Origin of the sequence: Pseudonocardia hydrocarbonoxydans, assembly GCF_006539565.1 — a bacterium.
In the GTDB taxonomy this organism is placed as follows: Bacteria; Actinomycetota; Actinomycetes; order Mycobacteriales; family Pseudonocardiaceae; genus Pseudonocardia; species Pseudonocardia hydrocarbonoxydans.
The window spans coordinates 1-225,766 of sequence record NZ_BJNG01000017.1 but is presented as its reverse complement, the minus strand read 5'-3'; the positions used below and the strand labels follow the sequence as shown (position 1 = coordinate 225,766).

General features: G+C 75.8%; 209 protein-coding genes and 6 pseudogenes. 100 read left to right on the top strand and 115 right to left on the bottom strand.

Annotated features, from left to right (window positions below; genetic code table 11):
* Nucleotides 1-108: 108 nt before the first annotated feature.
* The 9 genes from PHY01_RS27100 to PHY01_RS12220 all read left to right on the top strand — a co-directional run bounded on the left by PHY01_RS27100 (nt 109) and on the right by PHY01_RS12220 (nt 8,521).
* Nucleotides 109-1,710, top strand: coding sequence for an HNH endonuclease signature motif containing protein (locus tag PHY01_RS27100; RefSeq protein ID WP_141278717.1), 1,602 nt, complete (start codon nt 109-111; stop codon nt 1,708-1,710).
* A gap of 186 nt (nt 1,711-1,896) precedes the next feature.
* A complete protein-coding gene (locus PHY01_RS12255; RefSeq protein ID WP_141278716.1) occupies nt 1,897-3,003 on the top strand; it encodes a glycosyltransferase in 1,107 nt (368 codons plus the stop codon).
* Complete coding sequence (locus tag PHY01_RS12250; RefSeq protein WP_141278715.1) at nt 3,000-3,233, top strand: GNAT family N-acetyltransferase; 234 nt, start codon at nt 3,000-3,002, stop codon at nt 3,231-3,233. The genes PHY01_RS12255 and PHY01_RS12250 overlap by 4 nt, the downstream gene beginning before the upstream one ends.
* Nucleotides 3,230-4,183, top strand: a complete 954-nt coding sequence (locus PHY01_RS12245) for a GNAT family N-acetyltransferase (protein WP_141278714.1) — start codon at nt 3,230-3,232, stop codon at nt 4,181-4,183. Before PHY01_RS12250 ends, PHY01_RS12245 begins: the two co-directional genes overlap by 4 nt.
* A 38-nt stretch (nt 4,184-4,221) precedes the next feature.
* The gene (locus PHY01_RS12240; protein ID WP_218030123.1) at nt 4,222-5,082 is read left to right on the top strand and encodes a tryptophan 2,3-dioxygenase; all 861 of its coding nucleotides are present in this window, start codon (nt 4,222-4,224) and stop codon (nt 5,080-5,082) included.
* Nucleotides 5,079-6,305, top strand: a complete 1,227-nt coding sequence (locus PHY01_RS12235) for a kynureninase (protein ID WP_141278713.1) — start codon at nt 5,079-5,081, stop codon at nt 6,303-6,305. Before PHY01_RS12240 ends, PHY01_RS12235 begins: the two co-directional genes overlap by 4 nt.
* A gap of 5 nt (nt 6,306-6,310) precedes the next feature.
* Nucleotides 6,311-7,099, top strand: a complete 789-nt coding sequence (locus tag PHY01_RS12230; RefSeq protein WP_141278712.1) for an SDR family oxidoreductase — start codon at nt 6,311-6,313, stop codon at nt 7,097-7,099.
* 13 nt (nt 7,100-7,112) lie between these two features.
* Nucleotides 7,113-7,886 (top strand): 5-formyltetrahydrofolate cyclo-ligase, encoded by a 774-nt coding sequence (locus tag PHY01_RS12225; protein ID WP_141278711.1) that lies wholly within the window; start codon nt 7,113-7,115, stop codon nt 7,884-7,886.
* Between the two features lie 5 nt (nt 7,887-7,891).
* Nucleotides 7,892-8,521 (top strand): TVP38/TMEM64 family protein, encoded by a 630-nt coding sequence (locus PHY01_RS12220; RefSeq protein ID WP_141278710.1) that lies wholly within the window; start codon nt 7,892-7,894, stop codon nt 8,519-8,521.
* A gap of 6 nt (nt 8,522-8,527) precedes the next feature.
* On the opposite strand, the gene PHY01_RS12215 is transcribed toward PHY01_RS12220, so the two are convergent.
* Nucleotides 8,528-8,734: a hypothetical protein gene (locus tag PHY01_RS12215; RefSeq protein WP_141278709.1), complete on the bottom strand. Its 207-nt coding sequence runs from the start codon at nt 8,732-8,734 to the stop codon at nt 8,528-8,530.
* Between the two features lie 18 nt (nt 8,735-8,752).
* Between PHY01_RS12215 and PHY01_RS12210 the strand changes: the two genes are divergently transcribed.
* From PHY01_RS12210 to PHY01_RS12200, 3 genes are all read left to right on the top strand, one after another.
* Nucleotides 8,753-8,992 carry a hypothetical protein gene (locus PHY01_RS12210; protein ID WP_141278708.1) on the top strand — a complete coding sequence of 80 codons (240 nt, stop codon included), beginning with the start codon at nt 8,753-8,755 and terminating at the stop codon, nt 8,990-8,992.
* 289 nt (nt 8,993-9,281) lie between these two features.
* The gene (locus PHY01_RS12205) at nt 9,282-9,662 is read left to right on the top strand and encodes a hypothetical protein (protein ID WP_141278707.1); all 381 of its coding nucleotides are present in this window, start codon (nt 9,282-9,284) and stop codon (nt 9,660-9,662) included.
* 838 nt (nt 9,663-10,500) lie between these two features.
* Nucleotides 10,501-10,740 (top strand): hypothetical protein, encoded by a 240-nt coding sequence (locus tag PHY01_RS12200; protein WP_141278706.1) that lies wholly within the window; start codon nt 10,501-10,503, stop codon nt 10,738-10,740.
* Between the two features lie 19 nt (nt 10,741-10,759).
* Here PHY01_RS12200 and PHY01_RS12195 read toward each other — a convergent pair whose 3' ends face one another.
* Both PHY01_RS12195 and PHY01_RS12190 read right to left on the bottom strand, forming a co-directional pair.
* A complete protein-coding gene (locus tag PHY01_RS12195; RefSeq protein WP_218030122.1) occupies nt 10,760-11,086 on the bottom strand; it encodes a hypothetical protein in 327 nt (108 codons plus the stop codon).
* A 46-nt stretch (nt 11,087-11,132) separates the two neighbouring features.
* The gene (locus PHY01_RS12190; protein ID WP_141278705.1) at nt 11,133-12,797 is read right to left on the bottom strand and encodes a glycoside hydrolase family 13 protein; all 1,665 of its coding nucleotides are present in this window, start codon (nt 12,795-12,797) and stop codon (nt 11,133-11,135) included.
* A gap of 113 nt (nt 12,798-12,910) precedes the next feature.
* Between PHY01_RS12190 and PHY01_RS12185 the strand changes: the two genes are divergently transcribed.
* Nucleotides 12,911-14,050, top strand: a complete 1,140-nt coding sequence (locus tag PHY01_RS12185) for an ROK family transcriptional regulator (protein ID WP_170183777.1) — start codon at nt 12,911-12,913, stop codon at nt 14,048-14,050.
* A 31-nt stretch (nt 14,051-14,081) separates the two neighbouring features.
* Here the strand turns inward: PHY01_RS12185 and PHY01_RS12180 are convergent, their stop codons facing one another.
* Nucleotides 14,082-15,437 (bottom strand): tetratricopeptide repeat protein, encoded by a 1,356-nt coding sequence (locus PHY01_RS12180; RefSeq protein ID WP_141278703.1) that lies wholly within the window; start codon nt 15,435-15,437, stop codon nt 14,082-14,084.
* 155 nt (nt 15,438-15,592) lie between these two features.
* Between PHY01_RS12180 and PHY01_RS12175 the strand changes: the two genes are divergently transcribed.
* The 3 genes from PHY01_RS12175 to PHY01_RS12165 all read left to right on the top strand — a co-directional run bounded on the left by PHY01_RS12175 (nt 15,593) and on the right by PHY01_RS12165 (nt 19,263).
* Nucleotides 15,593-15,802, top strand: a complete 210-nt coding sequence (locus PHY01_RS12175) for a DUF397 domain-containing protein (protein ID WP_246085857.1) — start codon at nt 15,593-15,595, stop codon at nt 15,800-15,802.
* Between the two features lie 112 nt (nt 15,803-15,914).
* Nucleotides 15,915-16,835 carry a pseudouridine synthase gene (locus tag PHY01_RS12170; RefSeq protein WP_141278701.1) on the top strand — a complete coding sequence of 307 codons (921 nt, stop codon included), beginning with the start codon at nt 15,915-15,917 and terminating at the stop codon, nt 16,833-16,835.
* A 94-nt stretch (nt 16,836-16,929) separates the two neighbouring features.
* Entirely contained in the window at nt 16,930-19,263 is a 2,334-nt protein-coding gene (locus tag PHY01_RS12165; protein WP_141278700.1) for a putative bifunctional diguanylate cyclase/phosphodiesterase, read from the top strand.
* A gap of 22 nt (nt 19,264-19,285) precedes the next feature.
* On the opposite strand, the gene PHY01_RS12160 is transcribed toward PHY01_RS12165, so the two are convergent.
* The 8 genes and pseudogenes from PHY01_RS12160 to PHY01_RS12125 form a co-directional block, all read right to left on the bottom strand.
* On the bottom strand, nt 19,286-19,906 hold the full coding sequence (locus PHY01_RS12160; RefSeq protein WP_141278699.1) for an L-threonylcarbamoyladenylate synthase: 621 nt from the start codon (nt 19,904-19,906) through the stop codon (nt 19,286-19,288).
* A 10-nt stretch (nt 19,907-19,916) separates the two neighbouring features.
* Nucleotides 19,917-20,504 carry an alpha/beta hydrolase gene (locus tag PHY01_RS12155; protein ID WP_141278698.1) on the bottom strand — a complete coding sequence of 196 codons (588 nt, stop codon included), beginning with the start codon at nt 20,502-20,504 and terminating at the stop codon, nt 19,917-19,919.
* Nucleotides 20,504-21,445 carry a ring-cleaving dioxygenase gene (locus PHY01_RS12150; RefSeq protein WP_141278697.1) on the bottom strand — a complete coding sequence of 314 codons (942 nt, stop codon included), beginning with the start codon at nt 21,443-21,445 and terminating at the stop codon, nt 20,504-20,506. The genes PHY01_RS12155 and PHY01_RS12150 overlap by 1 nt, the downstream gene beginning before the upstream one ends.
* Nucleotides 21,446-21,475: 30 nt before the next feature.
* Nucleotides 21,476-22,477: a sugar phosphate isomerase/epimerase family protein gene (locus PHY01_RS12145; protein ID WP_141278696.1), complete on the bottom strand. Its 1,002-nt coding sequence runs from the start codon at nt 22,475-22,477 to the stop codon at nt 21,476-21,478.
* Entirely contained in the window at nt 22,474-23,652 is a 1,179-nt protein-coding gene (locus tag PHY01_RS12140; protein WP_141278695.1) for a Gfo/Idh/MocA family protein, read from the bottom strand. Before PHY01_RS12140 ends, PHY01_RS12145 begins: the two co-directional genes overlap by 4 nt.
* Entirely contained in the window at nt 23,649-24,695 is a 1,047-nt protein-coding gene (locus PHY01_RS12135; protein WP_141278694.1) for a substrate-binding domain-containing protein, read from the bottom strand. The genes PHY01_RS12140 and PHY01_RS12135 overlap by 4 nt, the downstream gene beginning before the upstream one ends.
* Nucleotides 24,696-24,720: 25 nt before the next feature.
* Nucleotides 24,721-25,725 carry an ABC transporter permease gene (locus PHY01_RS12130; RefSeq protein WP_141278693.1) on the bottom strand — a complete coding sequence of 335 codons (1,005 nt, stop codon included), beginning with the start codon at nt 25,723-25,725 and terminating at the stop codon, nt 24,721-24,723.
* Nucleotides 25,718-27,195, bottom strand: a pseudogene (locus tag PHY01_RS12125) (sugar ABC transporter ATP-binding protein). Before PHY01_RS12125 ends, PHY01_RS12130 begins: the two are co-directional and overlap by 8 nt.
* 98 nt (nt 27,196-27,293) lie before the next feature.
* Between PHY01_RS12125 and PHY01_RS12120 the strand changes: the two are divergent.
* Nucleotides 27,294-28,502 carry an ROK family protein gene (locus tag PHY01_RS12120; RefSeq protein ID WP_141278692.1) on the top strand — a complete coding sequence of 403 codons (1,209 nt, stop codon included), beginning with the start codon at nt 27,294-27,296 and terminating at the stop codon, nt 28,500-28,502.
* 3 nt (nt 28,503-28,505) lie between these two features.
* Here the strand turns inward: PHY01_RS12120 and PHY01_RS12115 are convergent, their stop codons facing one another.
* From PHY01_RS12115 to PHY01_RS12095, 5 genes are all read right to left on the bottom strand, one after another.
* Nucleotides 28,506-29,513 carry a Pecanex-like protein 1 gene (locus PHY01_RS12115; protein WP_141278691.1) on the bottom strand — a complete coding sequence of 336 codons (1,008 nt, stop codon included), beginning with the start codon at nt 29,511-29,513 and terminating at the stop codon, nt 28,506-28,508.
* Nucleotides 29,514-29,603: 90 nt separating this feature from the next.
* Nucleotides 29,604-30,521, bottom strand: a complete 918-nt coding sequence (locus PHY01_RS26885) for a DUF4142 domain-containing protein (RefSeq protein WP_176600841.1) — start codon at nt 30,519-30,521, stop codon at nt 29,604-29,606.
* Nucleotides 30,522-30,545: 24 nt separating this feature from the next.
* A complete protein-coding gene (locus tag PHY01_RS12105) occupies nt 30,546-31,862 on the bottom strand; it encodes a ferredoxin reductase family protein (RefSeq protein WP_141278690.1) in 1,317 nt (438 codons plus the stop codon).
* 287 nt (nt 31,863-32,149) lie between these two features.
* Nucleotides 32,150-33,439, bottom strand: coding sequence for an MFS transporter (locus PHY01_RS12100; RefSeq protein ID WP_141278689.1), 1,290 nt, complete (start codon nt 33,437-33,439; stop codon nt 32,150-32,152).
* A gap of 72 nt (nt 33,440-33,511) precedes the next feature.
* A complete protein-coding gene (locus PHY01_RS12095) occupies nt 33,512-34,132 on the bottom strand; it encodes a dienelactone hydrolase family protein (protein ID WP_141278688.1) in 621 nt (206 codons plus the stop codon).
* Between the two features lie 76 nt (nt 34,133-34,208).
* On the opposite strand from PHY01_RS12095, the gene PHY01_RS12090 reads away from it, so the two are divergent.
* The gene (locus PHY01_RS12090; protein WP_246085856.1) at nt 34,209-35,048 is read left to right on the top strand and encodes an MOSC domain-containing protein; all 840 of its coding nucleotides are present in this window, start codon (nt 34,209-34,211) and stop codon (nt 35,046-35,048) included.
* On the opposite strand, the gene PHY01_RS12085 is transcribed toward PHY01_RS12090, so the two are convergent.
* From PHY01_RS12085 to PHY01_RS12065, 5 genes are all read right to left on the bottom strand, one after another.
* Nucleotides 35,024-36,328, bottom strand: coding sequence for an MFS transporter (locus tag PHY01_RS12085; protein WP_141278686.1), 1,305 nt, complete (start codon nt 36,326-36,328; stop codon nt 35,024-35,026). The two genes, PHY01_RS12090 and PHY01_RS12085, sit on opposite strands and share 25 nt — an antisense overlap.
* Before the next feature lie 55 nt (nt 36,329-36,383).
* On the bottom strand, nt 36,384-36,791 hold the full coding sequence (locus PHY01_RS12080; RefSeq protein WP_141278685.1) for a VOC family protein: 408 nt from the start codon (nt 36,789-36,791) through the stop codon (nt 36,384-36,386).
* Between the two features lie 82 nt (nt 36,792-36,873).
* Entirely contained in the window at nt 36,874-38,805 is a 1,932-nt protein-coding gene (locus tag PHY01_RS12075) for an ABC transporter ATP-binding protein (protein WP_141278771.1), read from the bottom strand.
* 47 nt (nt 38,806-38,852) lie between these two features.
* The gene (locus PHY01_RS12070) at nt 38,853-40,586 is read right to left on the bottom strand and encodes an ABC transporter ATP-binding protein (protein ID WP_141278684.1); all 1,734 of its coding nucleotides are present in this window, start codon (nt 40,584-40,586) and stop codon (nt 38,853-38,855) included.
* Nucleotides 40,580-41,191 carry a TetR/AcrR family transcriptional regulator gene (locus PHY01_RS12065; RefSeq protein WP_141278683.1) on the bottom strand — a complete coding sequence of 204 codons (612 nt, stop codon included), beginning with the start codon at nt 41,189-41,191 and terminating at the stop codon, nt 40,580-40,582. Before PHY01_RS12065 ends, PHY01_RS12070 begins: the two co-directional genes overlap by 7 nt.
* A 248-nt stretch (nt 41,192-41,439) precedes the next feature.
* On the opposite strand from PHY01_RS12065, the gene PHY01_RS12060 reads away from it, so the two are divergent.
* From PHY01_RS12060 to dinB, 3 genes are read left to right on the top strand one after another with little or no spacing between them, the layout of a single operon-like run.
* Entirely contained in the window at nt 41,440-42,690 is a 1,251-nt protein-coding gene (locus PHY01_RS12060; protein WP_141278682.1) for a hypothetical protein, read from the top strand.
* A gap of 34 nt (nt 42,691-42,724) precedes the next feature.
* Nucleotides 42,725-43,090, top strand: a complete 366-nt coding sequence (locus tag PHY01_RS12055) for a hypothetical protein (RefSeq protein ID WP_141278681.1) — start codon at nt 42,725-42,727, stop codon at nt 43,088-43,090.
* 26 nt (nt 43,091-43,116) lie between these two features.
* Complete coding sequence (gene dinB, locus PHY01_RS12050) at nt 43,117-44,328, top strand: DNA polymerase IV (protein WP_141278680.1); 1,212 nt, start codon at nt 43,117-43,119, stop codon at nt 44,326-44,328.
* 16 nt (nt 44,329-44,344) lie between these two features.
* Here the strand turns inward: dinB and PHY01_RS12045 are convergent, their stop codons facing one another.
* Complete coding sequence (locus PHY01_RS12045) at nt 44,345-44,755, bottom strand: PaaI family thioesterase (RefSeq protein WP_170183776.1); 411 nt, start codon at nt 44,753-44,755, stop codon at nt 44,345-44,347.
* A gap of 181 nt (nt 44,756-44,936) precedes the next feature.
* On the opposite strand from PHY01_RS12045, the gene treS reads away from it, so the two are divergent.
* Genes treS through PHY01_RS12025 form a run of 4 tightly spaced genes read left to right on the top strand, consistent with a single transcriptional unit; the run spans nt 44,937 to nt 56,417 of the window.
* Nucleotides 44,937-47,159, top strand: coding sequence for a maltose alpha-D-glucosyltransferase (gene treS / locus PHY01_RS12040; protein WP_141278678.1), 2,223 nt, complete (start codon nt 44,937-44,939; stop codon nt 47,157-47,159).
* 27 nt (nt 47,160-47,186) lie between these two features.
* A complete protein-coding gene (locus tag PHY01_RS12035; RefSeq protein WP_218030120.1) occupies nt 47,187-48,383 on the top strand; it encodes an MFS transporter in 1,197 nt (398 codons plus the stop codon).
* A 53-nt stretch (nt 48,384-48,436) separates the two neighbouring features.
* Nucleotides 48,437-53,341, top strand: coding sequence for a SpoIIE family protein phosphatase (locus tag PHY01_RS12030; protein WP_141278676.1), 4,905 nt, complete (start codon nt 48,437-48,439; stop codon nt 53,339-53,341).
* A gap of 40 nt (nt 53,342-53,381) precedes the next feature.
* The gene (locus PHY01_RS12025) at nt 53,382-56,417 is read left to right on the top strand and encodes a SpoIIE family protein phosphatase (RefSeq protein WP_141278675.1); all 3,036 of its coding nucleotides are present in this window, start codon (nt 53,382-53,384) and stop codon (nt 56,415-56,417) included.
* Here the strand turns inward: PHY01_RS12025 and PHY01_RS12020 are convergent.
* The 4 genes from PHY01_RS12020 to PHY01_RS12005 form a co-directional block, all read right to left on the bottom strand.
* Nucleotides 56,414-57,187 (bottom strand): crotonase/enoyl-CoA hydratase family protein, encoded by a 774-nt coding sequence (locus PHY01_RS12020; protein WP_141278674.1) that lies wholly within the window; start codon nt 57,185-57,187, stop codon nt 56,414-56,416. The two genes, PHY01_RS12025 and PHY01_RS12020, sit on opposite strands and share 4 nt — an antisense overlap.
* Nucleotides 57,184-57,945: a 3-hydroxyacyl-CoA dehydrogenase gene (locus PHY01_RS12015; protein ID WP_141278673.1), complete on the bottom strand. Its 762-nt coding sequence runs from the start codon at nt 57,943-57,945 to the stop codon at nt 57,184-57,186. Before PHY01_RS12015 ends, PHY01_RS12020 begins: the two co-directional genes overlap by 4 nt.
* Before the next feature lie 61 nt (nt 57,946-58,006).
* The gene (locus PHY01_RS12010; RefSeq protein ID WP_141278672.1) at nt 58,007-59,980 is read right to left on the bottom strand and encodes an ATP-binding protein; all 1,974 of its coding nucleotides are present in this window, start codon (nt 59,978-59,980) and stop codon (nt 58,007-58,009) included.
* A 22-nt stretch (nt 59,981-60,002) separates the two neighbouring features.
* On the bottom strand, nt 60,003-61,601 hold the full coding sequence (locus tag PHY01_RS12005; RefSeq protein ID WP_141278671.1) for an acyl-CoA carboxylase subunit beta: 1,599 nt from the start codon (nt 61,599-61,601) through the stop codon (nt 60,003-60,005).
* An 89-nt stretch (nt 61,602-61,690) separates the two neighbouring features.
* Here PHY01_RS12005 and PHY01_RS12000 point away from each other — a divergent pair, with 89 nt between their 5' ends.
* From PHY01_RS12000 to PHY01_RS11990, 3 genes are read left to right on the top strand one after another with little or no spacing between them, the layout of a single operon-like run.
* A complete protein-coding gene (locus tag PHY01_RS12000; protein WP_141278670.1) occupies nt 61,691-63,907 on the top strand; it encodes a glycoside hydrolase family 3 C-terminal domain-containing protein in 2,217 nt (738 codons plus the stop codon).
* A gap of 5 nt (nt 63,908-63,912) precedes the next feature.
* Entirely contained in the window at nt 63,913-65,580 is a 1,668-nt protein-coding gene (locus PHY01_RS11995) for an FAD-binding dehydrogenase (RefSeq protein WP_141278669.1), read from the top strand.
* Nucleotides 65,577-66,155 carry an MSMEG_1061 family FMN-dependent PPOX-type flavoprotein gene (locus PHY01_RS11990; protein WP_170183775.1) on the top strand — a complete coding sequence of 193 codons (579 nt, stop codon included), beginning with the start codon at nt 65,577-65,579 and terminating at the stop codon, nt 66,153-66,155. Before PHY01_RS11995 ends, PHY01_RS11990 begins: the two co-directional genes overlap by 4 nt.
* Here PHY01_RS11990 and PHY01_RS11985 read toward each other — a convergent pair.
* Nucleotides 66,136-67,332: an AI-2E family transporter gene (locus tag PHY01_RS11985; RefSeq protein WP_141278667.1), complete on the bottom strand. Its 1,197-nt coding sequence runs from the start codon at nt 67,330-67,332 to the stop codon at nt 66,136-66,138. The two genes, PHY01_RS11990 and PHY01_RS11985, sit on opposite strands and share 20 nt — an antisense overlap.
* 133 nt (nt 67,333-67,465) lie before the next feature.
* Between PHY01_RS11985 and PHY01_RS11980 the strand changes: the two genes are divergently transcribed.
* Nucleotides 67,466-68,332, top strand: a complete 867-nt coding sequence (locus PHY01_RS11980; protein ID WP_141278666.1) for an alpha/beta fold hydrolase — start codon at nt 67,466-67,468, stop codon at nt 68,330-68,332.
* On the opposite strand, the gene arsC is transcribed toward PHY01_RS11980, so the two are convergent.
* Genes arsC through PHY01_RS11945 form a run of 7 tightly spaced genes read right to left on the bottom strand, consistent with a single transcriptional unit; the run spans nt 68,333 to nt 74,752 of the window.
* Entirely contained in the window at nt 68,333-68,677 is a 345-nt protein-coding gene (gene arsC / locus PHY01_RS11975; RefSeq protein ID WP_141278665.1) for an arsenate reductase (glutaredoxin), read from the bottom strand.
* A gap of 9 nt (nt 68,678-68,686) precedes the next feature.
* A complete protein-coding gene (locus PHY01_RS11970; protein ID WP_141278664.1) occupies nt 68,687-69,934 on the bottom strand; it encodes an alpha/beta hydrolase in 1,248 nt (415 codons plus the stop codon).
* Nucleotides 69,931-70,206 (bottom strand): hypothetical protein, encoded by a 276-nt coding sequence (locus tag PHY01_RS11965; RefSeq protein ID WP_141278663.1) that lies wholly within the window; start codon nt 70,204-70,206, stop codon nt 69,931-69,933. Before PHY01_RS11965 ends, PHY01_RS11970 begins: the two co-directional genes overlap by 4 nt.
* Entirely contained in the window at nt 70,203-70,817 is a 615-nt protein-coding gene (locus tag PHY01_RS11960; RefSeq protein WP_141278662.1) for a VOC family protein, read from the bottom strand. Before PHY01_RS11960 ends, PHY01_RS11965 begins: the two co-directional genes overlap by 4 nt.
* A gap of 58 nt (nt 70,818-70,875) precedes the next feature.
* Complete coding sequence (locus PHY01_RS11955) at nt 70,876-71,586, bottom strand: TetR/AcrR family transcriptional regulator (protein WP_141278661.1); 711 nt, start codon at nt 71,584-71,586, stop codon at nt 70,876-70,878.
* Nucleotides 71,583-73,223: a (2,3-dihydroxybenzoyl)adenylate synthase gene (locus PHY01_RS11950; RefSeq protein ID WP_218030119.1), complete on the bottom strand. Its 1,641-nt coding sequence runs from the start codon at nt 73,221-73,223 to the stop codon at nt 71,583-71,585. Before PHY01_RS11950 ends, PHY01_RS11955 begins: the two co-directional genes overlap by 4 nt.
* Complete coding sequence (locus tag PHY01_RS11945) at nt 73,220-74,752, bottom strand: FAD-dependent monooxygenase (RefSeq protein ID WP_141278659.1); 1,533 nt, start codon at nt 74,750-74,752, stop codon at nt 73,220-73,222. The genes PHY01_RS11950 and PHY01_RS11945 overlap by 4 nt, the downstream gene beginning before the upstream one ends.
* Before the next feature lie 93 nt (nt 74,753-74,845).
* Here PHY01_RS11945 and PHY01_RS11940 point away from each other — a divergent pair, with 93 nt between their 5' ends.
* The gene (locus tag PHY01_RS11940) at nt 74,846-76,951 is read left to right on the top strand and encodes a hydantoinase/oxoprolinase family protein (RefSeq protein WP_141278658.1); all 2,106 of its coding nucleotides are present in this window, start codon (nt 74,846-74,848) and stop codon (nt 76,949-76,951) included.
* The gene (locus PHY01_RS11935) at nt 76,948-79,239 is read left to right on the top strand and encodes a hydantoinase B/oxoprolinase family protein (RefSeq protein ID WP_141278657.1); all 2,292 of its coding nucleotides are present in this window, start codon (nt 76,948-76,950) and stop codon (nt 79,237-79,239) included. The genes PHY01_RS11940 and PHY01_RS11935 overlap by 4 nt, the downstream gene beginning before the upstream one ends.
* 6 nt (nt 79,240-79,245) lie before the next feature.
* Here PHY01_RS11935 and PHY01_RS11930 read toward each other — a convergent pair whose 3' ends face one another.
* The 4 genes from PHY01_RS11930 to PHY01_RS11915 are packed head-to-tail and all read right to left on the bottom strand — an operon-like array spanning nt 79,246 to nt 83,341.
* Nucleotides 79,246-79,632 (bottom strand): DUF3618 domain-containing protein, encoded by a 387-nt coding sequence (locus PHY01_RS11930; protein WP_141278656.1) that lies wholly within the window; start codon nt 79,630-79,632, stop codon nt 79,246-79,248.
* A complete protein-coding gene (locus PHY01_RS11925; protein WP_141278655.1) occupies nt 79,629-80,069 on the bottom strand; it encodes a phage holin family protein in 441 nt (146 codons plus the stop codon). Before PHY01_RS11925 ends, PHY01_RS11930 begins: the two co-directional genes overlap by 4 nt.
* Nucleotides 80,070-80,109: 40 nt before the next feature.
* Nucleotides 80,110-82,116: a hypothetical protein gene (locus PHY01_RS11920; protein WP_141278654.1), complete on the bottom strand. Its 2,007-nt coding sequence runs from the start codon at nt 82,114-82,116 to the stop codon at nt 80,110-80,112.
* Nucleotides 82,100-83,341, bottom strand: a complete 1,242-nt coding sequence (locus PHY01_RS11915) for an ATP-grasp domain-containing protein (protein ID WP_141278653.1) — start codon at nt 83,339-83,341, stop codon at nt 82,100-82,102. Before PHY01_RS11915 ends, PHY01_RS11920 begins: the two co-directional genes overlap by 17 nt.
* 156 nt (nt 83,342-83,497) lie before the next feature.
* Here PHY01_RS11915 and PHY01_RS11910 point away from each other — a divergent pair, with 156 nt between their 5' ends.
* Nucleotides 83,498-84,511: an ABC transporter substrate-binding protein gene (locus tag PHY01_RS11910; protein WP_141278652.1), complete on the top strand. Its 1,014-nt coding sequence runs from the start codon at nt 83,498-83,500 to the stop codon at nt 84,509-84,511.
* On the opposite strand, the gene PHY01_RS11905 is transcribed toward PHY01_RS11910, so the two are convergent.
* A complete protein-coding gene (locus PHY01_RS11905; RefSeq protein ID WP_170183774.1) occupies nt 84,501-84,902 on the bottom strand; it encodes an STAS domain-containing protein in 402 nt (133 codons plus the stop codon). The two genes, PHY01_RS11910 and PHY01_RS11905, sit on opposite strands and share 11 nt — an antisense overlap.
* Before the next feature lie 133 nt (nt 84,903-85,035).
* Between PHY01_RS11905 and PHY01_RS11900 the strand changes: the two genes are divergently transcribed.
* On the top strand, nt 85,036-85,977 hold the full coding sequence (locus tag PHY01_RS11900) for a 1-phosphofructokinase family hexose kinase (RefSeq protein ID WP_141278650.1): 942 nt from the start codon (nt 85,036-85,038) through the stop codon (nt 85,975-85,977).
* A gap of 11 nt (nt 85,978-85,988) precedes the next feature.
* On the opposite strand, the gene PHY01_RS11895 is transcribed toward PHY01_RS11900, so the two are convergent.
* Both PHY01_RS11895 and PHY01_RS11890 read right to left on the bottom strand, forming a co-directional pair.
* A complete protein-coding gene (locus PHY01_RS11895) occupies nt 85,989-86,549 on the bottom strand; it encodes a globin domain-containing protein (RefSeq protein WP_170183773.1) in 561 nt (186 codons plus the stop codon).
* A 121-nt stretch (nt 86,550-86,670) separates the two neighbouring features.
* Complete coding sequence (locus PHY01_RS11890) at nt 86,671-87,249, bottom strand: DsbA family protein (RefSeq protein WP_141278648.1); 579 nt, start codon at nt 87,247-87,249, stop codon at nt 86,671-86,673.
* Here PHY01_RS11890 and nhaA point away from each other — a divergent pair.
* Nucleotides 87,234-88,574: a Na+/H+ antiporter NhaA gene (gene nhaA / locus PHY01_RS11885; protein ID WP_174824107.1), complete on the top strand. Its 1,341-nt coding sequence runs from the start codon at nt 87,234-87,236 to the stop codon at nt 88,572-88,574. The genes PHY01_RS11890 and nhaA overlap by 16 nt on opposite strands.
* Before the next feature lie 6 nt (nt 88,575-88,580).
* Here nhaA and PHY01_RS11880 read toward each other — a convergent pair whose 3' ends face one another.
* From PHY01_RS11880 to hppD, 8 genes are all read right to left on the bottom strand, one after another.
* On the bottom strand, nt 88,581-89,081 hold the full coding sequence (locus tag PHY01_RS11880; RefSeq protein WP_141278646.1) for an OsmC family protein: 501 nt from the start codon (nt 89,079-89,081) through the stop codon (nt 88,581-88,583).
* A 64-nt stretch (nt 89,082-89,145) separates the two neighbouring features.
* A complete protein-coding gene (locus tag PHY01_RS11875) occupies nt 89,146-91,500 on the bottom strand; it encodes an ATP-binding cassette domain-containing protein (RefSeq protein ID WP_246085854.1) in 2,355 nt (784 codons plus the stop codon).
* A 20-nt stretch (nt 91,501-91,520) separates the two neighbouring features.
* Nucleotides 91,521-91,931 carry a VOC family protein gene (locus PHY01_RS11870; RefSeq protein WP_218030118.1) on the bottom strand — a complete coding sequence of 137 codons (411 nt, stop codon included), beginning with the start codon at nt 91,929-91,931 and terminating at the stop codon, nt 91,521-91,523.
* Between the two features lie 5 nt (nt 91,932-91,936).
* Nucleotides 91,937-92,386 (bottom strand): helix-turn-helix transcriptional regulator, encoded by a 450-nt coding sequence (locus PHY01_RS11865; RefSeq protein WP_141278643.1) that lies wholly within the window; start codon nt 92,384-92,386, stop codon nt 91,937-91,939.
* 28 nt (nt 92,387-92,414) lie between these two features.
* Entirely contained in the window at nt 92,415-93,602 is a 1,188-nt protein-coding gene (locus tag PHY01_RS11860; protein WP_141278642.1) for a homogentisate 1,2-dioxygenase, read from the bottom strand.
* The gene (locus PHY01_RS11855; protein WP_141278641.1) at nt 93,577-95,229 is read right to left on the bottom strand and encodes an FAD-dependent monooxygenase; all 1,653 of its coding nucleotides are present in this window, start codon (nt 95,227-95,229) and stop codon (nt 93,577-93,579) included. The genes PHY01_RS11860 and PHY01_RS11855 overlap by 26 nt, the downstream gene beginning before the upstream one ends.
* Before the next feature lie 5 nt (nt 95,230-95,234).
* On the bottom strand, nt 95,235-96,203 hold the full coding sequence (locus PHY01_RS11850) for an MBL fold metallo-hydrolase (protein WP_141278640.1): 969 nt from the start codon (nt 96,201-96,203) through the stop codon (nt 95,235-95,237).
* A gap of 37 nt (nt 96,204-96,240) precedes the next feature.
* Nucleotides 96,241-97,428 carry a 4-hydroxyphenylpyruvate dioxygenase gene (gene hppD, locus PHY01_RS11845; protein WP_141278639.1) on the bottom strand — a complete coding sequence of 396 codons (1,188 nt, stop codon included), beginning with the start codon at nt 97,426-97,428 and terminating at the stop codon, nt 96,241-96,243.
* Nucleotides 97,429-97,560: 132 nt separating this feature from the next.
* On the opposite strand from hppD, the gene PHY01_RS11840 reads away from it, so the two are divergent.
* Nucleotides 97,561-98,070 (top strand): Lrp/AsnC family transcriptional regulator, encoded by a 510-nt coding sequence (locus PHY01_RS11840; RefSeq protein WP_141278638.1) that lies wholly within the window; start codon nt 97,561-97,563, stop codon nt 98,068-98,070.
* A 27-nt stretch (nt 98,071-98,097) separates the two neighbouring features.
* Nucleotides 98,098-98,751, top strand: coding sequence for an MOSC domain-containing protein (locus tag PHY01_RS11835; RefSeq protein ID WP_141278637.1), 654 nt, complete (start codon nt 98,098-98,100; stop codon nt 98,749-98,751).
* A gap of 7 nt (nt 98,752-98,758) precedes the next feature.
* Here PHY01_RS11835 and PHY01_RS11830 read toward each other — a convergent pair whose 3' ends face one another.
* A complete protein-coding gene (locus tag PHY01_RS11830) occupies nt 98,759-99,562 on the bottom strand; it encodes a GntR family transcriptional regulator (RefSeq protein ID WP_246085853.1) in 804 nt (267 codons plus the stop codon).
* Between the two features lie 186 nt (nt 99,563-99,748).
* Between PHY01_RS11830 and PHY01_RS11825 the strand changes: the two genes are divergently transcribed.
* Together PHY01_RS11825 and PHY01_RS11820 are read left to right on the top strand one after the other, a co-directional pair.
* Entirely contained in the window at nt 99,749-100,120 is a 372-nt protein-coding gene (locus tag PHY01_RS11825; RefSeq protein ID WP_141278636.1) for a DUF202 domain-containing protein, read from the top strand.
* On the top strand, nt 100,117-100,446 hold the full coding sequence (locus tag PHY01_RS11820; protein WP_141278635.1) for a DUF202 domain-containing protein: 330 nt from the start codon (nt 100,117-100,119) through the stop codon (nt 100,444-100,446). The genes PHY01_RS11825 and PHY01_RS11820 overlap by 4 nt, the downstream gene beginning before the upstream one ends.
* A 46-nt stretch (nt 100,447-100,492) precedes the next feature.
* Here the strand turns inward: PHY01_RS11820 and PHY01_RS11815 are convergent, their stop codons facing one another.
* Nucleotides 100,493-101,836: an MBL fold metallo-hydrolase gene (locus tag PHY01_RS11815; protein WP_141278634.1), complete on the bottom strand. Its 1,344-nt coding sequence runs from the start codon at nt 101,834-101,836 to the stop codon at nt 100,493-100,495.
* 162 nt (nt 101,837-101,998) lie between these two features.
* Between PHY01_RS11815 and PHY01_RS11810 the strand changes: the two genes are divergently transcribed.
* Together PHY01_RS11810 and PHY01_RS11805 are read left to right on the top strand one after the other, a co-directional pair.
* Complete coding sequence (locus tag PHY01_RS11810; RefSeq protein ID WP_218030117.1) at nt 101,999-102,784, top strand: sulfite exporter TauE/SafE family protein; 786 nt, start codon at nt 101,999-102,001, stop codon at nt 102,782-102,784.
* An 86-nt stretch (nt 102,785-102,870) separates the two neighbouring features.
* Entirely contained in the window at nt 102,871-104,274 is a 1,404-nt protein-coding gene (locus PHY01_RS11805) for an MBL fold metallo-hydrolase (RefSeq protein WP_141278633.1), read from the top strand.
* Between the two features lie 97 nt (nt 104,275-104,371).
* Here PHY01_RS11805 and PHY01_RS11800 read toward each other — a convergent pair whose 3' ends face one another.
* Nucleotides 104,372-106,087: a GAF domain-containing sensor histidine kinase gene (locus PHY01_RS11800; RefSeq protein ID WP_246085852.1), complete on the bottom strand. Its 1,716-nt coding sequence runs from the start codon at nt 106,085-106,087 to the stop codon at nt 104,372-104,374.
* Between the two features lie 110 nt (nt 106,088-106,197).
* Between PHY01_RS11800 and PHY01_RS11795 the strand changes: the two genes are divergently transcribed.
* Both PHY01_RS11795 and PHY01_RS26435 read left to right on the top strand, forming a co-directional pair.
* Nucleotides 106,198-107,211, top strand: a complete 1,014-nt coding sequence (locus PHY01_RS11795; RefSeq protein WP_141278632.1) for an Acg family FMN-binding oxidoreductase — start codon at nt 106,198-106,200, stop codon at nt 107,209-107,211.
* A 44-nt stretch (nt 107,212-107,255) separates the two neighbouring features.
* The gene (locus PHY01_RS26435) at nt 107,256-107,417 is read left to right on the top strand and encodes a hypothetical protein (RefSeq protein WP_170183772.1); all 162 of its coding nucleotides are present in this window, start codon (nt 107,256-107,258) and stop codon (nt 107,415-107,417) included.
* An 18-nt stretch (nt 107,418-107,435) separates the two neighbouring features.
* Here PHY01_RS26435 and PHY01_RS11790 read toward each other — a convergent pair whose 3' ends face one another.
* Genes PHY01_RS11790 through PHY01_RS11775 form a run of 4 tightly spaced genes read right to left on the bottom strand, consistent with a single transcriptional unit; the run spans nt 107,436 to nt 114,170 of the window.
* Nucleotides 107,436-108,542 carry an acetate/propionate family kinase gene (locus PHY01_RS11790; protein ID WP_141278631.1) on the bottom strand — a complete coding sequence of 369 codons (1,107 nt, stop codon included), beginning with the start codon at nt 108,540-108,542 and terminating at the stop codon, nt 107,436-107,438.
* Nucleotides 108,539-110,929, bottom strand: coding sequence for a phosphoketolase family protein (locus tag PHY01_RS11785; RefSeq protein WP_141278630.1), 2,391 nt, complete (start codon nt 110,927-110,929; stop codon nt 108,539-108,541). Before PHY01_RS11785 ends, PHY01_RS11790 begins: the two co-directional genes overlap by 4 nt.
* A complete protein-coding gene (locus PHY01_RS11780) occupies nt 110,926-111,441 on the bottom strand; it encodes a PspC domain-containing protein (RefSeq protein WP_141278629.1) in 516 nt (171 codons plus the stop codon). Before PHY01_RS11780 ends, PHY01_RS11785 begins: the two co-directional genes overlap by 4 nt.
* A 59-nt stretch (nt 111,442-111,500) precedes the next feature.
* Nucleotides 111,501-114,170 (bottom strand): bifunctional acetate--CoA ligase family protein/GNAT family N-acetyltransferase, encoded by a 2,670-nt coding sequence (locus PHY01_RS11775; protein ID WP_141278628.1) that lies wholly within the window; start codon nt 114,168-114,170, stop codon nt 111,501-111,503.
* A gap of 169 nt (nt 114,171-114,339) precedes the next feature.
* Here PHY01_RS11775 and PHY01_RS11770 point away from each other — a divergent pair, with 169 nt between their 5' ends.
* The 3 genes from PHY01_RS11770 to PHY01_RS11760 all read left to right on the top strand — a co-directional run bounded on the left by PHY01_RS11770 (nt 114,340) and on the right by PHY01_RS11760 (nt 116,967).
* A complete protein-coding gene (locus PHY01_RS11770) occupies nt 114,340-114,705 on the top strand; it encodes a spore germination protein GerW family protein (protein WP_141278627.1) in 366 nt (121 codons plus the stop codon).
* 119 nt (nt 114,706-114,824) lie between these two features.
* Nucleotides 114,825-115,994: an acyltransferase family protein gene (locus tag PHY01_RS11765; RefSeq protein ID WP_170183771.1), complete on the top strand. Its 1,170-nt coding sequence runs from the start codon at nt 114,825-114,827 to the stop codon at nt 115,992-115,994.
* Nucleotides 115,987-116,967, top strand: a complete 981-nt coding sequence (locus tag PHY01_RS11760) for an alpha/beta fold hydrolase (protein ID WP_141278625.1) — start codon at nt 115,987-115,989, stop codon at nt 116,965-116,967. Before PHY01_RS11765 ends, PHY01_RS11760 begins: the two co-directional genes overlap by 8 nt.
* On the opposite strand, the gene PHY01_RS11755 is transcribed toward PHY01_RS11760, so the two are convergent.
* Nucleotides 116,859-117,176, bottom strand: coding sequence for a hypothetical protein (locus PHY01_RS11755; protein ID WP_246085851.1), 318 nt, complete (start codon nt 117,174-117,176; stop codon nt 116,859-116,861). The two genes, PHY01_RS11760 and PHY01_RS11755, sit on opposite strands and share 109 nt — an antisense overlap.
* A 279-nt stretch (nt 117,177-117,455) precedes the next feature.
* Between PHY01_RS11755 and PHY01_RS11750 the strand changes: the two genes are divergently transcribed.
* The 5 genes from PHY01_RS11750 to PHY01_RS11730 all read left to right on the top strand — a co-directional run bounded on the left by PHY01_RS11750 (nt 117,456) and on the right by PHY01_RS11730 (nt 121,018).
* Nucleotides 117,456-117,965 (top strand): universal stress protein, encoded by a 510-nt coding sequence (locus tag PHY01_RS11750; RefSeq protein ID WP_141278624.1) that lies wholly within the window; start codon nt 117,456-117,458, stop codon nt 117,963-117,965.
* Nucleotides 117,966-117,984: 19 nt separating this feature from the next.
* Entirely contained in the window at nt 117,985-118,410 is a 426-nt protein-coding gene (locus tag PHY01_RS11745; protein ID WP_246085850.1) for a PspC domain-containing protein, read from the top strand.
* 5 nt (nt 118,411-118,415) lie between these two features.
* Nucleotides 118,416-119,108 carry a hypothetical protein gene (locus PHY01_RS11740; RefSeq protein WP_141278623.1) on the top strand — a complete coding sequence of 231 codons (693 nt, stop codon included), beginning with the start codon at nt 118,416-118,418 and terminating at the stop codon, nt 119,106-119,108.
* Complete coding sequence (locus tag PHY01_RS11735; RefSeq protein ID WP_141278622.1) at nt 119,095-119,295, top strand: hypothetical protein; 201 nt, start codon at nt 119,095-119,097, stop codon at nt 119,293-119,295. The genes PHY01_RS11740 and PHY01_RS11735 overlap by 14 nt, the downstream gene beginning before the upstream one ends.
* Before the next feature lie 97 nt (nt 119,296-119,392).
* A complete protein-coding gene (locus PHY01_RS11730) occupies nt 119,393-121,018 on the top strand; it encodes a wax ester/triacylglycerol synthase domain-containing protein (RefSeq protein WP_170183770.1) in 1,626 nt (541 codons plus the stop codon).
* A gap of 26 nt (nt 121,019-121,044) precedes the next feature.
* On the opposite strand, the gene PHY01_RS11725 is transcribed toward PHY01_RS11730, so the two are convergent.
* The 7 genes from PHY01_RS11725 to PHY01_RS11695 form a co-directional block, all read right to left on the bottom strand.
* Nucleotides 121,045-121,458, bottom strand: coding sequence for a CBS domain-containing protein (locus PHY01_RS11725; protein WP_141278620.1), 414 nt, complete (start codon nt 121,456-121,458; stop codon nt 121,045-121,047).
* A 305-nt stretch (nt 121,459-121,763) separates the two neighbouring features.
* Nucleotides 121,764-122,114 (bottom strand): VOC family protein, encoded by a 351-nt coding sequence (locus PHY01_RS11720; RefSeq protein ID WP_141278619.1) that lies wholly within the window; start codon nt 122,112-122,114, stop codon nt 121,764-121,766.
* Nucleotides 122,115-122,287: 173 nt separating this feature from the next.
* Nucleotides 122,288-123,406 carry a Gmad2 immunoglobulin-like domain-containing protein gene (locus tag PHY01_RS11715; RefSeq protein WP_141278618.1) on the bottom strand — a complete coding sequence of 373 codons (1,119 nt, stop codon included), beginning with the start codon at nt 123,404-123,406 and terminating at the stop codon, nt 122,288-122,290.
* Between the two features lie 158 nt (nt 123,407-123,564).
* The gene (locus PHY01_RS11710; protein WP_141278617.1) at nt 123,565-123,774 is read right to left on the bottom strand and encodes a CBS domain-containing protein; all 210 of its coding nucleotides are present in this window, start codon (nt 123,772-123,774) and stop codon (nt 123,565-123,567) included.
* The gene (locus tag PHY01_RS11705) at nt 123,756-124,403 is read right to left on the bottom strand and encodes a hypothetical protein (protein ID WP_246085849.1); all 648 of its coding nucleotides are present in this window, start codon (nt 124,401-124,403) and stop codon (nt 123,756-123,758) included. Before PHY01_RS11705 ends, PHY01_RS11710 begins: the two co-directional genes overlap by 19 nt.
* Before the next feature lie 20 nt (nt 124,404-124,423).
* Complete coding sequence (locus PHY01_RS11700) at nt 124,424-125,812, bottom strand: polysaccharide deacetylase family protein (RefSeq protein WP_141278616.1); 1,389 nt, start codon at nt 125,810-125,812, stop codon at nt 124,424-124,426.
* A gap of 103 nt (nt 125,813-125,915) precedes the next feature.
* Complete coding sequence (locus tag PHY01_RS11695; protein ID WP_218030116.1) at nt 125,916-128,387, bottom strand: glycoside hydrolase family 65 protein; 2,472 nt, start codon at nt 128,385-128,387, stop codon at nt 125,916-125,918.
* A 150-nt stretch (nt 128,388-128,537) separates the two neighbouring features.
* On the opposite strand from PHY01_RS11695, the gene PHY01_RS11690 reads away from it, so the two are divergent.
* A complete protein-coding gene (locus PHY01_RS11690) occupies nt 128,538-129,512 on the top strand; it encodes an Acg family FMN-binding oxidoreductase (protein WP_141278614.1) in 975 nt (324 codons plus the stop codon).
* 16 nt (nt 129,513-129,528) lie between these two features.
* On the opposite strand, the gene PHY01_RS11685 is transcribed toward PHY01_RS11690, so the two are convergent.
* The 5 genes from PHY01_RS11685 to PHY01_RS11670 all read right to left on the bottom strand — a co-directional run bounded on the left by PHY01_RS11685 (nt 129,529) and on the right by PHY01_RS11670 (nt 134,719).
* Nucleotides 129,529-130,572, bottom strand: a complete 1,044-nt coding sequence (locus tag PHY01_RS11685) for a lysylphosphatidylglycerol synthase transmembrane domain-containing protein (protein WP_141278613.1) — start codon at nt 130,570-130,572, stop codon at nt 129,529-129,531.
* Between the two features lie 211 nt (nt 130,573-130,783).
* Nucleotides 130,784-132,214, bottom strand: coding sequence for a DUF4389 domain-containing protein (locus PHY01_RS11680; RefSeq protein WP_218030115.1), 1,431 nt, complete (start codon nt 132,212-132,214; stop codon nt 130,784-130,786).
* A complete protein-coding gene (locus tag PHY01_RS27095; protein WP_218030114.1) occupies nt 132,211-132,870 on the bottom strand; it encodes an SRPBCC family protein in 660 nt (219 codons plus the stop codon). The genes PHY01_RS11680 and PHY01_RS27095 overlap by 4 nt, the downstream gene beginning before the upstream one ends.
* Nucleotides 132,871-133,029: 159 nt before the next feature.
* Nucleotides 133,030-134,028, bottom strand: a complete 999-nt coding sequence (locus PHY01_RS11675; protein WP_141278612.1) for a zinc-dependent alcohol dehydrogenase family protein — start codon at nt 134,026-134,028, stop codon at nt 133,030-133,032.
* 115 nt (nt 134,029-134,143) lie between these two features.
* Nucleotides 134,144-134,719 carry an Rv1733c family protein gene (locus PHY01_RS11670; protein ID WP_141278611.1) on the bottom strand — a complete coding sequence of 192 codons (576 nt, stop codon included), beginning with the start codon at nt 134,717-134,719 and terminating at the stop codon, nt 134,144-134,146.
* A 243-nt stretch (nt 134,720-134,962) separates the two neighbouring features.
* Here PHY01_RS11670 and PHY01_RS11665 point away from each other — a divergent pair, with 243 nt between their 5' ends.
* The 7 genes from PHY01_RS11665 (at nt 134,963) to PHY01_RS11635 (ending at nt 141,992) form a co-directional block, all read left to right on the top strand.
* Nucleotides 134,963-135,529, top strand: a complete 567-nt coding sequence (locus PHY01_RS11665) for a universal stress protein (RefSeq protein WP_141278610.1) — start codon at nt 134,963-134,965, stop codon at nt 135,527-135,529.
* Between the two features lie 72 nt (nt 135,530-135,601).
* On the top strand, nt 135,602-136,612 hold the full coding sequence (locus tag PHY01_RS11660; RefSeq protein ID WP_246085848.1) for an Acg family FMN-binding oxidoreductase: 1,011 nt from the start codon (nt 135,602-135,604) through the stop codon (nt 136,610-136,612).
* A 99-nt stretch (nt 136,613-136,711) separates the two neighbouring features.
* Nucleotides 136,712-138,484: an acetate--CoA ligase gene (acsA, locus tag PHY01_RS11655; protein WP_141278609.1), complete on the top strand. Its 1,773-nt coding sequence runs from the start codon at nt 136,712-136,714 to the stop codon at nt 138,482-138,484.
* Nucleotides 138,481-139,434 (top strand): pyruvate dehydrogenase (acetyl-transferring) E1 component subunit alpha, encoded by a 954-nt coding sequence (gene pdhA, locus PHY01_RS11650; protein ID WP_246085847.1) that lies wholly within the window; start codon nt 138,481-138,483, stop codon nt 139,432-139,434. Before acsA ends, pdhA begins: the two co-directional genes overlap by 4 nt.
* Complete coding sequence (locus PHY01_RS11645; RefSeq protein ID WP_141278608.1) at nt 139,434-140,408, top strand: alpha-ketoacid dehydrogenase subunit beta; 975 nt, start codon at nt 139,434-139,436, stop codon at nt 140,406-140,408. The genes pdhA and PHY01_RS11645 overlap by 1 nt, the downstream gene beginning before the upstream one ends.
* A 1-nt stretch (nt 140,409) precedes the next feature.
* A complete protein-coding gene (locus PHY01_RS11640; RefSeq protein WP_141278607.1) occupies nt 140,410-141,744 on the top strand; it encodes a dihydrolipoamide acetyltransferase family protein in 1,335 nt (444 codons plus the stop codon).
* A complete protein-coding gene (locus PHY01_RS11635) occupies nt 141,741-141,992 on the top strand; it encodes an acyl carrier protein (RefSeq protein ID WP_141278606.1) in 252 nt (83 codons plus the stop codon). The genes PHY01_RS11640 and PHY01_RS11635 overlap by 4 nt, the downstream gene beginning before the upstream one ends.
* A gap of 9 nt (nt 141,993-142,001) precedes the next feature.
* Here the strand turns inward: PHY01_RS11635 and PHY01_RS11630 are convergent, their stop codons facing one another.
* The 3 genes from PHY01_RS11630 to PHY01_RS11620 form a co-directional block, all read right to left on the bottom strand.
* Nucleotides 142,002-142,442: a CBS domain-containing protein gene (locus tag PHY01_RS11630; RefSeq protein WP_170183769.1), complete on the bottom strand. Its 441-nt coding sequence runs from the start codon at nt 142,440-142,442 to the stop codon at nt 142,002-142,004.
* A gap of 94 nt (nt 142,443-142,536) precedes the next feature.
* A complete protein-coding gene (locus PHY01_RS11625; RefSeq protein ID WP_141278604.1) occupies nt 142,537-144,306 on the bottom strand; it encodes a GAF domain-containing sensor histidine kinase in 1,770 nt (589 codons plus the stop codon).
* Between the two features lie 238 nt (nt 144,307-144,544).
* On the bottom strand, nt 144,545-145,045 hold the full coding sequence (locus tag PHY01_RS11620) for a universal stress protein (protein WP_141278603.1): 501 nt from the start codon (nt 145,043-145,045) through the stop codon (nt 144,545-144,547).
* 274 nt (nt 145,046-145,319) lie between these two features.
* On the opposite strand from PHY01_RS11620, the gene PHY01_RS11615 reads away from it, so the two are divergent.
* The 3 genes from PHY01_RS11615 to PHY01_RS11605 all read left to right on the top strand — a co-directional run bounded on the left by PHY01_RS11615 (nt 145,320) and on the right by PHY01_RS11605 (nt 147,126).
* Nucleotides 145,320-145,709, top strand: coding sequence for a hypothetical protein (locus PHY01_RS11615; protein ID WP_141278602.1), 390 nt, complete (start codon nt 145,320-145,322; stop codon nt 145,707-145,709).
* Nucleotides 145,710-145,790: 81 nt separating this feature from the next.
* A complete protein-coding gene (locus PHY01_RS11610; RefSeq protein WP_218030113.1) occupies nt 145,791-146,207 on the top strand; it encodes an Hsp20/alpha crystallin family protein in 417 nt (138 codons plus the stop codon).
* A gap of 133 nt (nt 146,208-146,340) precedes the next feature.
* Complete coding sequence (locus tag PHY01_RS11605) at nt 146,341-147,126, top strand: hypothetical protein (RefSeq protein WP_141278601.1); 786 nt, start codon at nt 146,341-146,343, stop codon at nt 147,124-147,126.
* A gap of 8 nt (nt 147,127-147,134) precedes the next feature.
* On the opposite strand, the gene PHY01_RS11600 is transcribed toward PHY01_RS11605, so the two are convergent.
* The 7 genes from PHY01_RS11600 to PHY01_RS11570 form a co-directional block, all read right to left on the bottom strand.
* Nucleotides 147,135-148,067: a universal stress protein gene (locus tag PHY01_RS11600; protein WP_141278600.1), complete on the bottom strand. Its 933-nt coding sequence runs from the start codon at nt 148,065-148,067 to the stop codon at nt 147,135-147,137.
* A gap of 101 nt (nt 148,068-148,168) precedes the next feature.
* Nucleotides 148,169-150,775 (bottom strand): cation-translocating P-type ATPase, encoded by a 2,607-nt coding sequence (locus PHY01_RS11595; RefSeq protein ID WP_246085846.1) that lies wholly within the window; start codon nt 150,773-150,775, stop codon nt 148,169-148,171.
* Nucleotides 150,776-150,866: 91 nt separating this feature from the next.
* Nucleotides 150,867-151,076 carry a DUF1918 domain-containing protein gene (locus tag PHY01_RS11590; protein WP_141278599.1) on the bottom strand — a complete coding sequence of 70 codons (210 nt, stop codon included), beginning with the start codon at nt 151,074-151,076 and terminating at the stop codon, nt 150,867-150,869.
* On the bottom strand, nt 151,076-153,367 hold the full coding sequence (gene ppsA, locus PHY01_RS11585) for a phosphoenolpyruvate synthase (protein ID WP_218030112.1): 2,292 nt from the start codon (nt 153,365-153,367) through the stop codon (nt 151,076-151,078). Before ppsA ends, PHY01_RS11590 begins: the two co-directional genes overlap by 1 nt.
* A gap of 5 nt (nt 153,368-153,372) precedes the next feature.
* Nucleotides 153,373-154,257 (bottom strand): universal stress protein, encoded by an 885-nt coding sequence (locus PHY01_RS11580; protein WP_141278598.1) that lies wholly within the window; start codon nt 154,255-154,257, stop codon nt 153,373-153,375.
* Between the two features lie 127 nt (nt 154,258-154,384).
* Nucleotides 154,385-154,975: a universal stress protein gene (locus tag PHY01_RS11575; protein ID WP_170183768.1), complete on the bottom strand. Its 591-nt coding sequence runs from the start codon at nt 154,973-154,975 to the stop codon at nt 154,385-154,387.
* A gap of 16 nt (nt 154,976-154,991) precedes the next feature.
* Nucleotides 154,992-155,192: a hypothetical protein gene (locus PHY01_RS11570; RefSeq protein WP_141278596.1), complete on the bottom strand. Its 201-nt coding sequence runs from the start codon at nt 155,190-155,192 to the stop codon at nt 154,992-154,994.
* A 246-nt stretch (nt 155,193-155,438) separates the two neighbouring features.
* On the opposite strand from PHY01_RS11570, the gene PHY01_RS11565 reads away from it, so the two are divergent.
* Nucleotides 155,439-157,133, top strand: coding sequence for a SulP family inorganic anion transporter (locus PHY01_RS11565; RefSeq protein ID WP_246085845.1), 1,695 nt, complete (start codon nt 155,439-155,441; stop codon nt 157,131-157,133).
* Nucleotides 157,134-157,148: 15 nt separating this feature from the next.
* Here the strand turns inward: PHY01_RS11565 and PHY01_RS11560 are convergent, their stop codons facing one another.
* A complete protein-coding gene (locus tag PHY01_RS11560; protein ID WP_170183767.1) occupies nt 157,149-158,057 on the bottom strand; it encodes a universal stress protein in 909 nt (302 codons plus the stop codon).
* Nucleotides 158,058-158,235: 178 nt separating this feature from the next.
* Here PHY01_RS11560 and PHY01_RS11555 point away from each other — a divergent pair, with 178 nt between their 5' ends.
* Together PHY01_RS11555 and PHY01_RS11550 are read left to right on the top strand one after the other, a co-directional pair.
* Entirely contained in the window at nt 158,236-159,207 is a 972-nt protein-coding gene (locus tag PHY01_RS11555) for an Acg family FMN-binding oxidoreductase (protein WP_170183766.1), read from the top strand.
* A gap of 150 nt (nt 159,208-159,357) precedes the next feature.
* The gene (locus PHY01_RS11550; RefSeq protein ID WP_141278593.1) at nt 159,358-160,005 is read left to right on the top strand and encodes a response regulator; all 648 of its coding nucleotides are present in this window, start codon (nt 159,358-159,360) and stop codon (nt 160,003-160,005) included.
* 17 nt (nt 160,006-160,022) lie between these two features.
* On the opposite strand, the gene PHY01_RS11545 is transcribed toward PHY01_RS11550, so the two are convergent.
* Nucleotides 160,023-160,289: an EAL domain-containing protein gene (locus tag PHY01_RS11545; protein ID WP_246085844.1), complete on the bottom strand. Its 267-nt coding sequence runs from the start codon at nt 160,287-160,289 to the stop codon at nt 160,023-160,025.
* Between the two features lie 29 nt (nt 160,290-160,318).
* Nucleotides 160,319-160,516, bottom strand: coding sequence for an EAL domain-containing protein (locus tag PHY01_RS11540; RefSeq protein WP_141278591.1), 198 nt, complete (start codon nt 160,514-160,516; stop codon nt 160,319-160,321).
* On the opposite strand from PHY01_RS11540, the pseudogene PHY01_RS11535 reads away from it, so the two are divergent.
* The 3 genes and pseudogenes from PHY01_RS11535 to PHY01_RS27580 all read left to right on the top strand — a co-directional run.
* Nucleotides 160,517-160,786: pseudogene (locus PHY01_RS11535) on the top strand (cytochrome d ubiquinol oxidase subunit II); the annotation flags it as partial. It lies immediately after the preceding gene.
* A complete protein-coding gene (cydD, locus tag PHY01_RS11530) occupies nt 160,783-163,629 on the top strand; it encodes a thiol reductant ABC exporter subunit CydD (protein WP_246085843.1) in 2,847 nt (948 codons plus the stop codon). The pseudogene PHY01_RS11535 and the gene cydD, both read left to right, overlap by 4 nt.
* Nucleotides 163,551-163,970 (top strand): annotated as a pseudogene (locus PHY01_RS27580) (ATP-binding cassette domain-containing protein); the annotation flags it as partial. The gene cydD and the pseudogene PHY01_RS27580, both read left to right, overlap by 79 nt.
* Nucleotides 163,971-164,161: 191 nt before the next feature.
* Here the strand turns inward: PHY01_RS27580 and PHY01_RS11525 are convergent.
* Nucleotides 164,162-164,764, bottom strand: a complete 603-nt coding sequence (locus PHY01_RS11525; protein WP_141278590.1) for a CBS domain-containing protein — start codon at nt 164,762-164,764, stop codon at nt 164,162-164,164.
* A gap of 351 nt (nt 164,765-165,115) precedes the next feature.
* Here PHY01_RS11525 and PHY01_RS11520 point away from each other — a divergent pair, with 351 nt between their 5' ends.
* The 3 genes from PHY01_RS11520 to PHY01_RS11510 all read left to right on the top strand — a co-directional run bounded on the left by PHY01_RS11520 (nt 165,116) and on the right by PHY01_RS11510 (nt 167,471).
* Nucleotides 165,116-165,949: an SPFH domain-containing protein gene (locus tag PHY01_RS11520; protein ID WP_141278589.1), complete on the top strand. Its 834-nt coding sequence runs from the start codon at nt 165,116-165,118 to the stop codon at nt 165,947-165,949.
* A 116-nt stretch (nt 165,950-166,065) separates the two neighbouring features.
* Nucleotides 166,066-166,509 (top strand): CBS domain-containing protein, encoded by a 444-nt coding sequence (locus PHY01_RS11515; protein WP_170183764.1) that lies wholly within the window; start codon nt 166,066-166,068, stop codon nt 166,507-166,509.
* 2 nt (nt 166,510-166,511) lie between these two features.
* Nucleotides 166,512-167,471, top strand: a complete 960-nt coding sequence (locus PHY01_RS11510) for an Acg family FMN-binding oxidoreductase (protein WP_141278587.1) — start codon at nt 166,512-166,514, stop codon at nt 167,469-167,471.
* Nucleotides 167,472-167,486: 15 nt separating this feature from the next.
* On the opposite strand, the gene PHY01_RS11505 is transcribed toward PHY01_RS11510, so the two are convergent.
* Both PHY01_RS11505 and PHY01_RS11500 read right to left on the bottom strand, forming a co-directional pair.
* The gene (locus tag PHY01_RS11505; protein WP_141278586.1) at nt 167,487-168,668 is read right to left on the bottom strand and encodes a CBS domain-containing protein; all 1,182 of its coding nucleotides are present in this window, start codon (nt 168,666-168,668) and stop codon (nt 167,487-167,489) included.
* Nucleotides 168,655-168,984, bottom strand: coding sequence for a DUF1918 domain-containing protein (locus PHY01_RS11500; protein WP_141278585.1), 330 nt, complete (start codon nt 168,982-168,984; stop codon nt 168,655-168,657). The genes PHY01_RS11505 and PHY01_RS11500 overlap by 14 nt, the downstream gene beginning before the upstream one ends.
* Nucleotides 168,985-169,187: 203 nt before the next feature.
* Here PHY01_RS11500 and PHY01_RS11495 point away from each other — a divergent pair, with 203 nt between their 5' ends.
* The gene (locus PHY01_RS11495) at nt 169,188-170,081 is read left to right on the top strand and encodes a universal stress protein (protein ID WP_141278584.1); all 894 of its coding nucleotides are present in this window, start codon (nt 169,188-169,190) and stop codon (nt 170,079-170,081) included.
* Nucleotides 170,078-171,577, top strand: coding sequence for a bifunctional aminoglycoside phosphotransferase/ATP-binding protein (locus PHY01_RS11490; protein WP_246085842.1), 1,500 nt, complete (start codon nt 170,078-170,080; stop codon nt 171,575-171,577). Before PHY01_RS11495 ends, PHY01_RS11490 begins: the two co-directional genes overlap by 4 nt.
* A gap of 58 nt (nt 171,578-171,635) precedes the next feature.
* Here PHY01_RS11490 and PHY01_RS11485 read toward each other — a convergent pair whose 3' ends face one another.
* Nucleotides 171,636-172,640, bottom strand: coding sequence for an Acg family FMN-binding oxidoreductase (locus tag PHY01_RS11485; protein ID WP_141278583.1), 1,005 nt, complete (start codon nt 172,638-172,640; stop codon nt 171,636-171,638).
* Nucleotides 172,641-172,834: 194 nt separating this feature from the next.
* Here PHY01_RS11485 and PHY01_RS11480 point away from each other — a divergent pair, with 194 nt between their 5' ends.
* On the top strand, nt 172,835-173,293 hold the full coding sequence (locus PHY01_RS11480) for a universal stress protein (protein WP_141278582.1): 459 nt from the start codon (nt 172,835-172,837) through the stop codon (nt 173,291-173,293).
* An 18-nt stretch (nt 173,294-173,311) separates the two neighbouring features.
* Here the strand turns inward: PHY01_RS11480 and PHY01_RS11475 are convergent, their stop codons facing one another.
* Genes PHY01_RS11475 through PHY01_RS11465 form a run of 3 tightly spaced genes read right to left on the bottom strand, consistent with a single transcriptional unit; the run spans nt 173,312 to nt 176,362 of the window.
* On the bottom strand, nt 173,312-174,904 hold the full coding sequence (locus PHY01_RS11475) for an ABC transporter permease (protein ID WP_141278581.1): 1,593 nt from the start codon (nt 174,902-174,904) through the stop codon (nt 173,312-173,314).
* A complete protein-coding gene (locus PHY01_RS11470) occupies nt 174,901-175,809 on the bottom strand; it encodes an ABC transporter ATP-binding protein (protein WP_141278580.1) in 909 nt (302 codons plus the stop codon). The genes PHY01_RS11475 and PHY01_RS11470 overlap by 4 nt, the downstream gene beginning before the upstream one ends.
* Nucleotides 175,810-175,855: 46 nt before the next feature.
* Nucleotides 175,856-176,362 carry a flavodoxin family protein gene (locus tag PHY01_RS11465; RefSeq protein WP_141278579.1) on the bottom strand — a complete coding sequence of 169 codons (507 nt, stop codon included), beginning with the start codon at nt 176,360-176,362 and terminating at the stop codon, nt 175,856-175,858.
* A 202-nt stretch (nt 176,363-176,564) separates the two neighbouring features.
* Here PHY01_RS11465 and gap point away from each other — a divergent pair, with 202 nt between their 5' ends.
* Entirely contained in the window at nt 176,565-177,581 is a 1,017-nt protein-coding gene (gene gap / locus PHY01_RS11460) for a type I glyceraldehyde-3-phosphate dehydrogenase (protein ID WP_141278578.1), read from the top strand.
* A gap of 18 nt (nt 177,582-177,599) precedes the next feature.
* A complete protein-coding gene (locus PHY01_RS11455) occupies nt 177,600-178,508 on the top strand; it encodes a universal stress protein (RefSeq protein WP_141278577.1) in 909 nt (302 codons plus the stop codon).
* 22 nt (nt 178,509-178,530) lie between these two features.
* On the opposite strand, the gene PHY01_RS11450 is transcribed toward PHY01_RS11455, so the two are convergent.
* On the bottom strand, nt 178,531-180,612 hold the full coding sequence (locus PHY01_RS11450; protein ID WP_170183763.1) for a cation-translocating P-type ATPase: 2,082 nt from the start codon (nt 180,610-180,612) through the stop codon (nt 178,531-178,533).
* Between the two features lies 1 nt (nt 180,613).
* On the opposite strand from PHY01_RS11450, the gene PHY01_RS11445 reads away from it, so the two are divergent.
* The 4 genes from PHY01_RS11445 to PHY01_RS11430 all read left to right on the top strand — a co-directional run bounded on the left by PHY01_RS11445 (nt 180,614) and on the right by PHY01_RS11430 (nt 186,621).
* Nucleotides 180,614-182,188 carry a VWA domain-containing protein gene (locus PHY01_RS11445; RefSeq protein WP_170183762.1) on the top strand — a complete coding sequence of 525 codons (1,575 nt, stop codon included), beginning with the start codon at nt 180,614-180,616 and terminating at the stop codon, nt 182,186-182,188.
* Nucleotides 182,189-182,526: 338 nt separating this feature from the next.
* Complete coding sequence (locus PHY01_RS11440) at nt 182,527-184,479, top strand: S9 family peptidase (RefSeq protein WP_141278574.1); 1,953 nt, start codon at nt 182,527-182,529, stop codon at nt 184,477-184,479.
* 94 nt (nt 184,480-184,573) lie between these two features.
* Nucleotides 184,574-185,314, top strand: coding sequence for a helix-turn-helix domain-containing protein (locus tag PHY01_RS11435; protein WP_141278573.1), 741 nt, complete (start codon nt 184,574-184,576; stop codon nt 185,312-185,314).
* Nucleotides 185,315-185,373: 59 nt separating this feature from the next.
* Nucleotides 185,374-186,621: a PP2C family protein-serine/threonine phosphatase gene (locus tag PHY01_RS11430; protein WP_246085841.1), complete on the top strand. Its 1,248-nt coding sequence runs from the start codon at nt 185,374-185,376 to the stop codon at nt 186,619-186,621.
* Nucleotides 186,622-186,625: 4 nt separating this feature from the next.
* Here the strand turns inward: PHY01_RS11430 and PHY01_RS11425 are convergent, their stop codons facing one another.
* Complete coding sequence (locus tag PHY01_RS11425) at nt 186,626-187,480, bottom strand: SDR family oxidoreductase (protein WP_141278571.1); 855 nt, start codon at nt 187,478-187,480, stop codon at nt 186,626-186,628.
* Between the two features lie 131 nt (nt 187,481-187,611).
* Here PHY01_RS11425 and PHY01_RS11420 point away from each other — a divergent pair, with 131 nt between their 5' ends.
* The 3 genes from PHY01_RS11420 to PHY01_RS11410 all read left to right on the top strand — a co-directional run bounded on the left by PHY01_RS11420 (nt 187,612) and on the right by PHY01_RS11410 (nt 189,603).
* Nucleotides 187,612-188,478, top strand: a complete 867-nt coding sequence (locus PHY01_RS11420; protein WP_141278570.1) for a Rieske (2Fe-2S) protein — start codon at nt 187,612-187,614, stop codon at nt 188,476-188,478.
* 169 nt (nt 188,479-188,647) lie between these two features.
* Nucleotides 188,648-189,043, top strand: a complete 396-nt coding sequence (locus PHY01_RS11415) for a nuclear transport factor 2 family protein (protein ID WP_141278569.1) — start codon at nt 188,648-188,650, stop codon at nt 189,041-189,043.
* 83 nt (nt 189,044-189,126) lie between these two features.
* Nucleotides 189,127-189,603: an STAS domain-containing protein gene (locus PHY01_RS11410; RefSeq protein WP_141278568.1), complete on the top strand. Its 477-nt coding sequence runs from the start codon at nt 189,127-189,129 to the stop codon at nt 189,601-189,603.
* Between the two features lie 314 nt (nt 189,604-189,917).
* On the opposite strand, the gene PHY01_RS11405 is transcribed toward PHY01_RS11410, so the two are convergent.
* Together PHY01_RS11405 and PHY01_RS11400 are read right to left on the bottom strand one after the other, a co-directional pair.
* Nucleotides 189,918-190,148 carry a hypothetical protein gene (locus PHY01_RS11405; protein WP_141278567.1) on the bottom strand — a complete coding sequence of 77 codons (231 nt, stop codon included), beginning with the start codon at nt 190,146-190,148 and terminating at the stop codon, nt 189,918-189,920.
* A 42-nt stretch (nt 190,149-190,190) separates the two neighbouring features.
* On the bottom strand, nt 190,191-191,135 hold the full coding sequence (locus PHY01_RS11400; protein WP_141278566.1) for a manganese catalase family protein: 945 nt from the start codon (nt 191,133-191,135) through the stop codon (nt 190,191-190,193).
* Nucleotides 191,136-191,277: 142 nt separating this feature from the next.
* Here PHY01_RS11400 and PHY01_RS11395 point away from each other — a divergent pair.
* The 6 genes and pseudogenes from PHY01_RS11395 to PHY01_RS11370 form a co-directional block, all read left to right on the top strand.
* Nucleotides 191,278-191,502, top strand: a pseudogene (locus PHY01_RS11395) (LLM class flavin-dependent oxidoreductase); the annotation flags it as partial.
* A 218-nt stretch (nt 191,503-191,720) separates the two neighbouring features.
* Nucleotides 191,721-192,638: a class A beta-lactamase gene (gene bla, locus PHY01_RS11390; protein ID WP_141278565.1), complete on the top strand. Its 918-nt coding sequence runs from the start codon at nt 191,721-191,723 to the stop codon at nt 192,636-192,638.
* A gap of 139 nt (nt 192,639-192,777) precedes the next feature.
* Nucleotides 192,778-193,752 (top strand): winged helix-turn-helix domain-containing protein, encoded by a 975-nt coding sequence (locus PHY01_RS11385; RefSeq protein ID WP_141278564.1) that lies wholly within the window; start codon nt 192,778-192,780, stop codon nt 193,750-193,752.
* A gap of 67 nt (nt 193,753-193,819) precedes the next feature.
* Complete coding sequence (locus tag PHY01_RS11380) at nt 193,820-194,956, top strand: epoxide hydrolase family protein (protein WP_141278563.1); 1,137 nt, start codon at nt 193,820-193,822, stop codon at nt 194,954-194,956.
* A gap of 146 nt (nt 194,957-195,102) precedes the next feature.
* Entirely contained in the window at nt 195,103-195,699 is a 597-nt protein-coding gene (locus PHY01_RS11375; RefSeq protein WP_218030111.1) for a TetR/AcrR family transcriptional regulator, read from the top strand.
* The gene (locus tag PHY01_RS11370) at nt 195,696-196,877 is read left to right on the top strand and encodes an oxygenase MpaB family protein (protein WP_141278561.1); all 1,182 of its coding nucleotides are present in this window, start codon (nt 195,696-195,698) and stop codon (nt 196,875-196,877) included. The genes PHY01_RS11375 and PHY01_RS11370 overlap by 4 nt, the downstream gene beginning before the upstream one ends.
* Before the next feature lie 142 nt (nt 196,878-197,019).
* Here the strand turns inward: PHY01_RS11370 and PHY01_RS11365 are convergent, their stop codons facing one another.
* The 9 genes from PHY01_RS11365 to PHY01_RS11325 all read right to left on the bottom strand — a co-directional run bounded on the left by PHY01_RS11365 (nt 197,020) and on the right by PHY01_RS11325 (nt 206,726).
* Nucleotides 197,020-197,706, bottom strand: coding sequence for a cyclase family protein (locus tag PHY01_RS11365; protein WP_141278560.1), 687 nt, complete (start codon nt 197,704-197,706; stop codon nt 197,020-197,022).
* Nucleotides 197,707-197,714: 8 nt separating this feature from the next.
* Nucleotides 197,715-198,485 carry an SDR family NAD(P)-dependent oxidoreductase gene (locus PHY01_RS11360; protein ID WP_141278559.1) on the bottom strand — a complete coding sequence of 257 codons (771 nt, stop codon included), beginning with the start codon at nt 198,483-198,485 and terminating at the stop codon, nt 197,715-197,717.
* Nucleotides 198,482-200,935 (bottom strand): xanthine dehydrogenase family protein molybdopterin-binding subunit, encoded by a 2,454-nt coding sequence (locus PHY01_RS11355; protein ID WP_141278558.1) that lies wholly within the window; start codon nt 200,933-200,935, stop codon nt 198,482-198,484. The genes PHY01_RS11360 and PHY01_RS11355 overlap by 4 nt, the downstream gene beginning before the upstream one ends.
* On the bottom strand, nt 200,932-201,444 hold the full coding sequence (locus tag PHY01_RS11350; protein WP_141278557.1) for a (2Fe-2S)-binding protein: 513 nt from the start codon (nt 201,442-201,444) through the stop codon (nt 200,932-200,934). The genes PHY01_RS11355 and PHY01_RS11350 overlap by 4 nt, the downstream gene beginning before the upstream one ends.
* Nucleotides 201,441-202,310: an FAD binding domain-containing protein gene (locus PHY01_RS11345; protein ID WP_141278556.1), complete on the bottom strand. Its 870-nt coding sequence runs from the start codon at nt 202,308-202,310 to the stop codon at nt 201,441-201,443. Before PHY01_RS11345 ends, PHY01_RS11350 begins: the two co-directional genes overlap by 4 nt.
* Nucleotides 202,311-202,451: 141 nt before the next feature.
* Nucleotides 202,452-204,290, bottom strand: a complete 1,839-nt coding sequence (locus tag PHY01_RS11340; RefSeq protein ID WP_141278555.1) for a helix-turn-helix domain-containing protein — start codon at nt 204,288-204,290, stop codon at nt 202,452-202,454.
* Between the two features lie 80 nt (nt 204,291-204,370).
* On the bottom strand, nt 204,371-205,117 hold the full coding sequence (locus PHY01_RS11335) for a GntR family transcriptional regulator (RefSeq protein ID WP_141278554.1): 747 nt from the start codon (nt 205,115-205,117) through the stop codon (nt 204,371-204,373).
* Nucleotides 205,114-206,334: an FAD binding domain-containing protein gene (locus tag PHY01_RS11330; RefSeq protein WP_141278553.1), complete on the bottom strand. Its 1,221-nt coding sequence runs from the start codon at nt 206,332-206,334 to the stop codon at nt 205,114-205,116. The genes PHY01_RS11335 and PHY01_RS11330 overlap by 4 nt, the downstream gene beginning before the upstream one ends.
* Nucleotides 206,335-206,351: 17 nt before the next feature.
* Complete coding sequence (locus tag PHY01_RS11325) at nt 206,352-206,726, bottom strand: pyridoxamine 5'-phosphate oxidase family protein (RefSeq protein ID WP_246085840.1); 375 nt, start codon at nt 206,724-206,726, stop codon at nt 206,352-206,354.
* Nucleotides 206,727-207,020: 294 nt separating this feature from the next.
* Here PHY01_RS11325 and PHY01_RS11320 point away from each other — a divergent pair, with 294 nt between their 5' ends.
* Nucleotides 207,021-208,610: a thiamine pyrophosphate-binding protein gene (locus tag PHY01_RS11320; RefSeq protein ID WP_170183761.1), complete on the top strand. Its 1,590-nt coding sequence runs from the start codon at nt 207,021-207,023 to the stop codon at nt 208,608-208,610.
* Nucleotides 208,611-208,620: 10 nt separating this feature from the next.
* Here PHY01_RS11320 and PHY01_RS11315 read toward each other — a convergent pair whose 3' ends face one another.
* The 4 genes from PHY01_RS11315 to PHY01_RS28210 form a co-directional block, all read right to left on the bottom strand.
* Nucleotides 208,621-209,151, bottom strand: coding sequence for a DsbA family protein (locus tag PHY01_RS11315; protein WP_141278550.1), 531 nt, complete (start codon nt 209,149-209,151; stop codon nt 208,621-208,623).
* Nucleotides 209,148-209,942, bottom strand: coding sequence for an aldo/keto reductase (locus tag PHY01_RS11310; protein ID WP_141278549.1), 795 nt, complete (start codon nt 209,940-209,942; stop codon nt 209,148-209,150). Before PHY01_RS11310 ends, PHY01_RS11315 begins: the two co-directional genes overlap by 4 nt.
* 381 nt (nt 209,943-210,323) lie before the next feature.
* A complete protein-coding gene (locus PHY01_RS11305) occupies nt 210,324-210,737 on the bottom strand; it encodes a GlcG/HbpS family heme-binding protein (RefSeq protein WP_141278548.1) in 414 nt (137 codons plus the stop codon).
* A gap of 239 nt (nt 210,738-210,976) precedes the next feature.
* On the bottom strand, nt 210,977-211,921 hold the full coding sequence (locus tag PHY01_RS28210) for a cold-shock protein (protein ID WP_141278547.1): 945 nt from the start codon (nt 211,919-211,921) through the stop codon (nt 210,977-210,979).
* Nucleotides 211,922-212,073: 152 nt separating this feature from the next.
* Between PHY01_RS28210 and PHY01_RS11295 the strand changes: the two genes are divergently transcribed.
* Both PHY01_RS11295 and PHY01_RS11290 read left to right on the top strand, forming a co-directional pair.
* Nucleotides 212,074-212,412: a tetratricopeptide repeat protein gene (locus PHY01_RS11295; protein WP_141278546.1), complete on the top strand. Its 339-nt coding sequence runs from the start codon at nt 212,074-212,076 to the stop codon at nt 212,410-212,412.
* Nucleotides 212,409-213,461: an LLM class flavin-dependent oxidoreductase gene (locus PHY01_RS11290; RefSeq protein WP_246085839.1), complete on the top strand. Its 1,053-nt coding sequence runs from the start codon at nt 212,409-212,411 to the stop codon at nt 213,459-213,461. Before PHY01_RS11295 ends, PHY01_RS11290 begins: the two co-directional genes overlap by 4 nt.
* A 105-nt stretch (nt 213,462-213,566) precedes the next feature.
* Here PHY01_RS11290 and PHY01_RS11285 read toward each other — a convergent pair whose 3' ends face one another.
* The 6 genes and pseudogenes from PHY01_RS11285 to PHY01_RS26430 form a co-directional block, all read right to left on the bottom strand.
* Nucleotides 213,567-214,115, bottom strand: coding sequence for an alpha/beta fold hydrolase (locus PHY01_RS11285; RefSeq protein ID WP_246085838.1), 549 nt, complete (start codon nt 214,113-214,115; stop codon nt 213,567-213,569).
* Between the two features lie 62 nt (nt 214,116-214,177).
* Nucleotides 214,178-214,294 (bottom strand): annotated as a pseudogene (locus PHY01_RS28415) (alpha/beta fold hydrolase); the annotation flags it as partial.
* 140 nt (nt 214,295-214,434) lie between these two features.
* The gene (locus PHY01_RS11280) at nt 214,435-215,229 is read right to left on the bottom strand and encodes an SDR family NAD(P)-dependent oxidoreductase (protein ID WP_141278545.1); all 795 of its coding nucleotides are present in this window, start codon (nt 215,227-215,229) and stop codon (nt 214,435-214,437) included.
* Between the two features lie 121 nt (nt 215,230-215,350).
* Nucleotides 215,351-215,623, bottom strand: coding sequence for a helix-turn-helix domain-containing protein (locus PHY01_RS11275; RefSeq protein WP_170183760.1), 273 nt, complete (start codon nt 215,621-215,623; stop codon nt 215,351-215,353).
* 405 nt (nt 215,624-216,028) lie between these two features.
* Nucleotides 216,029-216,532: a hypothetical protein gene (locus tag PHY01_RS11270; protein WP_141278543.1), complete on the bottom strand. Its 504-nt coding sequence runs from the start codon at nt 216,530-216,532 to the stop codon at nt 216,029-216,031.
* An 83-nt stretch (nt 216,533-216,615) separates the two neighbouring features.
* Nucleotides 216,616-216,768: a hypothetical protein gene (locus tag PHY01_RS26430; RefSeq protein WP_170183759.1), complete on the bottom strand. Its 153-nt coding sequence runs from the start codon at nt 216,766-216,768 to the stop codon at nt 216,616-216,618.
* Nucleotides 216,769-217,239: 471 nt separating this feature from the next.
* Between PHY01_RS26430 and PHY01_RS27550 the strand changes: the two are divergent.
* Nucleotides 217,240-217,326: pseudogene (locus PHY01_RS27550) on the top strand (hypothetical protein); the annotation flags it as partial.
* 143 nt (nt 217,327-217,469) lie between these two features.
* Here the strand turns inward: PHY01_RS27550 and PHY01_RS27545 are convergent.
* Nucleotides 217,470-218,042 carry a TetR/AcrR family transcriptional regulator gene (locus tag PHY01_RS27545; protein ID WP_170183758.1) on the bottom strand — a complete coding sequence of 191 codons (573 nt, stop codon included), beginning with the start codon at nt 218,040-218,042 and terminating at the stop codon, nt 217,470-217,472.
* Between the two features lie 71 nt (nt 218,043-218,113).
* Here PHY01_RS27545 and PHY01_RS11255 point away from each other — a divergent pair, with 71 nt between their 5' ends.
* On the top strand, nt 218,114-219,049 hold the full coding sequence (locus PHY01_RS11255; protein ID WP_141278541.1) for an alpha/beta hydrolase: 936 nt from the start codon (nt 218,114-218,116) through the stop codon (nt 219,047-219,049).
* Nucleotides 219,050-219,340: 291 nt separating this feature from the next.
* A complete protein-coding gene (locus PHY01_RS11250) occupies nt 219,341-219,586 on the top strand; it encodes a hypothetical protein (protein WP_141278540.1) in 246 nt (81 codons plus the stop codon).
* 237 nt (nt 219,587-219,823) lie between these two features.
* On the opposite strand, the gene PHY01_RS11245 is transcribed toward PHY01_RS11250, so the two are convergent.
* The gene (locus PHY01_RS11245) at nt 219,824-220,252 is read right to left on the bottom strand and encodes a hypothetical protein (protein WP_141278539.1); all 429 of its coding nucleotides are present in this window, start codon (nt 220,250-220,252) and stop codon (nt 219,824-219,826) included.
* A 178-nt stretch (nt 220,253-220,430) separates the two neighbouring features.
* On the opposite strand from PHY01_RS11245, the gene PHY01_RS11240 reads away from it, so the two are divergent.
* The 6 genes from PHY01_RS11240 to PHY01_RS11215 form a co-directional block, all read left to right on the top strand.
* Nucleotides 220,431-221,054: a hypothetical protein gene (locus tag PHY01_RS11240; protein WP_141278538.1), complete on the top strand. Its 624-nt coding sequence runs from the start codon at nt 220,431-220,433 to the stop codon at nt 221,052-221,054.
* A 118-nt stretch (nt 221,055-221,172) separates the two neighbouring features.
* Entirely contained in the window at nt 221,173-221,409 is a 237-nt protein-coding gene (locus PHY01_RS11235) for a hypothetical protein (RefSeq protein ID WP_141278537.1), read from the top strand.
* Between the two features lie 281 nt (nt 221,410-221,690).
* Nucleotides 221,691-222,968 (top strand): IS21 family transposase, encoded by a 1,278-nt coding sequence (gene istA / locus PHY01_RS11230; RefSeq protein WP_141278536.1) that lies wholly within the window; start codon nt 221,691-221,693, stop codon nt 222,966-222,968.
* A complete protein-coding gene (istB, locus tag PHY01_RS11225; RefSeq protein ID WP_141278535.1) occupies nt 222,969-223,754 on the top strand; it encodes an IS21-like element helper ATPase IstB in 786 nt (261 codons plus the stop codon).
* Nucleotides 223,755-224,452: 698 nt separating this feature from the next.
* Nucleotides 224,453-224,722 (top strand): helix-turn-helix domain-containing protein, encoded by a 270-nt coding sequence (locus PHY01_RS27540; RefSeq protein WP_246085837.1) that lies wholly within the window; start codon nt 224,453-224,455, stop codon nt 224,720-224,722.
* Nucleotides 224,722-225,766 (top strand): tyrosine-type recombinase/integrase (locus tag PHY01_RS11215; RefSeq protein WP_141278534.1); only part of this gene is annotated, 1,045 nt, incomplete at its 3' end. The genes PHY01_RS27540 and PHY01_RS11215, both read left to right, overlap by 1 nt.

Genomic DNA, 225,766 nt, shown 5'->3' with positions numbered 1-225,766 from the left:
CCACCGGTGATCACGCGGAGCGTTCCGCGGAACGCTCCGTGCCGGAAACGTCCGACCTCCGTGCGAGTGTGACGAACATCTGTTCTAACGCACGGCCCGGAGGTCCTCGTGCCGCACCCCACCCTCTCCTCCCCCGCCGTCCCCTCCACCGCGGGCTCGCCGACGAGGACGCTGCCCCGGCTCGAGGCGGAGCTGCTCGGCCTCGCGGGGCACCTGGCCGCCGCCCAGTGCCGCTTCCTGCGCCTGCTCGCCGAGTTCGACGACCGCGCCGGCTGGGCCGGGCCGGGGATGAGATCGTGCGCCCACTGGCTGACCTGGCGGATCGGGATGAGCCTGCGCACCGCGCACGAGCACGTCCGGGTGGCCCACGCGCTGCGGCGGCTGCCGCTGATCGACGAGGCGTTCGCCGAGGGGCGCATCTCCTACTCCAAGGTGCGGGCGATCACCCGGGTCGCGGTGCCCCCACCCGACGACCCCACGCCCACCGGGACCGCCGGCTCCGACACGGCCGGGGACGGGGCCTCCGAGGACGCCTCCGCGGACGCGGCCGCGGCACCGAACGTCGACCAGCCGGCCGGTGGACCCGTCGGCACACCCGGCGGCCCCGAGCCGGCCGCGAACACCGAACGGACCCTGCTCCAGCTGGCCCTCGCGGGAACCGCGAGCCACGTCGAGACCGTCGTCCGGGGCGCCCGGCGGATGCAGGCCGACCCGGCCCGGCCGGTCCTGCGCAGGTCGCTCACCTGGCGTCGGGCCGACGACGGCTCCCTGGTCCTCACCGCCCGGCTCGCCCCGGCCGACGGGGCCGCCCTGATCGCCGCGGTCGACGCGGCGGCGGGCCCGGCTCCGGCGCCCGTCCGCCATCCGGTCCCGTCCTCTCCTCCCGCCTGGCGTGAACGCGCCGACGCGGAGTACCCGGGTGTCGCGACCGACCGTCTCGCGGCGCGCCGGGCCGACGCCCTGCTGGCGCTGGTCACCGCGGCGGCCGACCCGGCGCCCGAAAGCCCGCCGGGCCCGCCGCGGCGTGCGGTGCTGCGCGGCCGGGCGGACGTCGTGGTGCACATCGAGGCCGGGGAGGGCGGCGCCGCGATCGTCGGCGGACCGGAGATCGCCCCGGCCACCGCCGAGCGCCTGGCCTGCGACGCCCGGGCCCGGGTGCTGCTGAGCGACCGGCGGGGCAACCGGCTGCACCTCGGTCGGCGCCGGCGGCTGGCGTCCCCCGCCCAGATCGCCGCGCTCACCGTCCGCGACGGCGGCCGGTGCCGGTTCGCCGGATGCGCACAGGACCGGCACCTGCACGCCCACCACGTGGTGCACTGGCTGCGTGGGGGTCCCACCGACGTCGACAACCTGGTCCTGCTCTGCGGCTTCCACCACACGCTCGTCCACGAGCGCGGGTACGGCATCCGGCGCTCGGGCGACGGGTGGGCGTCGCTGCGACCCGACGGCACACAGGTCCCCCCGGTCGGCGAGCCGCTGGTGGGTGACGTCGAGGGCCTGATCGAGACGCACGCCCGTGCACAGCTCCGGATCGACCCCGCCGGCCTCACCCCGGAGTGGGCGGGCGAGCGCCTCGACCGGCACGCGATCCTCGCCCACCTGCTCCGCCCCACCGGTGACCCCGGCGACGACCCGGACGCGGACGAGACCGAACCGGACGGAACGGGGCCGGACCGGACGGGGCCGGACCGGAGGGGCAGCGCGGCCTGACCGCGGCACGCCGTGCCCGGCAGCGGGCCCGGCCGCCGCGTTCCGCGGAACACCGCGCCGCCTGCCCGGACCCGGGTGACGGCGGGGGCCGGGCCGGGAAACGGGTCGCACGATCGGGTGATCAGGGCGGTAGGGTCGGCGCCCGTCATCGCCCCGCCGGGCGTCGTCGGAGAAGTCGGAGAGCCCGTGAAGGTCGCGCACCTGGTCCCCACCCTGCACCCCGGAGGCCCGGAGACCGGCCTCGTCGACCTGGCCGAGGTGGCGCCCCGGGCCGGGCTGGAGCTGATGGTCGTCGCGCTGTCGACGACCTCGGACACCACGCAGGTGAGTGCACTGAGGCGGCGCGGCGTACCGGTCGCGGAGCTCGGTCTGGCCCCCTACGACCCGCGGGCGGCGGGACGCGTGGCGCGGGCCCTGCGTGAGCGCGGCGCGGAGCTGGTCCACACCCACCTGCCGCACGCCGACGTGGTGGGGGCCGCGGCGGCGCTGCGGATGCGGGTGCCCGCGGTGTCGACCCTGCACCACATCGAGAACGAGCCGGCCGACCGCCTCGACCGGCTCCGGCGCACCGCGCGGATCCTGGCGCGGCAGCGGTTCATGGCGCGCACGGTGGCGATCTCCCGGACCCAGCGCGAGTGGTACCGCGGCCTCGGCGGCCCGGCGGGCGACATCGTCGTGCTGCCCGACGGCGTGGTCGACCCGCCGCCGGTCGACCCGGCCGAGCGGGACCGGGTGCGGGCCGTCCTGGAGGTCGCCGACGGCGAGGCGCTGGCCCTGTCCACGGCCCCGATGCGCCGCGACGCGGGCCACGAGCTGCTGCTCGACGCCGTCGAGCTGCTCCCCGCGACCTCGCCGCTGACGGTCGCGCTCGCCGCCGACGGCCCGCTGCGCCCGTGGCTGGAGTCGCGGGTGGCGGCCTCCGACGCCCTGCGCGACCGCGTGCGGTTCGTGCACCGGGGCCAGGACCCGGCGGTCCTGCTGGGCTCGGCGGATCTGGTGCTGCACACCAGCGCGTCGGGGGCGCTGCCGACCGCGCTGCTGCGGGCCATGGCGGCCGGGGTGCCCGCGGTCGCGACCCGCGTCGGCGGTGTGCCGGAGGTCGTCACGTCCGCGACGGGGGTGCTGGTGCCGCTGCGTCCCGGCCCGATCGCCGACGCCCTCGCCGCCCTCGCCACCGACCCGGACCGGCGCGCCCGCCTGGGCACGGCCGCCCGGGAGCGCTACCTCGCCGAGTTCGAGGCCGTCGGCTGGGCGCAGCGGCTGCGCGGCCTCTACGACGAGGTGCTGGCGTGACGGTCACCCTGCACCCCGCCACCGCCGACGACCTCCCGGCCCTGGCGACCGCCGACGGGCGCGCGTTCGGCCTCGACTACGAGCCGCAGGACCTCGAGGACCTGCGGCTGATCATCGACCCGGAGCGGTTCGTGCTCGCCCGGTCCGAGGGGGCGATCGTGGGCGCCGCAGGGTCCTACGCGCTGCACGTCACCCCGCCCGGCGGGGCCCGGTCCCGGCCGAGGGCGTGACCTGGGTGTCGGTGGCGGCCACCCACCGCCGCCGCGGCATCCTGCGCGCCATGATGGGCGAGCTGCACGGGCGCTACGCGGGAGCGGGCACCCCGCTCGCGCTGCTCACCGCGAGCGCAGGCGGGATCTACGACCGCTTCGGCTACGGGGTCGCCACGCTCGACCGGTGGGTCGAGATCGACCGGCCGCGCGCCGTCCTGCGCCCGGGCACGCCCGACCCGCGCGGGGTGCGCTTCGCCGACACCGAGGAGGTGGCGCAGCGGGTCCCGGACATCCACCGGCGCTGGTGCGCGGGGCGCCCGGGCGCGGTCTCGCGCAGCGACCGGTGGTGGGAGCTGGTGCTGCTCGACCGGCCCCACCAGCGCCGCGGCGGCACGGCCCGGTTCCACCTGCTGCACGAGGACGGGTACGTCGGCTACCGGATGGACTCCGGGGTCTGCCGGATCGCCGACTTCTTCGCCGTCACCGACGAGGCGCACGCCGCCCTGTGGCGCGTCCTGCTGGCCATGGACCCGGTGTCGACGATCGCCACCCGGGCCGTCACCGACGACGACCCGCTGCGCTGGATGCTCACCGACGCCCGCGCGATCCGCACCACGTCGGTCGCCGACGACGTGTGGGCCCGCGTCCTGGACACCCCGGCCGTGCTCGCCGCCCGCCGCTACGCCGTCGAGATCGACGTGGTGCTGCAGGTGCACGATCCCGACGGGTACGCGGGCGGCCGGTTCCGGCTGCGCGGCGGGCCGGACGGCGCCGTGTGCGAGCCCACCGACGCCGCGGCCGACGTGCACACCGACGTGCCCGCGCTCGGGGCGCTCGCCCTCGGCGGGGTGCGGGCGCACACGACGGCCCGGGCGGGCCGGATCACCGCGGACGACCCGGCCCTGCTGCGCCGGTTCGACGCCGCCTGCCGGGCCGATCGCGAGCCGTACGCCGGGACGAGCTTCTGACCCCGGCCGGCCCGCTGGGCAGTGGCAGAGTGGCCCGGGTGGACGAGACCGACGGGACCGGGACGCGGCCGATCGAGGACGGGCTGGTGCGCGACTTCACGCGGAACCTGTCCTACGGCGCCTACCTGCACCTGCCCGAGCTGCTATCGGCCCAGCACCCGGTCAGCCGCCCGGAGCACCACGACGAGCTGCTGTTCATCGTCCAGCACCAGACCTCGGAGCTGTGGCTCAAGCTCGTCCTGCACGAGCTGCGCGCGGTCTGCGACCACCTCGCCGCCGACGCGCTGCGCCCCGCGCTCAAGGGGCTCGCGCGCGTCAAGCACATCCAGCGCCAGCTCACCGAGCAGTGGTCGGTGCTGGCCACCCTCACGCCCTCGGAGTACGCGGAGTTCCGCAGCTTCCTCGGCACCTCGTCGGGCTTCCAGTCCGTCCAGTACCGGGCCGTGGAGTTCGCGCTGGGCCACAAGGACGCCGCGATGCTGCGCTTCGTCGACGACGACCCCGCCGCCCGCGCCCTGCTCGCCGACCAGCTGGCCCGCCCCGGCCTCTACGACGAGTTCCTGCGCCTGCTCGCCCGCCGCGGCCACGACGTGCCCGCGGCGCTGCTGGAGCGCGACGTCACCCGCGCCCACGAGTTCTGCCCGGAGCTGGTGCCGGTGTTCCGGCGGATCTACGAGGACGCGAGCGGGTTCTGGGAGGCCTACGAGGCCTGCGAGGAGCTCGTCGACCTGGAGGAGAACGTGCAGCTGTGGCGGTTCCGGCACCTCAAGACCGTCGAGCGGGTGATCGGGACGAAACAGGGCACGGGCGGGTCGAGCGGGGTCGGGTTCCTGCGCCGGGCCCTGGACATCACGTTCTTCCCGGAGCTGTACGCGGTGCGCACGGAGATCGGGTCGTGAGGGCCCGCGCGCAGGAGCTGGACGCCGCCGACCCGCTGGCCGCGTTCCGCGACCGGTTCCTGCCCGCCCCCGGCGTCGTCGCCTACCTCGACGGCAACTCGCTGGGCCGCCCGGTCGCCGGCGTCGCCGACCGGCTCGACGACTTCGTGCGCCGGGAGTGGGCGGGGCGGCTGATCCGGGGCTGGACGGAGGGCTGGATGCAGTGGCCCGAGCAGGTCGGCGACCGGATCGCCGCCGCCGCGCTGGGCGCGGCGCCCGGCCAGACCGTGCTGGCCGACTCCACGACGGTGCTGCTCTACAAGCTGGCCCGCGCCGCGGTGGACCACGACCCGGCCCGCCGCGAGATCGTGATCGGCACCGACGACTTCCCCACCGACCGCTACGTCGCCGAGGGCATCGCCGCCGAGCGCGGCGCGCGGCTGCGCTGGATCGAGACCGACCCTGCCACCGGGATCACCGCCGAGCAGGTCGCCGCGGCCGTCGGTCCGGACACCGCGCTGGTGCTCGCCAGCCACGTGGCCTACCGCTCGGGCTGGATCGCCGACGCCGCCGCGATCACCGCGCTCGTCCACGACGCGGGCGCGCTGGTGCTGTGGGACCTGAGCCACTCGGTCGGGTCGGTCGAGCTGGAGCTGGACGCGTGGGGCGTCGACCTGGCGGTGGGCTGCACCTACAAGTACCTGTGCGGGGGCCCCGGCTCCCCCGCGTTCGGCTACGTCCGCCGTGGCCTGCACGACCGGCTGCGCCAGCCCGTGCAGGGCTGGATGGGCCGCCACGACCCGTTCACGATGGGGCCCGGGTACACCCCGGCCGCGGGCGTGCGCGGGATCGTCAGCGGCACCCCGCCGATCCTGGCCGCCGTGCCGCTGCTGGCCGGCCTGGAGCTGCTGGAGGAGGCCGGGATCGCGGCGGTGCGGGCCAAGTCGCGGGCGCTGACGGCGTATGCGCTCGAGCTCGTCGACGCCTGGCTGCCCGGCGTCGAGCTGGTGTCCCCGCGCGACCCGGAGCGCCGCGGCGGGCACCTGACGATCCGCCGCCCCGGCTTCCGCGAGGTCGTCGACACGCTGTGGGAGCGCGGGGTGATCCCCGACCACCGCGAGCCCGACGGCATCCGGATCGGCCTCGCCCCGCTGTCCACGGGCTTCACCGAGGTGCACGACGGGCTGGCGGTCCTGCGCGAGGTCGTGGCGGCACGTGAGCGCGCCGGGGACATGACAGGGTGACCGCCATGCAGACGGTGGCGGTGGTGACGGGCGCGGCCCGGGGTTTCGGACGGGAGATCGCGCGGCGGCTGGTGGCGCGCGGGCACCGGGTGGTGATCACCGACCTCGACGCGTCCGCGGTCGACACCGCGGCCGCCGAGCTGGGTGCCACCGGGATCGTGGCCGACGCGCGGCTGGCCGCCGACCACGACCGCGTCGCCGCCGAGGCGGCCGGGCTGGGCACCGTCGGGGTGTGGGTGAACAACGCCGGCGTGCTGCGCGCGGGCAAGGTGTGGGAGCAGGACGCCGCCGACATCGCGCTGATGGTCGACGCCAACCTCAACGGCGTGATCCACGGCTCGCGCGCGGCGATCGGGGTGCTGCGCGGGCGCGGCGGGCACCTGCTCAACATCGCGTCGATGTCGGCGCACGGGCCGGTCCCCGGGCTCGCGGTGTACGCGGCGACCAAGTCGGCGGTGCTCAACTTCAGCGTCAGCCTGCAGGGCGACCTCGACCTCGAGGGGATCCCGGTGCGGGTGCACGCGCTGTGCCCCGACGCCGCGGACACCACCATGGTCCGCGCCGAGCAGGGCAGCAGCGACACCGCGATCCTGCACTCGCAGAAGGCGCTGCTCACCCCGGACGCGGTGGCCGACGCCGCGGTGGCGATGCTCGACGGCGACCGCCTGGTCCGTTCGCTGCCCGCCTACCGCGCGGCGCTGGCCCGCACCGGCGCGGTGCTGCCGCGGGTCGGGCTGCCGGTGCTGGCCCGGATGCGGGCGCAGGGCGAGCGGCGCCGGGTCGCGGGATCGTGAGGGTCGGGGGCTCGTGAGACCGGCCCGGCGCCACGACCACGACGCCGGGGGCGACCCGGACCTGCTGCGCGCGAAGGCCGACCTGCGCGAACAGGTGTGGACGGCCCTGATCGACGGCGGGGTCGCCCGCTTCCCCGGCGCCCGCAACCGGATCTCGAACTTCACCGGGGCCGAGGCCGCGGCGCAGCGGCTGCGGTCCACCGACGCCTGGGCCGCGGCGCGGACGCTCAAGGCCAACCCCGACTCCGCGCAGCTCCCGGTCCGGCAGCGCGCGCTGGAGGACGGCCGCACCGTCTACATGGCCGTGCCCCGGCTGGCCGAGCCCGACCCGTTCTTCCTGCTCGACCCCGACCACCTCGCCGACCCGCCCCGCCGGGCGGCGTCCATCGCGGGCGCCACCCGGTCGGCGCGCCGGGTCGCGGTGGCCGATCTCGAACCGGTCGACCTCGTCGTCACCGGCTGCGTCGCGGTCGGGGAGGACGGGGCCCGGCTCGGCAAGGGCGGCGGCTTCGCCGATCTCGAGTTCGCCCTCGCCCACGCGGCCGGCCTGATCGGGCCGCGCACGCTCGTCGTCACCACGGTGCACGAGCTGCAGGTCCGCCCGGCCGGCACCGTCCCCACCGCGTCGCACGACGCCCCGGTCGACCTGGTGGTCACCCCCGACCGGGTGATCGACTGCCGGGGCCGCCGTGCCGACCGCCCCACCGGCGGCATCCGGTGGTCGGAGCTGACCGAGGAGAAGATCGCGGCGATCCCGCTGCTCGGGCGCCTGCGGGCCCTCCGGTGACCCCGATGGGTCGGTGGTGGCGACCCGCCCTGCTCGGCGCCCTCGTCGTGGTGGCCGCCGCCGTCGCGCTGACGGTCGGGGTGCCGCCGGTCGCGGAGGTCCGTGCTGCCGTCACCGGAGCCGGGTGGGCCGGGCCGGTGCTGTACGCCGCGCTCTACGCGGGCCTGTCGCTGACGCCGGTGCCCGCCACCGTGCTGAGCGTCGGCGCCGGGGTGCTGTTCGGCTGGGCGGTCGGCGTCCCGGTGGTCATGGCCGGGGCGTTCACCGGCGCGACGATCGGGTTCCTGCTGGCCCGCCACCTCGGGCGGGCCGCGCTCGACGGCGTCGGCGGCGAACGGCTCGCCCGCCTCGACTCGCTGCTGCGACATCACGGCCTGGTCGCCGTACTGGTCGTCCGGACGGTGCCGGTCCTGCCGTTCGCCGTCGTCAACATGGCGTGCGGCCTGTCGGGGCTGCGCACCCGCGACTACCTCGTCGGCACCGCCGTCGGGATGCTCCCGGCCGTCACCGCGTTCGTGGGCGTCGGCGCGTACGGCACCGACCCGGGATCGCTGCCGTTCCTGCTCTCCGCGGGAGGGCTGGCCCTGCTCCTGGTGGGCGGTGCCGTGATCGCGCGACGGCGGCGCCTCACCTGAGCCGGATCAGTCGTCGTCGGGATCCGCGCCGGGCCCGTTCCACTCCCGGTCGGCCCGGTCGTTGGCCTCGGTGCGCTCCCGGGCGATCTCCAGCGCCCTGGCCGCGGACTCCCGGTCCGGGTAGGGACCGAGCCGGTCGGCCGCCCGCACTCCGTCGTCGGCGGACACGACCCGGCCGTCGATGAGGCTGTAGTACCACTCCTCGTCACTCATGCCGTGCAGAATGCACCAATGGCGACGGCGGTGCTGGTGGGTGGTCCGTGGGACGGGCACACCGAGGAGGTGGCGCTCGACGACGAGGGGCTGCCGCCGCGGCTGCTCCCCCGCTTCCGGGACACCACCATCTACACCGAGGACACCGGGTACATGCCGGTGCGCATCCCCGAGCGGGCCTACCGGCTCCGCGACACGTCGCCGTCGGAGTCCGGCACCTGGCTCTACGAGCCCGACCTCGACGACCCGCTCGCCTAACGAGCGGCCCTAAGCCGCCCCCGCCGGGGCGGACCCGCACGACGACCTCGGTGTCTGTCACCGACTCGACCCCGACCGCGAAACCTTCGACCTGGGTCTCCCCGCCGGCCGGCACCGTGACGGTCTGCCCGGCGACCTGAATCGTGGCCTGCCGGCGTCTACGCCGACACTCCCAGGACCGACACCGACGCGTCGCCGGAGGGGGTAACGTGTCGGTGTAGCAGTCGAGGCTGCAGTCCGTGTTCGAGCCACGGTCAAGCAACCGATCCACTCCAGTCCAAGGTTGCCGGTGGACCAGATTTGGGACCGTGCTCTAGGGTGCGAACCCGCTAATCGTGCACAGTATGAGGTAATTGAACGCTTGGGGGCCGAACGTTCGATGGCGGAAGCAACAGCCGACCTTGTCGCTCGAAGAATTTCCATCGAGACGACCGCACGTATGGCTAGCTGGCATCTGCCTGAAGGGTTAAGATTTACCTCCGCCGAACCGGCAAGAGACGGAAGTTGGCCTATCACTGCAAAATTTTGGCACCCGTCATGGAATGATGTTTTTGAAGTAGTGATTGACAAGCAGCCATTTCTGCATGATCGCTTAGAAATACGAGTCCAGGCCGCGCTGAGCTTGATTCGAGCACATCTCGAAGAGAAGTTCTACAGTAACGCCAAGTAATTCAAGTGTTGCCATAAGCGCGACGTCTTCGATGATCGGCGCCACGGAGCCATTACACAGTAGTGCCGTGGGTTGATTTTGCAGAGGCGGGGACCGCGGTCACCGTCTTCGCGGCCCGCTCGCCCAGGCCGCACTAGCGGGAGTGGGCGACGCTGTCCTTCGGCAGGAAGCCTCGCTTGACGGCAAGATCGACACGTGGTTAAGATCACCTTCTTCGATGGCGACGGTGATCCAAGTGGGGGGCACATGTTCCGAGGGTTACGCCTGTTCCCAATCGTGGCAATGATTGCTGCTTCTGCTGCCATTCTGGCGCCATCAGCGTCTGCGAGCCCTGCGATTGAGTGCGGGACGCTTGCGTCCGAGACGATTGCCAAAACATATGTCTCCCCAAGATCAACATGGACCCTTCGGTGCGGCACCACCCGATACGGATATCGTCACATCTCTTCCCGATGGACCAGTGACCCAAACTTCGATGACAAGATCAGAGTGACACTATCCTATGGCAGTTTCAAGCGCGAAGGAAATGCAGTCACTTACCAATGCACCAGGGTACTCGTAAACTGTAAAGGGTACATTTTCAGAGTTGTCCACGAGAATAGCCCGTTTGCCGATGGCAGAGCACAGGGAATCATCACTGCCTACAATAATTAGCCAACGCCGCGCCGGCTTCCCACGCCCTCCGGCATACGCTTAACCGATCCGCAGTCCGGGCGCGAGGGTCTTCGAGGCGCTCTCGATGTGCACAACGTCTGTGTAATTGAGTCACTGCCCGGACTGGGCTGGGCGGCGCTCGTTAGTACCACTCCTCGTCGCTCATGCAGTGCAGAATGCACCAATGGCGACGGCGGTGCTGATGGGTGGTCCCTGGGACGGGCACACCGAGGAAGTCGCCCTCGATGCGCAGGGCCTGCCCCCGCGGCTGCTCCCCCGCTACCGCGACACCACCATCTACACCGAGGACACCGGGCACATGCCGGTGCGCATCCCGGAGCGGGCCTACCGGCGCCGGGACACGACCCCGTCCGACGCCGGGACCTGGGTCTACGAGCCCGACCTCGACGACCCGCTGGCGTAGGGCCGCCCGTACCCGACCATCAGCCGCCCGAGCCGGGGCGCACCCGCACGACGACCTCGGTGTCGGTGACCGACTCGACGCCGACGGCGAACCCCTCGACCTGGGTCTCCCCGCCGACCGGCACCGTGACGGTCTGCCCGGCGACCTGGATCGTCGCCTGCCCGGCGTCGACGCCCACCAGCTGCGCCGAGATCCCGAGCACCGACACCGACGCGTCCCCGGTGCGCGGGAACTTGATCGTGCAGCCGTCGAGGCCGCAGTCGGTGTTCGAGCCACCGCCGCCGCAGCCGGCGACGGTGAGCAGGACGATCAGGGCGGCGAGCGCACCACGGCGCATTCGGGACACGGGCGGAGGGTAAGGGTCACCCGTCCGGGGCCGGTCCCCGGGGACCTCAGTCCGCCAGCCACACCGCCGCGTCGACCGGCAGGACGTCCAGGACGGCCTCGGTGCCGAGCAGCACCCGGGCGCCGGGCGGCAGCGGGACCGGTGCGTCGGAGAGGTTCACCAGGCACCGGAAGCCCTCGCCCCGGGAGAACGCCAGCACCCCGTCGGGCGAGGGCAGCCACTCCAGGGTCCCGTCGCCCAGCGCCGGGTGGGACCGGCGCAGCGCCAGCGCGTCGCGGTAGAGCGACAGCATCGACGCCGGGTCGCCGTCCTGGGCGGCCACGCTGACCTCGGCGAACCCGGCGGGCTGCGGCAGCCAGGGCCGGGTGCCGTCGGGGCCGAACCCGAACGGTTCGGCGGTGCCCGACCACGGGATCGGGACCCGGCAGCCGTCGCGGCCGCGGTCGGTGTGCCCGGACCGCTCCCAGGTCGGGTCCTGCAGCAGCGCCTCGGGCAGGTCCTCGACCTCCCAGAGCCCGAGCTCGTCGCCCTGGTAGACGTACGCGCCACCGGGCAGCGCGAACATCAGCAGCGCCGCGGCGCGGGCGCGGCGGCGCCCCAGCGCGACGTCGAACTCCTCGACGGGGGCGAGGTCGGTCAGCGCGTGGCCCGTCGCGGGCGGGCGACCGAGGCGGGAGACGTGCCGCACGACGTCGTGGTTGGACAGCACCCAGGTGGCCGGGGCCCCGACGCCGCCCATGGTGGCCAGCGAGGAGTCGATGACCGCGCGCAGGGCGGCGGGGTCCCACGGGGCGCCGAGGTAGTCGAAGTTGAACGCGGTGTGCAGCTCGTCGGGGCGCAGGTAGCGGGCGAGCCGGTCGTGCGAGGCCACCCACGCCTCCGCGACGAAGATCCTCGGGTCGTCGTAGGAGTCGGCCACCTTCCGCCAGCCGCGGTAGACCTCGTGCACGCCGTCGAGATCCCAGAACGGGTGCCCGCCGTCGCCGACGGTGTCCAGCTGCCGGTCCGGCCCGACGTCGGGCAGCGTCGCGTCCTTGACCAGCGAGTGCGCGACGTCGATGCGGAAGCCGTCGACGCCGCGGTCGAACCAGAACCGCAGGATCGACTCGAACTCCGCGCGCACGCCGGGGTGGTCCCAGTTCAGGTCGGGCTGCTTGACGTCGAACAGGTGCAGGTACCACTCGCCCGCCACACCATCGGACGCCGGGACCTGCTGCCACGCCGACCCGCCGAAGACGCTGCGCCAGTCGTTGGGCGGGCCGTCGCCCCCGGAATCGTCGATGCGGCCCGGACGGAAGACGTAGCGCTCGCGCTCGGGCGAGCCGGGCCCGGCGGCCAGCGCGGCCCGGAACCACTCGTGCTCGTCGGAGGTGTGGTTGGGGACGATGTCCAGGATCACCCGCAGGCCCATCCCGTGGGCCTCCTCGACCAGCGCGGCGGCCTCCTCGGCGGTGCCGAACGCGGGCTCGACGGCCCGGTAGTCGGCCACGTCGTAGCCGGCGTCGGCCATCGGCGACGGGTACCACGGGTTGATCCACAGCGCGTCGACGCCGAGGTCGCGCAGGTAGCCCAGCCGCGACCGGATGCCGGCGACGTCACCGAGGCCGTCCCCGTTGCCGTCGGCGAAGCTGCGGATGTAGAGCTGGTAGACCACGGCGTCGCGCCACCACGTGCGCTCCGCCGTCGTGGGGGCCGCCGTCGCCGTGCTCATCTCTGGTCCTCCGGGTGGTCGTCGCGGCGCTCCCGCCACATTGATTCACCACCTTGCGTTACTCTGCGGTGGTTCGTCAAGGGGACGGGTCGTCCAGGGGGGGTGTGACGCCGGTGTCGGGGACCGACGTGGTGCGGCGGCTCAACACGCAGTCCGTGCTCGACGCCGTGCTCGACTCCGGGCGGTGCACCGGGGCCGACCTGATGGCCCGCACGGGCCTGTCCCGCCCCACGGTGCACGCGGTCTGCGACGACCTCATCGGGCGCGGCTGGCTCGTGGAGCCCCCGCGGCCCGACCCCGCGGGCCCCGGCCGGCCCGCCCGGATCTACGCGCCGCGACCGGGGGCGGGGTTCGTGCTGGCCGTCGACATGGGTGCCACCTCGGTGCGCGCCGCGGTGGCCGACCTGGGCGGCACCGTCACGGGCGAGGCCGGTGCCGCGTTCGCCCACGAGCACGTGGCCGCCGCCGACCGGCTCGCCCTGACCCGCGACACCTGCGCGCGGGCGCTCGACGCCGCGGGCGCCGCGCCGGGCCGGGTGCTGGGCGCGGTGCTCGGGGTCCCGGCCCCGGTCGACGCGGGCGGGCGGGCCGCCGCCGACGAGGCCTATCTCCCCGGCCTCGCCGCACTCGACCTGCGCGCCGCGCTCGCGCCCACCGTGGCGCGGGCGCTCGTGGAGAACGACGCCAACCTCGCCGTGGCCGCCGAGCGCTGGCGCGGCGTCGCCCGCGGCGTCGACGACGTGGTGCTGGTGCTCGCCGGGGAGCGGCTCGGCGCCGGGGTGTGCCTGGGCGGTCGGGTGGTGCGCGGGCACCGCGGCGGCGTCGGCGAGATGGGCTTCCTCGACCTCGTCGACGGCGTGGGCGGCACGGACGCCATCGGCAACCTCGCCCGCCGCTGGGGCTCCGCGGAGCTCGGCCGGTCGGTGCGGGCCGAGCAGGTCGTCGCCGCCGCGGGAGCGGGCGACCCGGCCGCGCGCGGCGTCGTCGACGCGGTGGCGCGGCGGATCGCCAGGGCGCTGGCCGTGCTGTCGACGCTGCTCGACCCCGAGCTGCTCGTCGTCGGCGGTGCGGTGGCCGCGGCGGGTGAGGTGCTGCTGGCCCCGCTGCGCCGCGAGGTCGCCCGGGTGACGGCGCGGCCGGTGCGGCTGGCCGCGTCGAGCCTGGCCGACCGCGGCGTGCTGCTCGGCGCCGTGCGCGTCGCCCTCGACGACGTGCGCCCCCGCCTGCTCGACCTGAGCCCGGCCCCGGTCTGATCGGGCGCCGGTCCGATCGGGCGCAGGCGGGTCAGCGGGGCAGGACGGCCCGCAGCGCGGCGGTGTCGGGGTCGGCCGGGCCCAGGCCGGTCGCCGCGTCACGTGCCGCCCGGTCGTACTCCGTGCGGGCCTCCACGGGGCGGCCCGCGAGGTCGAGGCAGCCGGCCAGCGCGCCGCGGATCGCGACCGTGCAGCGGTGCCCGGGTCCCTGCTCCGCCAGCGCGTCGCGCAGCGCGTCGGTGAGCACGGCCACGGCCGCGCGCGGGTCGCCGTCGTCGGCGAGGGCCAGACCCGCGCCGAGCCGGGAGACGAGCGTGTCGGGGTGCCCCGGGCCCAGCACGCGGGTGCGGTGCTCCACCACCGGCCCGTAGTGGGCCAGCGCCTCGGCGGGGCGGCCCGCGGAGCGGTGCACCGACGCCAGGACGTCACGGGCGGTCAGGGACAGCGGATGGTCGGCGCCGAGGGACCACTCGCGCTCCTCCAGCACCTCGACCAGCAGCGGGACGCCCGATGCCGGCCGCCCCGCCGCGAGGTAGGCGACGGCGAGGTTGCCCTCGGCGGTGAGGGCGTCGGGGTCGGCGGGCCCGAGGTCGTGCACGGCCTCGGCCACCACCTCCTCCAGCAGCGGCACGGCCTCGCCCGCCCGGCCCACGCCGACGAGCGCGGCCGCCGCGTCGTGCCGGGCACGCAGCGCGGCGCGGCCGGGGCGGGCGGCCGGGGCGTCGGCGCGGCGCTGCAGGACCGCGGCCTCGACAACCAGGCGGGACCCGGCGAACCGCCCGCCGCCCGGCATCGGCCGCACCGGGACCTCCGCCAGCGCCGTGACGACCGCGGCCGGCCCTGTGGGCAGCTCGGCCACCAGCTCGTCGACGAAACCGGAGCCGGGGGCGAGCTCGCCGCCCGCACCCACGGCGAGCAGGCACGCGAGGGCGACGGCCCCGGGCAGGTCGAACGACACCGGGTCGGCCACGCGCTGCTCGATCTCCAGGCGGGCGCGGGCGGCCCGCACCGGGTCGGCGGCGGGCCAGCGCGGCGCGCGCAGCCGCGCGGCGTCGCGACGCAGCACGCCGGCGTCGACGAGGGCCTGCGCGGTGCGGTCGTACACGGTGTCGCCCAGGGCCGTGCCCCAGTACCGGATGTCGTGGGGCGCACCGTCCACCGCCGCGACGACGAGGTCACCGGTCGGGTCGTCCCGGTGCTCGTCGTCCGGGGGGCCGGTCGCCACCATCCGCCCGTCCTCGACGGCGAGCCGGCCTGCGATCACCAGGCCCGCGAGCTGCGCACCGACCAGTGCTGCGCGCACGGCGCGGTGCCCGGCCACCGCCCGCCCCGTGACGGGGTCGTGCAGGACCGTGAAGACGCCGGTGACGAGGTGGGTGTACTTCATGCGCACCGGTGACGATACGGGTGGAACCCGGCGGCCGGCGTCCGAGGGAGACGCCGGCCGCCGGGGATCGGGTGGGCCGCGTGCGGTGTCGACCGCGATCCGATCGTGTCGGAACGAGCTTGCATCTGCAAGTGCGGGTGCGTGAACATCTGCACGTGCATCTGCAAGAGACGCTCGCCTGGCGGAAGAGCTCCGCGAGCAACCCGACCGGCAACTGCGTGGAGCTCGCGGCCACGGCCGACGGCGGCGTGGCGATGCGCAACTCCCGCCATCCCGGCGGTCCCACCCTCGTCTACACTCGCGCCGAGATCGCGGCGTTCCTCGACGGCGTCCGCGCCGGGGAGTTCGACGACCTCGCCGAGTGATCGTCACCGACTGATCCTCACCGGACGGGGTCGCCGCGAGGCGTCCAGGGAGTCCGGTGCAGCACGACCACGGTGACGATCCCGCCGCGTCCAGCCGGACCGGGTCGTAGCGGTGCGCGCCCGACCGCGGTCCCCCCTCCCCTCCCGGCTGGGTCTCGACCCGGTCCGCCTCCGCACGCCCGAGCAGGGGCACTGGGCGACCATGCGCGACCACCTCGTGGAGCGGCTGCCCCGCGTCGCCCCCGAGCGGGTCGAGGAGATGCTGGCCGAGCACCGGATCGTCACCCTCGACGGGCCGCTGGACGCGGCGTCGCCGTTCCGCCCGGGCACCTACCTGTGGTTCCACCGCGACCTCCCCGAGGAGACACCGGTGCCGTTCGCCATCGGGGTGGTGCACCGCGACGACGACCTGCTCGTCGTCGACAAGCCGCACTTCCTGGCCACCATCCCGCGCGGGCGCCACGTCGCCGAGACCGCGCTGGTGCGGCTGCGCCGCGACCTCGACCTGCCCGAGCTGAGCCCCGCCCACCGGCTCGACCGCGTGACGGCCGGGCTGGTGATGTTCGTGGTGCGCCGCGAGCGGCGGGGGGCGTACCAGACGCTGTTCCGGGACCGCCGCGTCCACAAGGTCTACGAGGCGCTGGCCCCGCACGACCCGGCGGTGGAGCTGCCGCGCACGGTCCGCAGCCGCATCGTCAAGGAGCGGGGCGTGCTGCAGGCCAGGGAGGTCGACGGGCCGCCCAACGCCGAGACGCTCGTCGAGCTGGTGGCCGCGCGCGGCGGGCTGGCCCGCTACCGCCTCACCCCGCGCACCGGCCGCACCCACCAGCTCCGGCTGCACATGGCCTCGCTGGGTCTGCCGATCGTCGACGACGACTTCTACCCCACGGTCCGCGAGCAGGCCCTGGACGACTTCAGCCGGCCGCTGCAGCTGCTCGCGGCCGAGCTCGCCTTCACCGACCCGATCACCGGCACGGCGCGGCGGTTCCACAGCACGCTGCGTCTGGGCGACCTGCCGGGATCCGCGCCGTGACGGGCGGCGCCGACCGGGCCGCCCGACCCGAACGGGTGGAACCGGCGCCGCCGGTCTCGACACCGGGCCCGTGCGCCCCATCGTGGTGCCGGTGATGTCAACCCCGCTGCGCGCGGTGGTCCCCGGGACCGGGATCGCGGCCGTCACCGCGTTCCTGTTCCTGGTCGGGCTCACGACCGCCCTGGACGGCCAGGCCCAGCAGTGGGCGGCGAACCTCGGCGTGCTGAGCTTCGCCGCCGCGGCGGTCGCCGGGTGCGCGCGTGCGGCCCGGCGGTCGCGGGGCCGGTCCCGGCGCGGCTGGTGCGCGCTCGCCGTCGCGGCCGGGTCCTGGGCCGCCGGGCAGATCGTGTGGACGGTGCTGGAGTCCCTCGGCGTCACCACGCCCTTCCCGTCGGTGGCCGACGTCGGGTTCCTCGCCTTCCCGGTGGCCGCCCTGGTCGGGTTCGGCCTGCTGTCCCCGCGCTCGGGCATGGCCACCCCGCGCCGGCTGCTGGACGCGCTCATGGTCGGCTGCGCGCTCGGCCTGCTCGCCTGGTTCGCCGTCATCGACCCGATGGCCGCCGGCCGGCCGGTCGCCGAGGTCGTCGTCGCGCTGGCCTATCCCCTCGCCGACGTCGTCCTGCTGACCGTCACCGTCCTCACCCTCGCCCAGACCCGCGAGAAGCCGCTGCTGTGGGGTCTTCTCGGGCTGTCGATGGTCGCCATGACCGTGTCCGACGTCGCGTTCTCCTACGAGACGGCGGCCGGGACCTACCTGTCCGGGTCGCCTGCCGACTGGGGCTGGTGGGCCGCGTTCCTGTTGCTGGGCACGGCGGGCTCGCTGGTGACGGGGGTGCGGCGGGGCCCGCGGCCGCCCGCCGCGGCGACCGTCGCCCCGGCGGGGCTGCTGCCCTACCTGCCACTGGCCGCGGCCGTGCTCGTCGCGGCCGTCCAGTCGGCCACCGGGACCGCGCTCGACCCGATCGCCATCGGGCTGATCGTCGCGCTGGTCGGGCTGGTGCTCGCGCGCCAGTACGTGACGGTCCGCGACAACGAGACGCTGGCCCGGACCGTCCAGCAGCGGGAGGTCCAGCTGCACGAGCTGGCCTTCCGCGACGGGCTCACCGGCCTGGCCAACCGCGCCCTGTTCCTCGACCGGCTCGGCCACGCGCTGGACCTCTCGGCCCGCCACCGCACCCCGGTGTCGGTGGTCTTCCTCGACCTCGACGGTTTCAAGGCCGTCAACGACAGCCTCGGGCACGCCATGGGCGACGCCCTGCTCGTACTCGTCGCCGCCCGGCTGCGCGCCACCCTGCGCGCCGCCGACACCCTGGCCCGCCTGGGCGGCGACGAGTTCGCGGTCCTCGTCGAGCAGGGCACGCGGCCCGGGCACGAGGCCACGGTCGTCGCCCGGGCCCTGCTCGACACCTTCGCCGAGCCCTTCCACCTGCAGGGCCGCCGCGTGACGGTGTCGGCGAGCATCGGCGTCGCCTCGGTCGAGCCCGGCCCCGACCAGCCCGGGGCCGACCACGCGGCCACCCTGCTGCACCGCGCGGACGTCGCGATGTACGCGGTCAAGGCGCTCGGGAGCGGCGGCGGCATCCTGGTGCACTCCCCGTCACTCGACGCCGAGCGTCGCCGCGACGAGCCCGCCCTGCAGCGGGCGTTCGCCGAGGCGCTGGAGCGCGACCTGGTGCGGGCGGTCTACCAGCCCGTCGTCGACCCGGTGAGCGGGCGGATCGGGGCGTTCGAGGCGCTGGCCCGGTGGACCCACGACGGCGTCGAGGTGCCGCCGACGACGTTCGTGCCGATCTCCGCGCGGGCCGGCCTGTCCGGGCACCTCACCGCCTCGATGCTCGCCCAGTCCTGCGCACAGCTCGGCGAGTGGAACCGCGCGCTCGGGCACCGGCAGCTGCGGATCGCGGTGAACGTCAACCCCACCGAGCTGACCGACGACGGGCTGCCCGGCCGCATCGCCGAGCTCGTCGCCCGGTACCGGCTGGCCGCGGGCCAGCTGACCCTGGAGATCACCGAGAGCGCGATGACGAACCGGCCGGAGACCGCCGTCGACGTGATGAACGCCCTGCACGCGGCGGGGGTCCGCCTCGCCCTCGACGACTTCGGCACCGGCTACTCCACCCTCGCCCGGCTGTCGAGCACGCCCGTTGACACGGTGAAGATCGACCGCTTCTTCGTGGCCGACATCGACCACGACGTGCAGAAGAAGCGGTTCCTGGTCGGGCTGTTCGGACTGACCCGCCATCTCGGGCTGCGGACCGTCGCCGAGGGCGTGGAACGGGCGGGCCAGCTCCACGTGCTGCGCCGACTGGGCTGTGACCTGGTGCAGGGCCACCTCATCGGCCGCCCCGCCCCGCCCGGCGACCTCACGCCGCTGGTGCTCGCCGAGCAGCCGGTGCTGGACCCGGCACTGCTGGGCCGCGTCGGCTGAACCGGTCCCGCGCGGACCGGGCCTACTCGAAGCGGGACGGGTCCCCCGCGCCGACGCGCACGATCTCCGGCTCGTCGCCGGAGAGGTCGACGACGGTGGTCGGCTCGGTGCCGCACTCGCCGGAGTCGATGACGGCGTCGACGAGGTGGTCCAGCCGCTCCTTGATGTCCCAGCCCTGCGTCATCGGCTCCTCCTGGTCGGGCAGCAGCAGCGTCGAGGACAGCAGCGGCTCCCCCAGCTCGGCCAGCAGGGCCTGGGTGACGACGTGCTCGGGGATGCGCACCCCGACGGTCTTCTTCTTCGGGTGCAGCAGCCTCCGCGGGACGTCCTTGGTGGCGGGCAGGATGAACGTGTACTGGCCCGGCGTCGCGGCCTTGACCGACCGGAACACCGCGTTGCTGACCTGCACGAACTGCCCGAGCTGGGCGAAGTCGGCGCACATCAGGGTGAAGTGGTGCCGGTCGTCGAGATGGCGGATCTCGCGGATCCGGTCGAGCCCCTTGCCGTTGCCGAGCTGGCAGCCCAGCGCGAAGCACGAGTCGGTGGGGTACGCGATGAGCCCGCCGTCCCGGACGAGGTCGGCGACCTGGGTGATCGATCGCCGCTGCGGGTCGACCGGGTGCACATCGAAGTAGCGGGCCATGCCCGGCAGGCTAACCGGAACCGGACAGGAAGGCCCGGATCTCCGGCAGCACCGCCGCATCGACACCGTGCCCGCCGCCGTGCGGGAACTCCGCGACCTCCGCCCCGCACCCCCGCAGCTGCGCGACGAGGGTGGCCGTCTCCGCCGCGCTCACCAGGGGGTCGCGACGGCCGTTGGACACCGCCACCCGCCGGCCGGTCAGGTCGACCGGGCCGGGCCCGTCGCGGAACGGGACCATCGCCGCCAGCAGGACCGCACCGGTGAGCACCTCGGGTCGCCGGAACAGCATCGCCGACGCGGTGTTCGCCCCGTTGGAGAACCCGGCCGCCACCCAGGGGCCCGGATCCACGCCCAGCACGAAGTCGGCCAGCTCGTCGACGCGCGCGCGCAGATCGTCCTCGTCGAGCACCCCCTCGGCCAGGCGCCGGAAGAACCGGTTCGCCCCGTTCTCCGACACCCTCCCGCGCGGGGACAGGACCGGGGCTCCCGGGGCGAGGTGGTCGCGCAGCGGCAGCAGGTCGTGCTCGTCGCCGCCGGTGCCGTGCAGCAGGAGCAGCGGCGTGCCCTCACCCGGGAGCGAGACGTGCTCGAAGCTCATCACGGCACCCGCAGCGTCGGCAGGGACGCGGCGATCTGCTCGCGCGTCGGCTCCAGCCAGGGCGGCAGCTTCAGCGAGCGGCCCAGCTCCAGCAGCGGCTCGTCGACCGCGAACCCCGGCTCGTCGGTGGCGATCTCGAACAGCACGCCCCCGGGCTCGCGGAAGTAGATCGACGTGAAGTACTGCCGGTCCAGGATCTCGGTGACCTGCATCCCCGCCTCGACCAGCTCCGCCCGCCACGCGGCCTGCGTCGCGCGGTCGGCGACCCGGAACGCGACGTGGTGCACCGTGCCGCCGGCCTGCAGCCCGTCGGGCCGCCGGTCGGCCGCGACGTCGAGCACCGCGCCCGCCCCGCCCCCGGCCATCGCGAACCGGGCGCGGTCGCCGTCCTCGCCCGCGGCACTCATCCCGAGCAGTCCGGTGAGCAGCTCGACGGTGGGGTCGGGCAGGCGCTCGGACAGCGTCACCGCGTGCAGGCCGCGCACCGCGTGCTCGGCGGGCACGTCGGCCACGCCGTCCCAGCCCGAGCGGGTGTCGCCCGGCGCCGCGACGACGTCGATGACGAGCCCGTCCGGGTCGCGGAAGGTCAGCACCTCCTCGCCGTCGCGGGTGCGCGGGCCCTCGTGCTCGATCCCGAGCGCGGCGATCCGGCTCTGCCACCAGCCCAGCGACTCCGGCGGCACGCTGAACGCGGTCGCCGTCGTCAACCCGCTGCCCTGCCGCCCGGCGGGCACGCCGCGCCAGGGGAAGAACGTCAGGATCGACGACGGCGAGCCCGTCTCGTCGCCGTAGTAGAGGTGGTAGACGTCGGGCGCGTCGAAGTTGACCGTCTGCTTGACCAGCCGCAGGCCCAGGACGCCGGTGTAGAAGTCGACGTTGGCCTGCGGGTCCGAGGCGATCGCGGTGACGTGGTGCAGCCCGTGCGGGGCGAGGTCCGTCATGTACCCCACGCTAGTTGACTGCGCAAGAACTCACCGGCTGGAGAACGCGGCGTCGAACGCCGCCGACGGCGGGTCGAACGCCTGGCGCCGCACGAACTCCAGCGCCTCCGGTGCCCCGACCAGGCGGTCCATCCCCGCGTCCTCCCACTCCACGGAGATCGGGCCCGTGTACCCGATCGTGTTGAGCATCCGGAAGCACGCCTCCCACGGGACGTCGCCGTGCCCGGTGGAGACGAAGTCCCAGCCCCGGCGCGGGTCGGCCCAGGCCAGGTGGCTGCCCATCCGGCCGTTGCGGCCGTTGCCGACGCGGGCCTTCGCGTCCTTGCAGTCCACGTGGTAGATCCGGTCCCGGAAGTCCCACAGGAACCCGACCGGGTCGAGGTCCTGCCACACGAAGTGGCTGGGGTCCCAGTTGAGCCCGAACGCCGGACGGTGTCCGATCGCCTCCAGCGTGGCGACGGTCGTCCAGTAGTCGTAGGCGATCTCGCTCGGGTGCACCTCGTGGGCGAACCGCACCCCGACCTCGTCGAACACGTCGAGGATCGGGTTCCACCGGTCGGCGAAGTCGCGGTAGCCGTCGTCCACCATCGACTGCGGCACCGGCGGGAACATCGCCACGGTCTTCCAGATGCTCGACCCGGTGAACCCGACCACGGTGTCCACGCCGAGCCGCGCCGCCGCCCGCGCGGTGACCTGCATGGCCTCGGCCGCCCGCTGCCGGACGCCCTCCGGCGACCCGTCGCCCCAGACCCGCGCCGGCAGGATCGCCTCGTGCCGGGCGTCGATCGGGTCGTCGCAGACGGCCTGGCCGGTGAGGTGGTTGGAGATCGCGAAGACCTGCAGCCCGTACTTGTCCAGGATGTCGCGACGGCCCTGCACGTAGGAGTCGTCCTCCACCGCGGCCCAGACGTCGAAGTGGTCGCCCCAGCAGGCGATCTCCAGCCCGTCGTAGCCCCACTCCCCCGCCAGCCGCGCCACCTCGGTGAACGGCAGGTCGGCCCATTGCCCGGTGAACAGCGTGACCGGTCTCATTCCTCGATCTCCTTCCACTGGCTGCCCGCGGCCGCCGACCGCAGCACGGCGTCGAGTACGAGCTGCACCTGCAGCCCGTCGGCGAACGAGGGGACGGGGTCGGTGCCGGCCCCCAGGTCGCGCACCAGGTCGACGATCTCGTGGACGAACGTGTGCTCGTAGCCCAGCCCGTGGCCCGGCGGCCACCACGCGGCCGCCCACGGGTGGTCCGCCTCGGTGACCAGGATCCGCCGGAACCCGGCGGTCCGGGCGTCCTCGGTGCCGTCGAAGAACGACAGCTCGTTCATCGCCTCGAAGTCGAAGGCCAGCGAGCCGAGGCTGCCGTTGACCTCCAGACGCAGGGCGTTCTTGCGGCCCGTCGCGAACCGGGTGGCCTCGAACGAGGCCAGCGCGCCCCGGGAGAACCGGCCCAGGAACAGCGCCGCGTCGTCGACGTCCACCCGCCCGCGGCCGGGCCCCCCGGACGCCGCGAGCCCGCGCGAGGCCTCGGGCAGCGGCCGTTCCCGGACGAAGGTCTCCGTCAGCGCCGAGACCCCCGTCAACCGGTCGCCGGTGACGAACTGCGCCAGGTCGACGACGTGCGCGCCGATGTCGCCGAGTGCCCCCGACCCGGCGCGATCGGCCTGCAGCCGCCAGACCAGCGGGAACTCCGGGTCGACGATCCAGTCCTGCAGGTAGGTGCCGCGGACGTGGCGGATCTCCCCGATCCGCCCGTCGGCCACCAGCTGCCGGGCGAGTGCGACCGCGGGCACCCGGCGGTAGTTGAAGCCCACCATGGAGCGCACGCCGTTCGCCCGCGCCCGCTCCGCGGCCGCCACCATCGCCCGCGCCTCGTCGACGGTGTTGGCCAGCGGCTTCTCGCACAGCACGTGCTTGCCGGCGTCGAGCGCCGCGACCGCGATCTCGGCGTGCACGTCACCGGGCGCGCACACGTCGACGAGCGCCACGTCGTCGCGGGTGAGCAGCTCCTTCCAGTCGGTCACGACGTGCCGCCAGCCCAGCCGGTCGGCCGCGGCCTGCGCGGTGGCGGCGTCGCGGCCGCAGAGCACGGCCATGTCCGGGGACAGCGGCAGGTCGAAGAACCGGCCCGCCGTGCGCCACGCCTGGGAGTGGGCCGCGCCCATGAAGGCGTGGCCGACCATCCCCACGCCCAGACCGGTGGACCCCTGCGTCATGACTCGAAACCGAGCGGCAGGTAGTCGGCGACGTTCTCGGCGGTGATCGTGGCCGAGGCCAGCGTGATCGAGGTCGGCACCTCCTTCTCCACCAGGTCGCCCATCCCCCGGTTCTGCGCCACCAGCCGCGCCAGCGCCATCGCCGAGGAGGCCATCGTCGGGCTGTAGGTGACCGTCGCCTCGAGCACCGAGGTGCCGCCCTGGATCTCGCGCATCGCGTTGGCCGAGCCCGCTCCGCCGACCATGAAGAACTCGCTGCGCCCGGCCTGGGTGATGGCCGCGAGCACACCGATGCCCTGGTCGTCGTCGTGGTTCCACAGCGCGTCGAGCCGCGGGGCGGCCTGCAGCAGGTTGGCCGCGACGCGCTGGCCGCCCTGCGCGGTGAAGTCGGCGGCCTGGCGCGGGCCGACGGCGAACCCGAACGACGACAGCGCGTCGGCGAAGCCCTGGCTGCGGGCCTGGGTCAGCGGCAGGTTGTCGATGCCGGCGATCTCGCCGATCACCGGGTTCGCCACGCCCGCGTCGCGCAGGCGGGTGCCGATGTAGGTGCCCGCCGAGACGCCCATGCCGTAGTTGTCGCCGCCGATCCAGGTCCGGTAGGCCAGCGGGGAGTCGAAGATGCGGTCCAGGTTGATCACCGGGATGCCGGCGTCCATCGCGCGGCGGCCCAGCGAGGTGAGCTGGCTGCCGTCGTTGGGCAGGATCACCAGCGCGTCGACGCCCTGGTTGATCAGCGTCTCGACCGCGGCGATCTGCTGGGTGATGTCGTTGGTGGGGTTCACCGCCTCCAGCGTGACGTCGGGGTACTGCTCCGCCTGGGCGGCGGCGTTGGCCGCGATGGCGGCGATCCAGCCGTGGTCGGCGGCCGGGGCCGAGAACCCGATCGTCACCGGCGTGCCGGGCTCGGCGTTGTCACCCGCGGCGGCGGCGACGTTGGTCCCCGAGGCGGCCGGGGCGGCGTTGCTGGTGCAGGCGGCGGTGAGGGCCGCGCCCACACCGAGGGCGCCGACGAGGAAGCCGCGACGCGCGATGGACTCGGACATGGTGGTGCACTCCTTCGTGCGGGGGTCAGGGAGAGGTGCGCTGCGCGCGGGTCTGGATCAGGACGGCGACGACGATGATCACGCCCTTGGCGATGTTCTGGACCTCGGTCGCCAGGTTGTTCAGGACGAACAGGTTGGTGATGGTCGTGAAGACGAGCACCCCGAGGATCGAGCCGATCAGCGTGCCGCGACCGCCCGTCAGCAGCGTGCCGCCGATGATCACCGCGGCGATGGCGTCGAGCTCGTAGAGCGTGCCGTGGGTGCTCGACCCGGTCGTCGTCAGCGAGGCGATCATGATCGCGGCGATGCCGCAGCACAGGCCGGAGAGCACGTAGAGCGCGACGGTGTGGCGCTTCACGTCGAGGCCGGCGAGGCGGGCGGCCTCGGGGTTGCCGCCGATGGCGAACGTGCGGCGGCCGAAGGTCGTGCGGTTGAGCAGTACCCAGCCCACCGCGACGACGGCGGCGAACAGGTAGACCAGCAGCGGGATGCCGAGCGGTCGGGTGGTGGCGATCCCGGCGATGACCGGGTCGACCACGATCTGGCTGCGCCGCCCGGAGATCCGCTCCGCGAGGCCCTGCGCCGAGATCAGCATCGCCAGGGTGACGATGAACGGGACGATGCGCCCGTAGGCGATGAGCAGGCCGTTGACCAGCCCCGCGCCCGCCCCCACGGCGAGCGCGCAGAAGATCATGACCCACGGGCCGAAGGACTGGGTCGCGACGGTGGTGGCCCACACCGACGCCAGCGCCATCACCTTGCCCACTGACAGGTCGATGCCGCCGCCGATGATGACGAAGGTGACCCCGACGGTGATGACGCCGATGATCGAGGCCGAGGTGAGGATCGTCAGCAGGTTCGAGGTGGTGGCGAACGTGTCGGCGGTGGACACCCCGACCACGCACAGCAGCACGAGCACCGCGACCAGGCCGAGGTTGCGCCCGGCCCCGCTGTCGAGCACCCGGGCCACCGCCGAGGGGCCCTTGTCCGCCCGTTCCACCGGCGGTGCGACCGTCGTCTGCTCAGGCATCGGTTGCCCCTTCCATCACCAGGTCCAGGACCCGGCTCTCGTCGAGATCGTCGGCGGGCGCCTCGTGGACCACCGCGCCCTCCCGGACGACCAGCACCCGGTCGGCGAGGCCGAGCACCTCCGGCACCTCGCTGGACACCAGCACCACGGCCACCCCGCTCGCCGCGAGCCGCCGGACCAGCGCGTAGATCTCGCTGCGGGCGCCGACGTCGACGCCGCGGGTGGGCTCGTCGAGCAGCAGCACCGTGCAGCCGCGCAGCAGCCAGCGCGCGAGCACGACCTTCTGCTGGTTGCCGCCGGACAGGGTGCGGACGACGCGGCGCGTGTCGGCCGGGCGCACGTCGAGCTGCGCGGTCACCTCCGTGGCGGCGGCGACCTCGGCCGGCTCGCGCACGAACCCGGCGCGGGCGAAACGGCCCAGCGCGGGCAGCGACACGTTGCGGTACACCGGTTCGCCGAGCAGCAGGCCCTGGCTCTTGCGCTCCTCGGGGCACAGCCCCACCCCCGCGCGGACGGCCGCGGGCACCGAGCCGCGCCGCAGCGCGGCGCCCTGGACCCGGACCGTCCCGGCGGTGGCGCGGCGCGCGCCGTAGATCGTCTCCAGGATCTCCGAGCGGCCCGAGCCGACCAGCCCGGCCAGCCCGGCCAGCCCGCCCGCACCGTGAACGAGACCCCGGCGAACTCCCCGGCCCGGGCCAGCCCGTCGACCTCCAGGACGGTGTCCCCGGGGGCGGCGGTGGACGGCGGGAACGCGTGCTCGGTGGTGCGGCCGGTCATCAGCCGGATGACCTCGGCGGTCGGCGTCGTGCGGGCCGGGAGGTCGCGGGCGACCGTCCGCCCGTCCTTGAGGACCGTGACCCGGTCGCCGATCTCGCGGATCTCGGCGAGCCGGTGGGAGATGTAGACGACGGCGACCCCGTCGGCGGTCAGCTCGCGCACGACCCGGAACAGGTTCTCCACCTCGTGCGGGTCGAGCACCGCCGACGGCTCGTCCATGACGATCAGCCGGGCGTCGCGGGCCAGCGCCCTGGCCATGCTGACGACCTGCTGGCCCGCGGCGGGCAGCCGGCCCAGCTCGCGGCGCGGCGGGATCTCCGGGTGCCCGAGGCGGCGCAGCAGCGCGCGGGCGGTGTCCTCGGCGTCGCGGGGACGGGTGAAACCCAGCCGCGACGGTTCGTGGCCGAGCACGATGTTCTCCGCGACGCTCAGGCCCGGGACCAGGTCGAGCTCCTGGTGGATCGTCGCGATCCCGGCGGTGTCGGCGGCCTGCGGGGAGCCGAACACGACGGGCTCCCCCGCCCACCGCAGCTCGCCGGCGTCGGGCCGGTGGGCCCCGGCGAGCACCTTGATCAGCGTCGACTTGCCGGCGCCGTTCTGCCCCAGCAGGCAGTGCACCTCGCCCGCGGCGACGTCGAGGTCGACGCCGTCGAGCGCGCGGACCCCCGGGAAGTCCTTGACGATGCCCCGCATCTGCAGCAACACGGGGGCAACGTAGAAGTGTTGACCAGTGACCTACAACGGCAGAATTATGTCTGTCCGAGCTATTTTTCCGTCGAAATCAGGTCGTGATGTCCGCACCGCCGTGGACCCTGCCCGCGCTGCGCCTGGAGGCCCCGCAGCTGTCCGGGCGGGTCGACGGCGCGGTCACCCTCAGCACCGTCGCGCGGCTGGTCGCCTCGGGTACCGCGGTGAGCAAGGCCGACCTCGTCCTCGCCGCCGGGCTGGCGCGCACCACCGTCAGCGCAGCCGTCGACGAGCTGCTGGTCCGGGGCGTCCTGCAGCCCGACGGGGTCCGCCCGACCAGCGGCCGCGGCCGCCCCGCCCACCGCCTCGCCCTGTCCCCGCACTGCGGCACCGTCCTGCTCGCCGACGTCGGCGCACGCGGGGCGCACCTGGCCGTCGTCGACATGGCGCAGCGGGTGCTGGGCCACGTGCACGTCGACGTCGACGTGCGGGAGGGCCCCGGCGCGGTCCTGGACACCGTCGAGTCCGAGCTGACGGCGCTGCGCTCCCGGGCCGGGCTGCCGGCCCGCGCGGTGGTGATCGGCCTGCCCGGCCCGGTCGACGGCCAGCTCGGCGTCCCCGTCCGCCCGCCGATCATGCCGGGCTGGCACGCCTACCCCGTCTCCGCGCGGCTCCAGGCGACCTTCGCGTGCCCGGTGGTGCTGGAGAACGACGTCAACCTCCGCGCCCTCGGCGAGGCCCGGGCACTGCCCGCCGACCAGGCACCGCTGCTGTTCGTCAAGGTGGGCACCGGGATCGGCGGCGGGCTGGTCACCCGCGCCGGTGTGCTGCACCACGGCGCCGACGGCGCCGCCGGGGACATCGGCCACGTCCGCGTCCGCGGCGCCCCCGACACGGTGTGCGTCTGCGGCAACATCGGCTGCATCGAGGCCGTCGCGTCGGTGTCGGCGATCGCGCGGCGCCTGCACCCGGCGGCCTCCGCCGCCGACGTCCGCGAGCGGGTGGCCCGCGGCGACCCGGAGACGATGACGCTGGTCCGGGAGGCCGCCGCGCTGATCGGCGAGGTCGTGGCGATGCTCGTGCACTTCTACAACCCGGCGCGGGTGACGCTGGGCGGCTCGGTCACCTCGGCCAGCGACGAGCTGCTCGCCGGGGTCCGCAGCGTCGTCTACCAGCGGGCCCTGCCGCTGGCCACCCGCAACCTCGTGCTCGCCACCAGCGTCCTGGGCGAGCACGCCGGGCTCGGCGGGGCCTCCGTGCTCGGCATCGAGCGGGTGCTCTCCGCCGAGCACATCGGCCTGCTGGGGCGCTGACGCCTACTGGACGGTGATCCGCACGATGTCGAACGCGGGCGTCTGGTTGGCGCGCTGCATCATCGGGACGCGGTGCGACCCGTCGCCCGCCCACACGGCGCACTGCGCGACACCGGCGTCCGGCAGGCCGGTGACCGGGATCGTGACCTGGTCGGGGGCGGCGCCGCCCTGGTTGTCCTGCGTGGCCAGGAAGAACGCGGGCACCGGCTCGGCGTCGGGGGCGACGTCGGTCGAGGCCAGCATGCGGCACGCGGTGTGGAAGTGGCCGCGCTGGATGCCGTCGGCGGTGAGGAACGAGCTCTCGCGGTAGTAGCCGCCCGCCGCGGCGCCCAGGAACCGGTCACGCACCAGGTTGCGGGTGCTGACCTGCAGGGTGAACGCCTCCCCCACCGCGACGGTGTCCGGCGCGTCGGTGATCAGCAGCGACGGGCTCTGCGCCGCCGCGGCCACCTCGCCGAACGCGATCGCGACGCAGCGCGGGGCGTCCTGGAAGCCGGTGTGGGCGTCGAGGTCGCTGGTGGAGCAGTCGTTGCCCAGGATCTCCAGCGGAGCGGGCGGCGGCGGGGCCGCGGTGGTCGTCTCCGTGGCGTCGGTGGTCTCCTCCGCGTCGGTGGTCTCCTCCGCGTCGGTCGTCTCCTCCGCGTCGGTCGTCTCCGTGGCGTCGGTGGTCTCGGTGGCGTCGGTGGTCTCGGTGGCGTCGGTCGTCTCGGTCGCGTCGGTCGTCGGCTCGACCGAGGACGTCGGCGCCGCGGAGGGCTCCAGCGTCCCGGTGTTGCCCGCCGGGACCGTCTGCACCGTCGAGCTCCCCGCCGAGTGGCCGGAGTGCCCGCCGTAGCCGTAGCCGTAGCCGGACCCCGACCCGGAGCCGCCGGTGTTGGCGACGGCGTAGTCGCAGGCCGTCGGGAGGATCACGACGGCGGCCGCCGCCAGGATCGTCAGCGCGGCGCGGCGGGCGCGGGCGGACGGGCTGTTCTCGGGGAGGGTCGGGTCGGGCAGCACGGGATCGTGCATCGGAGGTGCCTCTCTGGGACGGGGAGCGGTGCGCCGGTGGTGCGGGGAGCGTCGGCGCGGTGAGCCGTGAGCAGGTGGTTCGGTGGGGCGTCAGCGCCGGACGGAGTGGCGCGGACCGGTCTGGGAGATGGTCGGGATGCGGGAGTGCGGGCCGGTCTGGGAGATGCGGGAGTGCGACCCGGTGACCCGGCCCTCGGCGTAGCGGGGGCGCGGGGGGACGTCGTCCCCGGCGGGTCTCGGGGCGGCGATCGCCGCGATCGCGCGGGCGGTCGGATCGGGTGCCGGGGCGCGCACCGGTGCCGGCCTGCGGCGCATCGCGGAGAACAGGGCGAGTGCGGCGAGGACGGCGGCGACGACGACCAGCGCCGGGACGACGAGGTCGGCCGGGCCCCGGCCCGCGGCGAGCAGGCCCGGCGACGGCGGCTCCGGCAGCTCCGCGTAGTCGACGAGGCCGGTGCTCTCCAGGTAGCCCAGGTGCCGGGTGACGTACTGGTCGGCCTCCTCGGCGAACTGGCGGACCAGCTCGTTGCGGGTGCCGACCCGCACCGCGGCGATGAGCGGCAGCACCACGCCGTGGGCCGCGCGCAGGCGCTGCACGAACACCCGGTCGTAGTCGGTACCGGTCAGCCCGGACATCTCGTTCATCCAGCTCAGCTGCTCGGCGGTGGGGCGGCTGGGGACGAGCACCCCGAGCTGGTCGGCGGTCTCCAGCACGAGCCGGTCGAGCTCGACGTGCTCGGCGTGGATGTTGGTGCCGACCGTCTGCACCTCGGCGCGGCTGGCCTGCTGCTGGGCCTGCTGGCCGGTGGGGGCCTCCCACAGGCCGGCGAGGCGGACCTTGACCAGCAGGTCGCGGTCGGCGGGGCCGAGCGGACCCCACTCGGTCTGGGTGTAGCCGGCGGTTCCGGGGGTGCCGGAGGTCCAGGACTGGGCGATCGAGGCGCTGATCGCGAGCAGCACCGCGACGATCACGGCCGTGCGCAGTGCGCGGGGAACACGGCGGAGCATGTGGGGGGAACCTCTCAGTACGGGTCAGGCCATGTCGAACTGCTCGGTGCGGACGTGGTCCGGGGGAACACCGAGGAGTCCGAGGGCGTGGAACGCGGTCGCGACGAGCGTCGGCGAGCCACAGACGAAGTAGTCGAGCGAACGGGGGTCGGGGACGCCGGCCAGCGCGGTGGTCAGCGGGGCGGTCGCGGCGCGGTGGGGACCGCGCAGCACCTCACTGACCTCGAGGCGGAGGTGGAGGGCGAGGGCGGCGAGCTCGTCGCGGAACAGCACGTCGTCGCGGCTGCCGACGACCAGCACGAGATGGAACCGCCGGCGGTCGCCGCGGTCGGCGGCCGTGCGCAGCATGCTCATCATCGGGGTGACGCCGACGCCGCCGGCGATCATGACGATGCCGGTGGCCGAGCGCGAGTCGTCGGCGGTGAAGGCGCCGTGCGGGCCGTCGACCCAGACCGGCTGGCCGGGGCGCAGGTCCGCGACCGCCGCGGTGAACGACCCGGCGTGCCGGATCGTGAACTCGAGGCGGTCGAGGTCGTGGGCGGAGGAGGCGATCGTGAAGGGGTGCTCCTCGGCGCGGGTCGAGCGGGCCAGCCGGATCCAGGCGAACTGTCCCGGCGCGAAGGTCCAGTCCTCCCCGGCGCCGCGCGGGCGGTCGAGCACGAGGGTGCTGATCGTCGGCCCCTCGGAGCGGACCTCGCGGACCAGGCACTCCGCGGACGGGTCCAGCGCCGCCCGCAGCACCCAGCGGTGCAGCAGGATCGCGAGCAGGCCGACGCACAGCAGCGCGAGCACGGCGCTCATCACGGCGTCGGTGACGAGCTGCTGGAGGTACCAGACGTGCAGCGCGGAGCCGACGACCGCGACCGCGGCGAGCCCGACGTGCGTCCAGCGCCACAGCTCGTAGGACAGCTTCGGGGCGCGGCTCCGGGTGACGGCGAGCACGACGACGAGCGTGACGGCCACCGTGGCCGCGGACGCGGCGGCGGACGCCGACGTCGCCTGCGCCGGGTCGAGCAGCGCGACGTTGACCGGGTCGGCCGCCACCACGCACGCCAGGTGCAGCAGCACCAGCCCCGCGGCCAGCCCGCCGAGGGTGCGGTGCACCTCGAGGATGCCCTCGATGCCGAACGCGCGCGTCAGGGAACGGACCCGGGAGGGCAGCACCGCCGCGCACACGATCGCCGAGAGCGCGAGCAGACCCGTGGTCGTCGACAGCTGGGTCCACAGTGGAGCGGGCGGCGCCGTCAGCAGCCGGATCACCACCGGGGCGACGAGGACCGCGCCGAGTGCCGCGATCCAGGCGCCCCGCACGGTGCTCGCGGGATAGGGGCCGTCTGTCATGCCGCGGACGTTAGAAGGGGGTGACCCGCGGAGGTTGCGAGCCTGAGAGCCACCCGGGCCGGGCGTCGTCCCTGGTGCGACGAGCGGGGGCCGATTCGTCCGATCGGACCAGGAGTGGGGCCGATTGCCGTGTCACGCACTCAGGGAGTCCGTCGGTCTGCGCCGCCGCCCGGAGCCGTCGACCGTTTGCCGCACCCCCGGGGCAGCACGCCCGTCCGGCCGTCGGGGACGACTGCTCACCGTCGCCCGGCGGACCCGGCCCGGGACGTTCGGCGCCGGGCGACGTCCTACCGCAGCACCTCCCCGCGAGTCTCCCGCATCCGCCACACCGTCACGAAGGAGACCACCGCGCCGATCGCGACGTAGACGAAGAACAGGTCGGCCGCCCCGGCCTGCCGCAGCGCCGTGATGATCAGCGGGGCGGTGCCGCCGAAGACCGCGACCGTCAGGTTGTACCAGGCACCGATGCCCAGACCGCGCAACTCGGTGGGGAACAGCTCGCTCATCACGGCGGGCGCGATCGACGTCATCGCGGTGTAGAGGCCCAGCCCGACGACGAACACCACGAGCAGGTTGCCCAGGCCCGGACCGATCAACGTCGAGAGCGGGACGATCAGCAGCGCGGTGGCGGCCGACCACACCAGCAGCTGCGGGCGGCGCCCGACCCGGTCGGCCAGCGCCCCCATCGGGTACTGCAGCACCACGAACAGCGCCGTGGCGATCGACAGCGCGAGGAACACGTCGCCGGCGTCGGCGCCCTCCTGCACCGCGTACGGCGTGAGCGCGGAGAAGAAGGTGTAGTAGCAGAGCGTGGAGAGCAGGGTGAAGCCCACGAGCTGCGCCACGGCCCGCGGGTGCTCGCGCAGCGTGGTGCGCAACGGGTGGCGCAGCGACCGGGCCTTGTCCTTGTTCTCCTCGAACTGGTCGGTCTCGGGCATCGCACGGCGCAGCCACAGCCCGATCAGGCCGAGCACTCCCCCGATCAGGAACGGGATCCGCCACCCCCAGGCGGCCAGCTGGTCCTCGGTGAGCACCGCCGTCAGCAGGGCCCCGAGCAGCGAGGCCAGCAGCACCGCGGTGCCGGTGGAGATGTAGAAGAACGAGGAGTACCGGCCGCGGCGCTCCGGCGGGGCGATCTCGGCGAGGTAGGCCGAGGCGTTGGACACCTCCCCGCCCAGCGACATGCCCTGGGCGACCCGCGCGAGCAGCAGCAGGACCGGCGCCAGCCAGCCCACGGCGTCGTAGGTGGGCAGGACGCCGATGACGAACGACCCGCCCGCCATGAGCAGGATCGTCACCAGCATCGCGGTCCGCCTGCCGCGCAGGTCGGCGAAGCGGCCGAGCAGCACGCCGCCGAGCGGGCGGAAGAAGAACGCCAGCGCGTAGGTCGCCAGCGCGCCGATCAGCGCGAGGGCCGGGTCGGCCGGGTCGAAGATCTGCGTCGCGAAGTAGATGCTGAACGTCGCGTAGATCGTCCAGTCGTACCACTCGATGGCGTTGCCGACCGACGCCGCGACGAGCGTCCGGACGGGAAGTCGGTGCGGCGCCCCGACGGGCGCGACGGAGCGGTCGGACACGGTTCCCCCCGGGATCGACGTCCCCGCGAGGCTAGGTGCCCCGGCCCGCCCCGGCACCCGCTGGCGCTCCCGTCACCGGGCGGGCGGCGCCAGGTACGTGCCGAACCAGGCGAGGATCCGGCGCCACGCGTCGTCGGCCGAGGGCTGGTGCGGGCCGATCCCGACGACCTTCATCACCGACGCGAGCGGCCCCTCGACGGTGCTGAGGAAGGAGTGCCCGGCCCCCGGGTACTCCGTGACGTCGTGGACGACGCCGAGCTCGGTGAGCAGGTCCTCCAGCGTGGCGGCCGCCCCGCGCAGGGAGAGGTCGGACCCGCCGTAGCCGGCGACGACCGGGCAGGCGCCGGCCAGGATCTCCCGGGCGTCACGCGGCAACCGGCCGGTGCAGTCGGGCCGGGCCGCCAGCCAGGTGCGGGTGGCCTCGATGTCGCCGAAGACCGGGCCCCGCCCCGCCAGCATCGCGGAGAAGGTGGACCGCAGGCAGCGCACCCCGCCCGCGCTGAACAGGTTCGGGGCGACCGCGAGGTAGCCGGCCGCGGCGAGCCGGTCGGCCTGGGCGCGGGTGTCGGCGTTGAGCCCGAACGCCTCGTGGAGCACGACCACACCGGGCCACGGTCCGGCGCCGTCCGGCACCGCGATGTGGGCGTCGAGGGAGCGGACCGTGGTGGCGCCGGGAATCGTCGTCGCAGGCACGGGCGGGAGGGTACCCCCGGGCGGGGTGGACGGGACCGAGGTTGCACCGCCCGCCGGATGCACCGAGGCTGCCCGGGTGCCCCTCTCGCTCACCGCCGTCCGCCGCTACCCGGTCAAGTCGTGCCGCGGGCACGACGTCGACTCGGCCGTCGTCGAGCCGTGGGGCCTCGCCGGCGACCGGCGCTGGGCCCTGGTCGACGACGACGGGGTCGCCGTCACCGCCCGCCGGCACCCCCGGATGGTGCTGATCACCCCGGAACCGGCCGACGACGGGCTGCTCCTGCGGGCGCCCGGCGCGGAGCCGCTGGCGGTGCCGGTCCCCGGGCCCGGACCGCTGACCGACGTCCGGGTCTTCTCCGACACGGTGGGCGCCGTCGCCGCGGCACCCGCGGCCCACGCCTGGTTCGGCGAGGTGCTCGGCGCGCCGGTGCGGCTGATGTACCTCGACGACCCGCGGCGCCGCCCCGTCGACCCGGCCCACGGGCGCGACACCGACGTGGTGTCCTTCGCCGACGGCTACCCGCTGCTGCTCACCACGCAGGAGTCCCTCGCCGACCTCGACGCCCGGACCGGCGGCGCGGCGCCGCTGTCGATGACCCGCTTCCGCCCCAACCTGGTGATCGCCGGGGCGCCGGCGTGGGCGGAGGACGGCTGGCGGCGCGTCCGCGTCGGCGACGCGACGTTCCGGGTCGTGAAGGCGTGCGACCGCTGCGTGCTCACCGCCGTCGACCCGGAGACCGCCGAGACGGGACCGGAGCCGCTGCGGACCCTGGCCCGGCACCGCCGGTGGGACGGGAAGGTGTGGTTCGGGACGAACCTGGTGCCCGACACGCCCGGGGCGGTGCTGCGGGTGGGGGACGCGGTCGAGGTCCTCGAGACCGGGCCGGTCGCTCAGCCGACCGGGACGCCCAGGTAGCGGTCGGACAGGGCCCGGTACTGCCGCGTGCGGAACGCGAGCAGGGTGAGCACCAGCCCGACCAGACCGGTCAGCACGAACACCAGCGCGATGCCGCGGTCGGGACCCGTGCCGAACCAGCCGCCGATCAGCTCGACGCCCGCACCGGTCGTCATGAACGGGATGACGACGAACTGCGCGACCGGGCTGATCAGGAACGCGGTGAGCGGCGACGCGGCCTGCTCGACGCTCTGCGCGAACCCGAACACCCGCCCCTGCCGCTCGTACGGCACGACCTTCTGCAGCACCGTCTGCTCGGAGGCCTCGATGAACGGGATCACGCAGAGGTACAGGAACATGCCGACCCCCAGCACGACGATCGACCGGTGCAGCGTGAAGGTGGTGGCCAGCAGCCACAGCGCGACGTTGGCGACGAGCAGCGAGCGCAGCGGGTTCGCCCCGAGCCCGCGCCGGGCGACGACCAGCCCGCCGATGATGAAGCCGCTCGACAGCACGCCCCACAGCAGCCCCCACTCCTGCACCGTGACCAGCGACAGCCCGTAGGCGTCGAGCAGCGCCATGTAGACACCGCCGAGGAGGTTGTTGATCGTGCTGAACCCGATCAGCGCGAACAGGCCGGGCACGGCCGCGACCACGGCGAGCGTGCCGCGCAGGTCGACCCGCCCGGCGTCGGCGGCGGCCGGGGCGGGCCGGTCCCCCGGCACCCGGACCATCAGCAGGTGCGCGATCGACCCGCCCATGACGACGAGCGAGAGCACCAGCACGTGGAACATCCCCGACAGCCCCACCAGCAGCCCGCTGATCACCGACGTGACCAGGAACGACACGCCCGACACCGTGCCGACCAGCCCGTTCGCCCGGTCCCGCTCGTCGGCGGGGATCAGCAGCGTCACCGCGGTGGACAGCGCGATCCCCCGCAGGTTGCCGACGATCACCCCGCCCATCAGCAGCAGCACGAACCCCCACAGCAGCGGGCTCGCCGGGTCGGTGAACACACGCTCGTCGGTCACCAGGTAGAGGGCGAACGCCGCGGTGTACAGCCCGATCGCCACCGCGTTGGACGCGATCATCACCGTCCGCCTGGGGTGGTGGTCGACGATGCTGCCGAACCAGATCCCGGACAGCGACGTCAGCACCAGGAACAGCCCCGCGATCACGCCGGTCGCGAACACCGACCGCGTCTGCAGGTAGACGTAGAAGGTGATCGCGAACCACACGATGAAGTGGGTGACCGACACGAACAGGGTGTCGGCGAGCAGGTGCCGGAAGACGGTGCGCATGCCACTGGGACGGCCCGAGCGCCGGAAAGTCATCGGCGCGGACGCGGGCGGGCATTCAGTCCTTCGGGAGGAGGACCTCACCCTCCAGCCCGTCCGGGTCGCGGAAGAACAGGCTCAGCGCGCCGCCGAAGTCGTTGACGTGCCCGTCGCTCGCCCCGGCCTCCACCAGCCGCCGCCGGATCTCCTCGAACGCCGCCGGGTCGGCCGCGCCCAGCCCGACGTGGTCGATCCGGCCGCGGCCCCACATCGGGGTCTGCCGGTCGGGCTCGGTGTTGCCCTCGATCGTCACGATGTTCAGCTCGGTGCGCGGGCCGATGCGGATGATCGTCATCGTCTCGCCGGGCTCGTCGCCGTGCGGGCGGGTCGGCCCCACCTCGGCGTCGAACACCGCGGCGTAGAACGCGCCCAGCCGGGCGACGTCCTTGGAGATCCAGGCGATGTGGTTGACCCCGTCGAGCAGCATGACCGTCCTCCCGTGGTGGAGGGCTGAGCGTATGACGCGGCCGCGGACCGCGCCCGGGTGTGCCGCGGGGCGGGCGGGGGGGTCAGTTGCCCGTGGCCGCCGCTGCGAACTGGGCGTTGTAGAGGCGGCAGTACGCCCCGCGGGCCGCCAGCAGCTCCTCGTGTGTGCCCTGCTCCACGATCGCGCCGGCCTCCATCACCAGGATCAGGTCGGCGTCGCGGATCGTGGACAGGCGGTGGGCGATGACGAAGCTCGTGCGGTCGCTGCGCAGCGCGGCCATGGCCCGCTGCACCAGCACCTCGGTGCGGGTGTCGACGGAGCTGGTGGCCTCGTCCAGGATCAGCAGCGACGGGTCGGCCAGGAACGCCCGCGCGATCGTGATCAGCTGCTTCTCCCCCGCGCTGACGTTGGAGCCCTCCTCGTCGATGACGGTGTCGTAGCCCTCGGGCAGCGAGCGGACGAACCGGTCGACGTAGGTGGCCTCCGCCGCCGCGAGCAGCTGCTCCGGGGTGGCGTCGGGGTTGCCGTAGGCGATGTTGTCGCGGATCGTGCCGCCGAACAGCCAGGTGTCCTGCAGCACCATCCCGATGCCCGAGCGCAGGTCGGCGCGCTCCATCGCGGCGATGTCGACGCCGTCGAGGGTGATCCGGCCGCCGTCGAGCTCGTAGAACCGCAGGATCAGGTTGACCAGCGTGGTCTTGCCCGCGCCGGTCGGTCCCACGATCGCGACGGTCTGGCCGGGCTCGGCGACCAGCGACAGGTCCTCGATCAGCGGGGTGTCGGGCAGGTACCGGAAGGCGACGTGCTCGAACTCCACCCGGCCGCGGCGCTGCGTCCGCCGGGCGGGCACGGCGGGGTCGGGGGTCTGCTCCTCGGCGTCGAGCAGCTCGAAGACCCGCTCGGCCGACGCGACGCCCGACTGCAGCACGTTCGCCATCGACGCCGCCTGCGTCAGCGGCTGGGTGAACTGGCGCGAGTACTGGATGAACGCCTGCACGTCGCCCAGGCTCAGCGACCCCGAGGCCACCCGCAGCCCCCCGATGACGGCGACGACGACGTAGTTGAGGTTCCCGACGAACATCATCGTCGGCATGATGATCCCGCTGATGAACTGGGCGCGGAAGCTCGCGCCGAACAGCTCGGCGTTGCGCTCGGCGAACTCCCGCTCGGTCTGGGCGCGGCGGCCGAACACCCGCACCAGCTCGTGTCCGGTGAACGACTCCTCGATCAGCCCGTTGAGCCGCCCGGTGTGCCGCCACTGCGCCACGAACTGCGGCTGCGAGCGCGAGGTGATCGCCTTCGTCAGCCACAGGGTGAGCGGGATGGTGACGAGCGCGATCAGCGTCAGCAGCGGCGAGACCACGAACATCATCACCAGCACGCCCAGGATCGTCAGCAGCGAGGTGAGCAGCTGGCTCAGCGTCTGCTGGAGGCTGGTCTGGACGTTGTCGATGTCGTTGGTGACGCGGCTGAGCACCTCGCCGCGCTGGCGGGTGTCGAAGTACCGCAGCGGCAGCCGGTTGATCTTGTCCTCGACGTCGCGGCGCAGGACGAACACGGTGCGCGCGGCGATGCCGTTGAGCAGGTAGCCCTGCCCGTAGCCGAACACCGACGCGGCCAGGTACAGCGCGATGACGCCGAGCAGGACAATGGACAGCGCCGGGAAGTCGATCCCGGCGCCGGGCACCACGTCCTGGGCGACGATCAGGTTCGCGATCGTGTCGTCACCCGCCGCGCGGGCCGCCTGCTCCGCCTGCTCGGCGGAGAGCCCGGCCGGCAGCCCCCGCCCCACCACCCCCGCGAAGATGACGTCGGTGGCCACGCCGAGCAGGTAGGGCCCGATCACGTTGAGCGTCACGCTGACGACGCCCAGCACCAGCACCGCCACCACGCCGAGACGCTCGGGGGCCAGCCGGGCGGCCAGGCGACGCAGCGAGGGCCAGAAGTCCGAGGCCTTCTCCGCGGGCTGCCCCATCCCGCCCCACGGCGGCCCGCCGCGGCGCTCCGCGGCCATGCCGCGGGCGGCCTCGACGGTGTCGCGGTCCTGCTTGGCCGGCGCGCTCACGCCCCCACCTCCGCACTGAGCTGGGACTCCACGATCTCGACGTAGGTGGGGCAGGTCTCCAGCAGCTCCTCGTGGCGGCCCATGCCGACCACCGCCCCGTCCTCCAGGACGACGATCCGGTCGGCGCCGGAGATCGTCGACACCCGCTGGGCGACGATCACCACGGTCGCCGTGGCCGTGACCGGCGCCAGCGCGGCGCGCAACCGGGCGTCGGTGGCGAGGTCGAGGGCGGAGAACGAGTCGTCGAACAGGTAGATCTCGGGCTTGCGGACCAGCGCGCGGGCGATGGCCAGGCGCTGGCGCTGCCCGCCGGAGACGTTGGTGCCGCCCTGGCTGATCGGGGCGTCGAGCCCGCCCTCCATCGCGCGCACGAAGTCGGCGGCCTGGGCGATCTCCAGCGCGGCCCACAGCGCGTCGTCGGAGGCGTCGGGGTCGCCGTAGCGCAGGTTGGTCGCCACCGTGCCGGAGAACAGGAACGGGCGCTGCGGCACCAGCCCGATCCGCCGCCACAGCACCTCGGGGTCGAGCTCGCGGACGTCCACACCGTCGACGCGGACCGCGCCCGCCGTCGCGTCGAACAGCCGCGGCACCATCGACAGCAGGGTGGTCTTGCCCGCACCGGTGCTGCCGATGATCGCCGTGGTCCCCCCGGGCCGGGCGGTGAAGGAGACCTCGCGCAGCACCGGTGCCGCGGCGCCGGGGTAGGTGAAGCCGGCGCGGTCGAACTCCAGGAGGCCGTCGGAACGGGCCGGGGCGGTCGGCCGTGCCGGCGGGGCCACGGAGGACTCGGTGTCGAGCACCTCGCCGATCCGGTCGGCGCACACCGCGGCGCGCGGGATCATGATCGCCATGAACGTGGCCATCATGACGGCCATCAGGATCTGCAGCAGGTACTGCAGGAACGCCGTCAGCGCCCCGATCTGCATCTGCCCGGCCCCGATCCGCTCGGCGCCGAACCACAGCACCGCCACGCTGGAGACGTTGAGCAGCAGCATCACCACCGGGAAGATCAGCGCCTGGAGCCGGCCCGCCCGGATCGCCACCTCGGTGACCCCGGTGTTCGCCTCGCCGAACCGCTCGGTCTCCAGCGGCTCGCGGACGAACGCCCGCACCACCCGGATGCCGGTGATCTGCTCGCGCAGCACGCGGTTGACGGCGTCGATGCGCACCTGCATCAGCCGGAACTGCGGCACCATGCGCACGATGATCAGCCCGATCGCGACGACCAGCGCCGGCACGCTGACGGCGACGAGCCAGGACAGCCCGACGTCCTCCCGCAGCGCGAAGACGATCCCGCCGACGCACATGATCGGCGCGGAGACCAGCATCGTGCAGGACAGCAGCACGAGCATCTGCACCTGCTGCACGTCGTTCGTGCTCCGCGTGATCAGCGACGGCGCGCCGAAACGGTTGACCTCGCGGGCGGAGAACCCCCCGACCCGGTGGAACACCGCGGCCCGGACGTCGGCGCCGAAACCCATCGCGGTGCGCGCGCCGAACCAGACCGCGCCGACCGAGCAGGCCACCTGGGCGAGCGTGACCAGCAGCATCCAGCCGCCGGTGCCCAGGATGTAGCCGGTGTCGCCGCGGGCGATGCCCAGGTCGATGATGTCGGCGTTGAGGCTGGGCAGGTACAGCGCCGCCACCGTGCCGACGAGCTGCAGCGCCACCACCGCCAGCAGCGGGCGGGAGTAGGGGCGCAGGTACCCGCGCAGGAGGCGGATCAACATGGGGGGTTCCCGGGGTGAGAGAGGCCGTCGAGCAGGGTCGTGACGATCTGCTCGGCGCCCAGCGGCGACCCGTCGCAGATCCGGGGGTGGGTGCCGGAGAACACCAGCAGCCGCAGCACGTGCGCCAGCTCCTGCGGCGGGACGCGCAGGCTCGCGGCGTCGGGACCGACGAGGTCGGCGAGCGCGGCGCGGAACGCGTCGTTCATCGAGGTGTGCTCGGGGTGCCCGCAGCGCTCGCCGTCGTCGGGCGGGCGGTGCATGCCGAGCGCGTCCAGCAGCCCGAACACCCCGGTGAGGCGGCTCTGCAGGATCTCCACGGCGGCGACCAGGCGGGCCCGCAGGGGCAGTGACCGGTCGACGGCCGCGAGCTCGCGCAGCGTCGCCCCGGGGTCGAGCGCGGCCGCGGTGACCGCGCGCATCAGGGCCTCCTTGTGCGGGAAGACGCTGAAGATCGTGCCCTCGGCGACGCCCGCGGCCTCGGCGATCCGGCGGGTGCTGACCGTGGCCCCGTGCCGCAGCACCAGCGGCAGCGTCGCCTCGACGAGCGCGGCGCGGCGCGCGTCGGGGGCGAGGCGGCGGGCGCGGCCGCTGCGGGGGGAGTTCACGTCGCGACGCTATCTGAGCGAGCACTCAGTAAACAACGGAATTGCCCGGGCTGCGCCGGACGCGGGAACCCCACGCGGCATCCGGCCCATCGGTACGCCGAGCGGCTCGGAACACACGCTGAGTGGTTCATTCCGCTGTTCGGGTGATGCGCGGTGAACGGGCGAACAACAACTAGCGACCGGACGGTTACCGCGCGACGATAATCGCCCCCGATACCCCACCTGTTCACCCGGAAGGTCACCCGACCGTGGACGCACTGCTCGTCGACGACGTCGTGCCCCAGGACGTCGCCGTGCCCCAGGACCGAGGGCGGTCTCCCCACCCCGTCAGCGTCGCCGATCTGCTGTGCCGGTACGCGACGGCGCCCGCCGCCGCGGCGCTCCCGCCGGTCGACCCGCCCGCCGAGCCGGTGCCGGTGTCGGCGCTGCTGCGCCGCGAGGGCCGGGCCCGGCGGGCGCTGGACCGCCCCCTGGTGCCCCGCGGCCACTCGCGGCCCGCGCCGGACCCGGCCTCCGCCGAGCCTCCCCGCCGCACCCTCCGCCGGGCCGGCGTCATGGCCGGTGCCCTGTTCGCCGTGGGGGCGGTGTTCGGTGCCACGTCGCTGGAGGAGGCGCTGCGACTCCCGGCCCCGGAGGCCGACGCCGCCGAGCGCGGCTCCGCGGGCATCGGCGACGAGGTCACCGGCGTCGTACCGGCGCCGGGGGTCACCCTGGCGTCGGGCGCCCTGCCCTTCGACCCGGCCCTGCCCTTCGACCCGGCCCGACCCTTCGACCCGGCCCTGTCCTCCGCAGCGACCGCGCCCGTCGACGGCGCCGTCATCGGGCGCGCCGTGCTCGGCCCCGGACCGGCCGCGATCCCTCCCCCGCCCACCGGCGGGCCGGTCACGGCCCCCGGACCCGGCCCGGTGGTCGCCGCCCCGGCGGGACCGGGCGCCGGCGGCCCCGGCGACCCGGGCGGCGCCCCCGGCCCGGGGGCGCCCGCCGGACCCGGGGCACCCGTGGTGGCCGTCCCGCTCCCGGACCTCGGCACCCCGCCGGTCCAGGTGCCCGGCGCCGCCCTGCCGACCCCCCTCGGCCCGGTCGCCACCCCGCCGGTCGCGATCGACGAGGGCGGCCTGACCACCCCCGACCTGGGCCTGGTCGTCGACGGCGACGGGCTCGGCGTCGTCGCGGGCGACACCGCGCTGGCCACCCCGGACGCCCGCGTCGGCCCCCTGCGGGCGGGGCCGGTCGGGCTGGGCGAGGCGGCCGCGACGCTGCCCGACCTCACCGTCGAGGACGCGGAGATCCTGCGGGTGGGTCCCGAGCCCGAGGTCACGATCCCGGCCGTCACGCTGTCGGCCACCGAGATCGACACGCCCGCCCTGCACGTCGGCGACGCGGAGATCGACCTGCCCGAGGTCTCGCTGCCCGAGGTCTCGACGGCGGAGGTGCCGGTCGTGGGGACGGTCACGGGGCTGCTCGGCGGTGGACCGACCGGCGGTGGTCTGCTCGGCTGACGGCCCTGTTCGGGGTGATGGCAGGGTGGCGGCCATGAGCCGCCAGGACACCGCCGCCACCGCACTCGCCGCGCTCCGGACCGGGATCGGGGTGGGGGCCTGGGTCGCGCCCTCGCCGGCCGCCCGGATGTTCGGCCTGCGTGTCGACGGCAACACCGAGGCCGTCCTGATGGCGCGGCTGTTCGCCGTCCGTGACGTCGCGCTGGCGTACGCGACCCTCGGCACGACCGGCCCCGCCCGGCGGACGGTGCTGCACGCCGGCATCGCCTGCGACGTGCTCGACGCCGCGGCGGCCCTGCTCGCCGCACGGCGCGGCGGCATCCCGCGGGGCTCGGCCGCGCTGGTCGCCGCCGTCGCGCTGGCAGCCGCCGCGACGGGGGCGGTCGCGGCACGCCCCTAGGAACTGTCGGGGGTCGGTGCGAACATCTGTTCGTGCCCACCGACGACGACACGGCGACGATCCTGCACGCCGACCTCGACGCGTTCTACGCGTCGGTGGAGCAGCGCGACGACCGGCGCCTGCGCGGGCGGCCGGTCATCGTCGGCGGCGGGGTGGTGCTGGCCTGCAGCTACGAGGCCAAGGCGCGCGGGGTGCGCACGGCGATGAACGGCCGCCAGGCCCGCGCGCTGTGCCCCCGGGCGATCGTCGTGCCGCCGCGGATGGCCGCCTACTCGCAGGCCAGCAAGGACGTGTTCGCCGTGTTCCGCGACACGACCCCGCTGGTGGAGGGCATCTCGATCGACGAGGCGTTCCTGGAGGTCGGGGGGCTGCGCCGGATCGCGGGCACCCCCGTCGAGATCGCGGCGCGGCTGCGCGAGCGGGTGGCGCGGGAGGTGGGGCTGCCGATCACGGTGGGGGTGGCGCGCACGAAGTTCCTGGCCAAGGTGGCCAGCGGGGTGGCCAAGCCCGACGGGCTGCTCCGGGTGGCGCCCGAGGCCGAACTGGAGTTCCTGCACCCGCTGCCGGTGCGGCGGCTGTGGGGGGTCGGGGCCGTCACCAGCGAGAAGCTGCACGCGCTGGGCATCCGCACGGTCGGCGAGGTGGCCGCGGTCGGCGAGGCCGCGCTGGTCTCGTTCCTGGGCCGGGCCGGCGGGCGGCACCTGCACGCCCTGGCCCACAACCGCGACCCGCGCCCCGTCCGGGCCACCGAGCGGCGGCGCTCGATCGGCTCCCAGCAGGCGCTGGGGCGGCGGCCCCGCAGCGACGACGAGCTCGACGCGCTGCTGGCCGGCACGCTCGACCGGCTGGGGCGGCGGCTGCGCGACGGCCACCGCGTCTGCCGCACGGTCGTGCTGCGGCTGCGCTTCGGCGACTTCACCCGGGCCACCCGGTCGCACACCCTGCCCGAGGCCACCGCACACACCGCCACGCTCCTGGCCGCGTGCCGCGACCTGCTCGGGGCGGCCACGCCGACGATCCACGAGCGCGGGCTCACCCTGCTCGGCGTCTCGCTGGCCAACCTGGCCGACGACGACGCCGTCCAGCTCGCCCTGCCGTTCGACCGGGCCGCCGGGGCGGCGCTGGACAGCACCCTCGACGAGCTCCGCGCCCGTTTCGGCGCCCGGTCGGTCACCCGCGGCACGCTGCTGCACACCCGCGCCCCGCTGGAGGTCCCGCTGCTCCCGGACGACCCGTGACCGGGTCCGGGCCCGGTCAGCCGAGGTCGACCACCGACTTGGTGATCTGCGCGCGGGCGACGAGCCGGTTGCCGACCACCGCCGTCGCCGTCACGAAGCCGAGGCGCCGTGTGCGACGTTCCACGGCGGCCGTCACCGTCACCTCCTCGCCGGCGCGCCCGGGGCTGAGGATCTGCGTGGAGACGTGGTGGGTCACGGCGTGCTCGGCGGCGTCGAGGTGCGGGAGCAGGGCGAGGAAGCCGGTGAGCTCCATGATCGAGCCCAGGGCCCCCGCGTGCAGGGTGCCACCCGGGTTGAGGGCCAGGCCCGACACCGGGAACACCACGCCCGCCGCCGGGTCGGCCGGGTCCAGCGCCCGGGCCTCCAGCGCCACCTGCAGCGGGATGGCGAGCGCCGCGGCGGCCCGCTCGGCGAGGGAGTCGGTCACGCCCGCAGCGTGCCATCCGCGGCCCGACCACGCCGCGTGACCGCCGAGGTTCGTCCGTCCGGCCGCACACCCCGCGGGAGGCCGCATTCGTTCCCCACCGGGGGTGTGGCCAACCCCGCCACCGCACCCGGCCTCCACTACCGTCGGGTCGAACTTGCGCCGCGATCCGCACGGAGAGTCGATGTCAGACGAGCAGTCCCACGAGCCGAGCGAGATCACCTACGCGGAGCACTTCCATCCGGCGCGGCCGCGCAGCCTGCGTCACCGCGCGAAGGTCAAGGCGCCGTTCGCGCGCCGGTCCGTGGCCAAGGACGGCAAGCCGTCGGGCACCAACCCGGCGTACGTGTCGTGGCTGCTGAGCCAGTCCATGCTGGCCGACGCCAACGAGATCAGCCGCCAGTTCTCCGGCCAGGGCACGATGTGGCAGAACCCGTTCGCCAACCCCGGCCCGCGCCAGGCCGTGGAGACGGCGTCGGTGTGGTTCACCGCCTACCCGATCTCGTTCATCACCCGCCCCGGCGAGTCCTTCCTGGCCGCGCTGGCCGACGAGCAGCTGTGGGACGCGTTCGCCCGCATCGGCATCGAGGCGGTGCACACCGGGCCGGTCAAGCGCGCGGGCGGGCTGTCGGGCTGGCAGGCCACCCCCAGCGTCGACGGGCACTTCGACCGGATGAGCACCGAGATCGACCCGGCGTTCGGCACCGAGGCGGAGTTCCGCGCGATGTGCGGCATGGCCACCTGGTCCGGGGGCACGATCATCGACGACATCGTCCCCGGCCACACCGGCAAGGGCGCCGACTTCCGGCTCGCCGAGCTGAAGTACGGCGACTACCCCGGCATCTACCACATGATCGAGATCGAGCCGGAGGACTGGAACCTGCTGCCCGATGTCCCCGCCGGCCGCGACTCGGTGAACATCGACCCGGCCACCGAGGAGCAGCTGGAGAAGGCCGGCTACATCATCGGCCGGCTGCAGCGGGTGATCTTCTACGCCGAGGGCGTGAAGGAGACGAACTGGAGCGCCACCAAGGCCGTCGAGGGCGTCGACGGCGTGGAGCGGCGCTGGGTCTACCTGCACTACTTCAAGGAGGGCCAGCCCTCGATCAACTGGCTGGACCCGAGCTTCGCGGGCATGCGCCTGGTCATCGGCGACGCCCTGCACTCGCTCACCGACCTCGGCGCGGGCGCACTGCGCCTGGACGCCAACGGCTTCCTCGGGGTCGAGAAGTCGACCGAGGGGCTGCCGGCGTGGTCGGAGGGCCATCCCCTCTCGCAGGCGGCCAACCACCTCATCGGCTCCATGGTCCGCAAGCTCGGCGGGTTCACCTTCCAGGAGCTCAACCTCACGATCGACGACATCCGCGTCACCGCCGAGGCGGGCGCGGACCTGTCCTACGACTTCGTCAACCGGCCCGCCTACCACCACGCGCTGGCCACCGGCGACACCGAGTTCCTGCGCCTGACGCTGCGCACGTCGCTGGAGCTGGGCGTCGACCCGGCGTCGCTGGTGCACGCCCTGCAGAACCACGACGAGCTCACCTACGAGCTGGTGCACTGGGCCACCGGGCACCGCGACGACCTCTACACCTACCGGGGCGCGGAGATCACCGGCGGCGAGCTGGCCGAGAGCGTGCGCCGCGACCTGTGCGAGCACCTCACCGGCCCGGACGCGCCCTACAACCTCATCTTCACGACCAACGGCATCGCCTGCACCACGGCCACCGTCATCGCGGCGACGCTGGGGATCACCGACCTCGACGACATCGGGGAGGCCGACACCGCGCGGATCATGCGCGTGCACCTGCTGCTCGCGATGTTCAACGCCCTGCAGCCCGGGGTGTTCGCCCTGTCGGGCTGGGACCTGGGCGGCATGCTCACGCTGGCCCCCGACCAGGTCGCCGAGCTGCTCGAACACGGCGACACCCGCTGGATCCACCGCGCGGCGCACGACCTGATGGGGGCCAACCCCGGGGCCCGCACGTCGTCGTCGGGGCTGCCGCGCGGGCGCAGCCTCTACGGCCCGATCCCCGACCAGCTCGACGACGAGGCCAGCTTCGTCCGCCAGCTCCAGGCGATCCTGGCCGTGCGCACCCGCCACGGCATCGCCACCGCGCAGCAGGTCGACGTCCCGGACGTCTCGCACCGCGGGCTGCTCGTGCTGGTGCACCAGCTCGCCGACCCCGACCGGCTGCACCTGACGGTGCTCAACTTCTCGGGCGAGCCGGTCACCGGCACCGTGCGTTCCGAGTACCTGACGCCGGGCGCGCAGGTGTCGGACATGTTCACCGACCGCCCGCTGGGCACCGTCGACGACCTGCACGCGTTCTCCGTCGACATGGAGCCGCACCAGGGGCACTCGCTGCTGGTGCAGCGCGGTGGAACTGCTCACCCCGACGTGACCTGAGGGCCGCGCGCGACGAGCATGGAGGCGGTGTCCCTCGCCCCGGCCGCTCCCCCCGTCACCCGCAGGGGCACCGCGCTCCTGGTGCTCGCCCTGGTCGCCGTGGCGCTCAACCTGCGCGGACCGATCGTGGCGATCACCCCGGTGCTCGACACCGTCGGCGCCGACCTGGCCATCGGCGCCGCCACCGCGGGCCTGGTCACCGGCCTGCCGGTGCTGTGCTTCGCACTGGCCACGCCGCTGGCGTCGCTGCTGCTGGCCCGGGCCGGGCTGGAGCGCGGGGTGCTCATCGCGCTCGGGGCGCTGCTGGTCGGCACCCTGGTGCGGTCCGCGGGCGGGCTGGAGGCGGTGGTCGTGGGCACGATCGTCATCGGGATCGCGATCACCGTGGGCAATGTGGCCGTGCCGGTCGTGGTCGGGCGCGACGTCGACCCGCGCCGGGCCGGCCTGGTGCTCGGCGGGTATACCGCGGCGCTCAACGTCGGCTCGATGATCACCCTGTCGTTCACCGTGCCGCTGACGGCGGCGCTGGGCTGGCGGGCCGCGCTGGCGGTGTGGGGCGGGCTGGCCGTCGTGGCGGCGGGCGTCTGGTGGCTGGGCACGCGCGGCAGCGCCCGGCGTGCGGCCGCCGCGGGCCCACCGGACGAGGGCACCGACGGCGGCCCGGTGTGGTGGCGGCGCCCGGTCGTCTGGGCACTGACGATCGGCTTCGGCGGCCAGGCGTTCTCCTACTACGGCGTCACGACCTGGCTGCCGCTGCTGCTGCACGACGAGCTGGGCATGGACCCGGCGGCCGCGGGCGTCAGCGCGTCGGTGTTCCAGGTCGCCGCGGTGGCCGGGGCGTTCGGCGTGCCGGTGCTGCTGCGGCTGTTCCCCGGCCCGCTCCCGGCGCTGCTGGCCGTGTGTGCGTGCTGGGCGGCGCTGCCGCTGGGGCTGCTGCTCGCCCCGGCGCTGTGGCCGGTCTGGTGCGCGCTGGGCGGCGTCGCGCAGGGCGGCGGGTTCACCGTGGTCTTCGCGATGGTCGTGCGGGCGGCGCGCGGGCCGGCCGAGGCCCGCCGGATGTCGGCGCTGGTGCAGGGCGGCGGGTACCTGGTGGCGGCCACCGGGCCGGCCGTCGTCGGGGCCGTGCACGAGGCGACCGCCACCTGGACCGCGCCGCTGCTGGTGGTGCTCGGCGCCGTCGCCGTGCTGACGGTCGCGGGATCGGCGGCCGCGCGAGCGTCCTGACCCGGGCGGGTCCGGATGGCGTCCCGATCCCGGGAGGGACAGACTGACCGGCGATGTCCACCGACCCGACCCCGGAACCGAACCCGCTGTTCGCGGGGGGCGGGGAGGTCGGGCGGGTCATGGCGACCCACGACTGGGCCGCCACCCCGGTCGGCCCGCCGCACACCTGGCCGTCCGAGCTGCGCAGCGTCGTGCGGATCCTGCTCACGTCGCGGTTCTCGATGTGGATGGGCTGGGGCCCGGAGCTGGCCTTCTTCTACAACGACGCCTACCGGCGCGACACGCTGCGCGCCAAGCACCCGTGGGCGCTGGGCCGCCCCGCGAACGAGGTGTGGGCGGAGATCTGGGACGACATCGGGCCGCGTGTGCGCCACGTCCTCGACACCGGCGAGGCCACCTGGGACGAGAGCCTGCTGCTCACCCTGGAGCGGGCGGGCTACGTCGAGGAGACCTACCACACCTTCTCCTACAGCCCGCTCGACGACGCCGGGGGCCGCATCGCCGGGATGCTCTGCGTGGTCAGCGAGACCACCGAGCGCGTACTGAGCGAGCGCCGGCTGCGCGTGCTCGGCGAGCTGGGTGACGTCTCCGCGGCGACCGCGCCGACCGTCGGGCAGGCCTGCCGCGCGGCGCTGACGGTGCTGGAGCGCGGCCGCCGCGACGTCCCGTTCGCCTCGGTGTACCTGCTCGACGGGCCGGGGGGCGCGGCCCGCCGGGCGGCCCACTTCGGGATGCTCGACGACGCGCGGATCGTGCCGCTGGAGCTCGACGCGGGCTCCCCGCTGTGGCCGGTGCTGCAGACCGGCGAGCCGCGCGTGCTCACCGGGCTCGCGCAGCGCTACCGGGGGCTGTTCCTGCCCACCGGCCACATCGACGACGCCATCGAGCCCGACACCGCGGTCTGCCTGCCCCTGGTCGGCAGCGGGAGCGGTCCGCCGATCGGGGTGTTCACCGCGGGGGTGAGCCCGTTCCGGGCGCTGGACGCGGAGTACCGGCGCTTCCTGGACCTCGTCGCCGGGCAGGTCGACACCGCGATCACCGACGTGCAGGCCTATCAAGCCCAGCGTCGCCGCGCCGACGAGCTCGCCGAGCTCGACCGGGCCAAGACCGAGTTCTTCACCGGCGTCAGCCACGAGCTGCGCACCCCGCTGACGCTCATCGCGGGCCCCGCCGAGGACGCGCTGTCCGACCGCGCGCACCCGCTCCCCCCGGAGCACCGGGCCCGCCTGGAGGTCATCCGGCGCAACAGCGGGCGGCTGCGCCGCCTCGTCGACACGCTGCTGGACTTCGCCCGGCTCGAGGGCGGGCAGCTCGCACCGCAGCTCACCGCCGTCGACCTGGCCGGGCTCACCCGCGGGATCGCCGAGTCGTTCGCCCCCGCCGTCACCCGGGCCGGCCTCGGGTTCGACGTCGAGTGCCCGCCGCTGCCGTCCACCGTCGCCGTCGACGTGGACATGTGGGAGAAGATCGTCCTCAACCTGCTGTCCAACGCGGTGAAGTACACCCTGGCCGGCGGCGTCTCGATCACCCTGGGACCCGACGGGGACGGCGGGGTGCGGCTGGCCGTCGTCGACTCCGGCATCGGCATCCCCGCCGAGGACGTGCCGCTGCTGTTCCGGCGCTTCCACCGCGTGCAGGGGTCGAGCGGGCGCAGTCGCGAGGGTTCCGGCATCGGGCTGGCGCTGGTCGCCGAGCTGACGGCCCTGCACGGGGGCACCACGAGCGTGCAGAGCACCCCCGACAGCGGATCCACCTTCACCGTGACGCTGCCCGCGGCGGCGCTCACCGGCGCCCCCGCCCAGCGGGCCCGGGCCTCCGCCGCGGTGGAGCGCTACCGCGAGGAGGCCCTGCAGTGGGCCACCACGGACCCGTCCGACTCCGCCGCCACCCTCGACCCCGGCCCGACCGCGGGCGACACCGTGCTCGTCGCCGAGGACAACAGCGACCTGCGCCGGTTCCTGGCCGGGCTGCTCTCGCCGCACTACCGGGTGCTGGTCGTCGGCGACGGCGACAGCGCGCTGGCCACCGCGCTCGCGGAGCGCCCCGACCTGGTGCTGACCGACGTCATGATGCCGGGCCTCGACGGCTTCGGCCTGCTCGCCGCCCTGCGCGCCGACCCGGCGACGGCCACCACCCCGGTCGTGATGCTCTCGGCGCGGGCGGGCGAGGAGGCGGCCATCGAGGGGCTCGCCGCGGGCGCCGACGACTACCTGGTCAAGCCGTTTTCCTCGGCCGACCTGCTGGCCCGCATCCGCTCGAACCTCCAGCTCGCCCGGGTGCGCAACCACGAGTCGGCCTGGCGCAACGCGCTGATCAACGCGATGCAGGACGGCCTGTTCGTCGTCGGGGACGACTGGACGGTCGTGGAGGTCAACGACGCCTTCGAGGCGATCCTGGGCTACGGGGCCGACGGCCTGCCCTACCCGGTCCCGCACCCGTGGTGGCCCACCGATCCCGAGCACGCCCCGGCGATCGAGGCCGCCGTCGCCAGTGTGCAGGAGCAGCACGGCGGCGAATTCGTCCTCCCGGTGCACCACCGCGACGGCCGGCTGCTCTGGATCGAGGTGGTGGTCGCCGAGGCACCGGCCCGCGACGGCGACGGCCTGGCGCTGGTGGGCACGCTGCGCGACGTCACCGGGCGCCGGCGCATCGCCGAGCGCGACCGGCTGCTCGCCGACACCGGGCACCTGCTCGGGCGTCCCGGCACCCTCACCGAACGCCTCGACGACCTCGTCGCCGCGGCCGCGCCCGTGCTGGGCGACCTCGCGGCCGTCTTCCTCGCCCGTCCCGACGGCCTGTACGCCGTCGCGGCCGCGCACCACCACGACCCCGCCGTCACCGCCGCCATCCGCGCCATCGCGCCCCGCCGCCCCACCGTCGACCTCGCCGGGGGGCGCGCGTTCGTCCTCGAGGACCTGACGCAGGACCCGGAGACCGACACCGGCGGCGCCGTCTTCTCCGACGCGCTGGTCGTGCCGCTCGTCGTGGCCGGGCGGCTGCTCGGGGCGCTGGTGTTCGCCAACACCGGTGGCCCGCGGGTGCACGACGACACCGACGTCGACACCGCCGAGGAGCTGGGCAGGCGGGTCGCGCTGATGATCGAGACCGAGCGCCTGGCCACCCGGGAGCGGCGGCTGCACGAGGTGACCGCCGCGCTCGCCGCGGCCGGCACCGTCGACGACGCGGCGCGCGTCCTCGCCGCGGGGGTGGTGGAGGCCACGGGGGCGGCGGCCGTCTCGGTCACGCTGGCCGGGCCCGAGGGCCCGCACACCGTGCACCGGTTCGGCGACGCCGCCGGCGTCCCGTCGGTGACCGAGGCGCTGCGGACCGGGATGCCCGTGTGGCGGGCCGCGGACGACGCGGGCGTGGCGCTGCCGCTGGCGGTGGGCGAGCGCGTGGTCGGCGCGCTGGCCGCCGGGTTCGGCGGCAACCGGTCCTTCGACGACGACGAGCGCGCCTTCCTGGCGGCACTGGCCGGGGACGCCGGGCTGGCCTTCGAGCGGGCCGCGCTCGCCGACACCCGCCGCGAGCTCGCCGACACCCTGCAGCGCAGCCTGCTCCCCTCCGCCCTCCCCGAGCACGACCGGGTCACCCTGGCCGCGCACTACCTGCCCGCGGCCTCGGGCAGCAACACCGGCGGCGACTGGTACGACGTGCTCCCCCTCGACGAGCACCACATCGCGATCGTGGTCGGTGACGTCGTCGGGCAGGGCCCCGGCGCCGCCGCCGTGATGGGGCAGCTGCGCAGCGCGCTGTCGGCGTACCTGCTGCAGAACCACGCGCCCGCCGAGGCCCTGACCTGGCTGGACCGCTGGTCCTCCCGTGTGCCGGGGGCCCGCGCCAGCACGGCGATCTGCGTCGTGGTCGACATCCGCACCGGCGACCTGCGCTGGGCCCGCGCCGGGCACCCCCCTCCCCTGGTCCTCGGCCCGGACGGGTCGTCGCGGTTCCTGCAGGACGCCCGCGGCACCGTGCTCGGCGTCGCGGGCGCGCCGCCGTTCGTCGAGGGGCGCACCACGCTCGCGCCCGGGTCCACCGTGATCCTCTACACCGACGGGCTGGTCGAGCGCCGCGGCGAGATCGTCGACGACGGGTTCGACCGCCTCGCGGCCGCCGCGGCCCGGCACTGCACCGAGCCCGTGCAGCGGCTGGTGCCCGCCGTGCTGCACGCGGCGCTCGACGGTGCGGGCCCTGCCGACGACGTCGCGCTGATCGTGGCGCGCCTGCGCCCGCCCGCGCTGGCCGGGCGCGGCCCCGCCCGGCCCGACCGGCTCGCGGTCGTGCGCCGCGAGGTCGCCGACTGGGTCACCGCCGCCGCGCTGCCCGAGGAGACCGGCGAGGACCTGCAGCTCGCGCTCGGCGAGGCGCTGGCCAACGCCGTCGAGCACGCCTACCGCGACCGCCCGCCCGGGGAGTACCGCTACCTGCTCGATCAGCGTCCCGACGGCTCCGTGCGGGTCGTGGTGAGCGACGACGGCAGCTGGCGGCCCCCGCCGGAGGACCCCGGGTACCGCGGCCGCGGGCTGCTGGTGATCGACCGGCTCGCCCGTGACCTGTCCGTCGAGCGCACCGACACGGGCACCCGCCTGGAGTTCACGGTGCACCCGGCCGACGTCGCGTCGCCGCCCCGCTCCCCCGCCGCCCCCGACCGGTCGGCCCCCTGGGCCGGCCTGCGCGTGCACGACGGGCCCCGGCTCGAGCTCGCCGGCGAGCTCGACGTGTCCACGGTGCCGGGGATGCGCGACCGGGCGCTGGCGGCGGTCCGGGGCGCCGCGGGCACCGCGGTCGTCGACCTGACCGCCGTCACCCACCTGGCCAGCGCCGGGATCGGGCTGCTGCTGGAGCTCGCGGCGCGGGCGCCGCACGGCCTGCGCACCGTCGCCGCACCGGACGGCCCGGTGGGGCGCGTCCTCGCCCTCACCGACCTGGAGGCCGCCCTGGGCGCCGAGCATCCCTGACGGCCGTTGACACCGCCGGGCCGCTACCCATACTTGCGCCATGTCACCGCCCTGCGGCCGGCCGCCACGGGGCGTGGTGGTCTTCGTCGTCGTCGCCCTGGGCTACGCGGCCGGATCCCAGGCGGCCTTCAGCTGGTTCGGCGCGCTCGGGCTCGGCGGCACGTTCTTCCCCCCGGCGGGGCTCACGCTGGCCGCGTTCGTGGTGGTCGGCCGGCGGCACTGGCCCGCGGTGGCCGCCGCGGTGCTCGTCGCCGAGGTCGCGCTCGACACGGTCAACGGGCTGGGGCCGGCCGCCGGCGTCGGCTTCGCGCTCGCCAACATCGCCGAGCCGCTGGCCGGGGCCCTGCTGCTGGGCGCGCACCGCGGCCGGCGGGTGGACCTGGAGCGGCGCGAGGACCTGTTCCGGTTCGTCGCCGGACCGGTGCTCGTCGCCCCGCTCCTGGGGGCGGTCCTGGCCGCGACGACCGACGCGCTGTTCGTCGCCCCCGACCGGTTCCTGGACGTCGCGGTGCGGATCTGGCTCGGCGACGGCCTGGGCGTACTGGTCGTCGGCGGCGCGCTGCTGGCGACCCGCTCGCCCGACTCGGTGTGGCGGGTGCCGCACCGCCGCCCCGAGGCCGTCGCGCTGGTGCTGCTCGCGACCGCCGGGTCCGCGGCCGTCGTCTCCCGGCACGCGCTGCCGCTGGCCTACCTCGTCGCCGTCCTGCTGGTGTGGATCGCGTTCCGGCTCGGCGTCGCGGGGGTCACCTCCGCCGGGCTCGGGGTGGCGTTCGCCGCGTCGGCGTCGGTGGCGGGCGAGCGCGGCATCGCGGCCGACCTCGGGGTGTCGCCGGGGCTGGCCCTGAGCTACGTCCAGGCGCTGGTCGCCGTCGTGCTGGTGACGACCGCCGCGCTCGCCGCAGAGATCCGCGAGCGGGAGCGGACCGTGCTCCGCGCGGCCACCGCCGACTCCCACCGCCTCGCCGCCGAGACCGCCTACGACGTCGAGCGCCGCGCGCTGCGCCGCGCCGAGCTGCTGCACGCGGTGACCGCCGCCCTGGGCACGGCCAGCACGCTCGACGAGGTGGCGCGGGCGGTGCACGGCGCCGGTCTGGTCCCGCTCGACGCGGGCGCGACGTCGGTCGGGGTGCTCGGCCCCGACGGGGCGTTCCGCGTCGCCACCCTCGGCTTCCCCGACGCCGTCGCGCTGCGGAACGCGGCGCTGCCCGCCGACGCCGACCTGCCGGGCCCGGCCGCGGTGCGGGACGGGCGGGCCCGCTGGTTCGGCGACCGCGCCGGCACCGTCGCGGAGTTCCCGGCGGTCGCGGAGCTCCTCGACGGCACCGCCTACGCCGCGGCGGCGGTGCTCCCGCTGCACCGGGCGGGCGAGCCGGTCGGGTACATCGCCGCGCACTTCGTCGGGGAACGGGAGTTCCCGCCCGACGAGCGGACGCTGCTGGAGGCCGTCGCCCTGCAGGTCGAGAACTCGCTGGAGCGGGTCCGGCTCTACGAGCTCTCGGTCGGGCTGCGGGAGGTCGCCGAGCGGCGGGCCGCCCGCCAGCGGGTGCGCATCGACGTCCTGGAACGGCTCAACGCCGCGGGGGGCGCCGCGCTGCGCCGCCGGCTGCTGGTGGAGGCGCTCGTGCCGGAGATCGCCGACCTCGCCGTGCTCGTCGTCCCGGGGCGCGGCGGGCGGCCGCAGCAGGTCGCGGCCGCCCCCGCGTGGGCACCCGGCCACGGGGCGGTGGTGCCCGACGTCGCCGACGTGCTGGCCACCGGCCGGGCCGTGCTCTCCGAGCACCTCGTCCCGCACCCGCACGTGCCGCCCGCCCTCGCCCCGGTCTCCTCGATCACGGTGCCGCTGCGCGCCGGGGACGCGGTCGTGGGCGCGTTGCGGGTCTGCTTCACCGACTCGGGGCGCCGCCACCGGCCCGAGGACGTCGGGTTCGTGCGCGATCTCGCCACCGGCGCGGCCCTGGCCATCGAGAACGCACGGCTCTACGAGGCGGAGCACCGCATCGCCGAGGTGCTGCAGACCAGCCTGCTCCCCCAGGAGCTCCCGCGGCTCCCGGGTCTCACCCTGGGGTCGCGCTACCTCGCGGGCGCGGCCGGGACGCAGGCGGGCGGCGACTGGTACGACGTGCTGGCCCTCGACGAGCACCGCGCCGCCGTCGTCGTCGGGGACGTGGTGGGCAACGGGCCGGGCGCCGCCGCCGTCATGGGGCAGCTGCGCAGCGCCGTGGCCTGCGCCCTGCTGGACGGGCACGGCCCGGCCCGGGTGCTGGAGCAGCTCGACCGGTTCGCCGCGCGGGTCCCCGGGGCCCGGGGCAGCACCGCGGCCTGCGTCGTCGTGGACCGGGCCCGCGGGGAGCTGTGCTGGGCCCGCGCCGGGCACCCCCCGCCGCTGCTGCTCGACGACGGGCGCGTCCGGTTGCTGGAGGGCCCCACCGGCACGGTGCTCGGTGTGCCCGGCCGCCCGCCGTACCGGGAGAACCGGGTCGCGGCCGGCCCCGGTGCGACGGTCCTGCTCTACACCGACGGGCTGGTCGAGCGGCGCGGCGAGGTGATCGACGACGGGGTGGCCCGGCTCGCCGACCACGCCGCCGCCCTGGCCCACCGCGACCCCGACGCCCTGCTCGGCGACCTGCTCGACCGGCTCGTGCCCGCCGGGCGCCCCTCCGACGACGTCGCCGTCGTCGCCGCGCGGATCCTGCCGCCCGCGCTGCACCTGCGCGTGCCCGCCGTGCCCGGGCAGCTCCGGCCGGTGCGCGGGGCGGTCCGCGGCTGGGCCGCCGGGCACGCGCTGCCCGCCGACGTCACCGACGACCTGCTGCTGGCGCTGGGCGAGTCCGTCGCGAACGCGGTGGAGCACGCCTACCCCGCAGGGCGGCCGGGGGAGGTCGAGTGCGCGCTGGAGCGGGCGGCGGACGGCACGGTCGCGGTGACCGTCCGCGACTCGGGCACCTGGCGGCCGGTGCCCTCGGACAACGGCCACCGCGGCCACGGCCTGACGATGATCCGTGCGGTGACCGACGCCGTGGAGGTCGAGCGCCTGCCCACGGGAACGACGGTCCGCTTCCGCCTCGGCGCGGGCTAGCGGCCCGTCCAGACCGGCGGGCGCTTCTCGGCGAAGGCCGTGGGGCCCTCGCGGGCGTCCTGCGAGGCGAACACCGGCGCGGTCAGCGCCGCCTGCTCGGCCCAGCCCTGCGCGGTGGTCCAGTCGGCGCTGCCCCGTGCGATGCGCTTGGTGGCCACGACGGCGAGCGGGGCGTTGGCCGCGATGACGGTGGCCAGCTCCACCGCGGCGTCCAGCGCGCCGCCCTCGTCGGTGACGCGGTTGACCAGGCCGATCTCCGCGGCGCGGGCGGCGTCGATCGGGTCGCCGGTCAGCAGCATCTCCATCGCCACCGCGTGCGGCACCCGGCGGGTCAGCAGCAGCGCGCCACCCGCCGCGGCGACCAGCGAGCGCTTCACCTCCGGCACGCCGAGGCGCGCGGTGCTCGACGCCACCACCAGGTCACACGCCAGCAGCAGCTCGAACCCGCCGGCCAGCGCCCAGCCCTCGGCCGCGCCGATCAGCGGCTTGCGCGGCGGCACCTCGGTGATCCCGCACAGGCCGCGCCCCTCGACCCACGGCCGCTCGCCGCGCAGGAACGCCTTGAGGTCCATGCCCGCCGAGAACGTGCCGCCGGCCCCGGTGAGCACGCCGACCCGCAGCTCGTCGGAGGCGTCGAGCTCGTCGACCGCCGCGGCGATGCCCCGGGACACCGCGCCGTCGAGCGCGTTGCGCGCGTGCGGCCGGTTGATCGTGATGACCTGGACGGCGCCGCGCCGCTCGACGAGGACCTCGTCGCCCGGCCCCGTCACCGCGGGGCCATCCGGATGGCCCCGTCGAGGCGGATGACCTCGCCGTTGAGCATCGGGTTGGCCGCGATGTGCGCGACCAGCGCGCCGAACTCCGCCGGCTGCCCCAGCCGCGACGGGTGCGGCACCTGCTGGCCCAGGGAGATCCGCGCGTCCTCGGGCAGCCCGGCCAGCAGCGGGGTGTCGAACAGGCCCGGCGCGATGGTGACGACGCGGATCATCGCGCTCGCCAGGTCGCGCGCGATCGGCAGCGTCATGCCCACGACGCCGCCCTTGGACGCCGAGTACGCGGCCTGCCCGATCTGGCCGTCGAACGCCGCGACCGAGGCGGTGTTGACGATGACGCCGCGCTCGCCGTCGACGATCTCGGTGGCGGCGATGCGCTCGGCCGCGAGCCGGATGACGTTGAACGTGCCGATCAGGTTGATGTTCACGATGCGGGCGAACTTGTCGAGCGGGTAGACGCCCTTGCGCCCCAGCACGCGGATCGCGTCGCCGGTGCCCGCGCAGTTGACGGCCATCCGGATCGGGCCCAGCTCGGCGGCGACGTCGAGCGCGGCACTCACCCCAGCCTCGTCGGTGACGTCGCCGGGGGCGAAGCGCACGCGGTCGCCCAGCTTCTCCGCGACCTCGGCGCCCGCCGAGGACGGCAGGTCGAGGATGACGACCGACGCGCCCGCGTCGAGCAGCTTCTCGGTGGTGGCCAGGCCGAGCCCGGACGCCCCACCGGTCACGACCGCGGCAGCTCCGTTGATGTCCACTGGTGTCTCCTCGTGCCTCGTTCGCGAACTGACCCCGGACCCTAGCCGTCGGCGCCGACCGTCAGCCCGTGGCGCCGGTCACCACGGCCAGCACCTGGCCCGTGGCGACCTGGTCGCCCGCGGCGACGTGCAGCTCGGTCAGCTCCCCGTCGGCGGGGGCGGCGACCGTGTGCTCCATCTTCATCGCCTCCAGCACCACCAGCGCCCGGCCCGCGGTGACCGCGGCTCCCGGCTCGGCGAGCACCCGCAGCACCGTGCCGGGCATCGGGGCCAGCAGCGAACCGGGTACCTGCACCGAGGACGGGTCGACGAACCGCGCGACCTCGGCGAGCGTCGTCGAGCCGAGCGCGCTGTCGACGTGGTGGGCCCCGGCCACGGCGTGCACCGACACCGTGCGGCGCACCCCGTCGACGGTGAGGTCGACCGCGGCCGGCGTCACCGCGTGGACGGTGAGCGCCAGCGGTGCGCCGTCGACGGCGACCTCGACCCCGCCGCGGTGGACGCGGTAGGCGACCTCGACGCTCCGCTGCGGACCGACGGTGAACGCCACCCGCTGCGGCGCGACCGCGACGTTGCGCCAGCCCGACGGGACGGCGCGCAGCACCGGGGCGGCGGCGCGGTGCGCGGCCTGGCGGGCCAGCGCGGCGCAGGCCGCGTGCACCGGGACCGCGTCGTCGGCGCCGAGCGCCACCGCGGGGTGCCGGTCGAGGTAGCCGGTGTCGGTGGCCCCGGCGAGGAAGTCGGGCTCGCGCAGGATCCCGACGAGCAGCTCGCGGTTGGTGAGGACCCCGTGCAGCCGGGCCCCGTGCAGCGCGGCGGCGAGCGTGCGGGCCGCCGCGGCGCGGGTCGGGCCGTGCGCGATCACCTTGGCCAGCATCGGGTCGTAGTGCGGGCCGATCACCGAGCCGTCGGCCACCCCGGTGTCGACGCGCACGTCCCCGGGCACCGCGACGCGGTGCAGCGTGCCGGTGGCCGGCAGGAACCCCGCGGAGGGGTCCTCGGCGTAGAGCCGCGCCTCGATCGCGTGCCCGGTGATCCGGGCGTCGTGCACCTCGGGGGGCAACGGCTCCCCCTCGGCCACCCGCAGCTGCAGCTCGACCAGGTCGAGCCCGGTGACCAGCTCGGTGACCGGGTGCTCCACCTGCAGCCGGGTGTTGACCTCCAGGAACCCGAACGTCCCGTCGGCGTCGAGCACGAACTCGACCGTGCCCGCCCCCACGTACGGCCCCGCCCCCAACGTCGCGAGCGCCTCGCCCGCGGTGACGGCGGCGGCGCACAGCCGGGCCCGCAGCGCGTCGTCGACGGCGGGCGACGGCGCCTCCTCCACGATCTTCTGGTACCGGCGCTGGATCGAGCACTCCCGCTCGAACAGCGCCACCAGCGAGCCGTGGGCGTCGCCGAGGATCTGCACCTCGACGTGACGGGGGTCGACGACGAGGCGTTCCAGGAACACGGTGCCGTCGCCGAACGCGGAGGCGGCCTCGCGGCGGGCGCTCGCGACCGCCTCCTCCAGGGAGCCGGGGTCGGGCACGACCCGCATCCCCCGCCCCCCGCCGCCGAACGCGGCCTTGACCAGCAGCGGGAAGCCCACCCGCTCCCCCAGCGCGGCGAGGTCGTCGTCCGCGCCGACGGTGGCCCCGGGGAGCACCGGCACCCCGGCCGCCGCCATCAGCGCCTTGGCCTCGGTCTTCGACCCCATCGCGGCGATCGCCTCGGGCGACGGCCCGACGAAGGTGATCCCGGCCGCGGCGCAGTCGCGGGCGAACCCGGCGTTCTCCGACAGGAACCCGTAGCCGGGGTGGATCGCGTCGGCCCCGGTGGCGCGGGCGGCGTCGAGGACGAGGTCCCCGCGCAGGTAGGTGTCGGCCGGCGCGGCGCCGGGCAGGCGCACCGCCTCGTCGGCGGCGGCGACGAACGGGGCGTCGGCGTCGGGGTCGGAGTACACCGCGACGCAGCCGATGCCCAGCGCCCGCGCGGTGCGGAACACCCGGACGGCGATCTCGCCGCGGTTGGCGACCAGCAGCTTGTGGATCATGCTGTGCACATCGTCTCTGGGCTCACATCCGGAAGACGCCGAAGCCGCGACGGCCCTCGACGGTGGTCGAGTGGGTGGCCGACAGCGACATCCCCAGCACGGTGCGGGTGTCGCGCGGGTCGATGATGCCGTCGTCGTAGAGCCGGGCGGTGACGAACAGCGCGTGCGACTCCGCCTCGATCTGCGCCTCGATCGCCGCGGTGCGCGCGGCGTCGGCGGCCTCGTCGAACGGCTTGCCCTGCGACTCCGCCGACGCCCGCCCGACGATCGACAGGACCCCGGCCAGCTGCGCGGCCCCCATGACGGCGAGCTTCGCGCCCGGCCAGGCGAACATCAACCGGGGGTCGAACGCCCGCCCGGACATCCCGTAGTTGCCGGCGCCGAAGGACCCCGCCATGTTGACCGTCAGGTGCGGGACGGTGCTGTTGGCCACCGCGTTGATCATCTTGGCGCCGTCCTTGACGATGCCGCCCTGCTCGTAGCTGGTACCCACCATGTAGCCGGTGGTGTTCTGCAGGAACACCAGCGGGGTGTCGGTCTGGTTGGCCAGCAGGATGAACTCGGTGGCCTTCTTCGACTCCTCGCCGAACAGCACCCCGCGGTGGTTGGCGAGCACCCCCACCGGATAGCCGTGCAGCTGCGCCCAGCCGGTGACCAGCGACGACCCGTAGAGCGGCTTGTACTCGTCGAACTCCGAGCCGTCGACGGTGCGGGCCAGCACCTCGCGCGGGTCGAAGGGCACCTTCGGATCGGCGGGGACGACGCCCAGGATCTCCTCGGGGTCGTACACCGGCTCCGCGGCGGCTCCGCGGGGGGCCGGGCCGAGCTTGCGCCAGTTGACCCGCGTCAGGATCTCGCGCCCGATCCGGATGGCGTCGTGCTCGTCGACGGCGAAGTGGTCGGACAGGCCCGAGACGCGGGAGTGCATGTCGGCGCCGCCGAGCGACTCGTCGTCGGCGTCCTCCCCGGTGGCCATCTTCACCAGCGGCGGGCCGCCGAGGAACACCTTGGCCCGGCGGTCGACGAGCACGGCGTGGTCGCACATGCCGGGCACGTAGGCCCCGCCCGCGGTGGAGTTTCCGAACACCAGCGCGACGGTGGGCACGCCGGCCGCCGAGAGCGCGGTGAGCTCGTGGAAGATCCGCCCGCCCGGCACGAACAGCTCGGCCTGCGACGGCAGGTCGGCGCCGCCGGACTCGACGAGGTTGACGACCGGGAGCCGGTTGACCCGCGCGATCTCCAGCGCCCGCAGCGTCTTGCGCAGCGAGTACGGGTTCATCGCGCCGCCCCGGACGGTCGGGTCGTGCGCGATCACCACGCACTCGACGCCCGACAGCACCCCGATCCCGGTGACGACGGAGGCCCCGACGGTGAACGGGGTGCCCCACGCGGCCAGCGCGGACAGCTCCAGGAACGGCGAGTCCGGGTCGAGCAGCAGCTCGATGCGCTCGCGCACCGGCAGGCGCCCCCGGTCGCGGTGGCGTTGCTGGTAGGCCGCACCCCCGCCCGCGGCGGCGACCGCCTGCTGCTCGGCGACCCGATCCAGCAGGTCGAGCTGGATGGCGCGGTTCGCCCGGTAGGTCTCCCCCGCGGTGTCCAGCGCGGATCTCAGTACCGGCATCTCGGCGTCCCGGGCCGGTCTCGCTGCGTGTCCACGGTGGCAACCTAGCCCGTCGCGGAGCCCGGGGGCGGCGGGCATGATCTGGCCCCATGCAGACCCTCTCCGTGGAGCAGAAGGCCGCGCTGTGCCTCGGTGCCGACTTCTGGCACACCGCCGCCGTGCCGGGCGTCGCGTCGATCCTGGTGTCCGACGGCCCGCACGGCCTGCGCGTGCAGCCCGCGGGGGGCGACCACGTCGGCCTCGGGGGGAGCCTGCCCGCCACCTGCTTCCCCACCGCGGCGGCGCTGGCGTCGAGCTGGGACCCCGCGCTCGCCCGCGAGATCGGTGCGGCGCTGGGCGTCGAGGCGCGGGCGCAGGGCGTCGGGGTCGTGCTGGGTCCCGGCGTCAACATCAAGCGCTCCCCGCTGTGCGGGCGCAACTTCGAGTACTTCTCCGAGGACCCGCACCTCACCGGCGTCCTGGCCGCGGCGCTGGTGGAGGGGATCCAGAGCCGCGGCGTCGGCACCTCGGTGAAGCACTTCGCGGCCAACAACCAGGAGACCGACCGGCTGCGGGTCAGCGCCGAGGTCGACGAGCGGACGCTGCGCGAGATCTACCTGCCCGCCTTCGAGCACGTCGTCACCCGGGCCCGGCCGTGGACGGTGATGTGCGCCTACAACAAGGTCAACGGCGTCTACGCCTCGCAGCACGGGTGGCTACTCACCACGGTCCTGCGCGACGAGTGGGGCTTCGACGGCGTCGTGGTGTCCGACTGGGGCGCGGTGGCCGACCGGGTCGCCGCGCTGGTCGCGGGCCTGGACCTGGAGATGCCGCCGAACCGCGGGGTCAGCGACCGGGCGATCGTCGACGCCGTCGCCGACGGCTCGCTCGACGAGGCCGTGCTCGACCGGGCCGTCGACCGGATGCGACGGCTGGTGGAGCGGGCCGGGCCGCCCTCCCCGGATCCTGCTGCCGTCGACTGGGACGCCCACCATGCGCTGGCCCGCCGGGCCGCGGCCGACGGGATCGTGCTGCTCCGGAACGAGGGCCACGACCCCGAGGACCGGGTCCTGCCGCTGCACGACTCGCCCTCGCTGCGGGTGGCCGTCGTCGGCGAGCTGGCCCGCACCCCGCGCTACCAGGGCGCGGGCAGCTCGCAGGTCAACCCCACCCGGCTCGACGTGCCGCTCGAGGAGATCACCGCCGCGCTGCCGCTGGCGACGATGTCGTTCGCCCCCGGCTACGCCCTCGACGGGCCGCCGGACCGCCTGCTGGCCGACGAGGCCGTCGCGCTGGCCACCGGGGCCGACGTCGTCGTCGCGCTGCTCGGGCTGCCGGCCGCCGCGGAGTCCGAGGGGTTCGACCGCGACCACATCGACCTGCCCACGGCGCAGCTGACCCTGCTCTCGCGCCTCGCCGACACCGGGGTGCCGGTGGTCGTGGCGCTGGCCCACGGCGGCGTCGTGCGCACCGACCCGTGGGAGCACCGCGTGGCGGCGGTGCTGGAGTGCTGGCTGGGCGGGCAGGCCGGGGGCGGGGCGCTCGCCGACGTCCTGACCGGCGCCGTCGACCCCGGCGGGCGGCTGGCCGAGACCGTCCCGCTGCGCCTGGCCGACACCCCCTCGCACCTCAACTTCCCCGGTGAGGAGGGCCGCGTCCGCTACGGCGAGGGCGTGTTCGTCGGCTACCGCGGGTTCGACGCGCTCGACCGGCCGGTCGCGCACCCCTTCGGCCACGGCCTGTCCTACACCGGGTTCGGCTACTCCGGGCTCACCGTCGACGTCGACGGCACCGACCTCACCGTGGGCGCCACCGTCACCAACACCGGTGCCCGCGCGGGCCGCGAGGTCGTGCAGCTCTACGTCGGCGACCCGGAGTGCTCGGTCGCGCGCCCGCCCGCCGAGCTGCGCGGGTTCGCCAAGGTCGCGCTGGACCCCGGGGAGTCGCGGACGGTCACCTTCACGCTCGGCGCCCGCGACCTGTCGTTCTGGTCGACCGCGCGCGGGGGCTGGGTGCTGGAGCCGGGGGAGTTCGAGATCGCGGTCGGGGCGTCGTCGCGGGACCTGCGGCTGTGCCGGACCGTCACCGTCGACGTCCCGCTCCCCCGCGTGCCGCTCACGGCGGACTCCACGCTGCAGGAGTGGTTGGCCGACCCGGTGGGCGGTCCGGCGCTGCGCGCGGCCGCGGGCCCCGGGATCCTGCAGGACGAGGAGCTGCTGCGGGTGATCGGCAACTTCCCGCTGGGCCGGCTCGCCGCCTTCCCCGGCATCGGCATCACCCGCGAGACCCTGACCCACCTCGGCGCCGGGGAGCGGGGTGCAGGATGAGGACCATGGACGCCGACGTGATCGTGGTGGGGGCGGGTCTGGCCGGGCTGGTGGCCACCGCGGAGCTGGCCGACGCCGGGCGGCGGGTGCTGCTGCTCGACCAGGAACCCGAGGCGAGCCTGGGCGGGCAGGCGTTCTGGTCGCTGGGCGGGCTGTTCCTCGTGGACTCCCCCGAGCAGCGCCGCATGGGCATCCGGGACTCCGCCGAGCTGGCCCTGCAGGACTGGCTGGGCAGCGCCGGGTTCGACCGCGGCGTCGACGACCCGGCGGGCGAGGACTTCTGGGCCCGCCAGTGGGCGACGGCCTACCTCGACTTCGCCGCGGGCGAGAAGCGGTCGTGGCTGCACGGGATGGGCATGCGCTGGTTCCCGGTGGTCGGCTGGGCCGAGCGCGGCGGGGGCCTGGCCGACGGGCACGGCAACTCCGTGCCGCGCTTCCACCTCACCTGGGGCACCGGGCCCGGCGTCATGGAGCCGTTCGCGCGGCGGGTGCGCGACGCGGCCGCGCGCGGGCTCGTCGAGCTCCGGTTCCGGCACCGCGTCGACGGCCTCGCGGTCACCGACGGCACCGTCATCGGCGTGCACGGCGCCGTGCTCGAACCCAGCGCCGCCCCGCGGGGCACGGCGAGCTCCCGGGTCGAGACCGGCGCGTTCGCGCTCTCCGCGCAGGCGGTCGTCGTCACCAGCGGCGGCATCGGGGCCGACCACGACCTGGTGCGGGCCAACTGGCCCGCCCGGCTCGGCACGCCCCCCGCGGACATGATCTCCGGGGTCCCCGAGCACGTCGACGGCCGGATGCTGGGGATCACCGGGGACGCGGGCGGGCGGATCGTCAACCGCGACCGCATGTGGCACTACACCGAGGGCGTCCGCAACTGGGACCCGATCTGGGCGCGGCACGGCATCCGGATCCTGCCCGGGCCGTCGTCGCTGTGGTTCGACGCCACCGGGAAGCGGCTCGGTGCCCCGAACTTCCCCGGGTTCGACACGCTCTCCACCCTCCGCGCGATCACCGCCACCGGCCACGACCACTCGTGGTTCGTGCTCACGCACACGATCGCGGGCAAGGAGTTCGCACTCTCGGGCTCCGAGCAGAACCCCGACATCACCGGCAAGGACGTGCGCGGCGTGCTCGGCCGGGCCCGCGCCGGGGTCTCCGGCCCGGTGCGGGCGTTCCTGCGCAACGGGGCCGACTTCGTCGTCGCCGACACCCTGCCCGAGCTGGTGGCCGGCATGAACGCGCTCACCGACGAGCCGCTGCTCGACGCCGCCGCCCTGGAGCGTCAGATCGTCGCCCGCGACCGGGAGATCGACAACCCCTACACCAAGGACCTGCAGGTCACCGCGATCCACGGCGCCCGGCGCTACCGCGGCGACAAGCTGGTGCGCACCGCCCCGCCGCACAAGATCCTGGACCCGCGGTACGGCCCGCTGATCGCCGTCAAGCTGCACGTCCTCACCCGCAAGACCCTCGGCGGGCTGCAGACCGACCTGTCCTGCCGGGTCCGCCGCGCCGACGGCTCGCCGTTCCCCGGCCTCTACGCCGCGGGCGAGGTGGCCGGGTTCGGCGGCGGCGGCGTGCACGGCTACCGCTCGCTGGAGGGCACGTTCCTGGGCGGGTGCCTGTTCTCCGGGCGCGTGGCCGGTCGGGCCGCCGCGCTGGCGACGGCGTGAACGGGTTCGCGCACGTCCTGCGCACCCCCGAGGAGCTGGCGGCGCACTACCGCCCGGCGAGCGAGCTCGTCGCCCGCAAGAAGATCGACCACGTCGACGAGGGCGCGGCGGCCCTCATCGCCGCGTCGCCGTTCGTGCTGCTGGCCACCTCCGGCGCCGACGGCCGGTGCACGGTGTCGCCGCGCGGCGGCGAACCCGGGTTCGTACGGGTCCTGGACCCGCACCGGCTCGCCGTGCCCGACTACGCGGGCAACAACCTGCTCGACTCCGCGCACCACCTGCTCGCCAACCCGCACGTCGGGCTGATGTTCGTGCTGCCCGGGCGGGCGGAGATCCTGCGGGTCGAGGGCCGTGCGGTGCTCACCGTCGACGACGCCGTTCTCGACGGTGCCGCCGACCAGGGCAGGCGCCCGGTCGCCGCGATCGGGGTCACCGTCGAGTCGGTGTTCGTGCACTGCGCGGCGTCGCTGCGGCGCGCCGGGCTGTGGGAGCCCGACACCTGGGGCCGCGTCGAGGCGCCCACCACCGCGGAGGTCGTCCGCGGCCACCTGGCGATCACCGCGCCGTCCCCGTAGACCCGGCCGCGACCGCCGGCGGGCCGGTGTCGCCGTCGACGTCGGGGTGGCGGTCGTGGCCGGGTTCGGGCGGGCCGCTCTCCTGCGGCTCGCTGCCGTCGACGTCGGCGGGGTCGAGATGCTCGTCGGCCGGGCTGCGCAGCGACCGGATCCCCGAGTTGAGGACGGCGAGCAGCGGCACCGCGAACAGGGCGCCCGCGATACCCCCGACGACCAGGCCCGCGGCCACGGCCAGCACCACGGCCAGCGGGTGCAGCCGGACCGCCCGGCCCAGCAGCAGCGGCTGCAACACGTGGCCCTCCAGCTGCATCACCGCGACGATGATCGCGAGCACGATCAGCGCCGACACCGGGCCCTGGGCCACCAGCGCGACCAGCACCGCCGCCCCGCCCCCGACCACCGCCCCGATGATCGGGACGAACGCGCCGAGGAAGACCAGCGCGGCCAGCGGCACCGCCAGCGGCACGCCGAGCACCGCGAGCCCGATCCCGATCGCGACGGCGTCGACCACCGCGACCACCGCGGTCGCCCGCGTGTAGCCGGCCAGCGCCGCCAGCCCGCGCCGCCCGGCGACGTCGACCCGCGTCCGCACGTCCGAGGGCACCGCCCGCAGCAGGAAGCCCCAGATCCCCACGCCGTCGTGCAGCAGGAAGACCAGGGTGAACACCGCGAGCAGGATCTCGGCGACGGTCTCGCCGAGTGCCGCCGCGGTGGTGAGGGCGCCGGTGGTCAGCACGCCCTGGTTGTCGCCGATGAGGCGCAGCAGGTCCTGCTGGGCGGCGCCGAGCTGCTGCTCGCTGATCCGCAGCGGGCCGTCGGTGAGCCAGGCGACGAGGGTGTCGATGCCCTCGACGAGCTGGGCCGTGAGCTCGGGCACGCCGTCGACGAAGGCCATCACGACGAACGTCAGCACCCCGCCCAGCAGGCCGAGCCCGCCGACGACCACCGTGGCCGTCGCCACCGAGCGCGGGACCCGGTGCCCCACCAGCCACCGGACCGCCGGGTCCAGCAGCGCCGCGAGCAGCAGCGCCACCGCCACCGGCACCACGACCGAGGCGAGCGTGCCGAGCACCTGCCCGACGACGAACAGCGCCGCCACGACGACCAGCGCCCGCCAGCCCAGCGCGGCCGCCACCCGCAGCGTCCGCGGCACGCGGTCCCGCTCGTCGATCGCCATCCCTCACCACCCGTCCGGAGCGACGGGTACCCGTCGGGCGTCCCGGCCACCGGCCCGGCGGGCAAGTTGGGCCGATCGGCCCAGTTGCCGGCGGCACCGATGAGTCCGCGCCGCGGCCGTCGTCTCCCCCGGCATGACGACACACACGCTCCGCCTCCCCGACGTCGACCTCGCCTACGACGTGCACGGCCCGCTCCCGCCCGCCGACGGCCGCCCGGTGCTGCTGATGATCGGCCAGCCGATGGACGCCACCGGGTTCCGGGCGCTGATCGCGCAGCTGCCCGACCGCACCTGCGTCGCCTACGACCCGCGGGGGCTGGGCCGCAGCGTGCGGCACGACGGCCGGACCGACGCCGTCCCGGAGGTCCAGGCCGAGGACCTGCACGCGCTGATCGACGCGCTCGACGCGGGCCCGGTCGAGCTGTTCGCCAGCAGCGGCGGTGCGGTCACCGCGCTGGCGCTCGTGGCCGCCCACCCCGGCGACGTGACGACGCTGGTCGCCCACGAGCCTCCGCTGGTCCAGGTGCTGCCCGACGCCGCCGCGGCCGAGCGGGCGCGGGTCGGCTTCCGCGAGGCCTACGACGCCAAGGGCACGGGGGCCGGGATGGCCGCCTTCATGGCGATGACGTCGTGGCAGGGCGAGTTCACCGACGACTACTTCGCCGCGCCGGCACCGGACCCGGCCGCGTTCGGGCTGCCGACCGAGGACGACGGCAGCCGCGACGACCCGCTGCTGTCGGACCGCTCCGCGCCCGTCACCGCCTACCGCCCGCGGATCGACGCGCTGCTCGCGGCGCCGACCCGGGTCGTGGTCGCGGTCGGCGAGGAGTCGGCGGGCGTGTTCACCGGCCGCACCTCGGTGGCGCTGGCCGGGCTGCTGGGCCGGGAGGCCACCGTGTTCCCCAGCCACCACGGCGGCTTCCTCGACGGCGAGTTCGGCTACCCCGGGCAGCCGGAGGCGTTCGCGCGGCGGCTGCGGGAGGTGCTGGCCGGGGGATGATCAGCGGTCGAGCAGCTCGTGCACCCGCTCCGGCGGCCGGGCCAGCACGGCCCGGTCGCCGTCGACGACGATCGGCCGCTCGATCAACGAGGGGTGGGCGGCCAGGGCGTCGAGCAGGGTGTCGCGGTCGGCGCCGGCGAGGCCCAGCTCGCGGTAGGCGGCCTCGCCGGTGCGGACGATCGCGGCCGGGTCGTCGGTGCCGAGCAGGCGCAGCACGTCCTCGATCTCGGCCCGGGTCGGCGGGGTGTCGAGGTAGCGCACCACGTCCGGCGTCACCCCGGCCTCGGCCAGTACCTGCAGGACGCCGCGGCTCTTGGAGCAGCGGGGGTTGTGCCAGACGATCACTCGGCCAGCCTAGGCCAGCGCGTACCGCGATCCCAGCCAGTCGAGGATCTCGGCGGCGGCGAGCTCGTTGCCGGTGGGCTCCCCGGGCGCCAGCGCCCCGCCGAAGTGCAGCCCGCGCACCGTCGCCGTGGTGAGGTCGGCCGCGCCGAGCGCGTCGATCATGCGGCGGGAGTCGGCCGGGAACGCGGCCTGGTCCCCGGTGAGCTCGACGAACAGCGTCGGCACGGTGACCCCCGGGGCGCAGCGGACGAAGCCCGCGTGCGAGCTGAGCCCGGACCACGTCGACAGCCACGCCTCCGGGGTGGTGAGGCGGCCGAACCCGACCCGGCCGTAGTCGATGAGGTCGGGGCGGCGGCCGAACAGCGAGCCGTACGGGCGGTCGCTGGGGTCGATCGAGAGGTCGACGGTGCGCGGGTCGGCGTCGGTGCGGAACACCGTGAGGATCCGGGGGGCGATCGCGCGGCGGCGGTCGGCGGCGGCCCCGGTCCGGCGGAACGCCGCGCGGGCCTCGGCGGCGCGGGCGAGGTGCCCGCGGGCGACGGCGTCGATCCGGGCGACCCGGGCGCGCTGCGCGGCGCGGTAGCGCTCCAGGAACCCCGGCGCGTACGACGAGCTCTCCGGCGGCTCGGCGAACCCGTTGGCCGGGTCGAAGGGGTCGAGCTCGGGCACGACCGACAGCGGGTCGGACTCGTCGGCGACCGACGGGTCGATGCAGGCCAGCAGCAGCTCGCCCTGCCCGGGATGGGGGGCGAGGAAGACGGCGCCGTCGGCGGGGGGCAGCTCGGCGTCGGCCAGGCCGGTGGGCCGCCCGCCGGGGGTGGTCGCGATCCGCCGGTCCGGGGCGAGCCCGGCCTGCTCCAGGTAGTAGGCGTAGAGCGGGCCGCCGCCGGAGTTGCCCAGCACCACGACCGAGGCGAACCCGGCATCCCGCAGGAACACCAGCCCGGCGGCGACGTCGAGCAGCGCCTGCTCGTGCACCAGGTCGAGGTCGTTGTTCACCGACCGCGGGTGCTGGGTCCACACGGCGGCACCGGCCGCGAGCAGCAGCGGGACCAGCGGGTGGTGCGTGACGTCCTGGCGCGGGTGCATCAGATGGACCACCGTCGTGGCGCCGGGCACCGTGGCGAGCACGCCGCGCACGGTGGCGCCGTCGGCGGTGGTCAGCTCGTGCACCGAGGTGACCGTCGACCCCGGCCGTCCCCCGGCCGTGAGGTACCGCCCGGCCCCCAGTCTCGAGCCGCCCGGCCCCGCCGTCACGACGGCGCCCCCGCGGGCGGGAGTGCGACGGGCTCCACCCGCAGCGCGTCCTTGTCGTGCTGGACGATCCGGCTGTCGCGCGCCACCCCGGCGACCGCGCTGTACCAGACCGCGTGCCGGCAGCCGGTGGCCCGCCGGTCGACGACGATCGGGCCGTCGGCGGTGATCGCGAAGTACGGGCCGATCCGGTCCACCCGGACCTCCGGGTCCCGCGCGGCGACCGTCGCGAGCGGCGAGTTCTCCGGGACGTCGAGGACGTAGAGCGCCGTCACCGGGCCGGTTCCCAGTCCGCGGCCCGCTCCACGATCAGCTCGGCCTTGCGGGCCAGGAGCTTGCCGAAGGTGGGATCGGGCTCCGCGACGACGTCCAGCAGCGCGTCGATCGTCAGGTTCGCGTCGAGGTCCTCCTGCGGCGTGACCGGCCGCATCGCGCGGGTGAGCTCGACCATGTAGCCGTTGGGGTCGTGGGTGTAGATCGACTCGATGGTCTCGTGCCGGATCTGCATCTCCACCGGCCAGGCGCTGTCGTCGAGGCGGCGGCGGTACTCCAGCAGGTCGGCCTCGTCCTGCACGTGGATCGCCAGGTGCCGGGACCGCACGAAGAACTCGGGGACGTCGGGCCCGAAGCGGGCGTAGACGTCGCCGCGACCGGCGTCGTGGACCGGCTCCAGCCCGAAGTAGTAGAAGAACGCGATCCGGTCGCCCCGCCCGATGTCGAAGAAGAAGTGGACGAAGTCCGGGTGGTCCTCCGGGCCCCATCCGGCGGCGCAGATCGAGTGCACCACCGGGAAGCCGAGGACGTCGCGGTAGAACCGGACGGTCCCCGCGGGGTCGAAGGTGGGGAACGCCGCGTGGTCGACGCCCTGGACCCGGTGCTCCAGCATGGTCCCGACGGTACGCGGGAATCGACGGAAGCGTCAACAGTTTGACGCTTGTGCTGACTCACACGTCGAGGATGCGCTCCAGGTGGTCGAGGTCCTGGCGCAGCATGGCCAGCGCGGCCGCCGGGCCCCCGCCGTCGAGGGCGCGGCCCTCGGGTCGCTGCAGCGCCCCCAGCGCCATCCCGGTGAGCTGCTCGGCCACCGCGTCCACCCCGTCGCGGCCGTCGGGGCGGAACCACCAGGCCACCCAGTTGCACATGCCGAGCACGCCCAGTGCCGCGACCCGCGAGTCGACCGGCCGGAACAGCCCCGCCCGCACCCCCTCCTCCACCACGGTGGCGACCGTCCGCAGCACGGCGCGCCTGCTCTGGTCGTAGGCGTCGGTCAGCTCCGCGGGCAGCTCCGCCTCCGAGCGGATGAGCAGCCGGAATCGGGCGGGCTGGGTCGCGCGGCGGACGACGATCACGCGCACGATCACGGCCAGCTTGTCGGCGGCGTCGAGCCCGGGACGGGAGATCAGCTCCTCGATCTCGGTGAGCGGCCCGTCGGTGACCTCGGTGACCAGCTTGGCGAGCAGCTCGTCCTTGCTCCGCACGTAGTAGTAGAGCGCGGGCCGGGTGATGCCCAGCGCGTCGGCGATGTCCTGCAGGCTGGTGCCCGCGAAGCCGCGCTCGGCGAACAGGCGCGTGGCGTGCTCGTACAGCTCGTTCTCGACGAGCTCGCGGCGCGCCGTGGGCACGCGGGCCGGCTTCCCGGTCCGGGGACTGCTCATGAGGGGGATCGTAGAGCGGCCGCGACGGCCTGCAGCCGCACCTTGTCGGTCTTGCCGACCAGGGTGCGCGGGAGCTCGGGCAGGTGCTCCACCCGCTCGGGCCACTTGTACTTCGCGACCTGCAGGGCGTCGAAGTGGCGCTGCACGTCGAGCAGCCCCAGAGGCGCACCCCGGACCACCACGAACGCGCAGGCGCGCTCGCCAAGGCGCGGGTCCGGCATGGCGACGACGGCGGCCGCCTCGATCCGCGGGTGGCGCAGCAGCAGCGTCTCCACCTCCTCGGCGTTGACCTTCTCCCCGCCGCGGTTGATGAGGTCCTTGATCCGGCCCTCGATGCTGACGCACCGCTCGCCGTCGATCACGCGGACGGCGGCGAGGTCGCCGGTGCGGTAGAAGCCGTCGGCGCTGAAGGCCCTGGCGTTGTGCTCGGGGGCGTCGAGGTAGCCGCGCAGGGTGTAGGGCCCGCGACAGCACAGCTCGCCGACCTCGCCGTCGGGCACCTCGTCGTCGGTGCCCGGCTCGACGACCCGGATCTCGTCCAGCGGCGAGAGCGGCGTGCCGACGGTCGTGGCCCGCGCCTCGCGCGACGCCCCGGGGCGGGTGAGGAGGAACAGCCCCTCCCCCATCCCGAACAGCTGCCCGCTCCACAGCCCGCGCCGCTCCAGGTCCTCGAACAGCGCCGCGGGGACCTTGGTGCCCGACAGCACCACCTGCGTCAGCGACGCGGCGGCGGCGTCGAAGCCGGGCGCGGTGACGGCGCCGAAGTGCCCGTGACCGAGCAGGACGTGCGTGGCGCCCGCGCGGGCCATCAGCGGCAGCGACCGCGCGAGGTCGGCGGTGCCGAGCACGAGGCAGGCACCCACCGAGTGCGGGGCGTGCACGGCGCACACGATCCCGGCGTTGTGGATGACCGGGATCAGGTGGGCGACGCGCGTGTCGGGCGTCCAGCCCAGCGACCGGGCGTAGGCCAGCGCGTTGTACCAGTACTCCGCGTGCCGCCGCGGGATCGCCTTGGGCACCCCGGTCGTGCCGCCGGAGAGCTGGAAGGCCGCGACGCCGTCGGGGTCGAGGCCGCGCTGGATCGCCTCCACCGTGGCCCGGGCGTCCGCCGGGTCGACCCCGGTGCCCAGCCCGTCGAGCGCGACGCCGCGCGGGTCCGCCTCGCCGAGCACGAGGACGTGGCGCAGCGTCGGGTGGTCCCGGCCCTGCTCGACGGCGAACCCGACCAGGTCGAACCCGCGCGTGCCCGCCTCGACGAGGTGCGCGACCGCCCCCACCCGCCTGCTGATCGCCGCGATCTCGTGACCGCGGTGCGGGGCCAGCGTGCAGACCGGCACCAGCCCGGCCTTGAGCACCGCGTACCAGGCGACGACGGCGCCGAGCCGGTTGGTCACCTGGAACAGCACGGGGTCCCCGGGGCGCAGGCCGAGCCCGGCCAGCCCGTGCGCGATGCGGTCGGTCACCCCGTCGAGCTCCCGGAAGGTGATCCGGCCGTCCAGCGCGACGACGGCGGGCCGGTCGGGGTGCGCCGCCGCCACGGCGTGCAGCTCGACGGCGATCGTCCGGGTGCCCCACAGGCCGGCGTCGCGGTAGCGGCGCACGGCGTCGGCAGGGTAGCCGACCGGACCGGCGGTCACGCCCACTCCACCAGGTCGGCCCGGCCGCTGACCAGACCGGCGGCCAGGTCGTCGCGCAGCGCGGCGGGGGCCCGGACCACGACGACCGCGCCGGTCTCCGTGCGCACCCGCTCGGCCAGGTCGAGACGGGTCAGCACGGAGGGCCGGTCGGGCGGGCCGGTGAGCCGCACCCCGGCGGCGCCCGCCGCCCGGGCGAGCAGGGCGTCCGCGTCGCCGCCCCACGGATCGGTCGCGGTGACCTCCAGCGTCGTCGGTCCGAGGTCGTCGCCGGCGGGCAGTACGCGACCGGGGAACGTCCGCCGCCTGTGCCGCAACGGCCGGTCCAGTACCCAGCCGGTCAGGTCCGGCAGAGCGGGGACGGGGCCGTCGAGCCCGGCGAACTGGCCCAGCGCGGCGCCGACGACCTCGGGCGCGGTCACGGCGAACCGGTCGAGCGGCACGTTCCCGGCGCGGGTCATGTACGCGACCATCAGCTGCTCCACCGGCAGCCCGGTCCGGGACGGGAACGACTCCCACCACAGCTGGCTGCGCCGGGCCAGCTCCTGGAGACGCTCGACCGCCGGGCGGCGGACCGCCTCGTAGCGGGCGAACGCCTCGGCGGGGCCGTTCTCCCCGGTCAGCGCCTCGGCCAGCGCGATGGCGTCCTCCATCGCCAGCTTCGTGCCGGAGCCGATCGAGAAGTGCGCGGTGTGCGCGGCGTCGCCGAGCAGCACCACCCGCCCGTCCGACCACCGCGCGCAGCGGACCGTGCGGAACCGCTGCCAGCGCGTCCGGTTGCCGATCAGCGGGTGCCCGCGCAGCTGCCCGGCGAACACCTCCTGCAGGTACTCCAGTGACCGGGTGTCGGAGGCGTCGGGCGGTGTGGCGCCGGAGTTCAGGGCCTCGGTGGTCGCGTCGAACCCGGCGCGGCGCCACGTGCGCTCGTCGGTCTCGATCAGGAACGTGCTGTGCCCGCCCGAGTAGGGGTAGGCGTGGGTGACGAACGTGCCGTGCGCGGTGTCGACCGGGGCGAACACGGCGTCGGGCAGCGCGAACCCGGCGCCGCACCACAGGAACAGGCCGCGCCCGATCTGCACGTCGGCGCCGAAACCGCCCGCCTCGCGGGTGGCGCTGCCGACCCCGTCGGCGGCCACGACGACGTCGGCGTCGAGGTCGGCGGCGGCGAGCCGGGACCCGAACTCCAGGCGCACCCCGGCCTTCTCCGCGTGCCGTTGCAGGATCGCGAGCAGCTCGGTGCGCGCGACGCCGATCAGCCGGTCGTTGCGCACCCGCGCGGTGCGCCCGCCGACCCGCATCGTCATGTCGTGCCGGCACCCGGTCGCGGCGATGTCGCGCAGCGTGTCGGGGTCGGCGGCCTCCAGTCGCCGCTGCGTGCCCGCGGCGAGGCCGACCCCGAAGCCGAAGGTCGTGTCCGGCGCGCCCTGCTCGTGCACGACCACCTCGCACGACGGGCGCGCCAGCCTCAGCAGGCGCGCCGCGTAGAGCCCGCCCGGGCCCCCGCCGAGCACCGCGATGCGGCGTGGGTGCATGCCGACCTCCCTCGTCCGATCCTTGACCCATCGTCACCCACGTTGAATACTCGACGCAAGCGTAAGTGACTCACCGGCGAAGGAGCGTGGGGCATGGCCTATGTCATCGGGGTGGACGTCGGTGGCACGTTCACCGACGCCGTGCTGGACGACGACTCCGGCACGGTCGTGGCCGCGAAGTCGCCGTCCACTCCCCCGGACTACTCCCGGAGCGTGCTCGACGCGCTGGAGCGCCTCGCCGAGCAGCTCGGCACGCCGCTCGCCACGATGCTCGCGCAGACCCACCACATCGCCCACGGCACCACCTCGTCGCTCAACGCACTGGTCACCGGCAACGTCCCCGACGTCGGCTTCCTCACCACCCGCGGGCACCGCGACTCGATCTTCATCATGAACGTGGAGGGCCGCTACCTCGGGCGATGCCCGCACGAGCTGCAGCACGTCCTGGGCCAGGCGAAGGACCACGCACTGCTGCCCAAACGGCACGCGCTGGAGGTCATCGAGCGGATCGACCGCGACGGCAGCGTCGTCGTCGCCCTCGACGAGGACCAGGCCCGGGCCGCGATCCGCACCCTGCGCGACGACGGCGTGCGCGCCATCGCGATCTCGTTGCTGTGGTCCTTCCGCAACCCCGTCCACGAGCGGCGCCTGCGCGAGCTCGTCGCCGAGCAGGACCCGGAGCTCTACGTCGCGCTCTCCAGCGAGGTCAGCCCCCGGATCCGGGAGTTCGCCCGCAACGCCACCACGATCATGAGCACCCAGATCGGGCCCGGCCTGCGCGACTACCTGGGCACGCTGGAGACGTCCCTGCGCGAGCGCGGGCTCGCCGGGCCGCTGCTGGTCATGCAGAGCAACGGCGGCGCGGTGGCGGCCGCGGAGGCCCCGGCCGCCGCGATCAGCACGGTCGGCTCGGTGCTCACCGGCGGCGTCGTCGGCTCGGTGCAGCTGGGCCGCCAGCTCGGCCACCGCGACATCATCTCCACCGACGTCGGCGGCACCACGTTCCTGGCCGGCCTGATCGTCGACGGCGAGCCCGTCCGCGACACCACCACCGTGATCAACCACCACCCGATCAACGTCCCGACGCTGCGGGTCGACGCGATCGGCTCCGGCGGCGGCGCGATCGCCTGGCTCGACGGCGGTGGCAACCTGCGGGTCGGCCCGCGCAGCGCGGGCGCCGTGCCCGGCCCCGCCTGCTACGGCACCGGCGGCACCGAGCCGACCAACACCGACGCCAACCTGGTGCTCGGGATCCTGCCCGAGCGCGGCCTGCTCGGCGGGCGGAAGGCGCTCTCGGTCGACCTCGCCCGGCAGGCGATCGACACGCAGATCGCGAAGCCGCTCGGGCTGTCGGTCGAGCAGGCCGCCGCCGCGATCCACGCCGTGCAGAACGCCCAAACCGGGGACCTGCTGCGCAAGACCGTCGTCGAGGCCGGGCACGACCCCCGCCGGTTCGTGCTCTACGCCTTCGGCGGGGCCGGGCCCGCGCACTGCGCGCGCTACGCCGCCGAGGTCGGCGTCTCCGAGGTCGTGGTCCCGCTCGGGCCGGTCGCGTCGGCGTTCTCCGCGTTCGGCCTCGCCTCCTCCGACGTCGTGCTCGCCGCGGAGCTGTCGGACCCGACGTTCGTCCCGTTCGACCCGGCGCGGGCGGAACGCAACTTCGCCGAGCTGGAGGAACGGGTGCGCGACGGGCTGGCCCGCCAGGGGCTGGCGTTCGACACCGTCGAACTGTTCCGCGAGATCGACATGCGCTACACGATGCAGCTCGCCGAGGTCACCACCCCCGTCGCCGCCGGGCCGCTGGACACCGCGGCGATCGAGGCGGCCGCCGCCGGGTTCGAGGAGCGCTACGCCGCGCTCTACGGCGCCGACGCCGGGTTCCGCGAGGCCGGGATCCAGGCCATCACCTTCCGGGTGCGCGGGGTCGGCGCGCTGCCGTTCTCCCCGGCGCTGCCCGAGGTGCCCGCCGCCGGCTCCGCCGATCCCGCCGAGGCACGGGACGGCACCCGCCCGGTGTGCCTCGACGCCGCCGCCGGGTACGTCGACACGGCCGTCTACGACTACCGGCGGCTCCGCTCGGGCCACGTCCTCGCGGGCCCCGCGATCGTGGAGGTCCCCACCACCACCGTGGTGATCCCGGCCGGGCACACCGGCACCGTCGACCGTCTCGGCAACCTGACCATCCGGAGTGCGTCGTGAGCATGCCCATCCCCGGCTCCGAGATCTTCTCGAGCCGCCCCGTCGACCCCGCGGAGCTCCAGGCGTCGCTGCCCTCGACGCTGGTCACGCACACCGTCACGCAGGAGCAGGTCGACGGGCTCGACCCGCTGACCCACGAGGTCGTGCGGCACCGCCTGTGGTCGGTCACCGACGAGATGGGCGAGGCGCTCAAGCGCATGTCCGGCTCGCCGATCGTCACCGACGCCAACGACTTCGACTTCGCCGTCTCCGACGAGATCGGGCAGGAGGTGCAGGTCGGGCTGTACAACCCGATGCTCGTCGGCGCCGTCGACCTGGCCATCTACTGGACGCTGCGGCACCGGGCGGTCAACCCCGGCATCGCCGAGGGCGACATGTTCCTCACCAACGACCCGTGGGTCGGCGGCGGGCTGCACCAGAACGACACGATGGTCTACCAGCCGGTCTTCCACGAGGGGAAGCTGTTCGCCTGGACCAGCGCGATCTGCCACGAGCCCGACCTGGGCGGCGTCGGGCTCGGCTCCTTCTCCCCCGCCGCGCAGGACGTGTTCTCCGAGTCGCTGCCGACGCCGCCGGTCACGGTGGTGCGCGACTTCCGGCTGCAGCGCGACGTCGCCGACCTGTGGGTGCGGCGCTCCCGCGTGCCGATGCTGGTGGGGCTGGATCTGCGGGCGAAGGTCGGCGCGAACAACGTCGGCCGCGAGCGGATCCTGGCGCTGATCGCCCAGTACGGCGCCGACACCGTCAAGGCCGTGATGAAGCGGATGATGGGCGACGCCGAGTCCCGGCTGCGCGGCAAGCTCGCCGGGCTGCCCGACGGGTCGTGGACCGCGACGGGCTACCAGGACCAGTCCCACGAGGGCGACCGCGGCCTGCACAGGATCACGGTGACCACGACCAAGACCGGCGACCACCTCACGTTCGACTTCACCGGCACCGACCCGCAGGCCGGCGTCGTGAACTGCACCTACGCGGGGATGCGCGGCGGGGTCATGCTGGCGCTGCTGCCGATCCTGGCCGGGGACATCCCGTGGTCGGCGGGCGGGCTGATGCGCTGCTTCGACCTCGTCACCGAGGAGGGCACGCTCAACAACGCCACCTACCCGGCCGCGGTCGGCCGCGGCCCGATCGGGCCCGCGTGGCTCACCGGCAGCCTGGTGGCCGAGTGCCTGTCGCAGATGCTCGACCACGACCTGGAGCTCGGGAAGAACGTGCAGGCCACCTGCTGCGGCACATGGGACACCGCCGTCATCGCCGGGCTCGACCAGCGCGGCGAGCAGCCGGTGCCGTTCCTCAACATCATCATGGAGCCGATGGCGGGCGGCTACGGCGCCCGCCCGCACGCCGACGGCATCGACACCGGCGGCCTGTTCTGCATCCCGATGGGCCGCATCCCCGACGTCGAGATGACCGAGTTCCTCTACCCGGTGCTCACGCTGTGGCGGCGCGAGGAGCCCGACTCCGGCGGGCCGGGGCGGCACCGCGGCGGCGTCGGCGCCTCGGTGGCGATCACCCCGCACGGCACGTCGCTGCCGATGGGGCTGGTGCTGGCCTCGGCGGGCAAGGCCGTCTCGCAGAACGCCGGGCTGTCCGGCGGGCACCCCGGCAACACCGGGCTCGACGTCGTCGCGCGGCGCAGCCGGGTCGCGGAGCTGCTGGCCGCCGGCACGATGCCGACGGAGCTGGCCGAGCTCAGCGACGAGCTGGAGCCGGGCCAGAACTACGCGTCGAGCTACCTCGCGCCCGGTGAGGTGCTGTCGATGACCTGGCAGGGCGGCGGCGGGTACGGCGACCCGCTCACCCGCGACCCGGCCGCGGTGGCCCGCGACCTGCGCGAGGAGAAGATCACCGCGGACGCCGCGCGGTCCGTCTACGGCGTGGTGCTCGCGGACGGGGCGGTGGACGACGCGGCCACCGCCGCCGAGCGGGAGCGCCGGCGCGCGCACCGCCGGGAGCGGTCCGGAGCCCCGGCGGCGGCCGGGCCGGTCGACGTCACCGCGGGGCGCAGGCTCGACGACAACCTCGTCGAGGTGCCCCGCGACGGTGGCCACACCGTGGCGTGCCGGCACTGCAGCGAGTCGCTGGGCGCGGCCGGGGCGCTCACGCTGGCGCGCTACGAGGGCCCCCCGACCGACGCCGGACCGCAGATCACCGCGACGGCGGCGGACTACGTCGACGCGCCCGTGGTGTTCCGGCAGTACTGCTGCCCGGGCTGCTGGACCGCGGTGTGGTCCGGGGTCGTACCGGCCGACCACACCGACCCGGTGGGCGCCCGGGCGGCGGGCTGACCGGGGTCAGGCGCGGCGCGCGCGCACCCGGGAGACCACGACGACCGCGAGCACCGCGGCGACCGCCGCCGCGGCGACGGCGCCGGGGCGCTCGCGCACGACCTGCGGAGCGTTGCGGTCGACCGCGGACCGGGCCCGGTCGACGCCGTCGCGCGCCTGCGCGGTCAGCTCCTCGCGGCGGGCCTGCACCCGGGCGGGGACGTCGACGCGGTGCGCCAGCTCGGAGACGGTCTCGCCGAGGTCGGCGCGCAGCTCCTCGACCGCGGCACGCCGCTCCTGCGACGACCGTGCGTCGACGACCGGCCGGTCCGGGTCGACCGGGGCGGCGGACACCGGATCGGGGGTGCCGGGGTCGGGGGTGCGGGGGTCGGGGGTGCGGTGCGTGCCGGTCATCGCCGCACCGCCGACTTCACGGTGTCCACGTCGCGCCCGACCGAGTCGACGGCGCGCTCCGGCACCGGGGGCACGGCCCGCCGGATCTGCGCGCGCCCGGCCAGCGCCAGCACCCCGGCCACCACGAACAGCACGACGGCGACGACGAGTGCCGCCAGCCACACGTCCAGGACCAGCGAGAGCCCGGCGACGGCCGCGGCGACGAGCGCGCCGAGGCCGTAGAGGGCGACGGCGCCGCCCGCACCGGCCAGCCCGGCGCCGGCGCCCGCCCGCTTGCCCTTCTCGGCCAGCTCGGTGCGGGCCAGCTCCAGCTCGCCGCGCACCAGCTCGGTCACCTGGGCCGACAACCGGGTCACCAGCTCGCCGGTCGACAGGTCTTCCGGGTCCGTCGCATGCCGGGTGGGGGTCGTCCGCCCGTCGGCGGTGTCGGTGCTCATGCCCATCGCGTACCCGTACGCCGCGGGTTCACACCTGGTGTCACCGTTCGGGTGCCGCCTGCAACGTACCCGCGGGCAGCCGGTCGGCCCCCCAGCTGCGCTCGACGTACCCGACGACCCGGGCCAGGTCCGCGGCCGGGACGCGCTCGGCGTCGCCCCGCTCGAAGGGGTCGTAGTGGTAGATGTAGAGCCGCGACGCGAACTGCTCGAACGGCAGCGAGCCCTCGCCGAACCGCTCCCCGTTGCCCGCGGTGCCGACCACCACCCCGTCGCCCCAGTCCTGGCCGCTGTCGTTGTTGGGGTTGAAGAAGTAGACCCGCATCACGTCGTGCGGGTCGGGGTGCACGCGCAGGATCGTGATGGCGTGCCAGCCGACGTAGCGCGCCGCGCTGTCGGTGACCGCGACGCCCGCCGGCTGCGGGTGGATCAGCGGCTGGTCGCCGTTGTAGGCCGGGTGGTAGCTGGCGTAGAAGTGCCGCAGGAACTCGTCGACGTCGATCAGCTTGCCGGTCTCGACGTCGACGTTGATGCGGAACCCGCGACCGGACCACCAGCCGTGGAACTCGGGGTTGACCCAGCGGTGGGGGTCGCCGGGGCGGTCGGCGCAGCGCCGGCCCATCTCGGCGTAGATGCGGTCCAGGTGCGGTACCACGATCAGCGAGACCGGGTCGAGATCGGCGGGCAGGGTCGTGGCGACGCCGCCCGTGCTCTCCCGCGACGAGATCGGCTGTCCCTCGAAGTGCATGATCAGCTCGTCGTCGCGGGCGGCCCAGACCAGGACCTGCAGCAGGTAGTCCGGGTCGTTGTAGGCCCACATCGACAGCGCCCGGGCCGACTGGCAGGTGGGGTTGTCGCCCTGGCCGACCCCGAGCGGCAGCCCGAGCATCGACAACACCCCCGACAGCAACCGGGCACCGGGGGCCGGGGACGGGCCGAAGGCCAGCGTCAGCCGCTCCTGCGTGTACGGCGAGAGGACCAGGCCGATCTGGCGCCACAGCGCGGGCTCGACGGCGGGCTGGTAGAGGATCCCGCGGTCGAGCAGCAGCGCCAGCCCGTAGACGCACTGCGCGGTCTCCGGGTGCACCGCGACGTCGATCATGCGGTGGACCAGCTTGTGGAAGCGCAGCATGCAGTCGCGGCCGGTGCCGGACAGGCCCAGCGCCTCGGCGAGCAGGTAGTCGCCCTCCTCGAGCAGGAAGCGCAGCAGCTCCGCGTGGTAGGGCGACACCAGCCCGGTGTCGTGCATCGCGCGGGCGAACCCGGTGGCCTCGTACTGCAGGCCGGCCGCGTCCATCGCCTCCAGGCGCGACCGGTAGACCCGGGTGCCCGGGTCCTCCCGGCACGCGTCGGTGGTGCCGAACAGGCTGGTGATCAGCCGGTCCAGGCCCTGCCCGGTGGCGCCCAGGTCGACGTCGGGGTCGCTGCGGTAGACCGCGATCTGGGTGATCATGTCGCGCACCTGGTCGACCTGGATCGGCCGCTGGCGCAGGATCCGCCAGATCTCCTCGACGAGGTGGTCGAGGATGCTCTCGTAGCCGACGGTCTCCCCGAGGTGCCGGAACAGGTCGCGGATCAGCTGCGCGGTGCGGCCCTGGGTGGACCGCTCGGCCTCGCTGGGCGGGGTGAACAGCAGCTCGATGTTGCGCGCCAGCACCTGCGAGAGGAACTCGTGCGCGTCGGTCGCGGAGATCGACGGGTGCGCGTACCCCCCGCAGGCGACGGCGAGCAACCGCAGCTCGCTCGCCGCCTCCAGCAGCACCGTGTCGGGCTCGGTGCTGTGCAGCGAGGCCCCGCACAGCGCGGGGACGAGGATCTCCGGGGAGTCCCAGTCGGTGCCCCGGAACAGCCCGGCCTCCTCCAGCGCGGCGGCGCGGGACTGCACCTCGGCGCAGCCCCCCGGCTGCAGCAGGACCCGCCGCAGTGCGTCGAGGACCTGCCGCAGCTTGAGGTGCTTGCCGAAGTCGCGGGTGGCCGCCATGGCCGCGACGGCGTCGTCGAGCGAGGCCAGCCGCTTGGCCAGCACCCCGGCGTCAGACGTAGAAGTCAAGTTCTTCCTGCCTCGCGAGCAGATCGCGCAACTGGTAGGGGTCGTCCCCGAAGAAGTAGACCAGGCCCCAGTGCGTGCCGAAGGCGGTGCGCTTGGTGACGGTCTCCTCCAGCGGTGCGGTGAGCTCGTGGGACTCGAAGTACTCGTGCTCCTCGGTCTCCTGCGGCATCGCCAGCTCGCTGACGACCCGGCGCCGCGGGTACACCCCGAAGCAGCCAGCGTAACCGCGGGCGTCGACGACCTCCTTGGGGAAGAACGCCGCGATCTCCTCCTCGGTGGTCTTCGGGTCGAACGCCAGCACCAGCGCCTGGTAGGCGTTGAAGCCGTAGGCGCGCTCCAGCAGCTCGAAGACCTTGAAGCCCGGCGGCCGGTAGGCGACCTCGCCGAAGTACATCTCGCCGTCGCTGGTGACGAAGTACTCGGGGTGGATGAACCCGAAGTCGATCTCGAAGGCCTTGATGAGCTTCTCGATCTCGCGCGTGATCCGCTCCCGGTACCGCTCCAGTTCGGGGGTGGCCGGGACGAACACCGAATAGCCGAGCCGGACGTACTCGGAGATGTTCAGGAACTGGATCTTCCCGTTGTAGATCCAGGCCTCCACCGCGAACTCCCATCCGTCCAGATGGGATTCCATGAGGACCGGGAACTCCTCCTCGGGAATGGTGTCGACCTCGTCGGGCGTGCGGATGACGCGGTGCCCGAGGCAGCCCGCCTTGTCGAACGCCTTGAGGTGGATCGGGTCGTTCGGGTCACCGTCGAGCTTGAGCAGCGTCTGGTTGACCCGCTTGAGGAAGCGGATCACGTCGGCCTTGTCGTGCGCCTCCTCGAAGATCCCCACCCGGATGCCGCCGAGCTGGGCGCGGCGCTTCATCAGGGCCTTGTCCCGCAGCAGCATGGCCTGGCCGAACAACCGCGGGTTGCCCATCAGGACCGCGTTGATCGCGCCCGCCCACTCGACGGTCTCCTCGTAGAGCGGGATCGCGACGTCGACGCCCGCCTGCTGCAGGGTCTCGGCGATCTCCATGGAGCGGTCGTTGAGCCGCTCGAAGTTCCACGGGATGTAGGGGATGTCGTGTTCGGTGCAGTACTCCTGCGCCCAGTCCGGGGCCACCACCACATAGCGGCGGTCGAACCGGTCGAGCGCCTCGACGGCGTTGAGGCTCCATCCCAGAACGGCGACGTAACCCTTGTCCGGATTCCGGCTGGCCGGCTCGGACGACGTCATACGGCCTCCCATTCGTGATTCGGCGAATAGCTTTCAGAAAACGATCTACGGGCGGACCCTACCCCGACCGCGCTCCGGGGACAGGTCGAGGCGTTCCCACGGAGACCCGCGCCACCTAGGATCGGTGAGGACAGGCTGTCCTCAACGGAGGTGCGCATGCACTACCTCGTCCCCCGGTCGCTGCTCGCCGTCCTCGCCGCCGCGGTGGTCGGTACGGCGTGCGCCGCACCGGACACCGCCGCCGCGCCGGAACCGGCGGCCGGCGGGCCGTTCCCGGTGACCGTCGAGCACGCCTACGGGACCACCGAGATCCCGCGCGAACCGGTCCGGGTGCTCACCCTGGGTCTGTCCGACCAGGACCCGCTGCTCGCCCTCGGCGTCGCGCCGGTGGCGGTCTACCCCTGGTACGGCGACTACGAGTCGGCCACCTGGCCCTGGGCCCGGGACGAGCTCGGCGACGCCCGGCCCACCGTGCTGGCGGGCGGGGTGCGCAACGAGGCCGAGCCACCGCTGGAGGAGATCGCCTCGCTGGCGCCCGACCTGATCCTCTCGCTCTACAACGGCACCACCGAGGAGCAGTACCGGCAGCTCTCCGCGATCGCGCCCACCGTCGTCCCCGACCGGGAGTTCCTGGACTTCACCATCACCTGGCAGGAGGCCACCCGCGCCACCGGCGAGGCGCTGGGCCGCGAGGACGAGGCACTCGCGCTGGTCGACCGCCTGGAGCAGCGCTTCGCCGACGCCGCCGCGGCGAACCCCGGGTTCGCCGGTCAGCAGGTCGTGGTGGGCGAGCGGTTCGAACCGGGCCGGTCGGTCGTGCGGTCGGGCAACGACGTGCGCGCCCGGTTCTTCGCCGACCTGGGCTTCGAGACGCCGACCGAGATCGGCGGGGTGACGCCCGACGAGTTCGGCGAGATCGTCGTCTCCGACGAGCTGATGGGCGAGCTCTCCCGCGACCTGCTGGTCTGGAACGTCGGGTTCGACCCCGAGCAGCGGGCCGTCGTCGAGGCCTCGCCGGTCTACCCGACGCTGCCGGTGGTGCAGGCCGGGCGGGTGCTGTGGATTGAGGACCCGGTGGTGTCCGGCGCGTTCAGCTGGGGCACCGTCCTGAGCCTGGACTACGCACTCGAGCAGCTGGTGCCCCGGGTCGCGGAGACCGTCACCCGCTGATCCCGGCGGCCACCGCGTCCCGGACGGTCGGGGCGTGCGCCAGGTCGGTGTGCAGGACCTCGACCAGCTCCAGGACGCGCAGCACCGCGGGCGGGCCGCCGGCCAGCACCAGGCCGGCGCCCCGCCGCCCGGCGGTGCCGCGGGCGTCGAGCAGGATCTGGATGCCCGACGCGCCGAAGAAGCCGACGCCGTCGAGGTCGACGACCACCAGGCGCACCCCCCGGCCGACGGTGGCGGCGGCGAGCGCGGCGCGCAGCATCGGGGCGGTCTCCAGGTCGACGTCGCCGTCGGGCCGGACCACCCGCACACCGGGACCGGCCCCGTCGACGTCGACGTGCAGCAGCGACTCGAGACGGTGCCGGCGGGCGCCGTCGGGCCGGTCGAAGGTCATGAGCGGTCCCCCCGGACAGGTCGGACGGTGACAGCACCTGCTCGACCGCCACGGCGAACTCTGCCGGTCCGGGCCCCCCACGGCAAGACCGGTCGGCCGGCATGCGCGACGGACCGGGCGGGTATCCCGCCGCGTGGCCGTCACCGTCGTCGTACTCGCGCCGTCCCCGCTGCTCACCGTCACCATCGAGGACCTGGCCGGGGAGCCCGACATCCACGTGCACCCCGGCGGCCAGGGGATCTGGCAGGCCCGGATGCTCACCTCGCTGGGCGTGCGGGTGGTGCTGTGTGCCGGGCTCGGCGGGGAGTCCGGCGACGTGCTGGAGCACCTGATCCCCGGCGACGGGCTGGAGCTGCGCGCGGTCCGGCTGGGTGCGCGCAACGGCGGCTACGTGCACGACCGGCGCGACGGCGACCGCACCGTCGTGGCCCAGGCCCCCGGCGGTCCGCTGGACCGCCACGAGCACGACGCGCTCTACGAGCTGACGCTGACCGCCGGGCTCGAGCACGGGACCGCGCTGCTGTCGGGCCCGCACGACGACCGCGTCGTCCCGGCCGAGCTGTACGGCCGACTCGCCGCCGACCTGCAGGCCAACGGGACCCTGGTGGCCGTCGACCTCTCCGGTGACCGGCTCACGGCCGCGCTGCGCGGGCGCCCGGCGCTGGTGAAGGTCAGCCACGAGGAGCTCCTCGACGACGGGCGGGCCGACTCCGCGGAGGCCGCCGGCCTGGCGGCCGCGATGCGGGCGCTGCGCGCCGACGGCGCGGGCACCGTCGTGGTGTCGCGCGCGGCCGACCCGGCTCTGGCGCTGGTCGACGACGACGTCGTGGCGGTGCACATGCCGCCGCTGGAGCCCGCGGAGCCCAAGGGCGCGGGCGACTCGATGACCGCGGGCATGGTGGCCGGGCTCGCCCGCGGCGACTCCCCCGTCGACGCGCTGCGCGTCGGCGCCGCCTGCGGGGCGCTCAACGTCGTGCGCCGCGGCCTGGGCACCGGCAGCGCCGACGCCGTGGCGGCACTGGCGGACCGGATCGAGATCGTCGCCTGCACGGCCGACGGGACGCCGGCCGGGTAGGACGGGCCGGCTCAGCCCTCGCCACCGGCCGGCACCGGCGAGACCTGCTCGCGGGGCCGCGGCACCGCGACCGGCACGGGGACCTCCGGGACGGGGACCTCCGCCGCGGCGGCGGGCACCGGGGCGTCGAGCGCGTCGGCGCCGGCGACCATGTGGGTGGCGACCCACTGGTAGAGCGCGATCCACGACGAGCTCAGCGCACCCGAGTACGCCGGGCCCGCCACCTCGCGCACGGCCCGGGTCAGCGCGTGGCCGATGTAGAGGTAGTGCCGGTTCTGCACGCCGTAGCGGGTGCGGTGCGCGGCCCCGAGCGCCTGCAGGGTGACCTCCAGCTCCGCGGTGTCGCGCGTCGCGATCTGCGCGATCGCGCCGAGCAGGACGTCGGTCATGGTCTGCATCTGGTCGGTCATGTCCGCGGCGAACATCCCGCGCAGCTGCGGGTCCATCTCGAACAGGTTCGCGTAGAACACCTCCGCGAGCCGGACCGGCCGTTGCGCCACCGCCGCGCACGAGGCCTGCACCGCCTCGATCACCGCCCGCGACGGGGGCCGCACCTGCCCCGGACCGCTCACCACACCCACCTCGAACCGCACACCACACCGTCTCCCGTCGCCCCGTGCGGGGCACGTGTCACGGCCCCGCACCGGTGTATCGGCCCCGGGGCGCGATGCGTTGCGCACTTCGCGTGACGAACTAGCCGGCGGGCTCCGCCTCGAGCGCGGCCACCAGGTCGTCGACGGTGCGCGGGCCGCGGTACATCACCCCGTTGACGAACAGCGCGGGCGTGCCGCGCACCCCGCTGCGGACCCCGGAGTTGAAGTCGGCCTCGACCCGGTCCTCCACCCGCTGGGTGGCCGGCCAGACCACCGAGTCCGGCGGCACGCCGATCTGCTCGGCGTAGCGGCGCAGGTCGGCCTGGGTCAGCGCGGGCTCGTCGCCGGACATCAGGAGGCGGTACATCGGCCAGAACTGCCCGGTCAGCGCCGCCGCCTCGGACGCGAGGGCGGCCGGGAGCGCGAAGGGGTGCAGCTCGGCGAGCGGGAAGTGCCGGAACGCGAACACCAGCCGCGATCCCAGCCGGTCCAGCACCTCGTGGACCACCGGTACCGCGGCCCGGCAGTAGGGGCACTCGAAGTCGCCGTACTCGACGAGCGTCAGCTCCGCGCCGAGCACGCCCTTGAGATGGTCGTAGGGCCCGACCGGCGGGTCCAGTGGCGCGCTGCTGATCGTCGGCCTCCTAGGGAATGATCGAGCCCGTGACGACCGCGACACTAGCCGAGCGGGGCGAACTCAGCCGCGCCGCCAAGGCGTTCCTGCGCACGGAGTCGGGCTCGGCGGTGCTGCTCCTGGGCGCGGCCGTCGTGGCCCTGCTGTGGGTCAACCTGGGCCGGGGCTACGAGGAGTTCTGGCACACCGAGTTCTCGCTGCGGATCGGCGACACCGAGCTCACCGAGGACCTGCGGCACTGGGTCAACGACGGGCTGATGGTGCTGTTCTTCTTCAGCGTCGGGCTGGAGATGTCGCGCGAGGCGGTGCTGGGCGAGCTGCGCGGTGCCCGGGCGATCGCGGCGCCCGCCCTGGCGGCGGTCGGCGGGCTGGTCGTGCCGGCGCTGCTGTTCCTCGCCTTCAACGCGGGCGGGCCCGCGTCCGGGGCCTGGGGCATCGCGATCTCCACCGACACCGCCGTCGTCGTCGGGGTGCTGGCGCTGGTCGGGCCCCGCTGCCCCGACCAGCTGCGGGTGTTCCTGCTGGCCCTGGCCATCGTCGACGACATCGGCGCGGTCGCCGCGATCGCGTTCTTCTACACCGACGACGTGCAGGTCACCCCGCTGCTGCTGGCCGGGGCGCTGTTCCTGGCCCTGCTCGCGCTGCGCTACGCCCAGTTCTGGCGCACCCCCCTCTACGTCGTGATCGGGCTGGTGATGTGGCTGGCCGTGCTGGAGTCGGGTGTGCACCCCAGCGTCGTGGGGGTGGCGCTGGGCCTGCTGGTCAACGCCTACGCGCCGCGCCGCGACGACATCGACCAGGTCGCGGTGCTCGGCCGCAGCTTCCTGGTCGACCCCAGCGCACAGCGGGCGCTGGCCACGCAGGCGGCGGTCACCGAGGCGGTGTCGCCCAACGAGCGCCTGCAGCTGCGTATCCAGCCGTGGAGCAGCTACGTCATCGTGCCGCTGTTCGTGCTGGCCAACGCCGGGGTGCCGCTCGACGGCGCCACCCTCGCCGCCGCCGCGACCTCGCCGCTGACCTGGGGCATCATCGTCGGGCTGACGGTCGGCAAGGTCGTCGGCGTCAGCGCGGGCACCTGGGTGGCCCTGCGCACCGGCATCGGGCGGGTACCCGACACGCTGCGCTGGGGGCAGCTCCTCGGCGGCGCCGGGCTGGCCGGGATCGGCTTCACCGTGGCGCTGTTCGTCACCGACCTGGCGCTGGACGACCCGCTGCTGGTGAACGAGGCGAAGATCGGGATCCTGACGGGGTCGCTGCTCGCCGCCGGGATCGGCTGGGCGATCTTCCGGTTCGCCGGCGAGCGCGGCGGGCAGTGCGCGCCCTCGGGGCTGCCGGTGCTGCCGCCGCGGCCGTGGCGCCCGCCCGCCTGAGCAGGCTCAGCCCGTCGTGAGCGTGGTGGTCACCGGGGTCGGACGGGTGAACAGGTCCAGCACGGGGCAGTGCTCGTCGACCACGGCCTGCAGGCGGGCGTAGGTCTCCGCAGGCTCCGGGCCGGTCAGCCGGACCGCGACGCGGATGGCCCCCGGCCCGGGCCGGACGGCGTCGTCGAACCCGAGGAAGCCGCGGACGTCGAGATCGCCCTCGACGGCGAGGTGCACCTCGTCGAGGGCGATCCCGAGCTTCGCCGCCCACACCCGGTAGGTCACGACCTGGCACGACAGCAGCGCGGCCAATGCGGCGTGCACCGGGCTGGGGGCGGCGTCCGCACCGCCCAGCGACGGGGGCTCGTCGGCGGTGACGGTGTGCCGGCCCACCGTGACGGTGCTCGCCACCCCGGTCGTGGCGCGGCCGTCGGCCCGGAACACCAGCAGGCCGCGGTCGGGATCGGCCAGTGCCCGGCCGGTGGCCGCGACGAGGTCGGCGAGGGGCGGGGTCACGGGCTCCTCCGGGGGACGGCTGCCGCCGAACGTAGTGCCCGCCGCCGCGGCAAGGAAGGCGGCCTCAGCCGACGTAGGCCGCCAGGTGCTCCCCGGTGAGCGTGGACCGCGCGGCGACCAGCTCCGCCGGGGTGCCCTCGAACACGACCCGGCCGCCGTCGTGGCCCGCGCCCGGGCCCAGGTCGACGATCCAGTCGGCGTGCGCCATGACCGCCTGGTGGTGCTCGATGACGATCACCGAACGGCCGGCGTCGACCAGGCGGTCGAGCAGGCCGAGCAGGTTCTCCACGTCGGCCAGGTGCAGGCCGGAGGTCGGCTCGTCGAGGACGAGGACCTCACCCTTCTCCCCCATGTGCGTGGCCAGCTTGAGCCGCTGGCGCTCGCCGCCGGACAGCGTCGTCAGCGGCTGGCCCAGGGTGAGGTACCCGAGCCCGACGTCGGCGAGGCGCTGCAGGATCTTGTGGGCGGCCGGGGTGCGGGCGTCGCCGGAGCCGAAGAACTGCTCCGCCTCCGCCACCGGCATCGCGAGCACCTCGCTGATGTCGCGGCCACCGAGGTGGTAGTCCAGCACCGAGGCGTCGAACCGCTTGCCGCCGCACTGCTCGCAGGTGGTGGACACCCCGGCCATCATCCCGAGGTCGGTGTAGACGACACCGGCCCCGTTGCAGGTGGGGCAGGCGCCCTCGGAGTTGGCGCTGAACAGCGCGGGCTTCACGCCGTTGGCCTTCGCGAACGCCTTGCGGACCGGCTCGAGCAGCCCGGTGTAGGTGGCCGGGTTGCTGCGGCGCGAGCCGCGGATGGCGCCCTGGTCGACCGCGACCACGCCGTCGCGCCCGGCCACCGAGCCCTGGATCAGCGAGCTCTTGCCCGACCCCGCCACCCCGGTGACGACCACCAGCACGCCGAGTGGGATGTCGACGTCGACGTCGCGCAGGTTGTGGGTGGCGGCGCCGCGCACCTGCAGCGCCCCCGACGGCGTGCGCACCGCGGTCTTGAGCCGCGCGCGGTCGTCGAGGTGGCGCCCGGTCAGGGTGCCGGCGGCGCGCAGCCCGTCGACGGTGCCCTCGAACACGACCTCGCCGCCGTCGGTACCCGCACCCGGGCCGAGGTCGACGACGTGGTCGGCGATCGCGATCGCCTCCGGCTTGTGCTCGACGACGAGCACGGTGTTGCCCTTGTCGCGCAGCCGGAGCAGCAGGTCGTTCATCCGGGCGATGTCGTGCGGGTGCAGGCCGATCGTCGGCTCGTCGAAGACGTAGGTGACGTCGGTGAGCGAGGAGCCCAGGTGCCGGATCATCTTGGTGCGCTGCGCCTCGCCGCCGGACAGCGTGCCCGAGGGCCGGTCCAGCGACAGGTAGCCCAGCCCGATGTCGACGAACGAGTCCAGCGTGTGGCGCAGCGACCCGAGCAGCGGTGCCACCGACGGCTCGTCGAGGTCGCGCACCCAGGCGGCGAGGTCGGTGATCTGCATGGCGCAGGCGTCGGCGATGTTGACCCCGCCGATCCGCGAGGACCGGGCGTGCTCGGCGAGGCGGGTGCCGTCGCAGTCGGGGCAGGTGGTGAACGTGGCGACGCGCTCGACGAAGGCGCGGATGTGCGGCTGCAGCGAGTCGACGTCCTTGGACAGGTAGGACTTCTGGATCTGCGGGACCACCCCGGTGTAGGTGAGGTTGATGCCCTCGATCTTGATCTTGGTCGGCTCCTTGTACAGCAGGTCGTGCAGCTCGCGCTTCGTGAACCGCCCGACCGGCTTGTCCGGGTCGAAGTAGCCGCAGCCGCGGTAGATGCGCCCGTACCAGCCCTCCATGCTGTAGCCGGGGATCGTCAGCGCGCCGTCGTTGAGCGACTTCGTCGCGTCGTAGAGCTGGGTCAGGTCGATGTCGTTGACCGAGCCGCGGCCCTCGCAGCGCGGGCACATGCCGCCGGTGATGCTGAACTCGCGGCGCTCCTTGAGCTTCTGCCCGCCCTTCTCGAACGTCACCGCGCCCGCCCCGCTGATCGAGGCGACGTTGAAGGAGAACGCCTGCGGCGAGCCGACGTAGGGCTGCCCGAGCCGGCTGAACAGGATGCGCAGCATGGCGTTGGCGTCGGTGACGGTGCCGACGGTGGAGCGCGGGTTGGCGCCGAGGCGCTCCTGGTCGACGATGATCGCGGTGGTGAGCCCGTCGAGCACGTCGACCTCGGGGCGGGCCAGCGTCGGCATGAAGCCCTGCACGAACGCGCTGTAGGTCTCGTTGATCATCCGCTGGGACTCCGCGGCGATCGTGGAGAACACCAGCGAGCTCTTGCCGGAGCCGGAGACGCCGGTGAACACGGTCAGGCGGCGTTTGGGCAGCTCGACGTGCACGTCCTTGAGGTTGTTCTCCCGGGCGCCCTGCACCCGGATCAGGTCGTGGCTGTCGGCGACGTGGGCGCTCATCGGGTCTCCGTCCGTACCGGTCATCGCACCTCGAAGATGCGGATCATGTTGCCCGCCGGGTCGCGCAGCGCGCAGTCGCGCACGCCCCACGGCTGGTCGGTCGGCTCCTGGACGACGTCGGCGTCGCCGGCCTGCAGCCGCTCGAACGTGCCGTCGAGGTCCTTCGTGGCGAGGTTGATGCTCGCGTAGGTGCCCTTGGCCATCATCTCGGAGATCACCCGGCGCTCGTCGTCGGTGACGCCGGGGTCGGCGGCGGGCGGGTGCAGCACGATCGAGGTCCCGGGCTGGCCGACGGGGCCGACCGTGAGCCAGTGCAGGCCGCCGTACTCGACGTCGTTGCGCAGCTCGAAGCCGAGGGTGTCGCGGTAGAAGGCGAGCGACGCCTCGTGGTCGTCGTGGGGGAGGAAGCAGTGGTAGATGCTGAGGTCCATGACGGTCACGCTAGGTGCGGCTCTCGGGCCGGTGCTTCTCGATTCCTGACCGGTCGGGTCACCTGCCTGGCCACGCACGGCGGCATGCCCTGCGCCGCGTCGGCGTGCTCGCGCCGGTAGACACTGGGCGGCACCCCGACCAGCTCGGTGAACCGCGTGCTGAACGTGCCCAGCGAGGAGCAGCCGACGGCGAAGCAGACCTCGGTGACACTGAGGTCGCCGCGGCGCAGCAGCGCCATCGCGCGCTCGATGCGCCGGGTCATCAGGTAGCTGTAGGGCGACTCGCCGTAGGCCAGCCGGAACTGCCGGCTCAGGTGCCCGGCGGACATGTGCACGCCGCGGGCGAGCGCCTCGACGTCGAGCGGGCGGGCGTACTCCCGGTCGATCCGGTCGCGCACGCGGCGCAGCCGGGCCAGGTCGCGCAGGCGCTCCGCCTCGGAGGGTCGGCCGGTCACGCGGGAGATCGTGCCACGCCCGCGGCGGTCAGCGCCGCGACCAGCTCCACGCGTACACCCCGTCGTCGACCTCGCGGCCCGCGGCGCCGAGCCCGAGGGGTCGGAAGGTGTCGACCATGACGGCGAGCTCGTCGAAGAACTCGGCGCCGATCGACCGTTCGGCCGCCCCGGGCTGCGGGCCGTGGGAGTGCCCGCCGGGGTGCAGGCTGACCGAGCCCGGCCCGATGCCCGAGCCCCGGCGCGCCTCGTAGTCGCCGCCGCAGTAGAACATCACCTCGTCGGAGTCGACGTTGGCGTGGTAGTAGGGCACCGGGATCGCCAGCGGGTGGTAGTCGACCTTGCGGGGCACGAAGTTGCAGACCACGAAGTTGGCGCCCTCGAACACCTGGTGCGCGGGCGGCGGCTGGTGCACCCGCCCGGTGATCGGCTCGAAGTCGGCGATGTTGAAGGTGTAGGGGTAGAGGCAGCCGTCCCAGCCGACGACGTCGAACGGGTGCTCGGGCACGACGTAGCGGGTGCCGGCGATCCCGGTGCCGTCGCGGTGCTTCACCAGCACCTCGACGTCGGTGCCCTCCACCAGCAGCGGCTCCCCCGGCCCGTGCAGGTCGCGCTCGCAGTACGGGGCGTGCTCGAGTAGCTGGCCGTAGCGCGAGAGGTAGCGCCTCGGCGGGGCGATGTGCGAGTTCGCCTCGATCGCGTAGAGCCGCAGCGGCTCCCCGCCGGTCGGGACCCAACGGTGGGTGGTGGCGCGCGGCAGGACCACGTAGTCGCCCTGGCGCGCGTCGAGGGAGCCGAAGACGGTCTCGACGACCGCGGTGCCGGACTCGACGTACACGCACTCGTCTCCCAGGGCGTTGCGGTAGAGCGGGCTCGGCTCCCCCGCCACGACGTAGGACAGCCGGACGTCGGCGTTGCCCAGCACCAGCCGCCGGCCGGTGACGGCGTCGGCGGTCTTCCGGTCCTGCCCGGCGGACAGGTCGTGCAGCCGCAGGTGGCGCGGCAGCAGCGGGTGGTTCGGCGTGGTGGACAGGTCGCCGACGTCCCAGACGGTCGCGTCGCGGACCGCCGAGGGGATGCCGCGGTGGTAGAGCAGCGACGAGTCCGCCGAGAAGCCCTCCTCCCCCATCAGCTCCTCGCGGTAGAGCCCGCCGCCGGGGGCGCGGTGCTGGGTGTGCCGCTTGGGCGGGACGTCACCGGCTCGCCGGTAGTGCGCCATCGTGGACCTCCTCCGGGTGCGCGACGGCCCGGTGCAGCGCCGCGACGATCTGTGCGGTGGACGGGCGGGGCAGCACCGCGGCGACGTGCGCGTCGGGCCGCACCACCCAGACCTCCCCCGGCCGGGCGGCCAGGGCCGCGGTCAGCGTGCCGCCGGGGTCGACCTCGGGCAGCGCCAGCACCCGCGCCGGGCCCGCGACGGCCGCGGCGGCCCGCCGGGCGGGCTCCGCGTCACCCGCGGTGAGCAGCAGGAACCCGTCGCGGGCCAGCTCCCGGATCCGTACCGGCCCGCCCCCGGGGACGGTCACGGGGGCGTCGGGCAGCAGGACCCCCGGCCCGGCCGGGTGGACCTGCCCGCGGGGCGGGCGACCGCGGAAGGGCCGGGTGGGGTCGGGCGTGGTCAGGGGCGAGTCGACGTACCAGAACGGCTCGGCCAGGCGCCCGGAGTCGACCCGGGCCCGGGCCGCCGGGTCGACGGCCGCGGCGGCCAGTACGGCGGCGCGGTGCCGGGCCGCCCGCTCGTCCTGCGGGACCAGGAAGTCCATCGTCGCGGTGGTGACCGCGAGGTTCTCCCCGGCCGCGGCGTGCCGCTCGTCGTGGTAGCTCTCCAGCAGGCGCTCCGGCGCCCAGCCGCGCCCGACCCAGGCGATCTTCCAGGCGGCGTTCTCGGCGTCGGCGACCCCGGAGTTGAGCCCGCGGGCCCCGAACGGGGAGAACAGGTGCGCGGCGTCGCCCGCGATCAGGACGCGCCCGCGCCGCATCCGGTCGGCGCAGCGGGACTGGAAGCGGTACACCGACATCCAGACGATCTCGTAGGCGGTGTCGCCGACGATCCGCCGGATCCGTTCGTCCAACGCGCCCGACGCGGCCTCGGCGTCGAGGTCGAACGAGGCGGGCACCTGCCAGTCGATCCGGAACGTCGAGTCCGGGCACGGGTGGATGAGGACCTGGCGGCCGGCCGAGCTGGTCGTATCGAGCCAGGTGGGGTCGAAGTGGAACCGCCGCTCGGCGGCCCACCCGGGCAGGTCGGCGCGGATGTCGCAGATCAGGAACCGGTCGTCGAAGCCGCGGCCCTCGAAGCGCACCCCGAGCCGGGAGCGGACGTCCTCGCTGCGCGCGCCGCCGCAGACCACCAGGAACGGCGCGCGCAGCACCACCTCCCCCGACGCCGTCGCGCAGCGGACCGTCACGCCGCCCCCGTCCTGCCCGACGTGCACCACGCGGTGGTCCCAGCGCACGTCGACCAGCGGCTGCGCGGCGATCACCTCGTCGAGGATCTGCTCGGTGCGGCTCTGCGAGAGGTTGACGAACGGCGGGAACGCCGGGGCGCCCGGCTCGGTGAAGGTGTGGCTGAACAGCTCGTCGTCGCGGTGGAAGGTGCGCGCGGTGGTCCAGGTGAGGCCCTCGTCGGCGATCCGGCGACCGGCGCCGACGGACTCCCAGACGTCGAGCACGTCGCGCTGCTGGCAGATCGCCCGGGATCCGACGGCGTCGCGCGCGGGGCGCAGGTCGAGCACGACGGCGGGCACGCCCCACCGGGCCAGCAGCAGCGCGGTGGTCTGCCCGACCGGCCCCGCCCCGAGTACGGCGACCGGCGGGTGCGGCCACGGGGCGGGTGGTGACGACACGGGGCTCAGGCCCGGCCCTGCAGCTGCGCCCAGACCTCCTGGTCGCGCTCCGCGGTCCAGATGACGGGCCGCTCGACCCCGGCGAGCTCGTCCCAGGCGCGGGAGACGTCGAAGGGCAGGCAGTGCTCGAAGATCGGCCAGCTGCCGAAGTCGTCGACCAGTGCCGCGTGGGCCGCGTCGAAGGCCTCGCGCAGCGTGCCGCCGCGGCGCTGCACCGCGTCCACCTCGCGCAGCAGGATCTCCAGGAACCCGCGGGTCGTCGCGATCGCCGCGTCGACCGCCGACCGCCCGCGGCTGACCTCCCCGCGCCCGCCGACGAGCTGCTCGGCCCCCAGCGCCGCGACGCGGTCGAGGGTGGTGGTCGCCCACTCGCGGTGGAAGGCGTCGCCGGTGTAGAGCGCGGCCTGGGCCTCCACCAGGTCGCCGGCGAACAGGATGCGGTGGCGCGGCAGCCAGGCGGTGATGTCGCCCTCGGTGTGGCCGCGGCCGTGGTACTGCAGCACCAGGTCGCCGCGGTCGCCGCCGAGGTCGATCACGAGCCGGTCGGAGAACGTCAGCGTCGGCCAGGTCAGGCCGGGGACCGACGCCGCCCCGTCGGCCAGGCGCGGCATCCGGGCGAACTCGCTGGCCCAGTCCTGCGCGCCGCGCTCGGCCACCAGCGCGCGGGTGTTCTCGTGCGCGACGACGACGTCGGCGTCGAACGCACTCGCGCCGAGCACGCGGACGGCGTGGTAGTGGCTCAGCACCAGGTAGCGGACCGGTTTGTCGGTGTGCTCGCGCAGCCGCGCGAGCCACTTCGCCGCCGCGACGGGCGTGGCGAGCGCCTCGATGCAGACGACGAACTCCTCGCCCTCGACCGCCCCGACGTTCGGGTCGCCCTGCGCGGTGAGCGCGTAGACGCCGTCGGCGAGCACCTCGAGCGTCTGCTCGGTGGGTGCGGTGTCCTGCGACGATGCGAACGGCCTGGCCGCCATGGCCCCCTCCTCGATGCCGGTCACCGTGAGTATGGCCTCAGAAGTTGCCGCGCCGCTCCTGCTCGCGCTCGATCGCCTCGAACAGCGCGCGGAAGTTCCCGATGCCGAACCCGAGCGAGCCGTGGCGCTCGATGAGCTCGAAGAACACCGTCGGCCGGTCGCCGAGGGGCCGGGTGAAGATCTGCAGCAGGTAGCCGTCCTCGTCGCGGTCGACGAGGATCCCGCGCGAGCGCAGCTCCTCCACCGGCACCCGGACCTCGCCGATCCGGGCCCGCAGCTCCGGGTCGGAGTAGTAGGAGTCCGGGGTCGGCAGGAACTCGACGCCGCGGGCCCGCAGGGTGTCGACCGCGCCCAGGATGTCGGTGGTGGCCAGCGCAAGGTGCTGCACCCCGGGGCCGCCGTGGAACTGGAGGTACTCGTCGATCTGGGAGCGCTTGCGCCCGGCTGCGGGCTCGTTGAGCGGGAACTTGACGCGGTGGTCGCCGCTGGCCACCACCTTGCTCATGAGCGCGGAGTAGTCGGTGGCGATGTCGGCGCCGACGAACTCGGCCATGTCGGTGAAGCCCATGACCCGGTGGTAGAAGTCGACCCAGCGGTCCATCTGCCCCAGCTCGACGTTGCCGACGACGTGGTCGAGCGCCTGGAACACCGGGGGCACGCCGGGCGCGGAGCGCGCGACGAAGCCGGGCAGGTACGGGCCGGTGTAGCGGGAGCGGTCGACGAGCGTGTGCCGCGTCCGCCCGTAGGTCGCGATCGCGGCGAGCCGGACGGTGCCGTGCTCGTCGGAGACGTCGTGCGGCTCCCGCACGACCGTCGCGCCCTGGGCGCGGGCGTGGGCGACGCAGCGGTCGACGTCGGGCACCTCGAGCGCGACGTCGACGACGCCGTCGCCGTGGCGGCGGTGGTGGTCGAGCAGCGGGCTGTCCGGGTCGACCCCGCCCTGCAGCACGAACCGCACCGCGCCGGAACGCAGCACGTAGGCGTGGTGGTCGCGGTTGCCGGTCTCCGGGCCGGAGTAGGCGACGAGCTCCATCCCCCACACCAGGCGGAAGTGGGCGGCCGCCTGGGTCGCGTTGCCGACGACCCACACCACCGCGTCCCAGCCGCTCACCGGGAACGGGTCGCGGTCGGTGTCGTGCTCCACGAGGCCGACCAGCCGGCGGAGCTGGTCGAGGTCGAGCTCGGCCAGGCGCTCCTGGCCGGTCAGGGTCTGGTCGATGCTCACGGGCCCTCCCGGGGTCACTGCGATACGCAGAGCACACCCCCTCCCCGTCCAGCTGCGCAAGCAGTGCGTCGGGTACTGGTCCCACTGCCCAGATCGCCCCGCGGATCCGGCATCCCGCTGTACGTTCTGCCCATGTCCACCGAACTCGACTCGCTCGACGTCGACCTGCTGCGCGCCCTGCACGACAGCCCGCGGGCCGGGGTGCTGGAGCTCTCCCGCGTGCTGGGCGTCGCGCGCGGCACGGTGGCGGCCCGCCTCGACCGGCTCGAGCGCACCGGGGTGATCACCGGTCACGGCCCCGACGTCGACGTGGGGGCGGCCGGTTTCGGGGTGCAGGCGTTCGTCACGCTGGAGATCGCGCAGGGCGCGCTCGACGACGTCGCCACGGAGCTGACGGCGCTGCCCGAGGTGCTGGAGGCCTACGCGACGACCGGGTCCTCGGACGTGCTGTGCAAGCTGGCCGCCGGCTCGCACGAGCACCTGCAGCGGACGCTGCTGCAGCTCGCCCGCTCGCCCCTGGTCGGCCGGTCGACCAGCGTGGTCGTGCTCTCGGTGGTCGTCGCGCCCCGCACCCTGCCGCTGCTGGGCAGCAGGCCGCTCGACGCCCCGCGCCGGGCCCCGGCCTACCGCGGGGCGCCCTGACCCCCGGCGGGGCCTACCGTCGTCGGCATGGGCGTGGTGCACACCGTGAACGTCGGCGACCGGCGGCCGATCGAGGCCAAGTCGGGCTGGTCGGGCATCGACAAGCGCCCGGTCGACGGGCCGGTCGCGGTGCGGGCGCCCGAGCCGGGCGGCAGCGGCCTGGCCGGTGACACCATCTGCGACGTCCGCCACCACGGCGGCGCCGACCAGGCCGTCTACGCCTACGCCCGCGAGGACCTCGCCGGCTGGGAGCCCGTCCTGGGCCCGCTCGCGCCCGGGGTGTTCGGGGAGAACCTCACCACCCGCGGTGTCGACGTCACCGGCGCGGTGATCGGTGAGCGCTGGCGGGTCGGCCCGGACCTGGTGCTGCAGGTGACGACCCCGCGCGTCCCGTGCCGCACCTTCGCCACCCGGCTCGAGCGGCGGGGCTGGGTCCGCGCCTTCACCGACGCGGCCCGGCCCGGCGCGTACCTGCGCGTCGTCGAGCCGGGCGAGGTGCGCGCGGGCGACCCGGTCACGGTGGTCGACCGGCCCGCGCACGGCGTCACGATCGGCACCGCGTTCCGGGCGTTCACCACCGCTCCCGACCTGCTCCCGCTGCTGGCCGGGGTCGAGGAGCTGCCGCAGGCGGCCCGGGAGCTGGTGGCGCGGCGGACCCCGCTGGAGCTGGACGCGGACTGAGCCGCGCTCACCGTCCGGCCGCGCCCGCCCCGTGCTCCGGTGCCGGTCCGGCGACGTCCATGCGGTACCCCTCCTGGGCCGACCACCTCGCGGCGACGCAGAAGCGGTCGCCCCGGATGAGGGTCTCCCGCCACTCGACGGGCCGGTCCCGCAGGCAGCCGGTGCGCTGGACCTCCATCACCGCGGTGCCGGCCGGGATCTTCAGCAGCCGGCGCGTGGCCGCCGTCGGGACCGTGGCGGTGATCACCTCGCTGCCGCCGGTCAGCCGGGTGCCGGTCAGCCCGGCGAGCTCGTCGTAGAGGCCGGAATGGGAGAAGTCGGCATCCAGGAGCGGGCCCGCGACGGAGCGGGGCAGCCACGCCCGGTCCAGCGCCAGGGGCTCGGAGTCGGCCAGCCGCAGCCGCTCCAGGTACACGAGCTCCGTGGTGGCGGGGCGCTGCAGGCGCTCGGCGACCTGCGCGTCCACCACCACCTCCAGCGCCCGCACCACGCTGCGCTGCTCCAGGCCCATCGCCTCGACCGACCGGAACAGCGAGTACAGCGCACCCAGCGGCTGCTCGATGCGCGGCGTGCGCACCCACGTGCCGCGCCCGCGGCCCGAGTCGAGGACGCCCTCGTCCCGCAGCCGACGCAGCGCGTCGCGGACCGTGTGCCGGCTCACCGCGTACTCGGCGACGAGCTCGTGCTCGCCGGGGAACCGCTCGTCGAACGCCCCGGCGCGCATCCGTCGCCGCAGGTCGCCCTCGATCTGGGCCCAGAGCGGGAGGGGGTGGGAGCGGTCCGGCTGCCGTGCCCTGACGCCTCGTGCCACGTACGTCTCCCGCTCACCGAATGTCTCGCTGTCCGGACGATGCTAACGAGCCCGCCCCCGTCGGCGTCGGGAAAGGATCACCCGTACCAGGGGCTGGAAGGACGGGCCGTCGTGTCCGGACAATGACCCGTGGGGGCGGCGCGGTCACCGGTACCGTCGGCGCCGACGACCCGCCCGGAGGTGACCATGGTCAGACGACGCGCGCCGCTGCGCTCGGTCGGCACCGATCCCGACTACCGCTTCACCCTGGCCAACGAACGCACGTTCCTGGCCTGGGTCCGCACCGCGCTCGCACTGGTGGCCGGGGCGGTCGCGCTGGCCGGCCTGGTCCCCGACCTCGGTCCGGCGGTGGTGCGCGAGGTGCTGACGGCGGTGCTGCTCGTCCTCGCGCTCGCCGTCACCGCCGGGGCCTACCTGCGCTGGGACGGCGCGGAGCGCGCGCTGCGGGAGGGCAGGCCGCTGCCGGTCGGACTGCTCCCCCGGCTGCTCGTCGGGGGCCTGCTGGTCGTCGTCGTGGCGGTGGCCGCGCTGGTGGTGCTCGGACGGCCGGGGCCGTGACCGGGCCCGCGGCCGTCCACGACCCCGGGGCGCAGGCCGAGCGCACCGCGCTGGCGTGGCAGCGCACGGGACTGTCCGCCGCCGCCGTCGGCCTCCTGGTCGTGCACGCCCATCCCGCCGGGCACCCGGTGCCGCCGTGGCCCGGGCTGGTGCTGCTCGTCGCGGGTGCGGCGGTGGCGGCGGTGCTCGCCCCGGTGCGCTACCGGCACATCGAGCGGGTGGTCCGCGCCGGCGGGGCGCCGCTGTCGAGGGCCACCGTCCCCGGCACGGCCCTGCTCGTCGCCGTCGCGGTGCTCGGTGTGGCGGCCGTCCTGGCCCTCGCCTGACCCCCGTCCCCCGGCCGACGACCCGCGTCGGGATCCGTGGGGCCGATCAGACCGCGGCGTGCTCGGCCCGCCGGGCGGCGACGTCGGGCGCCCCGGCGCCGGTCAGCACCACCGACCGGTACCCGTGCGCGGCCAGCAGCGTCGCCGCGATCGCCGCGCGACGGCCCGAACCGCAGGCGACGAGCACCGGCCGGGCCGGGTCCAGGCCCGCGGGCGCGCCGTCGCGCAGGTCGGGGACGAACCGCTGTGCCGCGCCCGGCAGCGGCTCCCGGGCGCGCTCGTGCGGCATCCGCACGTCGAGCAGCTGCGCGCCCGGCCGCCCGGCGTGCGCGGCGAACCCGTCGAGATCGAGCAGCTCGAAGGTCTGCGTGGCCACCCGCGGCGACGGGTCGTGCACGACCCCGCGCACCGTGTCGACGCCGATCCGCGCGAGCTGGGTGACGGCGTCGGGCACGTCCTGGCCCGCCGCGGCGACCAGCACGATGTCGCGTCCCCGCGGGACCAGCCAACCCGCCCAGCTGCCGAAGTCCTCGGCCAGCTCGACGCCGACCGCGCCCGGGACGTACCCCGCGGCCTGCGCGTCCCGTGACCGGATGTCGACGACCGTCACCGCCGGCGCCGCCAGCGCCGACTCCGGCAGCTCCGGGACGTCGACGGGCGGCATCGGCGGCACGCCCAGGATGTTGGCCGGGCCCTGGAACCGGTAGAAGTCCGGGATCGGCATCGGCTCCGCGAGCAGCCGCTCGGCGAACGCGTCGGCGTCGGGGAGGGCCAGCATCGGGTTGCCGTCGCGCTCCGCACCGATGGTCGAGGTGTAGGTACCCGCTCCCGAGACCGTGCAGAACGAGCCCTCCCCGTGGGTCGGGTAGAGCCCGACCGCGCGCGGCAGGCGAGCCAGGCGGTGCACCGAACCGTGCTGCAGGACCCCGAGGGTGTGCGCCCGCTCCGGGCCGAGCAGGTCGGGTCGGCCCGCCGAGCCGACCAGCAGGCTGCCGCCGGAGAACACCGCGACCGGCTCGCCGTCGACCAGCACCAGGTAGCTCGTGTGCTCCGGGGTGTGCCCGGGAGTGTGCAACGGGCGGACGGTCAGCCCCCGGCCCGCGTCGATGTCCTCGTGGTGGAAGGCGGGGGTGCCGGGGTAGGCGGGGGCCGCGGCGGCGGGCAGCACCAGCTCGGCCCCGGTGAGCCGCGCGAGCTGCCCGGCGCCGGAGGCGTAGTCGTTGTGCAGGTGGGTCTCCAGGACCATCCGCACCTCCAGGTCGCGCTCGGCGGTGCGGGCGAGGAACCGGTCGACGTCACGCTGAGGGTCGACCAGCACCGCGCGGCCCTCGTGCTCGAGGAGGTAGCTGGTGTCGCCCAGGCCGGGCGTGCGGAACGCGGTGATCTCCATCGGTGCCTCCTTCGGCTCTCGCCCGGGTCAACGTACATTGAGTCCGTACATTCCGGGTGATGCGGAACCCGATCCGCCCGTCGGGTCTGGACAGCAGACAAAATGACCGTACATTAGACACATGGCCGACCACACCACCTCGGGAGCGACACCGTGCTGACCGTGACGGTCGCCGCGGGCCTGGCGATCGGTCTGCTCATGGGCGTCCTCGGGGGCGGGGGCGGGGTCCTCACCGTCCCGGCGCTGGTCTACCTGCTCGGTTCCACACCCCAGCAGGCGACGACGGGCAGCCTGGTGATCGTCGGGGTCGCCGCGCTCGCCGGCACGGTCGCGAGGGCGCGCTCCGGCGGGGTGCGGTGGCGCACCGGCACGGCGTTCGGGGCCCTGGGCGTGCCGGCGGCCCTCGCCGGCACCGCGGTGAACCAGTGGATCGACCCGACGGTGCTGCTGCTCGCCTTCGCCGCGCTGGTGCTCGTCGTCGCCGGGTTCCTGCTGGCCGGATGCCGCCGCTCCCCCGCCGCCGCGCTCGCACCCGGCGCCCGCCCGGCCGTCGACGAGCCGGTCGGGCCGTCCCCCGTCGCCGCGGCGCTCGTCGTCGTACCCGCCGGTCTCGCCGTCGGCTTCCTCACCGGCCTGCTCGGCGTCGGCGGCGGGTTCCTGGTCGTCCCCGCGCTGGTGCTCGGCCTGCGGATGCCGATGACGGCGGCGGTCGGGACCTCGCTGCTGGCCATCTCGATCAACTCGGGCGCGTCGCTGGCGGCCCGCGCGGGGGTGGCGGAGTTCGACTGGCCGGTACTCGTGCCGTTCACGCTCGCCGCCGTGTGCGCGACGGTCGCCGGCAGGCGGGTCGCCGGCCGGTTCTCCGGCGACACCCTCACGACGGCGTTCGCGGTGCTCCTGATCGGCGTGGCCGCGCTGGTGACGGCGCAGAGCGTGCTCGCGGCATGACCACCGTCGACTGCTTGTCCGTACCTGCGGCCGGTGGGACACTCGGCCGCCGCACCGCTGCGCACCGCAGCTCGACGGAGGACGCCATGGACGGCACCGGCGCGCTCGCCTTCCGGCAGTACTACCTCGGGTGCCTGTCGCAGGCCTCGTACCTGATCGGCGACCGGACCACCGGCCGCGCCGTCGTGGTCGACCCGCAGCGCGACGTCGGCGCCTACCTGGCCGACGCGCGCGAGCACGGCCTGCGGATCGAGCGGGTGCTGGAGACCCACGTGCACGCCGACTTCGTCTCCGGGCACCTGGAGCTGGCCGCGGCCACCGGCGCCCGGATCGCGTACGGATCGGCGGCGCAGGTCGAGTTCGACATCGACCGGCTCGCCCACGGCGAGCGCATCTCCCTCGGCGAGGTCGAGCTGGAGATCCGGCACACCCCCGGCCACACCCCCGAGTCGATCTGCATCGTCGTGCGGGCCGCCGCGGGCGACGAGGTGCCCTTCGGCGTGCTCACCGGCGACACCCTGTTCATCGGCGACGTGGGCCGGCCCGACCTGCTCGGCGCGGGCGGCTGGTCGGCCGACGATCTCGGCCGGGCGCTGTTCCGCTCCACCCGGGAGCAGCTGCTGACCCTGCCCGACGCCACCCGCGTCTTCCCCGCGCACGGCGCGGGGTCGGCGTGCGGGAAGAACCTCTCGACCGAGACCTCCAGCACGGTCGGCGAGCAGCGGCGCACCAACTACGCGCTCGCCCCGATGACCGAGGACGCGTTCGTCGCCGCGGTGTGCGAGGGGCAGAGCACCGCTCCGGCGTACTTCGCCTACGCCTCGGTGCGCAACCGGCAGCAGCGACCCACCCTGGACCAGACCCGGCCGGTGCCGGCGCTCACGGCCACCGAGGTACTGGCCGCCCAGTCCGGGGGCGCCGCGCTGCTCGACACCCGGGACCCCCAGGACTTCGCGGCCGGGCACGTGCGGGGCTCGGTCAACGTCGGCCTGGGCGGGCGGTTCGCCGAGATGGTCGGCGAGGTCCTGAGCGCGGACGTCGACCTGGTGCTGGTCGGCGACCCGGGCACCGAGGTCGAGGCCCGCAACCGGCTGGCCCGGATCGGCTTCGACCGGGTGCTGGGGTACCTCGCCTGCGGGGCCGCGGGCGTTCCCGGCGAGCACCTGACCCCGGCCAGCCGGCTGACCGCCGCCCAGGTCACCGCCGCCCCCGCCGGGGTCCGGCTCGTCGACGTGCGCGGCCCCGGCGAGGTGCGGGCCGGCGGGACGGTGCCGGGGGCCGCGCTCGTGCCGCTCCCCGAGCTCGTCGCCCGGCTCGGGCAGCTCGACCCCGCGCGGCCGACGGTCGTGTTCTGCGCGGGCGGTTACCGCTCCTCGATCGCGGCCTCGACGCTGCGTGCACGCGGCTTCGCCGACGTGTCCGACCTGATCGGCGGCTTCGCCGCATGGGACGACGGCGTGCGCCCGGTGCAGCGGACCACTCCCGCGTAGGCCGGGCGCCACCGGCCGCCGGGCCGGCCCGCGCGCATCCTCCGGCCCCCCGCGCACCGTCGACGGTGCGCGCGCCGGACGACGGTGCGCGCCGCCCTCAGAGCGGGACGCGCCAGCGCAGGCGGGTGCCCGGTGCCGCCGGCGCGGTGCTGAACTCGCCCCCGCACTCGCGGGCCCGGTCGTCGAGGTTGCGCAGGCCGCTGCGGGCGGCGGCGGGGTCGAGCCCGACGCCGTCGTCGACCACCTCCACCACCAGGTCGTCACACGCGTCGACGGTGACGGAGACCACGGACGCCGACGCGTGCCGCACCACGTTGCTCACCGCCTCGCGCACGACGGCGACGGCGTGGGCCGCGACCGCGGGCGGGACGAGCGCGTCGAGCGGACCGGAGATCCGCACCGACGGCACCATCCCGGATCCGGCCGCGGCCTCGGCCGCGGTGTCGAGCAGCCGCCTGCCCAGACCGCCCGCCGGGCCCTGTCCCGCGGTGTGCAGGTCGAAGATCGCGGTGCGGATCTCGCGGACCGTCGTGTCCAGCTCGTCGACGACGCGACCGAGCCGGTCGCGCACGTCCGGGTCGGTGGTGCGCCGGATCGTGCCCTGCAGCTGCATCCCGGTCGCGAACAGCCGCTGGATGACGTGGTCGTGCAGGTCGCGGGCGATGCGGTCGCGGTCGGCGAACACGTCGAGCTGGCGCAGCGCCCGGTTCTTCTCCGCCAGGTCCATCGCGAGCGTGGCCTGCTCGGCGAACGAGGTGAGCAGCGGCAGCTCGCCCGGGAGGTAGGGGGCACCGCCGGGCCCGCGCATCGACACCAGCACCCCGGTCACCGCGTCGTGGGACCGCAGCGGCACGGCGACGGTCGGGCCGGACTCCCCTCCCCCGCCCGCGGCGCCGTCCAGCAGGGTGCCCGCCGACGGGGCCAGCACCGCGGCCCGGCTGTCCAGCACCTCGCGGAGCAGGGGGTCGTCGCCGCCGATGCGCCTGCCCAGCACCGCGCCGGGATCGGGCCCGTACCAACCCCGGACCGAGAAGTCCCCGCCCGGCCCGTCCGGGCCGAGCACGATCAGCGTGGCGGCGGAACCCGTGAGCTCCTGCGCGCGCTGGGCGATCAGCCGCAGCGCGTCGTCGTCGGTGGCGCCGGAGAGCAGCTCGCTGCGGATCTCCGCCGTGGCCTCCAGCCAGTGCTGGCGCAGGCGGGTCTGCTCGAACAGGTCGGCGTTCTCCACCGCGACCCCGGCGGCCGCGGCCAGCGCCTGCACCACCGCCTCGTCCTCGGCGGTGAACTCGCCGCCGCCGGCCTTCTCGGTCAGGTAGAGGTTGCCGTAGACCGCGTCGCGCACGCGCACCGGGACGCCCAGGAACGAGCGCATCGGCGGGTGGTTCGGCGGGAACCCCACCGACGACTCATGGGCGGCGATGTCGGCGAGCCGCAGCGGCCGCGGGTCGAGGATCAGCTGCCCGAGCAGCCCCTTCCCCTCCGGCAGCTGCCCCATCGCCGCCACCGTCGGACCGTCCATCCCGACGTGCAGGAACCGGGACAGCCCACCGGTCGGGCCGAGCACGCCCAGCGCGCCGAACCGGGCGTCGACGAGGTCGGCCGCCGACTCGACGATCCGGCGCAGCGTCGCGTCCAGCTCCAGGCCCTCGCCGACGGCGAGGACGGCGTCGAGCAGGCCCTGCATCCGGTCGCGGGTCGAGGCGATCTCCGCGAGCCGGTCCTGCACCTCGCGCAGCAGCTCGTCCAGGCGCAGGCCGGACAGGACGCCGGCCAGCGCCGGGCGCGACGCCGGATCGGGGTCGCCGTCGCCCACGCTCGTCCTCCCGCCTCGTGATGGTCCCCTCAGTCTGCCGAGTACCAGTGCCCCGGGAGAAGGGCCCTTGGTCCGTATCGACACCGCGCCGCGACCGGGAAGGTGGCCCGATGCCCGCCGCGTCACCCGTCCCCCCCTCCCTCGGCCTCACCGGCGAGCAGGTCGCAGGCGTGCTCACGACCGCGGGGCGAGCCCCGTCGCTGCACAACGCCCAGCCGTGGCTGTTCCGGGTGGAACCCGACGTCATCGAGCTCCACGCCGACCCGCACCGCCGCCTGCCCGTCGTCGACCCCGAGGACCGCGAGCAGCGCATCGCCTGCGGGGCCGCCCTGCTCACCCTGCGCCTGGCCCTGCACGGGCACGACATCCGGCCGATCGTGACCCTGCTGCCCGACCCCGCCCGGCCCGGCCTGATCGCCGCCGTCCGGCACGGCGGCACCCGCCCCGCCACGCCGGAGCAGCAACGGCTGCTGCGCGCGGTGCCGTTGCGGCGGACGAACCGGCATCCCTTCACCGACGCCGCGGTCACCCGGCAGGAGCGCTACACGCTGCGACGCGCCGCCCTCGACGAGGGCGCCTGGCTGCACGTCGTCGACGATCCCGGTGACCGCGCCCGCGTGCAGCGCCTGGCCGTGCTCGCCCACGAGCAGCAGGCCGCCGACCCGGAGTTCCTCGCCGAGCTGCGGAGCTGGACCGGCACCGGCCCCGGCCGCCACGACGGGGTCCCCGCGTCCTCGGGCGGCCCGCAACCCGCCCCGCAGGACCGCTGGGTGCTGCGCGACTTCAGCGCGGGCACCGCACCGGACCGCGTGCCGGGCAAGGACTTCGAGCAGGACCCGCTGATCGCCGTCCTCACCTCGCACCTGAGCGGGCCGCGCGCGGAGGTGCAGGCGGGCCAGGCGCTGCAGCGGGTACTGCTCGCCGCCACCGCGGACGGGCTCGCGGCGTCGTTCCTGTCGCAGATCGTCGAGGTGCCCGGCCCGCGCGACCAGCTGCGCATGCTCATCGGCGCGACCCGCCCGCCCCAGGTCGTGCTGCGGGTCGGGCGGGGCTGGCCCGTCGAGGCGACGCCGCGGCTGCCGGTCGAGTCACTGATCATGCACGAGCCGTCGCACCCGTACTGAACCGGTGCCGTCCGGCACCGGCCCGTCCAGCGGAGGAGCAGAACATGGCCACGATCGTCGTCGACCACTCGGGCGTCCGGATCGGCACCGCCGACGCGTCCGGGAAGGTGGTCGACCACAGCGGGGTCCGGATCGGCACGGTCCGGCCCGACGGCACGGTGGTGGACGGGAGCGGGGTCCGGATCGGGCGGACCGCCGGCCGCTGAACGCGGCGCCCGGGCGGGTCAGGGCGGGGCGAGCACGCTCCGCACCTGGTCGGCCACCACGCGGTCCTCCCGCGCGTGCACCACCAGCGTCCGGACGGCGGCCCCGGGTGCCCCGAGGTCGGTGTCGCACCCCGGACGGGCGGCCGCGTTGGCGTCGGGGTCGAGCTCCGGTCCGAGGAAGCGCAGCCCGGCGACCGCACGGGCGCGCAGTCCCGCGGCGTGCTCGCCGATCCCCCCGCTGAACACCAGCGCGTCCAGGCCGCCGAGCGCGGCCGCCATGGCCGCCACGCCGGCCCGCAGCCGGTGCAGCCACACCGCGACGGCGAGTGCCGCCTCAGGGCGGCCCGCGGCCTCCGCGGCGAGCACCTCGCGCATGTCCGCGCTGCCGGCGAGCCCTGCCAGGCCGCTGGCGCGGTCCAGCGCGGCGGCGACGTCGCCCACGGCCATGCCCGCGTGCTCCACCAGCCACAGCGGGACCGCCGGGTCCAGGTCGCCGCAGCGGCTGCCCATCACCAGGCCCGCCGTGGGCGTGGCGCCCATCGTCGTGTCCACCGGGCACGGGCGCCCGTCCACCCAGGCCACCGCGCACAACGAGGCACCCGACCCGAGGTGCGCGACGACCGTGCGGCGTCCCGGCCCGACGAGCTCGGCCACCCGGCGGGCGGCCCACTCGTGGGCCAGGCCGTGGAACCCGTAGCGGCGCACCCCGAGGCGCTCGCGCCACGACGCCGGGACCGCGTAGGTCGCCGCGGGCGCGGGCAGGCCGGCGTGGAAGGCGGTGTCGAAACAGGCCACCGCGGGCACCCCGGGCAGCACCGCGGTCGTCGCCCGCAGCGCCGCGAGGCCGGGCGGCTGGTGCAGCGGAGCGAGGGTGACGAGCCGGTCGAGCTCGGCCAGCACTGTGTCGTCCACCGCCACGGGGCCGGTGAACACCGCCCCGCCGTGCACGATCCGGTGGCCGACGGCGTCGGCCCCGCCGATCCGGCGCACGGCCCGCTCGACGGCGCCGGGCGCCGGACGGCCCCGGTCGGCGGCCACGTCGGCCCGCCCGCGCACCGTCCCGTCCCCGTCGACCAGCCGGACCCGCACGCTGCCGGTCCCGGCGTTGACCACCAGCACTCTCACGCCGGCGACCACTCCCAGCCACGCACGTCGGGGGCGTCCTCCCCGGTGCGCCGGGTGTGCGCACGGCACCGCAGGCGCTCGTCGAGCAGGCGCTGGTGCAGGGCCGCGTGCCGCACCGCCAGGCCGGGCACCCGGTCGATCACGTCGGCGGCCAGGTGGAAACGGTCCAGGTCGTTGAGCATCAGCATGTCGAACGGGGTGGTCGTGGTGCCCTCCTCGCGGTACCCGCGCACGTGCAGCACGTCGTGGTTGGCGCGCCGGTAGGTCAGCCGGTGCACCAGCCACGGGTAGCCGTGGAAGGCGAAGACCACCGGCGTCGTGGGCGGGAACAGCGCGTCGTAGGCCCGCTGCGCCAGGCCGTGCGGGTGTTCGACCGGGTCCTGCAGGCACATCAGGTCGACGACGTTGACGACCCGCACCCGCACGTCGGGGAGGTGCTCGCGCAGCAGCATCACCGCGGCGAGCGTCTCCACCGTCGGCACGTCCCCGCAGCAGGCCAGCACCACGTCGGGCTCGTGCCCGGCGTCGTTCGACGCCCAGTCCCAGATCCCGGCGCCCCGGGCGACGTGGGCGGCCGCGGCCTCCGGGCCGAGCCACTGGTGTTCGACCTGCTTCCCCGCGACGATGACGTTGATCTTGTCCCGGCTGCGCAGGCAGCCCTCCGCGGTGGCCAGCAGCGTGTTCGCGTCCGGCGGCAGGTAGACCCGCACGATCTCCGAGCGCTTGTTCACGACGTGGTCGAGGAAGCCGGGGTCCTGGTGGGAGAAGCCGTTGTGGTCCTGGCGCCACACGTGCGAGGTGAGCAGGACGTTGAGCGAGGCGATCGGGCGCCGCCACGCGATCCCCCGGCTCACCTTGATCCACTTGGCGTGCTGGTTGACCATCGAGTCGACGATGTGCACGAACGCCTCGTAGCAGGTGAACACGCCGTGGCGGCCGGTGAGCAGGTAGCCCTCCAGCCAGCCCTCGCAGAGGTGTTCGGACAGGATCTCCAGCACCCGGCCGTCGGCGGCCTGGTGCTCGTCGGTGGGCAGCCGGATGCCGTCGAACTGCCGGTCGGTCACCTCGAAGGCGGCCTGCAGCCGGTTGGACGCGACCTCGTCGGGGCCCAGCAGCCGGAAGTTGTCCGGGTTCGCGCGGATGACCTCGCGCAGCCAGGTCCCCAGCACGCCGGTGGCCGACGCCCGCACCCGCCCGGGAGCGGGCACCGCGACGGCCTGGTCCCGGGTGTCGGGCAGGCGCAGCGGCACCAGGAGCGACCCGCCGTCGGCGTGCGGGACGGCGCTCATCCGCCGCTTCCCGCCCGGGGCGAACGCGTCCAGCGCCGCCCGCGGAGCGCCCTCGGCGTCGAACAGCTCGTGGGGCCGGTAGGACCGCATCCATCGCTCGAGCAGGGCCAGGTGCTCCGGGTTCTCCCGCACGCCGGAGAGCGGGACCTGGTGGGAGCGCCACGTGCCCTCGACCGGCTTCCCGTCGACCGTCGCCGGTCCGGTCCAGCCCTTCGGGCTGTGCAGCACCAGCACCGGCCACCGCGGCCGATCGACCGACCGCCCCGCCGCCGCCCGGCCGCGGATCCCCGCGATCGCGTCGAGGATCCGGTCCATCGTCGCGGCCGTCCGCGCGTGGACCTCCTGCGGGTCGTCGTCCGCCGCGACGTCGACGACGAAGGGCTCGTGCCCGTAGCCCTCCAGCAGCGCCAGCAGCTCGCGCTCGGGGATCCGGGCGAGCACCGTCGGGTTGGCGATCTTGTAGCCGTTGAGGTGCAGGATCGGCAGCACCGTGCCGTCGGTGACCGGGTGGAGGAACTTGTTCGCGTGCCAGGACGCCGCGAGCGCGCCGGTCTCGGCCTCGCCGTCGCCGATCACGCACGCGACCAGCAGGCCGGGGTTGTCCAGCGCCGCCCCGTAGGCGTGGGCGAGCGAGTAGCCCAGCTCCCCGCCCTCGTGGATCGACCCGGGCGTCTCCGGCGCGGCGTGGCTGGGGATGCCGCCGGGGAAGGAGAACTGGCGGAACAGCCTGCGCATCCCGGCCCGGTCGCGCGACACCTCGGGGTAGCGCTGCGAGTAGGTGCCTTCCAGCCAGGCGGTGGCCACCACGGCCGGGCCGCCGTGCCCGGGCCCGGCCACGAACAGCACCTCCAGGTCGCGCGCCCGGATCACCCGGTTCAGATGGGCCCACAGGAAGGTCAGGCCCGGGGTGGTGCCCCAGTGCCCGAGCAGCCGGGGCTTGACGTGCTCGGGCCGGAGCGGCTCGTCGAGCAGCGGGTTGTCCATCAGGTAGATCTGGCCGACGGCCAGGTAGTTCGCCGCGCGCCACCACGCGTGCAGGTCCGCGAGACCGCCCGGGGGCGTGCCGGCGCCGGTACGCGGGACGGTCGCGGGCCTCACCCGGCGCCCGTACCGTCGTGCGGGGTCCGCCTGCCGATCCCGGCGACGCCGGCGGCCACCGCGTCCGAGGCGTGCCGGGCCGCCCGACGGGCCGTCGCCTGCACCTCCGGATCGCGCAGCCGCTCCCCCACCGCCGTCATCGTGGCGTCCACGGTGTCCAGCGCCGACCGGGGGCGGGGCACCGGCGACGGGTCGGCCGGGGCCGGTGCCGGCCGCAGCGCCGTGGCCAGCGTCCGCAGCTCCGCCGCCGCCGCGGCCCAGGCCTCCCGGGCGGACCGCGGGACCGCCCGGTCCACCGGGGCCGGGTCGGCGCCGTCGCCCGCCGGGATCAGGACCCAGGCCAGGAGGTAGGCGAGCAACGCCACTCCCCCGCTCAGGACGCCCAGGACGACCGCGGGCGCGCGCACCACCAGCGGATCGACGTCCAGACGCCCGGCGATCCCGGCACAGACACCGCCCAGTACCCGGTCCGACCGGCTGCGCCGCAGGGGGGCGATCTGCTCGGTTCCCATCCCGCCACCGTGGTCCGGGCCCACGGCGCCCGCCAGAGGCGAAGGTCCCCGCGCACCGCTCACGTCGGGAGCACGCGCAGGTAGGGGTCGTCCGGCGCCGTAGGGACGACCCGGGCCCGTAGGTCCACGGCCCGGACCGCGCCCGCGGACCACACCAGCGGGTTGATCTCCGCCTCCACCAGCCCCGGCAGCTGCTCGGCCAGCCAGCCCATCCGGGTCACGACGTCGCGCACGGCGCGGCGCAGCGCCCCGGCGTCGTCGCGACCGAGCAGGAGGCGCGCCGCACGCAGCCCGCCGAGCAGCTCGTCCAGGTCGGCGGCGGTGGCCGGCACCAGGCAGTGGGTCCGGTCGTCGACCAGGTCGGTGGCGGTCCCGCCGAGCCCGAGGGTGAGCAACGGGCCGCACAGCGGGTCGCCGGTGATCCCGACGAGCAGCTCCGGGCCGGGTTCCTGCATCGGCTGCACGACGATCCCGCGCAGCCGGTCCCCGAAGGCGGCCCGCAGGCCCGCCGCGGCGTCGCGGACGCGGCGGGCCGAGTCGAGTCCCAGCCGCACCGCCCCGGCCCGGCTCTTGTGCACGACGCCCTCGACGTCGGCCTTCAGCGCGACCGGCCCGCCGGCCCCCTCCCAGCAGCGCACCGCGTCCTGCGCGGTGTGCACCACGGTCGTCGGCACGACCGGCAGGCCGGCCGCGCGGGCCAGCTCGACCGTCCGCGCCGGGTCGAGCCAGCCGCCCTCCCGGCGCTCGGCCAGTGCCGCGTCGACGACGGCGCGGGCACGGGCACCGCAGACCCCGGGCGGCGCCGGGACCGGGTCGTGGCCGCGCTCCAGCCAGCGGGCGCGGCCCAGCGCGCCCGCGAGCGCGCGGACCGCGGTGGCCGGATCGGCGAACGACGGGGTCCACGGCCCGGTCCGGTGCGAGCGCGCCACCGCCTCCGGCTGCCCCAGCCGCACGGCCACGACCGGCCTGCCCGGCCGGCCGTCCAGGACGGTGTCCAGCGCGTCGAGCGGGTCGCCGAGCGCCGTCGCCGCCGAGATCGCGACGACCGCGTCGACGGCCGGGTCGGCGAGGACCGTCCCGACGGCGCGCGCGAACGTGGCGGCCGGGACGGTCGCCGTGGTGTCGACCGGGTCGGCCACCGCGGCCGTGGGCGGGAGCAACGCGGCCAGCGCCGCCCGGGTCGTCTCCCGCAACGGGGCGGTCTCGAGACCGTGGCGGGCGCACGCGTCCGCGGCGAGCACCCCCGCCCCGCCCGCGTTGCTCACGACCGCGACCCGCGGGCCGGTCGGCAGCGGCTGGGCCTGCAGCAGCGCGAGCAGCGCGGTGAGGTCGGTGAGGTCGTCGACGGCGAGCACCCCGGCCTGGGCGAAGAGCGCGTCGCGCACGACGCGCGGGGTCGCGGTGGAGGCGCTGTGCGAGGCCGCGGCCCGGCGCCCCGCGTCCGAGCTGCCCGACCGGACGGTCAGCACCGGGATGCGCCGGGCCAGCCGCCGCGCCAACCGGGCGAACTGGCGTGGGCGGCGCATCGACTCCACGTACAGCGCGGCGGCGCGGGTGCGGCCGTCCGCGGCCCACCACAGCAGCAGGTCGTCGGCGTTGACGTCGGTGCTGTCGCCGGTCGACACCGCCGTCGAGACGCCCAGACCCAGCCGGTCCAGCGCCGCCGCCAGGGCGATCAGCACGCCGCCGGACTGGACCGCGAGCCCCGTCGACCCGGCGGGCAGGGGCGCGGCGAAGCTCGCCTGCAGCCGCACGGCGGGATCGGTGTCGGCCAGTCCGAGGCAGTTCGGCCCGACCATGCGCATGCCGTGACGGGTCACCGCGGCGGACAGGCGGCCGGCGAGCGCGGGGTCGCCGGTCACCCCGGCGGTGATCACCAGCAGCCCGCGGACCCCGTGCCGCCCGCACTGCTCGGCGACCTCGGGGACGGCGGCGGCCGGGACGCAGAGCACGGCCAGGTCGATGTCGCGGGGCAGGTCCGCCACCCCGGGCACGCACGGGACACCGCCGACGGCGGCGGCGTGCGGATGGACCACGTGCACCGGGCCCGTGAACCCGGCGCCGACGATCCGGCGCAGCACCAGGCGGCCCACCGAGTCCGGCCGCCGGCCGGCCCCGAACACGACGACCGAGCGCGGGGCCAGCAGCGGACGGAGGCTCGCCACGTCGGCGCGGGCCGCCCGCTCGACGACCGCGTCCAGGTACCGCTGCGCCTCCGGGCCGGACCCCGAGGTGGGCGGCAGGTCCAGCTCCACCCGGCACACGTCGCCCTCGAGCCGGGTGCGCATCGGCAGCCCGCTGTCGCGCAGCACGGCGAGCATGTCGGCGTTGACCGCGAGGACCTCGGCCACGAACCACTCGACGCCCTCGGCCCTGGCCGCGGACACCAGCCGCTCCAGCAGCAGCGACGCGACGCCCCGGTGCTGCTCGGCGTGCGCGACGGCCAGCGCCACCTCGGGCGCGACACCCGCCGGTTCGTGCCGGTAGTGCGCCACCCCGACGAGGCGGTCGCCGCGGAACGCCCCGACCGCCGTCGAGTCCGGGGCGACGACGACGTCGGCCACCCGCTCCGCACCGAACCGCGACACCGTGAAGAACCGCAGGTAGCGGTCGTCCCGGGGCAGGTCGCGGTGCAGGGCGTCGACGGCGGGTCCGTCCGCGGCGGCCAGCCGGCGCAGGACGACGCCCGCACCGTCGGCGAGCAGGGCCCGATCGGCCGGTCCGGTCATGCGCCCACCCCACAGCGGGCCCGGGGGCCGGCAGCAGGGTCGTGCGGCCCGGGTGCGGGTGACCGTCGACCCCCGGCACGCCCCGTGGGACCTCCGGCCCTTCCGGTGCGGACCGTGCGCGCGTCACGCTCGGACCGCCGGACGGACCGGGACGACGGAGGGGCGGATCATGGACGCAGCGGCACTGGCGGAACGGATCGAGGGCGCTCTGCGGGTGAACCGGGTGTTCGGCGAGCCGGTGACGATGGACGGGGTGACGGTCATCCCGGTCTCCCACGTCGGCGGCGGCGCGGGCGGGGGTGGCGGGCGTGAGGTCCGGTCGGGCGACGAGAAGACCTCCGGGCGGCCGGCCGGGGAGGGGTCCGGCGGCGGGCTCGGCTGGACCGGTCGCCCCTGCGGCGTCGTCGTCCTGCGCGACGGGGACGTCCGTTGGGTGCCGGCCCTCGACGTCAACCGCCTGGTCAGCGCCGTCACGGTGGTGCTGGTCGCCGCGGCGCTGACGGTGCGCCCGATCCTGCGCGGCCGGTGCCGCTGAGCGCTCCGGCGACGACCCGGCGGCGGCCGTTGGTCCCGCGTCCCGGGGCTCCGGGCCCCGGCCGCGCACGGGTCCACGGGCCCTGGTCGCCCCGGCCCGCGCCCGCGCACGCTGGGCCGGTGCTGCACCACGACACACCGCCCCGGGCGCCGCACCTGGACGCGCTGCGCACGACGCTGGTGGCCTGGGTGATCGCCGGGCACGCCCTGATGGGGTACTCCGCGGTGGGCGGCTGGGCCTACGACGAGGTGCGCGAGGTGACGTTCGCCCCCGGCGTCGAGCTGGTGCTCGTCGCCGTGCTCGGGCCGACGGGCCTGTTCGTGATCGGGGTGTTCTTCTTCGTCTCCGGGCTGCTCACCGAGCGGGCGCTGCTCCGGCACGGCGCGTCGGCCTACGTCCGGGGGCGGGTCCTGCGACTCGGCCTCCCGTGGGCGGTGTCGGCTTTCCTGGTCTGGCCGGCCTCGGTCTGGTTCGCCTACACCGCGGCCGGGCACGACGTCTCCTTCGCGTGGGTCCTCACCCACCGCGAACCGTTCCTGGACGCGGGCTCGCTGTGGTTCGCGCTCGTCCTGCTGATCTACTCGGTGGCCTTCGCCGCGTGGTACCGCCTGACGGGGCAGGGGTCGGGGGCCGCGCCACCGGTCGCGCCGCGGCCGCTGACCGGCCGGTACCTCGCCGGGGCGACCGTCGCGATCACGCTGCTCTCCTTCGCCGTCCGGCTGTGGTTCCCGGCCCGCAGCGGCCAGGTCGCCGACCTGCACCTGTGGCAGTGGCCGCAGTGCGCGGGGATGTTCGTGCTGGGGGTCGTGGCGGCCCGGCGCGGGTGGGTGCAGCGGGTACCCGACCGGATCCGCCGCGGGAGCGGGGTGGCGGTGCTGGTCACGCTGGTGGTGCTGCCGGTCGCGGCGCTCGCCTCCGGGGTGCGTGACGTCGCGCGGGACGCGGGCCCGTTCCTGGGCGGGTGGCACGTCGCGGCGCTCGCCACCGCCGCCGTGGAGGCGGTGCTGGTGGTCGCCGGGTCGGTCTGGCTGGTCGGGCAGGCCGGGCGCCGCGGGTTCGGCGGCGGTCCCCGGGCCGGCGCGCTGGCCAGGGCCGCGTTCCCGGCGTTCGTGGTGCAGGGTCCGGTCCTGCTCGGCCTGGCCGTGCTCGCGCGCCCGCTCGGGGCGCCGGCGGAGGTCAAGGCCCCGCTGGTCGCGGCCGCCGCACTGGCCGTGTGCTTCGGCATCGGCCGCGCGGTGTCCGGACCCCGACGCGCGCGGCACCCCGCCGGGCGGGTGCCCGGTGGCTGAGCACCCGGCCCTGCACCACGTGGACCACGGGGGTGCGGGCCCCGACATCGTCCTGGTGCACGGGCTCGGCGGCTCCCACCTGAACTGGGACCTCATCGCGCCCCGGCTCACCCCGTACGGCCGCGTCCTCGCGCTGGACCTGCCGGGCTTCGGGCTCAGCGCACCGGACGGGCGGGCGGCGGGGGTCGGGCGCAACGTCGGTGCGCTGGAGGGGTTCCTGCGGAGCACGGCCCGGCCTCCGGTCGTGCTGGTCGGCAACTCGATGGGTGGTCTGGTGTCGGTGCTGCTCACCGCGCGGTCCCCCGGGCTCGTGCGCGGTCTCGTCCTGCTCGACCCGGCGCTGCCCGCCCCGTCCCGGGTGCTGCGGTCCCCGACCGCGGTGGCCCAGCTGCTGCTGCACGCCGTCCCGGGCGTCGGCGAGCGGGTCCGGGCGGCGCGGCGGCGCCGACGGGGCCCGCTGCGCACCGTGCTGGACACCCTGGAGCTGTGCGGGGTGGACCCGGCGCGGCTGCCGCCGGACCTGCTGCGGCGCTCGGTCGCCCTCGCCGCCCGGCAGACCGACGTCACCGGGATGGACCGGGCCTTCCTCTCCGCGTCGCGCTCGGTGGCGTGGGCGCTGCTGCGGACGCGGCGCTACCGCGCGGCCCGCGACGCCGTCGGTGTGCCCGTGCTGCTGGTGCACGGCGACCGCGACGCGCTGGTGCCGGTGGCGGCCGCCCGGGCGGTGGCCGCGCAGCACCCCGGGTGGCGCTACGTCGAGCTCCCCGGGGTGGGTCACCTGCCCCAGCTGCAGGAACCGGAGCGGGTCGGTCGCCTGCTGGGCGGTTGGCTCGGCGAACTCGACCGGGCCGACCCGCTGCGGGATCAGCGGCGGCGGACCATCCGGCCGCTCGACGCGGAGCCGGAGAAGGCCACGGACACCCCCAGGACGAACCCGAAGTCGTACCAGCCGCCGGAGTTGCCGACCTCGTAGACGCCGACCGAGTCGGTGAACAGCGACACGACGAACGTGACCGGCAGGATCAGGCCGTGCCACAGACCGGTCCAGAACCCGGCACCCACCGGCGCCGCGACCAGCTGCGGGTTCGCACCCGCCGCGCACCCGGCCAGCAGGCCCGCCGCCACGATCGGCACCAGCCACGGCAGCATCCGCCGCACCGGCCGCCGCCCGTTCCGTCCCATGTCGTCCCCCTCGGTCCGCTCCCCCGATCCCACGCGACGACGGCGGTCCGCCGCCCGGGGCGGGCGGCCCGTCCTGCGGCGCGACCGGACCGCGGGGGAAGGGGGCGGCCGGCCCTTGCACGACCGCCCCGGCCCCGCCGCGGTCGCGGCCGGGGGGTACACCGGCCCGCCCTCCGCGGTCCGACGGCCCTGCCCCGCACCCGCGGCCGCGCCGACGATGGACGCCCGCGGGACGACCCGAGCTCCCGCGACGGACGCCGCACCGCGGAGGGAGCAGCCATGAGCGACCCGGTCCGGCCCGTCCTCGCCGGGACCGACGGTTCCGCCGCCTCGATGCTCGCGGTCGCCTGGGCGGCGGCCAGGGCCGACCGGCTCGGCCGCCCGCTGACCGTCGCCTGCGTGACCGGGCCCGGCCCGCGACCGCTGCCCGCCGCGGGCATCGTGGCCGAGGCCCGGGCCCTCGCCCGCTCCGTGGCGCCCGGGCTGGCGGTGCGCACCGTCGTGCGGGCCGGGGACCCGGTGGAGGTCCTGACCGACCTCGGCCGCGACTGCGAACTGCTGGTCGTGGGCCACCGGGGCGCCGACGACCACCCCGGCCCGGGACCGGGCTCGACGTCGGAGACGGTCGCCCGGACCGCCACCGTCACGGTCGCCGTGGTCGACCTGGACGAGGAGCGCTTCCCCCTGCAGCGGTGCACCGGCCCCGCTCTCCCCCCACCCGCGGCCGTCCAACTCGACCGGCCGAGGACCACCCGGGTCTCGCCCCTGCACGGGGCCGGGGCCCCCTGATTCCGTCCCAGGAGGAGCCGTGACCGCTCCGCACGAGTCGTCGCCACCCCCGCCCGTACCGGTCGAGCCCGCCGCGCGGCGGCTGTACCGCTCCCGCCGCGACCGCATGGCGGGCGGGGTGTGCGGCGGCATCGCCCGCTACCTCGACGTCGACCCCGTGCTGCCGCGCATCGCCGCGGTGGCACTGGCCCTGTCCGGGGGTCTCGGCGTGCTGGCCTACGTGGTGGCGTGGATCGTGATCCCGGACGCCCCCGACGACGAGCCGGACCGCCCGCCGGCCCCGGCCGACCGGCACGCCGTGGCCATGGCGGTCGGCGCCGCCCTCGTCGGGCTCGGCGGGCTGCTGATCCTGCGCCAGTGGCTCCCCGGCTTCGGCGCGCACATGTTCTGGCCGCTGGTCGTGGTCGCCGCCGGTGCCCTCGTGCTGATCTCGGCCCGGCGGTGACCGCGATGTCCACCCCGATGTCCACCCCGACGTCCACCCCGACGTCCACCCCCTCGACCACCGTTGTTGGCACCGCGGCGCCACCGGTGCCGGACCCGGGGGCCGCCCGCCGACGCGGGCCCCACTGGGGCCGGATCGTGTTCGGACTGACGCTCGTGGTCGTCGGCGCCGGATCGCTGCTCGCCGGGCAGGGTGTCGCCGTGCCGTGGCACCTGCTCCCGGCCGCCGGCCTCATCCTCGTCGGGTTCGTGCTGCTGCTGAGCCTGGCCGGGGGCACCGGTCGGGCCGACGTCGTCGTCCTCGGGGTCGTGTTCCTCGTCGCGGCGACGGCGGTGGGGACCGGCGTCGACCGGTTCGCCGGCCCGGTCGGTGACCGCACGGTCGGGGCGGCCGGGTTCACCGCACCGACCCGGGTCTCCGCCGGGACGGTGACGGTCGACCTCACCGACGCCGCGCTGCCCGCCCGCGGCCGGCTCGAGGTGAGCGTCGGCGCCGGCCGGGTCGAGCTGCGGCTGCCCGCCGAGCCCGCGGTGCGGGTGCACACCGGCGTGGTCATGGGCACGGTGGTGGCCGACGGGGCCCCCGTCGCGCAGGGCGTCGACCTCGACTGGACGGCCCCCGGCACCGGGTCCGCGCCCGTGGCCGTCGAGATCGGCGTCGGCGCCGGAGAGGTGGAGGTGACCCGTGAGCGCACCTGAGCACCCGGCCCCCGTCCTGGGCGCCGCGGTGGGCTTCCTGCTCGCCGGGGTCGCCCTGCTGCTCCAGGAGCTCGACATGCTGGTCCTGCGCTGGTCGATGGTGCTGCCGGCGATCGTGATCACGATCGGGGTGGTGACCCTGGCCGCGGGAGCCCTGGGGGCCCACCGGTCCCGGCGGACGTCGTGACCGGGGACGTTCCGCCGCGGGCGGCGGGCCGTCCGCCCCTGCCCGCGGGTCGGCCCCGGAGCAGGCTGGCGGCCCGGAGACGGAGGAGGAGATGACGATGGCCGAGCCCCACACCCCGGAGGAGCGCCTGCGCGAGCGGGCCGAGCGCCGGGTCAAGAGCCAGGTCGACCTGCGCGGCCACCTGCTGCTCTACGTGCTGGTCAACGTGTTCCTGGTGGTGATCTGGTGGGTCACCGGTCCCGATCGTCGGCTGGGGCATCGGCGTCGCGATGCACGCCTGGGACGCCTACGGGCCCGGCACCGTCAGCGAGGACCGCGTCCGGCGCGAGATGGACCGGATGCGCACGCGGCAGTAGTGCGACCGGGCACCACGCGTACGGGGCCCGTCCGCCGGCTGCGGCCCGCCGACCTCGCGAACCTGTGGGCCGAGGGCCCGCACACCCCGTCGCAGATCGCGCTCGTCGGCGAGTTCGACGCCGGGCCGCTGCGCGACGCGTCGGGCCGGCCCGACGTCGAGCGCGTGCGCGACGAGCTGGCCGCGCGGGCGTGGCGGGTCCCGGAACTGGCCCGGCGCGTGCACCGCACCCGCCGGGGCGAGGGGCTGCCGGTGTGGGTCCGGGACCCGGCGTTCGACCCGGCCGCCCACATCGGCGCCGCCGCACTGCCCGCGGGCGCCGACCTCGCGGCGTGGTGCGCCGACCGTGTCGTGCGCCCGCTGGACCCCGACCGCCCGCCGTGGCGCATCGAGGTCGTCGACCACCTCCCGGACGGGCGGTTCGGCCTGCTGGTGGTGGTGCACCACGTGCTCGTCGACGGCCTGGCCGGGGTCGCGGTCGTCGGGCGCCTGCTCGACGGCTCCCCGGACGGCGGCGCCCCGGTCGGCCCGGCCGGGGACCGGTCCGTCGCGGGCCGGGTGCCGACGCACCGGGAACTGGTCGCGGACGCCCGGCGCGCCCGCCGCCGGGCCCTCGCGGCGGCGCTGCGGCGCGTCCCGCGACTGCCCGCGGCGCTGCGCCGGGCCGTGCGCCGGGCCCGCGACGCGGCCGCGGACCTGCGCCCGACCGCCCCCCGCACGTCGCTGCCCCGCCGGGTCGGCCCGGGACGGCGGGTGGCGGTGGTCCGCCTCCCCCTCACGGAGCTGCAGGTCGCCGGCGCGACCGTGAACGACCTGCTGCTGGCCGCCGTCACGGCCGGGCTGCGCGACCTGTTCCGGGCCCGCGGGGAGCCGGTCGACGGGCTGACGATGCGCGCCTCGGTGCCCGTCGGCGTCCCCGGTGCCGGGCAGACCGCGGCGATGCTGCTGCTCGGCCTGCCCGTCGGTGAGCCCGACCCGCGGCGGCGCCTGGCGAGGATCACGGCGACGACCGCGGACCTCAAGGCACGGCTGCGCGACGGCGGCGGGGACGTGTTCGGCGTGCTGCACCTCCCGGTGCCGCTCGCGCGGCTCGCGGTGCGCTGGATGCGCGGCCGGGCCGCCCGGCACGTCAACCTGTTCGTGACGAACGTGCCCGGCCCGCCGCGGCCGCTCTGGCTCGCCGGGGCGCGGCTGCTCGACGCCGCCGGGGTCGCACCGCTGCAGGCCGACGTGCCGCTCGGGGTCGCCGCGCTCTCCTACGCCGGGACGCTGGCGGTCACCGTCAACGCCGACGCGGCGGTGTCCGACGTCGACGTGCTGGCCGCGGGCATCGCGCGGGGCATGGCCGCGCTGCGGGGACCGGCGTGACCGCCGTCCGGTCCGGGCGCCCCCGGTCAGTCCGGGGCCGCCGCCAGCAGCACCGCCAGCACGTCCCGCTGCGACACCAGACCCACCACGGCGTCGCCGTCGCGGACCGGGAGGTGCCGGACGCCGGCCTCCGCCATCCGCCGTCCCGCCGCGACGATCGTCTCGCCCGTCCCGACCGACACCAGGTCGGCCGTCATCACCTCACCCGCCTGCTCGTCGCCGAGGTCGCCGCCCGCGACCAGCGCGGCCACCACGTCGCGCTCGGACAGCAGCCCGGTCGGCCCGCCGGGCGCCCGCACCAGCACCGCCCCGATCTCCCCCGCGACCAGCTCCTCGGCCACGGCCAGCAGCGAGTCGCCCGGGTCCACGGTCGCCGGGCCGTCGACCATGATCGAGCGGACGGGGTCGGTCGGCAGGACGCGGCGGGCGGTGCTGGTCATCGGGGCTCCCTCTGCGGACGGGACGGGTTCGTCCCCGATCCTCACCCCGCCCACCGGACGTGGTCAGGGGCGGACGGCCCGGGCCGCCCGGCCGGACGGCACGGCGCGGCGCCGGATCCGGGAATCCCGGCCCGGTAGGGCCGAACGACCCTGCCCGGCACCCAGGGCGTGGAGTGGGATGGCCGGCATGTGCACCGGCAACGGACGGCCCCCGACCCCGCCCCCACCTCCGCCCCCACGACCGGGGCGGTGACTGCGGTCGTCACCCGCGTCCTCGGCCGGGTGCCGGGTGGCGGACCCGTCACTCAGCCGTCCGCGAACAGGCCGATCGGGTTGCCGTCGGGATCGGCGAACATCCCCATCCGGCCGACGCCCTCGACGGGCACGGGCCCCATGATCCGGCGACCACCCAGCTCCTCCGCGCGGACCAGCGCCTTCTCGACGTCGTCCACGCCGACGTAGAAGGTGACCCACGGCGGCACGTCGGGCGGCGTCGCCATGATCCCGCCGGCGATCCCGTCGTCGGAGCCGGTGGCCACCAGCCCGTACCCGCGGTGGTCGGTCCGCACCGACCACCCGAACAGGCTGCTGTAGAACGTGCGCGAGCGTTCGGCGTCGACGCCGCCGATCTCGAAGTGCACGACCGGGTTACCCATGGCGGACCTCCTGTGCCGCGGTCTGCGGCGAACCGGGAGCCCGCCGCCCGACCCGGAGCATGCCGATCCCCCGCCCCGGCGGGAGGGTCCGCTCGACCCCCCGGGGACGGCCGAAGTGCCCGGAGCGGGCACCGGGGGGCGTCGGAGGAACCGGGGCCGGACGGGGCCCGGGCTCACGCCCCGGGAGCCTGCGCCGCGGCGCCGAACCCGACGGGGACGACGGTCGCGCGCAGCACGGACCCGTCCGCCGCCGACTCCTCGGCGAACACGACCCAGCCCGCGGTCGCCGCGCCGGGCGCGGTGAAGTCGATCCGCCCCGCGAACGGGCGCATCCCGTCGCCCCCGCCGGTCACGACCCCCCGGCCCAGCTCGCCGGGGCCCGGATCCGCGTCCGCCACGATCCGGACCGTCACGGTGCCCTCGAACGCGACGGCCGTGCCGCGGACGTCGAGCGGAGGGGTCAGCAATTGCCCCGCGGACGGCGCGTCGACGGCGATGGTGTCGGTGTGCGCGCCCGTCGCGGTCCAGCCGGGCTCGCCGCGCTGCACGGTGACGACCGTGCCGACACCCGCGAGCGGCCGCCCGTCCGGCCCCCGGCCCGGGAACACGACCGCGCCCCGGTCGTCCCCGGTGGACCGGAACGTGCCCTCCAGCGGCTGCATGCCCGCGACGTCGGCGAGGAACCGGGACGCCACGGGGACCGCGTCCGCGGCGTCGTCGGGCGGTGGGACCAGCTGCATCCACTCGTAGAACGCCGCGACGTCGCCGTCGAAGGAGTACACGGTCGAGGTGACCGTGGGGAACTGCGTCAACGTCGCGTCCAGCTCGGCCAGCAGCGCCGCCCCGCCGAAGGCCGCACCGCCCTCCGGCACGGCCGCGCGGAAGTCGTGGAAGTCGGCCCTGGCGACCCGGTCGGCCACCCGCACGGAGATCAGGGCGTCGGCGGTCTCGGCGTCGAAGGGCGAGAAGTACCCGGCCTCCCGCTCGGGCGCGGTCGGCCCGGCGAGCAGTTGGGACAGCGCCGCCGTCGCCACGGCCCCGGTCTCCGGCACGCTCCGCGTCACGCCGACGACCCGCCGGGGGTCGTCGGGCTCGCCGTGGTGGAAGAAGACGGTCACGGTGGTCGTGCCGGCGGGGGCAGGCGTCGTGGTCGCCGGTCCCGCACCCGGCCCGGCGGGCGCACCGGGACGGGAGCGCCCGTCGAGCAGGAGGGTGACCACGACGACGGCCACGACGGCGACGAGTGCCGCGACCACGGTCAGGATCCGGCGGGCGGGGTGCGGGGCCGTCATGGGCGCCTCCTTCGGAGGAGCCCATCGTGTGCCGGGGGCCCGGGACCGCGACACGGCCGGGCGTCGGGTCGCGGCGGGGCCGTGGACCCGGTCCCGGCGGGACCGGGGTCCCGGAGCACCCGGCCCGCGGGTCGAGGACGGCCGGCGGCGCGGACCGGTCAGCCCTGCGCCGCCAGCAGGTCGCGGCGGGTGATGATGCCCGCCACCCGGCCGTGGTCGACCACCGGGACCGCCCGCACCCCGAGGGACCGCATCCGGTGCGCGACGACCGCGACGTCCAGGTGCGCCGGCACCGAGACGACGTCGGTGCTCATCGCCCCGCCCCGGGCGGTGAGCACCGGCGTGCTCATCACGTCCCGGGCGCGCACGGCCGCACCTCCCCGCAGCGCGCCACCGCGGCCGGGTCCGCGAGCAGCTCGTCGCGGTGCACGCCGGGCAGCACGAGGTGCCGGACCGAGCCCGGCACGCTGACGAGGGCGAGCACCCACCACAGGCTGCCGGCGTAGTGCTCCGCGGCGCGAGCTCCGTCCCAGTCGTAGATCCCGCGGTAGACGCCGTGGTCGTCGTGGGTCATCCACAGCTTGGACACGAAGCCGGGGAAGCCGACGAACAGCACCGTGTTGAGCAGGCTCTCGCGGCGGAACCACGCGTGTCCCCGGCCGCGCACCGCCCGCAGCCGGAACCGCACGACCAGCGCGCAGGGTTCGGCCGCGGGCGCCCGGTCGAGCACCGTCTCGCGGTACACCCGCGACGCGGTGCCGTCGGGCAGCCGCAGCACCGTCCCGACACGGTCCGGGCGCAGGCGGACCCGTCCGGAGGCGAGCAGCACGGCGGACTCCCCCGCGCAGCGGGCCAGCGACCGCAGCGCGACACCGGGCCGCTCCCGCTCCGCGCACGATCGGTCGTCGTCGGCCACGGGCACCTCCGGGGTCGGGTGGACCGGCTCGGCGCCGAGGATCCGGGGCGGGACGCGCCCGTGGCCCGGTGCGAAGGTCACGACCCGCCGGGACCAACGGCTCACGCGTACCCGGCCGTGACCACACCGGTGGCGGCGTCCCAGCGCAGCCACCCGCCGCGGAAGTCGCTGCGCCGCCCGCCGGGCACCGGGTACTCGTCGGAGACCGGCAGGCCCAGCCGGCCCGCGGTGCCGCCCAGGGCGAGGTACCGGGAGAGGATGGCGCCGTGCACCTCGTGCGCCCCGGTCGTCGCCGACCAGTAGACGTTGCCGCCCTGGAACTGCGACGCCCGGCCCGCCACGACCCCGACCTCGTCGCTCACCGGGAACCCGAGGAACCCCCGCTCCCAGCCCAGCGACGCCCACTTCGCCCGGATCGCGCCGTACACCGACCGGGCACCGGTGCCGGGCGTCCAGTAGAGCGACCCGCCGTCGAAGTGGTTGTACGCGCCCGTCCGGCCCGGGGTCGGCGTCTCGTCGGTCAGCGGGAACCCCAGGTACGACGTCACCGAGCCCAGCTCCACGAACCGGGCCCCGATCGCCCCGTGCACCTCGTGGGCGCCCGTACCCTCCCGCCAGTACACGCGGCCACCGGCGAACCACTGCACGGCGGTGCCCGCGGTGGTCGCGACCCGCTCCTCGGTGCGCGGCACCCCCAGCACCGAGCCCCGCCCGCCCAGCGCGGCCCAGTGCAGGCCGATCGCCCCCCGGGTGACGCTGCGGTACGGGTCGGTGAAGCCGTAGCCCATCCCGCGCAGCGTCGCGATGACGGCGGGCAGCGCCGCGGTGTCGGTCGACTCCGAGCTCAGGTGCATGAGCACGATCGCGCCCGGCACCGTGTAGCGGCGCACCCGGTCCAGGATCACCTCGGTGCCCGCCCCGCGGTAGCCGGTCGTGTCGAACGTCCAGTCGTAGCTGATCCAGTACCCGCGCGACGCGAGGTCGGCCCGCACCCCGTCGTCGAGGTAGCCGTCGCGGTACGGGGCCCGGAACCACCCGTCGGTGCCCAGCCCCAGCCGCCGGAACGCCGCCTCGGCGCGGTCGAGCTGGTCGGCCCGCCCGGTGGAGGTCAGGCCGGTGAACGCCGGGTGGTCGTAGCTGTGGTTGATCAGCTTGTGTCCCGCGGCGGCGATGGCCCGGACCTGGTCGGGGTAGCGCTCGACGTAGCGGCCGGTGAGGCCGAACCCGGCGGTGATCCCGTTGTCCCGCAGGATCTGCAGCACCCGCGGCACGTCACCGGGGGTGTACCAGTCCGCGTCCATCGTCAGGGTCACCACGCGGGGCCCCGGGTCCGCGCCCCGGGTGAACACCGCGGCCCGGGTGGGCGCTGTGTCGGCCGCGCCCGCCGCCGGGGCGGTGAACACCGCGGTGCCGACCGCCAGCAGCCCGGCGACGACGGCCGCCGCCACCCGCCCGGCCCGCCGCCGTCCCGCCACACCCGCGGTGCTCATCCCGGCCACCTCCACCCGCCCGGCCCGCCACCAGGGTCGGCCGGGGCGCCACCGGCCGGCAGGGGCCGGTCGGCCCGCATCGGAGGTGCGACCGGCGGGCCGCCTACGGCCGCCGTGCAGCCCGACGGCCACCGCGGCGGCCGTCCGGTCCCCCGCCGTCCGGTCCCCCGCCGTCCGTGACGGGGTGGGCCGGGAAGACGACGGACCCGCCGGGCCGCAGGTCGACCAGGCGGTCACCGCTCCCGACGCGGATCGGCGGCCCCGGCCCGGGCTCGGACACCACCCGCACGCTTCGGCCGCCGACCTCGACCGTGAGCTGGTGGTGGCGGTACTGCACGGTGAAGACCAGCCGGCCGAAGCGCCGCGGCCAGTGCGGGTCGAACCACAGCGCGTCGTGGCGGGTCTCCAGGCCGGCGAAGCACCGCTGGAGCAGGTCGACGCACCCGGCCATCGCCCCGAGGTGGACCCCCTCCGCCGTCGTGCCGCGCTGGATGTCGGCGACGTCGCTGGCGAGGGCGCGCTCGAAGTACTCCACGGCGTGCTCCCGGTGGCCACGGGCGAGCACCCAGGCGTGCACCAGCGCGCTGAGCGTCGAGCCGTGCACGGTGCGGGACAGGTGGTACTCGATGGTCGCCGGGATGGCCTCGGGCGGCAGGCCGTAGCCCAGCCCGCCCAGGAGGTCGCGCAGCTCGTCGGCCGAGAGCAGGTAGAACAACATCAGGACGTCGGCCTGCTTGGAGACCCGGTAGTCGTCGACGGACCGGCCCTCGGCCTCGAGGATGCGGTCGAGCCGGGACAGGTCGCCGTAGCGCGCCCGGTAGGCGGCCAGGTCGAGGTCGGGCAGCTCGCGGGCGCCCGCGTACTGGTCGATCACCCCGTCGGCGGCGATCGGGACGAACATCCGCCGGGCCACCTCCTGCCAGTGCGACCGCTCGGCGGGGCCCAGGTCGAGCGACTCGACGAGCTCGGTGCGCCGGATCGGCTCGAGGGCGGCCAGCACGTCCTCGGCCCGGCGCAACAGCCACACCGTCATGACGTTGGTGTAGGCGTTGTCGTCGATCCCGGGCCGGTCGGATCCGGGGTAGCGGGTGCTGTACTCGTCCGGGCCCATCACGCCGCGGATGTGGAACCGGTCGGTCGCCGGGTCGTGGCGGGCCAGCGCGCCGAAGAACCGGGCCACCTCCAGCACGACCTCGGCGCCGTGGTCGGCGAGGAACTCCCGGTCGCCGGTGCCCTGGTAGTACTGCCAGATGCTGTGGGCGACGGCCAGCCCCACGTGGCGCTGCAGGTGCGAGGTGTCGGGGATCCAGCGGCCCGACCGCGGGTTGAGGTGGCGGCGCTGGCTCTCCTCCCGGCCGTCGCTGCCCGACTGCCACGGGTACATCGCACCGGGCAGGCCCGCGGCGCGGGCGGCGCGCCGGGCCGCACCCAGGCGCCGCACCCGGTAGCCCAGCAGCGCCTGCGTCACCGCGGGCGCGCGCAGCGTGAGCATCGGGTAGACGAACAGCTCGTCCCAGAACACGTGGCCGCGGTAGGCCTCGCCGTGCAGGCCCCTGGCCGGCACGCCCGCGTCGAGGTCCCGGTTGTGCTCCGACACCGCCTGCAGCACGTGGAAGACGCACAGCCGCAGGGTGCGCAGCGTGGCGGGCGCGGCGGGCCGGGAGAGGTCGAGGCGGTAGCGGCGCCACAGCTGGCGCCAGGCCAGCTCGTGCCCGGCCAGCAGCTCGTCGAACCCCGCGGCGTCGGCGACCAGTGCCGCCGCCGCCACGGCCGGCTCGGACACCGCGGGATCGCGGGAGGTGACCAGCGCGACCACCTTCTCCACCGCGACCGGCTCGCCCGCCTGCACCGGGAGGTCCAGCAGGTGGGAGACGCGGGCGGGCTCGCGGTGCAGGGTGCGCCCCCCGCCGTCGACCCCCGGGTGCAGCCGGGTGCGGGCCGCGACCGCCACGCGCACCCGGGACTGGCGGGTCCGGGCGACGAGCAGCACGGTCGAGGGGTCCGGTTCGCCGGTCTCGACGACGTCGAGGTGGCGGCCCTCGAGCGCGGCGTAGCGGGCCACGCCCGCGTTGGTGACCCCACCGTCGACACCGGAGGAGATCCGCAGCCGTCCGGACCAGTTCTCCGCCGTCACCTCCGTGTGCAGCGCGGCGACGTGCGGGAGCACCCGGTGCACGAACCGCCGCTGGTGCACCGTCGTGACCCGCCCCCCGTCGTCGACGAACCGGGTCCGGCGGACGAGCAGGCCCCGGCGCAGGTCGAGCGTCACGCGGTGCTCCCGCACCTCGGCCGGGCCGGCGCCGATCCACGGCCCGTCGTCGGCGGCGACGCGGAGGTCGGCCCAGTGCGGCAGGTTCACCATGCTCTCGGACTCGACGACCTCGCCGCCGATCTCGTCGCGGGCGCGGTCGAACACCCCCGCGGCGTAGGTGCCCGGGTAGTGCACCCCGTCGGCGCGGGACTCCGGTGCGGCCCCGCGGGTGGCGAACCGGCCGTTGCCCAGCGTGGTCAGGGCCTCCCGGCGTCCCTCGTCGGCGGGGTCCCACCCCTCGAGCACCCACGTCCAGGCGTCCACGGCTCCCCTCCCGTCGCGCAGGACCGTAGGGCTCCACGGAGCCGGTCCGACCGGTCCGAAGGGCCCCGGGGCCAGGGCCGGACGCACCTGGCGCCCCCGGCCGGCCCCCGCCCAGGCTGGGGCCCCGCCGCACCGAGGAGGCCCCGTCCCGTGCCACCGTTCCCGACGGACGCCGTCGAACACGCCCTGCGGGCGCCGTCGGTGCACAACACGCAACCGTGGCGGTGGCGGATCGGGGAGGACCGGGTCGAGCTGCACAGCGACCCGGACCGGCACCTCCCGGTGACCGACCCCGACCGGCGCGACCTCGTCCTGAGCTGCGGCGCCGCGCTGCACCACCTGACCGTCGCGATGGCGGCGTCCGGCGTGGCCGCCGCCGTCGAACGGCTGCCGGACCCCGAGGACCGCACCCACCTCGCGACGGTGTCGGTGGGCCGGGGTCCGGCCACCGGCGCCGAGCTCTTCCCGGCCATCGGGCGGCGCCGGACCGAGCGCAGGCGGATGAGCCACCGGCCCGTGCCCGAGGAGCTGCTGACCGAGCTCGCGGACCGGGCCCGGCGGGCGGGGGCGGTCCTGCTGCCGGTGACGGGTGCGGACGCCAGGGCCCGGCTCGCCGAGAGCTTCCTGCGGGCCGGCCGGTTGCAGCGCGCGGCCCCCGGCTACCCGGCCGAGCTGCGGATGTGGACCCACCGCCTGGCCGCCGCACGGGACGGGGTTCCCGCCGCGGCGATCGCCCGGATGCGGGCGCAGACCGAGGGGGCACCGGCACTGCGCCGCTTCCCCGGCGGACGGCTGCCGCAGGGACGCCAGCGGACCGGGCACGGCGGGCCCGACGACGCCGCGGCCTACCTCGTCGTGGCCACCGACGGCGACGGGGTCCTCGACCGGCTGCGGGCCGGCGAGGCCACGAGCGCGGTGCTGCTGGCGGCGACCCTCGCCGGACTCGCGACGACGCCGCTGAGCCAGGCGACGGAGGTACCGGCGGTCCGGCGCACGCTGGCCGGGCGCGTCCTGCGGGTGCCCGAGCAGCCCCAGCTGGTCCTGCGCCTGGGCTGGCCGGCCACCCTCGCCGACCCGCTCCCCGCCACCCCGCGCCGCCCGCTGCGCGCGGTGCTCCTGCCCTGACGGCCTCCGCCGCCGCTCAGCGGCGGCGGCCGATCCGCAGCGAGAGCCAGGCGGTCGCGGCCGCCGGGATCGGCAGCCAGAACCCCACGACGCGCCAACCCAGCACCGCGACGAGCGCCTCGGGGCCGGGCACCCCGACCACCACCAGCATCGGCACCAGCACCCCCTCGACGATCCCCACGCCGCCGGGGGTGAGCGGCAGCACCGCCAGCGCGGCGGCCAGGCCGAAGCCCACGAACACCCCGAGCGGATCCACCGGGCCGGCGAGCAGCACGACGAACGCCAGCAGAGCCAGCGCGTCGAGCAGCCAGTTCGCCGCCGCCCACCCGACCGACACCGCCGCCCTCCGGGGGTCGCGCACGATGCGGTGCAGCTGACGGACCATGGCCCGCAGGTCCCGGTCCAGCCGGTCGCCGTCGACCCCCGGAACGCGCGAGACGAGCCGGCGCAACCGGCGGGAGGTCCGCCCGCCGGGCCGGGCCGCCACGGCGGCGACGACGGCGAGGTCGAGGAGCGCGAGCGTCCCGGCCAGCGCCCCGAGCGCCGCCGGCCGGGCGGCGCCCGGCAGCAGCGCGGTGAGGGCCAGCGCCACCCACAGCATCGCGTGCAGGACGAGCGCCGAGGCCACCCCCTGCCCGCCCGCCAGCAGCACGGCGTCCGGCTCGGGGACCCCCTCGGCCCGCAGCAGCCGGAACCGCAGGGCCGCGGTCCCGGCGGGGCCGCCGGGGACGACGTGCTGCGCACCCCAGGTCGTGAGGTCGACGAGGGTCAGCCGCCACAGGCGCGGGCGCGCGCCGGGGTCGAGCAGGGACCGCGTGTAGCACCCGTAGGCGAGGATCGAGGCCCCCTCCAGCACGAGCCCCGGCAGGAACCACCACGGGCCGATGGAGCGCGCGGCCTCCACGACCGCGGGGGCGTCGCCCACCAGCGGCGCGACGCCGTAGGCCACGACGACCAGCAGCACCGCCGACCCGATCGCCCACCGCGTCCACCGGCGGTGCACCGGGACGGGGCCGGCCACGACGGGGTCCGCGGGGTCGCGGGCCCCGCTCCCCAGCACGCCCGCGACCCCGGGAGCCGGGGGATCCGCCGCGCGCGCGTCCGTCCGCGGTACGCGGCGCCCCGGGCCGCGGCGCCGTCGCGCACCGGTGGTGTCCCGGTGCCGCGTCGCCTGCGGTGCCCTCCTCGGCCCGTTCATCCTCGCGCGGTGCGACCGTGGCCGGGCAGGGCCGGAAGCCCCCGCCCGGCCCGCCGGGCGTCCCGGCCCGGGGTCACCGCTGCGGCGCCGGTCCGACCGTGACGCCGGGGCCCGGCCCGGCCGGTGCACGCGGTACCGCGAGGCCCACGCACACCACACCGGCGACGAGCATCAGCGCCGTGCCCACGTACAGCGCGCTCCACAGCGCCGGCAGCCCCGGAGCGGTCACCGCGGCGGCGACCCGGGCGGCGACCGGCCGCCCGCCGTCCGCGTCCATGACGACGACGGCCCAGCGCCCGGGAACGGGGGTCCACGTCAGCTGCTGCGCCCCGGAGCCCTGCGCGGAGGCGACCCAGAACGGCTGCGCCGCGGGCGGTGTCGACGGGGGCCCGCCCGCGGTCCGGGCGGGGTTGCGGCCGTCACCGCCGAACGTCTCGTGCTCGACCCCGGCCAGGTAGCGGCCGACCTCGTCGGACGGGCCCACCCCCACGAAGACGGGCACGGCCGACTCCGCGCTGAGCCGCACCGTGCCCAGCACGCCCGCCGGGTCCGACGACACCCGCAGGGGGTCACCGGCGTCGTCGACCCACAGCTCGACCGGGTCGGCCACCAGCGCGTGGCCACCGGTGGACACCTCGATGGCCGGGGTGCCGACGAAGCCCGCGGCGTCGCGCCCCGCACGGTCGGCCACCAGCAGGCCGGTGGCGGCGGCGCCCGTGCCCAGTGCGGTCGCGACGAGCAGGGACCCGACGACGACCGCCGTGACCCGCAGCCCGGTCCAGCCGTGCGGGGGCCGGGGGCCGGGGGCCTCCGGCGCCCGCGGGTCCACCGCGAGCGTCGCCGGGTCGGCGCCGCCCATGTCGAGCCGGAACGGCGGGTACTCGTCGGTCATCAGCGCGCAGTAGGCCACGACCCGCAGGACCCACCGCTGCATGCCCAGGACGAGGTCGAACAGCCCGCGCGGGTAGCTGCCGGTGAACAGCAGGGCAACGGCACCGAACAGCACGAACAGCCCGATCAGGCCGGCGCTCGCCGGCCACGTCTCGGCGCTCCCGGCCGCCCGCGAACCGATGTAGACGCTGCCGCCCGCGAAGAAGCCGATGACCAGGTAGTGCGGCAGCGCGAGCAGCCACTTCACCAGCACCAGCCCCCGCGACAGCCGGGCGGGCGGGGTGATGTGCAGCGTGGCCGGGTACTCCGGGTGCTCCCCCAGACCGAACGGCGGGTAGCGGTCGGTGCCCAGCCCGCCGTAGGAGTAGTAGGCGACGCGCCAGGACCAGGCCAGCACGCCGGTGGTGAACGCGAAGATCGGCTCCGGGTAGCGGCCGGTGATCAGGATCGCGAACCAGGCGACGACGGACAGCACCACGAACGCGACCCACAGCAGGGCCAGCACCAGCACGTGCGGGATGACCAGCACCCACTTGACCAGCCACAACCAGCGGCTGAGGTGGTCGTCGAGCCGCGCGTCGAGCCGCACCGGGGTCCGGGCCGCCGCGGTCACGACGCCACCGCCGGCACCCCGGCACCGGACCGGACGGACCTCTCGGCCCGCTCCCGGATGCCCAGCAGCATCCGCCGCGTCATCACGGTCGTCACCGGCTCCAGCGCCGCGGTCGCCAGGCGCTGCGCGCGCGACGCCGGCCGCTCGGCCCGCGAGCGCGACAGCAACCGGCAGTGGTCGTCGCCGACGGGGACGATCGCGAACGTCCACACCGCCCGCCACGGGTGCCGCGGGGGGCTCTGCAGCAGCACGACCGCCTCCCCCGGCACGACGCGGGCCACCGGGAGGGCGTAGCCCTGCTCCAGCGGACCCCAGCCCGGCCGCACGAGCACCACCTCGTCGCCGACGTCGAGGTGCTGCCACTCCTCGCGGATCTCGTCGGTGGAGTGGATGTCGAGACCGAGCAGGTTCTCCACGCGGTCGTAGCTGTACATGCCGCCGCGGCCCTGCCCGATCTGCACGAGCCACCGCCACACCTCGGCGGCCGGCGCGGCGATGCCGACGGCGCGGGTGACGGTGTCGGCGGGCTCGGCCACGAGCTCGTCCCCCGGCAGCGGCAGCGACCGCTCGGCCGCGGTGGCCCCCCAGTCGCGCGCCCCCCGCAGCACCGCCGCGGTCGCGACCGCGGCACCCGCCGTCACCAGGACGCCCTTCATCGCACACGCTCCCCACGACGTCGGCTCATGGTGGTCTCCCCTCTCCACGGTGGCCTGCCCGGCCAGCGTGACCGGCGACGACCGGTCCCGGCAGGGCAGCAACGCCCCCGGTGGCGGGTCCTCCGGCACCTTGCCCGGGGGCGGAGGCCCCCCTGCGGCTCAGGGCACGAGCACGGCCGCGCCGGTGATCCGGTCGGCGGCCAGGTCGGCCAGCACGCGGTCGGCCTCGGCGAGCGGCCGCACCGACACGGTCGGCCGGACGCCCAGCGCCCCCGCCAGGCGCAGGAACTCGTCCCCGTCGGCGCGGGTGTTGGCCGTGACGCTGCGCAGCTGCTTCTCCCGGAACAGCTCGTCGGCGTAGACCAGCCGCGGCACGTCGGACAGGTGGATCCCGGCGACGGCGAGCGTCCCACCACGGTCCAGCGCCCGCAGCGCCACCGGCACCAGCTCCCCTGCGGGGGCGAACAGCACCGCGGAGTCCAGCGGCTCGGGCGGCGCGGCGTCGGCGGCCCCGGCCGAGGCCGCGCCCAGCTCCAGGGCCAGCGCCCGGGCCCGCTCCGACCGGGTCAGCACGTGCACCACCGCCCCCTGGGCGATCGCCACCTGTGCGACGACGTGCGCGGACGCGCCGAAACCGTAGATCCCCAGCCGGCCACCCGGTGGCAGCTCGGCCCGCCGCAACGCCCGGTACCCGACGATCCCGGCGCACAGCAGCGGCGCCACCTCGGCGTCGCCGAGCCCGGGCGGGAGCCGGTAGGCGTAGGTGTCGGGGACGATGGCGTGCTCGGCGTAGCCGCCGTCGGCGTCCCAGCCGGTGAACACCGCGCCGGGACAGAGGTTCTCCCGGCCCGACCGGCACCAGCGGCACCGTCCGCAGGTGCCGCGCAGCCAGGCGATCCCGATCCGGTCGCCGACGGCGAAGCGCAGGGCGCCTGCGCCGCGCTCCTCCACCACGCCGACGACCTCGTGGCCCGGCACCGTGCCGGGCCGGCGCGGTGCGAGGTCGCCCTCGGCGAGGTGCAGGTCGGTGCGGCACACCCCGCAGGCCAGCACCCGCACCCGGACCTCGCCGGGCCCCGGCCGCGGCACGGGCCGCTCGACGGACCGCAGCGGCCCGGTGCCGATCGGGCCGGGCCGCCGGACCTCCCACGCGCGCATGCCCCGACCCTGGCCCGGGCGGTGGCCCCGCCGCCAGTGCCCCCCGGGACCGACGGCCGGACCGTCCGGACCCACCGGCCCGGGTCCCCCGACCCTGCCGCCGCGCCGGGGCGGGTCACCGCAGGTTGCGGCTCCACTCCGGTTCGACCCGCGCCCACTCCCGCTCCCAGCGCCGGGCGTTGGCCCGGCCGGTCAGGAACCGGACGCCGCCCCAGCACGAGCCGATCACCGCCCCGCCCAGCATCAGCACACCGGTCGCGACGACCCCACCGACCATGACCGCGCCCGCCTCGTCGAGTGGCGGGGTCGTGAGGTCGCCGTCGCGGTCGAGCCAGACGGTCACCGTGCGGCCCGCGGGGGTGCCCGCCGGGACCTGCACGAGCCCGGTGCGCGAGGTGCCGTCGGCGGCGGACCAGGCGACCTCGACCCGGGCCACCGCCGGCGCGGAGTCCCGGACACCGGCGAGGACGGGGGCGTCGGCCAGCAGGACCGCCTCGGTCGCCGTGCGCGTCGCGTGCTCGGCGCGGGCGCGCTGCACCGTCTCCCCGTGCGCCGCCGTCCCGCCCGCGACCGCCGCCACCACCAGGAACGCCCCCGCCGCGGTCAGCACCCAGGCCGCGAGGTCCTCGACGAGGTCGGTGAACCGCCGGCCCGGCCGGCGCCCGGCGGGGCGCCCGCGCCCCGCCGTCACGACGGTCCCGCGGCGACGGCGGTGTCACCGGTGTGCCGTGTGCCCATGATCGTCCCTTCCCGTGCCCACCGAGGATGACCGCGCGGACCCGGCCCGCGGCAGCGACGAACGCCCCGGACGGCAGGGGCCTCGGACCGGGAGGCCGGCCGCGGACGCGGGGACCTTCGGCCCTGCTCGGCCACCGGTGCCGCGGGCAGGATCGGGTCCGGCGGCACGGGGGGCACGCGGCGCGAGGAGGCGGTCATGGCACCGGACCCGGCCCCGACGCGCCCCGACGCCCGGCTCGCACGGCGCGTCGCCCGCAACCGGAGGCGGGCGGGCCGCCCGGTCGTGCTCACCGGGCCGGTTCCGGACCCGGTGCCGCGGCCCGACGACCCGGTCGTGCTGGTCGCCCGGCCGGACGCGGACCGCGCCGGGCCGCTGCGGGTGGTCGCCGCGGTCCGGGACCTCCCCGCGGAGCTCCCGGTGCTCGCGGAGGCGGCGGACGTGGCCGCCGAGCTGGGCGCCGAGCTCGTGATCGCCCACGCCGTGCCGCTGTCGTTCGGGGAGCACAGCGTGGGTATGGACGCGGCCCTCGACCGCGGACGGCGGACGCTGGAGGCCGCGGCCGCCCGGGTGGCCGAGCTCGCCCCGGAGCTGGCGGTGTCCACGTCGCTGACCCGGCGCTGGGCCCACGAGCTGCTCGGCGAGGGCCTGGACGCCGACATCGTGGTGCTGGGCGGGCGCCGGGCGGGCGCCGGGCTCGGGCTGGTGTCCCGCAGCGCCGTCCGGCACGCGCCGTGCCCGGTACTGCTCGTCCCCCGCGCCTGAACCCCGATCCGGAACCGGACCCCGCCCCGAAACCGACGAGCAGCCGCGACCCGAGTACCCGGGAGGACGCCGATGACCGAGGACCCGAACGCCGAGGACCCGAACGCCGAGGGCCCGAAGGCCGAGGACGCCGTCCACCCGGCTGTCCGGGCCGCCGTGGAGGCGGCCTGCCGGGCCCCGTCGGTGCACAACACCCAGCCCTGGTCGTGGTGGCTGGGGCCGCATCGCGTCGACCTGTACGCCGACCGCCGCCGCCGGCTCGGCGCCACCGACCCCGACGGCCGCGACCTGCACGTGAGCTGCGGGGCCGCGCTGCACCACGCCCGGGTCGCCCTCGCCGCCGCCGGGTTCGGTACGGCCGTGACCCGCCTCCCGGACCCGGCCGACCCCGACCACCTCGCCGTGCTCGAGACCCGCGCGGCGGTGCCGGGCGAGGACGCCGCCGAGACCGCCGCGGCCATCGCGCACCGCACCACCGACCGCCGCCGCTACCGCGACCGCCCCGTCCCCGACGTCCTGCTGCGCCGCCTGCGCGACGCGGCCGCCGCCGCGGGGGCGACGCTGCACCCGGTGACCGAACCCCACTCCCGGGCGGTGCTGCTCGGCGCGCTCACCGCCGTCGCGCGGCGGCCGGACCACCCCCTCGGCAAGGGGATCGAGACCGCGCTGTGGACCGGATGGTCCGACGGCGCCGAGGGCATCCCGGCCGCGAGCCTCCTGCACGACCCGGCGGCGACGACCGGGGCACGCCGGCTCGCCGAGGGGACCATCGAGCAGCCCTGGTCCGGCGAGCCCGACGGGGCCCTGTTCGCGGTGCTCGGCACGGCGTCGGACGGCCCACGGTCCTGGCTGGACGCCGGCGAGGCGCTCAGCGCCGTGGCGCTGCTCGCGACGCGTCTGGGGATGGCCTCGTGCCCGCTCAGCGAGCCGCTGGAGGTGCCCGCGACCCGGGCCGTGCTGCGCGAGGAGGTCCTGGCCGGTGCGCTGCACCCCCAGCTCGTGCTGCGTCTCGGGTGGGCACCCGACGACCCGCTGCCCCCGACACCGCGACGCCCCCCGGGTGAGGTCGTCCGGCCCGCGTGACGCCGGGCCGGGGCGCCGCGGCGGACCGGGCCGGAAGACCCGTCGTCGCCCACCCATCGCCCCGTGGACGTCCCGGGGCCCCGCCCGCACGCTGGGCGGATGCAGCCGGACCTCCTCCGCGGCCCCGGCGCCGCGCGCCGCCCGGCCCCCCTGCGGGGTCGCGCCGACCCGGGTTCCGCCTGGGAGGCCGCCCGGGCGGACCTGGACGGGCTGCCCGGCGGGGCCGGGCTCAACATCGCCCACGAGGCGGTCGACCGGCACGCCGCCGACCCCGCCCGGGCCGGGCGCGTCGCGGTGCGCTGGCTCGACCGTTCCGACACCGTGCACGACCTCACCTACCGCGACCTCGCCGGGCGGACGGCCCGGTTCGCCCACCTGCTCGCCCGGCTCGGCGTGGGGCCGGGCGAGCGGGTCTTCACGCTGCTGGGCCGGGTCCCCGCGCTCCACGTGACGGTGCTGGGCGCGCTGAAGGCGCGCTGCGTGGTCTCCCCGCTGTTCTCCGCGTTCGGCCCCGCACCGGTGCGCGAGAGGATGCGCCTGGGCGGGGCGGCGGTGCTGGTCACGACCCCGCAGCTCTACCGGCGCACGATCGCCCCGATCCGGGCCGGGCTGCCCGACCTGCGCCACGTCCTGCTCACCGGGGGCGACGGGTCCGGTGGCGGGGAGCCCGGCACGCTCGACCTGGACGCGCTGCTCGACGCGGAGGAGCCGACGTTCACGATCGGGCCCACCGACCCGCAGGACCCGGCGCTGCTGCACTTCACCAGCGGCACCACCGGCACGCCGAAGGGCGCGCTGCACGTGCACGAGGCCGTGGTGGCCCACCTGGCGACCGCCCGCGCCGCGCTCGACCTGCGGCCCGATGACCTGTTCTGGTGCACCGCCGACCCCGGGTGGGTGACCGGCACCTCCTACGGGATCGTCGCGCCGCTGGTCGTCGGGGCCACGCTGCTGTCGGACCAGGGCGAGTTCGACGCCCTGCGCTGGTACCGCACGCTGGAGCGGGAGGGCGTCACGGTCTGGTACACCGCCCCGACGGCGATCCGGATGCTCATGCGCCGGGGCGAGGACGGCGTCCCCGCGCTGCCGCGCCTGCGCCTGGTGGCCAGCGTGGGCGAGCCGCTGGACCCCGACGCGGTGCGCTGGACGGCACGGGTGCTCGGGCGGGCCGCGCACGACACCTGGTGGCAGACCGAGACCGGCGCGATCATGATCGCCCACCGGCCCGGCGACGACGTCGTGCCCGGCTCGATGGGCCGCCCGCTGCCGGGGGTGCAGGCGGGGCTGCTGGCCCGCGGGCCCGACGGCCGGGCCGCGGTCGGGGCGCACGGCGGCGTGCACGTGCTGCACGGCGTCGCCGAGGGCGAGCTGGCCCTGCGCACCGGGTGGCCCTCGATGTTCCGCGCCTACCTGGGCGCTCCCGAGCGCTACGCGGCCTGCTTCGCCGACGGCTGGTACCTCACCGGCGACATCGCCCGCCGCGACCTGCAGGGGCACTACCGGTTCGTCGCCCGCGCCGACGACGTCATCAAGTCGGCGGGCCACCTGATCGGGCCGTTCGAGGTGGAGAGCGTGCTGACCGCGCATCCCGCCGTGGTGGAGGCCGGGGTGATCGGCACGCCCGATCCCGTCGCCGGCGAGCTGGTGAAGGCGTTCGTGACGCTGCGCGCCGGGACGGAGCCGACCGAGGAGCTGCGCGCCGAGCTGCTGGCGCACGCCCGCCGGGCGCTGGGGGTGGTGGCGCCCAAGGAGATCGTGTTCGCCGACGCGCTCCCGCACACGCGCAGCGGCAAGGTCATGCGCCGGCTGCTCAGGGCGCGCGAGCTGGGCCTGCCCGACGGCGACCTCTCGACCCTGGAGACGGCGCGGTGACCGCCGGGCCCGACGGGAAGGACGCGCTGGAGCTGCACGTCGCGATGACCCGGATCCGCCGCTTCGAGGAGCGCTGCGTGGAGCTCTACAGCGCGGGCGACATCCGCGGCTTCATGCACCTGTGCATCGGGGAGGAGGCGGTCGCGGTCGGGGTGACGGCCGCGCTCACCCCGGACGACGCGGTCGTGTCCACCTACCGCGAGCACGGGCACGCGCTGGCCCGCGGCATCCCGATGGCGGCGCTGCTCGCCGAGATGTTCGGCCGCGCCACCGGCTGCAGCGGCGGGCGCGGCGGCTCGATGCACCTGTTCGACGCCGCCCGCCGCTTCTACGGCGGCAACGCGATCGTCGCCGGGGGCATCCCGCTCGCCGTCGGGCTGGCGCTGGCCGACTCCTACGCCGCCCGCCCGCAGGTCACCGCGTGCCTGTTCGGCGACGGCGCGTTCGCCGAGGGCGAGCTCCACGAGTCGCTCAACCTGGCCGCGCTGTGGGGGCTGCCGATGGTGTTCTGCTGCGAGAACAACCGGTACGCCATGGGCACGGCGCTGGCCCGCAGCCACGCCCAGACCGACCTGGCGCTGCGGGCCGCGTCCTACGGGGTGCGCTCCTGGTCGGTCGACGGGATGGACGCCCGCGCGGTGCGCGACGCCGCGCGGCTGGCCGTCGACACCGCCCGCGCCGGGGGCGGGCCCTGCTTCCTGGAGCTGCGCACCTACCGCTTCCGGGCGCACTCGATGTACGACGCCGACCGCTACCGGGAGCGCGCGGAGATCGAGGGCTGGCGCGATCACGACCCGCTCGGCGTCCTGGTCGCGCAGCTGGACCCGGACGACGTCGCCGCGGCGGAGGCCGACGTCGCCGACGAGATCGACCGGGCGGTGGAGGCGGCGCGGGCCGCGCCGTACGAGCCGGTGGCCGACCTCACCCGGCACGTGCTGGCGGAGCGGTGATGGCCGCCACCACGTTCCGCGAGGCCTTCCGGGCCGGGCTGCGCGAGGCGCTGGCCGCCGACGAGCGGGTGTTCCTCATGGGCGAGGACGTCGGGCGCTACGGCGGCTGCTTCGCGGTGAGCCAGGGCCTGCTGGAGGAGTTCGGGGAGCGGCGGGTGCGCGACACCCCGCTGTCGGAGTCGGCGTTCGTCGGCGCCGGGATCGGGGCGGCACTCGGCGGCGCCCGGCCCGTCGTGGAGATCATGACGGTGAACTTCAGCCTGCTCGCGCTGGACCAGATCCTCAACAACGCCGCGACGCTGCGGCACATGTCCGGCGGGCAGTTGGCAGTGCCCCTGGTCGTGCGGATCCCGACCGGGCCCGGCCGCCAGCTCGCCGCGCAGCACTCGCACACCCTGGAGGGCCTCTACGCGCACATCCCGGGCCTGCGTGTGCTCACCCCCGCCACCCTCGCCGACGCCCGCGGCATGCTCGCCCCCGCACTCGCCGATCCCGACCCCGTGCTGATCTTCGAGCAGATCGCGCTCTACGGCGCCTCCGGCGAGCTGCCCGACGACGCCGGGCCGGTCGACATCACCGGGGCCGCCGTGCGCCGCCCCGGCACCGACGTCACCCTGGTGGCCTACGGCGGGTCGCTCGCCCCGGCGCTGGCCGCCGCGGAGCAGCTCGCCGCCGACGGGGTGTCCGCCGAGGTCGTCGACCTGCGCGTGCTGCGCCCGCTCGACGAGCAGGCGGTGCTGGCCTCGGTCACGCGCACCCACCGGCTGGTCGTCGTCGACAACGCCTGGCGCAGCGGCAGCCCGTCGGCCGAGATCGCCGCGCGCGTCGCCGAGCACGCCCTCTACGAGCTCGACGCGCCGGTCGAGCGGGTCTGCGGCGTCGAGGTGCCGCTGCCCTACCCGCACCACCTGGAGGAGGCGGCGCTGCCCGGCGTCGCGGACGTGGTGGCGGCCGCCCGGCGGGCGGTGGGCTGAGGTGGGCGAGTTCCGGATGCCGTCCCTGGGCGCCGACATGGAGCAGGGCACGGTGGTCGAGTGGCTGGTCGGCCCCGGCGACGAGGTGCACCGCGGTGACGTCGTCGCGACCGTGGACACCGAGAAGTCGCTGATCGACGTCGAGTGCTTCGAGTCCGGCACCGTGGAGCGGCTGCTCGTCGACGCCGGGACGGCGGTGCCGGTGGGCGCGCCGCTGGCCGTGATCGCGACCGCACCGGACGGGGCGGTGACGGACAGGGCGGCGACGGACGGGGCGGCGACCGGGCAGCCCGCCGCCGCACCCGCACCGGTCCCCGCACCCGCGCCGGTCCCGACACCCGCGCCGGCCCCGCCCCCGCCCTCGCGGCCCGCGCCCGTCCCGCACCCCGCCGCCCGGTCCCCGCTCGCCCGCAGGCGGGCCGCCGCGGCGGGGCTGGACCTGGCCTCGCTGCCGGGCACCGGCCCGCACGGCGAGGTCACCGGCGCCGACGTCGACCGGGCCGTGCGCCGCCCCCGCATCTCCCCCTACGCCCGCCGCCTGGCGGCCGAGCGCGGGCTCGACCCGGCCGCGCTGGCCGCCGGGCGGCCGCACCCGCTGCGGGCCCGCGACCTGCCCGCCGCCCCGGCGTCGCAGGCCCCGCCGGCCCAGGCCCCGCCGGCCCAGGCCCCGCCGCCGCGGCCCCGCTCGGCCACCGCCGCCCTGATGACCCGCTCCAAGCGCGACATCCCGCACTACTACCTGAGCACCGAGATCGAGCTGGGCGACGCGCTGCAGCGGCTGCGCCGGCACAACCGGGAGGTCCCGGTCGCCGACCGGGTGCTGCCCGCGGCGCTGCTGCTGCACGCCGTCGCGGGCGCGGCCCGCGCGGTGCCCGAGCTCAACGGACACTGGGTGGACGGCCGCTTCGTCCCGGGCGAGGGCGTGCACCTGGGCGTGGCGGTGTCGCTGCGCGGTGGCGGGCTGACCGTGCCCGTGCTGCACCACGCGGACCGCCTCGACCTCGACGCGCTCATGGCCGCCCTGCGCGGGGCGGCCGAACGGGCCCGGTCCGGGCGTCTGCGGTCCTCCGAGGCGAGCGGGGCCACGCTCACCGTCACCGACCTGGGCGAGCTCGGCGTCGACGCGGTGACCGGGGTGATCTTCCCCCCGCAGGTGGCGGTGGTCGGCTTCGGCACGGTGCGCCCGCGCCCCTGGGCCGAGGGCGACACCGTCGCCGTGCGCCCGGTCGTCACCACGACGCTGTCGGCCGACCACCGCGCCACCGACGGCGTCACCGGCGCGCGCCTGCTGCACGAGATCGACCACCGGCTGCACCGCACGGAGGAGACGCCATGACCACCCTGACCGACGACGACGCCCGCGCGATCGTCCTCGACGCCCTCCGCGCCGTCGCGCCCGGGCCCGAGCTCGACGCGCTGGGCCCCCACGACGACCTCCGCGACACCCTGGGCCTGGACTCCCTGGACTTCCTCGCCGTGGTCCGGCGGGTGAGCGAACGCTCCGGCCGGCGCATCGAGGAGGACGACTACGGGCGGCTGGGCGACCTCGAGGGATGGGTCGCGCTGCTGGCCGGGGGCGGCTGAGGAGACACCTCAGCGGTCGGGACCGACCCGGCGCCGGGCGGCGACGTCGGCGGAGGTCAGCTCCCCGCGGGCGACGCACCGCAGGACGTCGCGGCGGCTGAGGATGCCGACGAGGTCGGTCCCCCGCACGACCGGCAGCGACCGGAACCCGTGCTCGAGCATCGTGGCCACGACGTCGGCGAGGTCGTCGCCGGGACCGGCCGTCACCGGGTCGCCGCTCATGACCGCCGCCACCGCGGGCTCCGGCGCGTCGGTGACCGCCCCGCCCTCGCGGACGATCCGGCCGCGCATCAGGTCCGCCTCGGTCACGATGCCCAGCAGCCGACCGTCCGCGTCGACCACCGGGGACGCCGTGAAGCCGTGGGAGATCAGCAGCGCCGCCGCCGCGCGGACGGGTGTGTCCGGGCGCAGGGTGATCACCGGGCTGGTCATGACGTCACGGGCCTGCACGACGGCTCCTCCCCGGACCCGACCGGGCCCGCAGCCACCATCGTGCGCCCCTCCGCCGGGCCGCATCAGGGTCGAACGACCCGCGGGGGGCGGGTCAGAGCGGGACGGTCCAGCGCAACCGCGTGCCGGCGGGCCGGCCGGGCTCGACGGTGAACGTGCCGCCGTGCCGTTCCGCGCGGCGGCGCAGGTTCACCAGCCCGCTGCGCCGCCCGCCGGACGCCGGCCCGATCCCGTCGTCGGAGACCTCCAGGACCAGCCGCCCGTCCTCGACGACGACGTCGACCTCGCAGGTCCGGGCCCGGGCGTGGCGCGCGACGTTGCTCAGCGCCTCCCGCAGCACCGCCAGCAGGTCGTCGACGAGGCCGGGCGCCAGGAGGCCCTCCAGCAGCCCGCCGAACCGCAGGACGGGTTCGCTGCCCAGTGCCGGGGCCACCTCGGCGGCCACCTCCAGGATCCGCGTGCGCACCCCGGCCGCCCCGTCGGGGGTCCGCTGCAGCTGGAAGACGGAGGTGCGGATCTGCCGGATCGTCGCGTCGAGGTCGGCGATCACGCCGGTGATCCGGTCCCGCGGCGCACCGGGGCCGGTCACCGCGGCGACGCCCTGCAGCGACAGCCCGGTCGCGAACAGCCGCTGGATCACGTGGTCGTGCAGGTCCGCCGCGATGCGGTCGCGGTCGTCGAAGACCGCCGCCCGCTGGCGCTCCGCCCGTGCCTCGGCGAGCTCCACCGCGACCGAGGCCTGGCTGGCGAACCCCGCCGCCATGTCCAGGTCCTCGGCGGTGAAGCCGACGCGGCCCGAGGTGCGCGCCAGCGTCAGCACGCCGTGCGCGCGCCGGGAACCCTGCAACGGCACCACCACGGCCGGACCGATGTCCTGCTGCCGCACCGTGAGCGCGTCCAGGCCGGGCAGCTCCTGCGGGGTGGCCACCCGCAACGGCCGGCCGGTGGTGAACACCCGCCCCGCCAGTGACCCCTCCAGCGTCACCCGCGTGCCCAGCAGCGTCTCCGCCGACTCCCCGACGGCGACGTCGACCCGCAGCTCGTCCCCGTCCGGCAGCGCGACGGTCACCAGGTCGGCACCTGCCAGGTCCCGGCTGCTGCGCGCGATCAGCCGCAGCGGCTGCACGAGGTCGGTGTCGGCGGCCAGCAACCGGTGCGTCACCGCCGCCGTGGCCCGCAGCCACTCCTGCCGCTCACGGGCGGCCTGGAACAGCCGGGCGTTGTCGATCGCCATCCCGGCCGTCGAGGCCAGCGCCGTGGTGAGCTGCTCGTCGTCGGCGCTGAAGCCGCCCCGGGTGCTCTCGGCCAGATACAGGTTCCCGAACGCCTCGCCCCGGACGCGGATCGGCACGCCCAGGAACGAGTGCATCGGCGGGTGCCCGGCCGGGAACCCGGCCGAGCGGGGGTCGTCCGCGATCCGGTCCAGCCGGATGGCCTGCGGGTCGTCGATCAGCGCGCCCAGCAGACCCTTGCCCTGCGGCAGGTGCCCGATCCGCGCGACGTCGCCGGGTTCCATCCCGACGTGGACGAACTCGGCCAGCCCGCCCGCGGCCGCGATCACCCCCAACGCCGCGTACCGCGCCCCGACGAGGTCGCGGGCCACCTCGGCGATGCGGCGCAGCACCACCGCCAGCTCGAGGTCCTGGGTGATCATCTGGTTGGCACGCAGGAGGCCGCGCAGGCGCCCCTGCGTGGCCATCACCTCCCGGGCGCGGACGACCAGCTGCTCGAGCAGCTGGTCCAGCTCCAGGCGCGGCACGTCCAGCAGCCCCAGGCCCGGCTCCCCGGCCGCCGGATGGGCCTCACCCGGCGCGGTGGACGGCGGCCCGGGGCCGCCCTCCGGGACGGACTCGTGGGACGGCATACGGCTTCCCCCAGGGTGGACGGACGTGCGGAGCGCGCCGCCGGCGGGCCTCCGAGGCGCCTCGTCCCCGCGGGGGCCACGACACCCACCCCGACGCCCGCCAGTGAACACCTCCCGGGGCGATCCCGACATCGACCGATCGGACGGACGTCGCGGCCGCTACCCGGCGCACCGTCGACGGGCCCGGCCGGACGGGTGCGCCCGCCGTCCCGCGCGCCTGCCGGAGCCGGCGCGGGACTCACACGGAGACCGCCGCCTCCTCGGCCCGGTCGGGATGGCCGGTCACGTCGGTCGCCCGGACGATCGTCACCGGGCAGGAGGCGTGCAGCACGCAGTGCAGCCCGACCGATCCGAGCAGCGCGCTGCGCACGGCACCGCGCCCGCGGTGGCCGATCACGAGGACCTCGGCCCCCTCGGCGGCGTCGAGCAGCACGTGCGCCGCCGCCCCGGCCCGCGCCTCCACCGTCACCGGCACCCGCGACGCCAGGTCCGGCCGGGCGGCGAGGACCCCGTCCACCTCCTGCTGACCCGCCGCCTGCGCCCCGGCGACGACCTCGGAGATCGGCGGCGGCGCCACCATCCCGTAGGCCATCGCCCAGTACTCCGGCACCTGGGCCGCCACGACGACCCGCAGCCGCGCCCCGCGCCGGGCCGCCTCCTCCAGCGCGTACGCGAGTGCGGCCGTCGATCCGGGTGAACCGTCCACCCCGACCACGACCGCGCCGGTGGCGTCGTCCATGAGTCCTCCTCGTCCGATCCGGCCGGCCGATCCGGCCGGCGGGCCCAGCGTGCCTCCCGGATCCGGCCCGCCACCACGGTCCGAAGTCCCGCCCGTCGCGGGTCCCCGGCCCCGGCGCCGGGACCGGTCGGCGTCCGGACGGGGGACCTCCGGACGGTCCGCCGGGACCTCGTGCCCGGATCCCCGACCCGGTTCCGGTGCCATCGTGGTGGCCCGACCGGTGACGACCGCGCGTCCCGCGCTCCACGCCGGTCCGGTCCGCAGGAGGAGTCCCATGACCCGCCCAGACGGCCCCGCCACGACACACGGCACCGCCACGACACACACCGCGTTCACCTCGTTCGTGGACGGCCTCCTCACCCGTCCCGACCGGGCCCGGGTCGTCGTCGCGCTCGACCGCGGCCACGAGGCCGACGGCGACGGGTGGTGCCGCCACCCCGTGCACGACGTCACCGGCCAGCCCGAGCGGTACCCGTGCACGACCAGCCGGCTGGTGGAGGTGATCCGGCGGTCGATCCGGGAGCTGACCGGTCCCCGCGCCGGCGTCCCGACGCCGCTCCCCACCGGGGCGCCGGGGCGGGAGGAGACCGAGGACGGTGCCGCGGAGGACCTTCGGCCCCGGGTGCGCCGCGGCGGCACGGGGGACGCTCGGGGTGTCCGCTGAGGCAGGAACGAGGAGGTAGTTCCGGATCAGTGTGATGAGCCGCCGCGAGCGCGGCGCCGACCTGGCCGCCGGTTCCCGGCGATGGACGGGATCTTCGAGGAGTGGCTCCGGTCGCTGCCCATGCGCCGGCCGTTCGGGCTCGGCTGGGACTGGCCCGGGGAGGACCTGATCCGGGTGGACGAGTTCCGCGACGGCGCCACCGTGGTGATCCGCGCGGAGCTGCCCGGGATCGACCCCGCCAAGGACGTGGAGCTCACCGTCGCCGACGGCGTGCTGCGCATCAGGGCCGAGCGCCGGGTCGACGAGAAGAGCGAGGACAAGGGCTACACCCGCCACGAGATGCGCTACGGCAGCCTCGCCCGCACCCTCCCGCTGCCCGAGGGGGTGCAGGAGGCCGACATCGCGGCCACCTACCGCGACGGCATCCTGGAGATCCGGGTACCCGTGCCGGAGCAGCCCGAGAAGTCCGAGCCGACCAGGATCGCGATCAGCACCTGACCCGACCGGCCCGGAATCCCCGGCCCGGTGTCCCCGCGGCCCGGTGTCCCGCCGCGCGCGGGGCACCGGGCCGTCGCCCGTCCACCCGCCGCCCGTCCGTCCCCGTCCCACCCCCACACCTGCGGAGCCCGCCATGCCGACCCCCGCCCGGTACCGCACGGCCCTGCCGGCGGCCCTGCTCGCGGTCGCGGCCCCGGTGACCCTCGCCGCGTGCGGCGCGACCGCTCCCCCGCCCGCCGTCCCGGCGGCGCCCCCGTCCGCGCCCGTCGCGACTGCGCCGGTCGAGCCCGCGCCCACCGCCGCCCCGGCGCCGCCTGCCGCCTTCGACCACCTCCCGCTGTGGCCGTTCGCCGACGCCGGACAGGCGCGGGCGTGGCAGGAGTCCTCCCGCTCGGGCGGGCACCAGCCCTGGCACCTCGACCCCGCCGCGACCGCGCTGGCCTTCACCGGCGGGTACCTCGGGTTCTCCGGGATCGACCGCGTCACGGGCGTGACCGTCTCCGGTGACGAGGCCTGGGTCGGCGTCGGCCTCGCCCTGCCCGACGGCCGCGACTCGACCGCCGCGCAGGTGCACCTGGCCCGCCTGGGCACCGGGGACGACGCGCCGTGGGAGGTCGTCGGCACCCGCGACACCGACCTCGTCCTGGACACCCCCCGCTACGGCGCCGCCGTGCGTTCGCCGCTCACCGTCGGCGGGACGATCACCGGCGTCGACGAGAGCCTGCGCGTGCGCGTCCTCGGTCCGGACGGCCCGGTCGGGGAGCACTGCTGCTCCCCCGCGGGCGGCGAGGCCACCCGCTGGTCGGTCGGGGTGCCGCTCACCGATCCCCCGGCGGGCGTCCTGACCGTCGTCGTGTCCACCGGCGGGCACGTGGCCGACGTCGAGCGGTTCGCGATCACCGGCGTCCGGGTGGGCTGACGCCCCCGTCAGCCTGCCTGCGGCACCGGCCGGGCGAGCGGGCCCACGACCACGACCGGGCAGTCGGCCCGGTGCACCAGTGCCGTGCTCACCGATCCGAACAGCAGGCCGGCGAGGTCGCCCCGGCCGCGGGACCCCACGACGACCAGCTGGGCCCGCGGCGCCCCGGCGAGCAGGAGGTCGACCGCGCGACCGGACCCGCCCACCACCCGGACGTCGACGCCGCACCCGGCGCCACGCGCGACCGCGTGCTCGGTCAGTGACCGCAGCTCGAGATCGGCCAGCACCTCGCGGGCGACCGCCGGGCCGACGAGCAGGTCGGTCGCCGGGCCGTCGGGCGGCTGCCCGCTGCCGTGCAGCACGACCAGTTCCGCGCCGCGGGCGGCGGCCAGCTCCAGCGCGACGTCGAGGACGGCGTCGTCGCCCGGCGTGCCGTCCACGCCGACCACCACGGGCAGCCCGGCCGGGTCCCGGGGGTGCCCGCGCACGACGACCACCGGGCACCGCGACCGGCCCAGCAGGGGCACCGCCACGGACCCGGCCAGCACCCCCTCGATCCGGCTCGTGCCGCGGTCGCCGACGACGAGCAGGCGGGCGGCGCGGGACTCGTCGGCGAGCACGGTCACCGGGTAGCCGGTGCGCAGCTCGGTGGCGACCGCACCCCCACCCGCGGCCACCGCGCACCCACGGGCCGCGTCCAGCACCTCGTGCAGCCGGCGGTCCCGCCCGGCGCGTCCGGGCAGGTGATCGCCGACCAGGCCGGTCGCCGCCACCAGGCGCAGCGGCGCACCGAGCCGCACCGCCTCGGACGCGGCCCAGGCGACCGCCGCGCGCGCGTGGTCGGTGTCGTCCACCCCGACGACGACGGGCCCGGCCGCGCGCACGTCGCGCGCCCCCGTCACCCGCGCGCCGGCCGGTGGACGTGTGCCCGATGGATGCATGTCCCTCACCTCGACTCCCACACCGCAAGCATCGAGCCGCACCGCCGTGGCGGGCAGGGGTCGCGCGGCACCTGCGGGCGGGCCGTCCGGCCCCCGGCGGATCACGCGGCGCGCCCCCGGGTCGCCGCCTTGTGCACCCGGTCGACCAGCAGGACGGCCGGGACGGCCAGGGCCGCCAGCGCCCAGCCCGCCGCCGTCGGGAGCGTGTGCCCCAGCACCCCGGCGACCGGGGGCACCGCCAGGAAGACCCCGAGCAGCCCCAGCTCGACGACGACCGCGACGAGCAGCAGGCGGTTGCCGCGCAGCGACCACCGCCCGGCGGGGCGGTGCTCGCTGCGGCAGGCGAAGGCGTTGGCGAGCTGGCCGAGCACCACCGCGGTGAACGCGGCTCCCGACGCCGCGGCGAGCAGCGGCACCGACGGGGTCGCGCCCCAGCGCCAGCCGCCGAGCAGCAGCACCGCGAGGAACGCGCCGAGCTCGACGACGGCCTCGGTGGGGCCGAGGACGCCGAACGCGCGGCCGAGCACGCGGCGGTCCACCAGCCGTCCCGTGCGGGCCGGGCCGCGCAGCGCCGAGGAGGTCGGCGGTTCGGCGCCCAGCGCGAGCGCGGGCAGCAGGTCGGTGCCGATGTCGAGGGCGAGCACCTGCAGGACCCCCAGCGCCAGCGGCACCCCGCCTGCGGTGAGCCCCCACAGCAGGAACGGCGCCAGCTCCGCGACGTTGTCGGTGAGGTGGTAGGTGAGGAAGCGCCGGATGTTGGCGAAGGTGGCCCGGCCGAAGGCGACCGCGGTGACGATCGTGGCGAAGTGGTCGTCGAGGAGCACCAGGTCGGCGGCCTCCCGGGCGACGTCGGTGCCGCTGCGCCCCATCGCGACGCCGATGTCGGCCTCGCGCAGCGCCGGCCCGTCGTTCACCCCGTCACCGGTCATCGCCACGATGTGGCCGCGGGCCCGCAGGGCCCGGGCGATCCGGAGCTTGTCCTCCGGCGTCGCCCGCGCCACGACCGTGCCGTCGTGGTCGATCAGCTCCCCCAGCGCGGCGTCGTCGGGAGGGAGGTCCGCGGCGACGACGACCGGGCTGCCGGGCAGGGCGAGCCCGACCTGCTCGGCGACGGCCCGCGCCGTCGCCGGGTGGTCCCCGGTGATCATCGTCAGCCGGATGTGCGCGTCGCGGCACCGCCGCACCGCCTCGGCGACGCCGTCGCGCGGGGGGTCCTGCAGACCGACGACGCCGAGCAGCTCCAGACCGCGCTCCAGCGCGGGCGGCGCCGCGGCGTCGGCGGTGCCGGGCGGCAGCACGCGGGCCGCCACCGCGAGCACCCGCAGCCCGTCCCGGGCCATCGCGTCGACCGCCGACGCCGCGGCCGGCTCCGTCCCGCACAGCGGCAGCACGGTCTCGCCGGCCCCCACGACGACCACCTCGGCTGCGCCGCCGGGGCCGCCGACGACGGCGAGCGTGCGCCGCCGCCGGGGGTCGAACACCACGCGGCGCACCTCGGGCCGGGCCCGTTCGTCGGCGGCCGGGTCCAGCCCGCAGCGCAGCGCCAGGACGTGCAGCGCGACCTCCATCGGGTCGCCGACGGGGGTCCACACCCCCTCCCGGAGGACGGCGCGGCCGGTGACCGCCCGGGCCGCGGCGCCGGCCAGCCGGGTGACGGCGGCGCGGGCCGGGCCGGCGTCGACGGTGCCGTCCGGGTCGTAGCCGCTGCCGTGCACCTCGGCCGCGCCGGGCGGCGTCCAGACCCGGACCACGCTCATCCGGTTGCCGGTCAGCGTGCCGGTCTTGTCGGTGCAGATCACCGTCGTCGAACCGAGGGTCTCCACCGCCTCCAGCCGGCGCACCAGCGCGCGCTCGCGCGCCATGGCGTGGGCGGCGCGGGCGAGCGAGAGCGTGACGGTCGGCAGCAGCCCCTCGGGGACCAGCGCGACGGTCACCCCGACGGCGACCAGGAACCCTGCCGTCGGGTCCATCCCCAGCAGCAGCGCGACGCCGAGGAACACCACCCCCACCAGCACCGCGATCACCGCGACGACCCGCACCACCTGGCTCAGCCGCTGGGCCAGCGGGCCGGGCGGGCGCCGGGTGGCGCGGGTGAGCGCCGCGATCCCGGCCAGGCGGGTCGCCGCCCCCGTCGCCGTCACCGTCGCGCGGGCCGTGCCCTGGGTGACGAAGGTGCCGGCCAGTGCCCGGCCGCCGGTGTCCGGCCGCACCGGCACGCTCTCCCCGGTCAGCAGCGACTCGTCGAGGGCGAGGCCGTCGACGCGGTCCAGGCGCAGGTCGGCGCTGATCCGGTCCCCCGCGTCGAGCAGCACGACGTCGCCGCGCACCAGCTCCTCCGCGGCCACGGTGACGCGGTGCCCGTCGCGCAGGACCGTCGCCCGGACCGGGAGCAGGTCGCGCAGCCGCTGCCCGGCGCGGTCGGCCCGGTACTCCTGGACGAACGCGAACACCCCGTTGACGACGACCACCACCGCGATCGCGACGCCGAGCTGGGGCATGCCGCCGATCACGGCCAGCCCGGCCGCGACCCACAGCATGACGGCGAAGAAGTGCGTGAGCTGGCGCAGCAGCAGCAGGACCGGCGCGGGCGGGCGCGGTACCGGCAGCGCGTTGGGTCCGTCCGCGGCGAGCCGGCGGGCCGCCTCCGCCGTGCCGAGCCCGTCGGGCCCGGCCGGTGGACGGTCGCCGGGGAGGTCCGGCAGGGTCACGGCCCCACCACCCACCGGCCCGCCCGAGGTGGGACGACGTCGCGGCCCGTGCGGCGCCCCCGTCGGCCCGGTCACGGGCGGCCCGGTCACGTCAGGACCGCCCCCCGCTGGTCGGCGCCGGGCACCGCAGGTGCGCGTCGGGCGGCGGGAACAGCAGCGACTCGTGGTCGTCGTCGAGCCAGCGGACGCGGTAGGGCGGTGACCCGTCCTCGTGCGGCACGCCGACGATCCGGCCGCGCCGCGACACGTGCTCACCGGGAGCCGGTGGGATGACGAGCCAGTCGCCGACGTGGGCGCGCATCAGGGCACCGCTCCGCGCCGGGCCGCGTCGAGCAGCAGCCTGCGCTCGGCCGAGGCGACGGCCGCCCGCACCGCGTCGACGGCGCCGGGGTCCACCGAGACCGAGGTGATCCCGGCGGCGACGAGGTGGTCCACGTACCCGGGCCGGGCCGAGGGCGCCTGCCCGCACAGCGACGAGGTGATCCCGAGCAGGTTCGCGGTGTCGACGATCTCGCCGACGGCCGCCAGCACCGCGGGGTCGGACTCGTCGTAGAGCTCGGCGCACAGCTCCGAGTCGCGGTCGACGCCCAGCACCAGCTGGGTGAGGTCGTTGCTCCCGATCGACACCCCGTCGATGCCCATCCCCACGTAGGCGGGCAGCCAGTGCCGCACCGAGGGCACCTCGGCCATCACCCAGCGGTGCATGCCGCGACGGGCGCCCAGCGGGCTCGCGTCGACCAGCTCCAGGCACGCCTCCAGCTCCCACCGGGTGCGCACGAACGGGATCATCAGGTGCAGGTTCGGCGTGTGTTCCCGGACGCGGTCGAGCACCCGCAGCTCCAGGTCGAACAGGTCGGGCTCGCGCAGGTACCGGAACGCGCCGCGGTAGCCGATCATCGGGTTGTGCTCGACGGGCTCGTGCGCCTCGCCGCCGCGCAGCCCCCGGAACTCGTTGCTGCGCAGGTCGGTGGCCCGGTAGACCACCGGTCGCGGGGCGAACGCCCGGGTCACCTGCAGCAGCGACCCCGCCATGGCCGAGACGAACCGCTCCTGCTCGCCCCGCGCCACCAGCTCGCGGGGGTGCCAGCCGTCCAGCGCCCGGGTGAGCATGAACTCCGCGCGCAGCAGCCCGACGCCGTCGACCGGGCCCGCGGCCACCCGCTCGGCCTGGTCCGGCGCCGCGAGGTTGACGTAGACCCGGGTGGCCAGCGGCACGGCCGGCACCGGGGCCGCGGCGACGGGCGCGGTCGTCGCGGGCGCGCGCCGCTGCACCCCGGGGAGGACCTCGCCCGTGCCGCCGTCGACGGTGACGGCCGTCCCGTCGCGCAGCACGGTCGTCGCCCGGCGCGTCCCGACCACGCACGGCACGCCCAGCTCCCGGGCCGCGATCGCGGCGTGGCAGGTCGCACCGCCGCTGTCGGTGACCAGGGCCGCGGCCCGCCGGATCGTCGGCAGCCAGTCCGGGTTGGTCATGGGGGCGACGAGCACCTCGCCGTCGACCAGGGACCCGCCCAGCTCCGGCGCGGTGAGGACGCGCACGCGCCCGCCGGCGCGGCCCGGTGCCGCGGCGAGGCCGCGGACCAGCGGTTCCGTCCCGGCCCCCGAACCGGACGACGGGCCCAGCGTGGTGACCGGGCGGGACTGCAGCAGCCACAGCCGGCGCCCGACCATGGCCCACTCGACGTCCTGCGGCACCCCGAAGTGCTCCTGCACCCGCAGGGCCAGGCGTGCGACCGCCCCGGCCTCGTCGTCGGACAGCACCCGCGCCCGCCCGCGCTCGGCATCGAGCGGCACGGTCAGGTCGGCGCCGTCGCGGCCCCGGACGATCTCGTGGGTCTGGTGCCCCACCCGCAGCGCCATGAGCCGGACCCCGTCGGCGTCGAACTCGTAGGTGTCGGGCTCGACGGCCCCGCTCACCACCACCTCGCCCTGCCCGAACGCCGCCTCCACGACGACGACGTCGGTGCGCCCGCCGACCGGGTCGGCGGTGAACGCCACCCCGGCCCGCTGCGCGGGCACCATCACCTGGACCACGACGGCGACGGCCGGCTCCGCGGCCAGCCCCCGCGCGGCCCGGTAGGCGACCACCCGCGGCGAGTAGGCGGACACCCAGCAGTCCACGACACGCGCCAGGAGATCGTCCACGCCGCGCACGTTGGTGAAGGTGGCGTTCATGCCGGCGAACGAGTCCTGCGCGCCGTCCTCACCCACCGCGGAGGACCGCACCGCCACGACCGTCCCCCGCTCGCCGGGGTCGGGCAGCCGCCCGTAGGCCGCGCGGACCGCGGCCTCCAGGGTCGGCGGGACGGGCGCGGTGCGGGCCAGGTCCGCCGTCCGCGCGCACAGTCCGGCGAGCGCCTGCGGGTCGTCGGTGGCCGCGGCCAGCGCGGCGCCGTGGCTGCGGGCCACGTCCGCGTCGATCCCGGCGTGCCACAGCGCGGCCAGGTGCTCGGCGGCCGGGACGACGAACCCCGGGGGGACCGGGAAGCCCGCACCCAGCAGCTCGCCCAGGTTCGCCGCCTTGCCGCCGACCTCCTGCAGGTCGGCGGCGGTGAGGTCGGCGAGGTCCCGCACCGCGGCGGGTGCGGACACCGCCGTCACCCGGGCTCCCCGGGCCGGACGACGGCGACCGGGCACGGGCTGCGGTGCAGGACGGCGTGGCTGACGGACCCGAGCACCAGCCCGGCGAACCCGCCGCGCCCGCGGGACCCGACGACCACCAGCTGCGCGCCTACGGCCTCCTCCAGCAGCGCGTGCGCCGGGCGGTCCCGGGTGACCACCCGCCGCACCACGACGTCCGGGAACTTCTCGGCCCAGCCCGCGAGCCGCTCGCCCAGCACGACCTGCTCGTCGACCTCGATGGCCTCCCAGTCCAGCAGCGGCGCGATGACGGGGTCGGCGACCAGGTCCGTCCAGGTGTGCACCGCCACCAGGGGGGCGCCGCGCAGGGCCGCCTCCTCGTAGGCGAAGGCCAGTGCGAGCTCGCTGACCGGCGACCCGTCGATCCCCACCACGACCGGCGCCGTGGGCGCGACCGCCTGCCCCGCGCCGCGCACGACCACCACGGGGCAGCCACCGTGGGTGGCCAGTGCCATCGCCACCGACCCCAGGAGCAGGCCGCCGACGCGGCTCAGCCCGCGGTCGCCGACCACGACCAGCTCCGCGCGACGCGACTCCCGCACCAGCACCCCGATCGGGTACCCGACGACGAGCTCGCTCTCGACGGGGACGCCGGGCGCGTGCGCGGCGACGGCGGCCTCCGCGGCGGCCAGGTCACGCCGGGCGTGCTCGAGCATGATGTCGCGCCGGCGTTCCCCGAGCCCCGGGTGGCCGACGGCCTCGGTGGTCCAGCCGAACGCGTAGACCAGCCGCAGCCGGTCGTGTCGCCGCGCCGCCTCGTCCGCCGCCCACCGCGCCGCGTCGAGCGCGCTCTGCGACCCGTCGATGCCCGATACCACGGTCCTGCTCGATCGAGCGTCCATGACCTTCCCCTCGTCGGTGTGCCGCGATCGTCGCTCCGTCGCACCGGCCGGCGGCACGGGCCGACGCCCCGGGGCGCAGGGCCCTCCGGCCCGTTCCCGGCCGGGCCCCACCCGGCGTGCCGGACCGTCAGCCGGCGGGCACCGGCGTCACGGTCAGGGGCACCGGCTCGGTCACGGGCCGGGGCACCGGGACGGGCGGCACGACCGTCACCGGGCAGCAGGCCTCCAGCAGGCAGCGCAGGGCCACCGAACCGAGCAGCCCGACCGAACCGAGCAGCACGCTCGCGGCGGCACCGCGGCCGCGGTGGCCGACGACGAGCAGGTCGGCGTCGCGGGCGGCGTCCAGCAGGACGGCGGCGGCCGGCCCCGGCACCGCCCGGACCTCGACCGCCGGCTCGTCGCCCGGCTCGTCGACCGGCCCGGAGCCCGTCGCGAGGCGGCGGCGCGCCGCCGCGTCGCGCGCCCAGCCACGGCCGACCCGGACGGCCGCGTCGAGCAGGTCGTCCGGGACCGGCAGCAGCGTCGGGCGGTAGGTCGGCGCCCACGGCTGCGGCGGGTCGACCGCGACCACCAGCCGCAGGCCGGCGCGGCGGCGCGCGGCGTCGCCCAGGGCGTGGTCCAGGGCCGCGAGCGACCCGGCCGAGCCGTCCACCCCGACCACGACCACGCCCGGCCCGCGGTCCGGCCGGGGCTCCCGTCCCGGGTCGGGGACGGTCACCGCCCGCGGACCGGGGTCACCGGCGGGGGATCGAGCGGAGCTCGACGCGGGCCGGCGGCTCGGCCGGGGCCGCGGGGTCGCGCACGACGGCACCGTCGACGAGGACCCAGCCACCGCGCAGGTGCGCGAGCGCCCGCTCCGGCGAGATCCCGGACTGCACGAGCCGGTCCAGGACGGTCCGCACGTCGAGCGCCGTGCCGCCGGAAATCGTCTGCATGATCATCACCTCGGTGTGGGGGGAACCTCTGGGGGCCGGACCGTCCCACCGGATCCGCGCGCCCGTCAGCGCCGAAGGTCCCCTCCTCCGGGCGCCCACCGGCCCTGCCGCGGCGCACCGCACGGCCGTCGCAGGCCCCGGCCCCGGCGGCCACGATCGACGGCGGCACAACCGGAACCGGTGAGGTGGACCGATGCGCGGCACCGACGGCACGCGGGGCCGTCCGGCCCCCGGCGGGTGATCGGGGTGCGGCGCGTCGGCCCGGTGCTCGGGGACGGGATCGGGCCGGGTCTGTCGGCACTGCGCCGGCGCGAGTGGTCCGCGCTGTCCGCGGACCTGCTCGCCGGCCTGACCGTCGCGGCCTACCTGGTACCGCAGGTGCTCGCCTACGCGGCGGTCGCCGGGCTGCCGCCGGTCGTCGGGCTCTGGGCCTCGGTCGGGGCGCTCGCGGCGTACGCGGCGTTCGGGTCGTCCCGCCTGCTCTCGGTCGGGCCGGAGTCGACGACGGCGGTGATGACCGCCATCGCGATCGCCCCGCTCGCGGCCGGTGACCCCGCCCGCCATGCGGTGCTCGCCGCGGCACTGGCGGTGCTGGTCGGCGTGCTGTGCCTGGCCGGGCGGGTGGCGCGGCTGGGTTTCCTGGCCGACCTGCTGTCGCGCCCGGTGCTCGTCGGCTACCTCGCCGGCATCGCGCTGATCATGATCGCCGGCCAGCTCGGCAGGCTCACCGGCGTCCGGTACGAGGGCGGCACCTTCGTGCAGGACGTCGTCGGCATGGCCCGGGAGCTGGACCGGGTCCACGCTCCCACGCTCGCCGTCTCGGCGGCGGTGCTGGCCGTACTGGTACTGCTCGCGGCGTTCCTCCCGCGGCTGCCCGCGCCGCTGATCGCGGTGCTGCTCGCCACGGCGGTGAGCGTCGCGGCCGACCTGCCGCGCCACGGGGTGTCGGTGGTCGGCCCGGTACCACCGGGGCTGCCGACGCCGGCCGTCCCGCTGGTCGGCCCGGCCGACCTCGCCGCCCTGCTGCTGCCCGCGCTCGGCGTCGCGCTGGTCGGCTACTCCGACAACGTGCTGACCGGGCGGGCCTTCGCCCGGGAGGGCCTGCGCGTCGACGCCGACCGAGAGCTGTTCGCGCTCGGCGCCGCCAACATCGCCGCCGGGGTCCTGCAGGGCTTCCCGGTCAGCAGCTCCGGCAGCCGGACGGCGATCGCCGCGGCGGTGGGCGGGCGGAGCCAGCTGGCGTCGGTCGTCACCGTGCCGGCCGTCCTCGTCGTGCTCGGCGCCGGGGGTCCCGTGCTCGCCGCCTTCCCGTCCGCCGCGCTGGGCGCCCTCGTCGTCTACGCGGCGGTCCGGCTCGTCGACCGGCGGGAGTTCGTCCGCTTCGCCCGGTTCCGCCGGTCCGAGCTGCTCCTGGCGCTCGCGACCACGACGGCGGTGCTGGCCGTGGGCGTGCTCGGTGGTGTCCTCGCCGCGGTCGGGCTGTCGATCCTCGACCTGCTCCGCCGGGTGTCCCGGCCGCACGACGGCGTCCTCGGCTTCGCCCCCGGCCTCGCCGGCATGCACGATGTCGACGACCACCCCGGCACCACGACCGTCCCGGGCCTGGTGGTCTACCGCTACGACGCCCCGCTCTGCTTCGCCAACGCGGAGGACTTCCGCACCCGGGCCACCGCCGCCGTCGACGCCGACCCGCACCCGCGCTGGCTGCTGCTGAACCTCGAGGCGGTCGTCGAGATCGACATCACGGCGGCGGACGCGCTGGCCGGGCTGTGCGCGGACCTGCGGCGCCGCGGGATCACCGTGGCGCTGGCCCGCGCCAAGCACGAGCTGCTCGGCGACCTCGCCCGCAGCGGCCTGCGGGAGCGCATCGGCGAGGACCGGATCTTCCCGACGCTGCCCACCGCGGTGGCCGCCTACCGGGAGGAGACGGCGCGACCCTGACCGGCGGCACCCGGGTCAGGGACGGGACCCCGACACCGGCCCGGCGGCCCGCGACCCCACCATCGCGGGGCCGACCACGACGACCGGGCACTCCGCGAACTCGACGAGACCCCGGCTGGTCGACCCGAGCAGCACCCCGCCGCGCGGGGTCGGCTGCGGGGCGCCCCTCCGGTGCCCGACGACGATCATCCGGGCGCCCGCGGCCCGGTCGAGCAGGGCGCGCAGCGGGGTGTCCTCGTCCGGGTCGGGCTCGATCGCGAGGTCCGGGTGCGCGACGGCGACCCGGGAGAGCTCGGCGGTGAGCAGGTCCCGGGCCTCCGCCGCGAGCACCGCCGGGTCCTCGGGCCTGCGGTGCGCGGAGCCGTCGCCCGCGGCGACGACGTCGGACCACGCCCGCGTGCCCACCAGACGCGCGCCCAGCGCCCCGGCCAGCCCGGCCGCGACGTCGAGCGCGGCCCGGCCGGCCGGGGAGTCCTCGACGCCGACCACGACGGGACCGCCGCGCGGCGGCGGGAGGTGCGGGGCGCGGCCGCGGATGACCGCGACCGGGCACCGCACGCGCTCCAGCAGCGAGACCGCCACCGAGCCCGCGAGCATCCCCGTCCAGGCGGCCTCGCCGTAGCTGCCCAGCACCAGCAGCACGGCGTCCTCGGCCCGGGCGGCCAGCACCCCGACCGGTTCGCCGGGCAGCACCTCGACGGCACAGCCGCCCACCCCCAGGCGCAGCGCCGTGACGCGCAGCTCGTCCAGCCAGACCGGCACGGGGCCGGCCGTCCGCTCCCCGTAGGCCCCCCGCACCACGTGCACCAGGAGCAGGTGCCCGCCGTGCGCGGCCGCGAGGTCGGCCGCCCACTCGGCGGCCTCCCGCGCGGAGTCCGACGGGTCCACCCCGACCACGATCCGTCCGGTCCCGGTCCAGCTCATGCGCCTGCGCCTCCGTCGTCGTCGGTCCGGCGAGCGTCTCCCCGCACCGCCGCGCCCCACAGGGGGCGGCGGACCGCCCGGGCCGGGACCAAGGACCCGGATCGCGGTCGCCGGTCGTCGCCACCCGCCGGGGCGACCGCCTCTGTGTCGACCCGGACCACGGGCGGACGGTGCGGGCATGGGTGGTGTACCGGTCGGTGTCCTGGCCGCGGCGGTGGAGCGGGCGCTGCGGGCGCCCTCGGTGCACAACACCCAGCCGTGGCGGTGGCGGTTGCGCCCGGGCGTCGTGGAGCTGCACGCCGACCGGGCCCGGCAGCTGGTGGGGACCGACCCCGACGGCCGCGACCTGATCCTGAGCTGCGGCGCGGCGCTGCACCACCTCCGCGTCGCCCTCGCCGCGGCGGGCATGTCGGCGCACGTCGGCCGGCTGCCCTCACCGGAGGACCGCGGCCACCTGGCCTCGGTGCGCGTCGGGAACGGGCCGCCCGAGCCCGGCTTCGCCGCGTTGAGCCGCGCCGTCGACGAGCGGCGGACCGACCGCCGCCCGCTCGGCGCGGAGCCGGTCGCCCCGGACGTGCTCGCCCGCCTCGTCGCGGCCGCGACGGGGTGCGGGGCCACGCTGCACCCGGTGACCGGCGACGAGGCCCGGCACCGGCTCGACCGGCTGCTGGCCGACGCCGCGACACGCCAGCGCTTCGCCCCCGGCTACGCCGCCGAGCTGACGATCTGGAGCCACCGCTGGGCCGCGGCCCGCGACGGTGTGCCGGCCTCCGCCCGCACCTCCCGCGGCGCCGTGCCGGACCTGCGCGCGTTCCCCCGCGGCGACCTGGGTGGTGCCGGTGCCGCCGTGGGCCCGCCCGACGGCTCGGTGCTGCTCGTCCTGACCACCGTGGGCGACGGGCTGCTCGACCGCCTGCTCGCCGGCGAGGCGACCAGCGCCGTCCTGCTCGCGGCGACCCTGCGGGGGCTCGCCACGACGCCGTTGAGCCAGGCGTCGGAGGTCGCGGCCACCCGCGCCCAGCTGGCGTCGACCGTGCTGCGCTCGCCGGACCACCCCCAGCTGGTGATCCGGGTCGGGCACCCCGGTCCGGACCCGGGACGGCTGGAGCGGACGCCGCGCCGGGCCCTGGAGGCGGTCCTGCTGCGGTGATCGCCCACCCGCCCCGGTCGCCGCCCCGCGGGCGGCGGTCCCGAGGTGCGCGCACTGGGCCGTTCGGCCCTGCCGGGCGGGCCCAACGGCCGCCGCGGCGGCCCGTCGCCGCCCGGTACCGTCGAGCCCGTCGACGACGAAGGGCAGCCTGTGACCATCTCCGTGTTCCTGCTCGACGACCACGAGATCGTCCGGCGCGGCATCGCGCAGCTGCTGGAGTCCGAGGAGGACATCGCCGTCGTGGGCGAGGCCGGCACCGCCGCCCAGGCGCTCGCCCGCATCCCGGCCCTGCGCCCGGACGTCGCGATCCTCGACGTCCGGCTGCCCGACGGCGAGGGCGTCTCGGTGTGCCGCGACGTGCGCTCGGCCGTCAGCCCGCCCCCCGCCTGCCTGATGCTCACCTCCTACTCCGACGACGAGGCCCTGTTCGGCGCGATCATGGCCGGGGCGTCGGGTTACCTGCTCAAACAGGTCGCCGGGGTCGATCTGGTCGGGGCGGTGCGCACGGTGGCGGCGGGCGGTTCCCTGCTCGACCCGCGCGCCACCGCCGCGGTGCTGGAGCGGCTGCGCACCGGCGACGCCCCGGCCGATCCGCGCTACGAGTCGCTGAGCCCGCAGGAGCGCCGGATCCTCGAACTCATCGCCGAGGGCCTCACCAACCGGCAGATCGGCGCGGAGATGTACCTGGCGGAGAAGACGGTCAAGAACTACGTCTCCTCGCTGCTGCACAAGCTGGGCTTCGCCCGCCGCACCGAGGCCGCCGTGTACGCGGCCGAGCTGCGCCACGGCCCCCGCTGAGTCACGGCCCCGCTGAGTCACGGCCCCGCTGAGTCACGGCCCCCGCCGGCCGGGCCGGGCCGGCGCGCCCCGCACCAGACACCGGGATCCGGCCCGGGCCTGCCCAGCAGGTAGCCCTGGCCGAGGAGTCCCGGGGGCAGCGCGTCGAGCTGGCTGCGGGACTCGATGCCCTCCACGACGCACCGCAGACCCAGCTCGGAGGCGAGCTGCGCCACCGTCCGGACGATCGTGGCCCTGGTCGGGTCGGTGGTCATCCCGGCGGTGAACGAACGGTCGATCTTCACGGCGGTCACCGGGAGCGTCACGAGGTAGGTCAGGCTCGCGTACCCGGCGCGTCGTGCAGCCGGGCGAGGGCCTCGAAGCCGACCAGATCACCGGTGTCGAGATCGTGGACGGGCTGGTAGGCGACCGACAGCGCCGCCCCGGGCCGCGGCGGGCCCACCCGCCCGGCCAGCGCGGTGCGGAGCAGGTGCTCGACCCGGCCGCGCTCGACGAGGTCGGCGCGGAGCACGCGGTGACGGTGACGCTGTTCGGCTCCCTCTACCCCGACGTCCTGCCGTCGACCACCGACCCGGCGTTCGGCCTCACCACGACCAACGCCGCGTCGACGCCCTACACCCTGACGATCATGACGTGGGTGGCGGTCGTGTTCACCCCGATCGTCCTGGCCTACCAGGCCTGGACGTTCTGGGTGTTCCGCCGCCGCATCGGCACCTCCGACATCCCCGCCGCGGCCGGGCTGCCCGCGGGCGGGCACCGGGAGGGTGAGCAGGTCCGATGAGACCGCTGGACCCGCGGCTGCTGCGGCACGCCTCGGCGGCACGGCGCTACGTCGTGCTGGCCGCCGCGCTCGCCGTGGCGACCGCGGGCCTGGTGCTCGTGGCCGCCGAGCTGCTCGCCCGGGCCGTCGACGCGGCCTTCCTCGGCGGCGCCGGGCCCGGCGCCCTGGCCCCGCTGCTGCTGGGCCTGCTCGCCACCGTCACCGCGCGCGCCGTGCTGGCCTGGGCGGGCGAGGTGGCGGCGCACCGCGCGTCCGGCGACGTGATCCGCCAGCTGCGGTCGCGGCTGGTGGGGCACGTGCTGGCGCTCGGCCCCCGGCACCCCGGACTGCCGCCCACCGGCGAGCTGGCCACCCTGGCCACCCGCGGGCTCGACGGGCTGGAGGGCTACTTCAGCCGCTACCTGCCGACCCTGCTCGTCGCGGCCACCGTGCCGGCCGCCGTCGCCGGGCGGATCCTGTTCGCCGACCCGCTCTCGGGACTGGTCGTGGGCCTGACGGTCCCGCTGATCCCGATCTTCATGATCCTGGTCGGGCTGCACACCGAGCGTTCCACCCGCCGGCAGTGGCGCACCCTGGCCGTGCTCGGCCACCACTTCCTCGACCTCGTCGCCGGGCTGGACGTGCTCGTCGCGTTCGGCCGGGCACGCCATCAGTCCGGGCGGCTGCACGAGCTGGCCGAGTCCTACCGGCGGGCCACGATGCGCACCCTGCGCGTCGCGTTCCTCTCCGCGCTGGTGCTGGAGCTGCTCGCGACCCTGTCGGTGGCGCTGGTCGCGGTGTCGATCGGGCTGCGCCTGGTCGACGGGCGGCTCGACCTGGTCACCGCGCTGGTCGTGCTCATCCTCGCCCCGGAGGTCTACCTGCCGCTGCGCGCGGTCGGCGCGCGTTTCCACGACTCCGCCGAGGGGCTCGCGGCCGCCGCGGAGGTGTTCGCGGTCCTGGAGACGCCGCTCACCGGCTCGGGCCGGCGCATCCCGGCGCCGGACCCGTCGCGCGTCGCGGTCCGGTTCGACGGCGTCGTCGTCGAGGGCCGCGGCGGGCGGGTGCTCGACGGGCTCGACCTCGTGCTGGACCCCGGCACCGTCCTCGGCGTGCGCGGCCCGAGCGGGTCGGGCAAGTCCACCCTGGTCGACCTGCTGCTGGGCCTGCGCCGCCCGGACGGCGGCCGGGTCACCGTCGGCGGGGTCGATCTCGCCGACATCGACCCCGACGCCTGGACGCGCCGCGTCGCGTGGGTCCCGCAGCGCCCGGTGCTGGTGCGCGGGACGGTGGCCGACAACATCCGCACCGGCGTCCCCGACGCCCCGGACGCCCGGGTGGCCGCGGCCGCGGCCGCCGCCGCACTGGACGTCCCGCTCGACCGGGACGTCGGCGAGGACGGCAACGGGCTGTCGACCGGGCAGCAGCGTCGCGTCGCGCTCGCCAGGGCCGTGCTCGCCGACCGGCCCCTGCTGCTGCTCGACGAGCCCACCGAGGGCGTCGACGCCGACACCGAGGCCGCGATCGTCGCGGCGCTGCCCGGCATCGCGGCCGGCCGGACCGTGGTGCTGGTCAGCCACCGGGCCGAGCTGCTCGCCGCCTGCGACCGGGTGCACACCGTGGACGCCCCCGGGAACCCGGTCCCGGTGCCCCCGCCCGTCGTCCGGCCACCCGTCCCCCCGACCCCCTCCCCCGAGACCCCGACCGCGGTACCTCCAGCCCCCGAAGGGCCGCGGTCGGGCCCCACCTCCGCCTCCCCGCTGCGCTGGACCCCCCTGCGCTGGACCCCCCTGCGCTGGACCCCCCTGCGCTGGACCCCCCTGCGCTGGACGCTGTCGGCGGCCCGCGGCCGGCGCGCCCGGCTGCTGCTCGCCGCCCTGCTCGGCGCGCTCGCCCTCGGCTGCGGGGTCGCCCTGACCGCCACCTCGGCCTGGCTGATCTCCTCCGCCGCGCTGCACCCGCCGGTGCTGGCGCTGATGGTCGCCATCGTGGCCGTCCGCACGTTCGGCCTGGGCAAGGGCGTGCTGCGCTACGCCGAGCGGCTGGTCTCCCACGACGCCGCGCTGCGGGTGGCCGGTGCGCTGCGGGTGCGCATCTGGGAGGCGCTGGTGCGGCTGGGACCGGCGGCCACCGCGCGCCTGCGCCGCGGGGAGCTGCTGTCGCGGCTGGTGGCCGACGTCGACGCCCAGCAGGACCTGCTGGTGCGGGTCCTGGTGCCCGCCGCGGCCGCCGCCGCCGTCGGCCTGGGCACCGCGCTCGGGATCGGGCTGCTGCTCCCGGCCGCGGGCCTGGTCGTCGCAGCCGGGGTGCTCGCCGCCGGGGTGCTCGCCCCCGCGGCCACCGCCTGGGCCGCGCACCGCACGGAGCGCCGCACCGCCGCCGCCCGCGGGGAGGTGCTCGCCGGGGCCGTGGAGCTCGTGCAGGCCGCCCCGGACCTGATCGTGTTCGGTGCCGCCGCCCGGTTCCGGGACCGGCTCACCGCCGCCGACGCCCGCCTCGGGGTGCTGCTGCGCCGCGCCGCCACGGCCCGCGGCCTCGGCGCCGGGATCGCCGTGCTGACCACCGGCGCCACCTCGGTGGCGGCCACCGCGGTCGGCGCCGCCGCCGTCTCGGCCGGGACGCTGCCCGGGCCCGCGCTCGCCGTGCTGGCGCTCACCCCGCTCGCGCTGGCCGACGTCGTGGCCGGGCTGCCCGACGCCGCGGTCCGGCTGCTCACCGCGCTGCCGAACCCCTGCGCGCGGCCCCGCTCCCCCCGCCGTCGGGGTTCACCGCCGACGGCCTCGCGGTGCGCTGGCCCGGCGCCGTCACCGACGCCGTCCGCGGCGTCGACCTGGACCTGCGCCCCGGCACCCGGCTGGCGCTGACCGGGCCGTCGGGCTCGGGCAAGTCGACCGTGGTCGCCGCCCTGCTGCGCACGCTCGAACCCGGCGCGGGCGTCCTGCGCGCCGACGGCCGTGACGTGCGCGAGCGGGCCGGGGACGGGGTCCGCGACGGCATCGCCTGGTGCGGCGCACGCACCCACCTGTTCGACAGCACCCTGCGCGCCAACCTCGCGCTGGCCGCACCGGGGGCCTCCGACGCGCAGCTCGTCGCGGCGCTGGAGCGGTCCCGGCTGGGTGCGTGGCTCGCCGGTCTGCCCGACGGGCTGGACACCCCGGTCGGCGAGCACGGGGGCGCGGTGTCCGGCGGGGAACGCCAGCGCCTCGGCATCGCCCGCGCGCTGCTCGCCGGGCGCAACGTCCTGGTCCTCGACGAGCCCACCGCCCACCTCGACCCGGCCACCGCCGACGCGCTGGCCGGCGAGCTGCTCGCCGTCACCGAGGGGCGCACCGCGCTGATCGTGACCCACCGTCCCGAGCAGACCCCCGGGCTGACCCGCATCCGCCTCGGCGACCGCTATCCCTGCGGGACCACCCGGACGTCGGCGACGCCGCGCACGGCGGCGGCCACCACCGCGGCGGCGTGCCGCTCGGCCGGGTCGACGAACGGGTCGGCCAGCGTCACGACGCCGTCGTGGACCGACACCGACCAGCGACCGGGGCCCGCGTAGCGCTCCAGCCTGCGCCGCACGTCGGCCGCGATGGCGGCGTCGGCCCGGGTGAGGGTGTCGACCACGTCGCGGCGGCTCACGATCCCGACGACCCGGCCCGCCTCGACGACGGGGACCGACCGGATGCCCCGGGCCGCCATCTCCCCGACGAGGTCGGCGACGTCGGTCCAGGTCCGCGCCGTCACGACGTCGGTGGTCATGACGTCCGCGACGCGCACCGGTGGGCCGCCCGCGGCGAGCTCCCCGCCCAGCAGCGGCGAGCGGGGGTCGTGCCGGATCCGGTCGCGCAGCAGGTCGGCCTCGGTGACGATGCCCAGCAGGCCGCCGTCGTCGTCGACGACGGGCAGGGCGGTGAAGCCCCGCCCGCCGAGCAGCGCGGCCGCCGCGCGCACCGGGGTGGCCGGGGACGCCGTCAGCGCCGGCCGGGTCATGATGTCGCGCACCAGCATCGGGCTTCCTCCTGGATCGGGCGGTTCTGCGGTCCCAGCGTCGGGCACCGGGTGGGCGCCGGGGTACGGCCGAACGCCCCGCGCCGGGGTGGCGACCGGCAGGCTCACCCGATCACCACGGCGATGCCGTGTCCCGCGACGAGCGCGGTGGCCGGCAGGCGGAGCGCCGCGACGGCGGTCCCCGCGGCCGGCGCCACGATCGGACCGGGGCGGGCCGCCGGGCACGGCCGTCGGTCCCGAACCCGTTCGCCGCACGATGTGTCCCGCGCCCCGCACACCGGGTCCGACGGCCCGTGACCACGGTGCGTCCGGTCCTGCCCGCGGCCGCCGCCGTGCGGCAGCGTCGGGCGCATGCAGACGTGGCAGAGCGTGCTGGTGGGCGTGGCGGCCGTCGCGGTCGCGCTCGCCGTGGGCAGCATCCGGATGGTCCAGCAGTACGAGCGCGGCGTGGTGTTCCGCTTCGGCCGGGTGCTGCCCGGCGTGCGCGAACCGGGCCTGCGGTTCATCGTGCCGATCGCCGACCGCATGCAGAAGGTCTCCGTGCAGGTGATCGTGCTGGCGGTCCCTGGCCAGGGCGCGATCACCCGGGACAACGTCACCGTCCAGGTCGACGCGGCCGTCTACTTCAAGGTCGTCGACCCGGTGAAGGCCATCGTCAACGTCCGGGACTACCAGCACGCGGTCGGCCAGGTCGCCCAGACCTCGCTGCGCACCGTGATCGGCCGCGCCGACCTGGACACGCTGCTGTCGGACCGGGAACGGATCAGCGCCGAGCTCAAGGCCGTGATCGACGAGCCGACCGAGCAGCCGTGGGGCGTGCGCATCGAACTGGTCGAGCTCAAGGACATCGCGCTGCCCGAGACGATGAAGCGCTCGATGTCGCGCCAGGCCGAGGCCGAGCGGGAGCGCCGGGCCCGCGTGATCGCCGCGGACGGCGAGTACCAGGCCTCCACCCGTCTCGCCGACGCCGCGCGCACCATGCACACCACGCCCGGCGCGTTCCAGCTGCGTCTGCTGCAGACCGTCTCCGACGTCGCCGCCGAGAAGAACAGCACGCTCGTCATGCCGTTCCCGGTGGAGCTGTTGCGCTTCTTCGACCGCGCCGGCGCACCGGTCACGGTCCCCGACACCGCCGCGGGCCTGCACGACGCCGCGGTCCTGCACGACCACGTCGACCACCGCTGAGGATGCCCGCCCCCCGGGGGGCCCAACGGCCCGCCGCCGCGGGCCGGGTGCCGCTGACGGCGCCCGCCCGCCGGGGGGACGCTCGGTCCCGCCGCACGTCCGACGAGGAGACCCCCATGACCCCCCGCCCGCACCGGCTCGCCGCACCACCCGAGGCCCTGGACGACGACCCACCGGTCACCGGGCTGATGACCCAACGGATCGTCGCGATCGTCCCGGAGGCGGAGCTGTCGGTGGCCCTGCGCCTGATGGCCGCCCGCGGCGTCCGGCACCTGCCGGTCCTCGACGGGGCGCGCTGCGTCGGGCTCGTGCTGGACACCGACGTCGCCCGGCTGCTCGCCCTCACCCGCCCCGAACCCGGGGTACCGCCGCTGCGGGTGCGGGACGTGTGCCGCCGGGTCCCCGCGCTGGAGCCGACGGCGAGGCGATCCGACGCGGCCCGGGGCATGCAGGCGAGCGGGATCGACGCCGTGCTGGTCGGCGACGGCGAGCGGCTGCTCGGCATCGTCACCGCCACCGACCTCGTCCGCTCGCTCGCCGCGGACGGGGCGGACCGGTGATCGTGGACCGGGTCGACGACCGCTCGGTGCGCAGCGCGCTGGAGCTGGCCTCGCGCGCCCCGTCGATCCACAACAGCCAGCCGTGGCGCTGGGGGCTGCGCCCCCGCGGCATCCACCTCTACGCCGACCTGCGCCGGTGGATCCCGGTGACCGACGCCGACGGCCGGGACCTGGCCCTGAGCTGCGGGGCGGCGCTGCACCACCTGACCGTCGCCCTCGCCGCGACCGGCCTGCAGGCCACCGTCCACCGGTTGCCCGACCCGGACCGGGGCGACCACCTCGCCACGCTGGAGCTGACGCCCGGACCGGTCCCCGAGGCCGACCTGGGCGCGGCGAGCGCCATCGTGGAGCGGCGCACCGACCGCAGGCGCTACCTGGACTGGGAGGTCCCGGACGCGTTCGTCGCCGAGCTGGCCGGCCAGGCGGCGGAGCACGGGGCGCTGCTGCGCCCGGTCACCGGGGCCTCGGCCCACGACCGCACCGTCGCCGCGATCCGGGCGGCGGCCCGGGAGCAGGAGGCGACGCCCGGCTACCACACGGAGACGGCGGTCTGGAGCGGCGGCGGCCGGTCCCACGACGATGGGATACCGGCGTCCAACCTGCTCCGTGCGGACGGTGGCGACACCGCCCGCAGGTTCGGTGAGGGGGAGATCGCCCAGCCGGCCGACGGGACGGACGGGGCGCTGCTCATGGTGCTCGGCACGGCGTCCGACGACACCCTCTCGCAGCTGCGGGCGGGAGAGGCGCTGAGCGCGGTCCTGCTGCACGCCACCCGGCTCGGCCTGGCCACCTGCCCGCTGAGCCAGCCGCTGGAGGTCGCGCGCACGCGCGCGATGCTGCGCGACGAGGTGCTCGGCGGCACCCTGGATCCCCAGCTGGTGCTGCGGGTGGGCTGGGCGCCGGCCGGTCCGCCGCTCCCGTTGACCCCCCGCCGCCCCCTCGAGGACTCCCTGGAGCGGTGACCGGCCCCCGGCGGCTCAGTAGCGCCGGACCTCCGACAGGTCGGCCGACCGCTCGTCCACGCGGAACCCCAGGCGGTCGGCCACGGCGACGACACCCTCCACCCGCTCGGCGGAGCGGACGGCGAGCCGGGCGTCGGCCCGGGTGTCCAGCTCGCCGTCGAGGGTCACCACGCCGTCGGTGACATCCACTGACACGCGGTCGGCACCCACGCCCAGCAGCCGGCCCAGCACGTCGACGACGATCTCGGCCCGGATGCCGTCGTCGTCGCGGTCGAACACCGACAGCAGGTCCGAGCGGCCCAGCACGCCCACCACCCGTCCGTCCCGCTCCACCACGGGCAGCCACGCCAGCCCGTGCTCGCGCATCAGCCGCGCCGCGTGGGCCACCGTCGCGCCCGGCCCGACGGCGACGGCGGGGGCGGACATGAGCCCGGCCGCCGTCGTGGCCCCGGCCGCGCCGGCCGGGGCCGACCGGCCGGTGTGTCGCGGGCGCGGGCGCCACCACCGCCGCTCCGGAGCCGGGTCGGTGCGTTCGGCGGTGACGAGCAGGTCGGCCTCCGACACCGCGCCCAGCAGCACCCCGTCGTCGTCGCACACCGGGACGGCCCGGACCCGCCGCGTCGCGAGGACGTCGGCGACCTGGGCGAACGTCGCGTCGGGCGACACCGTGGCCACGTCGGTGGTCATCACGTCGGCGACCGTGCTGCGGCGCACCGACGGCCTCGGGCGGGCGGGCGCGGGCCGCGGGCGCACCACGGTGACCGGGCACGCCGCCCCCAGTGCGCAGCGCATGCCGACCGAGCCCAGCACGGCACCGGCGAGCGCGCCGCGCCCGCGGTGCCCGAGCACGAGCAGGTCGGCGTCACCGGACGCGGCGATCAGGGCGTCCGCGGGTGGGCCCGGCACCGCGGACACCTCGATCGGCACCGCGGCCGCCTCACGCGGGTGGGCCGCCAGCACGTCGTCGACCCACCCCCGGGCGGCGACGCGCATCCGGTGCAGCTCCGCCGCACCGGCCGGGATCGGCACCGGGCCGTAGGCGGTCGCCCAGAACTCGGGCTGCGCCTGCGCCGTCACGACCCGCAGCCGGGCCCCGCGGCGGGCGGCGTCGGCGAGGGCGTGTTCCAGCGCGGCGCGCGACCCCACCGACCCGTCGACGCCCACCACGACCGTTCCCCCGTCCTCAGGCGTGCTCATCGGTCCGCTCCGCGTCGGTGTCGGGATGGACCGCCGGATGGGGCCACAGGCCGATCGCGCTGCTCGGGGCGTGCGGCCACCGGGCCGCGCTCTCGATCCGGTACCCGGGCGGCGGCGTGACCACCGAGTCGCGGTCGTTGCCGACCCAGCGCACGCGGAAGCGCGCCGGGCCGTCACCGGGGATCCGGGCCACGATCCGCGCCCAGCGCCAGCCGCGCTCGACCGGCGGGCTCGGGACGACGAGCCAGTCGCCCTCGGGTGACCGGGTCCGGTCCGGGGTGGGGGTCTCCTGGCCGGGCATCGTGGGCTCCTCCATGTCGGGTACCTCCGTCGTCGACGGACCCACGCTGCCCCGCCGGCCGGGGCCGCGGGTAGTGGCGGACGGCCCTGGTGCGGCGACCACAGGGTCCCCGGCGCCCGTGGCCCCCGGGCCGCCCGGCCGCCCACCCGGTGACGTCCGGCCCTGCCGGTGACGACCGGTCGGCGGCGATCCTGGACCTCCCGAGGGAAGGACCGGCCGTGACGGACGCAGGCGAGCAGGACCCGCGCGGGACGCGTGCGGCGACGACGGAGGCGGACGGTGCCGCGCCGCCGGTGGTGGTGGGCACCGACGGGACCCCGACGGCGCTCCACGCCGTCGCCTGGGCGGCGAGCGAGGCGGTGCTGCGTGGCCGGCCGCTGCGGATCGTGCACGCCGGTCCCTACGACGTCACCCGGGAGCTCTCCCCCGGCAGGCGCCGGGCCTCGGCCGTCCTCGCCCGCGCGTTCACCGTCGCCCGCCGCCACGAGCCGCGGGTGGAGGCCCACACGCAGCTGTCCGGCGAGTCCCCCGTCACCGCACTCGTGCACGCCTCCGCCGACGCGGAACTGCTGGTCGTGGGCCTGCTCAGCGGTCATCCCGGGGACCGGCTGATCCCCTCCATCGCTCCGGCTCTCACCGCCAGGGCGCACTGCCCGGTGACCGTGGTCCACAGCGACCACGACCTGTCCGGGGCCGGGCGCCCGGTCGTCGTCGGGGTGGAGGACGTCGACGCCGACGCCGCCGCGCTGACGGTCGCGTTCGCCGACGCCGCGCGCCACGGCGCCCGGCTGGTCGTGGTCCACGCGCAGCACCGGGCACCCGCCGCAGGCGAGACGCTGCCCCTGGACCCGTGGCGGGCCGCCCGGCCCGACGTGCCGGTCGAGGTGCGGCTGGTGCACGGCGGGGCCGAGGAGCACCTGCTGCGCGCCGCGCGCGGGGCCCGGTCGCTGGTGCTCGGATCGGCCGGTCACAACCTGGCGGCCCGCGCGGCACTGGGGTCCACGAGCCGGGTGCTGGTGCGGCTGGCCCCCTGCCCGGTCACGGTCGTGCGCCGCGACCTCGACGTCACCGCCACCGGGGCACCGGCCCGCTCCGGCGCGGTCGGGTCGTGAGCCCGGAGCTGCCGGCCGCGGTGCGCGAGACCGGCGTCGTGTTCCTGGTCGGTGACCGGGCGTACAAGATGAAGAAGGCCGTGCACAACGACTTCCTGGACTTCCGCACCGCCGAGCGGCGTCGTGCCGCCTGCCGTCGCGAGATCGAGCTCAACCGGCGGCTCGCCCCGGACGTCTACCTGGGGATCAGCGAGGTGCTCCGGCCCGCCGACCCGTCGGGGCGCCCGGTCGCGCAGGCCGGGCCGAACGAGCCGCTGGTGGTGATGCGCCGGATGCCCGAGGAGCGGCGCCTGGCCACCCTCGTGACCTCCGGCGCCCCGGTCGCCGACGACCTGCGCGCACTGGCCAGGGTCATGGCCCGGTTTCACGCGGGGGCGCTGCGGGGGGCCTCCGTCACCGCGGACGCCACCCGGGACGCCGTCGCGGCCCGCTGGGCGGCCAACCTCGCCGTGCTCGACGAGGCCGCGCTCCCGGTGCTCGACCCGGCACTGGTCCGTGCCGTGCGCCGGCTCGCGACGCGCTTCCTGGACGGCCGCGGCCCCCTGTTCGCCGAGCGGATCGCGCAGCACCGCATCGTCGACGGGCACGGCGACCTGACCGCCGGCGACGTGTTCTGCCTCGACGACGGTCCCCGCGCGCTGGACTGCCTGGAGTTCGACGACCACCTGCGCCACGTCGACGGCCTGGACGACGTCGCGTTCCTGGCGATGGACCTGGAACGGCTGGGCCGCCCGGACCTGGCGACCGCGTTCCTCGACGACTACCTGGAGTTCTCCGGGGACCCCGCCCCGGCCGCCCTGCGCCACCACTTCGTCGCCTACCGCGCGGTCGTCCGGGCGAAGGTGGCCTGCCTGCGCCACGGCCAGGGCGAGGCGGGGGCCGCGGCGGAGGCCGAACAGCACACCGCCCTCGGGCTGCGGCACCTGGAGCGGGGCGCGGTCCGGCTGGCCGTGGTCGGCGGGCTGCCCGGCACGGGGAAGACGACGCTGGGCGGGGCGCTGGCCGACCGGTTCGGGGCGGTGCTGCTCTCCAGCGACCGGGTGCGCAAGGAGCTCGCCGGGCTCGACCCCGCCGCCCCCGCCGCCGCGCCCTACCGGGAGGGCCTCTACACCCCGGAGCACACCGGACGGACCTACGGCGAGCTGCTGCGCCGTGCCGGGATGCTCCTCGTCCGGGGCGAGTCGGTGGTGCTCGACGCCTCCTTCACCGACGCCCGGCACCGCACCGACGCCGCCGAGCTGGCCCGGCGCACGAGCAGCGAGCTGGTGGAGCTGCGGTGCGACGCGCCGGGCGGCACCGCGCGACGGCGGATCTCCACCCGCGCGGCGGGCGCCTCGGACGCGACGGCCGCTGTCGCCGAGGCGATGCGCGACGCCCTGGACCCGTGGCCCACGGCGGGCACCGTCCCGACCGGCGGCGAGCTGGGCGACGCGCTGGACGTGGCGGCGGCGCGGTGGCGCGCCGCCGCCGGACACGCCGCGGACCCCCGCGGCTGAGCCGGGCCGGTCCGCCGCGGGACCTCGCCCGCAGGCCGGGCGCCAGGGCCGGTCCGCGTCAGGGCCGGTCCGCGTCAGGGCCGGTCCGCGCCAGGGCCGGTCCGCGCCAGGGCCGGTCCGGTGTCCCGGCGTCCGGGCCCGGCTCCGGCCGCGCGGCGTGCCCGACCCGGACCAGTACCTGGGCGTGGACGCCCGGCCCGTACATCCGGGCCAGAGCCGCGCGGGTCTCGCGGACCTCGGTGGGGGCCGAGATCACGGAGGTGGCCAGGCCGAGCGCGGTCGCGGTGAGCAGGACCCGCTGCAGCGCCATCCCGGCCCGCAGGTGGGCGGTGGGCAGGTCGGTGGAGGTCCCGATCACCAGCAGCAGCGGCTCCGGGTCGTGCCCGGCCGCCGGGGCTCCGTCGGCGGGCGGGGTCCCGTGGGTGAAGTCCCGCACCATCCACACGTCGTTGTGCTGCGGCGGCGCCCCTCCGGCGTCGGCCCGCACGCCGTAGGGCTCCCCGTCGGGCCGCCCGGTCCACCGCTCCCACTCGGCGCGGAAGCCGGGATCGGCCCACTGCCGCCGGTGGGCGGTCGTCAGCAGCGCGCGCAGTCGCCTGCGCTCGGCGGGCTCGTGTACCGCGTGCAGCCACACCCCCTCGGTCTCCGCGGCCCGGCGCAACAGCATGCGGTGGCTGCCGGACACCGGCCGGTCGGCGAAGGGCAGGCGGTGCGAGCGCCGCAGCGGGATCGCGGCGTGCAGCGCGGTCTCCTCCGGTGTCGGCGCCATGTGCTCGGCGGGGCGCAGCGTCGCGACGAGCCCCGGGCTCGTCGGGTCGGGGAGCAGGCCCACCAGCGACCGCCGGCCGCCCACGGCCAGTGCGAGGCTCACGTTGAGCAGCGCCGCGCCGCAGGAGATCCGCAGCTCGCGGTCGTCGGGATCGGTGGCCGTCAGGCGGCGGCGGGCGTCGACCCGCAGCTCGAAGACCCGGCCGTCACCGGCCAGCCGCCAGGGACGGGTGTTGTGCACCGACGGAGCGTGGGCCAGTGCCTCGGCCACGGCCTGGGCGGACGGTGTGGGCATGGGGCGAGTCTGCGTCCCGGTGCCCGGCACGGCACAGGGGCGAACGGCTCGCCGTCCCCGGCCGGCCGCCCGCCGTCCGGGCCCGCCGCCACGGTCGTTCGGCGGCCGTTCCCGGGACCTCCTGTCCTGCCGCCGCAGCCGCCGGGCCGCGACGGTGGGACCGCGGCGGGTGGCCGGCCGGGTGGGGAGGGACCATGACGCGCGACCTGGTGGTCGTCGGGCTCCGGGACTGCGTGGGCGGTCGGGCGGCGCTGCGCTTCGCCCTGCGCGACGCGGTCCGCCGCGGGGCCAGGGTCGACGTCGTCGCGGCGTTCGGCCCGGCCGACGACCCGGCGTCCGGGGCACGGGCACCGCAGCGCCCGGTCGGCGAGGTCGCCGCGGCGGTCCGGGCGGCGGCGACGGGGATGGTCGAGGACGCGCTGGCCGAGATGGCGGGCGACGACCCGCCCCCGGTCACGGTACTGGCGGTCGCGGGCGACGCGGGCGAGGTGCTGGTGCACACCGCGCGGACCGCCGACCTCCTGGTCGTGGGCAGCCGCGGGCGCGGCCGGGTCGCGAGCGCCGTGCTCGGTTCGGTGAGCATGCACTGCGTGCTGCACGCGGCGTGCCCGGTGACCGTCGTCCGTCCGGTCGCCGAACCCGCGCCCGCCTGAGCCCCGGGCCCCGGGGCGTCACTGCAGGTCGCGCCGGCGCCAGCCGGCCAGCCCCGCCGCCGTGAGGGCGGCGGCGACCACCGTCGTCCACAGCAGCGGCGTCACCGGGTCCTGCACGGGCCCGGGCCAGCGGGGCAGGTGGGTGAACGGGGACAGGTCGAGCACCCACGACGGCAGCCGCAGCAGCGGCCCCAGCTCGCCGATCAGCAGGAAGGCGACGAGCGCGGGCCACGCGGCGGCGGCGGCGCGCGGCGCCAGGCCGATCAGCGCGACGGTCAGGCCCCCGACCACCCACACCGCGGGCAGCTGCCCCAGCGCCGCCCCGACCAGGCGGGGCAGCTCGGCGCCCACCGCACCCGTCTGCAGCCCGTGGCCCAGACCGGCACCGGCGCCCGCCGCCACGAGCAGCACCACGGCGCCCCCGGCGGCGGCCGCGACGTGGCCCGCGGCGAGCCGGACCCGGCCGACCGGGGCCGACAGCACCAGATCCACCCGCCGGGCCCGTTCCTCGGCGTGCAGGCGCAGGGCGGCCTGCACGACGAACGCCGAGGCGAGCACCGCGAGCACGCCGAACTCCGCGGCCAGGAACGCGTCGGTGAGGCCCTGCTCGCCGCCGAGCGCACGGAGGACCTCCCGCATCCGTGGGCCGGCCAGCAGCTCGTCCGCGGCCGAGGCGACGCTGCCCAGCAGCGCCCCGATCAGCAGGAACCCCACGGTCCATGCGGCGAGCACGCCGCGGTGCAGGCGCGCGGCGAGCGCGAGCGGGCTCCGCAGCCCGGCCGCGGCGGCCCCCGGGCCGGGACGGTCGGCCAGCAGGCCGGCACCCAGGTCGCGCCGGGCGTCGAGCAGGTGGGCCACCACGGCCAGCGCCAGGGCGGCGGCGACGGACAGCGCGGGCACCCACCACCGCTCGCCGGCGTAGGGCCGCGTCTCCTGGGCCCACCCGATCGGGGACAGCCAGGTCAGCCAGCCCGGCCCGGTGACGTCACCGGCCGCGCGCAGCACGAACGCCGCACCGAGCACGAGGATCGCCAGGCCCCTCGCCGCCCGGGCGCTGCGGGCGAGCTGGGCCGCGACCCCGCCGACCGCGGCGAACACGACACCGGCCCCGGCCCACGCCGCGCCGAACGCGACCGAACCGGCGACCGGCAGCCCCGCCGCGGCCAGGCCGAGGGCGGTGGCGGCCCCCAGCGTCACCGACGCGCCCCACCCGACGGCCAGGGCCGCGGCGAGGGCCGCGCCGCGACCGACGGCCGTCGACCCCACCAGCTCGCGGCGGCCCGCCGACTCGTCACCCCGGGTGTGCCGCACCACGGTGAGCACCGCCAGGACGGCGACCAGCACGGCGCCGAACCCGCCCAGCTTCCACAGCGCCAGCGCCCCGAGGGAGGTCGGGTCGTGGAGCGGGCCGTACAACGCCACCAACGACGGCGCCGCGTTGATCGCGGCGGCGGCCTCGACGCGGGTGGCCGCGTCCGGGTAGAGCGACGCGGTCGCGGCCGCGGCGAACGCCGCGACCAGTGCGAAGACCGCGATCCAGACCGGCAGCACGACCCGGTCGCGGCGCAGTGCCAGCCGGACGAGCGGGCCGGTCCCGGTCAGCGTGCTCACGTGCGGCCTGCCGGGTGCGCGGTCCGGGCGTAGTGCCGCAGGAACAGCTCCTCCAGGGTCGGCGGACGGCTGGTCAGCCCGACGATGCCGGCCCGGGCCAGCGCGGTGACGACGTCGTCGAGCGCGTCCGCGTCGACGGCGCAGCGGACCCGCCGGCCCGAGACCTCGACGTCGTGCACGCCGGGGAGCGCGGCCAGGTCGGGCGGCTCGGCCGCGAGCTCCGCGGTGACCGCGGTGCGGGAGAGGTGGCGCAGGTCGGCCAGCGTCCCGGACTCCACGGTGCGCCCCGCGCGGATGATGCTGACCCGGTCGCAGAGCGCCTCGACCTCCGACAGCACGTGGCTCGACAGCACGACCGTGCGCCCGGCCCGGCGTTCCTGCTCGATGCAGCGCCGGAACTCCGCCTCCATCAGCGGGTCCAGCCCCGCCGTCGGCTCGTCGAGCAGCAGCAGCTCGACGTCGCTGGCCAGCGCCGCCACCAGGGCGACCTTCTGCCGGTTGCCCCGGGAGTAGGCGCGGCCCGCCACGGTGGGATCGAGGTCGAAGCGCTCCAGCAGCTCCGCGCGCCGCCGGGGGTGCAGCCCGCCGCGCAGCCGCCCGAGCAGGTCGATCACCTCGCCGCCGGTCAGGTTCGGCCACAGCACCACCTCCCCGGGCACGTAGGCGAGCCTGCGGTGCAGGGCGACGGCGTCGCGCCACGGGTCGCCGCCGAGGAGCCGGACCGCGCCGGCGTCGGCCCGCAGCAGGCCGAGCAGCACCCGCAGCGTGGTCGTCTTCCCCGACCCGTTGGGCCCGAGGAACCCGTGCACCTCCCCGGTCTCGACCCGCAGGTCGAGGCCGTCGAGGGCGCGGACCCGGCCGAAGGACTTCACCAGGCCGGACACGGCGACGGTGGGTGCGGTCATGAATCCGACACCGACACCGACACAGGGGCCGGGGGGCCGGACGACGTCACCGGGCACCGACCAACTGCGCGGCCAGGGCGTCGCCCCACTGCCGCGCCCGCTCCAGCTCGCCGTCGACCAGCGGGCCGCGCGTGCCGGTCACCCGGAAGGACTCGGGGCGGGCCAGCACCCGGTGCCCCTGGCGCCGCAGGCGACGGGCGGCCGCCGCCGCGGCCGAGCCGGGCAGCCGGGGACGGTCCGCGCGGGTGTCGAACGTCGCGGCTGGGCAGGTGCCCGCCGGGAGGCGGTCGAGCCACTCCCGGATCCCGGTGTCCGCGACCGGGACGGCCCCGCCGGACTGCTCGGCCGCCGACCGCCGCGTCGACGCCCGGGTCATCCCGAAGGCGTGCGTGGGCCCGCCGACGACCAGCAGGTCGACCCTGTGCAGCTCGTCCGGGGCCGTGGCCACGTCGGCCGTGCGGACGTCCATCCGGCCGCCCAGCCCCGCCGCGACGGCGTCGGCGACGGCGCGGGTGTTGCCGAACACGGACTCCACGACCACGAGCGCTTCCATGCCGCCACTCCCCTCGCGCGTCCCGGGCGGACGCCGGTGCGGGCAGTGTCGGGGCGCCGGGACGGGCCGGGCAGGGGCCGATGGTCCCGACCCCCACCCGACGAGGGTCCCCGTCGGAGGCTCCGGTCGACGGTGGTCGCGCCTGCGGCGGGCAGGGACGCTCGACGGCACAGGTGACCGGCGGATCGAGCGAGGTGGACCGATGCGAGTCCGGGTGGGTGTCAACGGCATGGGGCGCATCGGCCGCGCGGTGCTCCGCGCGGCCGCGGTGCGGGCGGAGCCGGCCTTCGAGATCGTCGCGGTGAACGACCTCGCCCCACCCGCGACGGTGGCCCACCTGCTGCGGCACGACTCCACCTACGGGGCGTGGGGACACCGGGTCGAGGTGTCGGACGGCTTCCTGTCCGTGGACGACCACGCGCTGCGGGCCACGCAGGAGGCCGACACCGCCCGGCTGGACTGGGCGGCGGTGGGCGTCGACCTGGTCGTGGAGGCCACCGGGCGCTTCCGCGACCGCGACGCCGCCGCCGGGCACCTCGCAGCCGGCGCCCGCAAGGTGCTGGTCACCGCCCCGGGCCGGGGCCTCGACGCCACGATCGTGATGGGCGTGAACCAGGACACCTACGACGCCGCCACCCACCACCTCGTCTCCAACGCCTCGTGCACGACGAACTGTGCGGCCCCGATGGTGCAGGTGCTGCACCAGGCGTTCGGCGTCGAGCACGGCCTGCTGACGACGGTGCACAGCTACACCGGCGACCAGAACCTGCTCGACGCGCCGCACAACGACCTGCGCCGGGCCCGCTCCGCCGCGGTCAACATCATCCCGACCGGGACCGGGGCCGCCCGGGCCATCGGCGAGGTGCTGCCGGAGCTGGCGGGCAGGCTCGACGGGGTCGCGCTGCGCGTCCCGGTCGTCGACGCCTCGCTGGTCGACCTCACCGTCGGGCTGAGCGGTTCGGTGACGGTCGGGCAGGTCAACCGGGCGTTCCGCACCGCGGCCGACGGCCCGCTCAAGAACATCCTGCGCTGCACGGACGAGCCGATCGTCTCCCACGACGTGATCGGGGAGCCCGCGTCGTGCGTCATCGACCTCGGCCTGACCCAGGCGGTCGGCAGCATGGTCAAGGTCTTCGGCTGGTACGACAACGAGTGGGGCTACACCCAGCGCACCATCGACCTGCTCGACCTCATGGCCCGCATCCTCCCCGGCGACTGACCCGGACGGGAGCAGGCGATGGGACGGACCGAGATCGTGGTCGGTGTCGACGGCAGCGACCACGCCCTGCACGCCGTGGGCTGGGCCGCCGCGGAGGCGGGCCTGCGCGGCGCGGCGCTGCGGCTGGTGCACGCGGGCGACGAGCCGCCCGCGGCCCCGTGGCCCCTCGAGGTGCTGGCGCGGGCCTTCGCCGTCGCCCGGCGGGCCGAGCCCGGGATCGAGGTCACGACGACCCGGTCCCCGGCGGAGCCGGTGCCCGCACTGCTCGACGCGTCGTCCGGCGCGGCCCTGCTCGTGGTGGGCATGGGCGGCGACACGCAGCGGGTGCTCCCCGGCTCGGTGGCCCTGGACGTCAGCGCACGGGCGAGCTGCCCGGTCGTCGTGGTGCGCGGGGCGCCGGTGCCGCCCCGGGGCCCCGTGCTCGTCGGCGTCGACACCGTCGAGGGCGACGCGCCGGCACTGACGCTGGCCTTCTCCGACGCCCGCCGCCACGGCGGACGGGTGGCGGTCCTGCACGCCCGCGCCACCGCCGACCCACCGGTCCCCCCGGCGGTCGAGCAGGCGTCCGACGTCGCGGAGCGCGACCGGCTGCGCGCCGCGCTCGCACCGTGGACGGCGCGGTTCCCCGGCGTCCCGGTGGAGGTGACGGTGGTGCACGACGTGCCGGCGCTCGCGCTGCTGCGGGCGGCCGAGGGGGCACGGCTGGTGGTGGTCGGGACCCGGGCGCACGGCGCCTACGCGCGGTCGCTGTTCGGGTCGACCAGCCGGGAGGTGCTGCGGCGCAGCCCGGTGACCGTCGTGGTGGTCGACCCCGCCGCCGCGGACGCCGTCGCGGACACCGCCGTCCCGGACGACGCCGTCCCGGACGACGCGGCGCCGTGGGACCCCCTGCTCGACCACCCGCACGACCGCGGCGCCCTGTTCTGACCGGCCCTGTTCCGACCGGCGCTCACCCGGACCGTCGGGCCCGGGCCGCCTCGACCAGCTCGATCAGGATCGCCGGTACCACGGCGACCGCCGCGACCAGTGCGAGGTCGGCGGCCGGGAGCGGGTCGAGGCCGAGCAGGTCCGACAGCCCGGGCAGGTAGACCGCGGCGAGCGTCGCGGCCAGGCTCGTCGCCACCGCGACGAACAGGAACGGGTTGCCCGCCGGGGCCATCCGCCAGAACGGGGTGCGGTCGGACCGGGTCGTGAGGGCCATGCCCAGCTGGGTCAGCGCGAGCGTGGCGAACAGCACGGTCTGCCACGGGCCGCCCCGCGCCGCCGACCAGACCGCCAGGCCCAGGCAGCTCCCGGTCATGAGAGCGGCCACCCACAGCACGTCGAACGCGCCGCGCCGGGTCAGCAGGCCCTCCGACGGGGGCCGCGGTGGGCGGCGGAGCACGTCGGGCTCGGCGATCTCGGACCCGATCGCGACACCCGGCAGGCCGTGGGTGACCAGGTTGACCCACAGCACCTGACCGGGCAGCAGCGGCAGCACGAACCCCACCAGCGGCCCGACGAGCATCACGAGCAGCTCGGCGAGCCCGCCCGACACCCCGTAGCGGACGAACCGGCGCACGTTGTCGAAGACCCGCCTGCCCTCGGCGACGGCGGCGACGACGGTGGCCAGGCTGTCGTCGGTCAGCACCAGGTCCGCGGCCTCCTTCGCCACCTCGGTGCCGCGCCTGCCCATGGCCACGCCCACGTCGGCGGCGCGCAGGGCCGGCGCGTCGTTGACGCCGTCCCCGGTCATCGCGACGAGGTGACCGGCCTCCTGCCAGGCCGTGACGATGGCGAGCTTCCCCGCCGGGTCGGTGCGCGCGTACACCGGGCGCAGCCCGTGCCCCGGGGCGTCCGGCGGGTCGCCGGGGACCGTGACCCCGACGGCGGCGGCGACCGCCGCCGCGGTGCCGGGGTGGTCACCGGTGATCATCACGGGGCGGATGCCCGCGGCCCGGGCGGCGCGCACCGCCGCCGCGGCGTCCGGCCGCACCGGGTCGGCGGTGGCGATCAGGCCGAGCAGACGGACCGCCCCGGGAGGCCCCGCGGCGACCGCGAGCACCCGGCGCCCCTCCCCCGCCCACGCCGCGACCGTCCGCCCGGCGTCCTCCTCGCCGGCGAGGACGACCTCCGGTGCGCCCTTCACGACCTCCAGCGGACCGGCGGGCCCGGCGTGGGTCGTCCGCATGGACCGGTGCGCGGCGTCGAAGGGGCGGACGTGGGTGCGCGGCAGCGCGGCGCGCAGCCCCGGCACGTCGACGCCCGCCCCGGCGGCGGCGTCGACCAGCGCCCCCTCGGTCCCCCCGCCGCCGGGCTCCGCGTCACTGCACAGCACGACGGCCTCCAGCAGGGCCCGCCCGCCCCGCCCGCCCGCAGCCACCCCCACGCCGCCGACACCGGGGGCCGGCAGCTCGAGCACCCCCTCGCGCGTCCAGACCGCGACCGCGCGCGGATGCCCGGTGGTGAGCGTGCCGGTCTTGTCCGCGGCCAGCACCGTCACCGACCCCAGCGCCTCGACGGCGGGCAGCGAGCGGACGATCGCCCCCTGGTCGGCCATCCGCCGGGTGGCCGCGGCCAGGGCCAGCGCCACCACCGCGGGCAGCGACTCGGGGATGGCGGCCACCGCGAGCGAGATGCCGGCGACCAGCATGATCCCCCAGGGCTCCCCGCGCAGCAGCCCGAGCACCACCACGAGGGCGCACGCGGCGACGGCGGCGGCGGAGAGCCGCCTGCCGAGTGCGGCGAGCCGGCGCTGCAGCGGGGTGTCGGGCGCGGAGTGCTCGCGCAGCAGGCCGGCGATCCGGCCCAGCTCCGAGTCCGCACCGGTGCCGACCACGACGGCCGTGCCGGACCCGTGCACCACCAGGGTGCCCGCGTGCAGCATCGTGGTCCGCTCGCCGGGCCCGGCGCCCGGGTCGGCGGGCGGGTCGGGTCGGCGCTGCACCGGCTGCGCCTCCCCCGTGAGCAGCGCCTCGTCGACCTGCAGGTCGTGGGCCGTCAGCACCCGGGCGTCGGCGCCGACGACGTCGCCCTCGGCGACCCTGAGCACGGTGCAGCGGAGTCGACGCCGGCCGACGGGCCGTGGCCGGTCCGCGCGGCCCGCACTGGCCGCGGCCGTCGTCGGTGCCCTGCTGGCCGCCGCGGTCGTGGTCGTCGACGACCTCGTCGCCGCCTGCCCCCTCGCCGACACCTCCGTGGCGACCGACGCCGGGACGGCCCCGGTGCTGCGGTCCGCGCTGGCCGCGGCCACCGCGGCGGGCGAGCTGGAGCCGTGCGCCCGCATCGACGTCACCGAGCGCGACCCCGCCGCCATGGCGACGCTGCTCGCCGCGGGCAGCAGCACCCTGCCCGGTCTGTGGCTGCCCGACTCCGGGATCTGGCCGGCCCGGGTCGCCGCGGCGCCGGACCGCACGGTGCGCGCGCTCGGCTCCGTCGCGACCTCGCCCGTCGTGGTGGTCGGTGCGACCCCGTCCGCCGGGCCCGTCCCGCTCGCCGACCTGGTGGGTTCGCCGCAGGTCACGGGGCTGGTGGCGCCCGAACGCGACGCGAGCGGGGCGCTGACGGTGCTCGCCGCCGCGACCGCGCTCTCGGGCGGCGACGTGGCCGCGCCGGACCCGCGGGTCGCGGCCGCCTTCGTCGCGCTCGGGCGCGGCGTGCTCCCCGACGTCGCGGCCGGGTTCCGCCAGCTCGACGGCGGGGTCCCGTTCGTCGCGACCGCGCGCTCGGTCACCGCGCACACCGCGCGCGACGACACCGTCACCACCACCCCGGTCGCGGGGGTGCCGCCCGCCGACTACCCGCTCGTCGTGCTCGACCGCCCCGGTGCGGACCCCCGCCTGGCCGACACCGGCGCCCGGGTGCTCGACGCCCGGCGCGGGCCGGCCGCCCGCGACGTCCTCGACGACGCGGGGTTCGGCGCGGCCCGCGCCGGGGACGCCCCCGCCCCGACACCGGGGGTGTCCCGCGTCCTGGACCTGTGGCGCACCCTGACCACGGGGTCGGCGCTGCTCGCGGTGATCGACGTGTCGGGCTCCATGCAGTCCGCGGCCGGCTCCCGGACCCGCATCCAGCTCGCCGCCGACGCCGCACGCGAGGGGCTCGGCCTGTTCCCGCCCTCCACCGAGATCGGGCTCTGGACCTTCTCCGCCCGCCCCGCCCCCGAGCCCGACTTCAGCGTGCTGGTCCCCGTCGGGCCACTGCGCGGGCCCCTGCCCGGGGGCGCCACCCGCGCCGAGGTGCTCGCCGGCAGCGCCGGGCGACTGGACGCGGTCGACGGCGCCGGCACCGCGCTGCACCAGACCGCGCTGGAGGCGGTCCGCGCGATGCGGGCGGGTTTCGTGCCCGGCAAGGAGCACAGCGTCGTCCTGCTCACCGACGGGCGCGACGAGCGGGACGACGGACCCGGCCTCGACGAGCTGCTGTCCACCCTGCGCGCCGAGGCCGACCCCCGCCGGCCGGTCGCCGTCATCACCATCGGCATCGGGCCCGACGCCGACATGGAGGCGCTGCGCGCCATCGCCGAGGTCACCGACGGCCGGGCCTATCAGGCCGTCGACCCCGCGGAGATCCGTGGGGTGTTCCTCGACGCGCTGCTGCTGCGGGCCTGCCGGCCGGAATGCAACTAGGACCATTGCCACCCATTCCGGAGGAGGCGCCGGGATCATCCCTTTCCGACGCACACGCCGAACGCCCGGAACACGTGCCGGATTCCGACATGACGGTCCGGCACCGGGCAGATGCGCGGTCGCGTCCCGGGTCGACCGCAAATGCATCGTCGTGATCCGGACGTGATTCCCGAGGCCGCCGGCAGGCGATACGCCGCCGACCGTCGCGGCCGTCCCGGTGGTGCCGCGACACCTGGGCCCGGGGCCCGCGACGTCACCGCGGCCGCGGACTTGACCGTGCCGCAACGGCACGGTGTGGGCTGGCGCCCGCCCGTGAACGCACCCCGAACGGAGACCCGATGTCCACGGCACCACCCCGAGCCGCACCGCCCGGCCTCATCGACCTCGAGGAGCTCTTCGCCGATCCGCGGTTCGCGAACCCGTCGCTCTCGCCCGACGGCACCCGGATCGCCTACCTCGCCCCGCACCAGGGCCGTCGGCAGGTGTGGGTGCGCGGCATCGACGACGACCACGCCGACGCCGTCCGCGTCACCGGCGACACCCGCCGCGGCATCACGACCCACCACTGGACCGACGACCCCCGCTGGCTGCTCTACCAGCAGGACACCGACGGCAACGAGGACTGGCACCTCTACCGCGTCGACCTGGAGGAACCTGACGCGCAGGCCGTCGACCTGACCCCGATGGACCCCGGCTCCCGCGTCGTCGGCGTCGAACCGTTCCCGCCCGTACCCGGGTCCGTGCTCGTGGCGATGAACCGACGGCCGCTGTTCTTCGACCTGTTCCGCGTCGACGTCGCCACCGGCGAGACCGTCCTGCACCTCGAGCAGGACGACCCGACGGGCGGCGTCCTGCTCGACCGCGACGGCACCCCCGCCTTCCACACGGCGCTGGCCGCCGACGGCACGGTGGAGTTCTCGGCGATCGACCCCGGCGGGCGGCGACGGCTGCTGCACCGGACGGGCGGCGCCGAGCACCCCATGGGTGTGCACCCCCAACTGGTCACCCCGGACGGGAAGGGCCTGCTGGTCGGCTCCTTCGACTCCACCGACGACGAGGGGGCGGACGACCTGCGGCTGGTCCGCATCGACCACGCGACCGGCGAACAGACCGTCGTCGCCGCCGTCGGCGGCCACGACCTGGACATCTCCGGCGCGATGGTGCCCGGCGTGCTCCCGCCCGTGGTCTACACGCATCGAGGCACCGGGAAGGCGCTCGCCGCCCGCTTCGTCGCCGACCGGCCGCACGTCGAGGTCCTCGACCCGGACTTCGCCGACGTGTACGCGGCGCTGTCGACGCTGTCCGACGGGGTGCTGGGCACCCTGTCCTGCGACGAGGCGGGCAGGCGCTGGGTCGCCACCTTCACCCACGACCGCGACCCCGGCGTCGCCTGGCTCTACGACCACGCCACCGGCGAGGCCCGCCTGCTGTGGCGCGCCTACCCGGACCTCGACCCCGCCTCGCTGGCCCCGATGACCCCGGTCGCCTTCCCCGCCCGTGACGGCCTGCCGTTGCACGGCTACCTGACCCTCCCGGTCGGGGTCGAGCCGCGGGGGTTGCCGCTGGTCCTGCTGGTGCACGGCGGTCCCTGGATGCACGACGGCTGGGGCTTCAGCCCGGACGTGCAGTTCCTCGCCAACCGCGGCTACGCCGTGCTCCAGGTGAACTTCCGCGGCTCGCTGGGCCACGGCCGCCGCCACCTCACCGCCGCGATCGGCGAGATCGGCCGCGCGATGCACGACGACCTGATCGACGCCGTCGACTGGGCCGTCGCCCGTGGCTACGCCGACCCGGAGCGGCTCGCCGTCGCCGGGGGCTCCTACGGCGGCTACGCCGCACTGCTCGGCGTCACCCTCACCCCCGAGAAGTTCGCCGTCGCCGTCGACTACGTCGGCGTCTCCGACCTGGCCCACTTCCTGCGCACCCTGCCGCCCTTCACCCGGGCGTTCAACGTCAACAGCTGGTACGCCTACGTCGGCGACCCCGAGATCCCCGAGCAGGAGGCCGACATGCGGGCCCGCTCACCGATCACGATGGTCGACAGGATCCGCACACCGCTGCTGGTCGCCCAGGGCGCCAACGACGTCCGCGTCGTCCGGGCCGAGTCCGACAACATCGTCGCCTCGCTGCGCGAGCGCGGGGTACCGGTCACCTACCTCGTCGCCGACGACGAGGGCCACGGCTTCGCCAACCCGGAGAACCGGATGCGGCTCAACCGGGCGATCGAGCACCACTTCGCCGAGCACCTCGGCGGCCGCCGGGCGGACGAGGACCCCACCACACCGGCGTGACCGTGCCGGCCCCCCTCCGGTGCCGCGGCGCCGTCCCCCGGGAGGTCCCGTACCGTCCGGCTCACGACGGGCGTCGGCGGAGGGGGGTGCGCTCGTGGCCTGGAGCACCCGTGAGCTCGCCGAGCTGGCCGGCACGACCCTGCGCGCCGTGCGGCACTACCACCAGGTCGGGCTCCTCGCCGAGCCGGAGCGGCGCTCCAACGGCTACAAGCAGTACGGCGTGGCCCACCTGGTCCGGCTGCTGCGGATCAAACGCCTGGTCGACCTCGGTTTCACGTTGCCGCAGATCGCCGAACTCGGTGAGCGCGACGACCATCCCGCCGAGGCGCTGCGCGCACTGGACGCCGAACTGGCCGCGACGATCGACCGGCTGCAGCGGGTCCGCGTCGAGCTGCGCGGGATCCTCGACGAGGCCGCACCCACCGACCTGCCCCCCGAGCTCGCCCCCGTCGCCCGCGTCGACCTGTCCGGGGCCGACCGCTCGTTCGTCGCGGTGATCGGCCGGGTCATGGGCCCGCAGGCGCGGCGGGCCTGGGCGGACATGCTGCTGCACCTGCCCGACGACCCGGTCGCGGCGGAGTTCGACGATCTCCCCGCCGACACCGACGAGTCGACCCGGCAGGACGTCGCCCGGCGCATGGTCCCCTACGTCCGGGCCCTGCGTGCGCGGCATCCGGACCTGCACGGGCCGCCGTCCGACGCCCCTGGCGACCCGCGCTCCGCCGCCCGGACCGTGGGCGAGGCACTGCGCGATCTCTACAACCCCGCGCAGCTCGACGTGCTGCGCCGTACCGAGGAGCTGCTCCGCGCCGACCGCGCCGCGCCGCCGGGGTAGTCGGCCGCCGCCGTGGGCGCGGTGCCCCCCGCCCACGGGGCCCCGTACTGTCCCCGGTGGTGGAACCCGACAAACCTGCTCAGACGGCCCGGACGGCGAGCTGGGCAGACGCGCTCTCGCACGTCATCGAGGGTGGGCACCTGGCGCGGGGTGAGGACCTGTCACAGCTGTTCGACGACGCCGTCCGGCCCCTGGGCCTGACCGCGGAGCTCCACGTGGTCGACCTGGCGCAGCGGTCGCTGACCGCCGTGCGGACCGGCCCGCCGACCCGGATCGGCGTGGTCGGCACGATGGCCGGGCGCGCCTACCAGCTCGGCGAGATCCTCCCCGGCCTCGACGACGACGGGGGCCGCGTGCTGTGGGTGCCCGTCCTGGACGGGACCGACCGGGCGGGGGTCATGCGGGTCGGCCTCGGTGACGTCGAGGACGGCGACGAGCTGCGCGCGCGCATGTGGACCCTCGCCGGGCTCTCCGGGCACCTGCTGATGACCAAGATCGCCTACAGCGACCGGCTCCGCCGCTGGCGCAGCAACGGCCCGCTCTCCCTGGCCTCCGAGCTGCTGTGGCAGCTGCTGCCGCCCCGGACCTTCGCCACCGAGCGGGTGGTGGTGGCCGCCCTGCTAGAACCGCACGACGACGTCGCGGGCGACGCCTACGACTTCAACATCGACGGCGACGTCATCGACCTCGCGGTGTTCGACGCGCTGGGCCACGACATCCGGGCCGGGCTGACGTGCGCGCTGGCCGTCACCGCCGTCCGCAACGCCCGCCGCGACGGCGAGACCGACCTGGAGGCCGTCGCGGCGCGGGCCGACGACGCCATCCTCGCCCAGTCCGGGCCCCGCCAGTTCGCCACCGCGGTGCTGGCCCGCTTCGACACCGCCACCGGCGTGCTGGACTACCTGCTGGCCGGGCACCCCGCCCCGCTGCTGGTGCGCGACGGCCGGGTCGTCAAGGAGCTGTCGACCGCGCCGCGACTCCCGCTGGGGCTGCGGATCCCCGGGGCGCCGGCGCCGGTGGTGGGCCGCGAGCAGCTCGAACCGGGCGACCGCCTGCTGCTCTACTCCGACGGCATCGTCGAGGCCCGCGACCGGGACGGCGCCTTCTTCGGCGAGGACCGGCTGGTCGAGCTCGTCGAACACGCGGAGGCCGACGACCTGTCCGCCCCCGAGACGCTGCGCCGCCTCACCGCCGCCGTGCTCGACCACCAGCAGGGCCGCCTGCAGGACGACGCCACCCTGGTCATGCTCGACTGGTCCACCGAGGGCCACCTGCGCATGTTCCCGACCGGACTCCCGCCGGCCTGAGCGCCTACCCGGGAAGGGTCTCGCCGCCGAGCGGGGCCAGCACCTCGCCGGTGTAGTAGGACGACAGCGCCTGCGCCGCGAAGAACACGTAGGACGGGGCGATCTCGTCGGGATCGGCCGCGCGCCCCATCGGCACCTGCTCCCCGAACGACCCCACCTTGTCCGGGGGCATCGTGGCCGGGATCAGCGGGGTCCACACCGGGCCGGGCGCGACGCAGTTGACGCGGATACCGCGGTCGACGAGCGCCTGCGCCATCGAGTAGGTCCACGCCGTCACGGCGCCCTTTGTCGCGGAGTAGTCGATCAGCGTGCGGTTGCCGCGCAGCCCGTTGACCGAACCGGTGTTGATGATCGCGGAGCCCTCGCCGAGGTGGGGCAGCGCGGCCCGGGTGACCCGGAAGAAGCTGTGCACGTTCACCTCGAACGTCCGCAGCCAGCGCTCGTCGTCGATGTCCTCGGGTGCGTCGACCGGCTCCTGGGTGGCGACGTTGTTGACCAGCACGTCGAGGCGACCCAGCTCGGCCACCGTCGCGTCGACGACGGCGGTGCAGTGCCGCGCGTCGCCGAGGTCGCCGCGCAGCAGGACGCACCGGTGTCCCTCCGCCCGGACGAGCCGGGCGGTGTGCTCGGCGTCGTCGTCCTCGGACAGGTAGGACAGGGCGACGTCGGCCCCCTCCTTGGCGAACGCGACGCAGACCGCCCGACCGATCCCGGAGTCGCCCCCGGTGACCAGGGCGACCTGGCCGTCGAGCAGGTCGCGGCCGCGGTAGGCGCGCATCTCGTCGCGGGGGGCGGGTTCCATGTCGGCGGTGCGGCCGGGCGGGTCCTGCTGCTGGGCGGGCTGGGGAGCGTCGGTCATGCCAGGGGGCTACCCCGTGTCGGCGCGGTCATGCACGCGGCGGGTGTCGACGAGGTCACCGGGACGCGCCGACACCGCACCGCCCGGCGGCGACGGGTTTGACCCGGCCCCGTCCGGACGACCCCGGGCACATGAGCATCCCGGAGAAGCTGGAACGGACCCGAGCCCTCGACCGGCCCGCCGGTGCGGCGCGTGACGCCGTGCAGGGCGTGCTGACCCACCGCGGCGTCAAGGACGCCCTGCACGGGGTGTGGCTGGGACACGCCCTGCACCCCTCGCTGGCCCAGTTCACCCTCGGGTCGTTCCTGTCCGCGTCGTTGCTGGATCTCGTGGGCGGGCAGCGGCGCGCGTCCAGCACCCTGATCGCGGCAGGCCTCGCCGGCACGCTGCCGACGGTGGCGTCGGGCTGGGCCGACTACTCCGACGCCCACGAGGAGCAGCAGCGCGTGGGTGTCGTGCACGCGGCGCTCAACGCCGCCGCCGTCGCCTGCTACGGGGGCGCGCTGGTCGCGCGGGCGCGCGGCGGGGGCGGGCGCGCGCTCAGCGCGGCCGGGGGTGCGCTGTCCGGGTTCAGCGCCTACCTGGGCGGGCACCTGGCGTTCCGGCAGGCGCTCGGCCCGAACCAGGCCGAGGCCGTCCCGCACACCGGGCCCGGCGACTGGCAGCCGCTGGGCGCCGCCGCCGACGTCCCCGACGGACGGCCGGTGCGGCGGCTGGCCGGGGACACCCCGGTCGTCGTCGTCCGCTCCGGCGGCGAGGTCTCGGTGCTGGCCGACCGCTGCCCGCACGCCTCCGCCCCGATGCACGACGCCGAGCTCGGCGAGGAGGGCGGCTGCGCGGTGCTGACCTGCCCGTGGCACGGCAGCGTGTTCCGGGTCGACGACGGCTCCGTCGTGCACGGCCCGGCCACCGCGCCGCTGCCCCGCTTCGAGCACCGCACCGTCGACGGCGTGCTGCAGGCCCGGGTCGTCACCTTCCCCGGGGTCCCGGCGAGCTGACCGCGCGACGGATGGGCCACCGCAGTGGGGTGGCTCCACTGCAACCGGATCGGAGTGGAGCCACCCCACTGCAACGCGGGACGCGGCGTGGGGTGGCGATGCCCTGCGGGTCCCGGGGCCACGAACGGGACCGGTGCATGGGGCGCGGGACAGCGGGTAGCCGGAGGGGATGGAAGACAACCACATCACCGATCCCCGGGCCCGCACGTTCGTGGCGGCCCTGCGCCGGTTCGAGCAGGACGCCGACCCGGCGCCGCTCGCGCGGCTGTTCTCCGCCGACGCCACCGCCATGCGCCTGGACGCCCGCGGGGAGCGCGCCGACGTCGCGGCGTTCTGGACCGAGTACCGCGAGCAGTTCCACGAGCTGTCCACCACCTTCGTCAACGCCGTGGAGGACGACGACCAGGTGGCGCTGGAGTGGACCACCACGGCCACCCTCACCGACGACCGCCCGCTGCGGTACCGGGGCGTCACCGTCATCGATCTGGACGGCGACGACATCGTGGCCCTGCGCACCTACTACGACACGGCGGCCTTCACCCCGGTCCGCGCCGGGGCCGCCTGACCCGGGCGGTGTGGCGCCGCGGCACGCGGGGTATCCCCCGGTCCGCCGGGCCGCGACGGAGCGGCCGGGCACCGGGAGGATCGATGGCTGCGGACGATGCGCTCCTGCTCGCGGTCGAACACGTACGGGACCGGATCACCGTGGTCCGGGTGGCCGGGGATCTCACCGGCTGCGCGGTGGGCCGGTTGGCCCGATTGCTCGACAGGTGCACCGCCCCGCCGTCCGGCGTCGTGCGACGCCGGCACCTGGTCGTCGACCTCGGGGACGTGCGCTCGTTCTCCGTCGCCGGGCTGCAGGTCGTCCGGCGAGCCGCGCAGGTGTGTGCCCACGCGTCGATGACGCTGCACGTCACGGGGGTCGCCTCCCGCATCGGGGTCCTCCCGGCGGACGTCGGCGTGATGCTCGCCGATCTGGGCGGTCCCGACTCCCTCGAGGAGGCGGTCGACGCCCTGTCGGCACTACCCGCACCGGCGCCCCGCCCCGTCGTCGACGCCCGGATGGTTCCGGCCCCACGCCACGTCCGGCGCCGGCGCCGCGCCGACCTCGTCGCCGAGGGCTGACCCGGGCGGACGGGTCGGCGCGGCGCAGCCGCGACGCCGGGCGGACGGTCCTGGACCGCATCTGCGCCGAGCCGGGCGACGTCCTCACCGCGGACGGACGGGTCCTGCTGGTGCACTCGACGCTGAGCAACACCCGGGCCATCGACGACGCGCCGGCCGATGCCGGGTCCCTGCCCGCCGTGCTGGCCCGGGTCACCATCCCGTCCGGGCCGATCCTGCTCTCCCGCGCCGACCTGCCCCGGCGGCGCGAGCTCATCGAACCCGGCCGCCGCGTCGAGGAGCTCGTCGTCGTGCCCTCAGCCATCCCCCACGCCTCAGCTACCCCCGCCGATCTCGTCGCCCGCGCCGCCCTCACCGGGCTCGCCCTCCTCGCCGCGGTCGCCCCCGTTGCCGGAGCCGTCGCCCTGTTCACCCTGCTCGGGTACGCCGGGGCCGCCGTCGCCCTCGCACGAGGCGGCCCCGGTGAGCAACAGGGCGCAGCAGGCGAGGGCGACGGCGCCCAGGCGGAGTCGCAGCGGGGCGGTGGGCGTGCTGTCGTCGGTCATGCCCACGGCGTACCCACCAGCGGCGCGGCTACTCCCCCTCGGCTACCCGCCCGCCGGGTTGTCGGCGTCGGCCAGCTCCAGCTCCGCGGTGGCCTGCACCAGCGCGAGCAGCTCGGGGTCCAGGCCGGGGGAGAACTCCTCCGGGCGTTCCACCGCGATGTCCATCGGGAAGCCCTCGGGCGCCCGCTGGGTGGTCAGCGTCCCGCCGCCGACGCTGGCCGGGGCCTCACCCCGGTAGATCTTGCCCGCCTCGGACAGGTCGTCGGCGCTGAACGTGTACTGCGTGAGGTGCAGCCCCTGGTCCAGCAGCTTCTTCACCTCGGGGAACCGCTCCGCGTTCGTCTTCGGGATGGGCAGCGTGGCGCCCCAGTTCACCCCCAGCGACTCCAGCGCCTTGGCGTAGGCGTTCTCGTGCGCCTGGTCGCGGACGATCAGGTACGCGATCGTCGCCCGCGCCGTCTTGTTCGCCGTCATCTCGTAGAGGCGGCACTTCTGCAACCGGCCCGTGGACTCGAGCATCAGGTTGTAGAGCAGGTCCAGCACCAGGTTGCCGCTGTTGTAGACGTAGGAGCCCGACCACGGGTTGCCCGCGGCGTCCACCGGCAGTGCTCCCTGGGCACCGACCAGGTAGTGGTGGATGTTGCCGGCGCCCAGCGCGCTCGCCAGCGGGGTCGCCCCCTTCTTCCCGGGCTCGTCGACCGGCTTGGTCGCCGAGCCGGAGTAGCCGGGCGCGCCGTCGGTGAGCCGGGCGATGGTGGTCGCGATGAGCTCGACGTGCCCGATCTCCTCGGTCCCCACCCCGTAGAGCAGGTCCCGGTAGGGCTTGCCGGTCGCGCCACGGAAATTGAACGCCTGGAACAGGTACTGCATCATCGTGCGCATCTCGCCGAACTGGCCGCCCAGGCCCTCCTGCAGCGCGTTGGCGGCGGCCGGGTCCGGCTCGTCGGGGACGATCTCGTTGATCATTCGTTGGACGTGCAGGAACATGCGGTACCTCGATGTGGGTCTGTGTCGGGAGCGGTGTGCACCGCGCCCGTCGACCCGGCGTACCCCGGCGTGGGCGGTCCAACCCCCGGAACAGCTCCCGTCGCGCCGTTGTTGACGGGGCTGTGCCGACCCCGACGTCCCGCTGGAGAAGCTGGGCTTCCTGACCATCGGCCTGTTCGACGGCGACGACCCCGGCCCGGGGCACGAGAGCGTCCCGCAGGTCATCGAGCTCGGCGAGCGGCTCGGGTTCGACAGCGTCTACCTGCGCCACCGCCACTTCCAGACCGGCATCTCCTCGCCCGTCGCGATCATGGCCGCCGCCTCCCAGCGCACCAGCCGCATCGCGATGGGCACCGGGTGGGCACCCGCCGCCTGACGGGGCCGCGCAGCCGCGCTCGCACCGGTGGTCCGCGCGGTGATCCGGTCCCAGCACCACGACGGGCCCCGGGTGGCCGCCGCAGGTCGGCGTCGACCGGTGCCGGGTGGGCGCCCCCCGTTTGACCGTGCCGCGACGGCACGGTGTGGACTGCGACGTGATCACCGACGTGATCACCGCAGCCACCCGTCCACGATCCCCGGAAGGCCATGAACCCGCGATCCCTCACCCGACGCAGCGTCCTCACCGCGACCCTGGCCGCCGCCCTGACGGGGTGCGGGAGCACCGCGACGCCCGCGGCCACCCCTCCCGCACCGCCACCGCCCGCCCCGGCGGACGATCCGGACCTGGCCGCGCTCGAAGGCCGTTTCGGCGGCCGGATCGGCGTGCACGCCCTCGACACCGGAACGGGTGCGACCGTGACGCACCGGGGCGGGGAGAGGTTCCTCATGGCCTCCACCGCGAAGCTGCCCCTGGCCGCCGCCGTGCTGGACCGCGCCGTCACCGACCCCGCGCTGCTGGACCGGCTCGTCCGCTACGGCCCCGGGGCACTGCTGGAGTACGCCCCGGTCACGACGGCGAACGTGGCGACCGGCATGACCGTCGCCGACCTGTGCGACGCCGCGCTCACCGTCAGCGACAACACGGCGGCCAACCTGCTGCTCGACCTGCTCGGCGGCCCCGCCGCGGTGACCGCCTTCGTCCGCGGCCTCGGTGATCCGACCTCCCGCTTCGACCGCACCGAACCCGACCTCAACGTCTCCACCGGACCACGGGACGAGCGCGACACCACCACCCCGGCCGCGATCGTCGCGACGGTCCGGGCGGTGTCCCTCGGCGACGCCCTCCCCCCGGCAGCCCGCGACCGGCTGACCACCTGGCTCGTCGCCAACACGACCGGGGACACCGCCATCCGGGCCGGGGTACCGGGCGGATGGGTGGTCGGGGACAAGACCGGCACCGGCGCGCAGGGCGAGCGCAACGACATCGGGATCGTCCGGCCCCCGGACCGCGCGCCGCTGGTCCTCGCCGTCTACACCGACCCCGACGTCGCGGACGCGACGGCCGGCGACGCCACCGTCGCCGAGGCGACCGCGATCGCGGTGCGCCGGCTCCTCGGCCCGTGACCGCGGCGGGGTCCGCACCGGGCCCCGGCGGACCGCGGCCCCACCCGCCGTCGCGGCCGTCGGGCACCGATCTCCCTTGACGCCTGCGCCCTCCGTCCCGACGATCGCGGGGGGAGCGATCGCGGGGGGGGCGGGAGCGGTGTACTCGGAGCTGGTTCTCGGGTCGCTGACGCCGCGCGACCTCGGGCTGCTCACCCATCCCGGCCCCAGCCTGATGTCGATCGTGGCCGACTCACTCGGCGGGCGACGCCAGGGAGTGCCCCCGCCCTGGGTGGCCGCCGTCCGCCGGTCGGCCGGCCGGCGCGCTCCCGGCGTGCTGGGCCCGCTGTTCGCCCCGGGGACGGTGGCCGTGCCGGACTGCCTGACGCTGAGCACGGACATGGGGCGCATCCCGATCGACGAGCAGCTCGGCGGGCTGCGGGAGCTCCCGCCGGACATGCTGCTCGAACAGTTGCACGCCGACAGCGGCGGCCTGCCCCCGCCCGGATGGCGGCCGGTGCTCGCGGCCCCGCGCCGGTTCCTCACCGCGTACGCCGACGTGCTCGACAGCGCGTGGTGCGCGGTCGCCCCGGTGTGGCGGCAGGCGGGCGAGCTGCTCGACCGCGAGGCGGCCCGGGTCGAGCGCTGCGGGGCCGATCTCACCCTCGTCCTCGCCGGCACCCACACCCGGTTGCGCGCCCGCCCGGGGCGCATCGGGCTGCCCGACCCGAACCCGGAGACGTTCGACCGCGCCGGGCGGCCGGTCGCCCTGCTGCCGCTGGTCTCCGGGTACGGCGCCTCGGTGTTCAGCGTCGACCGGCCCGACGAGGTGTGGCTGGGCTACCCGGTGCCGGGGGTGCGGCAGCTGTTCGGAGCACCGCCCCCCCCCACGCGGCACACCGCGCTGGACCTGGTGCTCGGGGAGGTCCGGGCGGACGTCCTGCGCCGGGCCGACGGCGTCAGCACGGGCCGGGTCGCCGCCCGGGTCGGGTGCGCGGTGTCGACGCTGACCTACCACTGCGACCACCTCGTCGCGGCCGGGCTCCTCAGCCGCAGCCGCGAGGGACGGGCGGTGGTGCTGCGGCGCACCGAGCGCGGCGAGTCGCTGCTCGGCCTGCTCGACGTCCCGGACTGACCGGCCGCCGTTTCGAGCCGCGTCGAAACGATGGCGGCGACGGCCCCGGGACGGTGCGCTGACCGGCATGGACATCCGTGAGTTCCGCATCGCGATCCCGCAGGCCGACCTCGACGACCTGCACCGGCGCCTCGACCGCACCCGGCTCCCCCAGCCCGCCCCCGGCGACGACGGCGACACCGGCGCGCCGAACCACTGGCTCGCCGCGGCCGTCGAGCACTGGCGCACCGCGTTCGACTGGCGCGCCGTGGAGCGCCGGCTCAACGCCCACCCGCAGTTCGTCGCCGACGTCGACGGGCAGGAGCTGCACGTGCTGCACGTCCGGTCGGCGGTGCCGGGGGCCGTCCCGCTGCTGCTGCTGCACTCCTACCCCGGCTCGGTCCTCGACTTCCTCGACATGATCGGCCCGCTCACCGACCCGGCCGCGCACGGCGGCGACCCGGCCCGCGCGTTCTCGGTGGTGGTGCCGTCGTTGCCCGGGTTCGGGTTCAGCGCGCCGCTCCGGGAGCGGGGCTGGACGACCGCGCGCACGGCCCGCGCGATGGACGCCCTCATGCGCGGGCTCGGGTACGACTCCTACGGCGCGCACGGCAGCGACGTCGGAGCGAACGTCGCCCGCGAGATCGGGCTGCTCGACCCGCCCGGGTTCCTCGGCCTGCACGTGCTGCAGCTGTTCTCGTTCCCCTCCGGCGACCCGGCGGAGTTCGCGTCGCTGACCCCGGAGGACCACGCGGGGCTGGAGCACATGCAGTGGTTCCGGTCCGTGGGCGGCTACAACGGCATGAACGCCTCGCGGCCGCAGACCGTCGGCGCCGCCCTGGCCGACTCGCCGGTCGGGCAGCTGGCCTACAGCGAGCTGCTCGACTCCTTCGGCAACGGCACGAGCCTGCTCACCCTCGACCAGATCCTCGCGCAGGTGTCGCTGTACTGGCTGACCAACACCGCGGCGTCGGCGGGGCGGCTCTACCTGGAGGACGCCCGCGCGGGCGGCGAGCCGCGGGTGAGCGGGGCCCGCACCGGTGTGGCGGTCTTCGCCGACGACTTCCGCACCATCCGCGCGTTCGCCGAGCGGGACAACCCGGCCGTCGTGCACTGGAGCCACTTCGACAAGGGCGGTCACTACGCCGCGATGGAGCGCCCCGGCGACGTCGTGGACGACCTGCGGCGCTTCTTCGGCGGCGCGGCGCACGGCGGCCGCGACTGAGCTGCTGCGGCTTCAGGATCCTCACCGCGTCATGCGCCGGCAACCGGTCTCCGGGTCGACCAGGCGCGGCGGGGTGAGCTGCTCGATGCGCTGCAGCCGGTCCTCGGGCTGGCACCCCGCCATCAATCTGTACTAGCGTACAGAATGTGGACGGACGGCACGGGCGCAGCGCGCGGACCCGTGCCGCCCTTCTGGAGGCGGCCGTCGAGATCATCTGCACCGACGGGGTCGCCGCGGTGACCCAGCGGGCGGTGGCCCGCCGCGCGGAGACCTCCCTGGCCTCGACCACCTACCACTTCCGCACCGCCGACGACCTGCTGGTCGCGGCGTTCGAGCTCACGGCGAGCCGGACCATCGGCGACATGCGCGCACTGGCCCGCGAGGTGGCGGCGGGCAGGCTCGGGATCGACGACGCCGTCACCGCGCTGGTCTCCCGCGCCCCGTACGGCCCGCGCCTGCCCGCCGACGGCGTCATCCAGCTGACCCTCAGCGCCGTCCACAACCCCCGCCTGCGGCCCCTCGTCGACACGTTCGTCGAGGAGCTGGCCGGCCTGTTCGGCCCGCTCGCGGGGTCGGCCGACGCGGCGCGGACCCTCGCCCGGTCGCTGTCCGGGCTGATCCTGCACGAGATGGCCCGCGGCACCGCGACGCCCACCGAGACGGTGCGGGCCGACGTCCACCGGCTCTTCCGGGCCTTCGGCGTCACCGGTCCCGCACCCCGCGACGACGAGGAGCACCGATGACCACGACCACGACCTGGCCCAGCGGCCGTTCCCGGCACAGCGCCGTGCTCGCCCAGTTCGGCGAGGGCCGGGCCGACCTCATGGGCTGGGCGCTCACCACCGGCGACCCGCTCGCCGACGCGGTGGTGACCGAGATGCACGAGATCGGCATGGCCCGCGCGCGCCCGATCCTGGCCCGGGGCATCAGCGAGGGTCTGGACTCCCTCGACGCCCCACCGCCGGCCATCGCGGCCTTCCTCACCGCGACCGAGACCCCACCCGCCTATGTCGACGACACCCTGCTCGACTCCCTGAGCCTGCCTTACTTCTCCTCCCCCACCCCCGTCCACATCATCTCGCTCAGCGCCGGTGCGCTGGTCCGCGTGTACGAGTCGCCGTCGATCGCGACGGTGCTGGCCACGACCGGCAGGCTGGTGGACCGGGCCGAACGCCGCCTGGTCGAGACGGGGACCTGGCTGACCGGGGCGATGCTGCCCGGCAGCCTGCGCCGCGGCGAGCGGGGCTACGTCGACACCCTCAACGTGCGCATGCTGCACGCCCACATGCGCCGGCTGGCCCTCGACCGCGGCTACGACAGCTCCGTCGACGGCGTGCCGGTCAACCAGGCCGACCTCGTCCGGACCTGGATGGACTTCACCCTCACCGCCTACCGGGCCGAGGAGCTGCTCGGGTTCGACCTCACCGGCCCGGAGCTCGCGGGCCTGTACCGGTACTGGTGGTACCTCGGGCACCTGCTCGGCATCGACGCGCGGCTGATCGAGGGGATCATCGACCACGACGGCGCCCGCCGGGTCGACGACCTCGTCCAGGCCGTCACCGGCCCCGCGACCGAGGAGTCCGCCCGACTCGCCGACGCGACGTTGGACTCCGTCGCCTCCCTGCTCCAGGAGTTCCTGCGGGTCCCCCCGCGGCTCACCCGCCCGGTGCTCGACGCCATCACCCACCGCATCCACGGCCCGCGGATGTGCCGGGACCTGGGCATCCCCGCGTCCGCCCCGGGCACCGCGCTCCTGACCCCCGCCGTGGCCGCCGTCGCCGCCGACCGTCGACGCCGCCGCGCCTCACCACGGCGGTGGGACGCCACGATCGCCGCGAACGTGGCCGCCGAGCGGGAGCGCTCCGCGGCCCCGGGCGAGCCGACGGCCTTCGACCGCGGCGCGACCGGCTCGCACGACTGACCGGTCCCGTTCGGCGGACCGATCACCGGGACGCTCCTCGGCCGGAACGTCGGAGGGGCGGGTTCCCCGCCCTGGGCGACCCGACGAAGCCACGAGGCGGTGTCGCCGACCCGCGGGCGGTTCCGCTACGTCGAGTGCCGCCTCACCCCACCAGCGCGACGGCCCGGGTCGGCCCGCCGTGGGCCCCCTGCAGCTTGAGCGGGAACCCGACGAAGGTGAACCGGGTGTTCACGACCTTGTCGAGGTTGGCCAGGTTCTCGTAGTGGGTGATGTGCTCGCGCCGGCACATCATGTGGCACGGGTAGCTGGTGCTCGCCGGGTTGTCGGGCGTCGGGCTGTCGACGCCGAACGTCTTGATGCCCCGCTCCACGATCCACTCGCTGGCCGACTCCCCGAGCCCCGGGAACTCGCTGAGGTAGCGCTTGTCGCCGTTGTACCGGTTCCAGGTGGCCGTGTGGAACAGCACGATGTCGCCGCGTTCCACGTCCACCGGCGAGTCGGCGACGACGCGGTCGAGGTCGGCGGCGGTGATGTCGGTCCGGGGCGTGAACCCGGTGACGTCGAGGCACACGGCCGTGCCGTAGAACAGGTCCAGCGACATCTTCTCGATCGTCTCCGCGGACGGGTCCGGGTCGAGGTGGGAGAAGGAGTCGACGTGGGTCGGCCCGTTGTCGTTGAGCATGAACCCGGTGGTCTGGAACGAGAACCCGCCGTCGAAGCGCGGGGCCGTCTCCTCGTGCGTGGCGTGCTCGAACTGCACGGTCTTGAGGTGGCCCGGGTAGACCTTCATGCCCTCGTAGATGTCCTGCGAGAGATCGATCAGCTGCATGTCCACTCCTAGAACATCACGACGCCTGCGGTCACGTTCAGGTCTTCACCGGTGATCGACGCCGCCGCGTCGGAGGCGAGGTAGGCGCACGCCGCGGCCACCTCCCCCGCCTCCACCAGCCGTCCCAGCGGCGACGCCCCGGTGAACGCGGCGAGCGCCTCGGCCTCGCTGATGCCCCTGGCGGCGGCCTGGCGGGCGATCACGTCGTCGATGCGGGGTCCGGCCACCGCGCCGGGGCAGACCGAGTTGACGCGGATCCCGTGCGGCCCGAGCTCCAGCGCGAGCGTCCGGACCAGGCCGATCACGCCCATCTTCGCGGCCGCGTACGGCGTGCGGCCGTGCAGCGGGCGCTTGCCCGTCATCGAGGAGACCGCGACGAGGCTGCCCTCCCCCGCCTCGATCAGCGCGGGGACGAAGGCGCGGAAGGTGAGGAACACCCCGTCCAGGTCGGTGGCGAGGCAGTCGCGCCAGTCGGCGAGGGCGATCTCGTGCAGCGGCGCCGTCGGCCCGGCGACGCCCGCGTTGGCGACGACGGTGTGCACCGGCCCGAGCCCGGACGCGGCCGCCGCCATCGCCGCCACCGACGACTCGTCGCGGACGTCGCAGGCCAGCGCGAGCGCGGTGCCCCCGCCGGCCTCGACGTCCTCGACGGTCTCCTTCAGCGTCGTGGGGTCCCGTGCGGTGGCGGCCACGGCGAACCCCGCGGCACCGAGGGCGACGGCGATCGCGCGCCCGATGCCCCGGTTGGCCCCGGTGACGACCGCGACCCGTCCGGTCACTCCCGACCCCGTGCGGACTCGGCCGCGCGGATCGCCGCCCGCAGGCGGTCCGGGGTGATCGGCAGCTCCGTCACGCGGACGCCCAGGTGCGCCAGCGCGTCGTTGACCGCCACGTTGATCGCCGCCGGGGCCATCATCCGGCCGCCCTCGCCACCGCCCTTGATGCCGTGCAACGTGTACGGCGACGGCGTCTCGTGGTGGGCGATCCGCAGCTCCGGCACCTCCATCGCCGACGGGATGAGGTAGTCGAGGAAGCTGGAGGTGAGCAGCTGCCCGTCGTCGTCGTAGACGAACTCCTCGTAGAGCGCCGTGCCGATGCCCTGCGCGGTGCCGCCGACGATGTGGCCGGCCAGCGAGCGCGGGTTCACCAGCGTGCCGCAGTCGTGGACGGCCGCGTAGGCGAGGAACGAGACGCTGCCGGTCTCCAGGTCCACCTCCACCACCGGCACGTGGCAGGCGTGGCCCATGAACGGGTAGAAGACGCCGAGGTCCGTCCGGTCGGCCGAGGGCATCGTCGTGTACGGGTGGTCGAAGACCTTGGAGTCCTCGAGCCCGCTCTCCATGTCCTCGGGGAAGCTGTGCTTGAACAGGTGCAGCATCACCGCGATGTCGGCGAGGCTCTTGCGCTGCTCGGGCACCCCCTTGACCTGGTAGCCGCCGTCGACCCACTCCAGGTCGTCGGGGTTGGCCTCCAGCAGGTGCGCGGCCGCGCGCAGCGCCTTGGCCTTGATCTTCGCCGTGGCCCCCTCGACCGCGCCGGCGAGCATCACCGTGGTGCGCGAGCCTCCGGGGCCCGTCGCGGGCAGCCCGTTCTTGCTGCCCTGGTAGACGATCGAGACGTCGTGCGGGTCGCAGTCGAACTCCTCCGCCACGAGCTGCGCCACCATCGTCTCCGGGGAGTTGCCCCAGAAGGCACAGGAGTACAGCGTCGCGGTGATGCCGCCGGTGGCGTCGACCTTCAGCGTCACGCTCTCCGGCATCGACGTCACCGGGGCGCCGGGCTCGTCGAACCAGAACCAGAACTCCGTCGCCGAGAACACCGAGCGCTCCTGCGCGGTGATCAGCCCGATGCCGATGCAGCGCCCCTCCTCGCGGGCCTTCGCCTGCTCGATCCGCCAGCGCTTGTACTCCGAGAGCTCCAGCGCCTTGTCCAGCACGGCGTCGTAGTCGCCGGAGTCGTAGACGTTGCCGGTCGGGATGAAGTGCGGGAACTCGCGGATGAAGTTGCGCCGCCGGAGCTCGACCGGGTCGAGGTCGAGCTCGCGGGCGGCCTTGTCGACCATCTGCTCGAGCATCCAGTTGTTCACCTCGGAACCGAAGCCCCGGTAGGCGCCCTGCTGGTTCTTGTTGGTCAGCGCCGCGCGCACCCGGTACCGCACGCTCGTCATCGCGTACGGCCCGACGACCTGGGCGAGGGCGTTGCCGTGGTGGCCGACGCCGAACTGGATGTAGGCGCCGTAGTCCTCGACGGTGTCGATGTCGACGCCGCGGATCGTGCCGTCCCGCATCACCGCGAGACGCACGTCGTAGACGCGGTCGGAGCCGTGGTGGTCGCAGTTGGACATGTTGTCGACGCGGTCCTCCAGGTACTGGACCGGGCGGCCGACCTGCCGCGAGCACATCCCCGCGATCACCGCGGGCTTGGTGGCGAACAGCTTCGATCCGAAGCTGCCGCCCGCGGGGACGGGGCGGATGTCGAGCTTGTTGGCCGGGATCTTCATCGTGCCGGCCACCATGAACAGGTAGCTGGTGAAGCTCAGCGAGTTGGTGTGCACGGTGAGCGCGCCGGTGGCGTGGTCGAAGTCGGCGACGGCGCCGACCGTCTCCAGCGGCTGGCCGCCCGAGCGGTGCCAGCGCAGCCGGTCGGTGACGATCACGTCGGCCTCGGCGAAGTCGCGCTCGACGTCGCCGAAGTCGAACGTGCGCTCGTAGGCGCAGTTGGAGCCCAGATCGTCGTGGACGAGCGGGGCACCGTCCTCCAGCGCCCGCTCCGGGTCGACCACGGCGGGCAGGGGCTCGTACTCCACCTCGATCAGCGCGAGCGCGTCCTCGGCGAGGTAACGGCTGTCGGCGACGACGACCGCGACGCCCTCGCCGACATAGCGGACCTTGTCCACGGCCAGGCAGCGCCAGGTGTGCGCGGCGGGGTTCGGGCCGAAGTCGGGCAGCGGGTCGCACAGCTCGGCGGCCTGCTCACCGGTGATGACGGCGTGCACCCCCGGCGCGGCGAGCGCCTCGACCACGTCGATCCCGGCGATCACGGCGTGCGCGTGCGGGCTGCGCAGCACCGCGGCGTACAGCATGCCGGGCACCGTCATGTCGCCGATGTAGCCGCCGCGCCCGCGCAGGAACTTCGGGTCCTCGACGCGCCGGATCGACCGGCCGACCCACGTGCGGTCCTCCTTGTGGGTGCGGACGGGCGGGGCGGCGGGCCGGTCGGTGGTGGTCATGCCTGGGCCCCGCTCGTCTCGGAGGAACCGGAGTGCATGCGCGCCGCGGCGGCGCACACGGCGTCGGTGATGAACTGGTAGCCGGTGCACCGGCAGAGGTTGCTCGCGATGCCCTCGCGCACCTCCTCGCGCGACACGTCGGGCTTCTGCTCGACGATCTCGCAGGCCCGCATGAGCATCCCGGGCGTGCAGAAGCCGCACTGCAGGCCCTGCTTGTCCCAGAACTCGTCCTGCAGCGGGTGCAGCTCCGCGCCGTCGGCCAGGCCCTCGACGGTGCGGATCTCCGCGCCGTCCACCTGCACGGCGAACGTCGTGCAGGAGCGGATGCTCCGCCCGTCCCGCAGCACCGTGCAGGTGCCGCAGACGCCGTGCTCGCACCCGATGTGGGCGCCGGAGAGCCCGAGGTCCTCCCGCAGCACGTCGACGAGGAGCTTGCGGGGCTCCACCGACACGGTGGACGTGCGGCCGTTGACGGTCAGGGTCACCTCGTGGCGCTGCACGGCGCTCACCTCCGGTCCTGGGCGCGGGTCAGCGCCAGCTCGATGCCGCGGCGCAGGTAGCTGCGGGCGATGTCGGTGCGGGTCTCGGCACTGCCGTGCGCGTCCCCGGACGGGGACAGCCCGGCGACGGCGGCGTCCACCGCCGCCCGGATCGACGCGTCGTCCGGCGCGCTGCCGGCCAGCGTCTCCTCGGCCGCGGTGGCGCGCACCGGAACCGGGGCGACACCGCTCATCGCGATCGACGCCCGGGCGATCGTCGCGCCGTCCGTCTCGATCACCGACGCGACGCCGACCAGCGCGAAGTTGCCGTGGGTGCGGGCGAACTCCACGAAGGACTGCCCTCCGTCGCGGCGCGGGAACCGGACCTCGGTGAGGATCTCGCCGGCCTCGATCGCGGTCGCGAACGGCCCGACGAAGAAGTCGGCGGCGCGGACCGTGCGCGTCCCCTGCGGGCCGACGACCACGAGCTCGGCGTCCAGCGCGAGGGCGACGGCCGGCAGCTCGGCGGCCGGGTCGGCGTGCGCGATGCTGCCGCCGACCGTGCCGCTGTTGCGGACGGGCGGGTGCGCGACGTACCCGAGGGCCTCGGCCAGCAGGGGCGCTCGCAGCGCGACCTCGGGCGCGTGCTCGGCGTCGGACTGGCGGACCATCGCGCCGATCACGAGCGTGTCGCCGTCGGTACGGATCCGGGTCAGCTCCTCGATCCGCCCCAGGTCGACGAGGTAGCCGGGCTGGGCCAGCCGGAAGTTCATCAACGGCACCAGGCTCTGCCCTCCGGCGAGGGTCCTGGCGTCGTCGTCGGCGTGTGCGGCCAGCAGCTCGACGGCCTCCGCCACGCTCGTCGGCGCGGCGTACTGGAACGGGGGCGGTTTCACGGCGACCTCCTCGTCATCCGTGCGCGGCGGACGGGAAGGAGCGGTCGCCGGCGCCCGTCGAGGGTCCCGAGTCCGTCGACCGGCGGACCATGTGTGGTCGCCCAGAACAACCGGGGATGTTCTGGGCGGGCCCACAGGCCCCTAGTGTCCCTCGACCCGCACGATGTCGCGCACGGTGAGGGCCAGCTGGAGGTCCAGCCGGGTGTCGCTACGCCGCAGGCTGCGACCGGTGAGCTTCTCGATGCTCGCGATCCGGTAGCCCACCGTGTTGGGGTGCACGACGAGCGCCCGCGCCGTGGCCGAGGTCGAGCAGCCCGCGGCGAGCCACACCCGCAGCGTCGGGATCAGGTCGCCGCCGCGGCGTCCGTCGTGGGCCACGACGGGCCGCAGCAGGTTGCGGGCGAAGCGCCGCAGCGCGTCGGGGGCGCCCTCCTCCAGCAGGAACGCCGCCAGGCCGAGGTCCCGGACGTCGACCAGGCCACCGGGCCGGGCCGTGCGGCGCAGCCGGACGGCGCCCCGGGCCACCCGGTAGGCGGACACGTGGTCCGTGGGGCCCTCGGCCACCGGGCCGATCGCGATCGTCGCGGTGCGGCCCGGCAGGGCGAGCTCGACCTGGGTGAGGATGCCGCGCAGCACGTCGTCGAGGCCGGGCCCGTCCGGGAACAGCAGGACGTGGACGTCCTCGTGCGGACCGGCCAGTGGCGGCGCCCGCCGCGCGGCCGCCCGGACGACCTCGGTCAGGCGGGGCGCGGGCCCCGGCGGGTCGAGCGCCAGCACCGCGACGACGTGCGGCCGGGCGAGGTCGTGCCCCAGCGCGGCCGCCCGGTCCAGCACGCCCTGCGGGTGCTGCGGCCCTCCGGGGTGCAGCAGGTCGCCGATCAGGTCGCCCGAGAGCCGCTCCTCGACGTCGACCAGGTTCTGCTGCTTGAGCACCTCGATGGCCACCACCAGCGCGAACCGTTCGATCACCCGGCGCTCGACGGGTGCGGGCGCCGCGCGCGGGTTGGTGACCCACAGCCGTGCGGCCAGCTCCCCCCCGACCACCACCGGGGCCACCCAGACGCCGTGGGCGTGTTCCACGGGATGACCCACGGCCGACGCACCCGGGCGGCCCGAGCGGTGGGGGTGCACCTCCACCACCTCGTTCCGGCGGACGAGCGCCTCCAGCGCGTCGCGGACCGGTCCCCTCCGGCGGGCGGCCGCCTCCGGGGGCGGGCGGTAGCCGGTGGCCGGTGCCCTGGCGAGCACGCCGCCGTGGCGGTCCTCGACGGTGACGGAGGCACCGAGCGTGTCGGCCAGCGCGGTGACCAGCTCGGCCAGCCCGACCCCGTCGAGCACCAGCCGCATGAGCGCGCGGTGCTGCTGCTCCGCCCACTCGGTCACGGTGCGGCTGCGCCGCAGCTCGGTGATCACGTTCTGCTGGTCGCTGCGCAGCCGCGCCGCCTCGCACGCCAGCGCGGCCTGGTCGGCCAGCAGCTCGACGAGCTCCACCTCCGCGGCACCGAACTCGCGGGCGGCCTCCGAGTAGGCGACGACGACGCCGAGGGTGCCCGCGACGGGGGCGTGCAGCGGCGCCGCGATCAGTGCCCGGTAGCCCTGTTTGGGCGCCAGGTGCCGCAGCCGCCCGTAGCGGGCCGCGTTCCCGACGTCGGTGACGGTGACGGTGCAGCCGGCCCGGTAGGCCTCGGCGGCGGGTGAGTCCAGCGTCGGGTCCGCCGGGTGGATGAGCAGGGAGCCGGTGTCGCTGACGAGGGCGACGTAGTCGCGGGACAGCCCCGACGAGCCGGCCACCCGCAGGCGCGCCTCGTCCGGTTCCGCGAGGAGCACGGCGCAGCAGTCGAACCCGATCAGGGCGCAGGCCTGCTCGGCGACCCGGGCCAGCAACCCGTCCAGCGGCTCGGCGGCGTTGACGGCCCGGGCGATCTCGCCCACCGCGCTCATCCACGAACGCAGTGTCGACGGCGCCTCGGGTGAGCCCACCGCCGTACCGTGACCGCGCGGTGGCGGAACCGCAAGGGGCCGAACGCACCCTGCCGGTGCGGCCGCGGCGCCGGGGCCGGTCACGGCGGGGTCCCGCCCTCGGCGGCGAGCGCCCGGCGGATGGCGGCGCGCAGCAGCGCCGGCTCGTGGGTGGGGTCCATCGAGGCGATCAGGGCGAGCCCGGCCCGCGACAGGTGCCGGGCGAGCAGCCTGGCGGCCGCCCGCGCGTCGCGCTCGCGGCACAGCCGGGCGAGCTCGGCGTGCTCGCGGGCCCCGAGGGTCCAGCCGCTGTCGTCCCGGCCCACGTAGACCTTGCGGTAGCGGCCGGTGTGCTCGGCCCACAGGACGATCGAGCTCAGCATCCGCTGCCCGGCGTGCGCCACCAACGTCATGTGGAAGCGGTGGTGCAGTGCCTCCCACACGTCGAAGCCGCGGGTCTGCGCCGCGGCGACCTCCCCGACGAGCCGGTCGAGCTCGTCGAGCTCGGCGGGGCCGAAGCGGGGCACGCTCAACCCGAGGGCCAGCGTCTCGTTGGACACCCGCAGCGCGTAGAGGTGCTCGACCTCCTCCACGGACAGGTCGGTGACCCGCGCCCGCTGGTTGACCTCCACCTCGATCAGGCCCTCGCGCTGCAGCAACCGGAACGCCTCGCGCACCGGCCCCCTGCTGACCAGGCACTCCTTCGCGATCCGCGCCTGGGACAGCCCCGCCCCCGGCGCGATGTCGCCGGACAGGATGCGCCCGCGCAGGTCGGCGTGGATGACGTCGGTGGCGTCCCGGCCCCCGGGGACGACCAGGATCGTCCCGGCCGCCGCGGCGCGGGTCATCGCCCCGGCCCGTGCAGTCCGAAGATCAACCGCGGGTCGCCCGGCCGGAACGTGCCGGCGAACTGGGAGCTGTCGCCGATCTCCCGGTTGCGCTCGAGCAGCCGGGAGCCGAGCGCGAGCTGCGAGGCCTCCCACGCCGCGAGGGCCTTGGGCAGGTCGCCGCCCGCGGCGTCGAGCTCGGCGGCGAGGACCCAGCCGTCCTCGGCGGCCTTCGCCGTCCCGGCCGCGGCGTGCGGGCGGACGGCGAACGCGGCGTCGCCGAGCAGGCAGGCCCGGCCGAACACCATGCGCGGCACCCCGATGTCGAACACGGCCTGGACGAACGGCTGCTCGACGCGGGCGGCGACCTCCGCGATCGGGGGCGCGAGCAGCGCCGCCGCGGAGCGGCGCAGTTCCCCGACCAGCTCGTCGCGCACCGAGCCCGGCGGCAGGGACACCGGCCGCGGCTGCCCGTCGCGGTCGGTGAGGAAGGCGGCCAGGTCGGGCTCCGCCACGTTGCGGTACCAGACCAGGTTGATCAACCGCTCGCCCACCTCGACCGCGCCGTCGGGCCCGGGTATCGGGTAGACCAGCACGTGGCCGCCGCGCAGCAACTGATAGGTCAACGCGTCGTGCAGCGCCTCGAACGTCGGCCCGCCGAGCTCGCGCTCGGGCACCGTCCCCCGCCACGCGACGTATCCGGCGTAGCGCGGCCCGACCTCAGGCAGCAGTGCGGACCGCGCGCCGGACCCGATCCCGTCGGCGCAGACGAGCAGGTCCGCGTGCGCGGGTTCGCCGTCGGCGAAGCGCACCTGCACGCTGCCCGGGCCGTCCGGGGCGAACGAGGTCATGTCCCGGCCCAGCCGGTACCGCTCGGTACCGAACGCCGAGAGCAGGGTGCCGTAGATCGTGTTCCACGAGGAGAACCGGTACCGGTGCCGCTGGGCGTGCCGGACACCGCCGTCGCGTCCGAGGAAGCGGATCCACCCGGTGCTGGAGGTGATCCGCCCGACCGGGACGCCGAGCCGCTCCACCGGGTAGCGCAGCGTCTCCGGCAGGACCGCGATGCCCGCGCCGCGGGCCTGCAGCGTCTCCCGCGACCGCTCGTACACCGTGACGTCGCAGCCGATGTCGCGCAGCAGCAACGCGGCGGTGAGCCCGCCCAGCGATCCCCCGACGACCGCGACGGCGGGCCACGGCGTCGATCCGGACGGGGACGGCCCGGACGGGGACGGCACGGTCCGGGACACCACGGTCAGGGGCGGCCGAAGGTGGCGATCGAGTCGACCGCGAGCTCGAAGAGCACGCGGCGCTCCTCGCGGCCCGGGTCACGCAGGGCGTAGGAGCCGGGGTCACCGGTGTACTTGTTCCAGATCCGGTCGAGCTGGGCCGTGACGCGGGGGCCCTCCTCCGGGTCGTCCTCGGAGATCTCCCGGGCGACCGTGGCCTTGATGCTGATCCAGTGGTAGGCGTTGGCCGGGTTCATCAGCAGGAACGTGGCCTGCGGCGCCTTGCGCAGCCAGTCGACCTTCTTGCGGTGCGTGGCCAGGTTGAGCAGCACGGTGTCGCCCTCGTAGTCGAACCAGACCGGCGTCAGGTTCGACCGCCCGGTGCTGCCGGTGACCGACACGACCGCCGTGACCGGCTCGTCGAGCAGCCGCCGGTAGATCGGGTCGAGATCGGCGAGACTGGAGACCGAGTCCCGGTCACCGACCTCGAACTGTCCCGGCTGGACGCCCTCGGCGACGTCCCGGAAGCCACTGTGATCGCCATCGTCGGCTCCTTCGGGGTGTGACGCGCACTACTGCTGACACTGCGACCGAAGCTAGGGTGAGGGCCCCGGCGTGTCCAGGCTGTGAACAGACCACTTCTCCGCCGTGACGGTCATCCGGCCGGGCAAGTGTCGACACCTGGGGGTGCGAACGTGGATCCGACCACGACCCGAGGGCTGGCCGACGCGCTCGCCGACGGGCTGCTCGCCGCGGGCGTCCGGCGGATCTTCGGGGTCCCGGGAGGGGGGCCGAACCTCGACGTGGTCGGGGCCGCGGCCGAGCGCGGGATCGGCTTCGTCCTCACCCACGGCGAGACGGCCGCCTGCATCGCCGCGTCGACCTACGGCCGCCTGACCGGGACCCCCGGCACCGCGCTCGTGACCCGCGGACCCGGCCTGACCAGCGCGGCCAACGGCCTCGCCCACGCCACGCTCGACCGGGCGCCGCTGCTCGTGGTCAGCGACACCGTCACGGCGGCGACGGCGGCGCGCACCGCCCACCAGCGGCTGGACCAGGTCGGCGCCGCCGCACCCCTGACGAGGTGGAGCGGCACCCTCGGCCACACGCAGCCGGCGGCCGTGGCCGAGGCGGCGGCCCGGCTGGCGCTGCGGTCCCCGCCCGGCGCCGTGCACCTGGCGTTCGACCCGACGACGGCCGGCGACCCGCCACCGACGGCGACGGGCCCGTCCGTCGTCGACCCGGGCACCCTGGCGAGGGCCCGCGCGCTGGTCGCCGGCGCGCGACGGCCGGTGGTCGTCGTGGGCGTCGACGCGACCGTCGACGGGGCGGCCGTCCGGCGGGCTCTCGCGGGTCTGGACTGCCCGGTGCTCGTCACCTACGCGGCGAAGGGCGTGGTGCCCGAGTCCGGGCCGACCTTCGCCGGGCTGTTCACCGGAGCCGCCGTCGAACGGCCGTTGCTCGCCGGCGCGGACCTGGTCCTGGGCATCGGGCTGGACGCGGTCGAGGCGGTGCCGGGGCCGTGGCCGACCGGGGCCCCCGTCGTCCTCGCGCACTCCCATCCCGTCGAGACCGCCTACTTCGGCGACCCGTTGCTGCTCGTCGGCCCCTACGCCACGCTGCTGCCCGCCCTGCTGGCGGACGCGGCACCGGACTGGCCGCCCGGCGCGGGCCGCCGGGCCCACGACGCCGTCGTCGAGCGGCTCGGCGCGCACGCCCCGGCCGCCGCCGGCACCCTCGGCCCGCTCGACGTGGTGCGGACGACCCGTGCGGTGCTCGGCGACGTCCCGCTCACCGTCGACGCCGGTGCCCACATGCTCGTCACGATGCCGCTGTGGTCCACCGACGGGCCCGACCCGGTGCTGATCTCCAACGGCCTGGCCACCATGGGGTTCGCCCTGCCCGCGGCGATCGGGGCCGCCCTGGCCCGCCCGGGACGCCGGGTCGCCTGCCTGACCGGTGACGGCGGGCTCGGCATGGCCATGGCGGAGATCGAGACGCTCGCCCGGCTGGCGCTGGACGTCACGGTGGTCGTGTTCAACGACGCGGCGCTCACCCTCATCGCGCTCAAGCAGGGCGACGCCCAGGGCGGTGGCCCGGCCGTCACGTACGCGCCGACGGACTTCGCCGCGGTCGCCGTCGCGATGGGCGTGCCCGGCGTCGTCGCCAGGAGCGTCGAGGAGCTGCGCGGGGCGCTCGGGTCGGTGCGACGCGGGCCGCTGCTCGTCGACGCGCGGGTCGACCCGGGTCCCTACCGGCACGTGATCCGCACGATCAGGGGCTGAGTGCGGCCCGTCACCCCGTCGGTGTGTCCCGTACCGCCTCGGTCAGGCTGTCGAGGTCGACCGGGCCGCGGTAGCGCCGGCCGTTGAGGAACAGCACGGGCGTGCCCGCGACCCCGCTGGCCTCCCCGCTGGCCAGGTCCCGCTTCACCCGCTCGTGATGCTCGCGGGCCCGGTAGCCGATCGCTCCCGCGTCCCGCAGGCCCAGCCGCCGGGCGTAGCCCGCGAGGTCGCCCTCGGCCAGCCGGTCCTGGTGGCTGAAGAGCAGCGCGTGCATCACCCAGAACCGGTCCGCGTCGGCGGCGGCCTCGGCGGCCAGCGCGGCCGGCCACGCGTGCGGGTGGAGGTCGACCAACGGGAAGTGCCGGAACACGAACCGCATGCCGTCCCCGACCCGGTCCACGAGGTCCTCCAGCACCCCGTGGGCCCGCCAGCAGTGCCGGCACTGGTAGTCGCCGTACTCCACCAGGGTCACCGGTGCGCGCGCCGGTCCCCGGCTGTGGTCGAGGGCGTCGACGGGGGACGCCAGCCCGGGGACGTTCACCGGTTCCTCCCCAGCGCGTCGATCGCGGCCATGTCGTCGGCGGAGAGCTCGAAGTCGGTGATGTCGATGTTCTCGCGGACCCGTGTCGGGTTCACCGACTTGGGGATGACGACGAACCCGTGCTGCAGGTGCCAGCGCAGCACGACCTGGGCCGGGGTGCGGCCGCGGGCCTGCGCGATCCGGCCGATGGTGCGATCGCGCAGCAGCGCGCCTTCCGCGAGCGGCGCCCACGACTCGGTGGCGATGCCCGCGCGCCGGTGGTACGCGCGCAGGGACTCCTGCGGGATGCGGGGGTTCAGCTCGATCTGGTTGACCGACGGGACGGTGCCGGTCCGGTCGACGAGCAGGTCGATCTGCGCCTCCCCGAAGTTGGAGACCCCGATCGAGCGCGCCCGGCCGTCGTCGCGCAGCGACTCGAAGGCCCGCCAGGTGTCCACGTCGCCGTCACGGCCCGGCCAGTGGATCAGGTACAGGTCCACGTAGCCGGTGCCGAGCCGTCGCAGGCTGGCGTCCAGGGCACGCCTCGCGCGCTCGTACCCGTGGTCGGCGCCCGCGAGCTTCGTGGTGACCCACACGTCCTCCCGGGCGACGCCGGCGTCCCGGATGCCCTGTCCGACGCCGGTCTCGTTGCGGTACATCTGCGCGGTGTCGACGTGGCGGTAGCCGGCCTCGAGCGCGGTGCGCACGACGGCGGCGGTGTCCTCCGGCGGGACCCGCCACACGCCGAGACCGAACTGCGGGATCGACGTGCCGTCGTTCAGCGTGATGCTCGGGATGCCCGCCGTCGTCATGCCGCCACCCCGCCGCGCGGCCGGGCGAGCGGGGCCCACGGCCCAGGGGCCCCGATGGTCATGGCGTGGCCCGCAGAACCGATCCCGTGGGCCCTCCGCTCGGCCGCGGTGATCACGCCGCGGGCGCCGTCGAGGGTCTCCGTCTCGCCTCGTCCCACCGGTGTGTCCCCCTTTCTCGCGGCATCCCTGGCCGGGTGTGCGCACCACCGTCGGTAGGCCGCCGGGCGGCCCCCTGCGTTCGACCGCGCGGTCACGGACCGCCTGCCGGCCTCGGCGGCGGGAGTGGCGGCGGACGGGGCCTGCCGTTGCCGGTGCAGCCCAGAGGCCGTGTGCTGATCCTCGTCGCCGTCACGATGGCGTCTCCGCTGCGTTGCGCGGCACTCAGAGGGCCGCGGCCGCGGCCTCGGCCACGGTCTGGTCCTGCTCGCCGCTGCCGCCGCTGACGCCCACCGCACCGACGATCCGGTCGCCGACACGCAGCGGGACACCGCCGGCGAAGATCATGACGCGCCCGTGGTTGGAGGCGTTGATCCCGAAGAACTGCGCACCGGGCCCGGCGTTCGCCCCGAGGTCCGCGGTGGTGATGTCGAACGCCCGGGACGTGAAGGCCTTGTTGATGGAGATGTCGACGCTCCCGATCCACGCACCGTCCATCCGGACGTGCGCGACGAGGTTCCCGCCGACGTCGACGACGGCGATGTTGCTGGGCTGGCCGATCTCGCCGGCCTTGGCCTCCCCGGCGGCGATGATCCGCCGCGCGTCTTCCAGGGAGACCGATTCGTACTTGAGGGTCATGGCGACGTCCCGTCCGTTGTGGGGTTCCCCGATGTGTGCCGACCCAGGCTGTCCAGCGCCGACCCCCCGCACCTCCGCCTGTCGGGCTCAACGTTGCGCCGTCAGTGCGCACGGCAGACCCATCCGGAGCACCGATCGGTCCTGCGCCTGCGCATCGGTGTGGTCGGCAGCCGCGATGCCGACGGGTGTGCGCGGGCGCCGTCATCGGGAAGACGAACAGCGGTGGTGGTCCCGCCTCGTCAGAGGCGCTCGACCCGGTCGGCCTGCGGGCCCCGGTCGCTCTGACGCACCGCGTACCGGACCCGGTCGCCCCTCTCCAGCGGCTCCGACCCCGTGATCACCGATACGTGCACGAAGAGATCGTCGCCGCCCGCGTCCGGGGTGATGAAACCGAATCCGCGGTCGCCGTCGAAGCGTGCGACGACGCCCTCGCCGCCTCGCACGGGCACGTCCCGCGACGCGGGCGCCGCGGCCGCGGCAGGTGCCGACCGCTGCGGCGACGCCGGGGGCTCGGCGCCCCGGACCAGGTGCACGTCGCGGGCCTGCGGACCCTTGTCGCCGCTGACCACCGCGTAGTCGACGCGGTCACCCTCGGTGAGCCACGTCAGCCCCTCGGCCAGGGCGCGGGCGTGCACGAAGACGTCCTCGGCGCCGGAGTCGGGGCTGATGAAGCCGAAGCCCTTGTCCTCGTCGTACCAGGCCACCGTGCCGTCGGCACCGTCCGCGCCGGCCGTGGCGGGCAGGCCGGCCCCCGCTCCCAGCGGGATCACGTTCCCGGCCTGCGGGCCGCGCTCGCCCTCGACGACCAGGAAGGCCACCCGCTGCCCCTCGGTGACCACGCCGCCGGTCACGATGGCCGAGCTGTGCACGAAGATGTCGGCGCCACCGCCGTCCGGCGACGCGAAGCCGTACCCCTTGCCCGGCTCGTACCAGGTGACGGTGCCGAGCAGGCCCACGGCGCTGCCGGCGGCCACGTCGGCGGTGACGCGGACGCGCAGCGCCTGGGGCCCGCGGTCGTTCTCGCCGGCCTCGAACACGACGGCCTGGCCCTCGCGGAGCACCTTCGCGGCGCCGTCCCCGACGATCTCGGAGGCGTGCACGAACACGTCCGGCGAGCCGTCCTCGGGCGCGAGGAAGCCGAAGCCCCGTTCGGCGTCGAACCAACGGACGGTCCCCTGCGGCATCGAGGGCTCCAGATCGGGAGGGCGGGCAATGACCCCAGTCTCCCCGACCGGTCTCGCGGCCCGTCGGGCCGGGCCGGGCGGTGGAATAGGACGCCCGCCGGAAACGCTACCTCCCCTTATAGTTGAACGTTCACACTCAAGGGGGTGGCGGAATGACCACGACGCAGACATCGCCGAACCAGCGGTGGGCCCGCGCACACGGCCTCTTCGACACCGGGGAGTTCGACGCGGCCGCGGCGCTGCTCGCCGAGCTGGTGGCGACCACCGAGTCGGCGACCGACACCCTCGCCGTGCGGCTGCTGCTGGCCCGCGCCTACTACCACTCCGCCCAGCTGCACCACGCCGAGGCCGAGACCCGCGCGGTGCTGGCCGCCGACCCCGCCAACGCCTACGCCTGGCTGCTCCTCGGGCGGACCCTGGAGCGTCAGAGCCGGCACGCCGAGGCGGGCGGGCCGCTGCGGATGGCCGCGGCGATGGGCCTGGACCGATGAGCACGAGCGACCAGGAGGTGGGTGCGATGGAGATCGGGATCGACAACTTCGTGGCGGCCGACCCGGCCGTCGAGCCCGCCCGGCAGATGCAGGACGTGCTGGCCCAGATCGCCCGGGCCGACAGCGCGGGCGTGCACACGTTCGGCATCGGCGAGCACCACCGGGAGGGGTTCCTCGACTCCGCCCCCGCCACCATCCTGTCCGCGGCGGCGGCGATCACGGAGCGGATCCGGCTGCGCAGCGCGGTCACGGTGCTCAGCGCCGACGACCCGGTGCGGGTCTTCGAGAGCTACGCGACGCTCGATCTGATCTCGCAGGGTCGCGCGGAGCTCGTCGTCGGCCGCGGGTCGTTCACCGAGGCCTTCCCGCTGTTCGGGCTGGACCTGGCCGACTACGACGCGCTGTTCGAGGAGAAGCTCGACCTGCTGCTGACGCTGCGCGACGACGCACACCCGCACTGGTCGGGCCGCCACCGCGCGCCGCTGACCGGCCAGGGAGTGTTCCCCCGCCCGCACCAGGCGCAGCTGCCGATCTGGCTGGGCGTCGGCGGCACCCCGTCGTCGTTCGTGCGGGTAGGCGTGCTCGGGCTGCCGCTGATGGTCGCGATCATCGGCGGCCCGCCGGCCCGCTTCCGGTCCCTGGTCGACCTGTACCGGGAGACCGGGCGGCGGGCCGGACACCCGGCGGAGCAGCTGAAGGTCGGCGCGCACCTCATCGGGTTCGTGGGCGACACCGACGAGCAGGCCGCCGAGGCCTTCTACCCCGGCCACGCGGAGATGTTCACGCGGATCGGGCGCGAGCGGGGCTTCCCGCCCGTCACCCGCGCCGGGTACGAGGCCCAGCGCGGGCCGGGCGGGCCGTACCTGATCGGCGACCCCGAGACGGTGGCCCGGCGGGCCCGGGAGATCTCGGCCGAGCTCGGCGGCGTCTCCCGGCTGACCGTCCAGATGACCAACGGGCGGATGCCGCACGAGACGATGCTGCGGAGCATCGAGCTGCTGGGGTCGAAGGTGGTCCCGCTGCTGGACGGACGCGCCCAGCCGCGGTGACCGGCCGCGTCGGCCCGACGCGGCGACGACGGGTCCCGGACCGATGAAGCTCCGGTACCCGGTCGGCGACGACGGGTGCGATCCCGCGGCCCCGTCCGACCGCGATCACGTGTCGAGGAACTCCGCCACCACGGCGTTGAACCGGTCGGGGTTCTCCAGGAACGGGAAGTGCGAGTTCGCCTCCGTCACGGGGAAGACGTAGAGCTGCGCTCCGGGCACCTGCTCGGCGATGTAGCGCTGCGAGCCGGGGCTGACGTGGCTGCCGTCGCAGCCGACGACGAGCGTGGGCACGTCGACGCGGGGCAGGACGTCTCGCCAGTCCTGGGCGCAGTGGTCGAACAGCAGCGGGACGGCCGCGCGCGGCGGGATCGTCCCCAGCTCGGAGGCGACGAAGTCCCACACCGCGGGGTCGGGCTCGCCGCTGAACATGCTGCGGACGAAGGCCGTCGTCGCCTTCTCCGAGTCCTCCCCCGCCAGGCTGTCGGCGAGCCCGACGAGCGCGGCGACGTCGAAGATCGCGCCGCTCTCCTGCTGCTCCTGCGTCGACATCCACGGCACGGCGGCGACGGCGGCGGGCTGGTCGACCGCGACGAAGCGGCGGACCCGGTCGCTGCCGTACTGGTCGAGGAAGCTCCACCACACCGACACCCCCATCGACCCACCAGCGCGTCGACCTCCTCGACGCCGAGGTGGTCGAGCAGCTCCCGGACGTCGGCGGCCAGGCGCGCGATCCGGTAGCCGTGGTGCGGCTTGGCGGAGCGGCCGTGGCCACGCTGGTCGAGGGTCACGACGCGGCGGCCCGGCGCGAGCCCGGAGAGCTGGTGGCGGAACATCGCCTGGGTCTGGCCCCAGCCGTGCAGCAGCACCAGCGGGACGCCGCCCGCCGCCGGGTCGGTGTCCTCGAAGGCGAGCTCGACGCCGTCGCGGGTCGTGAAGGTCGGCATGGCCACTCCTGTGTGGGTGTCGGGGCGGGTCAGACGGCGCGGGCGTGCAACCCGCCGTCGACGGGCAGCAGTGCGCCCGTCACGTAGGCGGCCTCGTCGGAGGCCAGGAACAGCGCGGCGTGCGCGACGTCGTACGCCGTGCCCATCGCGCCGGTGGGGCTCAGGGCGTCGCGGCGGGCGCGGACGTCGGCGGGATCGTCGGCGCCGGCGAGCTGGCGGTACACCAGCGGGGTGTCGATCAGCCCGGCCAGCACGGCGTTGACGCGCACCCGTCCCGCGTACTCGACGGCGAGGCTGCGGGTGAGCTGGTTGACCGCCGCCTTCGCCGCCGCGTAGCCCGGGTAGGGGTAGCCGGTCCAGCGGATCGACGCCGTCGAGGAGACGGTGACGATGCAGCCGCGGCGGCGTACGAGGTGCGGGAGGGTGGCGCGGGCGCTGAGGAAGACGCTGTCGAGGTTGACGCTCACCGCGGCCCGCCACTGGTCCAGCGTCAGGTCCTCGATGCCGCCGAGCCGGGCCGAGCCGACGTTGTTGTGCACGACGTCGATCCCGCCGAACGCCTCCACGGTGCAGGCGACGGCGCGGTCGACGTCCTCGGCGACGGTGACGTCGGCGACCACCGCCCGGGCCCGGCCGCCGGCCTCGTGCACGGCGTCGACGGTGCGCTCCGCGGCGTCGGCGTCCCGGTCGACGACGACCACGCGGGCGCCGTGCGCGGCGAAGGTCGTGGCGCAGGCGAAACCGATGCCGGTGACGCCGGCGGGGCCGCCGGGGCTGTGGCCGCCGCCGAGGACCAGCGCGGTGCGCCCGTCGAGCCTGCCCATCGCACCCCCTCGGCCGTCGTCCGCGTCGACCGGGAGCGTGCTCCGGGTCACTGCGCCCGCGCGACCGCGATCCGTAGCGGATCCGGCACGACGGCGTGCTCGTTCTGTCGAAGAGCGCAGCTCAACGCCACGAGTCGAGCCGTAGACCGAGGTGCAGGACCAGGCGGTCGCGGCCGTCGGAGAGGTCCATGCCGGTGATCTCCTCGATCCGCCGCAGGCGGTGGTAGAGCGAGGTCCGGTGCAGCGCCAGCGCCTTCGCGGTGCGCGGCGCGGACCCGGCCTCGTCGAGGTAGACCGCGAGGGTCTCGCGGAGCCGGTCGCCCGGGTCGTGGGCGGCCAGGGCGCGCAGGGCGCGGGCGGCGGGGTGTCGGGCGGCAGGTCGTCGGGAAGGCACAGCAGCACGGCCAGCTCGCCCAGGCGCTCCCACAGCGCGACGCCGCCCGGGTCGCGGCGGGCCGCGCGCAGCGCCACCTCGGCCTGGCGCGCCGACTGCCACGCCGCGCCGGGCCCGACGCCGGCGCCGACCCCCACCGCGACCCGCGCGTCACGACCCAGCGCGCGCCCCACCTCGGCGCGCAGCGCGGCGGCGTCGGCGGCGAGCCGCTCGGGCCCGGTGGCGGGCGCCACCCGCACCGCGCGCGTGCCGTCGACGGCGACCGCACCGCCGGCGCGCCCGGTCCCCGGCCGCAGCACCGCACCGGTGAGGGCGACCTCGGCAAGTGCCGCGTCGACCGGCCCGCCGGCCTCGACGACCACCACGGCGACCCGCTCCGGCAGCACCACCCCGGCGGCCCGCAGGTCACCGAGCGCGGCCTCGCGGGCGTCGGCGTCCGGCCCGAGCAGCGCGCACCGCCCGCTCCCGACCGGCCCGGCCCGCGGCGGCCGCCGCGGCGCGGGCGGCCAGCAGCGCGGCGGCGGCGTCGGCGGCCACCGCCACGGCCGCCCGCTCGGGGTCGGTGACCGAGCCGTCGGCGTCGATCACCATGAGTGTGCCGAGGAACTCCCCGCGCACCCGCAGCGGCGCACACAGCCGGGGCAGCAGGCCCAGTGCGGGGTCGCCGGGAACCGTCGCCGGCGCGGTCCAGCGCGTGACGCCCTGGCCCAGGACGTGGGCGCGCACCTCGTCGCCGGGGTCGCGCTGCAGGATCGCGCGGATCCGCACCGGGTCGGCGTCGCCGAAGTGGCGGCTGCTGCACAGCGGTCGCACCAGGGGGTCGTTGACGACGACCGAGCGCCCCAGCCGCTCGGCCAGCTCGTCGACGACGCCCTGCACCTCGTCGGTCGCCCCGGACCAGCCCGTCATCCCGCACCTCCACCGGGCACTCTCCCGCACGCGCCACCGGCGGAACAGCGGCAGAGGCTCCGGGTCGGGCGGTGCCGGACGGGTCAGGTCGTCATCTCGGCGGCAGCGCCGCCCACCGGCCGGGCCGGCTCGCCGGTACGCCGTGCGGGCGTCCCCAGCATCGCCTCGACCCGCTCCATCCCGAGCGCGAGGAGCATCACCACGAGGGGCACGAGGACGAACATCACGGCGGTCATGTCAGGACGGATGCTCCGGGCCCGGGGGGAGTTACACCCGGCCCGGGTTCACGGCGGCCGCAGCTCCCTGAGCTGACCACCCGGCGTGCGATGTGGCACCTGGGTGGGGGCCGGGGCGAGGATCCGCAGTCCGGGGCGTGGCCCACCCTCGGCGCACCGCACGTCGCCCACACCGCGACGAGCCGGCAGGCCCGGTTCGGTTACGTCGCCGCGGGGCTGGGTCTGTGCGCACTCCCCCGCGCTCGCCGCCCCGGCCGTCCCGACCGGCGTGCGGGTCATCGACGTCGACGACCCCCGACACCATCTGCGCACCACCCTGCTGCTGACCGGCGAGGTGCCCACCCCGGCGGCCATGGCCATGCTGGCGGCGCTCCACCGGGCGGCCGACACCCTGCGAGAAGGGCCGGCCCATCGAGCCGCCGGAACCGGCAGTAGTCGCCGCCCGGGCACCGCCATGAACACCACGGCGGCGCCGGGTACATGCGCGAGATCCCCGTCGAGCGGATCCACCGCGGCGTCCGGCTGCTGCGTCTCTACGAGGGACGCGAGATCCAGCGCCTCATCATCGGCGGCGGACCGGTCCGGAGGCACTGGCCGCCGCCACCCAGGAGTCACCCGGCTGGACGAGCAGGTAGACCGCTGAGGCGAGCACGAGCGCGTGGAGCGCGACGTCGACGACGGTGCGGCGCGCGCTCGCGCCGTCACTCCGGCCGAGGTGTCGTGGCGACCGTGGCCGCGTGGTGGAGACGGTCGGCGACGACCGCGCAGAGTTGCCGGGTCGTCTCGTCGTCGAGGTCGTGGGTGATCGCGCCCTCGAGCGCGAACGTCGCCACGGCGATCTCCGCGGGACGGCGGTCCGTGGCGATGGGGCCGGGAAGTTGCCGGGTGAAGAGGGCCTCGAAGGTCGTGTGGAATCCGGTGTGCCAGGTGCGGACGGCGTCGGACACGGCCACCCGGCCGTGCATCGTGGCGACGAGATGCCGCACCGGTCGCAGCCTGTGGATCAGCCACGACAGCTGCGCGGCGAGTGGGCGACCCGTCAGCGACGCGTGCTCGTGCAGCAGCGCGTCCGTGAACCGGTCGGCGACCGCGACGAGCAGCTCGTCCTTGTCGCGGAAGTACCAGTACAGGGTGTTCGGCGTGACGCCGGCCCTGCGGGCGAGGCGGGTCATCGACGTGGCCTCGTAGCCGTCGACGACGAACAGCTCGGCCGCGGCGGCCAGCAGCTCCTCGCGCTTCTCCTCCCGGGGGACCGGGCGACGGTTCCGCGGCACACCACCATCTTGACGGCCATTCAAGACGCCTGCAACATGCTCTTGAACAGCAATCAAGAAAGGTGGGCGACATGACCGCCGACGCCGTCCCCGGGCGCCGTGAGCTGCACTTCCCCTCCGGCGCCGACCGCTGTCACGCCTGGCTCTACCTGCCGGTCGCGGACGCGACGACCGGGCCCCCGCCGGTGGTGGTCATGGCCCACGGTCTCGGCGCAGTGAAGACGCTCCGGCTGGCGGCGTTCGCGGAGCGGTTCCGGGACGCCGGCTACGCCTGCCTGGTCTTCGACTACCGCCACTTCGGCGACAGCGAGGGCCGGCCACGGGAGCTGCTCAGCATCCGTCGCCAGCGCGCGGACTGGCACGCCGCCATCGCGTGCGCGCGCTCGCTCCCCGAGGTCGACGGCGACCGGGTCGTCCTGTGGGGGACCTCCTTCGGCGGCGGCCACGCCATCACCACCGCCGCCGAGGACCCCGGCGTCGTCGCCACGATCGCGCAGTGCCCGTTCGTCGACGGCCTGGCCTCCGCCCGGCAGCTCTCGCCGCGCTCGACCGCGCGGCTGGGCGTGGCCGCGGTCCGGGACCAGATCGCGCGCCTGCTCGGCCGGTCACCGGTCCGCGTCAAGGTGGCGGCCCGCCCCGGGGAGATCGGGCTGATGGACGCACCGGACGTCACCGACGGCTTCCTCACGCTCCTGGCGGCCTCCGGTCTCACCGAGGAGGAGGCGCGCAACGCGGTGCCCGCCCGCGTCGCGTTCGAGATCCCCGTCCACCGGCCCGGACGGCAGGCCCGGCACGTCCGCTGCCCGATCCTGTTCTGCGTCTGCGACCACGATTCGGTGGCCCCGGCCGAGGCCACCCTCCGCCACGCCGCCGGAGCCCCCCGCGGCGAGATCAAGCGCTACCCGGCCGGCCACTTCGACATCTACACCGGCGACCACTTCGAGCGCATGGTCGCCGACCAGATCGCCTTCCTCGACGCCCACGTCTCCGCCTCGGTCGCAGCCTGACCAGGCTTTCGTCAGCGTCATGCCGACCCGCGGACCCGGGTCAGAACTGCAGCAGCGAGCGGTTGAGGGTGACGGAGCTGACCCACTCGCGAGCTCCGCGGGAACGTCGCACTCGTCGGGGATGCCAGAGCTGCAGATGTCGTGCGCGTTGGCGGCTCTGAGGCACCGAACTCGATGCCGCGAACCTCTGGCGGGACTTCCGCCGGGCCACCGCGGCCGCAGGGCTGGATGCCACGAACCGGACACCGCGAGCTGCGCCACAGCTTCGTCTCCCTGCTCTCCGACGAAGGCGTGCCGATCGAGCAGATCGCCCGACCGGTCGGCCACGCCGGCGGCTCGGCCGTGACGGAGACGGTCTACCGCAAGCAGCCACGGCCGATCATCGACGATGGCGCGACCGTCGTGAACCGGGTCTTCCGCACCGGGAGCGGTAGTCACCGGTCCGTCCCGGAACGGACGAACGGCCTGGTCAACAGCTTCATTAGACGCTGCGACCAGGCCGTTCGGCTGTGGGCGATACTGGGATCGAACCAGTGACCTCTTCGGTGTGAACGCTGATCGGGATCAACGGCTCGTGCTCTTGGGGCACGTTGATGCTGGTCAGCTAGGGCGTCCGTCGTGGCCAGAAGCTGCGAATCTGCCCGAACGCCGTAGGTCTTGCTGACTGGTTGCTGACGGCTGGCGGAGCGACGGGGCGTCGCGTGGCGGCAGCGAGAGGGCCGTTGTCGTGACGACGGTGGATCCCGGCCAGCCCTAGCGGCAGTGCTGATGGGTTCAGACGTAGAGCACGTCGTCGCCGGGCCGGCCGCGGCGCGCCCGTTCGGCGAATCCCTCGTAGAAGAACGGCACGTTGCCGGCCTCGTCCACCGGAGACCCTGCCCGCACCCGGTCCCACGTGATCATCGCGACGCGGAACTCGGGCTCGCCCACGACGAGGACGGGTTGGGCGTGCTCCCCGTGCCGCGAGTACTGGCCGCCGAGTTCTCGCCGTCCGACCTCCAGGACGTAGCAGCCGAACCACTGGACGAACTTCACGGCCTGGTCCTCGTCGAAGGCGGCGTACCACTCGGTGGCGTCTTCCTGCATGTCCTCGACATCGGCCAGGCTGCGTGCCGAGAAGTCGAGGGTGCCGCCGCGGTGGCCGCGCACGAGTTCCACGGCGTGCTCGGCCATCCGGGCCATCTCGTCCTGGAACCCGTCCATCCGACGCCTCCCGATCCGGTGCCCGTCGGTCGCCTGATCTTGCCCTCGTGGCCGCCCTGAACCTAGACCGCACCGGTTGCCCGACCGGTTCGAGGAGGAGTCCGTCAGCATCTATTGGGGGCGCCAATCGGAATTCCCAGATCCGCTAAGATGGCGCGAGTTAGCCCAAGGAGGCGGTGTGGCGGACGAGCCTGGGTCCTCGCCTGAAGACGACGAATACCGGATAAAGCGCGAGCGGGCGTTCCACGCGTTGGTGGAAGCGGAATCCTCGACTATCTTTGACTACGGTGTCTCTCCGCAGCACGAGTACTACGGCGATATCGAGTTCGAGCGAACCCTGCACCGTGAGCTGTCGATAAGAGCAGGAAACTTTCTGATAGTCGGTGAAGGTCGACGTCTCGCTCTCGAGTTGAGGGTCATCGTCGTGCGCTGCCGCGAACACGGCTGCTACCTCGCCGACGTATATCGATTTCCGCTTCGGGAGGGTGAACGGTACCTAGCGATGACCAACGTCAGGCGAGGTAGAAGCCATGCGGCGTTCCTCAATTGGGCGTTCTCGGACGAGTACCGCTGCATGCCGGGCTACCTGCCCAGTGGTTGCCGGCACGGCACGGCTCGGCTCGGCACTGGCTGGCTCTTCGACTGCGTGGGCGCGCACCGCCGCTGGAAGCACGGGCTGGAGACCGTCGAGGAGTTCGAGTGGAAGCTGCCACCGGACATATACAACGGCCGGAACAGCGGGGTCTTCCACCCACCTCGGAGCATCTGGCAGCCAACCCCTCGGACCCGTCCGGTACGATGAAAGTCAAACCAAACAACGAGTCCGCGCTGCCCTAAGGCGCGTGTGGTCCAAGAGGCCCCGCCGCAGCCGCCCGGAGATGGACGCCCGGGAACGACGCCCACGGAGGGTCTGGTTCCCCGTGCCCATCGAGATTATCGTGCCTGTCGCCGGTTCAGCACTTCTCGGCTTTTTTGGCTGGCTCAAATACCGGGCCTACCTCCAGTTCATGACGCATGTAGTCGAGAAGCTCGGCGATAAGCGCGCAGCCGAGATTGCGGCAATCGGCAGAATCTCGAAACCCGGGCTCGCCGTGAGCGAGCTGCCGACCAGGCGGCCCGGTCCGCGGAGGCAGAACAACACAGGAAGGGCCGCCTGACGCACGATCTAGCCAGCGACCACGGAGAAGTCGAGGGTCACCTTCTCCTGATGGTCGAACGGTGCGTAGTAGATGTCCACGGACCACTGGTAGTTCCCCGGCGGTAGATAGGCCTTACCGGTGGACGGCGCGCTCTGCCCGCTGGCTCCTGCCCGGAGCGTGACGACGCCCGTGCTGTGGACCGTCGTGGAGGGGCTAGCGGGTTACAGGTTGTCGACGACGCGCTGAGACTGACCCTGTAGCGACGGGTTGGGATTGACCCCCTCCGTGAGGCTGGAGGGGTGATCACGTTGGAGGAGTGGGCTGAGGTCCGTCGTCTGCACCGCGCGGAGGGTGTGTCGATCAAGGAGATCGTCCGCCGGTTGGGCCTGGCGCGGAACACCGTGCGGGCGGCGCTGCGGGCGGACGTGCCGCCCTCGCGTGAGCGTGGGCCGCGGGGGTCGCTCGTGGACGCGGTGGAGCCGCAGGTCCGGGCGCTGCTGGCCGAGTTCCCGCGGATGCCGGCGACGGTGATCGCGGAGCGGATCGGCTGGACGCACTCGTTGACCGTTCTGAAGGACCGGGTGCGTGAGCTGCGGCCGTTGTTCCTGCCGCCGGACCCCGCCGATCGCCTGGAGTACCGACCGGGCGAGCTCGCGCAGTGCGACCTGTGGTTCCCGCCGGTCCCGATCCCGATCGGCGCCAGCGGGACGCGGGTGGTGCCGGTGCTGGCGATGACGTGCGGCTACTCCCGGGTGACGGATGCGGTGATGATCCCCTCGCGCAAGGGCGGGGACATCCTGGCCGGGATGTGGGAGATCATCGGCGGGTGGGGCCGCTGCCCCCGGACGCTGGTCTGGGACCGCGAGGCCGCGATCGGCGGCACCGGGCGGCTCAGCGCCCCGGCGGCCGCGTTCGCCGGAACCCTCGGCATCCGGATCAAGCTGACCCCGGCGCGGGACCCGGAGTCCAAGGGGCTGGTCGAGCGGCGCAACGGCTACTTCGAGACCTCGTTCCTGCCCGGCCGCTCCTTCGTCTCACCGTTCGACTTCAACGCCCAGATCCAGGACTGGCTGACCGGGGTGGCCAACGCCCGGCACCTGCGCTCGATCGGGACCACCCCCGCCACGCGGTGGCCGGTCGACCGGGCCGGGATGGTCGAGCTGCCGCCGGTGGCGCCGCAGGTCGGGCTGACCGGGCGGATCCGGCTCTCGCGTGACTACTACGTGCGCGTCGACGGCAACGACTACTCGGTCAACCCGGCCGCGATCGGCCGGTTCGTCGACTGGATCGCCACCCCCGCCCTGGTCGCGGTCACTTGCGCCGGGCAGATCGTGGCCACCCATGAGCGCAGCTGGGGCAGTGGCGCCACGATCACCGATCCCGAGCACCGGTCCATCGCCCGGGCTCTACGCACCGAGTTCGCCGCCACCCGCGTCCGCCGCGACACCCGTTCTCACTCCGACGGACACGTCGTGGCCCTGCGCGCGCTGCCCGACTACGACGCCCTGTTCGGCGTGGCCTTCGACCCCGCCCCCGTCACCCCCGACACCCCCGCGACCACCGCAGAAAGGCACTAGATGACCGCCACGACCAACACCACGACCGAGCTCGGCTCGAAGCTGGCCTATCTGACCCGGGCGTTGAAGACGCCCACGATCACCCGCGTCTGGGAGGACCTCGCCGCCCAGGCCCGGGACCTGAACTGGTCGCACGAGGAGTACCTGACCGCGGTCCTGGAACGCCAGGTCGCCGACCGCGAGTCCGCCGGCACCACCATGCGCATCCGCACCGCGCACTTCCCGGCCGTGAAGACGTTGGAGGAGTTCAACCTCGACCACCTGCCCTCGCTGCGCCGCGACCTGCTCGCCCACCTCGCAACGGGCACGTTCGTCGCGAAGGCCGAGAACGTGATCCTGCTCGGACCGCCCGGGATCGGGAAGACCCACCTCGCGATCGGGCTCGGGGTCAAAGCCACCCAGGCCGGCTACTCGGTGCTGTTCGACACCGCCAGCAACTGGATCACCCGCCTTGCGGGCGCCCACCAGTCCGGGAACCTCGAGACCGAGCTACGCAAGATCCGCCGCTACAAGCTGATCATCATCGACGAGGTCGGATACATCCCCTTCGACCACGACGCGGCGAACCTGTTCTTCCAGCTCATCGCGTCGCGCTACGAACAGGGCTCGGTCATGGTCACCTCCAACCTGCCCTTCGGCCGCTGGGGCGAGGTCTTCGGCGACGAGATCGTCGCCGCCGCCATGATCGACAGACTCGTCCACCACGCCGAGGTCCTCACCCTCTCCGGCGACTCCTACCGCACCCGCGCCCGCCGCGAACTCCTCGCCAAGGACCGCAACAACTAGGACGAACCGGACCTCGGGGGGTCAGCCCCAATCCGTCGCGAGGGGGTCAGTTCTAGCGCGCCGTTGACAGCAAGTGGCGGCCTTCGCGCGGGTCAGAACCGAGGGATCTGTGGACAGGTCTGCACTGTCGTGTTCGCTGTGGACAGGAACGTCCGGAACCCCCCGGTTCCGGACGTCACACAGCGCATGAGTAGACCGAAGGTCTACTTAGCGCATATCTTGCTCCGCCGGGGGCATTGCCAGGGAACAGGAGGCCAGTCACCAACATTCTGTGGAACTATGCCTGGCCGGATCTTCGCTGCGGTTCTGGGTGACGCAGAATGATCAACAGCATTTTTCGACTGGCAGGGCGATTGATGGATCCACACCGGTCTCCGTCATCCACATCGCCTCCGCCGGCCTTGGCCTCCACCGCCGTGCTGTCCGATACTCCTTGCTGCGTCGGCCGCCTTCTCGCCTGCCGGGGAGACGCGTCGGAGCGTCGGACCACGGCGGAAACCTGGACCGCGCAGGAGGGGAACAGCATGACCCCGGGCCGGGGCAACGACGGGTCTGCCGGCGTGAGCGGGGAACAGTCCGCACCACCTCGATGGCAAGGCTAGAGCTGGGGAGTTTCCGCATGCGGCGGTCCAAGCGATCGTCCGGCGTTCTCGAACGAATGCTCCCGCCAGCCCGGCCGCGCAAGCGAGGAGGAGAACGTGAACAGCGAGCCGATCTCCAGATCATTTCATCGCCGGCGATGGGATTCGACATTGATCGACCCCACGGACCCGACGTCTGTCCATGACCTTCCGCCCCTAGAGATCTACACCGTCAACCAGGTCGCTGCCCGACTCGGCATCAGTGTCGGCCTCACCTACGAGATGGTGAAGGAAGGCGAGATTCCAGCGAAGCGACTCGGTCGGCGCTGGATCATCCCCCGAGCCCGGTTCCATGCGTGGCTCAACGATCTACCGGAGACAGCCTGATGGCCCACATCACCCCGACACCCGCAGGCGGCTGGCGAGCGAACTGGCGCGACCCGGCAGGCCGGCAACGGGCGAAGACCTTCGCCACGAAGCGGGAGGCGAAGCGCTTCCTCGCCGAGCTCGAGACCAGCCTCACCCGTGGGCTCTACGTCGACCCGCACGCCGGCCGAATGCTGTTCGATCCCTACGCCACCCGCTGGCTCGCGAGCCGCAACGACGAGATCACGACACGCGCTCGCGACGCGTCGGTCATGAGAACCCACATCATCCCGGCATGGGGCACGTGGACGCTCGGGCGGATCGATCACACCAGCGTCCAGGAGTGGATCACCGAGCTCGGTGAGCGGCGCTCCCCCGCCACCATCGCGGAGGCCCACCGCATCCTTTCCTCCGTTCTGCGGGCCGCTGTACGCGATCGACTGATCGCGTACGACCCGTGCGACGGCGTCAAGGTCCCGCGCCGTCGCAAGCGCGACACAGCCGATCAAATAGTCAGTCGGGACGTCGTTCGCAAGCAACTGCTGCCGGTCGTACCGCTCCGCTATCGGGCTGTCATCGCCGCCGCCGCTGGCACTGGGATGCGTTGGGGTGAGCTGGCCGGGCTGTGCGACGACGCGATCGACGACGGGTTACGGACCGTCCGCGTGATCCGCACCGTCGTCGAGGTCAGCGGGAACACGAGCTTCAAGCCTTTCCCCAAGTCCGCGGCCGGCCGGCGGGCCATCCCGGTCCCGTCGTGGCTACGTCCGGTCCTCGTCGCGCATCTCGAGCAGTACCCACCCGGCGAAAACGGCCTGATCTTCGGCAATCAGGTCGGCAAGCCACTGCGACGAACGCTGTTCCGAGCCAGAGTCTGGCGACCGGCCCTTGTCCGGGCAGGGCTTCTCGGCCGCGTCACACAGACCGGCGGAGACCGCTACCTGGCCACGTGGGTCGACCCGGACGGCACGACCATGAGCAAGCCCTTCGACACGGAGCCCGCTGCGGTCGGGTGCGTCGCCGAGCACGCCGCCGGCGGGCTGCGCTTTCACGATCTTCGTCACT

What these genes read in the sequence shown, in the direction of transcription:
- PHY01_RS12200 (WP_141278706.1), top strand. Translation starts at nt 10,501, where the DNA reads ATGGCGACGGCGGTGCTGATGGGTGGTCCCTGGGACGGGCACACCGAG.
- PHY01_RS12145 (WP_141278696.1), bottom strand. Translation starts at nt 22,477, where the DNA reads ATGAGACCGGTCACGCTGTTCACCGGGCAATGGGCCGACCTGCCGTTC.
- PHY01_RS11955 (WP_141278661.1), bottom strand. Translation starts at nt 71,586, where the DNA reads ATGAGCAGTCCCCGGACCGGGAAGCCGGCCCGCGTGCCCACGGCGCGC.
- PHY01_RS11570 (WP_141278596.1), bottom strand. Translation starts at nt 155,192, where the DNA reads ATGCAGACGATTTCCGGCGGCACGGCGCTCGACGTGCGGACCGTCCTG.
- PHY01_RS11470 (WP_141278580.1), bottom strand. Translation starts at nt 175,809, where the DNA reads ATGACCGCACCCACCGTCGCCGTGTCCGGCCTGGTGAAGTCCTTCGGC.
- PHY01_RS12070 (WP_141278684.1), bottom strand. Translation starts at nt 40,586, where the DNA reads ATGTTGATCCGCCTCCTGCGCGGGTACCTGCGCCCCTACTCCCGCCCG.
- PHY01_RS12075 (WP_141278771.1), bottom strand. Translation starts at nt 38,805, where the DNA reads ATGGCCGCGGAGCGCCGCGGCGGGCCGCCGTGGGGCGGGATGGGGCAG.
- PHY01_RS11415 (WP_141278569.1), top strand. Translation starts at nt 188,648, where the DNA reads ATGGAAGACAACCACATCACCGATCCCCGGGCCCGCACGTTCGTGGCG.
- PHY01_RS11755 (WP_246085851.1), bottom strand. Translation starts at nt 117,176, where the DNA reads ATGGGACGGAACGGGCGGCGGCCGGTGCGGCGGATGCTGCCGTGGCTG.
- PHY01_RS11740 (WP_141278623.1), top strand. Translation starts at nt 118,416, where the DNA reads ATGTCCACCCCGATGTCCACCCCGACGTCCACCCCGACGTCCACCCCC.
- PHY01_RS11280 (WP_141278545.1), bottom strand. Translation starts at nt 215,229, where the DNA reads ATGGGCAGGCTCGACGGGCGCACCGCGCTGGTCCTCGGCGGCGGCCAC.
- PHY01_RS12025 (WP_141278675.1), top strand. Translation starts at nt 53,382, where the DNA reads ATGTCACCGCCCTGCGGCCGGCCGCCACGGGGCGTGGTGGTCTTCGTC.
- PHY01_RS11860 (WP_141278642.1), bottom strand. Translation starts at nt 93,602, where the DNA reads ATGGCGCACTACCGGCGAGCCGGTGACGTCCCGCCCAAGCGGCACACC.
- PHY01_RS11405 (WP_141278567.1), bottom strand. Translation starts at nt 190,148, where the DNA reads ATGACCGACGACAGCACGCCCACCGCCCCGCTGCGACTCCGCCTGGGC.
- PHY01_RS11285 (WP_246085838.1), bottom strand. Translation starts at nt 214,115, where the DNA reads ATGGGGGTGTCGGTGTGGTGGAGCTTCCTCGACCAGTACGGCAGCGAC.
- PHY01_RS12105 (WP_141278690.1), bottom strand. Translation starts at nt 31,862, where the DNA reads ATGACAGACGGCCCCTATCCCGCGAGCACCGTGCGGGGCGCCTGGATC.
- PHY01_RS11635 (WP_141278606.1), top strand. Translation starts at nt 141,741, where the DNA reads ATGACCACCCTGACCGACGACGACGCCCGCGCGATCGTCCTCGACGCC.
- PHY01_RS11750 (WP_141278624.1), top strand. Translation starts at nt 117,456, where the DNA reads ATGAGCGACCCGGTCCGGCCCGTCCTCGCCGGGACCGACGGTTCCGCC.
- PHY01_RS12085 (WP_141278686.1), bottom strand. Translation starts at nt 36,328, where the DNA reads ATGCGCACCGTCTTCCGGCACCTGCTCGCCGACACCCTGTTCGTGTCG.
- PHY01_RS11370 (WP_141278561.1), top strand. Translation starts at nt 195,696, where the DNA reads ATGACCACGACCACGACCTGGCCCAGCGGCCGTTCCCGGCACAGCGCC.
- PHY01_RS11645 (WP_141278608.1), top strand. Translation starts at nt 139,434, where the DNA reads ATGGCCGCCACCACGTTCCGCGAGGCCTTCCGGGCCGGGCTGCGCGAG.
- PHY01_RS11485 (WP_141278583.1), bottom strand. Translation starts at nt 172,640, where the DNA reads ATGCCCACACCGTCCGCCCAGGCCGTGGCCGAGGCACTGGCCCACGCT.
- PHY01_RS11605 (WP_141278601.1), top strand. Translation starts at nt 146,341, where the DNA reads ATGCCGACCCCCGCCCGGTACCGCACGGCCCTGCCGGCGGCCCTGCTC.
- PHY01_RS11910 (WP_141278652.1), top strand. Translation starts at nt 83,498, where the DNA reads ATGCACTACCTCGTCCCCCGGTCGCTGCTCGCCGTCCTCGCCGCCGCG.
- PHY01_RS11515 (WP_170183764.1), top strand. Translation starts at nt 166,066, where the DNA reads ATGACCCCCCGCCCGCACCGGCTCGCCGCACCACCCGAGGCCCTGGAC.
- PHY01_RS11995 (WP_141278669.1), top strand. Translation starts at nt 63,913, where the DNA reads ATGGACGCCGACGTGATCGTGGTGGGGGCGGGTCTGGCCGGGCTGGTG.
- PHY01_RS11700 (WP_141278616.1), bottom strand. Translation starts at nt 125,812, where the DNA reads ATGAGCACCGCGGGTGTGGCGGGACGGCGGCGGGCCGGGCGGGTGGCG.
- PHY01_RS28210 (WP_141278547.1), bottom strand. Translation starts at nt 211,921, where the DNA reads ATGCCGCAGGGGACCGTCCGTTGGTTCGACGCCGAACGGGGCTTCGGC.
- PHY01_RS11985 (WP_141278667.1), bottom strand. Translation starts at nt 67,332, where the DNA reads ATGGCGATCGACGAGCGGGACCGCGTGCCGCGGACGCTGCGGGTGGCG.
- PHY01_RS11500 (WP_141278585.1), bottom strand. Translation starts at nt 168,984, where the DNA reads ATGGAGGAGCCCACGATGCCCGGCCAGGAGACCCCCACCCCGGACCGG.
- PHY01_RS12010 (WP_141278672.1), bottom strand. Translation starts at nt 59,980, where the DNA reads ATGATCCACAAGCTGCTGGTCGCCAACCGCGGCGAGATCGCCGTCCGG.
- PHY01_RS11410 (WP_141278568.1), top strand. Translation starts at nt 189,127, where the DNA reads ATGGCTGCGGACGATGCGCTCCTGCTCGCGGTCGAACACGTACGGGAC.
- PHY01_RS12180 (WP_141278703.1), bottom strand. Translation starts at nt 15,437, where the DNA reads ATGAAGTACACCCACCTCGTCACCGGCGTCTTCACGGTCCTGCACGAC.
- PHY01_RS11795 (WP_141278632.1), top strand. Translation starts at nt 106,198, where the DNA reads ATGCCCGCCGCGTCACCCGTCCCCCCCTCCCTCGGCCTCACCGGCGAG.
- istB (WP_141278535.1), top strand. Translation starts at nt 222,969, where the DNA reads ATGACCGCCACGACCAACACCACGACCGAGCTCGGCTCGAAGCTGGCC.
- PHY01_RS11525 (WP_141278590.1), bottom strand. Translation starts at nt 164,764, where the DNA reads ATGCTGGTGCGCGACATCATGACCCGGCCGGCGCTGACGGCGTCCCCG.
- PHY01_RS11840 (WP_141278638.1), top strand. Translation starts at nt 97,561, where the DNA reads ATGTCCACCGAACTCGACTCGCTCGACGTCGACCTGCTGCGCGCCCTG.
- PHY01_RS12160 (WP_141278699.1), bottom strand. Translation starts at nt 19,906, where the DNA reads ATGGCCCGCTACTTCGATGTGCACCCGGTCGACCCGCAGCGGCGATCG.
- PHY01_RS11930 (WP_141278656.1), bottom strand. Translation starts at nt 79,632, where the DNA reads ATGACCGGCACGCACCGCACCCCCGACCCCCGCACCCCCGACCCCGGC.
- PHY01_RS12220 (WP_141278710.1), top strand. Translation starts at nt 7,892, where the DNA reads ATGGGTCGGTGGTGGCGACCCGCCCTGCTCGGCGCCCTCGTCGTGGTG.
- PHY01_RS11610 (WP_218030113.1), top strand. Translation starts at nt 145,791, where the DNA reads ATGGACGGGATCTTCGAGGAGTGGCTCCGGTCGCTGCCCATGCGCCGG.
- PHY01_RS11660 (WP_246085848.1), top strand. Translation starts at nt 135,602, where the DNA reads ATGACCGAGGACCCGAACGCCGAGGACCCGAACGCCGAGGGCCCGAAG.
- PHY01_RS11505 (WP_141278586.1), bottom strand. Translation starts at nt 168,668, where the DNA reads ATGAGCACGCCTGAGGACGGGGGAACGGTCGTGGTGGGCGTCGACGGG.
- PHY01_RS11805 (WP_141278633.1), top strand. Translation starts at nt 102,871, where the DNA reads ATGGACGGCACCGGCGCGCTCGCCTTCCGGCAGTACTACCTCGGGTGC.
- PHY01_RS11290 (WP_246085839.1), top strand. Translation starts at nt 212,409, where the DNA reads ATGAGCACGAGCGACCAGGAGGTGGGTGCGATGGAGATCGGGATCGAC.
- PHY01_RS11905 (WP_170183774.1), bottom strand. Translation starts at nt 84,902, where the DNA reads ATGACCTTCGACCGGCCCGACGGCGCCCGCCGGCACCGTCTCGAGTCG.
- PHY01_RS12135 (WP_141278694.1), bottom strand. Translation starts at nt 24,695, where the DNA reads ATGTCCGAGTCCATCGCGCGTCGCGGCTTCCTCGTCGGCGCCCTCGGT.
- PHY01_RS11365 (WP_141278560.1), bottom strand. Translation starts at nt 197,706, where the DNA reads ATGCAGCTGATCGATCTCTCGCAGGACATCTACGAGGGCATGAAGGTC.
- PHY01_RS11520 (WP_141278589.1), top strand. Translation starts at nt 165,116, where the DNA reads ATGCAGACGTGGCAGAGCGTGCTGGTGGGCGTGGCGGCCGTCGCGGTC.
- PHY01_RS11815 (WP_141278634.1), bottom strand. Translation starts at nt 101,836, where the DNA reads ATGGAGATCACCGCGTTCCGCACGCCCGGCCTGGGCGACACCAGCTAC.
- acsA (WP_141278609.1), top strand. Translation starts at nt 136,712, where the DNA reads ATGCAGCCGGACCTCCTCCGCGGCCCCGGCGCCGCGCGCCGCCCGGCC.
- PHY01_RS11600 (WP_141278600.1), bottom strand. Translation starts at nt 148,067, where the DNA reads ATGCATCCATCGGGCACACGTCCACCGGCCGGCGCGCGGGTGACGGGG.
- PHY01_RS11440 (WP_141278574.1), top strand. Translation starts at nt 182,527, where the DNA reads ATGTCCACGGCACCACCCCGAGCCGCACCGCCCGGCCTCATCGACCTC.
- PHY01_RS11730 (WP_170183770.1), top strand. Translation starts at nt 119,393, where the DNA reads ATGGCCGAGCCCCACACCCCGGAGGAGCGCCTGCGCGAGCGGGCCGAG.
- PHY01_RS11310 (WP_141278549.1), bottom strand. Translation starts at nt 209,942, where the DNA reads ATGACGACGGCGGGCATCCCGAGCATCACGCTGAACGACGGCACGTCG.
- PHY01_RS11665 (WP_141278610.1), top strand. Translation starts at nt 134,963, where the DNA reads ATGGCACCGGACCCGGCCCCGACGCGCCCCGACGCCCGGCTCGCACGG.
- PHY01_RS11725 (WP_141278620.1), bottom strand. Translation starts at nt 121,458, where the DNA reads ATGACCAGCACCGCCCGCCGCGTCCTGCCGACCGACCCCGTCCGCTCG.
- PHY01_RS11625 (WP_141278604.1), bottom strand. Translation starts at nt 144,306, where the DNA reads ATGCCGTCCCACGAGTCCGTCCCGGAGGGCGGCCCCGGGCCGCCGTCC.
- PHY01_RS11420 (WP_141278570.1), top strand. Translation starts at nt 187,612, where the DNA reads ATGAGCATCCCGGAGAAGCTGGAACGGACCCGAGCCCTCGACCGGCCC.
- PHY01_RS12000 (WP_141278670.1), top strand. Translation starts at nt 61,691, where the DNA reads ATGCAGACCCTCTCCGTGGAGCAGAAGGCCGCGCTGTGCCTCGGTGCC.
- PHY01_RS12140 (WP_141278695.1), bottom strand. Translation starts at nt 23,652, where the DNA reads ATGACGCAGGGGTCCACCGGTCTGGGCGTGGGGATGGTCGGCCACGCC.
- PHY01_RS11245 (WP_141278539.1), bottom strand. Translation starts at nt 220,252, where the DNA reads ATGGACGGGTTCCAGGACGAGATGGCCCGGATGGCCGAGCACGCCGTG.
- PHY01_RS11715 (WP_141278618.1), bottom strand. Translation starts at nt 123,406, where the DNA reads ATGACGGCCCCGCACCCCGCCCGCCGGATCCTGACCGTGGTCGCGGCA.
- PHY01_RS12055 (WP_141278681.1), top strand. Translation starts at nt 42,725, where the DNA reads ATGAGCCGCCAGGACACCGCCGCCACCGCACTCGCCGCGCTCCGGACC.
- PHY01_RS11380 (WP_141278563.1), top strand. Translation starts at nt 193,820, where the DNA reads ATGGACATCCGTGAGTTCCGCATCGCGATCCCGCAGGCCGACCTCGAC.
- PHY01_RS11915 (WP_141278653.1), bottom strand. Translation starts at nt 83,341, where the DNA reads ATGACGTCGTCCGAGCCGGCCAGCCGGAATCCGGACAAGGGTTACGTC.
- PHY01_RS11775 (WP_141278628.1), bottom strand. Translation starts at nt 114,170, where the DNA reads ATGACCGGACCGGCCGATCGGGCCCTGCTCGCCGACGGTGCGGGCGTC.
- PHY01_RS12120 (WP_141278692.1), top strand. Translation starts at nt 27,294, where the DNA reads ATGTCCGCACCGCCGTGGACCCTGCCCGCGCTGCGCCTGGAGGCCCCG.
- PHY01_RS11270 (WP_141278543.1), bottom strand. Translation starts at nt 216,532, where the DNA reads ATGACGGGCTGGTCCGGGGCGACCGACGAGGTGCAGGGCGTCGTCGAC.
- PHY01_RS11620 (WP_141278603.1), bottom strand. Translation starts at nt 145,045, where the DNA reads ATGGACGACGCCACCGGCGCGGTCGTGGTCGGGGTGGACGGTTCACCC.
- PHY01_RS12150 (WP_141278697.1), bottom strand. Translation starts at nt 21,445, where the DNA reads ATGACGGACCTCGCCCCGCACGGGCTGCACCACGTCACCGCGATCGCC.
- PHY01_RS11825 (WP_141278636.1), top strand. Translation starts at nt 99,749, where the DNA reads ATGGTCAGACGACGCGCGCCGCTGCGCTCGGTCGGCACCGATCCCGAC.
- treS (WP_141278678.1), top strand. Translation starts at nt 44,937, where the DNA reads ATGTCAGACGAGCAGTCCCACGAGCCGAGCGAGATCACCTACGCGGAG.
- PHY01_RS11295 (WP_141278546.1), top strand. Translation starts at nt 212,074, where the DNA reads ATGACCACGACGCAGACATCGCCGAACCAGCGGTGGGCCCGCGCACAC.
- PHY01_RS12155 (WP_141278698.1), bottom strand. Translation starts at nt 20,504, where the DNA reads ATGAGCTTCGAGCACGTCTCGCTCCCGGGTGAGGGCACGCCGCTGCTC.
- PHY01_RS11720 (WP_141278619.1), bottom strand. Translation starts at nt 122,114, where the DNA reads ATGGGTAACCCGGTCGTGCACTTCGAGATCGGCGGCGTCGACGCCGAA.
- PHY01_RS11980 (WP_141278666.1), top strand. Translation starts at nt 67,466, where the DNA reads ATGACGACACACACGCTCCGCCTCCCCGACGTCGACCTCGCCTACGAC.
- PHY01_RS12165 (WP_141278700.1), top strand. Translation starts at nt 16,930, where the DNA reads ATGTCAACCCCGCTGCGCGCGGTGGTCCCCGGGACCGGGATCGCGGCC.
- PHY01_RS11675 (WP_141278612.1), bottom strand. Translation starts at nt 134,028, where the DNA reads ATGCGCGCGTGGGAGGTCCGGCGGCCCGGCCCGATCGGCACCGGGCCG.
- PHY01_RS11590 (WP_141278599.1), bottom strand. Translation starts at nt 151,076, where the DNA reads ATGCGCGCCCACGTCGGCGACTGGCTCGTCATCCCACCGGCTCCCGGT.
- PHY01_RS11940 (WP_141278658.1), top strand. Translation starts at nt 74,846, where the DNA reads ATGGCCTATGTCATCGGGGTGGACGTCGGTGGCACGTTCACCGACGCC.
- cydD (WP_246085843.1), top strand. Translation starts at nt 160,783, where the DNA reads ATGAGACCGCTGGACCCGCGGCTGCTGCGGCACGCCTCGGCGGCACGG.
- PHY01_RS11945 (WP_141278659.1), bottom strand. Translation starts at nt 74,752, where the DNA reads ATGCACCCACGCCGCATCGCGGTGCTCGGCGGGGGCCCGGGCGGGCTC.
- PHY01_RS12115 (WP_141278691.1), bottom strand. Translation starts at nt 29,513, where the DNA reads ATGCACGATCCCGTGCTGCCCGACCCGACCCTCCCCGAGAACAGCCCG.
- PHY01_RS11335 (WP_141278554.1), bottom strand. Translation starts at nt 205,117, where the DNA reads ATGACCCGCGCCGCGGCGGCCGGGACGATCCTGGTCGTCCCCGGGGGC.
- PHY01_RS11355 (WP_141278558.1), bottom strand. Translation starts at nt 200,935, where the DNA reads ATGACCACCACCGACCGGCCCGCCGCCCCGCCCGTCCGCACCCACAAG.
- PHY01_RS11615 (WP_141278602.1), top strand. Translation starts at nt 145,320, where the DNA reads ATGACCCGCCCAGACGGCCCCGCCACGACACACGGCACCGCCACGACA.
- PHY01_RS11835 (WP_141278637.1), top strand. Translation starts at nt 98,098, where the DNA reads ATGGGCGTGGTGCACACCGTGAACGTCGGCGACCGGCGGCCGATCGAG.
- PHY01_RS11925 (WP_141278655.1), bottom strand. Translation starts at nt 80,069, where the DNA reads ATGAGCACCGACACCGCCGACGGGCGGACGACCCCCACCCGGCATGCG.
- PHY01_RS11780 (WP_141278629.1), bottom strand. Translation starts at nt 111,441, where the DNA reads ATGGGAACCGAGCAGATCGCCCCCCTGCGGCGCAGCCGGTCGGACCGG.
- PHY01_RS26885 (WP_176600841.1), bottom strand. Translation starts at nt 30,521, where the DNA reads ATGCTCCGCCGTGTTCCCCGCGCACTGCGCACGGCCGTGATCGTCGCG.
- PHY01_RS11560 (WP_170183767.1), bottom strand. Translation starts at nt 158,057, where the DNA reads ATGAGCTGGACCGGGACCGGACGGATCGTGGTCGGGGTGGACCCGTCG.
- PHY01_RS12080 (WP_141278685.1), bottom strand. Translation starts at nt 36,791, where the DNA reads ATGCTGCTCGACGGGGTCAACCACATCGCCTGGATCTCCAAGGACGTC.
- PHY01_RS11425 (WP_141278571.1), bottom strand. Translation starts at nt 187,480, where the DNA reads ATGACCGACGCTCCCCAGCCCGCCCAGCAGCAGGACCCGCCCGGCCGC.
- PHY01_RS11455 (WP_141278577.1), top strand. Translation starts at nt 177,600, where the DNA reads ATGGGACGGACCGAGATCGTGGTCGGTGTCGACGGCAGCGACCACGCC.
- PHY01_RS12230 (WP_141278712.1), top strand. Translation starts at nt 6,311, where the DNA reads ATGCAGACGGTGGCGGTGGTGACGGGCGCGGCCCGGGGTTTCGGACGG.
- PHY01_RS11580 (WP_141278598.1), bottom strand. Translation starts at nt 154,257, where the DNA reads ATGGACGCTCGATCGAGCAGGACCGTGGTATCGGGCATCGACGGGTCG.
- PHY01_RS11400 (WP_141278566.1), bottom strand. Translation starts at nt 191,135, where the DNA reads ATGTTCCTGCACGTCCAACGAATGATCAACGAGATCGTCCCCGACGAG.
- PHY01_RS12030 (WP_141278676.1), top strand. Translation starts at nt 48,437, where the DNA reads ATGTCCACCGACCCGACCCCGGAACCGAACCCGCTGTTCGCGGGGGGC.
- PHY01_RS11555 (WP_170183766.1), top strand. Translation starts at nt 158,236, where the DNA reads ATGGGTGGTGTACCGGTCGGTGTCCTGGCCGCGGCGGTGGAGCGGGCG.
- PHY01_RS11255 (WP_141278541.1), top strand. Translation starts at nt 218,114, where the DNA reads ATGACCGCCGACGCCGTCCCCGGGCGCCGTGAGCTGCACTTCCCCTCC.
- PHY01_RS11770 (WP_141278627.1), top strand. Translation starts at nt 114,340, where the DNA reads ATGGACGCAGCGGCACTGGCGGAACGGATCGAGGGCGCTCTGCGGGTG.
- PHY01_RS12210 (WP_141278708.1), top strand. Translation starts at nt 8,753, where the DNA reads ATGGCGACGGCGGTGCTGGTGGGTGGTCCGTGGGACGGGCACACCGAG.
- bla (WP_141278565.1), top strand. Translation starts at nt 191,721, where the DNA reads ATGAACCCGCGATCCCTCACCCGACGCAGCGTCCTCACCGCGACCCTG.
- PHY01_RS11960 (WP_141278662.1), bottom strand. Translation starts at nt 70,817, where the DNA reads ATGCTGGAGCACCGGGTCCAGGGCGTCGACCACGCGGCGTTCCCCACC.
- PHY01_RS11465 (WP_141278579.1), bottom strand. Translation starts at nt 176,362, where the DNA reads ATGGAAGCGCTCGTGGTCGTGGAGTCCGTGTTCGGCAACACCCGCGCC.
- PHY01_RS11870 (WP_218030118.1), bottom strand. Translation starts at nt 91,931, where the DNA reads ATGGACCTCAGCATCTACCACTGCTTCCTCCCCCACGACGACCACGAG.
- PHY01_RS26430 (WP_170183759.1), bottom strand. Translation starts at nt 216,768, where the DNA reads ATGACCGCCGTGATGTTCGTCCTCGTGCCCCTCGTGGTGATGCTCCTC.
- PHY01_RS11875 (WP_246085854.1), bottom strand. Translation starts at nt 91,500, where the DNA reads ATGAGCGCCCACGTCGCCGACAGCCACGACCTGATCCGGGTGCAGGGC.
- PHY01_RS12005 (WP_141278671.1), bottom strand. Translation starts at nt 61,601, where the DNA reads ATGCCGGTACTGAGATCCGCGCTGGACACCGCGGGGGAGACCTACCGG.
- PHY01_RS27095 (WP_218030114.1), bottom strand. Translation starts at nt 132,870, where the DNA reads ATGAAGGGCGTCCTGGTGACGGCGGGTGCCGCGGTCGCGACCGCGGCG.
- PHY01_RS12130 (WP_141278693.1), bottom strand. Translation starts at nt 25,725, where the DNA reads ATGCCTGAGCAGACGACGGTCGCACCGCCGGTGGAACGGGCGGACAAG.
- gap (WP_141278578.1), top strand. Translation starts at nt 176,565, where the DNA reads ATGCGAGTCCGGGTGGGTGTCAACGGCATGGGGCGCATCGGCCGCGCG.
- PHY01_RS11850 (WP_141278640.1), bottom strand. Translation starts at nt 96,203, where the DNA reads ATGGCGGCCAGGCCGTTCGCATCGTCGCAGGACACCGCACCCACCGAG.
- PHY01_RS12190 (WP_141278705.1), bottom strand. Translation starts at nt 12,797, where the DNA reads ATGAGCACGGCGACGGCGGCCCCCACGACGGCGGAGCGCACGTGGTGG.
- PHY01_RS11480 (WP_141278582.1), top strand. Translation starts at nt 172,835, where the DNA reads ATGACGCGCGACCTGGTGGTCGTCGGGCTCCGGGACTGCGTGGGCGGT.
- PHY01_RS26435 (WP_170183772.1), top strand. Translation starts at nt 107,256, where the DNA reads ATGGCCACGATCGTCGTCGACCACTCGGGCGTCCGGATCGGCACCGCC.
- PHY01_RS11305 (WP_141278548.1), bottom strand. Translation starts at nt 210,737, where the DNA reads ATGACCCTCAAGTACGAATCGGTCTCCCTGGAAGACGCGCGGCGGATC.
- PHY01_RS12215 (WP_141278709.1), bottom strand. Translation starts at nt 8,734, where the DNA reads ATGAGTGACGAGGAGTGGTACTACAGCCTCATCGACGGCCGGGTCGTG.